The organism is Streptomyces sp. NPDC090119, assembly GCF_044747085.1.
Classification (GTDB): Bacteria; Actinomycetota; Actinomycetes; order Streptomycetales; family Streptomycetaceae; genus Streptomyces.
On sequence record NZ_JBIVDK010000006.1, the window covers coordinates 163,916 to 389,663 of the forward strand.

Here is a 225,748-nt window from a genome sequence, read left to right on the forward strand (position 1 = left end):
AGAACCACGATCGGGTGATCCAGCGGGTTCCGGCCCCCGCCGACTCCAGGCGTTCCCTTCCTCGCCTCAAGTGCCCGGCGTTCTGCAGCCGGTTGAGCGCCGTACGCAGCGCGCACTGCCCGTACGGGAGGGTCTTGGCCAGCGTCTTCACCGAGATGTCGGCACCCTCGGGCAACCGGTCGAGGTACGCGGCGATGGCCGCCTCGCGGGGCGGAAGATGCGTGAAGTCGTGCTTGGTGCGCTGGAGTTGGTCCGGTGTGGAGCGCTTCCCGTAGCCGGGGTTGGCCATCGGGGGCGGGGACGCGTGCGCTTGCAGGGGGGCAGAGCTAAGCTTGGTGTCAGCCACTGGATCGAGGTCCTGTCGATCTTGTAGGTCAAGCCCCCGCAGGTGTTGGTAGCGCCTGGCGGGGGCTGTTCGTTATGCGGGCACGCTAGAGCGTCATGACTGTCCGTGGCAAGTCGGTGGCTCCTGGTCAAGTGGCGGGGTGGGAGGGTGGGTTGAGACCCACCAACCAATCCTTGTTAAGAGGGCTCGGGGCTCGCCGCTTGAGCCTCGGGGGCGGTGCGGGGGTCGCGTGCGTCAGGCGTTGTCCAGCTGCTCCAGGTGGTGGGAGTCCAGCTCCAGGTCGACCGCGGCCAGGCATTCGTCCAGTTGAGCCACCGAGCTCACCCCGAGGACCGGAAGCACGCTGGGCGAACTGTGCATGTGCCAGGCCAGTGCCACCTGGTTCGGCGTGGCACCGAGCTCGTCGGCGACCTGGCGCAGCGCGGACAGCCGACCCGGGGTGCCCGGGTGGTCGTACTGGGCCGGAACCGGGCGGTCCGGGTGGGACAGCGCCCCGCCCAGCAGGGTCGAGTAGCCGAGCAGCGTCAGGTCCGGCTCGGAGCGCACGTAGTCGAGGAGTTCGTCGCTGACGTGGGGGTTGACGCCGAAGTCCGCGGCGGGCCCCGGCCGCAGGTAGGTGGCACGCTGCTGGACGCAGGTGTAGCCGGGGACGCCGAGCTGCCGCGCGAGGGCTCGGGCCTGTTCGATCCGCCACGCCGCGTGGTTGCTGCACCCGAGCAGCCGGACGGTACCGCACGCCACCAGGTCCCCGAAGGCCGTGACCGTCTCCTCCAGGGGGGTGCGCCGGTCCTCGATGTGCGCGTAGTAGACGTCGATACGGTCCGTCCCCAGCCGCTTGAGACTGGCCTCGGCCTGACGCGTCAACACCTCCCGCGACAGCCCCTCGGCGGCCTGCGGCCACGGAGCGTCCAGGGGTACGGGCAGCGCTCCCGCCTTGGTGGCCAGTACCACCTGGTCACGCACACCGCGGCTGCTCAGCCACCTGCCGAGCAGTGCCTCGCTCTCCTCGCCCGTTCCGCCCTCGACCCAGAACGCGTAGGTGTTGGCGGTGTCGATGAAGGTGACGCCCGCCTCCAGGAACCTGTCGAGAACGGCGAACGCCGTGGCCTCGTCGGTCTTGGTACCGAAGTGCATCGCCCCCAGACAGAGGGCGCTGGTGTCCAGCCCCGACTCGCCGCCGATCCGTCGCTGCTTCATCCGATGTCCTTCCCCGGGTGTCACTACGTGAAGGCGTCACCCGGGAGTCACCGGTGATGGATTCGCACGGGACTCACAGGTACGCCGGCGTCCGGACTATAGGAGATGGGCCAGTCAGGAAACACTCACTGCGCCGACTTGGCCGCCACGCGTTCTGAACACCCGGCAAAACAGGCGTAGTTGTTACGCTCGGATGCGCCGTCAGCCAGAACGTTCAGGAGGAAGCCAGTGCGGGAGAACCATCGAGCCGTCGCCCTCTCGGAGTACGGCGATCCTGACGTCCTGCGGGTGGTCGAAGGCCAGGCTCCCACTCCGGGAGAGGGTGAGGTCCGTCTGGCCGTACGCGCGGCGGGGGTGAACCCCATCGACTGGAAGATCCGCAGCGGCGCGGCGGCGTCGTTCATGCCGGTCGAGTTCCCGGTGGTGCTCGGCGGAGACGTCGCGGGGGTCGTCGACGCGGTCGGGCCCGGTGTCACCGAGTTCGCCGTCGGTGACGAGGTGCTCGGCGCGATCGGCTTCGGCGGCTACGCCGAAGTAGCCATCGTTAAGGCGGAGATGCTCACCAAGAAGCCCGCGTCGGTGCCCTGGGAACTGGCCGCGGCCCTTCCGGTCGCCGCCAACACCGCCCTCCACGCCCTGGCCGAACTGCACCTGGAGGAAGGCGAGACGATCGTCATCGACGGCGCCGCGGGCGGTGTCGGGACGGTCGCCGTCCAGCTGGCCAGGCACCGGGGCGCCCACGTCATCGGAACGGCACGGGAGGACAACCACGCCTACCTGCGCTCGCTCGGCGCGACACCCGTGGTGTACGGCGACGGGCTCGCCGACCGCATTCGGTCCGTGTCCCCGCACGGGGTCGACGCGGTGCTCGACGCCTCGGGCCGAGGCTCGCTGCCCGCGCTGATCGAGGTGGCCGGGGGCCCGGCCCGTGTCGTCACGATCGCCGACTTCTCGGCCGCCGGGCTGGGGGTGCGGATGATCTCCGCCGCCTCGGAAGGCGCCGCCGACCGGATCGCCGAGGCCGCGGCGCTCGCGGCGGAGGGGAAGCTGACCGTACCCATCGCCGCGACCTACCCCCTCGAAGAGGCCGCCGAGGCCCACCGCGTCAGCGAGGACGGACACGTCCGGGGCAAACTCGTCATCCTTCCCGACGGCAAGGCGGAGTGACCGTCGACTGAATGAGCTGGGCGCCAGGACCAGGCGGTACGCGGACAGGTCCGCGCCCTGACGGACGAAGCCCACCGCCCCGCCCTCAAAGCGCTCGCGGCTTGAGCCTCGGGGCCACGATCATGGGACCGGCCCGGAGTCCCCGACCCGCGAGGTAGCGCCCACCATGCCCGTGCCCGCCGACCCCACCGTCCTCCACCCGATGCCCGGGCAGCCGCGCGTCGTCCTGCTCAAGCCGCTGGTCAAGTCCCCGTTGATCGAGGTCGGCGAGTACTCGTACTACGACGACCCCGAGGACCCCACCGCCTTCGAGACCCGTAACGTGCTCTACCACTACGGTCCCGAGAAGCTGATCATCGGCAGGTTCTGCGCGCTCGGCACGGGCGTGCGGTTCCTCATGAACGGCGCCAACCACCGTATGGACGGCCCCTCCACCTTCCCGTTCCCCACCATGGGCGGCTCCTGGGCCGACCACTTCGACCTCCTCACCGGCCTGCCGAACCGGGGTGACACCGTCGTCGGCAACGACGTCTGGTTCGGCTACGGCGCCACCGTCATGCCCGGCGTCCGCATCGGCCACGGCGCGATCATCGGCGCGGGCTCGGTCGTCACCGGCGACGTGCCCGACTACGGCGTCGTCGGCGGCAACCCGGCGAGGCTGCTCCGCATGCGGTACGACGAGGCGGACGTGACCCGGCTGCTGGCGGTCGCCTGGTGGGACTGGCCCGCCGAGCACATCACCGAGCACATCAGCACGATCATGTCGGGCACGGTGGACGAACTGGAGGCGGCGGCGCCGCCCATCGGCCAGCCTTGAGGTTCTCCACGGAGTGCCCTCACATGGGCAGCGAGCGCAGCCGCACCGGCCCGGACGGCCAGTCCACGCCCGGATGCAGGGGCGTCACCATGGTCCGCAACGGCATGCTCACCACACGCTCCTCGGGCTGCTCGACCCGTACGTCCCCGTCGAGCGGATGCCAGCCGAGGCGCTGGTAGAGCGGGACGAGCGGGGGGCGGCAGAACAGCAGGGCGTGCCGGGGGCCGAGGATGCGGGCATGGTCGAGGGCCGCCGCGAGCACCAGCCGGGCCAGCCCCTTCCCCCGCGCCTCGGGCGCCACGGCGACACCCCCGACCCCCATCACCTCGGCCTCCACACCCCCGACCAAGACGTCGAGCCGCACCAGTCCGGCATGCGCGACCAGCCGTCCTCCGTCCCGGACACCGAAGTGCACGTCCTTGGCCCGCCAGACGAGACCGGCGGAGGCGACGCCGAAGGGGTCGTCCGCAGTGCCGAGGATCTCTTGCTGGTCGGCCTTGGTGTAGTCGGGGAGTGGGGTGGCGACGGGCGTCGGTCCGGGCATCTCCCCATGGTGATCCTCTTGCAGGGTTGGTTACACCGGAAGAGTTGAAGTAGCAGAGATGGTTACACCTAGGAGTAACTATCTCTGCCAAATTATGTAAGCATCTCTGTATGGACCGTGCTGAGCAGCTCGCCCTCGTCGCCGGAGCCGCGGCGGATCAGTGGGGCATGATCACCACGGCTCAGGCCAAGGAGCTCGGCGTGGGGGCGGTGCGGCTTCTGCGTCTGGCCGAGGCGGGCCTGCTGGAGAACGTGAGCCGGGGTGTCTATGTCGTGACCGCCGCGGGCATGCCTCGACACCAGGACATCAAGGCCGCCTGGCTGCGACTGATGCCGAAGGAGTTCGCCTGGGACCGCCCACCCGGCCATCCGGACTCCGGCGTCGTCTCCCACGCGTCGGCCTGCCTGCTGCACGAGCTGGGCGACATCCCCGCGCCCGAGGTCGAGATCACCGTGCCCCGGCGGCGCACGACCACCGAGCCCTTCGTCCGGCTGCGCACGGCTCCGCTGGACGAGGGCGAGGTGACCGTGGTCGACGGACTGCCGGTCACCACCGCCCTCCGCACCATCACGGACCTGCTCCGGGCGAAGGCCGACGGCGGGCATGTCGGCGGGGTGATCGCCGAGGCGGAACGCCGTGGCCTGGTCGACCTCGACGACCTCGCCGAACGGGTGCGGCCCTTCTCCCGCGGCTACGGCCTCAAGCCCACCGCCACCGGACGCGACGTGATCTACCACCTCGTCCGGCAGGCGGGCGAGAGCCTGCGGCGTCAGCAGGTCGAACTGGCCGGCAGGGAAGGCTTCGCCGAGGCGGTCCGCCTGCTGTCCGCCCGGCCCGACCTCGCCGCGCAGCTCGCCCGGCACGCTGGACCCGTCAACCGGTGGGCCGCGGCCGCCGCTCCCGAACGCCGGAGTACGCCACCGGATCTTCCTGGAACCGCTCAGTTCTCCATGCCCTCCTGAAGGCGGTGGAGTTCGGCGAAGTTGCCGTGGGGGCGTTGCAGCAGTTCCGGGTAGGTGCCTGATTCCACGATGCGGCCGTTCGCCATCACGATGACGCGGTCCGCCACGCGGGCGTTGGCGAGGCGGTGGGTGATGACCAGGGCGGTGCGTCCGGCGGCCAGTTCGCGGAACGTGTCGAAGACCTGGCGTTCCGCACGTGCGTCGAGCGCCGCGGTGGGCTCGTCCAGGATGTGCACGGCGGCGTCGGCGTGGAAGGACCGGGCCAGCGCGACGCGTTGCCATTGGCCGCCGGACAGATCGTGGCCGCCCCACCAGGAGCGGGCGAGTGACGTGTCGAGCCCTGCCGGAAGCCCGGCCAGCACCCGGTCGGCCCCGCTGGCACGCGCCGCCGCGAGTACGGCGCCGTCATCCGTGTCACGCGGGGTGCCGAGAGTGATGTTCTCCCGGGCGGTCAGCGGCCAACGGGTGTACTCCTGCGGCGTCATGGCCACGCGCTGCCACACCTCGGCGGCCGGTGCGTCCTTGAGGTCGACGCCGTCCCAGGTCACCTCTCCGGCGTCGGGCAGGTACAGGCCGGTGAGCAGGTGCACGAGCGTCGTCTTGCCCGACCCGTTCTCTCCGACGAGCGCGACGATCTCCCCGCGTTTGAGGTCCAGGTCGACGTGGTCGACGGCCGCCCGGTCGGTTCCCGGGTACCGGAACGTCAGGCCGCGTGCGGTGATGACGTCCGGGCCGCCGTACGGCAGTGCCCGGTGGCCCCGATGACTGCGGTGCCGGTTCGCCTCGTCGAGGAACGCGGACCAGTCCTCCAGCTGAAGCCCGGTGCGGAAGATCCTCGCCCCGGCACGGGTGAGCGTGGTGAGGGCCGCCGTCGCGGCCCGCAGTGCGAAGAGCGCGGTACCGGCGGCCGCCGCCTCCAGACGGCCGGTCATGACGAGCCCGCCGAGTGCGGCGAAGGCGGCGCACAGGGTGAGCGCCGAGATCGTGTCACCCGCCAACTGCACCCGCAGTCCACCGAGAGCGGCCGTCAGCGCCTCGGCTTCCAGCCGGTCGGACACCTGCCGGTAGCGGACGGAGAGGAAGCGGCCCATCCCGGCGGCGCGAATCTCGGCCGCGGTGTTGCGGTCGGTGCTGTAGCCGCGCAGGGTCGCGCGCAGGCGGCTGTCGGAACGGGCGGCGGTCGCGGCCGCGTGCTCCATACGCGCGGTACGCAGTGACGCGTACACGCGGGGGACGGCGGTGGCCAGCAACAGAGCCAGCAGAACGGGGTTCAGGGCGGCGGCCACGGCGGCGACGGCGGTGAGCTGGGCGACGACGGAGATGGTGCTTTGAAGGTCGAGGACGAGGTCGCGCGCCGACTCGGCTCCCTTGCCCGCCGCGTCGAGCTGGTCCTCGAAGCCCGGGTGTTCGTAGGCGATCAGTTCCACGGAGGCCGCCGCGTCCAGGACCCGCAGGTCGGCTTCTCGGAAGACGCGGGGGCTGAGGCGGGCGGCGGCCGCGCGGGCGGCGGTGTCACAGAGCGCGGCCCCGGCGAGTGTGACCGTGACCCACACCGCCGGGACGGTCATGCCGCGCAGGATCGGCCCGACAGGTGTGCTCCGGGTGTAGGCGGTGACCGCGTCCAGTACGGCGGCGATCAGGCTCGTGGTCGTCGCCAGGGCGACGGCGGCCAGCACGGCGGACGCGGCCTGCGTGATGAGCATGGCGACGAGCGCCTGCCGGTCGGCGTGCCAGGCCAGACGAACGGTACGGGCGAGCACGGCGGGCAGCCGCCTGGCGGTGCCGGTCAGGCCCGGAGCATCGTGCTGTCGTTCTTCGGCGAAACGCATGAGCGGCGCCGGGCCGACCTCGGCGGACAGGGATTCTGCGGTCACGTATCCGGTGTAGAGGTCCAGCCCGTCACTTGGCACCGTGGTTTTGACGGGGCCGGTCCAGGTCGGGCAGGTGAGTGGCCGCCCGGCGTCGACACCGGGCAACTCAATTCACTCGTGTGAGTTAACGGGCGGTGCTGCGGCGACGCCGACCCAGGGGCGCCGCTCGTCGTCGGCGTCCCGCCCGGACAGCCCGTGTGCTCCGGCGGGCGTCCACGCCCAGGCGTGCGCTTCGTTCGGCATACGCCGGGCACCGAGCACCCAGTGCGCGCGTCGTCCGCACAACGCGATCGTGAGGACGGTGGCGAGCGACACCTCCATGCACGCGATACGGCCCGGCCACCAGGCTGGGCGGATCAGCGGTACGGCGGCCGCCGCCGACGCGGCCAGACCGGGCGGGCGGCGAGCGGCAGCACGCGCAGGCCGCCCAGCAGCCATATGCGGGCACGCAATGGCAGCCGCATCACGGTGAGCGCCAAGGCGAGCCCCACCCTGGCCAGCACGCGCATGCCCGGACCGCAACTCGCGCACGGCGCCGCCACCGTCGTCAGGACGGGCAACTGTGCGGGTAGGCGGGCCGATCCGCGGTCGGCGTCGGTAAGCAGCCCCGCCCGCTCCAGGCGCCCCACGGTGCTGAAGACGATCTCCTCGACATCCCCGGGCATCCCCTCCGACCGCATTCGTTCGGCCATTTCGGGAAGCGTGCCGGACAGAGCGGCCGACCAGATGCGTTCGGTGGCCTCGTTCATCCACTGCCAGGTGCCGTTGCGCAGGGCCAGCACGGCGACGGAGCCGCCGCCGAGGTCGGCACGGTGCACACCGGGCGGCACCCGCATCACCTCGCGCCTTCTTCCGGCGCCGGGGACCTGGTGCGGTCGAGCCACCATGAGGTGATCAGGAAGGACTCCAGGGCAGGCAGCGGAGGCCGTCCCACGCCCGCTGCCGCCTCGTCCAACGCGGCGTGCACGACGGCAGGATCGATGAGCCCTCGGTTCACCAGTTCACTGGCGTCGATCACCCGGTGCAGTTCTGGGCGCCGAGCCCGTAGTCCCTCGTACAGCAGTGGCGTGAAGTGGCCCTTGGACTGGCGTCCTGTCAGCCAGCCCGGCAGGTCCGCCCGGGCCAGGGCGAGCAGAGGCTTGTAGCTGTCCGGTCGGCGTCGCTCGCCCGCGCCGATGCGCAGGCACGCCCTGACGACGTCGTTGTCCAGGAACGGAGATACCTGGCGGACGCCGTGTTCCGCGGAGAGTGGCTCGCTGTCGCGCATGGCCGAGCCGTTGTAGCGCAGCGCGCTCCAGTCGTCCCACTCGCCCGCGTCGACGTCGCCCACCGCGTGTCCGGAGTGCGCCAGCATTCCGGCGACCGCCTCACGCCCAGTCGGTGTCAGCCATCGGGTGGCCGGACCGATCGGGCACCACGTCCATACCCCGAGCCCGTGGCCGAGCAGCCGACCCTGTGCGACGGCCTCAGCCGCCCGGTAGAGCGCGGACGGCCGACCTCGTGCCCCCTCGCGGACCACCCGCCACAGCGGACCCGGCGCCGTGTTGACCCGGCGGGCCAGGGCCGTCACGGCCGCCCGCGCCCGCCGCGTCTGTCCGTCCTGCGCGAGCGCGGTCCACGCGGCGGTCGAGGACTCCAGCACGACATCCCCGCCGTGCCCGGTCAGGTGGACCGCGGAGAATCCGCGTGCCGGGGGCAGGTAGTCGGCGTCCAGGGGATACGAGGACACGGGCAGTACCGGGGCGTGCGGGCGGGTGTGGGGCCAGCGGGAGAAATGGGCGGTGCCGTTTCCGCCGGAGCTGATGTGATGCTCGGCGCCTACATACTGGGCGACTTGCCGGGCCAGGCGCGTGTCCGTGCTGTCGGCGAGCGGGCCGCCGTAGGTGACGGCCATGACCGGGCGAACCGCCGCAGCGGCGATGACGACCGCCGAGGAGTCCAGGCCACCGGACAGATCCGCGCTCACCCGGGGGCCGGCCGCGTGGGCGTAGCCCTGGGTCGCGGCCCACAGCGCGGCCCCGACCTCTTCGGCGCCCGCCTCCAGGCTCCGCCCGTCCGGTCGGAGCCGTACGTCGACGGTGCGCGTTCCGGCTTCGTCCAGGATCAGGGCGTGTCCGCCGGGAACTCGCTCGATGCCCGACCACACCGACCGTTCGGGCCAGTGCTCGGCCGACCCCACGGTTATCCGGGCCACCAGCAGTTCCAGGTCGGGGCCCCGGCCGAGCTGTGCCGCGAGGGTGGCGGCGTCCGTCGCCCACACCGGCCCCCTGTCGGTCCGTGCGGTGAAGACGCCCCTGCCTTCCGCGAGGTCTCCCGCGACGACCGTCCGCTTCCGCTCACTGTCGTGGACGGCCATCCAGTACGACCCGCTCATGCCGGTGATCGCTTCGGGCCGTCCCGAGGCGACCGCCACAGCAGTGCGGGAGACTTCCGCGTCGTCCGCCGGGCATACTCCGGCGATCACGGCTCCGACCGTCCCCGCCGTCATCACCCGCACCTGTGAGCCGGGGGCGTGCCACACGCCCGCGGTGCGCGCGGCCCCTGCCGGAGCGCTGAACGCGCCTCCGGCCAGCCATGGCGAATCCACGTCGCCTGCCTCCTTCGCTGTCATCCGGACAGAGTGCGGGGCGGCGCGGCCACCAGGCCACGCCACCCCGGGGGATCTAGGTGCGGCGAGGTCAGCCCTCGAAGTAGTTCGCCTTGTCGGAGTCGTTGAACGACTGGCGCCCGAGCGTGACCTCGTCGGCCTCGGCCGAGGCCAGGACCGGCAGTTCGCCGGTGCAGGCGGGGGCGCTGGTGGTGTCGTCCATGGGAGATCCGTCCCTTCTCGTACGACAGCCGATGCCGGACGGCACCAGCCGTGGAGCAGCGGTGCGGTGCGGAGGAAGGAGGGCGATCAGAGCCGGTACCACTCGACCGCGCCCTCGCGGTGGCCCTCCTGGTCGCGGCCGAGAGTCACCGTGTCGGTGTCCTCCGACCGCAGCATGGGGAAGCTGCCGGAGTCAGTTTCCCGCCGTGTTCCGATCTGCTCGGTCATCGACATGCTCTCCCTCGTTCCGATGGTTGCGGCCGTGGTGCTGCCTCCATGTCACCGCGATCGAGGGGCCGTTCCCAGAGACGGAGTTGGGGACTTGCTGGGAGTGGATCTGGGAGAAAGCTGGGACGCTCCTGGGACGGAGGTCAGCCGTCGAGCAGGTTCAGGGCGGCTCGACGGTAGATCGCGTACACCGTGGGGAGTTCCGCGAGGTGCGCGCGTTCGTCCGTGCCGTGCAGGCCCTGGTACGGGACGCCGAAGCCTGCGGTGGCGGGGATGCCCTCACCGGCCAGCAGGTTTCCGATGTTCGAGGGGCCCGCGGTCTTCGCGCGTACGGTGAGCCCCGCCTCGGCGGCCGCGTTCAGCAGGACGGCGGCGGGCTGGTCGTTCTCCGTCAGGCGGAACGGGGGCCAGGAGGCGACCGGGGTGATCCCGGTGGGCGCCGGAGCGGGGAGTTCCGCGTCCAGTCGGGCGACGGCTCCGCGTACGAGCGTCTCGGCGTCCTGGGCGCCGAAGCCGGGAGTCGTCCGGACATCCACGTTGAGGTCGGCCCGGTCCGGGGTGACGGAAAACCCCTGACCGCTGTGGAAGGCGGTGACCGACAGCTTCGGCGGCAGTGGAAATCCCGAGTCCGTTGCCGCGTCGGGCAGTTGAGTCTCGTCCAGCAGCCGTACGAGGTGAGCGGCACGGGAGATGGCCCCCACCACGCTCTTCCGGGAGCCGGAGTGTCCCGCCGGAGCGTGTACGGAGATCGTGGCGCGCCACAGCCCCCGGCCGCCGACCACCACCTCGTCCATACCGGGGTAGCCGATCATCACCCCGGCGGGCCGGGTGGTGTGTGGATCGGCCAGGTAGGCGCGGGCACCACCGAAGCCGCCGGTGTGCTCGTCCACGTCCAGCAGCACGGCGAGCCCGCCACGCAGCGTCTCGGCGTGAGGGGCGAGGTCGGCCGCGATGTGGCAGAACAGCGCGGCGGCGAGCTTGGAGTCGGCCGAGCCCCGGCCCAGCAGCCAGCCGTCCACGATGTCGCCGGAGTAGGGCGGGAAGGACCACGCGGACTCGTCGCCGTACGGGGCGGTGTCCACGCACGCGTCCAGCGTCCACCACGGTCCCGGTCGGCCTCCGGCGACCTCCACCAGCAGGCCCACCACCGCACCCGCGCCGTCCCGCAGGCGCCGGTGCGGCAGGCGGTGCGCGGTGAGCCAGTCTTCCAGTACGCCGAGAACGGGCCCGTAGTCGTCGACCCCCGCCCGGCTCGGGTGCCGGATCAGCTTCTGGGCCAGCTCGACCACGGACGCGGTACGCGACTCGGCCGGCGGCTGAGAATCCCTGTCCACGCTGCTCCCCACCATGTCACTCGCGCCGCACCCGGAAAGCGCGGACCGCTTCCATCGTTTCCACCGGACGCGCCGAGGCGCATGCCTCCCGCCCATGGTGGACCAAGCCCACCGCCGCCTCGCGGTTCAGCAGGACGCCGCAGTCGAATCCCTCCGCCCCGTGGAAGGACGGCATCGGAACCACAGCGGCGGCCTCCGAGGCGACGAAGAAGCGCTCAGGGGCCTCCGGCCGTTCGACCACCCCGATGTGCAGGGTCTTGACGCCGTTGCGGCGGGCCTCGGGATCGCGCAGCTCCAGCAGCCGGGACAGATGGTCGACCAACTCCGGACGCCTGGGCGCTCCGTACAGCACCCGGTAGTGCACCAGGTCGGCGCGCTCGGCCACCGCCGTTTCGATCGCGGCCAGGTACGCCGCCTCCCGTGACCGGGAGCCCGTCACGACCAACTGCTCTCGAGCGTCCGTGACGACACCGATCATCGCCTCGATCAGGTCTGTCCAGCGGGTGAGCACCCTGACGACCACAGCGGTGCCGGAACTCTCCAACACGCTTGCCGCGGCGCCGTCCTGGTGGGCGAAGAGCACCTCCGGGCGCTCCCGGTACAGGCGGCAGAGCCCGGCCCGGTTCCGTTTCCCGGTCCGCTTCCGACCGGACTCCCACGCGCTCATCAGGCTCGCGTCCGTCGCCCCGCCGGTTATCGCGTTCAGGGCGTCGGCAGCGTCCTCCAACGTCATGTTCAAGGCAAGCCGGGCCCGCTTCAGCGCCGTCATGGGCACCACCCTTCCGGCTCGCCGTGGATCACACGTCAGCCGACCTTGAGGTTCTCCACGAACGTGGCCCACGCAGTCGGCCGGAAGGCGAGCTTCGGGCCGTGCGGCGCTTTGGAGTCGCGTACGGGGATGTGGGTGGGGTGGGTGTCGGCTACTTCCAGGCATTCGCCGCCGCTGCCGCCGCTGTACGTCGACTTGCGCCAAGTGGTGGGGACTGGCTCAGGGGTGTTCCACATGCGCGTAATCCTGTGCCATGTCCTCAAGCAGAACAAGGGACTTCGCTGGTGAGAGGGCGCTGGCCGCCAGCAGATCGAGAGTGTGCCGGAGATGCCGCACCGTTGCTGGGTCGTCCTCAAGTCGGCCAGTTCCCACACCCTCGAAGTAGAGAAGAGGGGGCGCGTCCTCGAAGTCCATCAACTTGACGGAGCCTTCCATCGAAGCGTGTGCGCCCGCGGTGAACGGCAGAACCTGCACGATGGCTCGGTTCTGCCCGGCCACGGCGGCGACGTGGTGAAGCGCTTCCGCCATCACCTCTCTGCTCCCCGTCACGCGGCGAAGTGCTGCCTCGTCGATCACCACCCACAACAACAGGTCTGTTGGATCGTCGAGGAGGACAGCTCGGTCTATCCGGGCTGTCACCAGATCGTCGAGCCTGCTCTCGGGTGCTGTCGGCCGATACGCCCGGAAAACAGCTCGTGCGTACGCGGGGGTCTGGAGCAGCCCGGGTAGCAACAGGGGCGCGTACTGCTTGATCGCCGTGGCCTGCGCCTCCGCTTCCGCTGCCTCGGCGAAGTGCTCCGGGTGCTTGGACTTGGCCGTCGCCGTGCAGTTGCGGGTGAAGAAGTCCCCCGTATCCAGCTCCACGTCCAGCATCCGCGCGTACTCCAGTTGCATCCTCCGGGCCCCGGCCTCCAGTTGGCCGATGAACGAGCCGCTCACGAAGAGGATTTGGCCCAACTCCGTCTGCCTCAGCCCCTTCCGCTGCCGCGCATGGCGCAACTCCGCTCCGATCATCGCTCGCGGTGACGACGACGGGTCGAGGTCCTTGGGTCCTGGCATCGCTGCCCCCTGTCCCACAGGTGAGGTTGTTGGCACGGCCTGTATGGCCAGGTTAGGAGCGGCGCCGCCACTCTGTGTGCAGAACGGCAACACTCAGCGTGGAGGGAAACGGCATGACGGACTCTGCTGACCAGGCGGTCGAGCGGCTGCGTACCGCACTACGGGACGCGGGCATCGTGCTGCCCTCGTTGCGGGTCGACCCGGTGACCGAGGTGTACGGCGGACGCAACACCCTGGTGGACCTCGGGAGTTGCAACCTCGATGTGGCCTCCCGCCTCGCCGCCGCGCTGACGGAGCGGGGGGAGTGAGTGGCGACGACGCCCCGGCCGTCGGCTCGTACGCCCTCGACGTGCGGGACGGTCGGCTCGGGGAGGTCATGGGCCGGGTCGGCGGGCGGGTCCAGTTGCGGCCGGTCGGTGGCGGCCGGGAGTGGGACGTACCGCCGGAGCACCTGGGGGAGGCCGCGCCCGCCGACGTGCTCCGGGAGCGCGTGCGGCTGCTGAACCGGGACGCCCGAAGGCGGGTCGAGCTGGGCTGAAAGGGCGGGAGTGGCCGGGGTCACATGGGCCCGTTCCGGTGGGGCGGAATGAAGAGCCGTGGATACCAGTTGTTTCACTAGGTGCACCATTGCGTGCTCACATACCAGCCGGTATATACGACAGACACCGTTCACCCGAGGAGCCCCCACGTGACCGCTACGACGCCCGCCGCCAGCCGCGCGGCCCAGCTCCTGTCCCGCCCGATCACGCTGAACGGCCTCACGGTTCCGAACCGGATCGCGATGGCCCCGATGACCCGGATGTTCTCGCCGGGCGGCATCCCCGGTGCGGACGTGGCGTCGTACTACTCGCGCCGTGCCGCGAACGGCGTCGGCCTGATCGTCACCGAGGGTACGTACGTCGGGCACGACTCGGCCGGTCAGAGCGACAGCGTGCCGCGGTTCCACGGCGAGGAGCAGCTCGCGGGGTGGGCGAAGGTCGCGCAGGACGTGCACGCGGCCGGCGGCACGATCGTGCCGCAGCTGTGGCACATCGGCATGGTCCGCCGCGAGGGTGAGCCGCCGTTCGCGGACGCTCCCGCCATGGGGCCGTCCGGCATCCACAAGGAGGGCGCCGAGCCCAAGGGCAAGGCGATGACGCAGTCCGACGTGGACGACGTCATCGGCGCCTTCGCGCAGGCCGCCGCCGACGCCGAGCGCATCGGCTTCGACGGTGTCGAGATCCACGGCGCGCACGGCTACCTGCTGGACCAGTTCCTGTGGGCGGGCATGAACCGCCGTACCGACGCCTACGGTGGCGACCCGGTCGCCCGCGCCCAGTTCGCGGCGGAGATCGTCGCCGCCGTGCGCGAGCGGGTGTCCGCCGAGTTCCCGGTCATCTTCCGCTACTCGCAGTGGAAGCAGCAGGACTACACCGCGCGCCTGGCCGAGACCCCGGAGGAGCTGGAGGCGATCCTCGCCCCGATCTCCGCCGCCGGTGCCGACGTCTTCCACGCCTCCACCCGCCGCTACTGGGAGCCCGAGTTCGAGGGCTCCGACCTCAACCTGGCCGGGTGGACCAAGAAGATCACCGGCAAGCCGGTCATCACCGTCGGCTCGGTCGGTCTGGACGGCGACTTCATGGGCGCGTTCCAGGGCGAGGGCTCCCCGGTCAAGGGCATCGAGGACCTCCTCGACGGCCTGGAGCGCGAGGAGTACGACATGGTCGCCATCGGCCGCGCCCTCCTCCAGGACCCGGAGTGGGCCGCGAAGGTGCTCGGGGGCCGCTTCGACGAGCTGGCGGCGTACGACGCCGCCGCGCTGACGTCGCTCAGCTAGGCAGGTGCGGCGAGGCGCCGGGTGGGTGAACTCCCGTCCGGCGCCTTTGCGTTGCCCTCGCGCCTCAGCTCTCCGGGTCCACCGCCGTCAGCCGTACCGTGCCGTCCTCCGACACCGACCAGCCGGGGTTGTGGCAGACCTCCCAGCGGTGGCCGTCCGGGTCGGTGAAGTAGGCGTGGTAGCCGCCGAAGGCCGCCCGTCGGGGTTCCTTGAGGATCTTCGCCCCGGCCTCGCGGGCCCGGTCCACCGCCGCGTCGACCTCGGCGGGGGAGTCGAGGTTCTGGGCCAGGGTGAAGGGGGTGCCGGGGGTGGCCGGGGCGCCGGTGTCGGCGGCCAGGTCGGTGAGGGGGAAGAGGGCCAGGGCCAGCCCGTTGCCGACCTGGTAGAAGACGATCTCGTCCAGGTCGAGCAGCGGGGTCCAGCCGAGCCCCTCGCTGTAGAAACGGCGGCTCGCCGCGAGGTCCCCGACGCCCAGGGTGACCATGCTGAGCTGCTGGTCCATGCTGCTGCCTCCGGTCACAGGTTGCCCATCGGCTCGATGTCCACCTGGGTGGGGGTGCCCCAGACGCGGAGCACCTCGTAGTCGGTGAACTCGTGGACCAGGCGGTACGCCATCGCGGGGCGCGAACCCCGGCGCGCGGCGGCGAGGTACGCCTCCGCCTCGTGGCGGTCGCGGCGCGGGGTGCCGCACAGTTGCCACTCGCGGCCGTTCCACGCCTCCGGCAGCCAGCGCTGCTGGGGCTGCGGGCGGTCGGCGCGGACGCCGTAGCGGGAGGGGGCGGTCGCGGGCGCCTCCGGGCCCCGGCCCTGCCCGCCGTACTCCGCGCGGCGGGCGGCCCGGCGGCGGGTCTCGCACAGCAGGCAGAGGTCCGGCGCGCTCTCGTCCACCGGGCCCTGCGGGTGCTCGGCGCAGCGGGTGGTGGGGACGCCGGCCGAGACACTCTCGTCCAGCAGGTCCAGCGCCCGCCGCAGATCGGCCTTGACCTCGTGCAGCCGGGAGTCCGGGGTGTCGGCGGTCAGCGCGTCACCGTGCTCCCCGACGAGCCGGAGAGCACGGCCGAGCGCGGTGAGCTGGGCGTGATTCATGCTCCCAGCTTCTCACCCGCGCGGGGGGACACCGGATGCGCGAGGATCGGTCCGGACCCGTTGCTGTACGTCCGACGACCCCGGAACCGTGGAGGGCATCCCGTGAGGATCAACCTGGCCAGCGTCTTCGTCGACGACCAGGAGAAGGCGTTGCGCTTCTACACCGAGGTGCTGGGCTTCGTGAAGAAGGCCGACGTGCCGCTCGGCGCGTACCGGTGGCTGACCGTGGTCTCGCCCGAGCAGCCCGACGGCACCGAACTGCTGCTGGAGCCGGACGCCCACCCCGCGGCCAAGCCGTACACCTCCGCCCTCCACGGCGACGGCATCCCGGCCACCTCCTTCGCCGTGGACGACGTACACGCCGAGTACGACCGGCTGCGCGGTCTCGGGGTGCGCTTCACCCAGGAGCCGGTGGCGGCGGGCGCGGTCACCATCGCGGTGCTGGACGACACCTGCGGCAATCTGATCCAGCTCGCCCAGTACGCCTAACCGTGGTGCAGCAGGCTGCCCTTGCCGCAGGCCGGGGTCTGCTGTGCCAGCGGGAGCGGGGAGACCGCCTTGACCACCGGGACCACGGTGAGGTCCGCCGCGCAGGCGGTGGTGTCCTCGGCCGTCCAGTGGTCGTCGGTGGCGGCGTGGGCGGGGGCGGCCAGCGCGGCGGAGGACGCGGCGACGGCGAGCGTGGCGAACAGCAGCTTCTTCATGTCAGGGGCAACGACGGGGAGGGGCGGGCGTCACGCCGGGTCCCCGGGAGTCCGTCCGGCGGGCGACGGCGTCTCGCCGCGCGGTGCCGTGCCGCGCGGTGACCTGCCGCGCGGTGTCGTGCCTCGTGGGAAGCCGAAGGCGAGGGTCGCCGCGAAGCCGGTCGCGTAGGCCGTCAGGAGGCCGCCCGCGTAGATGGCGATCGCCGGGGCCGGGCCCTGGTTGCCGGTGAGGAGGGGGAAGAGGGCCCAGCCGGACGGGCCGATGGCGGTGGCGCCGACCTTCTCGCCGAGCATGGCGAAGAAGCCGACGAACGCCCCGCCCGCCGACCCGCCCACACAGGCCGTGATGAAGGGGCGCCCGAGGGGGAGCGAGACGCCGTAGATCAGGGGCTCGCCCACGCCCAGCAGGCCCGCCGGGAGGGCCGAGCGGATCGTGGTGCGCAGGGTGGTGTCGTGGCGCAGGCGTACGTACACCGCGAGCGCGCCGCCGACCTGGCCCGCGCCCGCCATGGCCAGCAGGGGGAGCAGCACGGTGTAGCCCTGCTGCTCGATCAGGGTGGTGTGGATGGGGATCAGGGCCTGGTGCAGGCCGAGCATGACGAGGGGGAGGAACAGTCCGCCGAGGAGCAGGCCCGCGAAGGCGCCGGTGGTGGTGAGCAGCCAGTTCGCGCCGGTGCCGATGGCGGTGGCGACGGCTCCGGCCGCGTACATCAGGCCGTACAGCGTGGCGAGGCCCGCGACGAGGACGGTCACGGTCGGGGTGAGCAGCACGTCCAGCGCGCCCGGCAGGCGGCCCCGGCACCACTTCTCCACCCTGGTCGCCAGCAGCGCGGCGGCGAGCGCGCCGAGGACCCCGCCCTGGCCGGGGGAGAGGTGCACCCCGAACGCGGTCACCTTCGCCACGCCCGGATAGACGACGACCGCGGCGACCGCCCCGCCCAGGATCGGGGTCCCGCCGAACTCCTTCGCGGTCCGGTAGCCGACGAACACCGCGATCAGCGCCATGAACCCGGACGCGATGGCCGCGAGGGCGGGGGTGAGGCCGGGGAGCCAACCGGCGTTCACCAGCAGGCCGTTGATCCCCGCGATGACGCCGCAGCCGATGAGGGCGGGGATGAGGGGCACGAAGACGTTGGCCACGCGGCGCAGTACGGCTCCGCCTCTCGTCGCGGGCGCGGGCGCGGGCCCGGGAGCCGTGGCGTCGGACCCCCCTCCCGCGTCGACGGCGCCCGTTCCCGCCTGTACGCCCCCGGCGCGCGCCGCCGCCGCGAGCTGCCGTTCCACCTCCGCCGTCACCGTGTCGACCACCCCCGGCCCCAGTACGACCTGGAGCGACGGTGTCCCCGCCCCGATCACGCCGAGCACGCCCGGCAGCGCGCGCAGCGACTCCTCGTCCACGGCGGCCGGGTCGGCGAGGGTGAGGCGCAGGCGGGTGAGGCAGTGGGTGACCTGGGTGATGTTGGCGGGGCCGCCCGTCAGGGCGAGGACGTCGGAAGCGGTGGCGGAGTCGTTGCGCACCCTCCGAGCCTGCGCGCCGGGAGGCCATCGCAGCCGGTGCGGCGCGCGGGACTCCTCCGTAAGGCGGGCGCCCGTACGCGTCGCCGCTACGCGCCCGCCTTCCCCAGCGCCGCCCGCAGCCGCCCGTCGGACTCCTCCAGCAGGCGCGTCGCCGTGCCCCCGTCCACACCCGCCAGGACGACCAGGATCGCGGTCTTCACCTCGCCGTCCGCCTCGGTCAGCGCCCGCTCGATCTCCGCGTCCTCCGCGCCCGTCGCCTGCGCCACGATCCGCCGGGAGCGGGCCCGCAGCTTGGCGTTGGAGGCGCGCACGTCGACCATCAGGTTCCCGTACGTCTTGCCGAGCCGGATCATCGTGATCGTCGACAGCATGTTCAGCACCAGCTTCTGGGCCGTGCCCGCCTTCAGCCGGGTCGAGCCGGTGAGCAGCTCGGGGCCGACGACCACCTCGATGCCGTGCTCGGCGGCGGCCGCGAGCGCGCTGTCCGCGTTGCAGGACAGGCCCACCGTGAGCGCCCCGGCCGCGCGGGCGTGCTCGAGGGCGCCGACCGCGTACGGCGTACGCCCGGAGGCGGAGACGCCGACCACCGAGTCGTCCGGGGTCAGCTTCAGCGCGTCCAGGTCGGCGCGGGCCAGCTCGGGGGAGTCCTCGGCGCCCTCCACGGAGTTCACCAGCGCCCCAGGGCCGCCCGCGATCAGCCCGACGACCTGGCCGGGCGCGGTGTTGAAGGTGGGCGGGCACTCGGAGGCGTCCAGCACGCCGAGCCGTCCGGCGGTACCGGCCCCGGCATAGACCAGGCGTCCGCCGCGGCCCATGCGGACGGCGATGGCGTCCACGGCGGCGGCGATCTCGGGCAGCCGGGCGGCGACGGCCGCGGGGACGCCGGTGTCCTCGCCGTTCATCAGCCGGGCGATGTCCAGGGTGGGCAACTGGTCGATCCCGGCCAGCTCCGGCCGGAACGCCTCGGTGGTCAGGGTGGCCAGCTCGCTCTGCAGGCGAAGTGAGTCGGTCATCTGGTGCGGCTCTTTCCGGTCGTCGGCGAACGAAGAAAGCTAACGCTGGGCGCTCCGGTGCCGGTGGGCCAGCGCCTCGTACGACGCGGCCAGCGCGGGCGCCGCCTTCTCGTACGTCCGCTGCGCCACGCCCACGAACAGGCAGTCCACCACGAGGAGTTGACTCGTGCGGGAGGACATCGCGGCGGGCCGCAGCTCGCTCTCGCGGGAGGTGGCGGTGGTCAGCACATGGTCGGCGTACTGGGTGACGGGCGAGTCGGGGCGGCCGGTGATGGCGATGGTGGTGGCGCCGCGTTCGAAGGCGGTGCGCAGCGGTTCTATGACGTCGCCGGTCGAGCCCGAGTGGGTGATGGCGATGGCCACGTCGCCCGCGCGGAGCTGCACCGCGTTGGTCACCGCGAGGTGCGGGTCGCCCGGCGCGTGCGCGACCAGCCCGATCCGCAGCAGCTTCTGGGTGAGGTCCTGCGCGACCAGTCCGGACGCCCCGATGCCGTACACGTCGGTGCGGCGGGCGGCGGCCAGCGCGGTGACGGCCGCGCCGAGCTGGGCGGTGTCCAGTCCGGCGGCGGTGTCGGCGAGGGTCTGCTGCTCCTCGTAGGCCAGTTTGGCGACCACGTCGGTCAGCGGGTCGTCCACCGCGATGTCCGTGGTGATCGCGGGCGCGCTCCCGGACTCCTGGCGGGCCGCGAGTCCGGCGAGGGCGAGCCGGAGGTCGCGGTAGCCGGGGTAACCGAGGATGCGGGCGGTGCGGACGACCGTGGCCTCGCTGGTGCCGGTCAGCTCCGCGAGCCCGGTGACGGTGAGGGCGGCGCAGCCCGCCGGATCACCGGCCACGGCCGCCGCGACACGCTGCATGGACCGGGTCATGGACGGGGTGAGGGTGCGCACCTTGGCGGCGAGCGAGCCGCCGGGACTCCCGAAAGTTTCCTTCACGTCCTGGGTCACCCCTGAAAGATATTTCCGGTTCGGCAGGCGGGGCAAGAGTGCGCACAATGGGTGCATGGACGACGCCACAGATCCCGTCAGCCCGCTCGAACAGGCGTTGCATGCGGCCCGCGCGCTGGTGCTCGCCGACCTGATGGCGAGCGAGGTGGCCGAGGCGGACGTGGTCTCCCTGGTCGAGGAGTCGCTCGCACAGCGCCGCTGGTGGGTGGAGCAGTGGCCGGAGGGCGCGGACTTCGTCGCCGGGCTGGTCGCGCAGGACGTGCAGGACGCGCTGCTGGACCGGCAGGGCCGCTGGCCGCTGTGCCCGGCCTGCGCCACGGGCGACCCGCACGCGCTGGACGTCGAACCGGAACTCGGCCCCGACCCGCACTGGGTCTGCCACGAGGCGGGCGTCGACGTCGCCCCCGTCGGCTCCCTCGCCACCGCCCTGGACGGGAACACCCCCAAGTGACGGCCCGCCCCGCGTGACCGTCTACATCGACCCGCCCACCTGGCCCGGCCACGGCCGCCTGTGGTCCCACCTGGTCAGCGACGTCTCGTACGACGAGCTGCACCTGTTCGCGGCCGCCCTCGGCGTCCCCCCGCGCGCCTTCGAACGCGACCACTACGACATCCCGTCCCACCGCTACGCCGACGCGGTGGCCGCGGGCGCGGTGGAGGTGCGCAGCCGCGAGGTGGTCCGGCTGCTGCACGCGGCGGGGCTGCGGCGGCGCAAGGGGACCTAGGGGGTGTGGGCGGGATGGCCCGGTGGGCCTTCGTCGGTGAGGTCCGGGTCGGCGCCGTACCAGTCCAGGATCAGCAGGAAGACGATGCCACCGGCCACGATTCCCGCCAATATCGCGGGGAAGACCGCGCCCAGGAGGGCGAACAGCACCGTGAGCGGGAGCGGGCTCAGGATCAGGAAGAAGAGCCAGCCCAGGCGTGCCGAACCCGAGGTGCGGCCGACGTAGAAGGAGAACACGCCGGACGCGACCAGCCACAGCGGCATGATGAGCGGGGCGAACACGACCAGGATCAGCAGCATGAGGCTCCCGTGAGCGGGGGGTGTCGGCGGGCCGGGCGTGATTTCGCGGTCAGCCCGCGTACACGTACAGCCGCAGCCCGCTCGCCGTGCCGTGTTCCTCGCGGGCCGCCTCTTCCTGTTCCGTTCCGGCGCGCTGGAAGCCGACGCGGGCCAGGACGCGCTGGGAGGGGGTGTTCTCGGCTTCGACGGTGGCGATGACCGTGTGGACGTCGTCGCGGGCGAGGGCCCATTCCGTGAGGGCGCGAACGGCCTCCGCGGCGTAGCCCCGGCCGCGGGCCTCGGGGACGAGGTCGTAGCCGATCTCCACGCGGCCCTCGGCGTCCGGGGTGCCGTGGAAGCCGATGCCGCCGACCGCGAGGCCGTCCTCCGGGCGGACCAGGATGAAGACGCTGAAGTCGGGGCGGTGGACGCCCGCCTCGTAGCCCTTGACCAGGAAACCGGCCGCCTCGCGGGTGCCCTCGTAGGGGGCGCCGCCCAGCCAGTCGAAGCCGCCGTCGCCGCCCAGGCGGAGGTCGCGGGCGGCGGCCGGGCGCAGGCCGGTCAGGGTGAGGCGTTCGGCGGGGATCACGAGGTTGTTGTGCCAGCGCCAGTCGTCCACCGCCGGGCGGCCCGCCAGCTCGCCCCGGCCGGTCGCCCACAGCAGGGTCGGCCAGGCTTCCGGGCCCGGCTGGACGTGCGGGAAGATCGAGGTCAGCACGGATTCGGCGAGGCTCTCGGCGGGCGTGTAGTCCAGCCCGAGGCCCTGCGCTATGTCATGGGTGTGCAGCAGTACCTCGGCCACGCCCATCGCCGCGAACCCCTCGCGGTCGGCGCTGCGGAACGGGTACGGGTGGAAGGCGCGGTCACCGGGCGCGGCGGTGTTCACGGCGGCGGCGAGCAGCGCGCCGGTGGTCTCCAGGACGTGCAGCAGACCGTCGTTGCCGGTGCCGTCCTCCAGGCGCATCTCGAAGGGGACGTACGCGTCCCGCGCGTGTCCGGCGAGGTTGCCCGCGTAGGCGAGGAGGCACTCGGCGACATGCACGGCGGTGGCATGGCAGTCCCAGTCCACGCCCCCGGCGCGGACCGCCGTCCAGTCGCGGTCCACCGCCGCGCGCAGCGTCGTCACGCAGCCGCGCACGGCCTCGGTCACCTGGTCCCCGCTCATCGCTCGCATGCTCGGAACCCTAGGGGTGTGCCCTGACTCAGGGCGACAGCATTTCCAGCTCTCCCGCGAGGTTCCAGCGGGCCGTCGCCTCCCAGTGCTCCGACCCGTAGGGGGTGTGGAACAGCGCGGGCAGATCGAGGAGTTGGCGCAGCACGGCCGAACGTCCCTCGTGGAAGGCGTCGTTGGGCACGAAGTGGTACTCCTCGCGGATCTCGGCCGTGTAGGCGGCGTACGCGGACGGCGCCGAGGCGAGGATCGCCAGGTCGGCGTCGCACAGCACCTGCCCGTTCCGGTCGTCCCCGGTCGGGTCGTGGCCGACGGTGAGCCGGACCAGCCGAGCCACCTCCGCGACCTTCGCCTCCGGCACCCCGGCCTCGGCCAGCGCCCGCTCGGCCAGCCGCGCCGAGCGCTCCTCGTTCTCCGACCGGTCCGGCAGGTACACCGCGTCGTGGAACCAGGCCGCCAGCCGTACGAGGTCGGCGTCGTCGGCGTACTCGGCCAGCGCGTCGACCCGGTCGAGGACCGCCGTGAGATGGGCGAGCGTGTGATACCGCCGCTGCGGCTCCGCCCATCGGGCGATCAGGTTCTCGGCGTACGGCGCCGGGTCCGGGCCCCCGCCCGGCGCGCGGGCGGCTTCGAGGGCGCGGGCGAAGCGGAGCCCGAGGTCTGCTGCGGTTCTTGCGTCGGCCATGTGTCCATTGTTCCGGTGATCGGGGTCGGGGCGTACCCTGGAATTGGACTAGACCTGTTGCCGCCGTCGGAATTGGGGTGCCATGAGCAAGCGTGCGGTCCTGGAGGTGATCGCTCTCGGGGTCGAGGACGCGGTCGCCGCCCAGGCGGGAGGCGCGGACCGGCTGGAACTGGTCACCGACATGGCGGCGGACGGGCTCAGCCCCGACCCCGCCGTGGTGGCCGCGATCCGGGCCGCCGTCCCGATCGACCTGCGCGTGATGCTGCGGCTGTCGGACGGGTTCGCGGCGGGCGACCTCGACCGGCTGACCGGCACGGCCGCCGAGCTGCGGGCGGCGGGCGCCGACCAGTTCGTGCTGGGCTTCCTCGACCCGGCCGGGGACGTGGACCTCGCGGCGGTCGAGCGGGTCGTGGACGCGCTGGACGGCAGCCCGTGGACCTTCCACCGCGCGATCGACCGCGCCGCCGACCGCGACGCGCTGCGCAAGCGGCTCAGCGGGCTGCCCGGCCTGGACACCTTCCTCACGGCGGGCGCGGCGACGGGCGTGGACGAGGGCCTGGACACGCTGACGGCCGAGGCCGCGCACACCGGTACGCCGGGGTACGAGCCCCGCATCATGGTCGGCGGCGGCCTCCGGCTGGAGCATGTGCCGGGGCTGCGGTCCGCCGGTATCGACGCCTTCCACATCGGCGGCGCGGCCCGTCCGCAGGGATGGGCGGGGCCGGTGTGCGCGGAGGCGGTCGGGGCGTGGCGGGGGATGCTCGACGGGGAGTAGGCCGGGAATGTTCCGGCGGTCCGGTTCGTTGGGCCTGCGCCCGTGCACACCGCTGTCGTTGGGAGCATCGTGTCCGAGACCACACAGACCTTCACCCCCCTCACCACGCAGGCCGAGCGGCTGATCGAGCTGGGGGTGCACGAGATCGCGGGGCTGTCCGCCGCCGAGGTCCGGGCGGCGGCTTCCGTGGCCGGCGAGAGTGACGCCCTCCTCGCCGTCCGTCCCGACCTCGCCCCCGCGTCCAGGCTCGCGCCGCTGCTCCGGCGCCGGGACAAGGCCGGGTTCGTCGTCACCGACATGACCGACGTCGACCTCTTCGCGCCGTTCGACGCCATCGACCTGCCGGACACCCCGCTGTACCTGGTCGGCGGGGTCGACCGGGGTGACGACATGGCCAACTGGAGCCCGGACGAGGCACTTCCGGCGCTCACCGCCGCGTCCCGCACGCCGCTGCTGCTGACCGAGGGCATCCACTGGGTGCTCCAGCGGCCGGACGTACTGGAGCGCAACCACTGCTTCATGACCATCGGCTCCCGGCTGCGCAAGCCCAACGGCACGCTGGACGCCCGCACCCCGGCCCTCTGGATCAGCAACGGCACCGGCCGGGACGGCCGCGAGCGGCGCGACGCCCCCAAGGTGGGCTGGTGCTGGGCGGGCAACCGGCACACCTGGCTCGGGTTCGCCTCGGGGACGGGGCGGACGGGGCTGAACCCCTAGGGGCCCGCGAAGATCGGGGAGACACCTGGGGGCGGGTCCAGCCGCCGCTCCTGCCGCTCAGCCCGCGAGCTGCTCCGGCAGGGGCCCGGTGTGCGCCACGATCAGCCCCGAGACCGCTCGGGTCAGCGTCACGTACAGCCGCCGCAGGCCGGTGCGTTCGTCGGGCTCGCCGTCGACCACGGCCTGCGGCTCGTCCAGGACCACGTAGTCGTACTCCAGGCCCTTGGCGAGCGAGGCCGGGACCAGGGTCAGGCGGGTCTCCTCGGTGGTCTCCTCGCCGGGTGCGAGGAAGCCGATCCCGGCCGCCGTCAGGGCCTCGGCGAGCGCGGGCACGCGGGCGTCGGCGGCGATCAGACCGGTCGAACCCTCGTGGCGCAGCAACTCCTCACAGGCGGACACCACTTCGGCCACCCCGTCCACCGCGCGCACCTCGAAGAAGCCGGGGTTCTCCCGGACGGAGGCGACCGGGGTGAGGCCGGGCGCGATGTGGGGGAGCAGCCGGGAGGCGTACGTGATCACGTCCGTGGGGACACGGAAACCGGCCGTCAGCTCCTCGATCACGCCCTCGCCCTTGCCGAGATGGGCCAGCGCCTCGTCCCAACTCCGGGTGGCCCAGGGGGTGGTGCCCTGTGCGAGGTCGCCGAGGACGGTCGCGCTGCCGGTGGTGCAGCGGCGGCCGACCGCGCGGTACTGCATGGGGGACAGGTCCTGCGCCTCGTCCAGCACGACATGGCCGAGCGAGTGGGTGCGCTGGATCAGGTCGGCCGCCTCGTCGATCAACACGGCGTCCGCGGAGGACCACTTGGCCGACTTCACGCTGCGCACCGGCTTGGCCCAGAGCACCGTCTTCTGCTCGTCCTCGTCCAGGATTCCGGCGGCGTGCTCGGCGAGGAACTCCCCGTCGGACAGCAGCCGCAGCACCAGCTTGGCCGGGTCGGCGGGCGGCCAGACGGCCTTCACCGCCGCCTTGACCGCGCTGTTGCGCGCGACCGCGTCCTGCACCCGGTCGTCCGGCGCCTCCCCGGCCCGCTCCATCTGCACCAGCACCGCATGCGCGATCCGCTGCGGCAACGCCTCGCGCGCGGCACCGTACCGGATCTCCCGGCCCAGCAACTCGCGGACGATCTCCTCCAGTTCGTACGCCGGGACCCGCCAGCGTCGTGAGCCGCGCACCACCATGATCGGCTCGGTGGGCATCGTCACCTGCGCGTACAGTGCCCGGCGCAGCACCTCGGCCATCCGGGCGTCGCCCTTGAGCACGGCGGCCGGTGCCTCGTCCGTGCCGCGCACCTCCACCTGGGCCACCAGGTCGTCCACGGTGGCCTGCTGCACGCTCAACTCGCCCAGCGCGGGCAGCACTTGCTCGATGTAATGCAGGAAGGACCGGTTGGGTCCGATGACCAGGGTGCCGGTGCGGGCGAGCCGTTCCCGGTGGGCGTAGAGCAGATAGGCGACCCGGTGCAGACCGACCGCCGTCTTGCCCGTACCGGGTCCGCCCTGCACGCACACCGTGCCGCCGAGCCCGCTGCGGACGATCTCGTCCTGCTCGGGCTGGATGGTGGCGACGATGTCACGCATGGGGCCGACGCGCGGCCGCTCGATCTCCTGCTGGAGCAGCTTGCTGGTGGCCGCCGTCTCCGAGGGGTCGGACAGGTGCTCGTCCTCGTACGCGGTCAGCTCGCCGCCGGTGTACCCGAAGCGGCGGCGCAGCCCGATGTCCATCGGGTCCTTCTTGGATGCCCGGTAGAACGGCTGCGAGACCGGGGCGCGCCAGTCGATGACCATGGGGTCGCCGTCCGCGTCGTGGACGTGCCGCCGCCCGATGTAGAACTGCTCGCCTTCAGCTCCCTCCGCCTGCTCGCTGCCCGGCGCGTGCAGGTAGTCGAGGCGGCCGAAGAACAGCGGGGTGTGGCTGAGGTCGGCCAGCGCCTTGATCCGGTCGTCGATCTGGCGGGTCAGTACGGCCGCGTTGACCCAGTTGGCGGTGACGTCCTTGATGTCCAGCGCCTCCACGTCCTCCCGCATGGCGCGCAGGGCGGCCCGTGAGTCGGCCAGGTGGGTGCGTTCGCGGGTCAGGGGGGCGCGGGAGTCGTCGAGCGGGTCGGGTGCGGTCGCGGACAAAGGAGTGCCTCCGATGGAACCTGCTGTGTGGTCACCAGGCCGGATGCGGCCATGGGGGTGCCGTCCGGTTACCGGCCGGGCGGCGGCACTCCGAGGGGGAGGCGGGCAAGAGCGGAGATTGTAGGCGGGGCGGGCGGGGCGAGGCCAATGAATATCCGGGGGTCCCCGCATCCCGTCCCGCGCCGTTCCGTGATCGCCGTTCCGTGGTCGAACTGACGTGCTTGTGCGGCCGATCATCCGGGACATACGTTCGGCGTCATGTCCATGACCCGCAGAAGCATCCTCCGGGGAATCGCCGCCGCACCGTTCGTCGGAGCGGCCGGTGCCGTCCTCGCGCCCGCCACCGCGCACGCCGCCACCACCGACCCGGCGCAGTTCGCCCTCACCACCCGTACGGGCAACTCCTACGGGGAGTTCGCCGACCTGAACGCGGGCCTGGCGACCAAGCTGTCCTCGGTCGACGCCACCGCCGTCCTCGCCGACACCAACCGCAAGGCCCCCCGCCTGACCAGTGCCCCCGGCACGTCCCAGGCCTTCGAGGCCGGTTTCACCTGGGACAGCGCCGACCAGGCCGTCGACTACTGGATTCCGCAGGGCGTCACCACCAGCGCGGACGCCTACGGCAACGGTGTCTACCCCGAGGGCGGCAGCAACAAGGCCGTCCTGGTCTCCTGGTACTTCGAGACCGACCCGGACGGCGACGGCGTCGACGAGTACGCCCTCGACAAGGGCCTGCGGCTGACCTTCGTCAACCACAACTCCGCGTCCGCGCCCACCTACCGCCACGTCCTGCTGGTCGAGCCGGTCAAGACCGCCACCGGCGAGTTCTCCTTCAACCCCATACGCAAGCACGCGGGCGGCATCCTCTGGTACGGCGACCTGCTGTACGTCGTCGACACCTACAAGGGGCTCCGGGTCTTCGACCTGAACACCCTCTTCCAGGTCGACACCACCCAGGCGGACTCCTGCGGTCTGGTCGACGGCACGTACTACGGCTACGGCTACACGTACGTGCTCCCGCAGAGCGGCGCCTACGACAACTCGGGCAAGTACCTGCGCTACTCGGCGATCGGCCTCGACCGCGCCAGCACCCCGGACAGCCTGGTGGTGAGCGAGTACTCCGAGGACGGCGCCGTCGACTACTCGGGCACCTCGTGGACCGGTACGGGCGCGCCCACCACCACGCCCAAGGTCGTGCGCTGGAACCTCGACTACACCACCCGCAAGCTGTCCTCGGGCACGCCGAGCGAGGCGGTCACGGTCGCCCAGAAGAAGATCCAGGGCGTCGTCTCCCGCAACAGCAAGCACTACCTCTCGGTCAGCAACGGCCCCTCCGGCACCGGCGCGCTGCGCACCTTCACCTCGGGCGCCAACACCGCGAGCACGGTGTGCAACCTGGCCATCGGCTGCGAGGACCTCAGCTACCACTCCAGCGGCGCGTCGGGCTGGTCGTTCGCCGAGTCCGTGATCTGGAACCTCAGCGAGTACGCGGGGAAGCGGTACGTCTACGCCGTCCACGCGGACGGGTCCTGAGCGACCTCGAGCGCCTACCCCTAGGGGGTTTCGGCGGCGGGGCGTAGGGGCGGGCTCCACCCACGGGTGCAGAGGAATCCCTTTGAGAACCGACCCGTGGGTGTATTCCGGACTTATGCCGGAAGTCTCACCATGGAGACATGAGCGCAGCGACCCTTCACCCCGCCCCGGCCCGTCCGTCCGGCGCCACCGCGCTGGCGGGCGGCGAACACCACCACGTCCTCGGCGAGGCCCTGCGCGCGATCAAGGTGTACGCGCAGGCCGCCTTCGGCGTGGTCATACTCGGCGAGTACGGCGAGGAGGCGGGCGTCCACCGCAGATACGGGGACGCCCTCGGGGACCCATAGCCGGGCCCCGCTCCGCCTAGTTCTCCTTCGTCCCCTCCGCCAGGATCTCGTCGGCGTCGACGATCCGGTAGGCGTAGCCCTGCTCGGCCAGGAAGCGCTGGCGGTGGGCCGCGAAGTCCTGGTCGATGGTGTCGCGGGCGACGACCGAGTAGAAGTGCGCCCGGTGGCCGTCCGACTTGGGCCGCAGCACCCGGCCGAGCCGCTGGGCCTCCTCCTGGCGGGAGCCGAAGGTGCCGGACACCTGGATGGCGACGGTCGCCTCGGGCAGGTCGATGGAGAAGTTGGCGACCTTGGAGACGACCAGCACGCTGATCTCGCCCTCACGGAAGGCGTCGAAGAGCTTCTCCCGCTGGGCGTTGGAGGTCTCGCCCTTGATCACCGGCGCGTTCAGATGCTCGCCCAGCTCGTCCAGCTGGTCGATGTACTGCCCGATCACGAGGACCTGCTGTCCGGCGAACCGGCGCACGATCGCCTCCGTGACCTTCCGCTTGGTCGCGGTGGTGGCACAGAAACGGTACTTGTCCTCGGTCTCCGCGGTGGCGTAGGCGAGCCGCTCGGAGTCGGTGAGGTTCACGCGGACCTCGACGCAGTCGGCGGGCGCGATGTAGCCCTGCGCCTCGATCTCCTTCCAGGGCGCGTCGAACCGCTTGGGCCCGATCAGGGAGAACACGTCGGACTCGCGGCCGTCCTCGCGGACCAGGGTCGCGGTCAGACCGAGACGGCGGCGGGCCTGGAGATCGGCGGTGAACTTGAAGACGGGAGCGGGCAGCAGATGGACCTCGTCGTAGACGATCAGACCCCAGTCACGGGAGTCGAACAGCTCCAGGTGCGGGTAGACACCCTTCCGGCGGGTGGTCAGCACCTGATAGGTGGCGATGGTGACCGGCCGGATCTCCTTCTTGGTGCCGCTGTACTCACCGATCTCGTCCTCGGTCAGCGACGTCCGCTTCACCAGCTCGTGCTTCCACTGCCGGGCGGAGACGGTGTTGGTGACCAGGATCAGCGTGGTCGACCCGGCCTGCGCCATCGCCCCGGCGCCGACCAGCGTCTTGCCCGCGCCGCAGGGCAGCACCACGACACCGCTGCCGCCGTGCCAGAAGTTCTCCACGGCCTGCTTCTGGTAGGGGCGCAGCGCCCAGCCGTCCTCGCGCAGGTCGATCGGGTGCGCCTCACCGTCCACATATCCGGCGAGGTCCTCGGCGGGCCAGCCCAGCTTGAGCAGGGTCTGCTTGATCTGCCCCCGCTCGGAGGGATGCACGGCCACCGTGTCCGGGTCGATCCGGTTGCCGACAAGCGGGGCGACCCGCTTGGAGCGCAGGATCTCCTCCAGCACCGGCCGGTCGGTGGTGGTGAGCACCAGCCCGTGCGCCGGGTGCTTGCTCAGGGTGAGCCTGCCGTACCGGTCCATGGTCTCGGCGATGTCGACCAGCAGGGCGTGCGGCACCGGATACCGGCTGTACTGCACCAGCGCGTCGACGACCTGCTCGGCGTCGTGCCCGGCGGCCCGCGCGTTCCACAGCCCGAGGGGGGTGAGCCGGTAGGTGTGGATGTGCTCGGGGGCCCGTTCCAGCTCGGCGAAGGGAGCGATGGCCCGACGGCACTCGTCGGCCCGCTCGTGGTCGACTTCGAGGAGCAGGGTTTTGTCTGACTGGACGATCAGCGGACCGTTCACCTGTGCCATCCTTCCGCGCGGCCAAACCTCCAGTGTGCCTGATCCGGGGGCCGGAGGGCAGGTCTCGCCGCTAGTCCTCCGCCAGCTCGGCCACTCCGGTGATCCGGTGCAGAGGGTAGGTGCGGACCTCGTCGGCGGTGTGGTCGTAGGCGGTGACGAAGCCGCCCTCGACCCGGATCGGGGCCACCACGCGCTGGCTGGCGGCGCCGTCGGCGTTGACGTAGCCGATCCACACGGCCTCGCCGGTCATCACGGCCGCCTGCATGGTGGCCAGGGTGTCGGCGGCGCTGGTGCGCGGGAGGTCCGCGCCGGTGGGCGCCGGGCCGGGGGCCTTGAGCGGGGCGGTGGCCGCGAGGTCACCGGCGCGGATGGCGCGGACGGCGGCCGTCAGCAGGACGGTGTCGGCGGGCGGCGGGCCCTCCGGTACCGGCTCCGGCGCGGTGCGCGGCGGGGTGCGATGGGTGTCGGAGCGGACGATCAGCACATCGCCCTGGGCGGACTCGGCGGCGGGCGCGTAGCCCAGCGCGCGCAGACCCTCCAGCAGGGTCGCCGGGTCGCACGGCGCGGCGAGCACGGTCGGGGCCAGGCGGCGCAGCCGCAGCGCGCCGGCCCGCTTGTCGGCGATGATCTCGTTCAGCACGGCGTCGTCGTCGCAGCGGACGTACGCCGAGGCGACGCCCACCCGCAGATGCCCGTGCCTGCGGGCCACGTCGTCGATGAGGTAGGCGAGCGGCTGCGGCACCGGGGTGCGGGAGTGCTGGGCGAGGAAGGCGTGCAGATCGGCGGCGGTCTGCCCGGCGTCCAGCGCCCGGCGTACGGAGGCGGGGGTGAACCGGTACACGGTCGCGCCCCCCTTGGACTCCACGTCCGCGAGCACCCCGAGGGTCTCGGCGAGCGGCCGCAGCAGGGGGCCGGGGGCCACCGCGGTCAGGTCGGCCTGGAGCAGCACGTGGTCCAGGGGTTCGGGGAGGAGGGGTGCGAGGAGACCGACGGCGGTGGCGGTGGACGCTCCGGCGGCGGGGGAGGCGCCCTCGGGGTCGGGGGCCGCGCCCAGCAGGGCCCGGCCGTGGCTGGACAGGGCGCCCCGGCCGGTCACGCCGAGGAGTTCCGCCTCGCTGAGCGCCCAGCGGGCCAGCCGGACGCGCAGATCCTCGGTGCCGTCGCGTTGCGGGGTGCGCAGCGGGCGTTCCCAGGTCAGCCGGGACAGCACCGCCTCCGGCGCCGGTGCCACCCCGGCGGGCAGTCCGGCCAGCAGGGTGAGGACCCGGTGCCGTACCTCGGGCGCCGCCGAGCGGTCCAGGCCCGGACCGAGGGTGGAGAGCGCGCGGTCCTTGATGTCCCGGCCGCCGATCAGCCCGGCCGTACGGGTCGCCGCGAGCCAGGCGGCGGCGAGGCGGCCCCAGCGTTCGGCGACGGGGCGCTCCAGCCAGGTGTCGTAGGCGGGGGTGGGTGCGTAGCGTTCGTCGGCCGCGCCGTCCGAGGCGAGGAGCCCGGCGGCGTAGGCCAGCTCGATCCAGAACGCGGCGAGCGGTTCGGGCGCGTCGAGGGCGACGGCGGTCCGCTTCAGGTCGCGCACGCTGAGCCCACCGGCCCGCAGTACGGCGGGGCCGCCCTGGTCCCAGTGCTTCAGCAGGTCCTCGATGGTGGCGAGCGCGGTGTACGCCTGCCCGGCCCCCGTCGCGTCCACGATCTGCGGCGCGTGGGCCACGGCCGGTTCCACCGCGGGCGGCACCGGCTCGGGCACCCGGTGCGCGCGCCCGCCGCGCAGATGCAGCGCGACCTCGCGCGGCAGCACGACCGTGCCGGGCGCGGTCGGCAGCAGCAGGCCGCGGTCGAGCAGCCAGCGCAGATGGGTGGCCGGATCGGCGGTGACCTGGCCGTACGGCGGCCCCCACATCAGCCGGGTCAGCACCTCGCGGGCGGCTTCCGGCGCCCCGTCGAGCAGCGCGTCCATCCGCTTCCGGTCGGCGAACAGACCGGTGAGCGCGGTGACCGCGGAGACCGGATCGTGCGTGGAGGGCAGCCCCGCCGTGTTGACGATCTGCTGCACCCGCCCCGGCGACATGCCCGACGTCGCCTCCCGCACGGTCGGGCCGAGCCCGGTGGGGGAGGGGTGCTGGGCGGAGGGCGCGAGGAGTTCGCGGGCGGTGCGGACCAGGTGCAGCCGGTCGTCGTCGCCCCAGATCAGGGCCTGCCTGCGCAGGGCGGCGACGGCGCCGGGCAGCGCCTCGTCGACGGCCGGATCGCCGTCGTCCCCGGCCAGCAGTTCGTGCAGGGTGTCGTAGGTCGCCGGGTCCGGGGCGACGGCGAGGGCCTGCGCGGTCTGCAGGGTGAAGCGGTCCAGGTGCTCCAGCGCGCGCAGCACCGAGGCCCGGGTGCCCGCGCGGGTGGCGAGCTGGGTGAGATCGGTGGGGACGGGTGCGATGAGGTCGGGTCGGTCGCGCAGCAGCGCGGCCAGCGAGGCGTCGTCCCGCGCGCGGAGTGCCTCCGCCAGGGACCGGGGGACTGAAGATGCCTCGGGGCTCATCTGACCCACGTTAGCGGCTGGGACAAGCGGCGGCCGAGGGTCTTGGAGGGCCGCTCCGTCCGGGTGGGCCGATTGGTGCCGGTCTGCGCTACCTTCTGGGCGGGGTTCCACCACCGTCGCCCCGGAGGGGTTTCCGTTGGGGATCGAGAGCGACCAGGTCGTCTACGAGTATCTGAGCCGTGTCGGGGACGTGGCGCATCAGCGGCAGCTGCCGTCGTCCACGCGGATGCGGCTGGTCTCCGAGCTGCGCAACGAGATCGACCGGCACCGGGCCCGCGCCACGGTGGACAGCCCGGCCGCCGTGCGCCGCATCCTGGACCAGCTGGGCAGCCCGGACGCCGTGGTGCGGGCGGTCGGCGGCGGGGGCACCGTCCCGCCGCCCACCGTGGTGCCCGTGCAGCCGGAACCGGAGAAGCCGGAGAAGCCGGAGCGCAGGCCCCGGGGGTTCAAGGGGTTGCGCGCCGCCGTGCCCCGACCGCGTCCCGCCGATACGGAGCCCGCCGTACCCGCTCCGACGAACGGGGCGTCCCCGCCGCATCTCGCGCCCGCGCACGAACTCGGCGAGTCGCTGACCCGGCCCGACTGGTGGCGGGTGGCGGACGGACCGTTCGGCGCGGCGGCCGCGGACTCGGTGCCGGGGTTCGTCGGCGGGGTGGAGATCCCGGAGATGCTGCGGCGTCCCCCCAAGGAGACGGAGGAGACCGACCCGACCAGGCCGAAGGAGGCCGTCGTGGAGCCGGTCGAGGTGATCCCGCGCTCCCGGTTCCGACGCTTCGTCCCGCTTCCCGCGGCCGGCTGGACCAACCCGCTCCTGCTGCTGGGCGCCGCCGCGCTGCTGGTGGGCGCGGTGCTGGGCAACTGGTTCGCGCTGCTCCTCGGCTGGCTCATCGCCTACGGCTCCCGTCGCCTCACCCCGGCCGAGACCAAGTGGGCGGTCCTGGTGCTGCCCGCGCTCGCGGTCGCCGCCGGGGTGACCTACCTGTGGGGCCGCAACACCGGGCACTGGGGGACTCCGGTCGCCGAGGGGCACCTGAGCGACGCCCTGACCGAGACCTGGCCGTGGGTGGTGCGCGGGGCGGCGGTGAGTTCGGCGCTGTTCCTGCTCTGGCGCTCGCAGCGCAGGCGGTAGCGGCACCCCGGCCGGGCCTCCCGCGACCCCGGCCGGGCACAATGGCGCCCATGCCTGCCGTGTCCCCCGCATATGCGCCCACCGTCGGCTTCGACCTCGACATGACGCTCATCGACTCGCGGCCCGGCATCCGGGCCTGCTATCTCGCGCTGTCGGAGCGGACCGGGGTGTACGTGGACGCCGACCTGGTGGTGACGCGGCTGGGCCCGCCGCTCGCGGAGGAGCTGGTGAACTGGTTCCCGGCCGCCGACGTCCCCGCCGTGGCCGACCTGTACCGGGCGATGTACCCCGAGTACGCCATCGCCCCCACCCTCGCCCTGACCGGCGCCCGCGAGGCGATGACCGCCGTACGCGCGGCCGGGGGCCGGACCATGGTGGTCACCGCGAAGTACGAGCCCAACGCCAAGCTCCACCTCGCCCACCTGGGCATCGAGCCGGACGTGGTGGTCGGCGACCTGTGGGCCGAGGACAAGGCCCGCGCCCTCCGCGAACACGGCGCGCACGTCTACGTCGGCGACCACACCGGCGACATCCGGGGCGCCCGCGCCGCCGAAGCCCTCTCGGTAGCGGTGGCCACGGGCCCGTGCAGCGAGCAGGAACTCCGCGAGGCGGGCGCCGACGTGGTCCTCCCGGACCTGACGACCTTCCCGACGTGGCTGACCACCCACGTGACGTCGGCCCAGGGCCACTGACCGGGCCTACGCCGACCGTGCCGACCTCTTAGGGGCGCGGGGAACGGCGCGACCAGCCACGACGAACCGCAGGCCGAATGACAATCGGCACCCCCCTGATTACGGCCAACCTCAGCGCCCCGCACCCCGGGCTTGGCGCCGACCCGCCGCAACAGAGCGCAGCACCCCCGCCCCCGCGATGAGGAACCCGACCGCCATCAGCATGCTCAGCCCGAACATGTAGGTCGGGAACGGATGGCTGCCGAGGAAGAGCGGGGCCACCGTGACGAGGGTGGCCACGGCGCCGAGGAAGAAGACGATGACTCCGGCGCGGATCAGTCCGTCACCGGGCCCGGCGGAATTCGTTTGGGTTTTGTCACGCACCGGACCAGGGTAGTTCCCAGCGCGAGAGAACAACCGGTGAGCACCTTGTCACCCGCCCGATGACCATTAGCCTGGGTGTCGGCGGGTCTAGGTCGACCCGCCGCGGTGCTCCACATACCCGTTTTCCGAGCTTTTCCCGACGAGTACGAGGACGAGGACAGACGTGCCCACCGGCAAGGTCAAGTGGTTCAACAGTGAGAAGGGCTTCGGCTTCCTCTCCCGCGACGACGGCGGCGACGTCTTCGTGCATTCCTCGGTCCTGCCCGACGGAGTCGAGGCGCTCAAGCCCGGACAGCGCGTGGAGTTCGGCGTCGTCGCCGGTCAGCGCGGTGACCAGGCGCTCTCGGTGACCGTTCTCGACCCGACCCCCTCCGTAGCGGCCGCCCAGCGCAAGAAGCCGGACGAACTGGCCTCGATCGTGCAGGACCTCACCACCCTGCTGGAGAACATCACGCCGATGCTGGAGAAGGGCCGCTATCCGGAGCGCACGTCGGGCAAGAAGATCGCGGGCCTCCTCCGCGCCGTGGCGGACCAGCTCGACGTCTGACCCGCCCCGCGAGGGGATTCCCTAGGGGAACGCGAGTGCCTTCGGTCCGAGGGCCGGTACGAGGCCCTCGGCCGCCGCGCGCGTCAGCAGGCCCCGGATCGCCGCGTACCCGTCCTCACCGAGGTCGGCGGTGAACTCGTTGACGTACAGCCCGATGTGCTGGTCGGCGACGGCCGGGTCCATCTCCTGGGCGTGCTCCATGACGTACGTGCGCGACGCCTCCGGGTCGTCCCAGGCGGCCCGGACCGAGGTCCGGATGGTGTCCGCGAGCCGCTGGAGGGTCTCCGCGCCCAGCGACCGCTTGGCGATGATCGCGCCGAGCGGGATCGGCAGCCCGGTGGTGCGCTCCCAGTGCTCGCCCATGTCGGCGAGCTTGTGCAGCCCGTACTCCTGGTAGGTGAAGCGGGCCTCGTGGATGACGAGCCCGGCGTCCACCTTGCCGTCCCGCACGGCCGGCATGATCTCGTGGAACGGCATCACCACGATCTCCCCGACCCCGCCGGGCAGTGTGTCGGCCGCCCACAGCCGGAAGAGCATGTACGCGGTCGAACGCTCGCTCGGCACCGCGACCGTGCGCCCGGTCAGGTCGGTCCCCGCCTCCCGCGTGAGCACCAGCGGCCCGCAGCCCCGGCCCAGCGCGCCGCCGCAGGGCAGCAGGGCGTACTCGTCGAGGACGTACGGCAGCACGGCGTACGACACCTTCAGCACGTCGAACTCGCCGCGCTCGGCCATGCCGTTGGTGATGTCGATGTCCGCGAAGGTCACGTCCAGCGCGGGGGCGCCGGGGACGCGGCCGTGGGCGAGGGCGTCGAAGACGAAGGTGTCGTTGGGGCAGGGCGAGTACGCGATCTGCAGGGGCTCAGTCGTCATGCTTGTTCCAACTCTCCAATGCGGGCGCGAGCTTCCCGAAGGCCCCGGTGAGGGCGGCGAGCGCGTCGCCGATGCGCCAGGCGGCGCGGTCGCGCGGGCCCACCGGGTTGGACACCGCGCGGATCTCCAGCACCGACACCCCGTGCGCGGCGGCCGCCTCCGCGACCCCGAACCCCTCCATGCCCTCGGCCAGCGCACCCGGATGGCGCTCGCGCAGGGCGGCGGCGCGGGTGGCGGTACCGGTCACGGTGGAAACGGTCAGCACGGTGCCGGGGCGGGCACCGGTGGCCTGGACGACTTCTCGTACGAGTGAACTCGGCGGCAGATGGGTGACGGTGCCGAAGCCGAGGTCGGTGACCGGCAGGAAGCCGTCCGGCGTCTCGGCGCCCAGGTCCGCCGCGGTGATCGCGTCGGCGACGACCAGCGAGCCGACGGGCGCCTCCGGCTGGAAACCGCCGCCGATCCCGGCCGAGACGACCAGGCCGTAAGGGGTGCCCGTGAGGGCGGCGGTGGTCAGCGCGGTGGCGGTGGACGCGGCGGCGAGCGCGGGGCCCACCCCGGCGGCCAGCAGGTCGAACGCGCCGTCCGTGCGCAGCAGGGTCGCGCCGGGCAGCCGTACCTCTTCGGCGGCGCCCGGAAACGCCCGTGCCACCGCGTCCCGTTCGGCCGGGACGGCGGTGGCGACGAGGACGCGGCGGCGGACGTTCACGGGACCGGAGCCCTCCGTCAGGAGGTCGCCTTCTTGAGCTTGAAGCTCCACAGGCCCTTCGGCGAGGAACCGGCGCCCATCTGGATGGACAGCGTGTTGGTGTCGCCCTGGGTGCCGTACTGGGCGTTGAAGAACGCGTTGCCCGGGATCGTGCTGTACGTCTTCTTGCTGACGTCGGTGAACTGACGGCCGTTGACCAGCAGCACCCAGCCCGCGTCCGCGATCTTCGGGTCGACGCCGACGCGGACCGTGTCGCCGTCCGGGTCCACCGAGACCGTCTTCTCGTCGCCGGCCTTCTTCGCGCACTGCGCGAGGGACTTGGCGGTCAGCGTCTTGTCGCCGTTGTAGCAGAGCGCCTCGGAATTGACCGAGCTGTCCCCGACGGTGACCGTGGAGACGGGCGTCGGCTTGTCACAGGCCGAGAGGACGAGCAGTCCGGCGGAAACGGCACCGGCGGCGGCGAGCGCCCGGCGGCGTCGCGGGGCGGATTGCAGCGAGGTCATGGCCGAAGGCTATCGGGCACACCTCGCGGGCGGTCCACGTGGGGTACGACACGTTCGCTCCGTCAGGCGACGCGCGGCCGGGTACGGGGCCCGTGCCGTGCCGCCGTCAGCAGCCCCCGGAGCGTCGTCAGCCAGCCCACGGCGACCAGGGCGGCGGCCACCGCCAGGCCGAACGTGCCGTTGAGGGGCATCACGATGCCCACCGCGCCGCCGAAGACCCAGGCCATCTGGAGGATGGTCTCGGAGCGGGCGAAGGCCGAGGTGCGGACCGCCTCCGGCACGTCCCGCTGGATCAGCGCGTCCAGGGACAGCTTGCCCAGCGCCTGGGCGAAACCGGCCACCGCGGCCAGGCAGGCCACCAGGACGGCGCCGAAGAACACGGCGGCCACCACGGCGGCGCCGAGCGCGACGGCGACCACGGTCACGATGATGATCTCGGGCGCCTTGGAACGCAGCCACGCCCCCACGGCCGTACCCAGCGCGTTGCCCGCGCCCGCCGCCACGCCGACGATCCCCAGCGAGACCGCCGCGCTCTCCCCGGCCAGCGGATGCTCGCGCAGCAGGAACGCCAGGAAGAAGATCAGGAAGCCGGACAGGCAGCGCAACCCCGCGTTCGCGCCCAGCGCGTGGGTGACGGCGGGCCCGACCGTGCGCAGCCCGGGCCGCTTGCCCGGATGCAGCCGCCGCGGCCCGTGCAGATGCTGTTCGTCCGCCGCGAGCAGCGCCACGCCCTCACCCTTGGCCGAATCCACCGTGCGGGGCAGCGAGAACGACAGGAACGTACCCGCCACGAAGATCACAAAAGCCCCGTACAGCGGCCAGGGGTCCCCGACCATCTGGAGCCCCGCCCCGATCGGCGCCGCGACCCCGGTGGCCAGCAGCCCGGCCAGCGTGACCCGCGAGTTGGCCTTCACCAGGGAGAACGCGGGCGGCAGCAGCCGGGGCACGACCGCGCTGCGCACCACCCCGTACGCCTTGGAGGCCACCAGCACCCCGAGCGCGGCCGGATACAGCTCCAGGCCGCCGCTCGCCACCGCCCCCGACAGCACCAGCGCCAGCAGCGCGCGGGCCAGCATCGCCCCGGCCATCGCGGCCCGCCGCCCGTGCGGCAGCCGGTCCAGCAGCGGGCCGATGACGGGGGCGAGGACGGTGAAGGGCGCCATGGTGATGGCGAGATAGAGCGCGACCCGGCCACGGGCCTCGTCGGTCGGCACCGAGAAGAAGACCGTGGAGGCCAGCGCCACGGTGATCATGACGTCCCCGGCGCCGTTCACCGCGTGCAGCTCGATCAGTTTGCCGAGGCCCGACTCGCCCGCGCCGTGCGCGTGCGTGACCTTGCGGATGCCGCGCGCGGTGCCCGTCACCGGCAGGCGCAGGGCACGGCCGACGGAGCGGACGACACCGCCGACGCGGCCCGAACCGCCGCCACCGCGCCCCCTGTCCGTGGCTGCCACGTGCTTCATAGTGCCCCGAGCGACCGTCCCGTAGGCGGTTTGCGGCCAAGCGAGTCGACGCGGGCTCCGCACGATTTACCGGTCCGGAACCCGCCGGACGGCCGCGGACTGTCCCCCACCACGGGCGACGGGGTAGCGTGCGTATCTCAGCCATAGCGCAGAATGGATGGCAGAGGTGCGCCCGCGCGTGATCGGACGCGGACGTCGATGCGGCCCACAGGTCCGCTCCGTCCGCTTCACCGCCGGAGTGCATCCGCACTCGTAGACGGCGTAGGAGAGAAGCGATACCTGTGAGCGCAGCGACCACGCGAAGCCGCACCCCTGACCGCCTGTGCGCCGAGGCGATCGACCTCGCGCGCACCGCAGCGGAGGAAGCGGCCGCTCCCGGTGTGGTCGGTGAGCACATCGGCCTGGTGTCGGAGGGTGACCGTCTGGTCACCCACTTCTTCGAGTGCAAGGAACCGGGCTACCGGGGCTGGCGCTGGGCCGCCACCGTCGCCCGCGCCTCCCGCGCCAAGATCGTCACCCTGGACGAGGTCGTGCTGCTGCCCGGCCGCGACGCCCTCCTCGCCCCCGAATGGGTGCCGTGGAGCGAGCGACTGCGCCCCGGCGACCTCGGCCCCGGCGACCTCCTCCCCACCGACGAGGAGGACCTGCGCCTGGAGCCCGGCTTCTCCGGCGAGGAGGAGCCGCCGCCGAACTCCGCGCTGGCCGGGGGCCTGACCGAGCTGGCCGAGCGGGAGGACGCCGACGTCACCCCCGGCAGCCCCGCCGCCCAGGCGGGCGTGCCCGCGCGCGGCTCGATCACCTCGGTCGCCGAGGAACTGGGCATGCGCCGCGCCCGCGTGCTGTCCCGCTACGGCCTGCATGTCGCCGCCGACCGCTGGGAGGAGGCGTTCGGCCCCAAGACCGCGATGGCCCAGGCCGCCCCCGCCACCTGCGCGAGCTGCGGCTTCCTCGCCCCGATCGGCGGCTCCCTGGGCCAGGCGTTCGGCGTCTGCGGCAACGAGTTCTCCCCGGCCGACGGCCGCGTGGTCTCCCTCGCCTACGGCTGCGGCGCCCACTCCGAGGCCGCCGTCATGCCGACCCCGCCCCGCCCGCCGCTGCCCGTGGTGGACGAGACGCAGGTCGACCCCTTCCCGCTCCGGCCCGCCGCCGACTCCGGCTCGGTCACCGCCGAGGGCGACGGCGAAGCGGCGGAACTCGGCCACTCGTAGCCCGTCGCCCCGCGCGTACGCCGCGAAGGACGGACCGTCAGGTCGCTGTACCTTCGATCTCACGTCGATGATGGAGAGTGAACGTGAGCAAGTACGTGCGGCCCGCGGCCGAAGGCGCCGACCCGTTCGGCACCGCCCGCCTCCGTCGCGGTGTCCTCGACGCCTGGGCCACCAGCCCCGCCCGGTTCCGTGAGGACGCCAACGCCGAGGAGGACCTCGTACTCGGCGGCTACCGGGACCGGCTCGTGGTGGAGCTGGCCCAGAACGCCGCCGACGCGGCCGCCCGCGCCGACACGCCCGGACGGCTGCGGCTCACCCTGCGGGGCGACGTACTGATCGCCGCCAACACCGGCGCCCCCCTGGACGCCACCGGCGTCGAGTCGCTGTCCACCCTGCGCGCCTCCGCCAAGCGGGAACGCCACGACGGACACGTCACGGTCGGCCGGTTCGGCGTCGGCTTCGCCGCCGTGCTCTCCGTGACCGACGAACCCGCGCTGGTCGGCCGGCACGGCGGAGTCCGCTGGTCGCTCGCCGAAGCCCGCGAACTGGCCGCCGACACCGCCCGGCACAGCCCCGGCCTCGGTGACGAGGTGCGCCGCCGCGACGGCCACGTCCCGCTGCTCAGGCTGCCGTTCGCCGCCGAGGGCACCGCGCCGGACCCGTACGACACCGCCGTCATCCTGCCGCTGCGCGACGCGGCCGCCGCCTCGCTTGCCGAGCGGCTGCTGGACGCCGTGGACGACTCCCTGCTGCTCGCCCTGCCGGGCCTCGAAGAGGTCGTCGTCGAGGTGGAGGGGCGGGAGCCGCGCACCCTGCGCCGCCGCACCGAGGACGCCGTCACGGTCGTCGACGACTCCCGCGACGGCACCACCTGCTGGCGCACCGTCACCAGCCACGGCCCGCTCGACCCCGGCCTCCTCGCGGACCGCCCGGTCGAGGAACGGCTGCGCCCGCACTGGTCGGTGACGTGGGCGGTGCCCGAGGACGGCGAGGGCCGCCCGGTCCGCCCCCGCACCGCGCCCGTGCTGCACGCCCCCACCCCCAGCGACGAACCCGTCGGCTTCCCCGGCGTGCTCATCGCGTCCTTCCCGCTGGACACCACCCGGCGGCACACCGCGCCCGGCCCGCTCACCGACTTCCTGGTGGAGCGCGCGGCCGACGCCTACACCGAACTCCTCGCCGGATGGCGGCCGGTGACCGAGGGAGCCATCGACCTCGTCCCCGGCCCGCTCGGCCAGGGCGGGCTGGACGGCGCGCTCCGGCAGGCCGTGCTGGACCGGCTGCCGCGCACCGCGTTCCTGCCCCCGGCGCTGCCCCCGCGGGGCAACGACGACCTGCCCGAGGCGCTCCGCCCGAGGGACGCCGAGATCGTGGAGGGCGCGGGCGCCGAAACCGTCCGCGTCCTCGCCGAGGTGCTGCCGACCCTGCTGCCCGCGGGCCTCGAACGGCGCCCCGAGCTGCGCGCGCTCGGCGTGGCCCGGCTCCCGCTCGCCGACGCCGTGGACCGGCTGGCCGGTCTGGAGAAGGAGCCCGAGTGGTGGTGGCGGCTCTACGACAGCCTCGCCGGGGTCGACCCCGAGCGGCTGTCCGGGCTGCCCGTGCCGCTCGCCGGGACCGGCCGGACCACCATCGGCCCCCGCCAGGTGCTGCTGCCCGCGCCGGACACCACCGCGCCGGACGCGGAGGTGCTGGGCAGGCTCGGCCTGAAGCTGGCCCACGCGGACGCCGCGCACCCGCTGCTGGAGAAGCTGGGCGCGCTGCCCGCCACCCCGCGCGCGGTGCTCACCACCCCGCAGGTCCGGGCCGCCGTCGCCGCCTCGCTGGACGACGACGGCGGGGCGATGTGGGAGGAAGAGGCCCCGGACGCGGAGGAACTGGCCGACACCGTCCTGGCGTTGGTCCGGGACGCGGGCCTTGAGCCCGGCGACGAGCCCTGGCTCGGCGCGCTCGCCCTGCCCGACGAGGACGGCGAACTCGCCCCGGCGGGCGAACTGGTTCTGCCCGGCAGCCCGTTCGCCCGGGTCATCCGCGAGGGCGAACTCGCCGCCGTCGACGCCGAACTGGCCGAGAAGTGGGGCGAACAGCCGCTCGCCGCCTGCGGGGTGCTGGCCGACTTCGCCCTCGTCCGCGCCACCGACGTCGTCCTCGACCCGGACGAACTGGAGCCCCGCGACAGCGACTTCGCCGAACCGGACGACGCCGGGCTGCTGGACGCCGTGGACGTGTGGTCCGAGGACATCCTCGACCGCTTCCCGGACAGCCCCGTACCGCCCGTCGCCACCGAACTCGTCGCCGTGCGCGACCTGGACCTGGTGGACGACGACCGCTGGCCCGAGGCGCTCGCCCTGCTGGCCCAGCCCCCGCTGCGCGACGCCCTGATCCAGCCGGTCCGCGTCCTCCTCCCCGACGGCACCCACGAGGTCGTACGGCCCTACACCGCCTGGTGGCTGCGCGGGCACCCGGTGCTGGACGGCCGCCGCCCGGCGGGCCTGCTCGCCGCCGGTGGCGACCCGCTGCTGCACGGCCTGTACGACGAGGCGGACGCCACCGGCTTCCACGACGAGCAGGTGCTCCGCGCCCTCGGGGTGCGCACCTCGGTGGCCGCGCTGCTGGACGAGCCCGGCGGCGCCGCCGAGCTCCTCGACCGGCTCGCGGACCCCGACCGGCCGGTGTCCCCGCTCCAACTGCACGGCCTGTACAGCGCCTTGGCCGACATGGACCCGGAGCAGGTGACCCTGCCGGACGAGCTGCGGGCGGTGCGCGACGGGCGGGCGGTCGTGGTGGACGCGCGGGACGCGGTGGTCGTGGACTCGCCCGACCTGCTCCCGTTCGCCTCCGGAGTGGCGCTGCTGCCGGTCCGGCCCGCGCTGGCCGCCGCGCTGGCCGAGCTGTTCCAGGTGCGGCGGCTGAGCGAGTCCGTCACCGGTGCCGTGGACTCCGAGGGCACCGAGCACGAGGTGCCCGAGCCGGTACGGACGCTGCTCGGCCCGCGCACCCCGGACAGCTATGCCGAGCACGAGGAACTCGTCGTGGACGGCGTCGAGATCGACTGGCGGCTCACCCGGGACGGCGTGCTCCACGCCGCCACCCTGGAGGGTGTCGCCGCCGGACTCGCCTGGGCGGCCGGGCAGTGGCCGCGCCGCTTCGAGGTGGCCGCGCTGCTGGAGGACCCGTCCCGCACCGAGGAACTGGCGCGGGATCGCTGGTTCGACTGAATTACGCCCGCTGGCCTGGGGCTTCACGAATTGGTCGCGGAATTTTCGATTCACCCACAACCATCGGCCGGGGTCGACCGTCTGATCGTTTGAGCCAACGGGCTCGCATGATCAGACGGGCCTCACCGGACCCCCGCGTCGCTTCGTTCGCGTCGTACGCGGTGGTCACCGGGGCCCATGACGCAGGGGAACGCACATGCGCTTTCGCGCCTCAGTGGCCGCCGTCACCGGTGCCCTGGCCCTCTCCGCCCTCGCCGTCCCGGCCGCGCACGCCGACGGCGCCGGCTCCGCGTACCGCACGAATGCCATGAAGATCGTCAAGGGGGCGCACGCCGCCTCGGGCAAGCAGGGCGTCAGGTCCGTCCGCAGTGGCGTGCCGTACGACCTGAACGTCACCTTCTCGCAGTTCAAGGTGGCCAAGGCGATCAAGGTCGGCACCACCAACCACGTCGCCACCACGGTCACCTACACGCTGACCCACGGCGCGGACGTGGACATCACGGCCCCCGACTTCGTCACCGGCCCGTACCTCTACAAGGGTGCGTTCGACTACCCGGACAACACGGTGTTCGGCGACCTGCCCGCCACCTGCAAGGTGGCCACGGCCACCACCGCCAAGTGCACCGGCAAGCTCGACTTCTACCCCGCCGACGGCGAGCTGTGGAACTCCGACGCCGGCAGCTGGAAGGGCGGCGCGCTCGCCTTCGCCCTCAACGGCCAGGACGAGGAGAACCCCGACCCCGCCGAGATCGGCGTCGCCGACAAGGGCGGCCTCGCCTCCACCTCGGTGCAGCGGTACGCCCGCCAGACCGTCAACGCCTCCCCGGAGCCGGTGAAGAAGGGCAGGACCATCACGGTCACCGGTGCCCTCACCCGCGCCAACTGGGAGGACAACAAGTACCACGGGTACACCAAGCAGTCCGTGAAGCTTCAGTTCAAGAAGAAGGGCGCCAGCGCCTACACGACGCTGAAGACCGTCAAGACGGACTCCAGGGGCAACCTGAAGACCACCGTCAAGGCGTCCGCCGACGGCTACTTCCGCTACAGCTTCGCGGGCACCTCGACCACCCCGGCGATCGACTCGACCGCCGACTTCGTCGACGTGCGGTAGATCCGCGGACACCTCACGAGAGGTGAGCGGGCGGGGGCTCCTCGACCAGGCAATGAGTGGGCAAACTCAGGTCAAGGAACGCCCCGCCCGTACAACCCGTGAGCCCCCTCACGGATCTGATCACCCGAGTCGACCGACTCACCGATCACTTCTCCCCCAGAGGGAACCGCACATGCGCATACGTGCCACCGTGGCCGCCGTCACCGGCGCCCTGGCTCTCTCCGCCTTTGCCGTACCGGCCGCGCACGCCGCGCCCGCCGAAGGCACGCCGTACACGATGAACGTCAGCTTCTCGAAGCTGAAGATCGCCTCGTCGATCAAGGTCGGCAGCAGCAACAAGGTCAGCGCGACCTACTCGTACACGCTGACCTACGGTGCGGACGTCAAGGCGACCGCCGCCGACTTCTACAGCGACGCCTACCTCTACCGGGGCTCCCTGGACGACCCGACCGCCACGGTCGAGGGCGACGACTTCGCCACCTGCAAGAAGGCCACGACCACCACGCTCACCTGCACCGGCACCATCGACGTCTACCCGTCCGACGGCGACCTGACCGCCTCCGACGCGGGCAAGTGGTCCGTGGCCGCCGAGGCGACCGCCTTCAACGGGCAGAACCCCTCCAAGCCCGACTTCAACAAGGTCGGCTTCAAGGACCAGGGCGGCATGGCCACCACCAGCCTGCTGCGCAACTCCGCGCTGACCACCGACGCCGCCCCGGAGCCGGTCAAGAAGGGCAAGACCCTCACGGTCACCGGCACCCTGACCCGCGCCAGCTGGGACTACAACAAGTACTACGGCCTCGGGGCGCAGTCCGTGCAGCTCCAGTTCGCCAAGAAGGGCGCCACCACCTGGAGCACCCTCAAGACCGTCAAGACGGACGCCAACGGCAAGCTGAAGACCACCGTCACCGCCTCGGTCGACGGCTCCTTCCGCTACGTCTACGCGGGCATGTCCACCACGGCCGCCGTCGCCGCCACGGCCGACGCGGTCGACGTGCAGTAACCCTCACACCGGGAAGCGGCGGTCGACCCATCTCCACACGAGTTCCAGGGCGGCCGCCGCCACCACCGCCACTCCCACCGCCGCCCACGGCATCGTGTTGCCGACCAGGCGCAGGGCGAAGAAGTCCTGGAGCCAGGGGACGGTCAGCACGAAGAGGAAGGCGACGCCCATCGCGGCCACCAGGGCCAGCCGCCACCACGTGTAGGGGCGGGCGATGATGGCGAGGACCCACATCGAGATCAGGAACAGGGTCAGCGTGGCCGCGCTGGTCTCGGCGGCCAGCGAGCCCGCACCCGTGTAGTGGTGCCGGGCCAGCAGATACGTCACGAAGGTCGCCACCCCGGCCAGCAGTCCGCCGGGTATCGAGTACCGCATCACCCGGCGCACGAAGTGCGGCCGCGCCCGCTCCTTGTTCGGCGCCAGCGCCAGGAAGAACGCCGGGACGCCGATGGTGAGCGTGGACAGCAGCGTCAGATGCCGGGGCAGGAACGGGTACTCCACCTGCCAGCACACCACCAGCAGCGCCAGCAGCACCGAGTACACCGTCTTCACCAGGAACAGCGTCGCCACCCGGGTGATGTTGCCGATCACCCGGCGGCCCTCCGCGACCACCGACGGCAGCGTGGCGAAGCTGTTGTTCAGCAGCACGATCTGCGCCACCGCGCGGGTGGCCTCCGAGCCCGAGCCCATCGAGACGCCGATGTCGGCGTCCTTCAGGGCCAGCACGTCGTTCACCCCGTCGCCGGTCATCGCCACGGTGTGCCCCTCGGACTGGAGCGCGCCGACCATCTCCCGCTTCTGCTGCGGGGTGACCCGCCCGAACACCGTGGCCCGGTCCACCGCCTTGGCCAGGTCGGCCGGGTCGGCAGGCAGCTTCCGCGCGTCCACCGCCTTGCCGGACAGCCCCAGCTTGTGCGCGACCGCGCCGACCGACACCGCGTTGTCCCCGGAGATCACCTTGGCCTGGACGTCCTGGTCGGCGAAGTAGCGCAGGGTCGTGGCCGCGTCCGGGCGCAGCCGCTGCTCCAGCACCACCAGGGCCACGGGCCGGGCCCCGCGCGCCGGGTCGGGACCGTCCAGGTCACGGGCGGCGCGGGCCAGCAGCAGCACCCGCAGCCCCTGCTCGTTCAGCAGGCCGGTCTCCTTCAGCGCGGGGTCGTCGGGGGCCAGCAGCACGTCGGGGGCGCCCAGCAGCCATCCGGCGACCTTGCCGTCCCCCTCCTCGAACGCGGCCCCGCTGTACTTGCGGGCCGAGGAGAACGGCAGCGCGCTCACCGGGCGCAGGTCCTTCTTCCCGCCTTCGCCGTCCTCGCCCCTGCCGTCCGGGTAGGCGTCGATGATGGCCTGCAGCGAGGCGTTGGGACGCGGGTCGGACGCCCCGAGCGCGGCCAGCACCTCCCGTACCCGCTTCTCGTCGGCGCCGTCCAGCGGCTTCAGCCCGGTCACGTCCATGCCGCCCTCGGTGAGCGTGCCGGTCTTGTCCAGGCAGACGGTGTCCACGCGGGCCAGGCCCTCGATCGCGGGCAGCTCCTGCACCAGGCACTGCTGGCGCCCGAGCCGCACCACCCCGATGGCGAAGGCCACCGAGGTCAGCAGCACCAGCCCCTCCGGCACCATCGGGATGATCCCGGCGATCGTCCGGGCCACCGACGACTTGAAGTCGCTGCTCTTCACCACGAGCTGGGTGACGACCAGGCCGAGCGCGGCCGGGACCATCATCCAGGTCACGTACTTCAGGATCGTGGAGATCCCGGACCGCAGCTCGGAGTGGACCAGCGTGAACCGGGACGCCTCCTCGGCGAGTTGGGCCGCGTACGCCTCCCGGCCCACCTTGGTCGCCTGGAAGGCGCCGCCGCCCGCGACCACGAAGCTGCCCGACATCACCTGCTCGCCTGGGTGCTTGACCACCGGGTCGGCCTCGCCGGTCAGCAGCGACTCGTCCACCTCCAGACCGTCGGCCTCGGCGCACACCCCGTCCACCACGATCTTGTCGCCAGGCCCGATCTCCACCAGGTCGCCCAGCACGATCTCGCTGGTCGGCACCTGGACCGCACGGCCGTCCCGGCGCACGGTCGGCCGGGTCTCCCCGATCACCGCGAGCGAGTCCAGCGTCTTCTTCGCCCGCCACTCCTGCACGATCCCGATCCCGGTGTTGGCGAGGATCACGAACCCGAACAGGCTGTCCTGGATCGGCGCGACGAACAGCGTCACCACCCACAGCACGCCGATGATCGCGTTGAACCGGGTGAACACGTTCGCCCGCACGATCTCGCCGAGCGAGCGGCTGCTGCGCACCGGTACGTCGTTGACCTGCCCCCGTGCCACCCGCTCCGCGACCTCGGCGCGGGTCAGCCCCGCCGGGCGGGTGCCGGGCGGCGCGACCGGGTGCACGGGGTCCAGTCCGGCACCCGAGTCGATATGCGTCATGCATTCGACGTTACGTGCGGAATCCCCGCTTCACCTGCCGGGCGGGCCGATCTCCGGGTAACGCCAGGGGCGCCCCCGACGCGTCTCGGGGGCGCCCCTGACCAGGCCCTGGATCAGCCCAGCGCAGGCGGCCCCGCATCCGCCCCGGTCCCCCAGGAGGAAGGCGTCGACCCGACCGTGAAGGACAGCGAACGGTGCGTCCGCAGCGCCTCGGTGGTCAGGTAGGTCCGCCCGTACGCGGCGCCGTCCAGCCGCGCCGACCGCACATAGCGGGTGTCCGCCGAGGTGCCCGGCGCGGTGATGGTGAGCGCGCCGCGCGGGTAGTAGCGGCGGTCCAGGGTGAGGTCGACCCGGTCGAACACCGGGGTGGACAGGCCCCAGGTGTCGTAGCCGGGCTGGACCGGGAAGACGCCGATGGACGACAGGACGTTCCAGGCGGACATGGTGCCCAGGTCGTCGTTGCCGGTCATCCCGGTCGGCCCGTCCGTGAACAGGGTCAGCGCCGCGTGCACCACGTCCGTCGTCTTCCACGGCTGCCCGGTGGACAGATAGGTGTACGGCGCGATCAGGTCGGGTTCGTTCTGCGGGTTGTACTTGTCCGCGTTGTAGTAGTCGTACGGCCCGTTCACCCACACCTCGCGGGCGGTCTTCGCCGGGTCCTGGAGCAACTGCCCGTAGGCGAAGAAGGAGTCGAGCCGGTCGTTGGCCGCCTGCTTGCCGCCGATCAGGTCCACCATGCCGGGCAGATCCTGCGGCACCAGCCACTGGTACTGCCAGGACGTGCCCTCGTGGAAGCCCTCGCTCTTGGCCGGGTCGGCCGGGCCGGTGAAGGCGCCGGAGGCGTCCCGGGCGCGGAAGAACCCGGTGGAGGGGTCGAAGATCTTCCGGTAGTTCCGCGCCCGCGTCGCGTACCGGTCCGCGTCCGCGCCGTGCCCGAGGTCGCGGGCCATCCGGGACAGCATCGCGTCCGACAGGGCGTACTCCAGCGTGGCCGACGCCCCGTGGTCGTAGTCCGAGTCACCGGGCTTGGCGTGCGGGCGGTCCTTGACGTAGGGGGCGAAGCCGTCGGCGAGGTACTCCCGGTTCGCCTCCCGGCCCACGGCCGGCGAGTCGGCGGGCGGCACGCCGTCCGCGTTCTTCTTCAGCGCCTTGTAGGCCCGCTCCTCCCAGCCGTGCAGCAGCCCCTGCTGGTAGGCGTTGGTGAGGAACGGGGTCACCGGGTCGCCGGTCATGATGTTGGTCTCGACCGTGCCGTAGCCCCACTTGGGCAGCCAGCCGCTCTCCTCGTCGATCCGGATCACCGAGATCGCCATGTCCCGCGCCTCACGCGGCGCGAGCAGGGACAGCAGCTGGGACTGGGTGCGGTAGGTGTCCCACAGCGACCAGTTCTGGTAGTACGTGAAGCCCTGGGTGCGGTGGATCTTCTGGTCCCAGCCGGTGTAGCGGCCGTCGGTGTCGCTGCCGATGTTCGGCGCGAGGAACGACCGGTACAGCGAGGAGTAGAAGGTCCGGCGCAGCGTGTCGCTCCCGCCGCGCGCCCGTACGTCGTCCAGCCGGTCCTCCCAGGCCCGCCCGGCCGCGCCGCGCACCGCGTCGAAGGACCGGCCGCCCTCGGCGCGCAGATTGCCGAGCGCGCCCCGCGCGTCCACGTAGGACAGCGCGGTGGTCGCCTCGACCGTGCGGTCCTCGCGGGTGTCGAACCGCAGATACGCGCCGTCCGCGCCGGTCTTTGCGCCCTCGGTGACGGTGGAGCCCGTCCAGGTGCCGTGGGCGGTGAAGGGGCGGTCGAAGCGGGTGACCGTGTAGAGCGTGTACGGGACGGTGTCCTGGCAGAAGCCGCGCCCGGTGAGCTTGGTGCGCACGGTGTGGTCGTCCAGGATCTCGACCTCGGTGGCGACCTTGGTGTGCAGCGACTGGCCCGCGTTCAGCAGGACGTTGGCCTTGTCGGTGGCCGGGAAGGTGTAGCGCTGCACCCCGGTGCGGGCGGTCGCGGTCAGCTCGGCCTCGATGCCGGAGTCCAGGCCGACGCGGTAGTAGCCGGGGCTGGCGGACTCGTCGTCGTGGCTGAACTTCGCGGCGTAGCGGGCGTAGTCGGTGGTGGTGACGTCGCCCGTGGTGGGCAGCACCGGGAGGTCACCGCCGAGGCCGCAGCCGACGCCGGAGAGGTGGACCAGGGAGAAGCCCCGGATGTGGTCCTGGCCGTAGTCGTAGCCGGTGTTGTGGCCGGTGTCGGGGGAGAGCTGCACCATGCCGAACGGCACGGCCGCGCCGGGGTAGGTGTTGCCCTCGTTCTGAGTGCCGATGAACGGGTTGACGAGGTCGGTCAGCCGGGCGGGAGGGTCGGCCTGCGCGTGGGCGGGGGTGGCCAGCAGCGCGGTCGCCGCCAGTGTCCCGGCCATGAAGCGACCGATATGCCGTGTCCATGTCATGCAAGAACCTCTGAGGTGGTGGGCCGGAGGTGCTCAGGGGTGGTTCAGGGCGACGAAGGCAACGTTGTCAGCGCTTCGGACGCGCGCGGTACAACGTTGTCATCGGACAGCAGTGGGCATGACAACACGAAAATCCGCATGCCGTCCAGAGGTCTCGCACGACCCGGAGGTCACTCCGCGGAGACGGGCTCCCGCTCGGCCGCGGCCCGCTTGATCGCGGCGTCCCGGCCGCGCACGTACCAGATGCCGATCAGCCCGAGACCGGCCCCGGCCAGGCAGGTCCACACCCACCACAGATGGCCGTGGTCGTCGAACCAGCCATAGAACGGCAGCTGGACCAGGAAGAGGACGAACCACACGATCGTGCCGCCGGTGATCGTGGCGACCACGGGCCCCTCCAGGGGCTCCGGCGCTTCGTGCTTGGGGGTCCACTTCGTCATGAGCACAGCTTACGAGGCGCCCCGCTGCGCCCTGCAGCCCTGTGACCCTACGGACATTCGGTGAATATCTACGCGCGGAGATAGCGATCTAGGCTTCATACGTTCATACTGAAGCCGTTTGTCTTTGACTGTTTCTGTTCGTACGAAACTCCAAAAGGGCTCGGGGGAACCCTGAATGGTGAAGAGGACTCGCATGCCCACCTCGGCCACGGCCAAGGCTCCTTCCCCCGAACAGCCCGGCGGTGCACCCTCCTTCGGCGCTGTCGACCGCTACTTCAAGATCTCCGAGCGCGGCAGCACCGTCGCCCGCGAGATCCGGGGCGGTTTCGCCACCTTCTTCGCGATGGCGTACATCATCGTGCTGAACCCGATCATTCTTGGCAGCGCCAAGGACATGTACGGGCACCACCTGGACAACGGCCAGCTCGTCACGGCCACGGCGCTCACCGCCGCCTTCACCACCCTGCTGATGGGTGTGATCGGCAACGTCCCGATCGCGCTCGCGGCCGGACTCGGCGTCAACACGGTCGTCGCGCTCCAGCTCGCGCCGCGCATGTCCTGGCCGGACGCGATGGGCATGGTGGTGCTCGCGGGCTTCGTGGTGATGCTGCTGGTCGCCACCGGTCTGCGCGAGCGCGTGATGAACGCCGTCCCCTACGGGCTGCGCAAGGCCATCGCCATCGGTATCGGTCTGTTCATCATGCTGATCGGCCTGGTCGACTCCGGCTTCGTCACCCGTATCCCGGACATCGCCCAGACCACCGTCCCGCTCACCCTCGGCACCGGCGGTCACCTCACCGGCTGGCCGGTCCTGGTGTTCATCCTGGGTGCGCTGCTCACCCTGGCGCTGATCGTCCGCAAGGTCCCCGGCGCGATCCTGATCTCCATCGTGGCGATGACCGTCCTCGCGGTGATCATCAACCTGGTCGCCAAGGTGCCGTCCTGGGGCCTGACCACCCCGAAGTGGCCCGGCAACCCGGTCGCCACCCCGGACTTCGGCCTGATCGGCCAGGTCAGCCTGTTCGGCGGCTTCGCCAAGGTCGGCGTGCTGACCGGCATCCTCTTCGTCTTCACCGTCCTGCTGTCCTGCTTCTTCGACGCCATGGGCACGATCATGGGCATCAGTGACGAGGCCAAGCTGACCGACGCCCAGGGCCAGATGCCGGGCGTCAACAAGGTCCTGCTGATCGACGGCCTCGCCGTCGCCGCGGGCGGCGCCAGCTCCGCGTCGGCCACCACCTGCTTCGTGGAGTCCACCGCGGGCGTCGGCGAGGGCGCCCGCACGGGTCTCGCCAACGTCGTCACCGGCGCCCTGTTCGGTGCCGCGCTGTTCCTCACCCCGATCGCCACCATGGTCCCGTCCCAGGCCGCCACGCCCGCGCTGCTCGCGGTCGGCTTCCTGATCCTGGCGGGCTCGATCCGGGAGATCGACTGGTCCGACTTCACCATCGCCATCCCGGCCTTCGTGACCATGGTGATGATGCCGTTCACCTACTCGATCACCAACGGCATCGGCATGGGCTTCATCACCTTCGTGGTGCTCCGCCTGGCCGCCGGGCGCGGCCGGGACATCCCGGTGGCGATGTACGTGGTCGCGGCCGTCTTCGGCTTCTACTACCTGATGCCGGCCCTCGGTCTGACCTGACCGGGGCGCGGCTGAGGTTTCCTACGGGGTCACATGAGTCTCATGTGACCCCGTAGAACTTCTCGGTCTCGTCGACGGCGGTCTGGAACCGCTCGTCGAAGTCGTCCCTGGCGAGCGTGCGGATCACGTAATCCTGCACGCTCATTCCTCTCTTGGCCGCACGTTCCCGGAGCCTCTCTAGCAGCTCCCCGTCCATGCGCAGGCTGAGCACACTGGTCCCCATGCGTACGAGGGTCGCCACATCACGCCACCCGATGGGTCACTTTTCGGAACTGACTCACTCGTACGGGTGACGATGCGGCTCAGTGGCGGACATCACTGGCACACGCGTGCGTGGTGGCGTTCCTTAGTGAGGGTAATGAGTTAGGCTAAAGACATGTCGGACCTCACCCACGGCGACGACGTGGCCGCCGTGAACTCCCTCCGCTCCGCCGTGATGCGGCTGTCCCGTCGACTCAAGCACCAGCGGGTCGACGAGTCGCTGAGCCCCACCGAGATGTCGGTGCTGGGCACGCTGTCCAACTGCGGACAGGCCACTCCGGGCGAGCTGGCGCGCAAGGAGCACGTCCAGCCGCCCTCGATGACCCGCATCGTCGCGCTCCTGGAGGCCAAGGGCCTGGTCCGGCTCGAGCCGCATCCTGAGGACCGGCGCCAGAAGGTCGTCACCCGGACCGAGCAGGCCGAGGCGATGCTCGTCGAGAGCCGCCGCAAACGCAACGCGTTCCTGGCCGGTCTGGTCGAGGGCCTCGACGAGGACGAGTGGGCCACCCTGCGCGCCGCCGCCCCCGTCCTGGAGAAGCTCGCGCAATTGTAGCCACGGCATCGCTTCTGGAGGCGACCTTTTGAGTACGGGACCCGGAGCAGCTTCCGTCCCCGCACCGGCCACTACTACCCCCGCTTCCGGCAGAACCTCGATGTTCAGCTCGCTGAAGGTCCGGAACTACCGGTTGTTCTTCGCCGGGCAGGTCGTCTCCAACACCGGTACCTGGATGCAGCGCATCGCCCAGGACTGGCTGGTGCTGAGCCTCACCGGCTCCTCCGCGGCCGTCGGCATCACCACCGCCCTGCAGTTCCTGCCGATGCTGCTGTTCGGCCTGTACGGCGGGGTCCTCGTCGACCGGCTGCCCAAGCGGCCCGCGCTGCTGTTCACCCAGTCCGCGATGGCCGTCACCGGCCTGGCGCTCGCCGTCCTCACCCTCTCCGGGCACGTCCAGGTCTGGCACGTCTACGTCGCCGCCTTCGCGGTCGGTCTCGCCACGGTCGTGGACAACCCGGCCCGGCAGTCCTTCGTCTCGGAGATGGTCGGCCCCGGCCAGCTCCAGAACGCGGTCAGCCTGAACTCGGCCAACTTCCAGTCCGCCCGGCTGGTCGGCCCGGCCGTCGCCGGTCTGATGATCACCGGAGTGGGCACCGGGTGGGCGTTCCTCGCCAACGGGCTGTCCTTCGTCGCGCCCATCGCCGGGCTGCTGCTGATGCGCACCCGTGAGCTGCACGCCGTCGACCGCGCCCCGCGCGGCAAGGGCCAGCTGCGGGAGGGGCTGCGGCATGTCGCCGGTCGGCCGGAGCTGGTCTGGCCGATCGTGCTGGTCGGGTTCATCGGCACCTTCGGCTTCAACTTCCCGGTGTGGCTGACCGCCTTCGCCGACGACGTGTTCCACTCCGGCGCCGGTGCGTACAGCCTGTTCAACACCCTGATGGCCGTCGGCTCACTGATCGGCGCCCTGCTCGCCGCGCGGCGCGGCACGGCCCGGTTCCGGGTGCTGGTCGCGGCCGCGCTGGCCTTCGGCGCGGTGGAGATCGTGGCGGCGCTCGCGCCCTCGTACTGGCTGTTCGCGCTGCTGATGATCCCGATCGGGGCGTTCGGCCTCACGGTCAACGTCACCGCCAACACCGCCGTGCAGATGTCCACCGATCCGGCCATGCGGGGCCGGGTGATGTCCCTGTTCATGATGGTGTTCATGGGCGGCACGCCGCTGGGCGCACCGCTCGTGGGGTGGGTCACCGACACCTACGGAGCCCGCTTCGGCTTCCTGGCGGGTGGTGTCGTCTCGGCTGCCGCGGCGGCGGTCATCGGCCTCTTCCTGGCCCGCGCGGGCGACCTCCGGCTCCGGCTGACCTGGCACCACGGCCCGCATCTGCGGTTCGTGCCGCGCGGGCGCGAGGAGCTGACGCCGGTCGCGTGAGGCGTCCTCGACGCCGTCGAGCACGGCGGCGGGGCGTACCGGTCTGGGATCGTGGACGCATGAGACTCTTCGCCGCCGTGCTGCCGCCCCCGGAGGCCGTGGTGGAGCTGGGCCGGGAGGTACGGGTGCTGCGCGGGCTCGCCGGGGCCGACGCGCTGCGGTGGACCCAGGCGGACGGCTGGCACTTCACGCTCGCCTTCTACGGGGAGGTCCCCGAGGAGAGCGTGCCCGAGCTGGCACGGCGGCTGGAGCGCGCGGCCGGGCGGAGCGAGCCGTTCCCGCTGGCCGTCGCCGGGGGCGGCGGCTTCGGGCGCGGCAAGGCGCTGTGGGCCGGAGCCACGGGAGACCTCACCGCGCTGGGCAGGCTGGCCGGGCGGGCCCGGGCGGCCGGACGCCGGGCCGGGGTGGGCGGCGAGGAGCACCGGCACTACCGGGCGCATCTCACACTGGCCCGCGGCAAGGGCGACACCGACCTGCGGCCCTACGTCGCCGCCCTCGCCGAATTCACCGGTACCGGCTGGACGGTGGGCGAACTGGTCCTCGTCCGCAGCCGACTGCCGACCTCCGGGGTCCCCGGCGAGCAGCCCCGGTACGCGCCGGTCGCCCGCTGGGCACTGGGCGCGTCCGGTTAGGCTCGTCGTCGTGGAACCGAAAATCCGGAACCGGATCATGGCCGGTGCGCTCGTGCTGATGCTGGTGGTCGTCGCCGTGGCGGCGGCCGTCCGCTGACGCACGCCCCCAGGCCGCTCCGCGGGGAACCCCGTACGGAGCGGCCTTTCGCTTGCCGCTACGCGCTTGCCCCTACCAGGCGAACGCCTCCGGGGCGGGGCCCGGACCGGGGAAGATCCCGTCCAGCTCCCTCAACAGCTCCTCGCTCAGCTCCAGCTCCACCGCGCGCAGCGCCGAGTCGAGCTGGTCCTTGGTGCGCGGGCCGACGATCGGGCCGGTGACGCCGGGCCGGGTCAGCAGCCAGGCGAGCGCGACCTCGCCGGGCTCCAGGCCGTGCTTGGCGAGCAGCTCCTCGTACGCCTCGATCCGGTCGCGGGTCGCGGTGTCGGCGAGGGCGTCGGCCGCGCGGCCGGAGGCGCGGCGCCCGCGCTCGGCCTCCTTGCGGATGACCCCGCCCAGCAGTCCGCCGTGCAGCGGCGACCAGGGGATGACGCCGAGCCCGTAGTCCTGGGCGGCCGGGATGACCTCCATCTCGGCGCGGCGCTCCGCGAGGTTGTACAGGCACTGCTCGCTGACCAGGCCGAGGGTGTTGCCCCGGCGCAGGGCCGTCTCGTTGGCCTGGGCGATCTTGTAGCCGGGGAAGTTGGAGGAACCGGCGTAGAGGATCTTGCCCTGGGTGACCAGGACGTCGACCGCCTGCCAGATCTCCTCGAACGGGGTGTTCCGGTCGATGTGGTGGAACTGGTAGATGTCGATGTAGTCGGTCTGCAGCCGTTTCAGGCTGGCGTCCACCGCGCGGCGGATGTTCAGCGCGGAGAGCTTGTCGTAGTTGGGCCAGGCGTCGCCTTCTGCGCCCATGTTCCCGTAAACCTTGGTGGCCAGGACGGTTTTCTCGCGCCGCTCGCCGCCCTTGGCGAACCAGGTTCCGACGATCTCCTCGGTGCGGCCCTTGTTCTCGCCCCAGCCGTACACGTTCGCGGTGTCGAAGTAGTTGATGCCCGCGTCCAGCGCCGCGTCCATGATCGCGTGGCTGTCCGCCTCGTCCGTCTGCGGCCCGAAGTTCATCGTCCCGAGCACCAGCCGGCTGACCTTGAGTCCCGTGCGTCCAAGCTGCGTGTACCTCATGCCCACCTAGCCAACGTCTTGGAGCGCGCTCTAGGCAAGCGCTGGGGTCAGTCGCGGGGGAAGTCGCCGGTTTCGAGGGTGAGGTCGACCGGGGTGCCGGTGAGGTCGATGTCGCCGCCGAACCTCACCTCGAGGGCACGGACGTACTCGCCGTCCTTGGGGTCGGTGTAGACGCGGCAGCGGCCTTGGTAGGGGTCCGCGATGAGGTAGACGGGGACCTCGGCGACGGCGTACGCGGTCATCTTGGGGCCGTAGTCGTTGGCGGCCGTGCCCTGGGAGATGACTTCGGTGATGAACCGGACGTCCTGGTGGCGCCAGTGGCCCGTCTCGTCCGGCTCCGCCGAGTCCTTGAGCAGGGCGATGTCCGGGCAGAAGCCGTTCTCGTGGCCGGGGAAATCGATGCGGACGTCGGAGAAGACCATGACGTCCGGTCCGAATCTGTCCTCCAGGGCCCGCAGGACCCGACGGATGATCTGCCAATGCGTGTTCCGCTGCGGCACCATGAAGAAGCAGCCCCCGACGATCTCGGCCCGGAATCCTTCGGGGATGGGCATCCGCTCGAACCACTCGTCCAAGCGTGCGGTGTCGCTCTCGGCCATCGCGGTCCTGTCGTCGAGGACGGTCATCGTGGCGCTCCTCCCCGGCTGCCCACGCAGATGTGCAGCCGCGCGGTTCAACGATACGGACCGTGACCGGGAGACGCTGGAACTCGGCCGATCCGTTCAGGCCACGTACGGCCCGCCCACCCCCCACGCCTCGTGCATCGCCCCCGCGAACGCCCCCGCGATCCGGTGCTCGCCGCTCGCGTTGGGATGCGTGCCGTCGTACGTGTCCCTGGTGATGTCCCACCCCTTCGGCGCCGAGGCCAGCAGCAGCGCCGAGCGGGGCTCGTCCAGGTCGGCGACCGTCTTAGCGAGGAGGGTGTTGAAGAGGGCGACCTGTGCGGCGAAGGGGGCGTCCTCCTGGGCGCGTATGTTCGGGATGACCGGCAGCAGCACCATGCGCACGCGCGGACGCGCCTCGCGGGCCGCCGCGACGAACGCCCGCACGTTCTCCGCCGTCTGCTCCGCGTTGGTGTAGAAGCCCAGGTCGATCAGGCCGAGGGAGACCAGCAGGACGTCGGCCCGGTGCGCCCGCACCGCCTCCCCGATCAGCGGAGCCATGTGCTGCCAGCCCTCGCCCCATCCGGCGAGGTGGGCGCGCGGGAAGCCGGGGTCGGCGTACTCGTGGGAGCCGGGCTCCCCGGTTGCCTGGTCGTACAGCGTCTCGCGGGGGCCGACGAGCTGGAACGGGTCGCCGTATGTGTCGCGCAGGTGCTGCCACAGCCGGTAACGCCACGTGTGTTCGCCCGCGCTCCCGATCGTCATGGAGTCACCTACGGGCATGAACCTGAGCATCCGCTCATGATGGCGGATCACGGTCCGGACCCGCATCCAGGTCCCCTGTGAGGCCCACCACCCAGGCCGAACCCCCGCGCCAGGTGGCAGTCTTGGACCATGCGCCGACCGTTCGCCCTGCTTGCCGGGGCCCTGCTCGCGGGTGCCTGCGCCCTGCCCGCCCACGCCGCGGACGGGGACCAGGGGTTCACCATCGAGGACCCCAGGATCACCGAGTCCAGCGGCCTGGCCGCCTCCCACCTGCATCCCGGCGTCTACTGGACGCACAACGACAGCGACGACGGCCCGTACCTCTACGCCGTCGACAGCCGCACCGGAAAGACCGTCGCCACGCTCACCCTGCGCGGCATCGGTTCCCCGCGCGACGTGGAGGCGATCTCCATCGGGCCGGACAACCAGATCTACGTCGGCGACATCGGCGACAACTTCCACGGCCGCTGGCCCTACGTGTGGATCTACCGCCTGCCCGAGCCGAAGACCCTGAAGGACCAGACGGTCACGGCCACGCAGTACGTCGTGAAGTACTCCGACGGCCCGCGTGACGCCGAGTCGCTGGCCGTCCACCCCAAGACCGGCCGCGTCTACATCATCGACAAGAACGAGGACGGCGGTCACCTGTACGAGGGCCCCGCCGAACTGTCGTCCTCCGGCACGAACGTCTTCCGCCCGGTCGCCCCCGTCGACCTGTGGGCCACCGACGCCGCCTTCTCCCCGAACGGCGAACAGCTCGCCGTACGCGGCTACTTCGGCGGCATCTCCTACGACTGGAACGGCGGCCGCATCAAGAAGCTGGACCGGCTGGACGTGCCGCTCCAGGGCCAGGGGGAGTCCGTCAGCTACTCCCCGGACGGCACCAAGCTGATGTACGGCAGCGAGGGCGCGCAGAGCCAGGTGAAGGCGCTGGACGCACCGGAGGGCGGCGCGGTGGCGTCCAAGTCGCCCTCCACCGGCGGGAGTTCCGCGTCAGGGGAGAAGGGCGACGAGGGCGGCTTCAAGGTCGGTGCCGTCCTCCTCGCGCTCGGCGCCGCCGCCCTGTTCGGCATGCGGCGGATGCGGCGCAAGGGATAGGCGCGGGGTACAGGAAAGGGCGCCCGGTTCACCACCGGGCGCCCCAACTCATCTGGACCTACAGGTTTCAGATCCGCTCGATGACATGGTCGACGCACTTGGTGAGCGCCTCGACGTCGGCCGGGTCGATCGCCGGGAACATGGCGACTCGGAGCTGGTTGCGGCCGAGCTTGCGGTACGGCTCGGTGTCCACGATGCCGTTGGCGCGCAGCGCCTTGGCGACCGCGGCCGCGTCGATCTCGTCGGCGAAGTCGATCGTGCCGATGACCTGCGACCGCTTGGCCGGGTCGGTGACGAACGGCGTCGCGTACTTCGACTCCTCCGCCCAGGTGTACAGCCGGTTCGAGGAGTCCTTGGTGCGGCCGGTGGCGAAGTCCAGTCCGCCCTGGCCGTTCAGCCACTCCAGCTGCTCGTTGAGCAGGAACAGCGTGGCGAGCGCCGGGGTGTTGTACGTCTGGTTCTTGCGGGAGTTGTCGATCGCCGTCGGCAGGCTGAAGAACTCCGGGACGTGCCGGCCGGAGGCGTGGACCCGCTCGGCGCGCTCGATCGCGGCGGGGGAGAACACGCCGATCCACAGGCCGCCGTCGGAGGCGAAGGACTTCTGCGGGGCGAAGTAGTAGACGTCCGTCTCGGAGACGTCGACCGGCAGGCCGCCCGCGCCGGAGGTGGCGTCCACCAGGACGAGCGAGCCCTCGTCGGCACCGGCCACGCGCTTGATCGGCATGGCGACACCGGTGGAGGTCTCGTTGTGGGTGAACGCGTACACGTCCACGCCCGCCTCGGCCCGCGCCTCGGGGTGGGTGCCGGGGTCGGAGGCGATGACGGTCGGCTCGGCCAGCCAGGGGGCGAGCTTGGCCGCCTTGGCGAACTTGGAGGAGAACTCACCGAAGTTGAGGTGCTGGGACTTGGACTCGATCAGTCCGTGGGTGGCGATGTCCCAGAAGGCGGTCGAGCCGCCGTTGCCGAGGACGACCTCGTAGCCGTCCGGGAGGGAGAACAGGGAGCTGATGCCTTCGCGGACCTGGCCCACCAGGTTCTTGACCGGAGTCTGGCGGTGGGAGGTGCCCAGCAGGGAACTGCCGGTCGCCGCGAGCGCGGCGAGCGCCTCCGTCCGCACCTTGGAGGGGCCCGCGCCGAAGCGTCCGTCGGCGGGCTTGATGTCAGCGGGGATCTCGATGTCGGCCACGAGTCGGAGCGTATCGGGTGTGCGAAACCGGACGAAGCCGTGTCCGTCGGATGAGACGACTCTTCCGGGTCGTGGACTTGTGCGGTCGTACGACGAACTGAGGATCGGGGGGTGCCTGTGGACAACTTTCGATGACGTTGCGTGATCGGATGCATGCTGGACCCAGGACCGATCGACGGGGTCGGACGGACGGGGGACTGACATGGAGATCGACGGAGGACTGGAGAGCGAGCTGCGGCGGGCCGTGCGGGGCGAGGTCCGCTTCGACGCGACCGCCCGGGCGCTGATGACCATGGACGCGTCCAACTACCGACGGGTCCCGCTGGGCGTGGTGGCCCCTCGGGACGCCGAGGACGTGGCGGCCGTGCTGGAGGTGTGCCGGGCGCGCGGAACACCGGTGGTCGCGCGCGGCGGGGGCACGTCCATCGCCGGGCAGGCGACGGGCACGGGGGTGGTGCTGGACTTCACCCGGCATATGAACGGTCTGCTGGAGATCGACCCGGACGCGCGCACGGCGACGGTTCAGCCGGGCCTGGTGCTGGACCGGCTCCAGACGGCGGCCGCCCCGCACGGCCTCCGCTTCGGCCCCGACCCCTCCACCCACGGCCGCTGCACGCTCGGCGGCATGATCGGCAACAACTCCTGCGGCGCCCACTCGGTGGCCTGGGGCACCACCGCCGACAGTGTGCGCGAGCTGTCCGTGCTCACCGCGCGCGGCGACCCCCTGCGCCCCGGCCGGGACTGGTCGGGCGCACCGGAGGGGCTGCGCGCCCTGGTGGAGGGGGAGTTGGCCCGGCTGCGTACCGGCTTCCCCGAGCTGCCCCGCCGTATCTCCGGGTACGCCCTGGACGCCCTGCTGCCCGAGCACGGTGCCGATGTAGCCCGCTCCTTCTGCGGCTCCGAGGGCACCCTCGGCGTCCTCACCGAGGCGGTGGTGGATCTGGTGGAGGCGCCACCCGTCCACGCCCTGGCCGTGCTGGGGTACGCCGACGAGAGCGCCGCCGCCGATGCCGCCGCCGGTCTGCTGCCGCACGGCCCGCTGACCGTGGAGGGCATGGCGGCCGACCTGATCCGGGTACCGGTCGGGCTGCCGAAGGGCGGCGCCTGGCTGTTCGTGGAGACGGGCGGCGCCTCGGCGGGGGAGGCGCGGGCCCGCGCGGAGGCGGTCGTCCGCGCGGCGGACGTGGTGGACGCGCTGGTGGTGACCGACCCAGCCGCCCAGCGCGGCCTGTGGCGGCTGCGCGAGGACGCGAGCGGTACGGCGACCCGGATGCCGGACGGCACCGAGGCGTGGCCCGGCTGGGAGGACTGCGCGGTGCCGCCCGCCCGGCTCGGCGCCTACCTGCGCGACTTCCGCGCCCTGCTCGCCGCCCACGGCCTGCGCGGCGCTCCCTACGGCCACTTCGGGGAGGGCTGTGTCCACGTCCGGATCGACTTCGACCTGCTCACCGAGGCCGGGGTGGGCCGGTTCCGCCGCTTCTCCGAGGAACAGGCCGACCTGGTGGTCTCCCACGGCGGCTCGCTGTCCGGGGAGCACGGCGACGGACAGGCCCGCGCGGAGCTGCTGCCACGCATGTACGGCGCGGAGACGGTGGCGCTGTTCGAGCGGGCCAAGGCGGTGTGGGACCCCGACGACCTGCTCAACCCCGGCATGCTGGTCCACCCCGCCCGGCTGGACGACAACCTCCGCTTCGCGGTGCTGCCCCGCCGTCCGGTGGACGTCGCCTTCGGCTACCCGCACGACGACGGCGACTTCCGCGCGGCCGTCCGCCGCTGTGTCGGGGTCGCGAAATGCCGTACGGAGTCGGCGGGCGGGTCCGAGGTGATGTGCCCGTCGTTCCGGGCGACCGGGGAGGAGGAGCATTCCACGCGGGGCCGGGCGCGGCTGCTGCACGAGATGCTCGCGGGGGAGGTGATCACCGACGGCTGGCGCTCGACCGAGGTCCGGGACGCCCTCGACCTGTGTCTGTCCTGCAAGGGCTGCCGCTCGGACTGCCCGGTCGGCGTCGACATGGCCACCTACAAGGCGGAGTTCCTGCACCACCACTACGCGGGCCGACCGCGCCCCGCCGCCCACTACAGCCTCGGGTCACTGCCGGTGTGGCTGCGGTGGGCGGCCCGTCTGCGGGCGGCGCCGCTGATCAACCGGCTCGCCTCGGTGGGCCCGTTGGCCCGGCTGGGGAAACGGGTGGGCGGGATCGCGGGGGAGCGGGAGATCCCCCGGCTCGCCGAGGAGACGTTCAGCCGGTGGTGGCGGGGGCGGCGCCCGGCGCCGCAGAGCGGCGGCTCCGGGCAGCTGGTCGTGCTGTGGCCGGACACCTTCACCGAGCATCTGTCGCCGTCCGTGGGGCAAGCCGCGGTCCGGGTGCTGGAGTCGGCCGGGCTGCGGGTGGCGCTCCCGCCGACCCTGCTGCCCGGCGGACGCCCGGTGGGAGACGGCGCCTCCCGCGCGCCGACCGCACTGCTCCGGGCCCGCCGCGCCCAGGTCTGCTGCGGGCTGACCTACCTCTCCACCGGCCGCCTGGACCGGGCCCGCGCGGTCCTCCTGCGCACGCTGGACCTGATGGAACCGGTACTGGAGGCCGGGGTCCCGGTCGTCGTGCTGGAACCGAGCTGCGCGGCGGCCCTCCGCGCCGACCTCCCCGAGCTCCTGCCCGACGACCCGCGTGCCGCCCGCCTGGCCGCGGCCGTACGCACCTTCGCGGAGACCCTGCGCCGCCACGCCCCGTACTGGACCCCACCCGTCGTCGACCGCCCGGTGGCCGGGCAGACCCACTGCCACCAGCACGCGGTGCTCGGCGACACCGCCGACCGCGAACTGCGCGCCTCGGCCGCCCTCACCGGCGAACTCAGCGGCGGCTGCTGCGGCCTGGCCGGCAACTTCGGCTTCGAGAAAGGCCACTTCGACGTCTCCCGCGCCTGCGCCGAGGACCAGCTCCTCCCGGCCGTCCACACCGCCCCCGAGAACGCGGCTCTCCTGGCGGACGGCTACTCCTGCCGCACCCAGCTGGAACAACTGGCCGGGGTGAGGGCCCGGCACCTGGCGGAAGTACTGGCGGAGGGGCTGGAGAGGGAGGGGCGGGAGTAAGCGAGGAATACGGAAAGATCGCGGTCCTCTCCGACATCCACGGGGTGCTGCCCGCCCTGGAGGCGGTCCTCGCCGAGCCCGAGGTGGCGGCCGCCGACCGGATCGTCCTCACCGGCGACATCACGGCGGGTCCACAGCCCGCCGAGGTGCTGGACCTGCTGTGCGAGCTGGGCGACCGGGCCCTGTGGCTCGGCGGGAACGCGGACCGGGAACTGGTCGAGTACCGGCGCGGACAGCGCACGGAGATCCCCGACCCCATCGGGGTGTTCGCCGCGCGGGCCCTGCGCGCCGAGCAGGTGGACCTTCTGGCCGCACTGCCCGCCACCCTGCCCCTGCGCGTCCGGGGTCTCGGGCAGGTGCTGTTCTGCCACGCGACCCCGCGCGACGACGAGGAGATCGTCCTGGTCGACTCCCGTCCCGCCCGCTGGGCCGAGGTGCTGGACGGCGTGCCGCCCGGCGTCGGCACCGTGGTCTGCGGCCACACCCACATGCCGTACGCCCGGCTCGCGCACGGCAGGCTGATCGTCAACCCGGGAAGCGTCGGCATGCCGTACGGCCGCCCCGGCGCCCACTGGTGCCTGCTCGGTCCGGGGGTCGACCTGAGAGCGACCGCGTACGACATATCGGCGGCCGTCGCACGGCTCACGGCCGAGTGCGCCTATCCGGACATCGCCGCGTGGGCCGACTGCCACCTGCGCGCACGGGTGACGGAGACGGAGGCGTCGGCGGTGTTCGGACCCGGGGACGGGAGGGTCGGACCATAGTGACCGGGTCTGCCAGCGCGAAGGAGTCCGCCGTATGACCCTCACCCTGCGCCCCCTCAGCCGGGACGAGCATCTGGCCTTCGTGGGCTCGCGGCCCTCGGTCAGCCATATGCAGGTGCCGTCGTGGGGGGAGGTGAAGCCCGACTGGAAGGCGGAGAGCTTGGGCTGGTTCGAGGAGGACGGACGGCTCGTGGGCGCGGGGCTGGTGCTGCTGCGGCCGCTGCCGAAGGTGAAGCGGTATCTGGCCTACCTGCCCGAGGGCCCGGTCATCGACTGGCACGCCGACGACCTGGCGCGCTGGCTCGACCCGCTGCTGGCCCACCTGAAGGCGCGCGGCGCGTTCTCGGTGAAGATGGGGCCGCCCGTGGCCGCCCGGCGCTGGAGCCCCGAGGCGGTCAAGGCCGCCATCGCCGACCCGGCCGCGCACCGGCTGCGCGACGCCGAGCCGACCTGGCAGGACCCGCGCGCCCAGGCCCTCGCCGACCGGCTGCGTGGCATGGGCTGGCGGCAGACCGAACCGGACGCCGAGGAGGGCTTCGCGGCGGGGCAGCCCCGGTACGTGTCCCAGGTGCCGTTCGCCGGGCGGTCGCTGGAGGAGATCCACGGCGGTCTCAACCAGCAGTGGCGGCGCAACATCAAGAAGGCCGAGAAGGCGGGCGTGAAGGTGGTGCGCGGCGGGGCCGACGACCTGCCCGCGTTCTACGAGCTGTACACCGAGACCGCCGAGCGCGACCGCTTCATCCCGCGCCCGCTGCCGTACTTCCAGCGGATGTGGACCGCGCTCACCGCCGAGGACCCCGACCGGATGCGGCTGTACCTCGCGCACCACGACGGGGAGGTGCTGGCGGCGGCGACGATGCTGATCGTCGGCGGTCACGTCTGGTACTCCTACGGCGCCTCCACCGCCCGCAAGCGCGAGGTCCAGCCCAACAACGCCATGCAGTGGCGGATGATGGCCGACGCCCACGAGCTGGGCGCGCACGTCTACGACTTCCGGGGCATCACCGACACCCTGGAGGAGTCCAACCATCTGCTCGGCCTGCTCCGCTTCAAGGTCGGCGCGGGCGGCGAGGCGGTGGAGTACGTCGGGGAGTGGGACTTCCCGCTGAACAAGATGCTGCACAAGGCGTTCGACCTGTACATGGCCCGCCGCTGAGGCCCCGGCCCGCTGAGGCCCGATCCCGGCATCGCTGATCTCAGCATCCAAGACACCGGCTGCGTACAGTGGCATAAGGGTTCACACGCCTGACGGAGGTCCATTATCGTGGACCTGGAAGTACATCGGGATGTACGCGGCGCTCGCGCCGCCACCGATGCGCAGCAAGCCCACTCCCGCCGGCCCCCAGGACAGCCCGTGACCACCGTCCGCAGCTCCACCTCCACCTCGACCCCGAAGACCACCTCCACCACCCCGGACTCCCCCGGCCGGTTCGGCTCACTGGGGCCGGTCGGCCTGGTGCTGGCGGGCGGTATATCGGTCCAGTTCGGCGGGGCGCTCGCGGTGACGCTGATGCCCCGCGCGGGTGCGCTCGGCGTGGTGACGCTCCGCCTGGTCGCGGCGGCCCTGGTGCTGCTGGTGGTGTGCCGACCCCGGCTGCGCGGGCACTCCCGCACCGACTGGGGCACGGTGATCGTCTTCGGTCTCACCATGGCCGGGATGAACGGCCTCTTCTATCAGGCGGTCGCCCGTATCCCGCTCGGCCTCGCGGTCACCCTCGAAGTCCTCGGCCCGCTGGCCCTCTCCGTCCTGGTCTCCCGCCGCGCGATCAACGCCGTGTGGGCGGCCGTCGCCCTGGCGGGCGTCTTCCTGCTCGGCGGCGGGGGCTTCAGCGACCTGGACCCGCTGGGCGTCGGCTTCGCCCTGTCGGCGGGCGTCATGTGGGCGGCGTACATCATCTTCAGCGCCCGTACGGGCCGCCGCTTCCCGCAGGCCGACGGGCTGGCCCTCGCCATGGGGGTGGCCGCGCTGGTCTTCCTCCCGCTGGGCGTCGTCGACGCGGGCGACCGGCTGCTGAACCCCACCACCATCGCCCTGGGTTCGGCGGTGGCCCTGCTCTCCTCGGTGCTCCCCTACACCCTGGAACTCCTCGCGCTGCGCCGTCTCCCCGCCCCCACCTTCGCCATCCTGATGAGCCTCGAACCGGCCGTCGCCGCAACCGCGGGCTTCTTCGTGCTCCACCAGTCCCTCTCCCTCACCGAGGCCGCCGCCATCGCCCTGGTCATCACGGCCAGCATCGGCGCGGTCCGCACCCAGACCCGGCGAGTGCCGCCTCCGGCGCCGGAGGCGTAGCGGCTCCTCTCGGCGGCTCGGACCGCCCACTCGGGCTACTCGGTCTGCTCGGGCAGCGGCCGCACCAGTCGCAGCGCCTCCCGTGTGTTGTGTTCCGCGATGCCCCGCATGGCGTCGCGGTGCGGGAAGTCGCCGTCCAGCAGGCGCAGGGGGCCCGCCACCAGGGAGAGGTGGAGGGCGAGGGTGTGGAGGGCCAGACGGGCGGGGTCCAGCGACGGGCGGGCGAGCGGGGCGTAGTGCGGGCCGAAGCGAAGGCGCAGGAAGGCGTGTTCGTGTTCGGGGTCGAAGTGGGTGAGGCCCTCGATGTCGATCAGGACGGGGTGGGCGTCGGGGGTGAGGAGGACGTGGTCGGGGCCCAGTTCGCCATGGACCAGGGAGTACGTCGTGCGAGGGGTCACCGCCGCGTGCAGTGCGTGCAGCCGGTCGGACAGGGCGGGGTGGGCCTCGCTGACGCGCGGGTCGCGGGCCGCGGCTTCGGCCAGGTCGCTCAGGGCTCGGGTCAGGGTCAGTGCCTCGCTGGTCGCCGCGGGGGTGCGGGCGGGGTGCGGGGCCGTGTGGGCCGACATGCGGTCCAGGGTGAGGGACAGCTCCGCCAGGGCCTTCGCCGCTCGGGGCGGGTCGGTGGTGAAGGTCCTCTCCAGGGTGTCGCCGGGGATGTCCTCGACCAGGGCCAGGTCGGCGGGCTCGGCGGGCTCGGACGCGTGGAGGAGGCGCGGGGTGCGGGCGCCCGCCGCGTTCAGGGTGTGGTGCGCGGCCAGGAAGGGCGCCAGGCCGGACGCGGGGGTCAGGGGGTCCGTCGGCACACTCGGCCAGAAGTTCTCCTGTGGGGCCCAGCTATAGGCGATCACGGTCGGTGGGGCGCCCGTACCGGTCAGGGTGAGCCGGTAGACCCCCTTCTTCGAGCCGCCGCGCAGCCGTTCCACGCCGGTGACCCGGCACCCGGACCCCAGCGCCTCCCGCACCAGTCGCCGCAGTTCCGAGGGCTCCGTGAAGTCGCGCATGGGGCGAACCTAGCCGGAGCCGAGAGGCCGTCGGCAGTGGATTTCCGCCACCCTGCCCCGACGAATTAATGCAAGCATGCTTGATTGTTTCTGGCCCCGCTGCCATGCTCCTGCCCATGTCCGACCCGACGCCCGTCTTCGACGACCTGCGTGAGGAGAGCCGGGAACTCGACCTGCTCGTGGCCGAGTTGACCGAGCAGGAGTGGGCACGCGCGACGCCCGCTCCCCGCTGGAGCATCGCTCACCAGATCGCCCATCTGCACTGGACCGACCGCGCCGCCCTGCTCGCCATGAGCGACGAGGCCGCCTTCCGGAAGTTCGCCGAGCAGGCGCTCACCTCGCCCGACTCCTTCGTGGACAACGGTGCCGACGAAGGCGCCCGGCTCGCCCCCGCCGAACTGCTCACCCGCTGGCGTGAGGGACGGCAGGAGCTGGACCGCGCCCTGCGGGAGGCAGCCGCGCGGCACACCCGGTTCCCCTGGTTCGGGCCGCCCATGTCGGCCGCCGCCATGGCCACCGGCCGGCTCATGGAGACCTGGGCCCACGGCCAGGACGTGGCCGACGCCCTGGGTGTGGAGCGCGCACCCACCGACCGGCTCCGGCATGTGGTCCGCATCGGTGTGCGGGCCCGTGACTTCGCCTTCGGGGTACGGGGACTGCCCGCGCCGGAGGCCGAGTTCCGCGTCGAGGTCCGCGCACCTTCGGGCGAGCTGTGGACCTACGGCCCGGAGGACGCGGCTCAACGGGTCACCGGCCCCGCGGTCGACCTCTGCCTGCTCGTCACCCAGCGCGCCCACCGCGCCGACCTCGCCCTCACCGCCGTCGGCCCCGACGCCGACCGCTGGCTGGACATCGCCCAAGCCTTCGCCGGGCCGCCCGGCACCGGGCGCGACCCCAAGGAAGCCACCGCCGGGGAAGCCACCGCCGGGGAAGCCGCACCCGAGGAGCCCACCCGGTGACGGCGTCCCCCCTCCGCGTCGGCAACTTCTCCGGCTTCTACGGCGACCGGGCCAGCGCCCTGCGCGAGATGCTCACCGGCGGCGAGGTCGACGTACTCACCGGGGACTATCTCGCCGAGCTGACCATGCTCATCCTCGGCCGCGACCGGCTGAAGGACCCCGGTGCCGGGTACGCCCGCACCTTCGCGCGCCAGCTCGAAGACTGCCTCGGGCTCGCCCACGAGCGCGGGGTGCGGATCGTCACCAACGCGGGCGGGCTGAACCCGGCCGGACTCGCCGACAAGGTGCGGGAGTCGGCGCACCGGCTCGGCATACCCGTACGGGTCGCGCATGTCGAGGGCGACGACCTCACCGCCGCGCACCCCGGCACCCTCGCCGCCCACGCCTACCTCGGCGGCTTCGGCATCGCGGAGTGCCTGCGGGCCGGGGCCGACGTGGTGATCACCGGGCGGGTGACCGACGCCGCGCTCGTCACCGGGCCCGCCGCCGCGCACTTCGGGTGGGGGCCGGGGGACCACGACCAGCTCGCCGGGGCCGTCGTCGCCGGTCATCTGCTGGAGTGCGGAACCCAGGTCACCGGCGGCAACTACGCCTTCTTCCAGGACGGCGACGTACGCCGTCCCGGGTTTCCGCTCGCCGAGATCCACGCCGACGGCAGCAGCGTCGTCACCAAGCATCCTGGTACCGGCGGGTTCGTGGACACCGGTACCGTCACGGCCCAGTTGTTGTACGAGACGGGGAGCGCCCGGTACGCCGGGCCCGACGTCACCGCCCGGCTGGACACCGTACGGCTGCGCCAGGACGGGCCGGACCGGGTGCGGATCGACGGGGTACGCGGTGAGGCGCCCCCGCCCACGCTCAAGGTCGGCCTCAACCGGCTCGGCGGCTTCCGCAACGAGGTCGTCTTCGTGCTCACCGGTCTCGACATCGAGGCCAAGGCGGGGCTGGTGCGGGAACAGCTGGACGCCGCGCTGGCCGAGGCGGCGCCGGAGGAGGTGCGTTGGGAGCTGGCGCGCACCGACCGGGTCGACGCCGATACCGAGGAGACGGCGAGTGCCGTGCTGCGGCTCGTCGTGCGGGACTCCGATCCCGAGGTGGTCGGGCGGGGGCTGAGCGGGGCCGCGATCGAGCTGGCGCTGGCCAGTTACCCCGGTTTCCATGTGTTGGCGCCACCTGGGAAGGGCTCGCCTTATGGGGTGTTCGACCATGTGGCCGTACCCCATGGTGCCGTCGACCATGTGGCCGTCCTCCACGATGGGCGCCGTATCGATGTGGGCCCACCGAAGGAGACCCGGCCGCTCCACGAGCTGCCCGAGCCCGCCCTGCCCGAGCCGCTCCCTGTGGGCCGCACCCGGCGCGCTCCCCTCGGGCATGTGGCCGGAGCCCGTAGCGGGGACAAGGGAGGCAACGCCAACGTCGGGGTCTGGGCCCGCTCAGCCGACGCCTGGCGCTGGCTCGCCCACGAGCTGACCGTCGAGCGCTTCCAAGAGCTGATCCCCGAGGCCCGCGACCTTCCGGTCACCCGCCATGTCCTGCCCCACCTCCGCGCCCTGAACTTCGTCGTCACCGGCATCCTCGGCGCCGGTGTGGCCGCCCAGCACCGCTACGACCCCCAGGCCAAGGCCCTCGGCGAATGGCTCCGCTCCCGGCACGTGGACATCCCGGAGGAACTCCTGTGACGCCCCCGCCCACACGGCCCACACGCCCCTCCGGTACCCCCACCCCCCACCCCGGAGGCACCCCGTGACCCTCCTCCCCACCGCCCTCGACCCCACCGCCCCCGACCACCAGGGCAACCGCGACACCATGCTCGCCAAGCTCACCGACCTGGAGGCCGAGCACGCGAAAGCACTCGCGGGTGGCGGCGAGAAATATGTGGCCCGGCACCGTAAGCGGGGCAAGCTGCTCGCCCGTGAGCGGATCGAGTTGCTGGTCGACCCCGACACGCCGTTCCTGGAGCTGTCCCCCCTCGCCGCCTGGGGCAGCGAGTACACCGTCGGCGCCTCCCTGGTCACCGGCATCGGGGTGGTCGAGGGGACCGAGTGCCTGATCACCGCCAACGACGCGACCGTGCGCGGCGGCGCGAGCAACCCGTGGAGCCTGAAGAAGGCGCTGCGGGCCAACGAGATCGCGCGGGCCAACCGGCTCCCCGTCATCAGCCTGGTGGAGTCCGGCGGAGCCGACCTCCCCTCGCAGAAAGAGATCTTCATCCCCGGCGGGGCGATCTTCCGGGACCTGACCCGGCTGTCGGCCGCGGGCATCCCGACCGTGGCCGTGGTGTTCGGCAACTCCACGGCGGGCGGCGCTTACGTCCCCGGCATGTCCGACCACGTGATCATGGTCAAGGAGCGCGCGAAGGTGTTCCTCGGCGGGCCGCCGCTGGTCAAGATGGCGACCGGTGAGGAGAGCGACGACGAGTCGCTGGGCGGCGCCGAGATGCACGCCCGTACCTCCGGCCTGGCCGACCACTTCGCGGTGGACGAGCGGGACGCGATCCGACAGGCCCGCCGGGTGGTCGCACGGCTCAACCACCGCAAGGCGTACGCCGATCCGGGCTTCGCCGAGCCGCCCAAGCACGACCCCGAGGAACTCCTCGGCATCGTCCCCGGCGACCTGCGCACCCCCTTCGACCCGCGCGAGGTGATCGCCCGCCTGGTCGACGCCTCCGACTTCGACGAGTTCAAACCGCTGTACGGCACGAGCCTGGTCACCGGCTGGGCCGAGCTGCACGGCTACCCGGTCGGCATCCTGGCCAACGCGCGCGGAGTGCTGTTCAGCGAGGAGTCGCAGAAGGCGGCGCAGTTCATCCAGCTCGCCAACCAGCGCGACATCCCGCTGCTGTTCCTGCACAACACCACCGGCTACATGGTCGGCAAGGAGTACGAGCAGGGCGGCATCGTGAAGCACGGCTCGATGATGATCAACGCGGTCAGCAACTCCAAGGTGCCGCACCTCTCCGTCCTCATGGGCGCGTCCTACGGTGCCGGCCACTACGGCATGTGCGGCCGCGCCTACGACCCCCGCTTCCTCTTCGCCTGGCCCAGCGCCAAGTCGGCCGTCATGGGCCCGCAGCAGCTCGCGGGCGTGCTGTCGATCGTGGCCCGCCAGTCGGCCCTGGCCAAGGGACAGCCGTATGACGACGAGGCGGACGCCGCCCTGCGCGCGATGGTCGAGGGGCAGATCGAGTCGGAGTCGCTGCCCATGTTCCTGTCCGGGCGGCTCTACGACGACGGCGTCATCGACCCCCGCGACACCCGAACCGTCCTCGGTATGTGCCTGTCCGCCATACACACCGCTCCCTACGAGGGCGCCCGTGGCGGCTTCGGCGTCTTCCGGATGTGAGGCCCATGATTTCCACCCTGCTCGTCGCCAACCGGGGCGAGATCGCCTGCCGTATCTTCCGCACCTGCGCCGACCTCGGCATACGCACCGTCGCCATACACTCCGACGCGGATGAGGGTGCGCTGCACACACGTGTGGCCGACACAGCGGTCCGGCTGCCGGGCGCGGCGCCCGCCGAGACGTATCTGCGCGGCGACCTCATCGTGAAGGCCGCCCTCGCGGCCGGTGCGGACGCCGTGCACCCCGGCTACGGCTTCCTCTCCGAGAACGCCGACTTCGCCCGCGCCGTACGGGACGCCGGACTCGTCTGGATCGGGCCGCCGCCCGAGGCGATCGAGGCGATGGCATCCAAGACCCGCGCCAAGGAACTGATGGGCCTCGCCCCGCTCGACGCACACGACGTCACCCCGGCCGACCTGCCCGTCCTGGTCAAGGCGGCGGCGGGCGGCGGCGGACGCGGCATGCGGGTCGTGCGCGACCTCGCCGCGCTGCCCGGCGCGCTGGAGGACGCCCGCGCGGAGGCGGCGAGCGCGTTCGGGGACGGCGAGGTGTTCGTGGAGCCGTACCTCGAGAACGGTCGCCACATCGAGGTGCAGGTCCTCGCCGACACCCACGGCACGGTGTGGACGCTCGGCACCCGCGACTGCTCGCTCCAGCGCAGGCACCAGAAGGTCATCGAGGAGGCCCCGGCCCCCGGCCTGCCGCCCGCGCTCACCGAGCAGCTGTACGCGCTGGCCGAACGGGCGACCCGCGCCGTGTCCTACGAGGGCGCGGGCACCGTGGAGTTCCTGGTGGCCGACGGCCGCGCCCACTTCCTGGAGATGAACACCCGGCTCCAGGTCGAACACCCCGTCACCGAGGCGGTGTTCGGCGTCGACCTGGTCGCCGAGCAGATCCGCGTCGCCGAGGGCCACGCCCTCCCCACCGAGCGACCGACCGCGCGCGGGCACGCCGTGGAGGCCCGGCTGTACGCCGAGGACCCCGCGCGCGGCTGGGCCCCGCAGACCGGCACCCTGCACCGCTTCACCGTGCCGGACGGCGTACGGCTGGACACCGGCTGCGCGGACGGCGACACCATCGGCGTGCACTACGACCCGATGCTCGCCAAGGTCATCGCGTACGCCCCGACCCGCACGGAAGCCGTCCGCAAGCTCGCGGGCGCCCTGGAGCGGACCGCGCTGCACGGCCCGGTCACCAACCGCGACCTGCTGGTCCGTTCCCTCAGGCACCCCGAGTTCACCGAAGCCCGCATGGACACCGGCTTCTACGACCGCCACCTCACCCCCCTCACCGAGCCCGCCCCCGACCCCTGGGCCCCGCTGGCAGCCGCCCTCGCCGACGCCCACGGCCGTTCCCGCTTCGGCGGCTGGCGCAACGTGCCCTCGGGCCCGCAGGTGAAGCGGTACGAGATGGCGGGGGAGGAGCACGAGGCCGCCTACCGCCACACCCGCACCGGCCTGGCGGCGGACGGCGTCCGCGTGGTGCACGCCTCCCCGAACCTCGTCGTCCTCGAAGTGGACGGCGTACGGCGGAAGTTCGACATCGCCCGCTACGGCGACCAGGTCCATGTGAACGCCACCGCCCTCACCGCCCTGCCCCGCTTCCCCGACCCCACCACCGAACACGCCCCCGGCTCGCTCCTGGCCCCGATGCCCGGCACGGTCGTCCGCCTGGCGGAGGGCCTCAACGAGGGCACCGAGGTACAGGCGGGCCAGCCCCTGATCTGGCTGGAGGCGATGAAGATGGAACACCGGATCACCGCCCCCACGGACGGCACCCTGACGGCGCTCCCGGCGACCGTGGGCCGCCAGGTGGAGATGGGCACCCTCTTGGCGGTCGTCGAATCCCAGTAGCCCCAGGAACCTCGCGCCCAGCCACCCCCGCAAGCCGCACCCGAAGGAGCAAAAGGTGACCACCCTCATCGAGTCCGAAGAGCACCAGGCCCTCCGCAAGGCAGTCTCCGCCCTCGGCAAACGCTACGGCCGCGACTACATCACCCAGGTCATCGCAGAGGGCCGCTATCCCACCGAACTCTGGCAGGACGCGGCAAAGTTGGGGTACCTCGGCGTCAACCTCCCGGAGGAGTACGGCGGCGGAGGCGGCGGCATAGCCGAACTCTCCATCGTCCTGGAAGAGTTGGGCGCGTCCGGAGCCCCCCTCCTCATGCTGGTGGTCTCCCCGGCGATCTGCGGCACGGTGATCGCCCGCTTCGGTACCGAGGACCAGAAGCGCACCTGGCTCCCCGGCCTCGCCGACGGCACCAAGCTGATGGCGTTCGGCATCACCGAGCCCGACGCCGGTTCCAACTCGCACCGCATCACCACCACCGCCCGCCGGGACGGCGACGACTGGCTGCTCACCGGCCGGAAGGTCTTCATCTCCGGGGTGGACCACGCCGACGCCGTCCTGATCGTCGGCCGCACCGAGGACGCCCGGACCGGCAAGCTCAAGCCCTGTCTGTTCATCGTCCCGCGCGACGCCGACGGCTTCTCCCGCAGCCCGATCGACATGGAACTGAGCGCCGCCGAGAAGCAGTGGGAACTGGTCCTGGACGACGTACGGCTGCCCGCCGACGCCCTGGTCGGCGACGAGGACGCCGGGCTGCTCCAACTGTTCGCCGGACTGAACCCGGAGCGGGTCATGACGGCCGCGTTCGCCATCGGAATGGGCCGGTACGCCGTCGGCAAGGCCCTCGAATACGCCCGCGAGCGCACCGTCTGGAAGACCCCGATCGGCGCCCACCAGGCCATCGCACACCCCCTCGCACAGGCCCACATCGACCTGGAACTGGCCAGGTTGATGATGCAGAAGGCGGCCCTCCTCTACGACGCCGGGGACGACATCGGCGCGGGCGAGGCCGCCAACATGGCCAAGTACGCGGCGGGGGAGGCGTGCGTACGGGCCGTCGACCAGGCCGTGCACACCCTCGGCGGCAACGGTCTGACCCGCGAGTTCGGGCTCGCGTCGCTGATCGTCGGCGCACGGGTGGCGCGGATCGCCCCGGTCAGCCGGGAGATGATCCTCAACTACATCTCCCACCAGACGCTCGGCCTGCCCAAGTCGTACTAGAGCGAGCGACGTTCGGAGGAACCGTGTTCCACAGCCCGTACGCCGAGGTCCCACCGGTCGAAGAGCCCATCCATGACGTCGTCCTGGGCGGAGCCGCCGCCCACGGGGACCGCCCCGCGCTGGTCGACGGCGTGGACGGCACCACCATCACCTACGCCCAACTCGACGCCCTGCACCGGAAGCTGGCGGCGGCGCTCGCGGAGGCGGGGGTGCGCAAGGGTGACGTACTCGCCCTGCACAGCCCCAACACCATCGCCTTCCCGCTCGCCTTCTACGCGGCCACCCGCGCGGGCGCGACCGTCACCACCGCGCACCCGCTGCACACCCCGGAGGAGCTGGCCAAGCAGCTCGCGGACAGCTCGGCACGCTGGCTGATCACCGTCTCCCCGCTGCTGCCGACGGCCCGCAGAGCCGCCGAACTCGCGGGCAGGATAAGGGAGATATTCGTCTGCGACCAGGCGCCCGGCCACCGCTCGCTGACCGAGCTGCTCACCACCACCGCCCCCGAGCCGGACATCGCGGTCGACCCCGCCGAGGACGTCGCCGTGCTGCCGTACTCCTCCGGGACCACCGGCACCCCCAAGGGCGTGATGCTCACGCACCGGCAGATCGCCACCAACCTCGCCCAACTGGAGCCCGCCGTCACGGTGGAGCCCGGTGAGCGCATCCTCGCAGTACTCCCGTTCTTCCACATTTATGGTTTGACGGCCCTGATGAACGCGCCCCTGCGCAAGGGCGCCACGGTGGTCGTGCTGCCCCGCTTCGAGCTGGACACCTTCCTCGCGGCAATCGAGACCCACCGCATCACCGGCCTGTACGTCGCCCCGCCGATCGTGCTCGCCCTCGCCAAGCACCCCTCGGTCGCCCGGTACGACCTCTCCTCGCTGAAGTACGTCCTCAGCGCCGCCGCCCCACTGGACGCGGCCCTCGCCGCGACCTGCGCCGACCGGCTCGGGATACCGCCGCTGGGGCAGGCGTACGGCATGACGGAACTGTCGCCCGGCACCCACGTCGTCCCACTCGCCCAGCTGCGTGACGCGCCGCCCGGCACGGTCGGCAGGCTGATCGCCGGTACCGAGATGCGGATCGTCGCCCTGGACGACCCCGGCAAGGACCTCGGCCCCGGCGAGCGCGGCGAGATCCTCATCCGGGGCCCGCAGATCATGAAGGGCTACCTGGGCCGCCCCGACGCCACCACCGCGCTGATCGACCCCGACGGCTGGCTGCACACCGGCGACGTCGGCCAAGTCGACGACGACGGCTGGCTGTTCGTGGTGGACCGGGTGAAGGAACTCATCAAGTACAAGGGGTTCCAGGTGGCCCCCGCCGAACTGGAGGCCCTGCTGCTCACCCACCCCGGCATCGCGGACGCGGCCGTCATCGGTGTCGTCAACGAGGACGGCAACGAGGCCCCGCACGCCTTCGTCGTCCGCCAGCCCACCGCACCGGACCTCAGCGCCAACGACGTGCTGCTCTACGTGGGGGAACGCGTCGCACCGTACAAGCGGGTGCGCGGCGTCACCTTCACGGACGGCGTCCCGCGTGCCGCCTCCGGCAAGATCCTGCGCCGGGAGCTGCGCCCATGACCCTCGTCGGACGTACCCGCGACCGTGCCGTGGAGACGCTCAGCCTGGACTCCCCGGACACCCGCAACGCCCTCTCCGCACCCCTGGTCGCCGAGCTGGCCGAGGCACTGGCCGACTGCGGGAAGGACCCCGGTGTCCGGGCGGTCGTGCTCACCCACACCGGCAACACCTTCTGCGCCGGGGCCGACCTGCGCGACCCGCCCCCACCGGACGCGCTGGTCAGCCTGTTGCGGCAACTCGTGGAGCTGCCCAAGCCGGTGGTGGCGCGGATCACCGGGCACGTCCGCGCGGGCGGCCTCGGGCTGGTCGGCGCCTGCGACATCGCGGCAGCCTCCGAAGGGGGCACGTTCGCCTTCACCGAGGTCCGCATCGGGGTCGCCCCGGCCGTGATCTCCCTGCCGCTGCTCCCGCGCACCGACCCGCGCGAACTCGCCCGCCACTACCTCACCGGCGAACGCTTCGGCCCCGCCGAGGCGGTCCGGCTCGGCCTGCTCACGCTCACCGGCGACGACGTGGACGAGGCCCTCGCCCCGGTCCTGGACGGCCTGCGCCGCTCCTCACCCGAGGCCCTCGCCGCGACGAAGAACCTGCTCACGGCTAGGGTGCTGGAGACGTTCGACCGGGACGCGGCCCACCTCACCGCGCTCTCGGCCCGGCTGTTCTCCGCCCCCGAGGCCAGGGAGGGGATGACGGCCTTCCTGGAAAGACGGGATGCGGCATGGGTGGTGTGAGTACGGCGGAACGCGACCGCGTACCCAAGCAGGACCGCAGCCGGGCCACCCGGCTGCGGCTGCTGGAGGCCGCCGTGGCCTGCCTCGCCGAACACGGCTGGGCGGGCTCCACGGTCTCGGTCGTCGCCGAACGCGCGGGCGTCTCGCGGGGCGCGGCCCAGCACCACTTCCCCACCCGCGAGGACCTCTTCACCGCCGCCGTCGAGTACGTCGCCGAACGCCGCTCCAGCGCCCTGCGCGACCTGTTCCCGGACGGCCCCGGCGACCGCCCGGCCGTGGTCGCCGCCCTGGTCGGCCTGTACACCGGCCCGCTCTTCCGGGCCGCGCTCCAGCTGTGGGTGGCCGCCGCCAACGAGGAGCAGTTGCGCGGCCGGGTCACCGAGCTGGAGGCCCGCGTCGGCCGGGAGAGCCACCGGATCGCCGTCGAGCTGCTCGGCGCCGACGAGTCCCGGCCCGGTGTGCGCGAGAGCGTGCAGGGGCTGCTCGACATGGCGCGCGGCCTCGGCCTCGCCACCCTGCTCACCGACGACACCGCCCGCCGGGAGCGGGTCGTGGCCCAGTGGGCGGCACTGCTGGACGAGGCCCTCGACCAAGGCGAGTGACCCGCGTCACACGCGAAATCGAAGGCCCGCAGTACTCTGGGCCCATGCTTCCGATGCTCGTCCGACGCCGCCACGTGGACTACGTGCGCGTCACGAGCATGGGCTGTCGGCGCTCCGCCTGATCCAGCCCCCTCTTTCTCGTCTTCTTCTTTCTTCGTCCGGCACCAGGGGGCCGCCACACCCCTCGCGGCTGCCCGTGCCCCGTACACCTCGCGGACGCACCATGACGACTCATGCGACGGACCCGTCGTACGCCCAGCTCCCGATCATCGACCTCTCGGCCGCCGACCGCGGTCCGGAGGAGCGGGCCCTGTTCCACGCCCGGCTGCACAGCGCCGCCCATGACGTGGGCTTCTTCCAGCTCACCGGGCACGGTGTGACCCGGGCCGAGACCGACGCCCTGACCTCCGCCATGCGGGCCTTCTTCGCGCTGCCCGAGGCCGACCGGCTCGCCCTGGACAACGTCAACTCCCCCCACTTCAGGGGCTACACCCGTACCGGTGACGAGCGCACCGGCGGCGCCCGCGACTGGCGCGACCAGCTCGACATCGGCGCCGAGCGCCCGGCCCGCGTGCCCGGCCCCGGCGAGCCGCCGTACTGGTGGCTCCAGGGTCCCAATCAGTGGCCGGCCGCCCTGCCCGAGCTGCGCACCGCCGCGCTCGCCTGGGTGGCGAAGCTCAGCGCGGTCGCCCAGCGCCTGCTGCGCGAACTGCTCACCGCCATCGGTGCCCCGGCCGGCTTCTACGACCCGGTCTTCGGCGCCCAAGCCCACCCGCACCTCAAGCTGGTCCGCTACCCCGGCAGCGCGGGCGACGGCACCGACCAGGGCGTCGGCGCGCACAAGGACTATGGCTTCCTCACCCTGCTCCTCCAGGACACGGTCGGCGGCCTCCAGGTCCAGCGCGACGACGGCCGCTTCCACGAAGTCCCGCCCCTGGACGGCGCGTTCGTGGTCAACCTGGGCGAACTCCTGGAGGTCGCCACGAACGGCTACCTGGTGGCGACCAACCACCGCGTGGTGAGCCCGCCCGCGGCCACCGAACGCTTCTCGGTCCCCTTCTTCTACAACCCGGCCTTGGACGCGAAAATAGCCCCGCTGCCTTTCCCGCACGCGGAAAAGGCCCGAGGCGTATCGACGGACCCGTCCAACCCGCTCTTCGCGGAATACGGCTACAACGAGTTGAAGGGAAAGCTCCGAGCACACCCGTTGGTCGCGGAAAGACACCACGCAAATCTACTGACGCCCGCGTAAAAGCAGTCAGGGGCGCGGGGAACTGCGCGACCAGCCCCAACGGCGGGCCGGTCGCCCCGCGCCCCAACACCCCACTCAGTGGGCGATGTTCTCGAACCCGGAGATATCAGAAGGCTTCCGAGTCCCGGGCCCCACGTACTCCGCAGAAGGCCGAATCAAGCGCCCCGTCCGCTTCTGCTCAAGAATGTGCGCCGACCACCCAGCGGTACGCGCACACGTGAACATGGAAGTGAACATGTGCGGCGGGACTTCGGCGAAGTCGAGCATGATGGCCGCCCAGAACTCCACGTTGGTGGCCAGCACACGATCCGGCCGCCGATTGTGAAGCTCCTCCAGCGCGGCCTTCTCCAGCGCCTCGGCGATCTCGAACCGCGGAGCACCGAGCTCACGCGCCGTACGCCGCAGCACCCGCGCCCGCGGGTCCTCGGCCCGGTAGACCCGGTGCCCGAACCCCATGAGCCGCTCACCGCGGTCGAGCGCGTTCTTCACGTACCCGACGGCGTCACCCGTGCGCTCGATCTCCTCGATCATCCCCAGCACGCGCGAGGGGGCGCCACCGTGCAGCGGCCCGGACATCGCGCCCACCGCCCCCGACAGCGCGGCGGCGACATCCGCGCCGGTGGAGGCGATGACCCGCGCGGTGAAGGTGGAGGCGTTCATGCCGTGCTCGGCGGCGGAGGTCCAGTACGCGTCGACGGCCGCGACATGCTTCGGGTCGGGCTCGCCGCGCCAGCGGATCATGAACCGCTCGACGACCGTGCGGGCCTTGTCGATCTCCCGCTGCGGGACCATCGGCAGCCCCTGGCCGCGCGCGGACTGGGCGACGTAGGACAGCGCCGTGACGGCGGCGCGGGCGAGGTCGTCACGGGCCTGCTCGGCGTCGATGTCCAGCAGCGGCTTGAGGCCCCACACCGGTGCCAGCATGGCGAGCGCGGACTGCACGTCCACCCGGATGTCGCCGGAGTGCACGGGGATCGGGAACGGCTCGGCGGCGGGCAGGCCCGGCGCGAAGGCGCCGTCCACCAGCAGCCCCCACACGTTCCCGAAGGAGACGTGCCCGACGAGGTCCTCGATGTCGACGCCCCGGTAGCGGAGCGACCCGCCCTCCTTGTCCGGTTCGGCGATCTCGGTCTCGAAAGCGACGACTCCCTCTAGTCCGGGTACGAACGCGGACATAAGGCGGCTCCTCGGTCTGGGTCGGTGGCGGTCATCACCGGTACTGCCCCACACGCCCGGGGGTCACCCGTGACGGGAGGCGGGAACAGCACGATAGCCCTGAGTGCCACTCTTGGGGAGTCCCTGCGGCACTGAGTGCCACGTTCGTGCGATGCGGCAGGATGACCGCGTGACCGATCGCGATCTCACCCCGAAGCCCGATCCGGCCGTGGACCCCGCGTTCATGCGCGAGCAGTACCGGGCGCACGGTCTCGACCGGGAGGCTCTCGCCGCGCACCCGATGGACCAGTTCGCCCACTGGTTCCAGGACGCCGCCCGCGCCGCCGTCCTGGGCACGCTCTACGAACCCAACGCCATGGTCGTCTCCACCGTCGACCCCACCGGCCGCCCCAGCTCCCGCACGGTGCTGATGAAGGGCTACGACGCCGACGGCTTCGTCTTCTACACCAACTACGGCTCCCGCAAGGCCCGCGACCTCGCCGGGGACCCGTACATCTCGCTGCTCTTCCCCTGGCACCCCATCGCCCGCCAGGTGATCGTCTGCGGGGTCGCCCGGCGCACCAGCCGCGAGGAGACCGCCGCCTACTTCCACAGCCGCCCGCACGGCTCCCAGCTCGGTGCCTGGGCGAGCGCACAGTCCACGGTGATCGGCTCGCGCGAGGTCCTGGACGACGCCTACGCCGAACTCGCCACCCGCTACCCCGAGGGCGAGGAGGTGCCGGTGCCGGAGAACTGGGGCGGGTTCCGGATCGCGCCGGAGACGGTGGAGTTCTGGCAGGGCCGGGAGAACAGGCTGCACGACCGGTTCCGGTACACCGCCACGCCGGACGGCTCCTGGACGACGGAGCGGCTGAGCCCTTAAGAGGGCAACGGCTTCCAAACGCGGAACGACCCGCGAGTTCTGGTTCCTCCGCCGTGCGGCGGGGGAGCCGGCCGGACGGTACCGGCGAACTCGCGGGTCGGGTGACTGCTGGGATTGGGCCGGCCGCACGCTTGCATCACGCGCTGGTCCGGCACCGCACTCGGTGTGGTGACGGGCCGCTAGCCCGCAGCCACCTCACGCGTCCGGTTTCCATACATCTGCCGAACCACCTCCCTTCCGTGTGCCACCAGCCTAAAAAACGGGGCACCCGCGGTTCAAGCGATTTTCACCGGCGCAATCTGGCGGAACCGCGTGTGGGCTGGGTCACGGTCGAGTTGAATGACGATCGACGCCGTCAGCCGGACGGATCGTGCAAGGGGGACCAGGGTGAGTGCTTCCCGGCGCAGTGGGACCACCGACGAGCTGGGACCGGAGGAACCGGGCGGCGCCGACCTGCTCAACGCCCTGCTGGACGGCATGGACGCCGCCCTGTGCGCCTTCGACGCCGACGGCACCGTCACCCATTGGAACCGCGAGGCGACCCGCATCCTGGGCTGGAGCGCCGCCGAGGCCGTCGGCCGCCCCGGTTTCGCGGGCTGGGCGGTGCGCAGCGCCGACGACGCGGAGGTGCGCGAGCGGCTGCGGTCCGCGATGCGCGCCCCCGGCCGCCAGGTCCACGAGTTCGCCCTCGTCACCAAGGACGGCCGCCGGGTCCTGGTGCGCACCCAGTCGGCCGCCGTACGCGGCCCGGACGGGCGCCCGGCGGGCCTGTACTGCGCCTTCAGCGAGGTGCACACCCAGATCGACCTGGAACGGTCCATCGCGCTGAGCGAGGCCCTGTTCGAGGACGCGTCCTGGGGCGTCGTCCTCATCGACGCCGACCTGCGCCCGGCCGTCGTCAACGCGCACGCCGCCCGCGCCCTGGGCGTCGGCCGCACCGGCGCGCTCGGGCGGCCGCTCGGCGAACTCCTCGCGCAGGGCGTGGAGGAGCTGGAGAGCGCGCTCACCCATGTGCTGGCCGAGGGCGCCCCGCCCGGCCCGGTCGAGCTGTGGCTGACCGTGCGTACGGCGGAGGGGGAGCGGCGGCGCTGCTGGCGCAGCGGCTTCGTACGGCTCGCGTCGCCACTGGGGCAGGAGCCGGTGCCGCTCGGGGTGGGCTGGCTCTTCCAGGACGTCACCGAGGCCCGGCAGGGCGAGCGGGAGGCGTCCCTGCTGCGGTTCCGCGCCAACCAGCTGCACCGCGCGGCCCGCGCCGCCGCCGAGTGCGAGGACCCCGCCGAGGCGGCCGTCGTCCACCTGGAGTTCGCCCTCGCCGGTTTCGCCGACCACGCCCTGCTGGACCGGCTGACCGACACGCGCGGGGAGACCGTACGGCTGGAGCGGCTCGCCGCCACGCCCGCCGGGACACCGGGCGCCGACGCCCTCACCGGCCTGCCCGTGCGCTACGCCCCGGACCACCCGGCACCCCGGTGCACCGAGCGCGGCGGCACGGTACGCGCCGATGTGACCGGGGTACCGGCCGCGCGGTCGCGGGAGTGGGCCCGCACCCGGCACTGGCCCGCCGACACCGCGCACGCGCTGTGCACCCCGCTGCGCAGCCGGGGCCGGACCCTGGGCGTGCTGACCTTCCTGCGCGGCCCGTCCCGCGACGGCTTCGACCGCTCGGACACGACGTACGGGGAAGAGGTGGCCGCGCGCATCGCCGCTGCGCTCGACCTGGCGGACGTGGCACGGGGGACCAAGCAGGTGTGAACCGCCGACGGCGACAGAGGGACGGCGTCCGGGCGCGCGTCCGCAGTGGCGGCTGTCAGTGGTGGCTGTCAGTGGTGGTAGAAGATCCGGTCGCCGTACTTCTCCATGATCCGGGCGTTCCACTCGTGACCGCCGTCCACGTTCCCCGACCGCAGCAGCGGGGGCTCGACGCCCCGGTCGGCCAGGATGGCGGCGGCCGTCGCCAGCACGGACTGCATCAGGGCCGAGGTGACCACCGTGGAGGCGGGCGCGAAGGGCGCCTGGACGGTGTCCAGGGTCAGCTCCGCGTCCCCGACCGCGATCTTGGAGTCCAGTACGACGTCGCAGTGGTCCTTCAGGAACGTGCCCGAGGAGTGCCGGGAGGCGGTCTCGGTGGCGTACGCGACCGAGGTGACGCCGATGACCTTGATGCCGAGGGCGCGCGCGTGCAGCGCCATCTCCACCGGCAGGGCGTTGCGCCCGGACAGGGAGATGATCACCAGGGCGTCGCCCTCGCGCAGCGGCGAGCTGTCCAGCACGGCGGAGGCAAGGCCGTCGACGCGCTCCAGGGCGGAGCCGAGGACGGCCGGGGTGACGTCGACGCCGACCACGCCGGGCACGGCGAGCAGGTTCATCAGGGCGAGGCCGCCCGCGCGGTAGACGACGTCCTGGGCGGCGAGCGAGGAGTGCCCGGCGCCGAACGCGAAGAGCCGTCCGCCCGACTCGACCGTGTCCGCGAGCAGGGTCCCGGCGGCGGCGATGGCCCCGCTCTCCTCCGCGCGCACCCGCCGCAGCAGGCCGATCGCGGCGTCGAGGAACAGGTCGGCCGGCGTGCCGTCACTCATGCGGTGCCCCTTCGCGCCTCGGTGTCGCGGATCACCGTGCGGTCTGGACCAGCGCGGTGTCAATACGGCCCGCGGTTCCCGGCCGAAGGCGGCTGGTTCCCGCTGTTTCCCCGGCGGGGCACGATTGTCGGTGGTATCCGGCAGAATTGATTCTGGGCCAGCGCACGAGCCGGGAGCGGTGAGCTTTTCGGCAGAGGTAATCGAGGGGCACGTATGTCCGGACTGATCGACACCACGGAGATGTATCTCCGCACCATCCTCGAACTGGAAGAGGAAGGCGTCGTCCCCATGCGCGCCCGCATCGCGGAACGGCTCGACCAGAGCGGGCCGACCGTCAGCCAGACGGTGGCGCGCATGGAGCGGGACGGACTGGTGTCCGTGGCCAGCGACCGTCACCTGGAGCTGACCGAGGAGGGCCGCAGGCTGGCCACGCGCGTGATGCGCAAGCACCGGCTCGCCGAGTGTCTGCTCGTGGACGTGATCGGGCTGGAGTGGGAGCAGGTGCACGCGGAGGCGTGCCGCTGGGAGCACGTCATGAGCGAGGCGGTGGAGCGCCGCGTGCTGGAACTGCTGCGCCACCCCACCGAGTCGCCGTACGGCAACCCGATCCCGGGTCTGGAGGAGCTGGGCGAGAAGGACGGCGCCGATCCGTTCCTCGACGAGGGCATGGTCTCGCTCGCGGAGCTGGACCCCGGCTCGGACGGCAAGACGGTCGTGGTGCGCCGGATCGGTGAGCCGATCCAGACGGACGCCCAGCTGATGTACACGCTGCGGCGGGCGGGCGTGCAGCCCGGCTCGGTGGTGAGCGTGACCGAGTCGGCGGGTGGCGTGCTGGTGGGCAGCGGCGGCGAGGCGGCCGAGCTGGCCTCCGATGTCGCGTCCCACGTGTTCGTCGCCAAGCGCTGAACGGAGAAGGCCCCGGCGCCGCCGCGGCGCCAGGGCCTCGCCTCCCCGGAACCGACCCGGAGCCCCGAGCTCCCAGGGTCGGTCCCCACGGACCGTTTTTTCCCCGAGCGGTCCGCCCCCCACGCCAGAGAAGATCCCCTCGGCGGTGGCGATCATTCCTCTTCCGGTGTCACTCGAACGAGGGGTGTTGGCGGAGCGAACGCCCGTGTCGAATGAGTTTTCGATAATCTGCGACGGCAGCACCAGGGCGACAGCACGACAGCGACAGCGGCGGTACAACGGTACGAAGCAGGCGGAGCTGGGGGGTGCCAGGTCTATGGCACGGCGTATCGAGGTCACAGGGGCGGGCGGGGTGCGGCTGGCCGCGTGGGAGTTCGCGGAGCCGCCCAAGGAGGGGACCGGGACCGGCGCAGGGGGCGTCTTACTGCTCCACGGCCTCATGGGCCGCGCCGCGCACTGGGCGTCCACCGCGCGCGGGCTCGCCGGGCGGTATCGCGCGGTCGCGCTCGACCAGCGCGGGCACGGCCAGAGCGCGCAGCCACCGTTGGAAGCCTGCACCCGCGAGGCGTACGTCGAGGACGCCGAGGCCGCGCTGGACCAGCTCGCCCTCGCCCCCGCGGTCCTCGTCGGCCACGCGATGGGTGCGCTCACCGCCTGGCAGCTGGCCGCCCGCCGTCCGGACCTGGTGCGCGGCCTCGTCATCTGCGACATGCGGGCCTCCGCGCTGGGCGCCGCCTCGCAGGCCGAATGGGCCGACTGGTTCCGCTCCTGGCCGCTGCCGTTCGCCACCCTCGCCGACGTCCGGCGCTGGTTCGCCGAGGACGATCCCCGCCTGGAGCGCCCCGACCCCGCGCGCGGCGCCTTCTACGCCGAGGTCATGCACGAGTCCGCCGACGGCTGGCGCCCCCTCTTCGACCCCGACCGCATGCTCCGCACCCGCGAGTCCTGGGTCCACGACGCCCACTGGGACGAACTCACCCAGGTCCGCTGCCCCACCCTCGTCGTCCGCGGCCTCGACGGCGAGCTGGGCCGGGCCGAGGCCCAGGAAATGGTCCGCGTCCTCCCCGAGGGCCACTACGCCGAGATCCCCGACGCGGGCCATGTCCCCCACTACGACCAGCCGGGGGCCTGGCAGGGGGTGTTGGACGGGTTCCTGGGTGAGCTGGGAGCACCCTGAGCGGGACTGCCGGTCGGGGGCCTGTCAGGCTCGTCCTCATGGAGATACTCGACGTCCTGGCCCGCATGATGAAGACAGGGCGGCTGGGCCCGGTGTTCATCGGGGCGGACTGGAACGACGTGACCGCGGCCCTCGGCGAGGCGTGGTACATCGGCAGCACGGGCCGGAGACAGCGATGGCCGAGGCTCTTCTCCTACGGCGACGTCGAACTGAGCGTCTGCCGCTGCCGCAAGGTCTCCCTCGTGGTCGTCCAGACCTGGCGGGACGTCGTCGAAATACCCCCGTCGGTCGTCGAGGGGACCGCCACCTTCCCGGCCGGGCTCCGGTACGCGGACGTCGTGGCCGCACTGGACCGGGCCGGCTGCCGCTGGGAGCCGTACGCTCCGCTGACCTTCGGCGACCAGTGCACGCTCGTGGCGGGCCCGTCCGGCGCGCACCTCACCTTCGAGATCCCCGAGGGTGAGGAACCCGTGCTGCACGGCATGGCCCTGCTCGGCGACGGACACCACTGCCCGGCACCGAGCAGGGGGCCGAGCGGCGCCGCCTAGCCCTTGCTCACCGCCACCAGGATCTCCGGCAGCCGGGCCGCCGTCTTCGGGGCTGCCAGGCGGAGGCCGGTGAGGGCGAGGGCCGCTCCGTAGGCCAGGCCCACCGGGAGCAGGAGCCACGCCCAGCCCGCATCCTGGTCGCTGACGTTCAGCCAGATCGTCGCCGCGATCACCGGGGAGCACAGCAGGGCGGCCGCGACCATGCCGCCGAAGATGGAGATCCAGGCGAGGCCCGCCTGACCGGGCACCACGTTCTTGTGGCCCTCCTGCGGTATCGAGTACGGGGAACGGGCCGAGGTCCAGGCGCCGGTGGCGAGCATCGCGCCCAGCAGCGCCAGGGACAGGCCCAGCACCTCCGGCAGCCGGGACCAGTCGCCCAGCAGCGCGGTGGTGACCACGGTGACGAGGGTGGCGTACGGCAGCGTGATCAGCAGCAGGGCCAGCGCCCGGCCGCGCAGCTCGGCGTAGGCGTCGCGGGGGGAGGAGATGGTCATCGCCACCATCCAGAACGCGGAGCTGTCCTGCCCGAACTGGTTGTACATCTGGATGCCGAGCATCCCGGAGGCGAAGCACGCGAAGTACAGCGACCCGGTGCCCTGGATCGCGTTGAACACCGGCACGATCAGGCCGATCGCCAGCGAGGTCACCCACGCCGCCTTGGTCTTCGGATCGCGCCAGATGTAGCGCAGGGTCCGCTCCATCACCGCGCCCGTACGCCCGGTCGGCAGCAGTCGGGTCAGACCGGCCGATGCACGGTCGCGGCCGCCGTCGTCGGCCACCTGGAGCGTGGAGCCGTCCGGCGAGGTCATCAGCCGGGTCAGGTTCCGCGCCCACCCGCCGATCAGCAGAACCAGGAGCAGCGCGCACAGGGCGAGTTGGGCCAGCGCCGTGCCGTAGGACCCCTCGCTCGCCGAGCGGACCGCGCCCAGCGCCGAGGCGGGCGGCACCCAGGCCAGTACGTCCGCGACCGGGCGTACCTGGCCGAGGCCGCCCGAACCGAGCCGCTGCGCACCGAAGTTGACCAGCTGGGCGCCGATGGCGATGACCAGCCCGCTCAGCACCGCGAGGTCGCGGCCCTTGCGGCTGGTCAGCAGCCGGACGTTGGCCGCGGCGACCGCCCGTGCCAGCGCCACGCAGGTCAGCAGCGCCACCGCGACCCCCGCCACCGCGAAGATCCACCCCGCCACGCCATGGGCCAGGGACAGCCCGCAGCCCGCCAGCACCAGCAGCGTGAACACTGGGCCGATGCCGACCAGCGAGGACACCAGCAGTCCCCGGACCAGCGGCTCGGGCCGCAGGGGCAGCATCACCAGCCGGGTCGGGTCCAGCGTCTCGTCGCCGCTGGGGAAGAACAACGGCATCACCGCCCAGCCCAGCGCCAGCACCGCGACACCGGGCACGGCTACGGACTCCGGATGGGACTGGAAGCGCAGGGCGACGAAGCCGAGCAGTTGCAGCACCGCGAACAGCAGGGTGAACACCGCCGAGGCGACGAACGCGGCCCGTCGGCCCGTGGACTGCCGCAGCCCGTTGCGCAGCAGGGACAGCTTCAGCCGGACCAGTACCGAGGTCACCGAAGGGGGCGTCGCGGTCGTCATCGGACCGCCCCGCCGCCGAGCCAGTCCAGATCGGACCCGGCGTCCCGGCCGCTCGCGCCCACCAGCTCCAGGAACGCGGCCTGGAGGGTCGGATGCTCCCCGCGCACCTCGGCCAGCGTCCCGGTCGCCCGGATGCGCCCGGCGGCCAGCACCGCGACCCAGTCGCACAGCGACTCCACCAGCTCCATCACGTGCGAGGAGAACACCACGGTGGCCCCGGAGTCGGTGTACCGCTCCAGCACGCCCCGGATGATCTGCGCGGAGACCGGATCGACCCCCTCGAACGGCTCGTCCAGGAACAGCACTTCGGGGTTGTGCAGCAGGGCCGCGGCCAGCCCGATCTTCTTGCGCATACCGGTCGAGTAGTCGACGACCAGCTTGTGCTGCGACCCGGCGAGATCCAGCACGTCCAGCAACTGGGTCGCCCGCTTGTCCACCTCGGCGCCCGGCAGCCCGCGCAACCGTCCGCTGTAGGACAGCAGTTCACGCCCCGACAGCCGTTCGAACAGCCGCAGCCCCTCCGGCAGCACCCCGATCCGGGACTTCACCGCCACCGGGTCCTGCCACACGTCGTGCCCGACGATCTCGACGGACCCCTGATCGGGCCGGAGCAGGCCGGTCGCCATCGACAGGGTGGTCGTCTTGCCCGCCCCGTTCGGGCCCACCAGCCCGATGAACTGACCTGCGGGCAGATCGAGATCGATGCCCCCCACCGCGACGTGCTGCCCGAACTGCTTCCAGAGTCCCCGTACCCGCACCGCTGCCTCCGTCATGACGGAAACCCTACGGTGGCGGCCCTGTCCGGGGCACCCGTGCGACGGAACCCCCGGCTCCGTCTCCGGCCGGGTACGGCTCAGAAGTCCCGGCCGCAGGCGTACGCGAGCGGCGGGACCAGTTCCTCCGCGTCCGGCAGCCACCGGTTGGCGGGTGTGGGACGGCACGCCCACTGCACCGCGCCGCGCGTGCCCACCCGGGTCGGCGGCGCGGCCACGTACCGCCCCGCGCCCAGCGGCACCAGGTCCTGGGCGAACGTCGTCCAGCCGAGCTGCCGCACCAGTTCCGGCGTCTTCGCCGCGCCGCCCGGCAGTACGAAGAACTGCATGCGGCGGTCCGGGGTGAGCGTCACCGGGCCGATGTTCAGGTCCATGCGCCGCATCCGGGCCAGCGCCAGGAACCCGGCGCTCTCGGGGACGGACAGCGCGTCGAAGGTGCGGCCCGTCGGCAGCAGGATCGACGCGCCGGGCTGCGCCTGCCACATCTGCCGGACGACCTCCGCGCTGCCGGTCGCGCGCGTCGCCCAGTCGGGGCGCGTGGGGTGTGCGCCCGGCGCGGGGCAGACGGTGTCGCCGCAGGAGCAGTACCGCACCCCGCCGAAGTCCTCCAGCCAGCTGCCCGCCAGCACGTCCCAGTGCCGCTCCTCGGCGTAGGCAACGGCGGCCTCCAGCAGCGGTTCCCCGCGCTGGGGCGGAATCCGGGCCGTCTCCGGGCCCGCGGTCGTCTCGTCCACGCTCCTCTCAACTCCCGCACCCACCTGGAGTTACGGCCCGGCCGCGCGCCGGGGCGGCACACCGGTCCGGCGGCCGGGGCGCATGGGAGCACGGGCGGGGGCGCGTGGGGGGAACCCGTGGGCGGCGCGGGTAACCAGGAAGGGCACGGGGGCACCGGGCCGACGGCTTTACCCCGGCAAACCGCACAAGTCGCGCATTGACGCTATGTCGACTGGGAAGTGATCTGCAGACCGGAACGACCAGTGATCTTCAGGCTCCAGGGGTTCGCAGGGGGTAGCGCATGGCCGCGAGGCCGCTAGTGGCGAGGCAGCCGAACGAACGGCTGCAGGCACTCATCCAGGAAGCGGGGTGCTCGAACGCGGGGCTGGCCCGGCGCGTCAACATGTGCGGCGCCGAGCACGGACTCGACCTGCGCTACGACAAGACGTCCGTGGCCCGCTGGCTGCGCGGCCAGCAGCCGCGCGGACGCGCCCCGGCGATCATCGCGGAGGCGCTCGGCCGCAAGCTCGGCCGTACGGTCACGATCGACGAGATCGGCATGGCCAACGGCAAGAACCTCGCCTCCGGCGTGGGCCTGCAGTTCTCGCCGACGGTCCTCGGGGCCATCGAGCAGGTCTGCGAGCTGTGGCGCAGCGACGTGGGGCGGCGGGACTTCCTGTCCGGCTCCTCGGTCGCCGCCTCCGCGCTGGTCGAGCCCAGCCGGGACTGGCTGATCTCGGCGCCGGACGCCCAGGTGGCCCGGCAGGCGGGCCCGCGCGTGGGCCAGGCCGACGTGGCGGCCGTGCGCTCGATGACCCAGGCGCTGGTCGACCTCGACCACCAGTACGGCAGCGGGCATGTCCGCCCGGTCGTCGTGCACTACCTCAACAGCGTGGTCTCCGGCCTGCTCGCGGGCTCGTACCGGGAGGCGGTCGGCCGTGAACTCTTCGCGGCCGTGGCCCGGTTGACCGAGCTGGCCGGGTACATGGCGGTGGACACCGGCCAACCCGGCCTGGCCCAGCGGTACTACATCCAGTCGCTGCGCCTGGCGCAGGCGGCCGGGGACCGGGCGTACGGCGGCTATGTCCTGGCCGCCTCCATGAGCCACCTGGCCGCCGAACTCGGAAACCCGCGTGAGATCGCCCAGTTGGCCCGCGCCGCCCAAGAAGGCGCCCGGGGCCGGGTCACCCCGCGCGCGGAGTCGATGTTCCACGCGGCCGAGGCGCGCGGGCACGCCGTACTGGGCGATGTGCGGGCCGCGCAGGCGTCGGCCGGGCGGGCCATCTCCGCGCTGGAGCGGGCCGACGCGGCCGACGGCGACGACCCGGTGTGGATCGCCCACTTCGACGAGGCCTATCTCGCCGACGAGTTGGCGCACTGCCACCGTGACCTGGGACAGGCCGAGGCCGCCGCCAGATACGCCCGGCAGGCGCTGGAGCGGCACCCCGCCTCCCGCGCCCGGCGCCGGGCCATCGGCTATGTGCTCCTCGCCACGGCCCAGGTGCAGCAGCGGGAGATCGAGCAGGCGTGCGGCACCGGCATGAAGGCGGTCGAACTGCTGGAGACGCTCCGCTCCGAGCGGGGTGCCGAGTATCTGGAGGACCTCCAGCAGCGGTTGCAGCCCTTCCGGGACGAGGCGGTGGTGCGGGAGTTCGGGGCGCGGCTCGACGTCCGGCAGGCGGCCTGAGGAGGGCGTCGCGTCCGAGTGGGCTTGTGAGACCGGGCACTCGGGCGCGACGGTGGCCAAATACAGCGTGCGGGGCGGTGGTTCTGTTACCGCTGTCACAGGTGGGGCGTCTGGGCGCTGAGCTGCGTGGCACCGGGCTCGGCGGACCCGGTAGCGTGAGCCGACGATTCCGAACGTCCTTCAATCGTAGGAGTCCCGGTGACGCAGAGTGGACAGGGCGATGAGCCCTCGGCGCGACCCGCGCACGAAGGCATCGTGCTGCCCTCCGACGGAGGGGAGCCCCTGCTGCCGGGCATGACGGGAGCACCCGCGGTGCCGCCCGGCGGCCAGGCGTGGGGCGGCTCCTGGGGCCCCGACCAGGACCAGCAGCCTCCGCAGCAGCCCCAGCAGGGCCAGGGCTGGCCCCCGGCCGCCGCCCAGCAGTGGCAGGCCCCGGAGCAGCCGTCCGGCCCCGGCCCGATGCCGCCCGAGGGCCCCGCGTACCCCGAAGGCCCCACGTACGACGCGCAGGGCTACGGCGGTGCCCAGCCCTACCCGCAGCAGCAGCACCAGGGCTACGGCAACGACGGCTATCCACAGCAGGCCACGCCGCTGCCGCCGATGGACGAGGCGGCCACCCAGTTCATGCCGCCGGTGGGGCCGGGCCCCGGCCACGGGCCCGAGGGCGCGACCCAGTACCTTCCGCCGGTCCCGTCGGGCGGCGCCGACCAGGCCGCCACCCAGTACATCCCGCCGGTTCCGTCGGGCGGTGCCGATCAGGCCGCCACCCAGTACATACCCCCGGTGGCGTCGGGCGCGCTGCCGCCCGAGGCCACCGGCGACGACGGCCGCCAGGGCTACCCGCAGCGGCCCATGGACGAGGCGGCCACCCAGTACATCCCGCCGTACCCGGCCGGTGCCGACGGCGCCGACCGGCAGCCGCCCGCCGAGTTCGACAACCTGTTCCGGGGTCCCCAGTACGGCGGGGACGCCGTGCAGGGTTCGACCCAGCAGATGCCGCGCGTCCCGGCCGGCGACCCGCGCACGGCGCCGGTGGTCTCGGGCCAGCCCGCCTACCGGCCGCCGATGGACCACGACGACGACGGGCGGCGCGGCGGCCGCACCGGTTCGCGCGTGCCGCTGATCGCGGCCATCGGCGTCGGCATCGTCGTCCTCGGCATCGGTGCGGGCGCCCTGCTCAGCGGCGGCGGTGACGACAGCGACGACAGCAAGCCGATCGCCTCCTCCACCCCGGCCAGCGAGCAGCCCTCGCCGTCCGCTTCGGCCGCCGACGACCCGGCCCAGCCGCAGGCGGCCGAGCTGGACAAGCTGCTCGCCGACAGCGGCAGCAGCCGCAGCACCGTGATCCAGTCGGTGGAGCGCATCAAGGCGTGCCAGAACCTGGACCAGGCCGCCGCCGACCTGCGCGGCGCCGCCAAGCAGCGCACCGACCTGGTCGCCCGGCTCGGCAAGCTGTCCGTGGACAAGCTGCCGAACAACGGCGAGCTGAACGCCGCGCTGACCGCCGCCTGGCGGGCGTCGGCCGCCGCCGACAACCACTACGCGGTCTGGGCCAAGCAGGCCAAGAGCAAGAAGGTCTGCGTCAAGGGCCACGCCCGCTCGACCAACCACAGCCAGGCCGGCAACACCCAGAGCGGCACGGCCACGGTCGAGAAGAAGAAGGCGGCCCAGCTCTGGAACGCCATCGCCGGGAAGTACGGGCTCACCACCCGCGAGCCGACCCAGCTCTGAGGTCCGGGCGCGGACGGGGGTCAGTCCACGTCCGCGCTCTCCAGCGTCCGGGTCATGTCGCCGTCGGGGGCGGCCCCCGCACCGCCCGGCCGCACGGCGGTCAGCCTGCCCTCCCGGACCACCTGGAGGGTGACGTCGGCGTTGACCAGACGGGGGAAGCCGACCGAGGCGAGCCGGGTCTCGTCCGGCCAGCGCAGGGTCGGGGTCAGTCCGCCGGTGGACACCCGCAGACCGCCGTCGAGGGTGTGGCGCACCGCGTCCGCGGTCACGTCGCCGTCGCCGATCCGCTCCAGCACGGCCCGCAGCACGGTGTAGGCGATCCAGGTGGTCTGCACCCCGGCGTCGGCCGGGTCGATGCTGTTGTCGCCGAACGCCTCCTCGTTGATCACCTGCTTCATCGGGTTCCACCGCGGATCGGACGCCACCGGGTACCAGCCGGTGATGTACGCCCCCTCGTACGGGCCCGACGCCCCGCCGGTCGCGTTGATCTCCGTCTGGTCGACGCTGCCCAGCACGGTCGCCGTGCGCACCGGGGCGTGCTCGGCGCGGGCGCGGCGGAAGGAGTCCATGAAGGTGTCGGTGCGGTCCCCGAGGGCGGGCACCACGCATCCCTTGCGCGCCGGGTCCGCGGTCGCGCTCCGCAGCGCCCGTTCGGCCTGCCTGCCGTACTCGGTGGCGTCGTCGGCGGCGAGCTGGTCGGTGGCCGCCGGGTGGCCGCCCGCCTTCAGGCCCGAGTCGAGCAGCGCGGGCAGCTGGTCCCCGGCGATGCTGTCCGGCCGGACCAGCGCGACCGGGCCGCACTTGGCCGCCAGCGCCTGCCCGAGCCCCGCCAGCAGCGCGGGCTGGCCGCCGTTGACCGGGTAGGAGTACGGGCCGGTGAACTCGTCGCTGGTGACGCCGTAGCCGCCGATGTACGGGATGCCCGCGCTCTCCAGCGGGGCGAGGAAGGAGTCGCCGAACTGGCTGTAGGAGCCGACGACCGCGACCACGCTCTCCGCCGCCGCGCGCCGGGCGCACTTGGCGGCGCCCACGCTGTCGTTGTGCTCGTCGCAGGTCAGCACGGTGAGCGTGCGGCCGCCGAGGCCGCCCTGCTTGTTGATCCACTTCGCGTAGGCGCGGGCCATCGCGGGCATGCCGGGCTTGTTGGTGGCGTTCGTGTTCCGCGGCGCCCAGGTCATCACCCGGACCGTGCCGTCGGTGGAGCCGCCGCCCGTGCCGGGCACGGCGCCGCACCCGGCGGTCAGCACGGCACAGACGGCCAGCGCGCCCGTGTACCGGGCGGCCCGCCGCGGCCGGGGGGAGGAAGGGGAGCTGTCGGGGGTGCGTCGCCTGCCGGTCATGGGCCGCCACGATTCCCGCACATCGCCAACCGGGGAGTGACAGCCGGTCGACCATGGGTGACACGAGGGTGAACACCGGGGGCGGATGTGGCTCATGTCGTGCGGAACGTACGATCGATGACCGTGCAAGGTTCGGAGAACTCTTCCCGTCGCGGCCGTCGCTCCTCCACCATGGGCGGCATGCCGCATAACGACATGCCGTGGTGGCGCTGGCGCAGCAACGTGCGCTCCGCGCTGCACATGCTTTCCGACCCGGCCTTCCAGCGCGACGTCTGGCTCGCGGGCGTGGAGGGGTACGGGGACGTCACCGACGCGGTGTACCGGCTGGTGGAGGACACCTGGCTGGACAACTGGTCCGCGGAGAAGTACGTCGGCACCATCTTCCGGGACTCCCAGGAGGCGGCGCTCGTGGACACCGCCGTGCTGCGGGTGCTGCGGATCGTCCACCAGGTCGGCCCGGACGTCCCGGTCGCCGTCTACCTCCAGCACGCCCAGTGGCCGGAGGCGGTACGGGCCGCCCAGGACGCCCATCTGCGCCTCGCCGCCAGCGACGGCGACGACCCGGCGGCGGCCCCGCGCAGCCTGGAGGCGCTGCGCGTCCTGACGACGGCGGTCTGACCCGGGGCGCGGTCCGCCTGCCGGACACGGGCCCCGGCCGGGCCGCCCGGCGTGAGATCGTGTAGTGCATGAACGAGCAGCCCAGCCGAGCCGCCGCCGCTGTCGACACCCCGGCGGACCAGTACGTCCTCACCCTCTCGTGCCCGGACAAGAAGGGCATCGTGCACGCCGTGTCGAGCTACCTCTTCATGACCGGCTGCAACATCGAGGACAGCCAGCAGTTCGGCGACCACGACACGGGCCTGTTCTTCATGCGCGTCCACTTCTCGGCGGACGCCCCCGTCACGCTGGACAAACTGCGGGCGAGCTTCGCCGCGATCGGTGACTCCTTCCACATGGACTGGCAGATCAGCCGGGGCGACCAGAAGATGCGGATCGTGCTGATGGTCAGCAAGTTCGGGCACTGCCTGAACGACCTTCTGTTCCGGGCCAGCATCGGGGCGCTGCCGGTGGAGATCGCCGCCGTGGTGTCCAACCACACGGACTTCGAAGAGCTGGTGGGGTCGTACAACATCCCCTTCCACCACATCCCGGTGACCAGGGACACCAAGGCCCAGGCCGAGGCGCGGCTGCTGGAGCTGGTGCGCGAGGAGCAGGTCGAGCTGGTCGTGCTCGCGCGGTACATGCAGGTGCTCTCGGACGACCTGTGCAAGGCGCTGAGCGGGCGGATCATCAACATCCACCACTCGTTCCTGCCGAGCTTCAAGGGCGCCAAGCCCTATCACCAGGCGCATGACCGGGGGGTCAAGCTGATCGGGGCCACCGCGCACTACGTCACCGCCGACCTCGACGAGGGGCCGATCATCGAGCAGGAGGTCGAGCGGGTGGGGCATGACCTTCGGCCGGATCAGCTCGTCGCCATCGGGCGGGACGTGGAGTGTCAGGCGTTGGCGCGGGCCGTGAAGTGGCATGCGGAGCGGAGGATTCTGCTCAACGGGCGCCGGACCGTGGTGTTCGCCTAGCCGAGGTGGCGGGTGCGGGTGCGTCGTGGCTGGTCGCGCAGTTCCCCGCGCCCCTGGGTGGGCATGGTTCACCGGCGTTCCAGAGGTGCCCTACATCCGGCTCAGTGACGCCGTTGCCGTCAGGACGTCCCTGATCGCATCCCGGTCGCCCCGCTGGCCCGCCGTCGTCTCCTCCGGGGTCAGGTGGCCCGCTGCCAGGCGGCAGAACTCGACTCCGTCCAGGGCGACATGGGCGACCTCGTGCTCGGGGACGGGGTCGGCCGGGGAGTCCAGCGGGATCAGCCACTGGCCGCCCGCCGCGCCCTCGATCTCCAGGCGCAGACTGCGGCCGGGGGTGCCCGCCGGGGCCGCGCCGCGGTGTGCGGCGACCGCCAGCGGCAGCATCCGGGCCGCCAGCTCGATCATGCGGCTCAAGTGCCGTGGGGCGGGCGGGGCGTAGGGGTAGTGCACCGCCTTGGCGATGTCGTCCGCGTGCACCCAGCACTCGAAGGCGCGGTCCACCATCGCGTCCCGCAGCGGCAGCGTGAAGTCGCCGTAGCCCACCGGGAAGCCGCCCGAGCCGCCGGTGAAGGACACCGTCCGCAGCAACTGGTGGCTCTGGTCCCGCCAGCGTCCGCGCACCGCGCGGGTCTGCGGGAAGTGCGAGGCCCGCCAGAACGCCTCGGTCCGCCCGGCGGGCCCGGCCGCGCCCCGTACGTCCGGTCCGGCCTTGGCGACGGCGTCCGTCAGCGGGTCCTCCAGGCCGAGCGCGGTCGCCACCATGCCGTCGACCGACAGCAGATGCGCGATCACCCCGGCCACCGTCGTACGGCGGGTCGCGGGCACCCCCGCCTCGAACCAGCGCAGCCGCACCGGGGTGTGCCACTCGGCGTCCCCGAAGTCCCGCAGCAGCGCGTCGAGACGGGCGGTCTCCGCGTCGTACGAGGCGGCCCACTCGGGGACCGGGATGCGCGGCGGGCGGCGGCGCAGGCAGTTCTCCAGGACCCGGTTGCGCAGGGTGGGGTCCACCTCCAGGCTCTCCGGGCGGTGCAGCAGCCCGACCGCCTCGCGCAGCCGCCGCGCCTCGTCCGCGCACGGCCCGCATTCGCCGAGGTGCTCCTCCACCGCCTCGGTCTCCGCCGTCGAGCAGGCGGCCAGCGCCCAGGCGCCGAGCAGGGAGCGCAGCACCTCGTGCGGGAGACCGGGGCGCTCGGGTCCGGCGGGGGAGCGGGGCAGGGGCACGCGCGCGGCCGTGTCGTCCACGCGCCCGTCCGGCGCCCCGGAGTGGTCCGGGCCGTTCATCGCGCACCCCCGAGTTCCGGTGGCGCCCCGGCGTCGTGGGCGGTGGCGAGCAGTTGCAGGCCGAGGCGGAGCCGACGGCGGGCCTCGTCCTCGGTGACGCCGAGGTCGGCGGCGGCCTGGCGGTAGTCGCGGCGCTGGAAGTAGGCCAGTTCCAGCGCGGCCCGCAGCGGGTGCGGCATCGAGTGGGCGATGTAGTCGGCGCGGGCGGCGACGGCGGCGTGCCGGACCCGGCTCTCCAGGGCCGCCAGCTCCTCCGGGGAGTCGCCGCCGAGCGCCGCAGTCTCCGTCGCGCGCAGCCGCTCGACGGCCAGCCGCTGGGTCGTGGCGGCGATCCAGGTGCGCAGCGGGCCCTGCCGGTGGTCGTAGGTGTCGGGGTGCTCCCAGACATGGGCGAAGACCTCGCGGGTCACGGTGTCGGCGGCCGACTCGTCCCTCAGCACGCGGTGCGCGAGGCCCTGCACCAGGGAGGCGAACCGGTCGTACAGCTCGCCCAGTGCGGCCGCCTCACCGCGCGCGAGCCGCTGCTGCATCGTGCGGTCCCAGCGGGGCGGTGCCTCCTTGGCCGGCATGCGGTTCCTCCCCTCGCCGTGTCCAGGGTGTCCCCGGCCACCCCTCGAATGTAGTCGGCACGCCTGACCGTGCACGCCCCTTTGTGTCAATGCGCGCCCCCGGCGGCACCGCAGGTGGTAGAGGGTCCTTCACACCACCTTCACTTATCTCAAGCCCATCTCCGATCGAAGTACGATCGAACCCGATCGACAGTGACCGAAACAAGCCCTATGTCGATCTTTCGCGGTTTGCGGTTCCGTGTTTCAGGGAAACGCCCGCTGGGCAGCCGCGCGGAAAGAACCGAAGGAACTGCTTCCATTTCCGGGTGGTTCCGCAAGATCCGCCGAGCGGAGAGGTGTGGCCGTGGCTTTCGAAGTGACCGGCACCGAACGGGGCGAATGGGCGGTGCTCCTGGTGGCCGGCGAACTGGACCTGGTGACCTCGCCCGTGCTGCGGCAGCGGGTGCACGACGTGGTCGCCGAGGGGAACCACAGCCTGGTCCTCGATCTCTCCGAGGTCTTCTTCTGCGACTCCAGCGGCGTCGGCGTGCTCATCGCCGCCCGCCGCCTGATCCGCTCCTGCCAGGGCAGGCTGCGGCTGATCCTGCCCGACCGGGGCGCGGAGGACGGCTCGCACGTGAACCGGGTCCTCGGCGCGCTCGGGGTGCGCCGCCTCTTCGACGTGCGCCCGGACGTGGAGTCCGCCACCGCCGACGAGGCGGGATCGCTGTCGGCCTGAGCACCGTCATCCCCGAGGTGAGCGCCCTCGGTGCCACGATCCATGGCCTTGGATGTCGCGGATCGTGGCGAAAACGGGTCACGCAGCGTGGAGATGATTCCCGTACTCCGACTGTGACTCGTCACGGCCCGGAGTCGGACGGCCCCTCGGGTACCTTGGGTGGGATGCGAGTGACCGCGACCGCGAGTGCCACCGGTGAGGCCCGGCGCCCCGCATGTTCGACTCCCCGGCGAGTGCGTCGCACAGTATGCCGCACGAGTACTCCTTCGCGCGGGAATATGCCCGAAGCGCTTGTTGGCGTGACTGTACGTCAACCATGCTGTCTCGTAAGGGAATCACGTTCCGTAACGCTTGCTCTGGCCGTTGTTCTGGCCATGCAGAAAATGGCTACGATCGTGGCCCTCGTCGTGCGGTTCGTCGCGGTTCGCGCCGCGGCGGCGGGTCGTCGTGCGGTCATGTGTCCGCCGGTTCGGATGGTGTGAGCGGTGCAGGTGCTTCAAGTGCAGCTGGAGATCCGGCCCGACCCCGAGGAAGTGGGGCGGGCGAGGAAGTGGGCCCGGTCGCGGCTCGCCGGGCTGGGGATAGCGGCCGACGAGCCGCTGGCCGAGACGTTGATCCTGCTCGTCTCCGAGCTGGTGACCAACGCGGTGGTGCACACCGGCCGTCCGGCGCTGCTGCGGCTGTCGCTGCCCGGTGGCGCCCCGCCCCCGGTGCCCGCCGGTGCGGAGCCGGTGGCCTCGGTGACCGTGCGGCTGGAGGTGGCCGACGCCAGCTCCCGCGCGCCCGTGCCGCGCTGCGCGGGGCGCGATGCCACCGGCGGCCGGGGCCTCGCCCTCGTCGACTGTCTCGCCGACCGCTGGGGCTGGAGCCCCGAGGGCGCCGGCAAGAGCATCTGGTGCGAGCTGGACCGCTGTTCCCAGCCACGCGAGGGCGCGGCCCCGGCGTACGGCGTCCAACCCGACGCCTACGAGGATCTTCTCTTCGAAGCCTTCTAGCCCCCTCGGGGGGGGCGTGCGCCGGGTGTGCTCCCGTGCGCGCCCGGCGTGAAGAGGGCATAGGGCATGAATCGCCGTACTGGTGTTGACGGTTGGTGCGCGCGTTGCGGAGGCTGGGGGACGGCGATTCCGCCGCGAGGGGACGGCGAGGGCATGCGGGGGTAGGCCCTCGCCGAGTGTGGGTCGCACCGGTCGGCGGTGGCGGGGGACGCGAGGGGGGTGCGCCGTCGGCCGGTCCGCGCTCCACGGGGTGTGGACATCCGCGCCCGGCCCCTCACCCCACGGCGGCGCCCGCCCGGAAGGTGCGCCGGTAGGCGGTCGGGGTCACGCCCAGCGCCTGCTGGAGATGCTGGCGCATCGACTGGGCCGTGCCGAACCCCGCGTCCCGCGCGACCTGGTCGACCGAGAGATCCGTCGCCTCCAGCAACTGCCGGGCCAGCTCGACCCGTTGCGCGGTGAGCCACTGGCCCGGGCTCACCCCGACCTCCTCGCGGAAACGCCGGGTGAAGGTCCGCACCGACATCGCCTCCCGCTCGGCCAGGTCCCGCAGCTGGAGGGGTTCGTGCAGCCGGGCGAGCGCCCAGGCGCGGGCCGCGGTGGTGGTCGCCAACTGCGGGTCGGGAAGCGGCCGGTGGATGTACTGCGCCTGCCCGCCGTCGCGGTGCGGGGGGACGACCATGCGCCGGGCCACGTCGTTGGCGACCGCCGTGCCGTGGTCGCGGCGCACCATGTGCAGGCACAGGTCGATCCCGGCCGCGACCCCCGCCGAGCTCAGCACGTCCCCATCGTCGATGAACAGCACGTCGGCGTCCACCCGGACCTGCGGGAACAGCTCCTGGAAGCGGTCGGCGTCGGACCAGTGGGTGGTCGCCGGGCGCCCGTCGAGCAGCCCGGCCGCCGCGAGGACGTACACGCCGATGCAGATGGAGGCGAAGCGGGTGCCGGGGCGGACGCGGGCCAGGGCGGAGGCCAGCTCGGGGGTGAGCCGTCCCTCCTCGAAGACCGGGCCGAGTTCGTAGGAAGCCGGGACGATCACTGTGTCCGCCGTGTCCAGGGCCTCCGGGCCGTGCGGTACGTCCACCGTGAAGTCGGCACTGGTCTCGACCGGGCCCGGCGGCCGGATCGAGCAGGTCAGCACCTCGTACAGCGGACGCCCCCGCGCGTCCATGGGGCGGCCGAAGATGCGGTGGGGGATGCCGAGTTCGAAGGGGATCAGGCCGTCCAGGGCGAGGACGGCGACGCGGTGCGGACGGAACTCGCCGTCCACCGGCGGGATCTCAGCGGTCATGGCCCGATCCTAGCGAACGATGTCTTCCGGGCCACTCGTTGCGCGTGGCCGGTGCCAGGACGCTGGAGCACGTGACTCAGACCCGTCCCGCTCCCGCCCCCGTCCAGGACGCGCCGCGCCGCAGGCGTGTGCACCGTGCCTGGTTCGTCGCCGCCGTCACCTTCGTCACGATCATCGGCGCGGCCGCCTTCCGTTCCCTGCCCGGCCTGCTGATCGACCCGCTGCACGAAAACTTCGGCTGGTCGCGCGGCATGATCGGCGCGGCCGTCTCCGTCAACCTCGCGCTGTACGGGCTCACCGCGCCCTTCGCCGCCGCGCTGATGGACCGCTTCGGCATCCGCCGGGTCGTCGCCGTCGCGCTGACCGTGATCGCGCTCGGCGCCGGGCTGACCGTGTGGATGACGGAGCCCTGGCAACTGTTCCTCTACTGGGGCCTGCTGGTCGGCCTCGGCTCGGGCTCGATGGCGCTGGCGTTCGCCGCGACCGTCACCGAGCGCTGGTTCACCGAGCGGCGCGGGCTGGTCAGCGGCATCCTGACCGCCGCGTCCGCCTCCGGCCAGCTCATCTTCCTGCCGCTGCTGGCCTGGATCGTGGAGAACCACCGCTGGTGGCAGGCCGCCGTCACGGTCGCGCTGACCGCGCTCGCCGTCGTCCCGTTCGTCTGGCTGCTGCTGCGCGACCACCCGGCCGACGTCGGCCTGAAGCCGTACGGGGCGACGGAGTTCGTGCCCAAGCCGCCGCCGGTCACCGGGGCCGCGCGGCGGACGCTCACCGTGCTGGGCTCCGCCGTGCGCACGGGCCAGTTCTGGCTGCTCGCGGGCAGCTTCGCCATCTGCGGGGCGTCCACCAACGGGCTGATCCAGACCCACTTCGTGCCCGCCGCCCACGATCACGGGATGGCGATACCGGCGGCGGCCTCGCTGCTCGCGGTGGTCGGGGTGTTCGACGTGCTCGGCACCATCGCCTCCGGCTGGTTCACCGACCGCTTCGACTCCCGGCGGCTGCTCGCCGTCTACTACGCGCTGCGCGGCATCTCGCTGCTCTTCCTGCCGATGCTGCTGGGCCCGTCCGTGCGGGTGCCGATGGTGTTCTTCATCGTCTTCTACGGCCTGGACTGGGTCGCCACCGTCCCGCCCACCCTGGCGCTGTGCCGGGAGCGGTTCGGGGACGACAGCGCGATCGTCTTCGGCTGGGTGCTGGCCTCGCACCAGATCGGCGCGGCCCTCGTCGCCTGGCTCGGCGGCTTCGCCCGCGACGTCTTCGGCAGCTACGACATGGTCTGGTACGCGTCCGGCTCGCTGTGCGCGGCGGCGGCGCTGATGTCGTTGGTGATCCGGCGCCGCCCCACCGTGGTGGCGGTCGCTTGAGAGGGGCGCCTAACGCAGGCGCCGGGCGACCGACTTGGCGATCTTCTCCGCGTCGATCGCCAGCTCGCGGAACATGCCGCTGATGGGATTGGTGAACCCGGTGAAGTACAGGCCGGGGGCGTCCTTGGGGGTGCGGGCGCCGTGGACCACGGGGCGGCCCCGCTCGTCCAGCACGCCCAGGTGGCCCACCAGGGAGTCCAGACCCCGGCGGTACCCGGTCGCCGCGATCACCGCGTCCGGTGCGATCCGGGTGCCGTCGGCCAGGGCCACCTCGCCGTCCTCGAACCCCTCGACGGCGGCCACGATCTCCACCTCCCCGGAGCGCACCGCGTCGATCAGGCCGACGTCCTGCACGGGGATCGCGCCCTGCCGGACCCTGCTGTACAGCCCGGCCTCCGGACGCGGCAGCCCGTGCCCGGACAGGTCCGGGGTGCTGACGCGGGCCAGGGGCCGGGCGAGCCGGTCCACCAGCCGCACCGGCAGCCGACGCACCACGATCCCGGTGTACTGGGCCGCCCAGCCGGCCGTGGAGCGGCGCACGATGTGCGGCGCCGTCCGCACCGCCAGCCGCACCCGCGAGGCCCCGCCCGCCACCAGGTCCACGGCGATCTCCGCACCGGTGTTGCCGACCCCGACCACCAGCACGTCCCGGCCCTCGTACGGCTTCGGGTTCCGGTACGACGAGGCGTGCAGCAGCTCGCCCTCGTACCCGTCCGTGCCTGGCCACTCCGGCAGGCGCGGGGTGTGGTTGTGGCCGGTGGCGACCACCACCGCGGCGCCGGTCAGCTCGCGTCCGCCGGAGGCGTGCAGCAGCCAGCCCGCGCCGTCCGCGGCCTTCTCCACCCGGAACACCTCGACGCCGGTGACGATCTCCAGCTCATGGTGCTCCGCGTACTTCTCCAGGTACCGGACCACGTCGTCCCGTGCCACCCAGCGCCCGAACCTGCGCGGTATCGCCAGGCCCGGCAGGGCGGACAGCCGCCGCGTGGTGTGCAGCCGCAGCCGGTCGTAGTGGCGCCGCCAGGACGCCCCCACCCGGTCGCTCTTCTCCAGCACCACCGCCCGCACCCCGCGCGCCCGCAGCGCGTACGCGACCGCCAGCCCGCCCGGCCCCGCTCCGACGACGTAGACGGGACGGTCGGCGGGGGTCGCGGAGAGGTCCGTGAATGAAGGACGCGAGTCGGCCATGCCGCGAGCGTATGCACCCACCCGATTGATGGGTCTCGGTCAAGACCGGAATCGGTTGCGGATTGATCACGGCTGTGTACGGCATGGGGACAGAACGCATCGGAACGCCCACACCGCGAACGAAATCACCACGCACGCGGGGGAGTACGGGGCCAAGGATGTGCACATGGAGCCCCATCACTGGCAGTTGACCGACGACCTCACCGAATTCCTGCACCTGGCAGATGACTTCCTGCGCTCCAGACCGGCCCTGCACACCGTCACGCTCACGGTCTCCGAGGCGCTGCGCACCCGTGGCCCGCACACCCACGGCGCCGAGCCACCCCGCTTCGGCGTGCTCCGCGAGCCGGGCGGCCCGGTGCGGGCGACCCTGCTGCACACCCCGCCGCACCCGGTCCAGCTCACCCCGCTCGACCCGGCGGAGGCGGCGGCGCTGGCCGACCGGCTCGCGGAGGCGGGCCACCCGGTCCCCGGCGTCTGGGCCGAGCGGGAGACCGCGGCCGCCTTCGCCACCGCCTGGCGGCACCGCACCGGGATGATCGCCGAGCAGACCGTGCGCCAACGGCTCTACCGACTCGCCGAGTTGACCCCACCCGACCGCACGCCGCCCGGCCGTGCCCGAGTGGCGGGCGCGGCCGACCGGGAGCTGCTGGCGCGCTGGTACGTGGAGTTCGTGGCGGACACCGGCGGCCAGGCCCGCCAGGACCCCGCCCAGTGGGTTGCCTCCCGCCTGGAGCACGGCGGCGCCACCCTCTGGGAGACCCCGGACGGCACCCCCGTCTCCCTCGCCGGGAACCTGCCGGAGAGCGCCGGGCAGATCCGGGTGGCCCCCGTCTACACCCCGGCCGCCCTGCGCGGCCACGGCTACGCGGGCGCGGTCACCGCCGAGGTGAGCGGGCGGGCGGCGGCGACCGGGGCAGAGGTGCTGCTCTTCACCGACCTGGCCAACCCGGTCTCCAACCGGCTCTACCAGCGGCTCGGCTACCGTCCCGTCGCGGACTTCGCCACCTGGTCGTTCACCGCGCCCTCCGGCTGACGGCGCTCACGGCCACAGCAGCCGCCGCTCCCAGCCGAACTCGGTGCGCCGGTACGCCAGGCGGACATGGCGGCGGTCGGGGTCGCCCTGGAAGAACTCCACCGAGCGGGGGTGCAGCCGGTACAGGGTCCAGGTGGGTGCCGGGGCCGAGGGGTCCTCGCGGGCCTGCTCCCAGGCGGCCTCGGAGGCCCGGCGCAGCTCGTCCAGCGAGCCCAGGTCCTCGCTCTGGCGGCCGGTGAGGGCGGCGGCGAGGGCGCCGGTGGAGCGGGCGCGCAGATCGTCCTGGCCCGCCTCCGCGGGGGCCGCGGTCACCGGCCCGCGCACCCGTACCTGGCGGCCCAGCAGCGGCCAGTAGAAGGCCAGGGCGGCGTACGGGTTGCCAGCCAGGTCGCGGCCCTTGCGGCTGGTGGCGTGGGTGCCGAAGGTCCAGCCGTCGGCGTCTGCGCCGTGCAGCAGCAGGACACGCACGTCCGGGCGGCCCTCCTCGTCCACCGTCGCCAGCGACATGGCGTGCGGCTCCGGCTGGCCCGCCCGCGCCGCCTCGGCCAGCCAGGCGGTGAACAGGGGCAGCGGGGTCGGGGGAGCGGTGTCCGGGTCGAAGGGCCGCAGCTCGGTGGTGTCCGGGGACCAGACCTTCAGCGAGCGCAGCAGTCCGTCGAGTTCGCCGGGTGTTTCGGATGCCTCGTGTGCCATGGGCCGAGTATCCGCCGTCGCGCCCGGCCCCGGACACGGCGACAGGCGGTGGTCCACGCCGAGGTGGACCACCGCCTGCCAGACAGGACTTGGGGCCGGTGCGGGTGCCGGTCGCTACTTGGTGGGCTTCTTGCCGGTCACTCCCAGATAGATCAGCAGCGCCAGGTTCGGCTTGATCTCGGCCTGCTTCACGCCCCAGGCGGTGAAGCCCTTCTGGTGGGCCGCGACCGAGGCCAGCATGGTGACGAGGGAACCGGCGATCGCCGCCGGGTTCACGTCCTTGTCCACCCGCCCCTTGGACTGCAGCTCGGTGATCGCCTCGGTGAGGGAACCGTTCACCGCGTTGAGGATCTTCATCCGCAGCTTGTTGAACCGTTTGTCGCCCTCGGCCGCCGCCAGGTCGACCACGCGGAGGATCGCGTCGTGGCGCCGGTAGAAGTCCAGGAAGCCGTCCACCAGGTCCTGCGCGGTCTGCCACCCCGCCTTCCCGGTCCAGCTGCGCCCCGCGAGCAGCTCGGTCAGGTCGGCGCTCTCGGCGGCCATCGAGTCGGCGATCTCCAGGACGGCACCCTCGACGTCCGGGAAGTACTGGTAGAAGGTCGCGGGCGAGGTGCCCGCCTTCCGCGCGACATCGATGACCTTGACATCTCGGTACGGGGAGGAGCTGAGCATCTCGCTGAGGCAGTCGAGCAGCTTCTGCCGGGTCGCCTGCCCACGTCGGCCGGCCACCCGGCCGTCGACGGTACGCACTTGTCCTGTCATGCCGTCAGCTTACCGACGGGGGGCAGGAGCGCGATTCGGCCGACTGCAAATGGGGTGTGGACCCGGCTGAGGCAAGCTTTCGCTGGTCCTGCGGGGTGCGCGGGTCCCGGTTACTTTGACGACATGGCCGAAAACAGTGCACCGGTACCCGGGATGTACGGAGAGGGCACCCCCTGCTGGGCGGACGCCCAGCTCCCCGACGTCGAGGCGGGCAAACGGTTCTACGGCGAGCTGTTCGGGTGGACCTTCGACGGCGAGGACGCCCCCGGCGGCTCCGTCTGGGCCCGGCTGGACGGCGACCCGGTCGCCTCGCTCGCGCCCAAGACCGACGGCCGGATGCCCACGGTCTGGACGGTGTACTTCGCCACCCCGGACGCGCGCGCCCTGACACGGAAGATCACGGACGCCGGGGGCCGTCTGATCTCCGGCCCCTACGCGGTGGCCGACCTCGGCGCCGCCGCCCTGGTCACCGACCCCCAGGGCGCGGTGTTCGGGCTGTGGCAGTCCGACGGCCACCGGGGCTTCGAGCGCCGCCGTGAACCCGGCTCGTTCGTCTGGACCGAGCTGTACACCCCCGACCCGATCGCCGCGAACACCTTCTACGGCGACCTCTTCCACGAGGCCCTGTTCGGCTCCGGTGCCGAGCCCGACTTCGGCCGCGCGCTCATCACCGACGTCTTCCCGGCCGAGATGCCCGCGCACTTCCTCGTCCACTTCCGCGTCGACGACCTCGACGCCACCGTCGCCACCGTGCGGCGGCTCGGCGGCCGGGTCCAGGTGCCGCCCTTCGACGCGTCGTACGGACGGGTGGCGGTCGTCACGGACAATCAAGGGGCGTCCTTCGCGCTGCTGACCCGGTGACGGGACGGCGGCGGGGGCGGTGAAATGACGGGATAGGGCACGAGACACCCCGATTCGCCACCGGGTTCGCAACCGGCCGCCCGGCCAGGAAGAATCGGGGTGCGTGCCGCCAGGGCGGTGCGGTGGTGAGACGCTGCACTTCGGTCGCGTCCAAAGGCGGAAGACGCGGCTCGTACGGGGAGGTGGCAGGCAAGTGGTGGATCAGCTGACACAGCACGATCCGCGGCGGATCGGGCCGTTCGAGGTGCTGGGCCGGCTGGGGGCCGGCGGCATGGGGCTGGTCTATCTGGCGCGCTCGGCTTCGGGGCGGCGGGTGGCCATCAAGACGGTCCGCACGGAGCTGGCCGAGGACCAGCTCTTCCGGGTCCGCTTCACCCGCGAGGTGGAAGCGGCCCGCGCGGTCTCCGGCTTCTACACGGCCGCCGTCGTCGACGCCGACCCGCGTGCGGCGGTGCCCTGGCTGGCCACCGCGTACGTCCCCGCGCCCTCGCTCGAGGAGATAGTGAACGAGTGCGGGCCGCTCCCGGCCCAGGCGGTGCGCTGGCTCGCGGCGGGCGTGGCCGAGGCCCTGCAGTCCATCCACGGCGCCGGGCTCGTCCACCGCGACATGAAGCCGTCCAACGTGCTGGTGGTCGAGGACGGCCCCCGGGTCATCGACTTCGGCATCGCCTCCGGGGTGTCCAACACCCGGCTGACGATGACGAACGTTGCCGTGGGCACCCCGGCCTACATGTCGCCCGAGCAGGCCAAGGACTCCCGCAGCGTCACCGGCGCCAGCGACGTGTTCTCGCTCGGCTCCACCCTGGTCTTCGCCGCCACCGGCCACCCGCCCTTCCACGGCGCCAACCCGGTCGAGACGGTGTTCATGCTGCTGCGGGAGGGCCCGGACATCACCGGGCTGCCCGACGAGCTGCGCCCGCTGATCGACGCCTGCATGAAGATGGAGGCCCCCGGCAGACCCTCCCCGGCCGACCTCCAGGCGCAGCTGGCCCCGCATCTGTTCGGCTCCGGCTCCGACGACTCCGGTACCGCCTCCGCCTGGCTGCCGGAGAAGGCCGTCGCCCTCATCGAGTCCCGCCGGGGCAGCCGTCCGCCCGCCAAGCCCGCCCCGCTGCCGCCGGGCCCGCGCAGCGCGGGCCGCCCGGCGCTGCCCCCGCCGCCGTCCTACGACCCGGTCGTCCCGGCCCCCGCGTCGGGCGGCCCCGACACCGGGCCGGTGCGGCTGGCCGGGCTGAAGGTGCCCATCGGGCCCGGCCCGCGCGTCGCCGACGCCCGCGCGGCCGCCGTGAAGGCACCGCCGCCGGAGGCCGGACTCGTCGCGAACTGGTCCCGGCCGCGCCCCGGCGTCAACGGCGCCGACCCGGCCGTACCCCCGCTGCCGCCGCAGCTGCCGGAGACGGCGGCGGGCTGGCGGCCGTGGCGGTTCCGGATGTCCAACGACGTGTGGGGCACCCCGGCCGTCGCCGGGGACCTCGTCTACGTCACCTCCTTCGAGGTGCACGCCCTGGACGTGGCCACCGGGCGCCGCCGCTTCAAGACGCGGGACGTGGCCTGGTCCATGGCGGTCGCGGACGGCCGTATCCACGCCTCCGACGGGCCCACCCTGTTCGCGCTGGACGCCCGCGAGGGCACCGACCTGTGGCGGCTGTCCACGGACGCCTGGGTGTACTCGCTGCACGCCGACCACGGCACGGTCGTCACCGGCACGCGCGGCGGCGGGGTGCAGGCGTGGGAGGCGGCGGGCGGGCAGAAGCTGTGGGAGATCTCCGGCTGCCAGACCGACTTCGAGTCGCCCGAGGCCGGGCCCGCCGTGCACGACGGCACGGTCTACGTCTGGCAGGACGCCCGGCTGCGCGCCCTGGAGGCCCGCACGGGGGACGAGCGCTGGTCGTACCCGATCGGCGACGCGGCCTCCTGCGGCGGGGTGCCGGTCCGGGTCACCCCGGCGCCGGACGGCCATGTGTACGTCAGCGCGGGCAGCCGGGTCCTCGCCATCGAGGTGTCGACCGGACGGGTGCGCTGGCACTTCGAGGCCCCGGCGGTGTTCCTCTGCCCGCCCGCCTTCGTGCCGGGCCCGGCGGTCACCGGCGGCGGGGTCTACCTCGCCGACTACCTCGGCACGGTCTACGCCCTGGACGCCGCCGACGGCCGCGACCGCTGGCGCATCGCCACCGAGGCCCGCTCCTCCATCGAACCGGTGCTGGTCGCGGCCGGGCACGTGCACGTCGGCAGCGGCAAGGGCCTGTACACGCTGGACGCGGTCACCGGCACGCCCAAGTGGCGCTTCCAGGCGGGCGGCGACGTGGTGGGCGCCCCCTCGGTCGCCGAGGGACGCATCCACTTCGGCTCCACCGACCACCTGCTGTACACCCTCAAGGCCGACGACGGCCGACTGCGCTGGAAGCTCGCCACCGGCGGCGAGATCACCGGCTCACCGGTGGTCAAGGACGGCGTGGTGTACGCGTGCAGCAAGGACCGCTGCGTGTACGCGCTGGACGCGGAGAAGGGCACCGGGACGGCCCGGACCACCTGAGGGAGGCCCGCCAGGGCCACGGAACGACGGAAACGGCCGGGTCCCCCGACCCGGCCGTTCCGTGTTCCCCGCGAGAGCCGCGGCGGCTCCCCTCCGCCCCGCCGCGGCCCCGCCCCCCGTCTGTCCGGCTCCCTAGCGAGGGTCGCCGACGGTGATGTGGCTCTCCAGCGTGGTGACGTCGTCCAGCTCGCCCTTGGCCTGCTTCTCGCCGGTGATGTGGCTCTCCTGCGGAGCGGCCACCGGGGCGGCCGCCGCCTTGGCGCCCTCGCCGGTGATGTGGCTCTCCTGCGTGGTGACTTCGTCGGACTTCTTGACGTCGCTCATCGACGGACTCCGTTGCTCTGAGGTGTGCTGTGGTGGCCGGGCCGCCCGGCCACTCCCCCGAGGGCTTCCGGACGGACCCGGTCACGGCCGGTCACCGCGTGGGTGACCGACGGCACTACCGATCCGCCCGCCCCCGTGACGACGAATCGACTGCGTGAAGACTGCACCGGCACGATAAACGAACGATGAACGTCGGGGCCCGCGCTTTTCCGCGGGCCCCGCTCACCCGGCCGCCGCGGGTGACAGCAGTTCCCGCAGGGCAGCCGCCTCCGCCGAGCCCAGCCGGTCGTAGACGCCCAGCGCGTCCGTCCAGCAGGCGCGGGCCCGGTCCGACTCGCCCAGCGCGTCCAGGGACTTGCCCAGCACGGTGAGGACGCCCGCCCGCCGCCAGTCGCCGCCCACGTGCAGCAGCACCGACAGCGACTGCTCGGCCAGCGCCGCCGCGGCCGCCGGGCGTTCGGCGAGCCGGACCTCGGCCAGCCGGAACAGCGTCATGCCCTCCCAGAGCCGCTGCCTGCTGTCCCGGAAGATGGTCAGCGCCTCGGAGAGCCGTGCCTCCGCCTCCTCCGCGCGCCCCGACTCGGCCAGCGCCAGCCCGAGCGCGTAACTCCCGTTCGCCAGCCGGACGGTGAGGCCCAGGTGCCGGTAGACGGCGACGCCGGACCCCGCCAGCTCCACCGCGCTGTCCACCCGGCCCATCGACAGGTGCACCCGCGACAGATTGCACAACGCGCTCGCCTCGCCCGGCAGGTTGCCGTCCGCGCGGTAGGCGGTCAGGGTGCGCTGGAGGTAGGTCTCGGCCTCGGCGTGCCGACCGCGGTACGCGGCCACGATCCCGCGCTCGCTGGGCGCGTTGCAGTCGATCCACGGGTCCTGGGCCGCCTCGGCCAGCTCCACCGCCCGCTCGGCCTCCGCCTCCGCCTCGTCGAACCGGCCCGCGTTGAGGTGGACCTGGGCCAGCGTGGTGCGCGCCCGGCCCTCCACCAGCGCGTCCCCCGCCTCCGCCGCCGCGTCCCGGACGACGGTGGCCGCCGCCCCGAACTGGTGCGCGTTGGCGCCCGATTCGGCGAGGTCCTTGGCGACGAGCAGCAGATCCACCGCCCGCCGCAGACTGCCCTGCGCCACCGACTGCCGTACGCACGCCAGCAGGCAGTCGGCCTCCGCGTACAGCCAGTCCAGGGCGTCCCGGTGCCCGGCGAAGGACAGCCCCTCGTGGTCGTAGGGGTGCAGGTGCTCCACGGTCCGGTCGCCGGGGCGCTCGATGGCGTACACCCGGGCGGCCGTGGCCAGGTAGAAGTCCAGCAGCCGGGAGAGCGCGGCGGCCCGCTCGCCGGGCTCGCGCTCGTCCCGCTCGGCGCACGCACGCGCGTAGAGCCGTACGAGGTCGTGGAAGCGGTAGCGGCCGGGCGCGGCCGACTCCAGCAGCGAGGTGTCGACCAGCGACTCCAGCAGGTCCTCGGTGTCCTCCGGGCCGAGGTCCAGCAGCGCGGCGGCGGCCGCCAGCGACAGGTCGGGGCCGTAGGCGAGGCCCAGCAGCCGGAACGCCCGCGCCTGGGCGGGCTCCAGCTGGCCGTAGCCCAGCTCGAAGGTGGCCTTCACCGCGAGGTCACCGGCCTGCAGCTCGTCCAGGCGGCGCCGCTCGTCCGCCAGCTTGGCCGCGAGCACCGACGTGGTCCAGGTGCGGCGGGCGGCGAGCCGGGAGGCGGCGATCCTGATGGCCAGCGGCAGGAACCCGCACGCGGCCACCACGTCCAGCGCGGCCTTCCTCTCGGCCGCGACCCGCTCCTCGCCCACGATCTTGGTGAACAGCGACAGCGCCTCCTCGGGCGACATCACGTCCAGGTCCACCAGATGCGCCCCGGCGAGCCCGACCATCCGCACCCGCGAGGTGACCAGCGCCGCGCACCCCTCGGTGCCGGGCAGCAGCGGTCTGACCTGCGCCGCGTCCTTGGCGTTGTCCAGCAGCACCAGCACCCGGCGCCCGTCCAGCACCGACCGGTACAGCGCGGCCCGCTCCTCCATCGACTCCGGCACCGCCGACTCCGCCGTTCCGAGCGCCCGCAGGAACGAGCCGAGCACGGTCTGCGGCTCCGCCGGGCGCGGGCCCGCCCCCTGGAGGTCGACGTACAGCTGGCCGTCGGGGAAGGCGGCCCTGGCCCGGTGGGCGACGTGCACCGCGAGGGTGGTCTTGCCGACGCCGCCGATCCCGGCCAGCGCGGACACCGCCATCACCCGGCCCTCCGCCTCCGAGGCCGACGCCAGCACGTCGCTCAGCTCGGTCACGAACGCCGACCGTCCGGTGAAGTCCGGCACCGAGGCGGGAAGTTGGGCGGGGCGTACGAGGACCACGGCGGGTTCGGCGGCGGGGGCCGAGGGCTCCGCGAGCGCCGGGTCGGCCCGCAGGATGCGCTGCTGGAGGTCGCTGAGCCCCGGCCGCGGGTCCACGCCCAGCTCCTCGGCGAGCAACCGCCGGGTGTCCGCGTACACCGCCAGCGCCTCCGCCTGACGGCCGCTGCGGTACAGGGCCAGCATCAGCAGCTCGCGGAAGCTCTCGCGCAGCGGGTGCTCGGCGGTCAGCGCGGTCAGCTCCGAGACGGCCTCGGCGTGACTGCCCAGCTCCAGGTCCAGGTCCAGCCGAGACTCGAGGAGTTGGAGCCGCCACTCCTCCAGCCGGACCCGCTGGGCCTCCGCGTACGGGCCGGGCACGCCCGCCAGGGGCTCGCCGTCCCAGAGCGCCAGCGCCCGGTTCAGCGTGTCCCGCGCCTCGCCCAACTCCCCACCACCGCGCGCCTTCTCGGCCTGCGCGGCGAGTTCCTGGGCGACGACGAGGTCCAGCGGGGCGAGCGTCCGGATGGCATACCCGCTGGACTCGCTGACCAGGACGCCGGGTTCGAGCACCTTGCGCAGCCGGGACGCGTAGGTCCGGACGGCCGCGAGCGCCCTGGGGGGCGGTTCGGTCCCCCAGAGCGCGTCGATCAGTTCGGCCGCCGTGGCGGTACGGCCCTCCCGCAGCAACAGGGCTGCCAGCAGGGCCCGTTGCTGCGGAGAGCCGGTGGGGACCGGCGCTTCACCGCGCCAGGCCCGCACCGGCCCGAGTACCCCGAATCGCAGCACGGCGGAACCGGAGACCCGCTGTTCCGGCATCCGCGGCCCACCGTCCATGCGTTCGCCCCCAGGGGGTGTCTTGGGCAATCCAACGTCCGCAGCCAGTTTGCCTTCTTCACGCCACTTGCGTCATCCGTGCGAGACGCCGATCACAAGGCGGCGCGGGGGACTCCACAGAGTTTTCACACGTGCGGGGTTCAGCGCTTGGTGGTGCTGTTGAACAGCGAGCGGGACCAGAGGTAGCCGACCAGGGCGATCCCCGCGCACCAGGCGAGCGAGATCCAGCCGTCGTTCCCGATGGCGGAGCCGGTGAGCAGGCCGCGCAGAGTCTCGATCATCGGGGTGAACGGCTGGTGCTCGGCGAACCAGCGCAGCCCCGGTGACATCGACCCGGCCGGGACGAACGCGGAGCCCAGGAAGGGCAGGAACTGGATCAGCAGCGGCTTGTTGCTCGCCGACTCCACGGTTTTGGAGATCAGCCCGAGCGCCACCGACAGCCAGGTCACCGCGAACGCGATGGCCGCCAGGAACCCGGCCGCCGCCAGCCACTCCAGCGGGGTCGCGTCCGGCCGGAACCCGAGCGCGAGCGTCACCGCGAACACCAGGACCAGGCTCACCATCGTCTGGAGGACGCTGCCGATGACATGCCCCGTCATGAACGAGGAGCGGGTGATGTTCATGGTGCGGAAGCGGTTGATGATGCCCTCGGTCATGTCCGAACACACCGCGATCGAGGTCGACATGGCCCCGGCCGCCACTCCCATGATGACGACACCGGGGACCAGATACTCCAGGTAGGCGTCCCGGCCGCCGCCCATGCCGCCACCGATCGCGCCCCCGAAGGCGTACACGAACAGCAGCAGCATCAGGATCGGCATCATCGAGCTGCCGAGCGAGACGGCCGGATAGCGGACGGCGTGCTTGACGTTGCGCCGCAGCATCGTCATCGAGTCGTGCACGGCGTAGCCGAGGGTGCTCATCGCTGGGTCTCCTTCGCGAGGGTGTCGGCGGTGACGTGGAGCGGGGTGCCGGTGGTGCCCTGGCCGGTCAGGGCGAGGAACACGTCGTCCAGGTCGGGGGTGTGCACGGAGAATCCGGCCGCCTGCACCCCGGCCGCGTCGAGCCGGTCCAGCAGGGCGCGCAGGGCGTCCAGGCCGCCGTCGCCGGCCACCCGGAGGGCGAGGTTCTCGTCGTCCCGCGCGGCGCCGGGGAAGGCGGCCGCCGCGCGCTCGTACTCCTCGGGGCCGGTGAACCGCAGCCGGACGTGGGCGCCGGGGATACGGGCCTTCAGCTCGTCGGCGGTGCCCTCGGCGACGATCCGGCCGCCGTCGAGCACGGCGATCCGGTCGGCCAGCTGGTCGGCCTCCTCCAGGTACTGGGTGGTGAGGAAGACCGTGGTGCCGCCCGCGACCAGCGAGCGCACGGTGTCCCACATGGTGCGGCGGCTGCGCGGGTCGAGCCCGGTCGTCGGCTCGTCCAGGAAGATCACCTGAGGGTCGCCGACCAGGGTCATGGCGAGGTCGAGCCGCCGCCGCATGCCGCCGGAGAAGGTCGCGGCCCGCTTGGCCGCCACGTCCGCGATGTCGAACCGCTCCAGCAACTCCCGCGTACGGGCGCGCCCTTCGCGTTTGCCGAGGCGGAGCAGGTCGGCCATGAGGAGGAGGTTCTCCTCGGCGGTGAGGAGGTCGTCCAGGGCGGCGAACTGGCCGGTGACACCGATCGCGCCGCGCACCCCGTCCGGTGCGGTGCCGATGTCGTGGCCCGCGATCCGGGCCTCGCCGCCGTCGGGGGCGATGAGGGTGGAGAGGATCTGGACGGTGGTGGTCTTCCCGGCGCCGTTCGGCCCGAGCAGGGCGAAGACCGTCCCGGCGGGGATGTGCAGGTCGATGCCGTCCAGCACGGTCTTGTCGCCGTACGACTTGCGCAGGCCGGTGACGGAGACGGCGGGGGTGTTGTCGAGAGCTGTTCTGGGCGTGGGCATGACAGATGAAGGCATGGGGCCCTCCGGAGGGCGGAAGTGGGAAGAGGGGGGCTCAGGCGCGGGCGCGGAGGATGTCGATGGTGCCCCAGTTGGTGCGGGCGTGGATCTTCACGGTGTCCTCGGTGTGCTCCGGCGCCCCGGCGGAGGCGAGCGCGTTGCGCACCTGGCCGTGGCCGGAGCTGACGTCGAGCCACGCGGCGGTGCCCTCGCGGACGCCGATCTCGATGGAGCCGACGGAGGACTCCAACTGGACCTCGCCACGGACCACTTCGCCGACCCGCAGGGGGCCGTTGGCCGTGGTGCCGGTGACGGAACCCTCGGCGCTCCCGATGTCGATGCCGCCGTTGGCGCCGCTCACGCGCAGGTCGCCGGTGATGGCGGCGAGGACCGTGGTGCCGTTGGTGTTCTTCAGCACGGCCGGGCCGTCGATGGTGCCGACGCGGATGCTGCCGCTGCTGCTGGTGATCTCGGCGGCGCCGTCGACCCGGTCCACGGTGACCGAGCCGTGCGACACGGTCAGCTTCAGCGGGCCGGTGGCGTCGAGGCGGACGTCACCCATGGACGTCTTCACCCGGACCTCGCCCAGGCGGCCCTCCCCGAGCACCTGGGTCAGGGAGCCGGTGACCTCGGCGGAGGAACCCGCGGGCAGGTGCACCGTCACGTCGACCAGGCCGGAGGGGCCGATCAGCAGCCGCTCCCGCGTCCGGACGGTCAGGGCGCCGGAGGCGAAGCCGACCTCGGTCTGCTCGGCGGCCCGGACGTCCTTGTCGCGCTTGGGGTCGCGGGGCGCGACCTCGACCACGGTGTCCGTGCGGTCGCCCGCGGCGAACCGGACCGAACCGGCGCCGATGTGCGCGGTGACCGCGATGGGCTCAGGGGTGTCGAACGTAGGCATGGCTGTCCCGTCCTCTTGGCTCGTCAGGTCGTCCCCGCAGGTCGGGGGCGTGAAAGGGGTGAGAAGTGGAGCGGTGGCGCGGTGCGGTCAGCGCACCCAGCCCGTGAAGCTCTGGCCGATCGTGCGGGTCTTCTCCGCCGGGCGCGGCCGGGCGGTGCCGTCGACCGCGGCGGAGACGGCGCGCACCAGCCAGGCGTTGACCGACAGGCCCTCGCGGCCCGCGGCCTCCTCGGCGCGCGTCTTGAGGTGCGCCGGGAGCCGGAGGTTGACGCGGGCGGTGCCGCCCTCGTCGGCCTCGGGGACCGGCTGGGGCGCGACCTCGGCCGCCGCCACGGGAGCGGACTCGGCCGGGGGCGTGGTGACGACGAACTCGGGGTCCAGACCGCGCAGTCGGACGTCGACCGAGCCGGGGGCCAGCTCGCGGGTGATCTCGTCCATCGCGGCGGAGAGCACATGGAGCATGGTCAGGCGGGTCGCCGACTCCAGCGGAGCGGTGAGCCGCTCGGCCAGCTCGCGCGCCTCCTCGCCACCGGCCTCGGCGGCCACCGCGAGTTCCCGGCGGAGGGTGTCGACATACGGGGTGAGGTCCATGGCATTAGCTTGGCACCATTGTGGCGCCATGGCAACCCTTATTGGCACCACATGGCGCCGAGTGGTGTCACGTGGCGCCACGGGTGGTGCCGCTTGGGCGCGGTGAAGGTGCCACCGGGGGCGCCCGAAAAGCGCCCGTAGCTGTGGATCACGCCGAACGTATGCTCTTCGAATGACGACTTCCGCGACCCCCGGAACCGGCCCCACCGAGAACTCCATGCGTCGCGCCCTCAAACGTGCCCGTGACGGGGTCGCCCTCGACGTCGCCGAGGCGGCGGTGCTGCTCCAGGCCCGCGGCGAGGCCCTGGACGACCTCACCTCCTCCGCCGCACGGGTACGGGACGCGGGACTGGACGCGGCGGGGCGGCCCGGCGTCATCACGTACTCGAAAAGCGTCTTCATCCCGCTGACCCGGCTGTGCCGCGACAAGTGCCACTACTGCACCTTCGTCACCGTCCCCGGCAAGCTGCGCCGGGCGGGCCACGGGATGTTCATGTCGCCGGACGAGGTGCTGGACATCGCCCGCAAGGGTGCCGCGCTCGGCTGCAAGGAAGCCCTCATCACCCTCGGCGACAAGCCCGAGGACCGCTGGCCCGAGGCGCGCGAGTGGCTCGACGCGCACGGCTACGACGACACGATCGCCTACGTACGCGCCATCTCCATCCGCATCCTGGAGGAGACCGGCCTGCTGCCCCACCTCAACCCCGGCGTCATGAGCTGGACCGACTTCCAGCGGCTCAAGCCGGTCGCGCCGAGCATGGGCATGATGCTGGAGACCACCGCCGAGCGCCTCTGGTCCGAGCCCGGCGGCCCGCACTACGGCTCCCCGGACAAGGAACCGGCCGTACGGCTGCGGGTGTTGGAGGACGCGGGCCGCTCCTCCGTCCCCTTCACCTCCGGCCTGCTGATCGGCATCGGCGAGACCTACGAGGAGCGCGCGGAGTCGCTGTTCGCGCTGCGCAAGGTCTCCCGCGCCTACCACGGCGTCCAGGAGCTGATCATCCAGAACTTCCGCGCCAAGCCCGACACCGCGATGCGCGGCATGCCGGACGCCGAGCTGGACGAGCTGATCGCCACCGTCGCCGTCGCCCGGCACATCATGGGCCCCGCCGCCAACCTCCAGGCCCCGCCCAACCTGGTCGACAGCGAGTACGAGCGGCTGATCGGCGCCGGGATCGACGACTGGGGCGGGGTCTCGCCGCTCACCATCGACCACGTCAACCCCGAGCGCCCCTGGCCGCAGATCGAGGAGCTGACCGAGCGATCCCGTACGGCGGGCTTCGAGCTGCGCGAACGGCTCTGCGTGTACCCGGAGTTCGTCCGCCGGGGCGAACCCTGGCTGGACCCCCGGCTGCGCCCGCACGTCGCCGCGCTGGCCGACCCGGAGACCGGCCTCGCCCGGCCCGGCGTACTCCCCGTGGGCCTGCCCTGGCAGGAGCCGGAGGAGGTCTTCACCGCCACCGGCCGCACCGACCTGCACGCCTCCATCGACACCGAGGGCCGCACCTCCGACCGGCGCGACGACTTCGACGAGGTGTACGGCGACTGGGCCGAACTGCGCGAGGCCGCCGCCCCCGGCATGGTCCCCGAGCGCATCGACACCGACGTCCGCGAGGCGCTGCGCACGGCGGCCGACGACCCGACGAAGCTCACGGACGCCGAGGCGCTGGCGCTGTTCCACGCGGACGGCCGCGCACTGGACGCGCTGTGCCAAGTCGCCGACGACGTACGCAAGTCGGTGGTCGGCGACGACGTCACGTACATCGTCACGCGCAACATCAACTTCACCAACGTCTGCTACACCGGCTGCCGTTTCTGCGCCTTCGCCCAGCGGCGCACCGACGCCGACGCCTACACCCTCTCCCTGGACCAGGTCGCCGACCGGGCCCAACAGGCGTGGGACGTAGGCGCGGTGGAGGTCTGCATGCAGGGCGGCATCCACCCGGACCTGCCCGGCACGGCGTACTTCGACATCGCGAAGGCGGTCAAGGAACGCGTCCCCGGCATGCATGTGCACGCCTTCTCCCCGATGGAGGTCGTCAACGGGGCGACCCGCACGGGCATGTCCATCCGGGAGTGGCTGACGGCGGCCAAGGAGGCGGGCCTCGACTCCATCCCCGGCACGGCGGCGGAGATCCTGGACGACGAGGTCCGCTGGGTGCTGACCAAGGGCAAGCTGCCCACGGCCACCTGGACCGAGGTCATCACCACCGCCCACGAGCTGGGCCTGCGCTCCTCGTCCACGATGATGTACGGCCATGTCGACCAGCCCCGGCACTGGCTGGGCCACCTGCGCACGCTGGCCTCGATCCAGGAACGCACGGGCGGCTTCACGGAGTTCGTGACCCTCCCCTTCATCCACACCAACGCCCCGGTGTACTTGGCGGGTATCGCGCGCCCCGGCCCGACCATGCGGGACAACCGGGCGGTGACGGCGATGGCGAGGCTCCTGCTCCACGGCCTGATCCCCAACATCCAGACCAGCTGGGTCAAGCTCGGCACGGAGGGCGCGGCCGAGATGCTGCGCTCCGGCGCGAACGACGTGGGCGGCACGCTGATGGAGGAGACGATCTCCCGGATGGCGGGGTCGTCGTACGGCTCGTACAAGTCCGTACGTGACCTGGAGGCGGTCGCGGAGGCGGCCGGGCGCCCGGCGAAACCGCGCACCACCCTCTACGGCGAGGTACCGGAGGAGCGGGTCTCGGCGGCCCGCGCCTCGGACGGGCACCTGCCGGAGCTGCTGCCCCTCGTGGACTGAGTACGATGATCCGACCCCGGATCTGAGACGGGGCCCCACAGCGGAGGAGATGCGTACCCGTGGCTGCCCTACTGCCCTCGTGGGCCTGGGTCTCCGGACTGACGGTCGCGGCGACCGCCGCAGTCGTCGCCCTCGCCGTCCAGGCCGACCACGGCCCGCGCCCCGCGGCCCCGGCGGCCCACGCGCGCCCCACGGCCTCGGCCTCCCCGACCCCGTCCACCACCCCGACCCCCTCCGGCCCACCGGCGCTGCCGGAAGCGTCGGGGGTCGGCCGTCGGATCGTCTACTCGGTCGGTACGGACCGGGTGTGGCTGGTGGACGCGACGGGCGAGTCCTCCCGGACGTTCACGGTGTGGCCGGGCACCGTCGACCCCGCTCCGGGCCGCTACTCGATCACCAAGCGCACGCCCGCGACGCCCGGCTCGGACGGGGTACCGGTCGAGCACGTCATGTACTTCACGGTGGCCTCCGGCGTGAACATAGGCTTCTCCAACGCCGTCGACGGCGCCTCCCCACCCCCCGCCAACGGCACCAAGACGGGCGGCATCCGCCTCCACAAGCAGGACGGCGCGGCGCTGTGGTCGTTCGGGGACTTCGGGACGAAGGTGTCGGTGGTCGAGTAGCCCTCAGCGAGGAGCGTCCGGCCTGGTGCTCGGAGACACGGGTCCGGGACCGGAACCTGCGGCCTGGTACCGCTGCGCGTACCAGGTCGGCTGCTCGCCGAACATGCCCTTGAAGTCGCGGATGAAGTGGCCCTGGTCGGCGTAGCCGAGGTCCGCGGCCAGCGCGGCCCAGTCGATCGCCCCGCCCGCGGCCATCCGGGCGGTCACCTCGTGCAGACGGTAGCGGCGGATCACCCACTTGGGTCCGACACCGACGTGCTCCGCGAACAGCCGTTGCAGCCCCCGCGTGCTCAGCCCCAGCTCGGCGGCGAGGCGTTCGACCCTGGTCAGGGCCTTGTCCTCGGCGATCAGCTCGACGGCGGCCGCCGCCTGGCGTACCCGGTCGTCGTCGTCCGGCAGGCGTGCCAGCAGGAACGCGTCCATGGCCGGAGCGTCGGGCGCCATGGGCAGGTCCGGGCCGAACACCTCGGTCGCCGGGACGACGCGGTCGGTGATGGTCGAGACGGACGCACCGAGGAACGGGCGGAAGCAACCCGGCCGGAACGCGACGCCGAAGACATGGCCGCGGCCCTCGAGAACCTTGATCTGGTAGCCGCCGCACACGCCGTTGACGTCCGCGCGGCCGCCGCCGAACGACAGGTGCACGTTCGGGTACGGCACGATCTTCTGCCGGTAGGGCTCGGCGTAGTCCCAGCGAGCCTCCCAGTACCGCTCCACCCATGGCGAGAGCGCCGGTGACGGGCTGTGGAACGCGTGGCGCTGGTACCTGGTCCAAGCACCCCGCAGCTCACGCTCGTCCCGCTCCACCCGGCAGAGTGTATGTCGCCTTTCTTCAATACCTCCGTGGCTCTTCCGCCTAGCGTCGCCGCCATGTCACATCTGTCGAAAGCCGCCGAGGCCATGGCCGTGGTCGCCCGCGCCGTCACCGACGACCAGCTCGCCAACAAGACTCCGTGCACGGAGTACGACGTGCGGGCCCTGGTCAACCATCTTCTCTTCTGGGGCCCGTCGCTCGCCGGGGGCGGCCGCAAGGAATTCGTTCCACAACCGGCGGCCGCCGAGTCCGACGCGGACCTGGCGTCCGGCGACTGGCGCGGCCGCCTGCTCGCCCTGCTGGACGACATCACGTCGTCCTGGGCGCCGCCGAGCGCCTGGGAGGGCGAGACGAGCATGGGCACGCCGCATACGCTGCCCGCGCCCGTCCTGGGCGAGATGATCGTCGGCGAACTGGTCCTGCACGGCTGGGACCTGGCGGTCGCGACCGGGCACCGGCTCGACCTGCCCGCCGACCTGCTGGCGCATCTGCACGGCACGGTGTCCGCCGGTGTGGAGGAGGGGCGGGAGATGGGCATGTACGGGCCGGAGGTGGCGGTGCCGGCCGACGCACCCGTCCTGGACCGCATCCTCGCCCTGACCGGCCGTGATCCCGCCTGGACGTAGTCCCCGACCGGCGAAGCCGCGCGGCGGCACACGCTCGTGCCGCCGCGGGGCTCCTACCGACGGCCCTGGTCCGGCAGGTGGTTGATGATCAGGGCGACTCCGCTGAGCAGGAACACGCGGGTCGCCGCGTCCACGCCGTTCCACGTCTTCGACTGCCACATGGCGAACCACTCGCCGCCGATGGCGATGAACCCCGCCCCGAAGAGCAGGATCAGCATCAGCAGGCCGTACGTGGAGAAGCGGCGGGCACGTACGTTGTCCCGCCGGGCCCACAGCCATGTGCCCCACACGAGTACGGCCGCCGCCACCGTCTCCCACGCGATGATCGCCACGTAGGCGGTGTCCTGGAGCGCGGTGCTGGTGATCGCCCGCCACATCAGGTGGTCGTCCTTGAACGTGGTGTCCATCGCGAGGACGTGCCTGACGTACTGCTGGTTCGTCCCGAAGTCGGTAATGTTGCCTACGGCGACGAGGGCGATGTACAGCGCGAGCACGCCGGTGAGCACGGTGGCGGCGAGGCTGAGCCCCGTGCGGGCGGCACGGGTGGAGTCGGCGGGGGCCGCTGATTCGGTCATGGTCATGACCCGAATCCTTCCCGACCGTTGCCGAGGAGGAACGCCTTTCAGACGCGCTGCACTGCGTGGCTGAGGAAGGAGGCCCAGGTGTCGGTGGTGACGGTCAGTTCATCGCCGCCGGTGGTCTTGGAGTCCCGGATGTGGATGTGGTCGGGTGTCAGGGCGACCTCGACGCAGTCGAAGTCATTGGCCGCACTGTGGCTGCTCTTGAACCAGTCCAGCGTGGGGGGTGTGGCGTTCGCGGTCATGCCGGGATTCTTTCCAGTACTTCACGCTCTGATCCGGAACTTTCAGGCCGACAGGCGCTCGTCATCAATGAGCCCTTCCAACCTGACGGGGCAGCAGGTCGCGCCTGGGGATGCGTCATGCGAAGCAGCGAAGGTCCTGGTAGACGGGTTCACGACCCGCGATTGATCTGCTCAAGTCGAGCCTTCGATAATTACCGGCATGGACGCGGACAGTGCCGCCGTCAACGACATCCGGGGAGCCAGTTCACCGTGGCAGACGTCAGGGTCACCTACGACAAGACCGTAGATGCGGCGTATGTGTACTTCACCGAACCGCAGGTCCGAGTGAACTCCGCGTACATGTATCCCTGTGATCCGGTGGACGTCGACGGCATGATCAACCTCGATTTCGACGAGCAGGGCCGCCTCCTCGGCATCGAGGTGCTGGCGGCCAGCTCAAAACTGCCGACGTACCTGCTCCAGTCAGCGGAGCGGCTGGACGCCGAGGGTGCATGAAGCAATGGCTCAACGGGCTTGGCCCGCGTGCGCGACGAACTCCGTCCAGCTCTGTCCGGAGATGGTGACCTGATCGCCTTCCGCAGCCTTGGAGTCCCGGATGTGGATGCGGTCGGGGGTGAGGGCGACTTCGACGCAATCGGGGCCGTCGTTGCCGCTGTAGCTGCTCTTGAACCATTCCAGGGCGTTCATGTCTCGCATTTCAGCACTTTCTCGATGAAGGCCATTGACTCCCGGGGCGAGAGGGCCTGCGCCCGGATCATTCCATAGCGCATCTCCAGGATTTGGGCCTCCCTGGGATCGCTGATCACTCGGCTGTAGAGCTGTCCCTCCGTGTGGCCGAGTGTCTTGCCGCTCCGGAGCTTCAGCACCCGGAACGAGCCCATCATTCCCGCGTGGTCCTCGCAGTCCGTGGGCACCACCTGGATCGATACGTGCCGCAACCCGCCCATCTCCAAAAGGTGTTCGAGCTGTTTCCGCAGCACCACCTTGCCGCCCACCGGCCGTCGGAGCGTCGCCTCTTCCTGTACGAACGTGATCAGGACGCGCGGAACGAGCTCGAAGACGGACTTGCGCGCCATGCGCGCGGAGACGAGGCGGTCCACTTCTTCTTCCGTGTAGGAGGGGCGCCTCATCGCATACAGAGCATGGGCGTACTCGGGTGTCTGCAGCAGGCCGTGCAGGTGCAGGGCGGCGTAGGCCCCAAGCTCGGTCGCTTCACTCTCCAGTTTCGCCAGGTCCCGTACGTTCTTCGGATACCGAGCCCGCTCCACGTCCTCCTTCATCGCGGACACCTTGCCGCCCGCGCCCACGACCTCGTCCGTGCGGTCCAGGAAGTCCGGCTTGGGCACCCGGCGCCCCCGCTCCACGGAGGACACCATCTCCTCCCCGTACCCGATGGCGGCGCCCAGCTCCACCTGGCGAAGACCCGCTGCTTCTCGCCATGCCTTGATCTGTCGGCCGACCGCCTTGAGTACGGCCTCGGCCTCCTCGTCCTCCACCCGTGCCCCCTTGCCTCGTACCAGCCGTACCGCTGCTCCGGCCACCCGTACAGTCACCCTGCGTACCGTGGTCGTCGCTGTTCAGAGTAGGGAAGGGCGGCCACGCTGGGTGACATGAATGAGAAATCACGGCTGCGGATTCAGCTGTCCGCGACGCGGAGGGGTGCCCGGCTCGCCCGGCTGCTCACGGAGCGGCAACTCGACGAGTGGGGGATGCCGTTCGAGGCGGCCACGCAGGTCGTCGCCGAGCTGGCGGCCAACGCCGTGCTGCACGGCAGGGTCCCCGGGCGGGACTTCCGGCTGGAGTTGCGGCGGGAGGACGACGGCACGCTCCGTGTCGAGGTGACCGATGCGCGGGGGGAGAGGCGTCCCCGGGTACCGGAGGAGTCGGGCGAACTCGGCGACGGTGGACGGGGGTTGCGCATCGTCGCCGCCTACGCGGACCGGTGGGGGGTGGTCGAGGCGCCCGCCGGGGCCAAGACCGTGTGGGCCGAGCTGAAGCAGCCGTTCTTGACCGGTATTGGTCCGGAGGAGATCGTTCACCGCGCCGATCAGACCGTTCCGGGTCCATTACAGTGCTGACCGTCGTGCGGGCGGACGGGTGGTGCGAGGAGGGCTGGATGGGTGCGGCGAGCGGCGCCGTCTGGGGTCGTGCCGAGCAGCAGGACTTCCGCGGCCGCGTACGCGGAACGCTGCTGGGTGCCGCGATCGGGGACGCCCTCGGCGCACCGGTCGACGCGCTGGACCTGGACGCGATCCGTACCGCGCACGGCCCCGAGGGCCTGACCGACCTCGCCCCCGGCCAGGGCAGACGCGGCACCGTCTCCCACCACACCCAGCTCACCCTGTTCACCGTGGACGGCCTCATCCGCGCCCAGGTCCGCCGCGACACCGGCGCCTGGCACCCGCCGACCGATCTGCACCGGGCGTACCTGCGCTGGGCCGCCACTCAACGGGACTGGGGTCCGGACGAGCGCCGGGCGGAGGACGGCTGGCTTGCCCGCGAGGAGTGGCTGTACGCCCGCCGGGGCCCCACCCGGGCCCTGCTGCTGGGGCTCGGCAACGACGTGATGGGCACGCTGGAACGCCCCAAGAACCCCGGCGAGGCGGGCCCGGAGGCAGTCGCCCGCTCGGCTCCCTTCGGGCTGCTGGTCGGCTGGGAGCCGCAGCTCGTCGTCCAACTGGCGCTGGAGTGCGCCGCCCAGACCCACGGCCACCCCGTGGCGGTCCTCTCGGCGGGGGCGTACGCCGTCATCGTGCACGCCCTCGCGCGCGGCGAGAGCCTGGACGGCGCCGTGCAGGCCACCCTCGCGCTGCTGGCCGCCCGCCCCGGCCACGAGCCCGTCACCGGCGCCCTCCAGCGCGCGCTGGGCGCCGTACGGCAGGGGCTGCCGAGCCCGGAGCGGGTGGCGGAGCTGGCGGGAGAGGGCACGGCGGACGGCCTCCTCTCCGCAGCCGTGTACTGCGCGCTCGTCGGCGAGGACGTACGCCACGGTCTCTGCCTCGCCGTCAACCAGCCCGGCCCCTCCGCCGCCGCGGGCGCCCTCACCGGCGGCCTCCTCGGCGCCCTGCACGGCGAGACGGCCCTGCCCCCGGCCTGGCTCCCGGAGCTGGAGGGCCGCCCCACCATCCTCGAACTCGCCGACGACTTCGCCATGGAGATGACCCAGGGCCCCGCCCTGCACACCCCGGCCGGCTCCGCCCCCGGCTGGCTGGCCCGCTACCCGCGCGCCTGAGACCCTCGCACCTTGTGGGACCTCCGCGTCATCCCCCGTCGGACGCAGGGCAGCCAGCCGTCACCCCTCCACGGTCCCACCGGGCCGCCCGGTCCAGCAACCCTCACTCCTTCCCCGGCACCCCCACCACGTCGTCCCCCGCGGGCCCCGGCGCCGGGACCCTCGCCGCGCCGCCGCCGTCCGAGTTGACCCGGTCGATGACCGCCAGCCGCTCCGGGGTGTCCTCCGGCTTGATCCAGCCGATCACGACGTACAGGACCAGGGACACCGCGAGCGGTACCGAGACCTGGTACTGGAGCGGTACCCCGCCGGACACCTGCCAATTGATCGGGTAGTTGACCAGCCAGAACGCCAGCAACCCCGCCGCCCAGGCGGTCAGTGCCGCCGTCGGGCCCGAGCGGCGGAACGGGCGGAGCAGGCCCAGCATCATCGGGATGGCGATCGGGCCCATCAGCCCGGCCACCCATTTGATGACCACCGTGATGATGTCCTTGAACGCGGGGGAGTCCACCTGGGTGGCCACCGCCATCGACAGGCCGAGGAAGACCACCGTCGTCACCCGCGCCGCCAGCAGACCCGCCCGCTCGCCCCACCCGCGCGCCCGCCGCGACAGCACCGGAGCCACGTCCCGCGTGAACACGGCCGCGATGGCGTTGGCGTCGGACGAGCACATGGCCATGGTGTGGGAGAAGAAGCCGACCACGACCAGGCCCAACAGCCCGTGCGGGAGCAGCTGTTCGGTCATCAGGGCGTACGCGTCCGAGCCGTCCGGCTTCTGCGCGTGGACCAGCAGCGGGGCCATCCACATCGGGAAGAACAGCACCACCGGCCACACCAGCCACAGCAGCGCCGAGAGCCGGGCCGACCGCTCGGCCTCGCGGGGCGAACGCGTCGCCATGTACCGCTGGGCCTGGTTGAGCATCCCGCCGTTGTACTCGAAGAGCTTGATGAACAGGAACGCCAGCAGGAACACCGTCCCGTACGGCCCCGCCAGCGGCTCCCCGTGGCCGCGCAGCGCGGGCTCGTCGAAGGCGCCGAACACCCCGATGTGCCGGTCACCGAGCTTCAGCACCACCGCGACGAACATCGCCACCCCGGCCAGCAACTGGATGACGAACTGGCCCAGTTCGGTCAGCGCGTCCGCCCACAGTCCGCCGATCGTGCAGTACACGGCGGTCACCGCGCCGGTGATCAGGATGCCCTGGTTCAGCGAGGCCCCGGTGAAGACGGACAGCAGCGTGGCGATCGCCGCCCACTTCGCGCCCACGTCCACGATCTTCAGCAGCATCCCGGACCAGGCCAGCGCCTGCTGGGTGGTGAGGTCGTACCGGTTCTTCAGGTACTCCAGCGGCGAGGACACCCCGAGCCGCGAGCGCAGCCGGTTGATGCGCGGCGCGAACAGCCGGGAGCCGATGGCGATGCCCAGCGCGATGGGGAACGACCAGGTCACGTACGAGGTGACCCCGTAGGTGTAGGCGATGCCCGCGTACCCGGTGAACATCACCGCGCTGTAGCCCGACATGTGGTGCGAGATCCCGGACAGCCACCACGGCATCCGGCCCCCGGCGGTGAAGAAGTCCCCCACGTCGTCCACCCGCCGGTGCGACCAGAACCCGATCGCCACCATCACCCCGAAATAGCCGATCAGCACCGCCCAGTCGAGACCGTTCATGTCTGCCCTCCCAGGGTCCGGCCACCGGCATCAGCCAGTCAGGCATGTGAACTCTGGGTTTGAACATGGACGCGCGGCAAGGAACCGTCGAGTCAAGGGACGGTAAAATCGTTCGGTTCTGTGATTGTGGTTCAGATACATGAACGGCAGCAGGGGGGCGGCCAGGCCGCCCGGCCCCGCTACTTCAGCTCGTCCGGGCAGGGCGTCCCGCGCGGCAGCTGATACGGCGCCGCCAGGTGGTACGTGCCCGCCTTCGGCGCCAGCAGCACCGTCCAGCGGTCGCCCGCACCGTCCACCGGGGTCTCCCGCAGACAGCCGTTGACGTTGACGAACGACTTCGGGGAACCCTCCGGGCGCTGCTTGGACTCCTCGGTCTCCTGCGGCGCCGCCAGGCTCTTCCCGTGCTCGTCCACCACGCTCAGCCACGGCGAGTACGGCACCCGGACCAGAATCCGCCCCGGCTTCCGCACGTCCAGCGTCATCTCGCCCTGCTCCGCCCGCCGCACCACGGCGTTCGGCTCGGCCAGCGGCGCCGGGTCGGTCACCCGGTAGAGCTGCCAGTTGGAGTCGCTCCAGATCCGGTCCAGGTACGGCATCCCGCGCAGCACCAGCTCCCGCTCGCGCACCCCGCCGTCGCCGTCCGGGTCGTCCACGCGGGGCAGCACCACGTACCGCACGGCCCACCGCTGGAGCCACTCGTGATAGTTCGCCGAGTTGAGCGTGTCGTCGTAGAAGAGCGGGTTGCGCTCCATGTCGGCCTGGCGGTTCCAGCCGCGCGCCAGGTTCACGTACGGCGCCAGCGCGGACGCCTCCCGGTGGGAGCGGACCGGGATGACCTCCACCCGGCCCTTCTCCGCGTCCGCCCGCTGCAACTGGTGCACCAGCGGTGCCAGCTCACGCGCCCAGGACGCGGCCGGGGTCGTGTGGATCACGTCGTCCACCGACTTGAAGCCGATCCAGCCGACGAACCCGGCGAGCGCCAGCACGGTCACGTACCAGCGGCGCGACCGCGGGGCCGTGAACGGCAGCGCGGCCACCAGGGCCACCCCCGCGAACAGCATCGGCAGCCGCGAGATGTTCGAGCCGATCTGCGAACTGATCAGCCACACCAGGACCACGCTCAGGCTGTACACACCCGCCGTCAGCCGGACCGTGACCCACTCCTTGGGCACCAGGAACAGGCACAGCAGCCCGTACAGCAACGGCATGATCACCGAGCCGAACGTCATCGGCTGCGTCCCGGAGAACGGGAACAGCCACGCCGACGCGCCCACCACCACCGCGGGCGCCAGCCCCAGCGCGAACGCGCCCGGCCGCCGCTTCTGCAGGAACAGCGCGACCGCCGTCAGCCCCACGAACAGCCCCGCGACCGGAGACGCCATCGTGGCCAGCGCGGCCAGCGGCGCGGCCGCCAGCGCCTTCGCCCAGCGCTTGTACCGACCCCGGTACGGCCAGCAGCACACCACCGCCACCGCGCCCGCCGCGAACAGCGCCGCGAGCGCGTACATCACCCACCCGGACAGCGCCCCGCCGAGCAGCGCGAGAATCCCGGCCAGCGCGGCCAGCGGCGCCGCGGCCATCGGCTTGGCCCAGCGCTCGTACCGGCCTCCGTACGGCCAGCAGAACACCGCCGCCACCGCGCCCAGCGCGAACAGCATGCCGAGCCCGAACGTCACCCGGCCCGAGACGGCGTTCGCCACCAGCGCGAACACCCCGGCGAGCGCGGCCCACAGCGGATTGCGCACCACCCGGCTGCGCACCAGGATCATGGTCAGCAGGGCTGCCGAGCCGGTACCGGCGATCATCATCGTGGTCCGCACCCCGAGCACGGACATCAGATACGGCGAGACCACGCTGTACGACACCGGGTGCATGCCGCCGTACCAGGCGAGGTTGTACGCCGAGTCCGGGTGCCGTCCGACGAACTCCGCCCACGCGTCCTGCGCCGCGAGGTCGCCGCCACTGTTGGCGAACGTGAAGAACCAGATGATGTGCAGGACGCCCGCGAGCAGGGTCACCGACAGCACGGGGTGCTCGCGGACGCGGGCGCGCAGGGCGTCCAGAGCGCTCGCGGTGCCTTCCGGGGGCGGCGGGCCGGGTATCCGGGGGTCGGACGCCGGGTCCGGCTCGGCGTTCTCGGCGCGCTTCGGCTCGGTTGTCGCCACGTCAGGCACTCCCCGTGTCCCGTCTTCCGTTCTCGGCCCCCTGCGCGGCCCGGCGCGGTCCTCGGTGACCTGCCCCGTTTCGTGACGCTAGCACGCACCCCGCCGCCCGGCTCCCGAGGCGGGAACGCGGACGGCGGGGTGCGGAAACAGCGGGTGGGGCGGGGGTCGGCGCCCGGGTCAGCCGACGCGGGTCAGCTTGGCTCCGAGGCCCGGCTCGGCCAGGTCCGCGCGGAGCGCCACCGGCACCTTCACGGCACCGGCCGAGGAGCCGTCACCCACGGTCAGCGAACCGACCTCGGTACCGGCCTTCGCGATGTGCGGGATCGTGCCCGAGGTGAAGGACAGCTTGACCTTCAGCCCCGCCCAGCCGGCCGCCTTCACGTCCTCGGTGACCTCGACCGGGGTCTCGCCGCCCAGGCCGTCGTCCACGTACCCGACGACCGTGCCCTTCTTCAGCACCGTCTCCGACTTCAGCGCGCCCTGCCCCGCCCGGATCAGCGCGTCGCTGCTGTCCATGGCGGCGCTGAGGATGCTGTTGTCCCGCTTGCTCGGCGGCTGCCGCAGCACCGCGCCGATGATCATCCGGGTCTCGCCGCCGACTTCCTGCTTCGCGGCGAAGACCAGGTTGCCGAGCGCGGAGGTGGTGGTGCCGGTCTTGATGCCGACGACGTTGTTGTGCCCGACCAGCTGGTTCCAGTTGGAGTGGTACGTGCCCTTGTAGTCGGTGTACGACATCATCGCCGCGACCTCGCGGAACGCGGGCTGCGTCATCGCCGCCTTGGCCAGCTTCACCTGGTCCACGGCGGTGCTCACGGTGGAGTTCGTCAGACCCGAGGGGTCGGTGTACGTCGTCCCGCTCATGCCGAGGCCCTTGGCGGCGGCGTTCATCTTCGCCACGAACGCCTTCTCCGAGCCCGCGTCCCAGCGGGCGAGCAGTCGCGCCACGTTGTTCGCGGACGCGATCAGCACACCCTCCAGCGCCTCCCGCTGGGTGATCTTGTCACCCTCGGTGACGTCGACGGTGGACTCCTGGCCCGCCTTCGACTGGGCCTGCGCCGCCTTGTCGATCGAGATCTTCGGGCCCTCGGCACCGCTCTTCAGCGGGTGGTCGCGCAGGATCAGGTACGCGGTCATCACCTTCGCCACACTGGCGATCGGCACCGGCTTGCCCGAGCCGGACGAGCCGAACGAGCCGATGCCCTGCACGTCCATCGCCGCCTGGCCGTCGGCCGGCCACGGGATGTCCGACTTGCCGCCCTCGAAGGTGAAGCTGTCCTTCGCGGTCAGCGCGAGCGTGGGCTGCGGCAGGGGGCGCATCGCCTGGACGACGCCCAGGATCACCACCAGCAGGAGCACCAGCGGCGTCCAGATCTTGACCCGCCGCACCAGCGTGCGTACGTGCGTCTCCGGCGGCGGGGGCGTGTTCGTCAGCTCCGCCAGCAGGTCCAGCGGGGGCCGTGGCGGCAACGGCTGCTGCGTCGTCCGCTCCGGCCCGACCTGCGGCACGGCCCGCGTCTCCTCGACGCGTGCCTGCGACGCCTTGAGGTCGGGCTTCAGCGCGACGAACTTGCTCGTCCGCTCCGCCTCCTGCTCGGCGGGAGAGGGCTTGGCCTTGCCGCCGACCTTGAGCATGGTCGTCGGCTGGTCCACCTCCCGCTTCTTGGCCGTGGGGGCCTTGAGCGCGGTGGTGGGGGTGTCCACGAGTTTCTTGGCATCGGCCTCGGGGGCCTTGCCGTCGGGCTCGGGGGAGTCGTCGGGCTCGGCGTCGCCCTTGCCCTTGCCCTCGGGGGCGGGCAGGGGGGTGCCCTTGGCGGAGTCCTCGGGGGTCCCGTCGGGCTTCGCGGTGGGGGCGGCCTCGTCCTCGTCGGCGTCCTCGGAGTCGTCCTCGGCATCCGGGAGGGGGGCGGCCTTGTCCTCGCCCTCGGGTGCGGGCTCGGCGTCGCCCTTCGCGGCGGGCGCGGGGCCGTCCTTCTCGGCGTCCTCGGTGTCGTCCTCGGCATCCGGAAGGGCGGCGGCCTTGGGCTCGGCCTTGTCCTCGCCGTCCGGTGCGGGCTTGGAGTCACTCTTGGCGGCCGGGGCGGGTGCGTCCGCCTCAGAGACCTCGGCGTCCTCGGAGTCCTCGGCGTCGGGGAGGACGGCGGCCTTGGGCTCGGCCTTCTCCCCGTCGTCGGGTGCGGGCTTGGAGTCACTCTCGGCGGCGGGCGCGGGTGCGTCCGTCTCGGCGTCCTCGGCGGAGCCGGAGGCGTCGTCGTCCGTGGCCTCGGTGTCGTCCTTCGCGGCCGAGGGGCCGTCGGAGGGGGTGCCGCTCTCGGCGTCGTCCTCCCCGGCGCCCTCAGCGGGGCTGGACGCGCCCTCTGGGGCGTCCGCGCCGTCCTCGGCCGGGGCAGCCTCGTCCGAGCCCTCGGACGTGCCGTCAGCGGCGTCCGTGGCGTCGTCGCGCGAGTCCTTGAACGTGTCGTCAGGTACGGCGGCGGCGCTCTCGGCGTCCTTCGCGTCCTCGGAGCCGTCCTTGGTGCCGCTCTCGGCGGTGCCGGAACCTTCCTCCGCATCGCCCTTCGCGTCCGAACCACCCGACGACTTCGCGGCCTTGGCCGCTTCGGCCCCCTTGCCGGAAGCCGAGGAGCCGCCCTTCGCCGGGCCGCCGGAGGGACGGACCCACGCCGAGACGGCCTCGCGGAGTTCCTCATCCGCCACGGGACCCGTCGAGTCAGCGGCAGCAGTCACCCCGGCTGAACCCACGGAGTCGGATTCACGGGCCGCCGGCACCGAACTCCCGCTCCCCGACGTCGGTTCCACTGACGCCTCGTGCTGCTTCGACCTGTCGGGGGACTCGCCCGCCACCGATGCCTCCTCATGCGCCGCACGCGCACTCGCGCGCCCTGTCCGAACCATGTACCAGTGTCCTGTGTGGGGGTCAGCCCGTAGAGACAGACGAGAACGACATACCTGCCGGTTCCCCCACGAACCAGGCACGCGCTCTCGACAGATGAATGTGAGAGGCGTCACCCTGTCATTCATCCACGCGGGGAGGCATGGATGGCCAGGAGCCGCAGAACACTTCCGGAAGAGCTGCTGATGCTCGCACTGGACCCGGCCACGGGTACCACTGCGCAGCCGCAGTCGCTCGACCTCGGTCTGGCCGGTGCGCAGCTAGTGGAGCTGGCGCTGGCCGGACGGATAGCCCCAGACGGGGATCGTATCGCCGTGGTGGTGCCACGGCCGACAGGAGATCCGACTCTGGACTGCGCGTTGGAGCTGCTGCGAAGGCGCGGCGCTCCGGTACGGGCCGTCCATTGGATAGGCGGGCCCCGGCTGGGCCTGCGCCAGACCTATCTGTCGCACCTGGAAAGGTGCGGCATGGTGGCCGCCGTACCGGGCCAGATGTGCGGCGTACTGCCGACCACGCGGTACCAGGCGACGGACACCGGTATCAGCCGGGAGATCCGCGGGAGGCTCGACTCCGCGATCCGCACCGGCGTACCACCGGACCCACGGACCGCCGCGCTCGCCGCGCTTGCCCACGCGGTCGGCCTGGGCAAGCACCTGTACCCGGGGAACGAGGGACGCTCGTCCCGCTCCCGGCTCAGGGACCTGATCCGGCACGACCCGATGGGCGGCCTGGTCGCGCACGCCGTGATGGACGTGCAGAACGGTGTGGGCGCCCAGTCGCGGCGCGGTCAGGCCCCCGCCGGGCGGCAGCCCGGACCGGGCGCCGGGGAACCCGCGCGCGGGGTCCCGATGCAGCCGCACCACGGCTCGATGGCCCGAGCGGCGGCACACTGAACGGCGCGGCCGGGGGCGATCCCCCTCGGCCGCGGGCGAGTTGACGGGCGGGACGGGCGGACCCACGGGGGTCCCCCGGCCCGCTCCGCCGCTTGTGCCCATACCAGGTCGCCGACCGGTCCGTACCCCGAACTACCGGGTAGGCGCCGCATATCCGACGTTTCCCAGCGGTAGAACCCCCATGGTGGCAGTCTGCTCAACAGCAGATACACAAAGTGTCAGATACAGGCAGCCAGCCGGAGGTGCGCGTCCCGTGGCGTCCAATGTCAATCCCACCGTCAGGCGGCGCCGACTGGGCCAGGAGCTGCGCAAGCTCCGTGAGCTCAAGGGCATGACGGCCGAAGAGGTCGCCGACCGTCTCCTGGTGTCGCAGTCGAAGATCAGCAGGCTGGAGAACGGCCGTCGCAGCATCAGCCAGCGCGACGTCCGCGATCTGTGCGGGGTGTACGAGGTCGAGGATCAGAGGGTGGTCGACTCACTGATGGAGATGGCCCGCGACTCCCGCCAGCAGGGCTGGTGGCACACGTTCGGCGACATCCCGTACAGCGTGTACATCGGGCTGGAGACCGACGCGCAGTCGCTGCGCGTGTACGAACCCCAGCTGGTGACCGGCCTGTTGCAGACCCGCGCGTACGCGGAGGCGCTGGTGCGGGGCGCGCTGCCGGAGACCTCGACCGCCGAGATCGAGAAGCGCGTCAAGGTCCGGATGCGCAGGCAGGACCGGGTCACCGACGAGAGCAACCCGCTGCGCCTGTGGGTGGTGCTCGACGAGGCCGCGCTGCACCGGGTCGTCGGCAGCAAGCTCATCATGCGCGAGCAGCTGGAGCACCTGATCGAGCTGTCCCAGCTCCCGCACGTCACCGTGCAGGTGCTCCCCTTCGAGGTCGGCGCGCATCCGGGGCTCAACGGCCAGTACGCCATCCTGGAGTTCGCCGACGCGGCCGACTCCAGCGTGGTCTACCTGGAGGGCGTCACCAGTGACCTCTACCTGGAGAAGGCGCCGGACGTGCAGAAGTACGCCGTGATGTACGAGCACCTGCGTGCCCAGGCGCTCCCGGTGGAGCAGTCCCAGCGGTTCATCCAGGACGCGGCCAAGAGGTTCGCCCAGTAGGGCTGCGACAGGTGGGGCGAGGGATCGTACACCGTCGCCCCACCCCCGTGACGGCTCGCTTGGAATATGCCACCCGCTTGAGTGAACGGCCCCTGCGAGCAGGGCGGTTGGCCGGTAGCGTCGATCACGCCAATCGCTCGCAAGGGTTGGCGCGAACCGCACCACCGCAACTCGCAACAGGAGTGGACATGGCACTGATTCAGGGCGCGACGGAGACGTGGATGAAGTCCTCCTATTCCGCGGGCAACGGCGCCTGCGTCGAGGTCAAGTCGCCGACCGCAGCCGCACTCGCCGTACGCGACTCCAAGGACCTCGAGGGGCCCGTCCTGGCGTTCCCCGCCACGGCGTGGACCGCCTTCGTGGCCTCGGTCAAGGCGTAGGGCTCCGGCCCCGGTCCCACCGCGTAGAAGCACGTGACCGCTGCTTCGACGATCACAACAGCACAAGCACCACCCGTGAAGCCCCCTCGACCGGTCGCCGTCCTTGCCGAGGGGGCTTCATCCATGTCAGCGCAGTGCCTTCGGCGAGAGCCGGCAAGGTCAACCGAGCTGCGCCTCGATCGCGGAGACGACCTCCGCCGAGTCCGGCTCCGTCTGCGGGGCGAAGCGGGCGACGACCTGGCCGTCGCGGCCGATCAGGAACTTCTCGAAGTTCCAGCGGATGTCGCCGGTGTGGCCCTCGGCGTCGGCGAAGCCGGTGAGGCGGTCGTAGAGGGGGTGGCGGGCGTCGCCGTTCACGTCCACCTTCTCGGTGAGCGGGAAGGTCACGCCGTAGGTCGCCGAGCAGAACTCCGCGATCTCGTCGGCGGAGCCGGGCTCCTGGCCCATGAACTGGTTGCACGGCACGCCGAGCACGGTGAAGCCCCGCCCGCCGAACCGCTCCTGGAGCCGCTCCAGGCCCGTGTACTGCGGGGTCAGCCCGCACTTGGAGGCCACGTTCACGACGAGCACGGCCTGCCCGGCGTACCGGGCCAGCTCGGCGGAACCGCCCTTGAGGGCGCCGATCTCGACGTCGAGGGGGGAAGAGGTGTTGTCGCTGGTCGTCATGCGGGCAGCCTAGGCCCCGCCCGCCCGGCCTCCACCAGGACCTCCCCGGCCGCCGTCCGCGAGTACAGCACCGAGCGGCCCGCGCGGCGCCGGGTGATCAGGCCGGACTCGCGCAGCACCTTCAGATGGCGGCCGACTGAGCCGAGCGTCTGGCCGGTCAGCGCGGTGAGCTGGGTGGTGCTCAAGGGGGACGCCAGCAGGGTGAGGACGCTCGCACGGGCCGGACCGAGCAGCGTGCCCAGGCTCGCGGGCACCGGACGCTCGGACCGTCCGGCGAGGGCACCGGCGCAGGGGTAGACCAGCGCGTACCGCTCCCGCTCCTCCCACGACACCCAGCCCTGCCGCTGCGGGGTCACCGGGACGAGGACGAGTTCGGCGCCGGAGATCTCGCGGGGCGGGTAGGTCCGCAGATTCACCTGGAACCGGCTCTCCCCGAGCCACCGCGTCCCCGGCCGCAGCGAGTCCAGCACCCCGGCCCAGCCGCCCCGCCCCATCCGCGTGGTCCGCGCCAGCACGTCCGCCTCCAGCACCCGTCTGCGCCGCTCCCAGTACGGCCGTACCGTCTCCTCCCACACCCACTCCAGCAGCACGGCCGCCCGCTCGGGCAGATCGTCCCGGTCCAGTACGGCGGGCAGCGGGCCCGCCAGGGAGAGCAGCAGGTTGGCGCGGGCCTCGGCGGGGCGGGCGGCGCGTACCCGGTCCACCTCCTCGGCGAAGGTCTCGCCGTCGCGCGGGGCTGGGGTGAGGAAGTCGGCGATCCAGTCCCGGCCGAGCCCGGCGCGGATCAGGCGCGCGGTGACGGGGTCCGCCGCCAACCGGGCCTGGTACGCGGGGAGATGGGCGCGCAGCCACTCCCGCTCGCCGGGGTGGGCGGGGGTGGCGGCGTGCAGCAGCTTGAGGTTGGCGAAGGTCTCGGCGAGCGGGGAGATCACGAACCGGCTGCGGGCCAGCGTGTCCGCGTCGAGCAGCCACCACCCCATGCCCCGCCCCACCTTTCGCCGCCCGGCGAAACAATAACGAGCACCCGGACGCGCGGCCGAGACTCCCCGCATGCCCAGCTACCGATCCCTGTTCCGCACACCGGAGTTCACCCCGCTCTTCCTCGCCTCCTCCACGCAGACCGCCGCCCAGACGATGGGCGGACTCGCGCTCGGCACCCTCGTCTACCGGGCCACCGGCTCCCCGCTGCTCTCGGCGCTCAGCATGTTCGGCCCCGCCCTGGCCCAGGTCGTCGGCGCGACCCTGCTGCTCTCCGGCTCTGACCGGCTGCCCCCGCGTACGGCGCTGTCCGCCATCGCGGCCGCCTTCGCGGCGGGCACGGCCTTCCAGGCGGTACCGGGCCTGCCGCCCGGCGTACTCCTCGCCGTAGTACTCCTGTTGGGCCTCGTGGCCGCACTGGGCGGCGGCGTCCGCTGGGGTCTGCTGAACGAGATCCTCACCAAGGACGGCTATCTGCCAGGGCGTTCCCTCTTCAACATCATGAACGGCCTGACCCAGACGGCCGGTTACGCCACCGGCGGGCTCCTGCTGGCCGTACTCTCCCCGCGCGTCTGCCTGCTGCTCGCGGCCGCCCTGTACCTGACCACCGCCCTGACCCTCCGCCTCGGCCTCACCGCCCGCCCGCCCCGCGACACCGGCCGCCCGTCCGTGGCGGCGACCTGGCACACCAACGCCGTCCTGTGGTCCGCCCGCCCCCGCCGCCTCACCTACCTGGGCCTCTGGGTGCCCAACGGCCTGGTCGTCGGCTGCGAGTCGCTGTTCGTGTCGTACGCGCCCGGCTCGGCGGGCACGCTGTTCGCCTGCGCGGCGGTGGGGATGCTGGTCGGAGACGTGACGGTGGGCCGCCTCCTGCCCCCGGCGGTCCGGGCGCACCTCGCGATACCGCTGCTGCTGGTCCTCGCGGTGCCGTACCTGGCCTTCGCGGCGCACCCTCCGCTGCCGGTGGCGCTGCTGTGCGTGACGGTGGCCTCCGTGGGGTTCGGCGCGAGTCTGGTGCAGCAGGAGCGGCTGATGTCCCTGACCCCGGACGCGCTGGCGGGCCACGCCCTGGGGCTGCACTCGGCGGGCATGCTGACCATGCAGGGGGTGAGCGCGGGGGTGGCGGGCTCGCTGGCCCAGATCACCTCTCCGACGACGGGGATGACGGTGATGGCGGGGGCGTCGGTGGCGGTGACCTTGGGACTGGCGCTGGCGGGGCGGGTACCGGCCCGGAATACGGTCGCCCCGGTGGACGCTGAAGCATGAATGACCGATGCGCCGGAGAATGCCCCGAAGGCGACCGAGATCCGGGCCCGCCTCCTGGCGGAGCGCGCGGCGACCGAGACCCAGATCGAGGCCCTGAACAGGGACTTCACCGCGATCGTGGAGGCGAACGCGCTGGTCGCTGTCGATGACGAACACGATCCGGACGGCTCCAGCACCGCCTTCGAACGAGCCCACGTCGCTTCCCTCCTCACCCGGGCCCGCACCCACCTGGAGCACCTGGACGACGCGCTGACCCGCCTGGCGGACGGCGGCTACGGCATCTGCGAGACCTGCGGCGCGACCATCCCGGCGGAACGGCTGGAGGTGCGCCCGGCGACCACACGGTGTGTGGGATGTGCGGGGGCGGCGGGGACGCGATAGGTGGGCCCTACACGGAAGTGCGCGTGTCTGGCACGATCTGGGGGCGTGCGGCTTGCGTGCGCGAGGACAGGGCGGCGGACGCGGGAGCGGTAAGTGCGGGACTCAGGGAGCCGGGTCGTTCCGGCCGAGGTGACAACTGACGTGACCGGTACGGCGGATGCCGACCGCACCGCGAAACGGGCCGTGACCGTCTTCCCCCTGCTGGTGCTCGCCGCGGGCGCCCTCGGGATGCTGATGCCGTCGACGTTCGCCGAGGGCAAGACGGCGGTGCCGTACCTGCTCGGCGTCGTGATGTTCTGCATGGGCCTGACGATGACGTCGGCGGACTTCCAGGGCGTGGTCAGGCGTCCCTGGGCCGTCGCGCTCGGGCTGGTGGCCCACTACGTGATCATGCCGGGCCTCGGCTGGGCGATCGCCGAGCTGCTGGACCTGCCCCCGGCGCTGGCGGTGGGCGTCATCCTGGTCGGCTGCACGCCGAGCGGTACGGCGTCCAACGTGGTGACGTTCCTGGCCAGGGGTGACGTGGCGCTGTCCATGTCGGTGGCGACGGTCTCCACGCTGCTCGCCCCGCTGGTCACCCCGTACCTGGTCCTGCTGCTCGCGGGGCACATGCTGGACGTCGAGGCGGGCCCGATGGTCGTCGACATCCTGAAGACGGTCCTGGTCCCGGTGGTGGCCGGACTCCTGGTCCGCCGCCTGGCCGCCCCCGTGGTCCGACGCTGCCTCCCCGCCCTGCCCTGGCTGTCGGCCGGGACGGTGGCGGTGATCGTGCTGATCGTGGTGGCGGCGAGCGCCTCCGCGCTGAAGGACGCGGCGGCGGTCGTCCTGCTCGCGGTGGTCCTCCACAACGCCTTCGGCCTGGCCCTCGGCTACGGAGCCGCCCGCGCCGCCCGGCTGGACCGTCCCGCGAGCCGTGCCATGGCCTTCGAGGTCGGCATGCAGAACTCGGGTCTGGCGGCGTCGCTGGCGGCCTCGTACTTCACGCCGCTGACGGCTCTCCCGGCGGCGGTGTTCTCCGTCTGGCACAACCTGTCGGGCGCGGTGGTGGCGGCGTGGATGAACCGCCGTGCCGGGCTGGACGGCTGACCACCGCCCAGCCCGCGGGGGCTACTTCTTCACCGGGTCCAGGCAGAGGACGAACTTCTCCGCGTCCCACTCCTGCGCGAGCGCGGCCTCGCCGACGGTGCAGGCGTTGACGTCGAAGGTGTCCTTGACGACCTTGAGCACCTTGTAGTTGGCGTCCTTGTCGGTGCAGTCCTTGGTGTCGACCTCGGGGTTGTTCTCCGAGCCGGTGACCCGGACGCAGTCACCCGCCTCCGCGTGCACGGGGGAGTTGAAGGCGTACGCGATGCCGAACTTCACGGCCACCGCGGCTATCAGCATGACCACGATGCCGAGGAACTTCTTCAACTTGCCCGACTTGGCAGGCGCTGCGGGCGCGGGCACGGGCGCCGCCCCGTATGCGGGCTGCTCCTGCGGGAACTGAGGGTCCTTCGGGGCAGCGGGGGGCGTCGGAGCGGTCATCGGCGTTCTTTCTAGGAAAGTTGAACGAAAGATCGAACGCGCGCACGTTACAGCAAAAGTAAGAGCCAGATAAACACGAGGTCTTCACAGGTCGTGCCAAGGTGGGACCCGTCGATGAGCGGTTGACGCGAGGGGAACGGCGTGCGGCTGTCGCGGGACATCACCGGGTGGGCGTTCATGGTGGAGGTGGACGGTGTCCGGCATGCCGGACTGGCGGTAGGGCTGGCCGGCATCAGCCCGTTCACCGCCGGTGGCGGGGCCGGGGGCAGCCTGTTCACCCGCGCGAACGGCTGGTGGGGCCTCCCGGCGCTCCTCTCGCTGAACGAACTGCCGTTCGGCCGCCCGGTTGATCAACGGTGGTGTGTCACACGGGACGGCGGAGGCGTGCTGTCCGTCCGCAGCCCGGACGGTGCGTCCTTCGTGCACGACCTTCGCCTGGAAGAGCCGCCGGGCTGGCAGGAGACGGCGATCGCCTCCGGCTCGGTCATGCTGGTCGTCTCCCACGTGCTGCCTGCCATGGACGATCCGATCGCCGCGCTCGACTTCGAGACGCGGCAGGGGATGGTGTGCGCGGGCCCCGTGCGCTTCGGCGAGCCGGGCCGCGAACCGCGTGATGAGGAGGACGGCGCGCCGACGGTCAGGTTCCTCGTCGACCCCGTCGGCACGCTGATGGAGCTGGCCCATGACGCGTGCGACCGGGTCCTGTCGTTGTCCCAGGCGAAGCAGCGGGCGCGCCAACTGGAGAAGACGCGCCAAGCCTTGGCGGAACACACGGACCAAGCGCTGCCCGCCGAGGCGATGGTGGAACTGCTCTTCCGGGACGAGTTCCTCGACCACCGCGGTCTGGTCGAGCTCATGTACGTCTACTGGAGGCTGGTCGCCGAGGTCGCCGACGCGTGCGGGGCGGAGGCCGCCTGGCGGGACGCGGCGCTCCGTACCGTCGAGTCGGCCGTCCACCTGGTGGCGGACCGGTGTGATCGCGCCGTGTTCGAGGAAGCCGACGCGATGGGGTCCCGCCTGATCGACAAGCTGAGCGACCCGGCCGAACTGGAAGCCGGGTTACTGGCCGCCGCCCGGTTACGGATGGCCACCCGGGGAGCGGAGGACTTCGCCGCCGACCACTACGCCCGCGGGATGCGTACCGTCTGGTCCGCTCGGCTGGACGCGGAGCTGTACCGCACGTGGTTCACCGACGAGGAGCCCTTCCAAGCCGAGTCCCACCGGCTGGTGGCGGAGGCGGGACACCTGGTGGGGCGCGCGCTGGAGCTGGACGGCGGTACGCGAAAGCCCCGCCTCCTGGCGTTGTTGGCGCAGATCCTCGCGGACGAGGCGGGAGTTCACCGGGACGCCGTCGCCGCCGCGCTGTCGGCCTGGCTGGATGCGTCCACCGCCGACGACCCGGACGTCGCCCTGTTCCTGCTCAGGGTGGTGGACGGAATTCCCCCGGGCCTGGCCGACGGGTTGCCCAGGGCGGTGTTCGGGTCGTCCTTGGCCGATTTCGTCGCCGCCCATGGCAGCGACGTCACCGCGAAGGTGATCAGCCAGGGCGTCAACCTGGCCCGGGAACGAGCCGACCGGCCGCTGCTGCGCACCGTGCTGGACTGGGCGGAGCGGCTGGGCGTCCGCTGGGACCCCCCGCACCGCAGACAGTTGACCGAGGCACGGCTCCACGTGCTGCCCGACGACCCCACCGACTGCCCGGGCCCCGACCACCCGCTCACGGCGTCGTTCCCACCATCCTGGACCCCGGCGCAACGGTCGGCGGCGCTGCTGCACACGGCCGCCCACGCCCGCGACCGGCGGCAGCCCGTGCTGGGGCTGACCCTCCTGAGGCAGGCGGGCGACATGCGCGGCGAAGAAGCCAGGCTGCTGACGGCGGACCTGTACCTTCAGTCGGCCCAGGCGGGCGAGCCGGTCTCCAGTCCTGTCCCGTTCCCGTGGGGTCATTACACGTACGCGGCACTCGGCTACGCCTCGCTCGGCCTCGAGGAACTGGCGCGGGCGAGCCTGGTGCCGTTCGTGCAGCAGATGGGCGACCTCCGCGGCGAAGAACTGGAGGCGGCGCTGTCCGCGATCATCCTGGCCGTGCCGAACTTCAACACGAGCCGCGCGCCCGAACTCGGCGAGATACTGCGGGACCTCGTGCATTCGGCGCTCTGGCAGCTCGCCGCGGAGGCCGGGACCCTGCCGCTGGGACTGATGCTCGGTCTGCACCAGGCGGGCAAGGGGTCGGAACTGGGCGCCTGGGGGCGGATCGACGGCCCGCTCGTGCTGCCCGCGCACATCCAGCACCTTCTCGGCAAGCTGCGCGACCTGGAGGAGCCCGCCACCTCCCAGGGAGCGTCCGGCGCGTCGCCGTACCTGCTCAACGCACTGGAATCCGACCGCCGTCCCGGGGGCCACGACACTCGGCAGATCGCCCGGAACGTGCGGTGGCGCGTCTCGTCGCTCATCGACAATGAGCTGAGTCGCCGCTCGGCACCGCTCGTCGACGACCAGCACCTCTGGGCGAGGACGCACGAGCTGCTGGACGACCGGACCGTACTGCTGACCTGGTTCCTGCCCGCCGCCGTGAGCGGCGCGGCCGTGCTGCTCGCCGTCACCAGACAGGGCCGGGAGCTCGTCGTGCACCTGGGCGAAGGCGCGGACGAGAACAACGACCGGCACCCGGTGGCGGACCGGGTCGAGGCGATCCGGACGGAGGTCGAACGCGACCCGCTGTTCGGCGACGTGACGCCGGAAGGCGACCGACTGCTGCGGCAGCCGGGCGACCTACCGCTCGGCGGCAGCGAACTGTGGGACAGGTGGCGGGCCCAGGGCAAGGACCGGGTCCTGGCCTGGCCGCACGGCGCGCTGCACTACCTGCCGCTGCCGCTGTGCCGCACCGGGGACCGGATGATCGCCGACGACTGGACGGTCACCACCATCGCCGGTCTCGAAGCCCTGGCGCCGGTCGCAGGCCCCGTACGGGCGCGCCGCACCGCGGTGCTGGCCTCCGCCGAGGGCGGCGTGCCCTACGGGCTGCACGCCGAACCGGCGCTGGAGGAGCACGCGCGGAACGTCGCCGACGCGGTCCGCGCGGACGCCGTCACCGGGCCCGCGGCCACGCGCGACAGGTTGCTCGCCGAACTGGCCACGGCGGACGTGGTCCACATCGCCGTACACGGGACGCTGGACCAGGACGCGCCGTGGCTGCACTGCCTCCACCTGAGCCCGGACCGTGACGACGACGGCCGGGTCTTCGCCTACGACTTCCTGGCGGCCGACCTGCGCGGTGTCCGTCTGGTCACCCTCGCCGCGTGCGAGTCCGCGCTGGGCCGATTCGACCGCGCGGACAACGTCCGTGGCATCCCGTCGGCACTGATCGCCGCCGGTGCGCAGGCCGTCGTCGGGTGTCTGTGGCCCGTACGCCCGGAGCCGGCCACGTACTTCTACCACCACATGCACCAGCGGATCGGGTACGGCACGGACCCGGAGCGCGCCTTCCGCGAGGCCCAACTCGCCACCCGTGCACGGCATCCCCACTACCGTGACTGGGGAGCGTTCACCTACCTGCAGGGCCGGAGCAAGGGAGCCGTGGCATGACCGAGGTCCGGTTGCACGACGTCGAACTCGTGCCGGAGCACACGCTCGGCAGCCCGGCCGACGACGAGCCGCTGCGTGGCAGGCTCACGTTCGGCTGGGACGTGCTGCCCGCCGACCACGAGAGCGTGCCCGCTCAGTGGGCGTCCTACGTCAAGGCGACGCCCGAGCGTGAGTTCCGGCAACTGGTGATCGTGTGCTCGTTCCGTCCGGAGACACCGGTCGCCAAAGGTGCGTTCCGCCACGCCTCCCTGGGGGTGGCACTGTCCACCCCGGACGGCCGGGCACGGCCCGTCGCGAGGCTGATCGACCCTGGCGAGCGCACCCGCCCGGTCGTCGGCTCCGGGGTGGGCATGAGCTTCACGGTCAAGGCGGGTCTGCTCGACGTGGGTGTGGAGAAGCCGTCGGGCGCGGGGCCGGAGCGGGACGAGTGGATCGTGCGCGGCCATGGCGCCTCCCAGCCGGATCCGCAGTGGGAGTTCCGCCGAGTCAGGAGTTCTCCGTTGGTCGGCGACCATCCGGTGGCCGCGCTGGTGGAACTCGTGCCCGACCGGCTGAACACGGCGGAGGTGCTGGTGGCAGCGGAGCTGGAGCACCGCAGTTGGGGCATCCGCCGTTACCGGGCCCGGCTCGCGCCGTCGCCGCACGCCATCGTGCTGGCCGGGTGAGTGCTGATCCCTTGGGAGGGGCATCGGGGCCTGGCCCCCGTCCGCTCACGCAAACGGCCCCGGACCAGAGGTCCGAGGCCGAACAAGACGCCCACATGGGGGAGAAACCCCAGTTCAGAGCGCTGACGCGTTGTGCCCCCGGCAGGATTCGAACCTGCGACACCCGCTTTAGGAGTGGGATCGAATCCTTGCCGGGGGGTGGCCGGTGCTGCCTGCCGGTGCTGTTTCCCCTGGTCAGAACCCCCAGGCCGAGCCCTTTGACCCGGCTCATGCCGCCCTGTATCAGGCCGTCCGCTCACGCGTCGCTCACGCATCGCTCACGCGATGTCGGCTGCTGAGCAGCGCGTGGGTCAGTTCTGGCCGAGGTCGATTTCCACGAAGAAGGGTGCCGCTGAGCTGAGTACACCGGTGGACACGTCTCCGTCCCAGCAGGTCTTCGTCGCGGGGTCGAGAAGGTGCGGCCGAACTTCAGCTCGGCTGCCAGGGCCTGTACGCGGGCTTCGAGCTCCTCGCGCGTGCCCTCAGAGGCGGGGCCGGGGCGAGGTCGCGATCCCTGCTAAATGTTCTTTTTCAGACGGGTGGACGGGAGAGGGTTACCTCTTCGGGAAGCCACACGCCGGCCCCCCACTCTTCCAACCGATCCCGCCGGACTTCGTAGTCGGGAAGAGCTCGGGCCACCATCCGCCAGAAGTTGGGCGAGTGGTTCGGCTCATGCAAGTGTGCCAGCTCGTGCACCAACACGTAGTCCACGAGTGCGGCGGGAAGTTGCATGACCGCCCAGTGGATGTTGAGCGCGCCCCGGTCCGAGCAGGATCCCCAGCGGTAGCCGAGGGGACGCACCAGCAGATCCGTCGGCGGAGCCTCGAGGCAATCTGCCCATGGGCCAATACGCCGGGGAAGCCATTGTCTTCCCCGCTCCGCGTACCAGGTCACCAGTGCCTCGCCGGCTGAGTCCTTACAGTCTCGTCGCAGCCTGAGCCTGCCTTCCACCAGGGCTACCGGGCGAGGCGTTTCGTCGACGGTCTTGAGCCGGTAACTGCGCCCCAGGTAGTAGAAGCCCTCGCCGTCGAGGAACCGGCGGCGCGGGCGCCGCTCCACATCCGCCTCACGGCCGCGGACTTTGGTGTAGAGCCAGGGCAGGCGGGTGCGGATGAGACTTTCGAGGGTCTCACGGTCCGCGCCAGGCGGCACGGCCGCGACGACCCGCGCATCACGTTCCACCGTGACCCGGACGCTCGTGCGTCCGGGTACCGGGTGGATGTCGATGACCAGACCGCCCACTTGCAGCGGTTTGGCCGGGGTGTCGGGCATGGGGGGTTACAGGTCCTTCTTGTTGTGCTGGATGATCTCCCGCACCGCAGGCGCGAGACTGTCGGCAGCAGGATGAGTGCGGTCGTTGACGGCGAAGAGCATCCAGATATCGCTCTGCAGATCATGCAGCGCGGCCGTGTTGGAGAACAGGTCCTTCCGCGCGGTGTGCCGTACAGCAACAGCCCGCACTTCGCGCGCCAGCCCGATCAGGTCAAGGCGTACCTCGTCGGCGATGACCCCGTCCGTGACAACGGTGGTCAGCTGCTGGTACACGGCCTGCTCGAGCTTGCTGAGACTGCGCACGTCCTCAGGCAGACCCGAGCCACGCCCCTCGGTCACATCCCGCGCCTCCTGGGAGAGCGCCTCGAACGCATCGAGTTGCTGGGCCCAGTCCTCGGCGTACTTCTTGAGGATTTCCTCCAGGCGTTCACGGAGCTTGTTGTAGGCGACGGGATTCTCCTGGAAGTGGAGTTCGATGTGGTTCCGCACGGCGTGCGCCATCATCGACGCCTTGGCGCGGGAACTCGGCAGCTGTTCGACCTTGGTGCGAAAGTCGTCGGAGGTGAGCCGGGTGGGCTCTATCGCGCGCTCCACGCCAAGCGCCTTGACGTGCTCGTCGATCAGCTCGGCTACCCGCTCGCCGTACGCGGACGGGTCGAAGCCGTCCTCCTCCTCGCTGAACCGCTGTTTGGCCACCTGGGCGATGAACCCGAAGAGCTTGGCCGGCCGCTGATAGCGGCGCGTGGCTTCGCGTGGCAGGAGGAGATCGAAGGTGTTCAGGAAGTCCCGAAGGAGCTTGCGGTAGGTGATGCGCCGCTCCTCGTCCTCCAGGGTGTCCACCAACCGGTGTACGGCGGCGGTGTCGGCGGGGTCGACGAGCTCCCGGGTGAGACCGAGATGGTGGCGGAGAGCGTCGTACTGGTCCTCAAGCTTGTTCTCCTCCACTTCGATCTTGATGGTCCCGCCCTCGGCTTCGTCGGAGGCATAGGCGGCCATTGCTTCGAGGAGGGCCCCGGACACGCCCGCATAGTCGACGACGAAACCGGCCTGCTTCTTCTCCCCGTAGGTGCGGTTGACGCGGGCGACGGCCTGGAGGAGCTCGGCCTCGCGCATCCGACGGTCCAGGTACATGACCTGTTCGATAGGCGCATCGAAGCCAGTGAGCAGCATGGTCCGGACGATGAGGACAGCTACCGGCCTAGAGGACTCAGGGGCCAGGTCAGCGGGGTTGGGGAAGGGGCTGCGGAAAGCCGTAACAGCGTTCTCCTGGGCGTTCCCGTCGGACCAGGACGTCCACGTCGGGTCGTCCTCGGAGTCGGGGGAGATCACCGGCACGAAGTCGATGGCCTTGAGCAGGGTGAGCTGCTTGTGGGCAGAGACGAGCAGTCGCTGCTTGGGGGTACGCTCCTCCGCCGGGGTGTCCTGGGCCCTGGCGAGAGTGCGAGCCGGGGGTGTGGCGGCCTTCTCCACTTCGGCGACCAGTTCGTCGCGCGCGTCGCACAGAGCCTCCCGGTAACGGACCGCGATGCCGCGTGAGTAGGCAACGACCTGGGCCTTGAGGCCCTCCTTCATGGCCCCCTCGACGTAGTGTCGCAGCATGTGGCGCGCCTTGCGCCGGATCATGTCGTCGGCGTTGAGGACGGCCGAGGACTTCGCATACCGCTTCTGGAGTTCGTCGTACTGGTCATCGGTGAGTTCTTCGAACTCCTCCTGGAACACCTCGTCCAGGGCCTCGCCCTCGTTCACCGCGCCCTTGGCGATGTGGCCCTCGTAGTAGATGGGCACGATGGCGCCGTCGTCCTCGGCGTCCTTGAGGCGGTAGGTGTCGATGAACTCGCCGAAGGTCGTGGTGGTGAGCTTGCGGTGGTTCATGATGATCGGGGTGCCGGTGAAGCCGATCCGGGCTGCGTTGGGCAGGGACTCCATGAGGTTTTGGTGGAGGGCGGAGCCGTGCGATCGGTGCGCTTCGTCGACCATGATGAGGATGCCGTCGCGGTCGTTGATCAGGCCCCAGCCGGGGGTGCCCTGGTGAGCGAGAGAGTCTGCGGCGTTCTGCCGGGCCTTCTCCGCGTCCTGCTGCTTCTGGATCATGACAAAAACCAGGCCGGCGTTCTCCAGACCGAGGACCTTCGGCACCTTGGACGCGCGAGTGACGATGTCCGGTTTCTCGCCCGCGAGCACGGCCGTCTCGGCGAGCTGCTTCTGGAGCTGCTTGCGGTCAGTGACCACGACGACCTTGAAGTGGCCGAGGCCGGGTGTGGAGCGCAGCTTGCGGACCAGGAACACCATGGTCAGCGACTTGCCCGAGCCCTGAGTGTGCCAGACGATGCCGCCGCGCTTGTCCTCCTTGCCATGCACCTGCTTGGTCTCGCCCGTCCGCAACCGCTCGATCGCCTTGTAGACGGCCCGGTACTGCTGGTAGCGCGGGCCGATCTTCACCCGTGCGGTGCGGCCTTCGGCGACCTCGACGTCCTTGAAGACGACGAAGTTTCGAACGATGTCGAGCAGGCGGTGGGGGTGCAGCACCCCCGCGGCGAGGACCTTCTGCGCGGTGGCGAAGGCGTCGTCCTTGTCGTACGTCGTCTTGGCCACCCGCTTCGTGCTGAGCGGGTGCGTGTCCCCGACGAGCGGGTGTGCCTGCCGCCAGACCACGTAGTCCTGGGGTCGCGAGGTGAACGTGCCCAGCAGAGCGGTGTCCCCCGTGGTTGCGATCGTCAACTGCACTGTGCGGAACAGCTGTTCGCTGCCCTCCGGAGTGGTCGACTCCCGCTTCTGGTTGGCGTATCGGCGCAGTTGCTGGATCGCCTTGTGGGCGTCGCCCTGCCCGGCTTTGAGCTTCTTGCACTCGATGACGACCAACGGGATGCCGTTCACGAACAGCACCAGGTCGGCGATGAGCTTCTTGGGCTTGCCGTGATCGTCCCGCGCACCGGGGATTGTCATCGGGAACTGTGAGACGACGAGAAAGTCGTTGTTCGCCGGCGTCTCCCAGTCGATGAACCGCACTTTCTGCGCCCGCCCGCCGTCCCAGCCGTCCACGCCAGGGACGGCGACGCCCTCGACCAGCGCCTCGGTCGCCGCCTCGTTGGCGGCGATAAGCCCGCCGCCGGGCGCGCCGCCCTTGCTGAGCGCGGAGATCGCGACGGCCGCGCGGGCGTCGTCCAGCCACGCCGCCCCGTCCGGCATCCGGTTCAGCTGGTCCAGCCGACGCCGAAGTATTCCGGTGAGCAGCGCGCTGTCCGTCCGTTGCCGGACGTACGGCTCCTCGCCGGGCTCTTGCAACTGCGTGCCCTGATTCCCCACCGCATGCCGCCAGCCCATGGTGTGGTGGGTGAGCTGCGCGATCAGCGGGGCTTCTACGTACTTGTACTCGGGGCCGGACATCGGGGCGCGGTCTCCTTCGGTGAGCGGTACGTGGGGGGCTGGGCGAGGTGCAGACGGTGGTGCGGAGTTGCTGGCGCAGTGGGGGCTACGCGGGGGTGGGTACGCGGACCTTGCCGGTCAGGAGGTCGTCCACGAGGGCACGCTTGAAGCTTTCAAGCTTCTCAATCTTGCCCAAGGTCCGCTCTCTCGATTGCACACACACCTGTTCTGTCGTCACGATTCTTTTTTGCCATTCCTCGGAAATTGCGGGGATCGGCATGCCATTCAGCATTTTAGAGTTGATCGTATGAAGACCAGAGCTAGTGGAGCACATTTTAAGCCAGTATGAACGAGCGTGGCGAGAATTAAGCCAGATTTCACCAAATGCAGGAATCATTGAAAGTGCCCTCAGGCGAAACAAGTGATTCTGATAAAGGAGACCTTCAAGATTTTTCTCAACGCGTGCGCAGCGTCCAATCTCCTGCGGGCTCGCGTGGCCTTCCACTACGAGAAGGTCATCGCATCGCAATCCCCAGCGCGGCAGGTCGCCGTCGCGGATCTCGAGTTTGGCGATATCCGAGGATTCGATGAATCCTTTTTGGACATTTGCCACTCTGAGATATCCATGTGGAGCAGACGCGGGTGCCCGATCTGGCCCTATGGTCACACCTGCTTGGATGGCGAATTCGTCGCCAATGGATGACCAGTTCATGGCTGCCGAAATTGCCTGATCCAGTAGAATTGCAACGTGCCCACGGGAGGCCAAAGACTCCTTCGCGGCGATTGCGCTTTCCCGCTCGATCTGCGTGTCGACCTCGTCGAGGATCTCGGCGATCCGGCGTTGTTCCGCCAACGGTGGGAGGTTGACCTCAATCTTCTTGAAATCCCTGTACCGAACAGCGCCCCGCCGGTCTACAGAAGCCTGGTCATGCACCCCATATGAAGCCAACATCGCGTCGCTCTTGAGGACGCGATACATGAAGTTTGCATCAATTTCTGGCGCACATGAGAAGACTGTGTAGATCGGGCTGACGCATGCGATATCGGCGATCTCCTGTAGACCAATGGAACCTTCCGTAAGATGATTCGTCGCGTACGCGAACCATCCTCTTCGGACCAGCTTGTATCCCGAGATGTCATCGCTGTGGATCTGGCGGTTTTTGAAGTACTCGTCCGACCGGACAAGGCCGTGATGCTTCGTAGACGAGAGAACTACCGCCTCGTCCTCGAGGTCACCTACCCGAATGCTCGACTCTCGAGTGACCTCTCCCAAAGCAACTCGCTTCCAGCCGTCACGCATAGCCCAGCTCCTCCAAGTATCCTCGCAGCCGCTTGGCCGATGCCTCACGTTCCTGCTCCAAGTCCGCCAGCGTCACCGCGTACTTCTCGCCCCAGTTGCGGAAGGCGTCCACCAGAACCCGTCGGTCGGTGGTGACGAAGCGGGTCATGCGGGCGTTGAGGTCCGCGTTCAGGAAGCCGAGGACGACCTCCTGCGCCTGCGTGGGGGTCAGCTGTTCCGCCGCACCACGCAGCTCCTTCACGAACGAAGCTTTAATCGTGGCGAGTTCGAGCTTTGCCTCCCGCTGCTTCTTCTTCAGCGCGGACAGTTCCTTGGGAGGCAGGACCTGGGACAGGTCGAGCTCTTCCTCGTTGCCGTCGTCCTCCCCGTCTCCCTCGCCCGCTTTGGACGTCTTCTTCGGAGGGGAGCCCGCCTTCACTTCCGCGTCCAGCTTCGCGACCAGTGCTTCTGCCGTCTCCAGCTGCTTCACATATGCCGGGATCAGCTCCGGGACCAGCCGGTGCTCGCGGGCCTTGCGCATCGCTGCCCGGTAGCGGGCCTTGGTCTTTGCGTCGGCCTTGGCCGAGGGCTCCTCGAAGGCCGAGGCGATGCTGCGGACCCAGCCGTCGATCAAGCCCTTGAAGTTTTTCGCCATCAGCACGTCGAGGTCGTTCTTGGCGTCGAACCACCATGCGGCGACCGCACCCGCCAACTGGTGCCTGTCCAGCACGCCCACGGGCTTCAGCGCCGCCACGAAGGTGGTGAGCAACTCCTCACGCGTCTGCGACTTCTGCTGATGCACGGGCAGCTTCGCGAGCTGCTCACGGTGTTCGGCCCACCATGTGTGGAACGCCCGCCCGAGGACGACTTCTCGTTCCTGCGCGAGCCCGGGGATTTGCGCTGCCGTCGCCTTGTATCCCTCCCCCAGGAAATCGAGGTAGTCCGGATCGCCGCCCCGTGGCCGGAAGAGCGCTCCCTCGGGCTCGATGCCGAATGCCTCGAACTGTGCCCTGCGTGCCGCGACCTCACTTCTGGGCACGCCTCCGTACAGGTGCGCCCGCACGTCCTGCGGCTCGGGCGGGGGCGTGTTGTCCACGTAGCGGCGGATGTTGAGGTTGTAGTCGTTCTTCGCCAGCTCGGCGAACTCCACGACCCGAGCGAACCCGGGGATCTCCTTCCAGCCTTCGTACGCCGAGACGATCTTCTCCGCGTGCTGGGCCTCCAGCAGGTTCTGCGTGCGCCCGGCGGTGATCTCCCGGTCGGCGTTGATGAAGAGCACTCCGTCGCGCCGCCCCTCCGGTACGCCGTCACGGCCGCGCAGGACGAGGATGCACGCCGGGATTCCGGTGCCGTAGAAGACGTTGGGGCCGATGCCGATGACGGCCTCCAAGCGTCCCTCTTCGATGATCTGCTTGCGGATCTTCTGCTCTTCCCCGCCCCGGAACAGCACCCCGTGCGGCATGACGGAAGCCGCGATGCCGTCCGCTTCCAGCACGGCCAGTACGTGCTGGATGAACATGAGGTCGGCCTTTTTGCCCGACTCGGGAGTCCAGCCGTACCCCATGCGCTCGGCGTATTTCATCCCTGTCCGCTGGTAGTTCTGCGCGAACGGCGGGTTGGTGAGGATGCGATCGAAGCGCTGGAGCTGTCCGCCTTGTACGTGCTGCGGGTCGGCGAGGCTGTCGCCGTGGTGGATGACGCCGTCGGCGACGCCGTGCATCAGCAGGTTCATCCGGGCCATGGCCCAGGCGCTGCCGTTGTCTTCCTGTCCGTAGACCGACAGGTGTGACTCGTCACCGCCGTGGTCCTGTACGTACTCCTTGGCGAGGATCAGCATGCCGGCCGAACCGCAGCACGGGTCGTAGACGGACATGCCTGGCTGCGGTTTGACCAGCTGATTCATCATGCGGATGACGGAGCGCGGTGTGTAGAACTGGCCACCCTTCTTGCCGCCCTCGTCGGCGAACTCACCGATCAGGTACTCGTAGGCGTGCCCCAGGAGGTCGGGGAACTCGAAGTCGTCGTTGCTGAGCCGGTACTCACTGAAGTGGTCGATGAGCTGCTGGATGACCGGCTTGGTCAGCTTGGTGTTACCACCGCGGGACTCGGTGAAGCTGATGTAGGAGAGGACCCCGTCGAGTGCTTGGACGTTGTGGTTCTCCAGCTGGGCCAGCGCCACGTTCAGTGCCTCGGCCGGTTCGGTCCGGGATTTACCGACGATCGTGGACCAGCGGGACTCCTGCGGAACGTAGAACTCGTGCGCCTTGTAGGCGCCACGGGCCTCGGAGATCCGCTCGGCCTGCTCCTGGTTCTTCCCTTCCTCGACGAGTCTCTTGACCAGTGCGGCCTGTGCCACGTCGAACTGGTCCGAGGCGCGCTTCAGGAAAAGCATTCCGAAGATGTAGTCCTGGTACTGCGCCGCATCCATCTTGCCGCGCAGGATGTCCGCAGCCGCGTACAGATGCCGTTCCAATTGCGGCAGCGTGAGCTGTGCCACTCGGGTCTCCTCTTACTTCACGTCCCACAGGGCATGCGTCCTGTGACAACTGGCCCAGGTTATGGTCTGGCTACGACATCCGGTTCGTACGGCGGGTTCTGGGGGCCCTGCGTTCGGGCAGCGCGCCGGTCGGCCGTGAGAGGGGTGTGCCCGGGAACTCGTCCCCCAGCATCTGCGTGAACAACCCCTGCCTGACGGCATCGAGGCGCGCCAGTATGCGGTGCTGGATCTCCATCTGCAGTCCCACTTCACTCAGCGCGCCGGCCATCAGCTGCTGCTCGCGCAGATCGGGCAGCACCACCTGCAGTCCTTTCAGCGAACCCGCTGTGAGGACCGGCACCGTGCCCACCTGGGCACGGGACAGCAGCTCGTCGACCACGGGAGGATGCGCCAAGTAGGCGGCCAGAGCGCTGACGCGTTGTGCCCCCGGCAGGATTCGAACCTGCGACACCCGCTTTAGGAGAGCGGTGCTCTATCCCCTGAGCTACGAAGGCGGGGTGTGGCTGCCACCCGGTGGCTGCCCCTGACAGGGTAGCGGATCGGGGGTGGGGTGGTGGGCGAGTGGGGCCGGGGCGGCGAAGGAGCGGAGGTCAGCCGTGACTTGGGCGAAGCGGCCCCGCCGCGGCGAACGGTCCGGGTCAGCCGTGCCCCGGCCGCACCGGCCCCGCCGCCGCCGTCGTGCCCTTGGCCGCGTGCGTGCGCGTCACCCGTACCCGGTACTTGCCGTCCAGACCCGCGCTCGCCACGTGGATCGTGATGCCCGCCTTGGGGTCCTTGAAGGTTTCTCCGGGGGAGAAGGGGGCGTCGGAGAGTTCGGCGTGGACGTTGGGGCTGCGGGTGCAGCCGCCGCTGTCGCGGTGGGCGTCGTAGACGGTGATGGGGCCGCGGCCGGTGTCGACGGAGGCGTCGACCTTGTAGACGAGGATGCCGGGCTTGCAGACGGACTCGTCGTTGCCGCCCTCCGTGCGCAGCTCCAGCGCGTAGGCGGTGCGGTTGTCCAGCGGGACCATGACCAGCTTCTCCCCGGACTTCTGGGAGAGCGGGGAGAGGGTGTAGTCCGCGCTGCCCGCGGCGGTCGCGCAGCTGACCTGGGACGCGGGCAGCCAGCCCAGCTTCCACTTGTGCCAGCCCAGCAGGTCGTTGTTGGCCCCCCAGTCCTCGCTCATGATGTCCCAGTGCCCGACCGCGCTGCCCCCCTCCTGCGTGTACAGGTCCGGCAGCCCGAAGGTGTGCCCGTTCTCGTGCGGCAGCACCCGGTACCCCGTGTCCGCGTACGCGCCGGAGCCGTCGTCCTGGCGGGAGTAGACGAAGGAGGCGTTGGCGACCGGAGTGCCGTCGGCGATCGGGGCCTCGCCGTTGCCCGCGAAGGTCACGGAGAGCACCGTGTCCAGGGCCGAGGGGCCCGCGTTGGGGGTGACCAGCACGTTCAGCAGGTCGTACGAGCGGAAGTCCACGTCCGGGTCGGCGGCGGAGACGATGTCCCGGACCAGGTCCCGGTAGCCGGGGTCGAAGGGGGCGCCGCGCTCTATGCCGTAGTCCTTGAACGGCTTCGGCATCCGCAGCCAGGAGGTGATCGGGGTCTCGGCGCGGTAGTCGAGGCGGCCGTACGACGCCTTGGCGAACCATTCCTCGGTCTTCGGGAAGAACTCGTGGAAGCGGTCCATCGCCTTCCCCTCGCCGGGGGTGTCCGAGAAGTCGACCATCAGGGTCAGGGCGTGGACCGTGCCGGTGGAGCGGGAGTAGCCGGTGGAGGTGGGGAAGCCCTCGGTCATCTGGACCTCGGACGCTCCCTGGATCATGCAGGGGGCCAGGGCGGCCGTGCGTATCAGCCCGTCCGGCCCGGCGGTGGTGCGCGCCGTGAGCTGTCCGGACCCGGCCGAGGTGCTGACCGCGAAGGTCAGCGCGGTCACCGAGGCGAGGGCGGCAGCGCGGCGCGGGCGTATCCGGCGCGAGCGTATGCGGCGGGGCGACTGCGGCTGCATGCATGGACCTCCCGCTCCACGGCAGCCCCCGTGTCCCGGCTGCGCCCTTGGGCTCACCCTGTGTCGCCGGGGCCGGGCTCGCGCGCTGGGGGAGACCGATCGTGGGATTTCGGCAGGAGTGGGTGTGAATCGCCTACCGTTGAGGTGAATCGCCGGGCCGGGGGCGGAAGAGCGCCGCGCCGGGCCAGGTGTGACCCAGGTCACAGGCAATTCTTTCGGGACGGGAAATAAGCGGGGAGGGTCTCCCCGTTTAGACCTGTGTCCGCGCGAAACGGGGAGCATCTCCCCGGATCGACGGACGATCACCGTCCTCCGTTCCGACCCGTACAGATGGGGAGCCCGCCGTGTCCGCCGTGCGCACCGCACCCTCCGCCCGCAGGGCGTCGCCCCGGCCCCGTGCCGACGCGCTCCGCAACCGGGAGCGGATCATCACCGCCGCACGGGAGATGTTCGTCGAGCACGGCCCCCAGGTGCCGCTGGACGAGATCGCCCGCCGCGCGGGCGTCGGCAACGCCACCCTGTACCGCAACTTTCCCGACCGGGACGCCCTGGTCCGGGAGGTCCTGTGCTCCGTCATGGACCGTACGGCCGAGGCCGCGACGTGCGCCCTGGCCGAGACCGGCGACGCCTTCGCCGCACTGGAGCGCTTCGTGCACACCGCCGCTGACGAGCGGATCGGGGCGCTGTGCCCGATGGTCTCCAACGGCTTCGACCACCACCATCCCGACCTGGAGGCGGCCCGCGAGCGGGGAGAGGCCCTGATCGCCGAGGTCATGGACCGCGCCAAGGCGGCCGGGCAGCTCCGTACCGACGTCGGTGTCGGTGACCTGATGCTCGCCGCCGCGCAGCTCGGCCGGCCCCCGGCCGGTACGGCGTGCCTCGCCACCGACCGGTTCGTCCACCGCCATCTCCAGCTCTTCCTCGACGGGCTGCGGGCCCCGGCCCGCTCCGTCCTGCCCGGTACGGCCGTGACCATGGAGGATCTCCGCCAGTCCTGACCTGACCGACCCAGACCAGCCGCTCCGCCGGGCCCGCGCCCCGGAGCCACCCGAAAGCCACCCGGCCGCCGACGAGGGCGAGCCGGTGGGGCCCCGCACGCCCTGTGCGCGTACGCGACGCCGTACGACCGTGCCCCGCATGTCCGACACGTCCGACCGAAGTCCCGAACGGGGTACCCCCATGTCCGAAACAGTCACCAGGCCGCCCGCGGCCGTCGCGCCCGGCGGCGACGCCAACCGCTGGAAGGCGCTCGTCTTCATCGCGCTGGCCCAGCTGATGGTCGTCCTCGACGCCACCATCGTGAACATCGCGCTGCCCTCCGCCCAGCAGGACCTGGGCATATCCGACGGCAACCGGCAGTGGGTCGTCACCGCCTACGCCCTCGCCTTCGGCGGTCTGCTGCTCTTCGGCGGCCGCATCGCCGACCTGTGGGGTCGCAAGCGCGCCTTCCTGCTCGGCCTGGCCGGTTTCGCCGCGGCCTCCGCGCTCGGCGGCGCCGCCACCACCGGCGTGATGATGTTCGGCGCCCGCGCCCTCCAGGGTGTCTTCGGCGCCCTGCTCGCCCCGGCCGCGCTCTCCCTGCTGGCCGTGATGTTCACCGACGCCAAGGAGCGCGCCAAGGCGTTCGGCATCTACGGCGCCATCGCGGGCGGCGGCGGCGCCGTCGGCCTGATCCTCGGCGGCTTCCTCACCGAGTACCTCGACTGGCGCTGGACCTTCTTCGTCAACGTGCCCTTCGCCATCGTGGCCGCGGCCGGTGCCTGGTTCGTGATCCGGGAGCCCGAGGGCGGCCGCAACCGCTCGCCGCTCGACATCCCCGGCGTGTTCCTGTCCACGCTCGGCCTGGTCGCCCTGGTGTACGGCTTCACCCGCGCCGAGTCCGACGGCTGGAGCGACGCGCTCACCATCTCGATGTTCGTCGCCTCCGTGGTGCTGCTGCTGGCGTTCGTGCTGGTCGAGCAGCGGGTCAAGGCGCCGCTGCTGCCGCTGCGCGTGGTCGCCGACCGCAGCCGGGGCGGTATCTACCTCTCGCTGGGCCTCGCCATCATCGGCATGTTCGGCCTGTTCCTCTTCCTGACCTACTACCTCCAGATCGTGAAGGGCTACTCCCCGGTCAAGACCGGCTTCGCGTTCCTGCCGATGGTCGCGGGCATGATCACCGGCTCCACCCAGATCGGCGCCCGTCTGATGATCCGGGTCCCGGCCCGGCTGCTGATGGGTCCCGGCTTCGCGCTCGCCGCGCTCGGCATGCTGCTCCTGACCCAGCTGGAGGTCGGCTCCTCCTACGCGGCGCTGCTGCTGCCCGCGATGGTGCTGCTCGGCCTCGGCATGGGTACGGCGTTCATGCCCGCGATGTCGCTGGCGACCCAGGGCGTCGAGCCCCGGGACGCCGGTGTCGCCTCCGCGATGGTCAACACCTCGCAGCAGGTCGGCGGCGCGATCGGCACCGCCCTGCTGAACACCATCGCCGCGTCCGCGACCACCTCGTACGTCAAGGACCACATCGCGTCCGCGACCGCGGTGCCCCAGCAGCAGCTGGTCAAGCTGCAGGCCATGGTGCACGGGTACAGCTCGGCCATCTGGTTCGCCGTCGGCATCCTGGCGGTCGCCTCGCTGATCGCGTTCACCATGGTCAACGCCGGTAAGCCGGGTGCCGTGAAGATGGCCTCCGGCGACGGCGTCGAGGACGAGATCCCGGTGCCGGTGGTCGCGCACTAGCGCACCGACCCGTGCGGCGGCTCAGCGGAGCCAGGGCAGGTCCGCACCCGCCTCGCTCGGCTGAAGGCCCTCGGCGACGATCTCCATGATCTCGCCGAGGGCCTTCTGCTGTGCGGGGCTCAGCCGCTCGAACAGCGCCTGCCGCACGGCGGTGACATGGCCCGGCGCGGTGCGGCGCAGCACCTCGGCACCCTCCTCGGTGAGCACCGCGAACTGGCCGCGCTTGTCCGAGGGGCAGTCCTCGCGGCGCACCCAGCCGCTCTTCTCCAGCCGGGCGACGGCGTGCGAGAGCCGGGAGCGGGTGATCTTCGACTTCCGGGCCAGCTCGGTCATCCGCAGTCTTCGGCGCGGTGCCTCGGCGAGGCCGACGAGCAGCCCGTAGTAGATGTGCGGCATGCCCGCGTCGCGCTGGAGCTGCCGGTCTAGGTGGTCCTCCAGCAGGGTGGTCGCGTGGAGGTACGCCCGCCAGACCCGCTGCTCCTCGTCGGTGAGCCAGCGGTGTCCGGGTTCCGGCGCCGTTGCCGGGGTGGATGCCGAGTTCATGTCTCCCACTGTACGAGCCACCTTCTTGAAACTTGAACTAGTCGGGCGTAATCTGACCGAGTAATGCTTGAGAGTTAAAGCAAAGCTGCGCGCCCCGTCGTGGAAGGAGCCGTCATGACCGACACCGCCGAGCACTCCGCTCCGGACCGCATGCCCGCCCTCTATCTCAGTCATGGCGCCCCGCCGCTCGCCGACGACCCCGTCTGGCCCGGCCAGCTCGCCGCCTGGTCCGCCGGGCTGCCCCGCCCCAAGGCGATCCTGATGGTCTCCGCCCACTGGGAAGAGGCCCCCCTCGCCCTCGGCGCCACGTACACCGCCCCGCTGGTGTACGACTTCTGGGGCTTCCCCGAGCACTACTACCGCGTACGCTACGACGCCCCCGGCGCCCCCGGACTGGCCGATTCCGTACGCAAGCTGCTGCGCGCCCCCGGCGTCCCCGTCCAGGACGTGCCCGACCGGGGCCTGGACCACGGCGCCTACGTCCCGCTCGTCGAGATGTTCCCCGAGGCCGACATCCCGGTCCTCCAGATCTCCCTGCCCACCCTCGACCCGACCCGCCTGATGGATCTCGGCCGGAAGCTCGCGCCGCTGCGTGACGAGGGTGTGCTGATCGTCGGCTCCGGGTTCTTCACCCACAACCTGGCCGCGCTCCGGCACCGCGAGGGGGTGCCGGGCTGGTCCACCGAGTTCGACGACTGGGGCCGGGCCGCGCTGGACGCCGGTGACTGGGACGCGCTGCTGGACTTCGAGACCAAGGCCCCCGCCGGGAAGCTCGCCCACCCCCGCACCGAACATTTCGCGCCACTGTTCGTCACGCTCGGCGCGGCCGGCGCGGACGCGCACCGGTCGGTCATCGACGGCTTCTGGATGGGGCTGGCCAAGCGGTCGGTCCAGTTCGGCTGACATTCGGCCGAAACCGGCCCCGCGGCTCAGTCGGCCGTCAGGTCCTTCTGGTACCAGGCCACGTCCCAGTACCGCCCGAACTTGCGGCCGACCTCGCCGAACGTGCCCAGGTGCCGGAAGCCGAAGCGCTCGTGCAGCCGGGTCGACGCCTCGTTGGGTTGCGTGATCCCGGCGTAGGCGCGGTGCACGTCCTCCTCGGCCAGCGCCGTGAAGAGGGCTCCGTAGAGGAGGCTGCCCACGCCCCGGCCGGTCGCGTCCGGGGCCAGGTAGACCGAGGTCTCCACCGAGGTGGCATACGCGGCCTTCGGGCGGTGCGGGCCGGAGGTGGCGTACCCCAGGATCTCCGCCGACCCGGCGTCCGTGGCAACCAACAGGCGGTGCGGGCCGTCTTCCGGGTGGGAGAGCAGCCACGGGCGGCGCTCCATCGGGGTGAGAACCGCCGTGTCGAATGTGATCGCCGTCTCACGGACGTAGTGGTTGTACAGCGTCGTGAGGGCGTCCAGATCGGCCTCGGAACCCGGCCTGACCTGCACCTCTGTACGGCTGGACGGCATCGCACCTCCCTGCGTGGCCCGACAGGGTACTGCATGATCAGAAAAATCGGGGGGCGGGTTGGGAATTCTGTCCGGATTCCAGTCGTTGTTTCCCACGGATGCAGGGCACCCGAGGAGAGTCCCGAGGGAGGGTCCGGAGTGCCGAGCGTTCGCCAGGACCACCTGCCAGCCACCACCGCAAGGGAGCACGCATGGCAACCCGCGCCGTCGCCCGTCGTAAGTCCGCCAATGGGGGCACCTCCCAGGCTCCGGGCTCTGGGGGACAGACGGCCGACTCGACAAGCAGCGTCCGCGTGCGCGGCGGCGAGATCGCCGACCGCGACCTGGTCGGCATGTACCTCGAAGAGATCGCGCGTACGCCCCTGCTCGACGCCGCCAAGGAGGTCGAGCTGTCCCAGACGATCGAGGCGGGCGTGTTCGCGCGTCAGGTCCTCGACGGCCAGGAGGAGACCATCGCCGAGGCTTCCCGCGAGGAGCTTCAGGTGCTGTTCGACGAGAGCGAGCGGGCCAAGGACGTCTTCATCCGCTCCAACCTCCGTCTGGTCGTGGCCGTGGCCCGGCGCTACCCGCGCAGCGGCCTGCCCCTGCTCGACCTCATCCAGGAGGGGAACGCGGGCCTGGTGCGCGCGGTGGAGAAGTTCGACTACCGCAAGGGCTTCAAGTTCTCCACGTACGCGACCTGGTGGATCCGCCAGGCCATCACCCGCTCCATAGCCGACCAGTCCCGCACCATCCGGCTCCCCGTCCACCTGGTGGAGGAGCTGGGCCGTATCCGCCGCGTCCAGCGCGAGTTCAACCGGGAGCACGGCCGGGACCCGGAGCCGACCGAGATCGCCGCCGAGCTGGCCTCCACCCCGGAGCGGGTGACGGACGTGCTCGACTGGTCCCGTGACCCGGTCTCGCTGAACATGCCGGTGGACGATGAGGGCGAGACCCAGTTCGGCGACCTGCTGGAGGACACCTCCGCGGTCTCCCCCGAGCAGTCGGTGCTGAGCCTGCTGCGCCGCGAGGAGCTGGACGACCTGATCGGCCGCCTGGACGAGCGCACCGCCTCGATCATCAAGATGCGGTACGGCATCGAGGACGGCCGCGAGCGGACCCTCACCGAGGTCGGCAAGGAGCACGGACTGACCCGCGAGCGCATCCGCCAGATCGAGAAGCACGCACTGCTGGAACTGAAGAAGCTGGCCCGCGACACGGGGTTCGACGCGGCGGCGTAGGACCCCCGGGGGGAGTGGGCGTGCGGTGGGCGTACCTCGCCGCACGGTACGGTCGGCGCCGGGTGAATGAGCGGCACCCGGTGCGCGACCGGCTCGTCCGGGGGCGTGCGAGTGGCGGAAGACGGCGCGAACATGGCGCGGTCCCGTCGCTTCAACGCCTCGGGGCCGGGGAACAACCCTTGCGGGCCCGGGAGTAGACGCTCCGGGGGCCGCACTCCCACCGTGTTTCGCAGTCGTACGGTCGCGGCGTCCCCACCGCCGCGGTCGCTCCACCGGACCGCCGCCCGACAGCCGGGCGGCCACCGACCAGTTCCGACGTCACACCCCCCCCGACGTCGGGACTTCCGGCCGGGCCCCGGCGCCACCCCCCCCGGCGCCGGGGCCCGGCGTCTTTCTGCTGGTGGGAGCCCGGGTGCGGACATGGCACAGCGGGCCACCCCGCACCTGAACCACGGGGTGACCCGCCGAATGGCAGATTCTGCCACAGGGGCATAGCCTGCCGAGGTGAGCACCTCCCGTACCACCCGTAACACCGGCAACACCGGCACCACCGCCCGAAGGCGTTCCTTTCCGGCCTCCCCGGCGGTCTCCCTCACCGAACGCCGCAAGGCCGAGACCCGCATGGAGATCGCCCGCGCCGCCGCGACCCTCTTCGTCCGGCAGGGCCTGCGGGCCACCCGCGCCGAGGACATCGCCCACGCGGCGGGCATCGCACCGCGCACCTTCTACCGCTACTTCGCCTCCAAGGAGGAGGCGGTGGCCCCGCTGTACGCGACCGGCGCCCAGCTCTGGACCGAGGCCGTCCGCGCGGCCCCGGACCACCTCACCCTCCCCGAGGCACTCCGGCACGCCGTCGACCGCACCCTCGCCCCTGGTGTCGGCGTCTCCGCGTCCGCCTGGGAATGGGCCCGCACCCTCATCCGCATGGCGCACACCAGCCCGGCCCTGCGCAAGGTCTGGGCGGAGGTCTGCCAGGCGTCGGAGACGGAACTCGCGGAGGCGCTGGCGGCGCGGCTGACCCCGGCCGCCGACGATGCCGACGGCTCCGACAACGTTGCCGAGGCCGCCACCCCCCACCTCCGCTTCGCCGCCGCGGTCGCGGGCGCGGCCGTACGCGTCGCCGTGGAGACCTGGGCCCTCACCGAGGCCCCGCCCACCGGCCCGGCGGGCCCCGCCGCACTGGCCGTCGGCAACCTGGTGGCCCTGGGCGACTTCGCCTGGGAGGCCCCTCAGGGCTGAGGGACCGCCCGGAGCGGTCGTTCCTCAGGGCTGAGGGACCGCCCGGAGCAGCCGCTCCCCCAACTCCCGTACGGTCTCGGCCAGGACGTCGGGAGCCCGCACCGTGAACTCGTGCCCCGTCATCGCCAGCCGGACCGCCAGCCACTGAGCCGGGTCGCCGGTGGTGCCGTGCAGCAGGCAGTGGTCGGGGCCGTCCGGTTCGGGGGTGCCGAACCAGTGGGGGAGGCGGGCGGCGACCTGCTCGGCCGGGGCCGCGAAGCGGACGGTGAACTCCCAGGTCTCGTTGCGGCCCCGGATCGAGCGGCGCAGGTACTCCGCCGCGTCGCCGGTGGGGAGTTCCCGCGGGGTGAAGCGGGCGCCGGTGGCGAAGGGCTCCCCGACCCGGTCCACCCGGAAGGTGCGCCAGTCCTCCCGGTCGAGGTCGTAGGCGACGAGGTACCAGCGCCGCCCGGTGGACACCAGCCGGTGCGGCTCGGTCAGGCGGCGCGAGTCGCTGCCGTCCCCGGCGCGGTAGGCGAACCGGAGCCGCTCGTGACCGGCGATGGTGGATGCCATCACGGTCAGCGTCTCCGGCGCGATGGTCGGGCCGTCGCCGCTGGTCAGCGGGGTGGTCGCGGCCTGGAGCGTGGCCACCTGGCGGCGCAGCCGGGCCGGGAGCACCTGCTCCAGCTTGGCCAGCGCCCGCACCGAAGCCTCGTCTACCCCCTCCACCGCGTGCCCGGCACCCGCGCGCAGCCCGACCGCGATGGCGACGGCCTCCTCGTCGTCCAGCACCAGCGGCGGCATTGCCTTGCCCGCGACCAGCCGGTACCCGCCCTCCGCGCCCTTGCTGGCCTGCACCGGATAGCCCAGCTCACGCAGCCGGTCGATGTCGCGCCGGACCGTACGCCGGGACACCCCGAGGCGGCCGGCCAGCTCGCCGCCGGGCCATTCGCGCGGAGTCTGGAGGAGGGACAGGAGCGTCAGCAGCCGAGCCGGGGTGTCCGTCGTCATGCGCCCGAGCATGCCGCACATCTAGGTCATGTTCTGTCCTACTGGGTCACTAGCGTGGAGTACATGACCTCAACGGAACAGACCTCCGGCGCGGACCGGCGCCGCTGGATCGCGCTCGCCATCGTGATGACCGCGGCCTTCATGGACCTCGTCGACGTGACGATCGTGAACATAGCCATCCCCTCCATCCAGCGGGACGAGGGCGCCTCCTTCGGCCAGATCCAGTGGATCACCGCGGGGTACGCGCTGGCGTTCGCGGCCGGTCTCATCACCGGCGGGCGGCTCGGCGACATCCACGGCCGCAGGCGGCTGTTCCTGCTCGGCGTCGGCGGCTTCACCCTCGCCTCGGCGCTGTGCGGCTTCGCCGTCGACCCGGCGATGCTGGTCGCGGCCCGCGTCCTGCAGGGCGCGATGGCCGCGATGATGGTCCCGCAGGTGCTGTCCATCGTGCACGCCACCTTCCCCGCCCATGAGCGCGGCAAGGTGTTCGGCCTGTTCGGCGGGGTCGTCGGCCTCGGCGCGGTCTCCGGCCCGCTGCTCGGCGCCCTGCTCACCGAGTGGAACCTGTTCGGCCTGGAGTGGCGGCCCATCTTCCTGATCAACCTGCCCGTCGGCATCGCCGCCGTACTGCTCGGCCGCCGCTACATCACCGAGTCCCGCGCGCCCCGCGCCCTCAAGCTGGACCTCGTCGGCGTCGCCCTGGTCACCCTGGGTCTGCTGATGCTGCTCTACCCGCTCACCCGGGGCCGCGAGCTGGGCTGGCCGCTCTGGGGACACCTGATGATGGCGGGCTCGCTGCCCGTCTTCGCCGCGCTGGTCTGGTACGAGCGGCGCAAGGCGGCCCGTGACGGCTCCCCGCTGGTCGAGCTGTCCCTGTTCCGGGTGCGCAGCTTCGCCGCCGGGATCGCGGTGCAGACCGTGTTCGGGGTCGCGCTCGGTGTCTTCTTCCTGGTCTGGACGCTGTACATGCAGATCGGCCTCGGCTGGAGCGTGCTGCGCGCCGGGCTGACCGGGGTGCCCTTCTCGCTGGCGGTGTCGACGGCCGCAGCGCTGTCGGTGCAGTTCCTCGTGCCGCGCTTCGGCCGCAAGGTGCTCCAGGCCGGTGCCCTGACGATGGGGCTCGGCGTGCTCCTCTACATCTGGGAGTCCGACCGGTACGGCACGGCCATCGCCTCCTGGCAGATGGCGCTCCCGCTGGTCGTGATGGGCCTCGGCATGGGCCTGATCGTGGCTCCGCTGACCGACGCGATCCTGTCCGAGGTGCCGCGCGAGCACGCCGGTTCGGCCTCCGGCCTGCTCAACACCGTGCAGCAGATGGGCAACGCGCTCGGGCTCGGCCTGGTGTCCGTCGTCTTCTTCGGGCAGATCGCCGACCGGCTGGCTCCGGCGCAGGTCGGCCCGGCCTTCGTGAACGCCTTCCAGCACGCGCTGTGGTGGGTGGCCGGGGTCATGGGCCTGATCTTCCTGCTGATGGCGGCGCTCCCGAAGCGTCCGGCACAGCAGGTGGAGGGCGGGGGCGAGCCGGTGGAGGAGCGGGAGCTGCTGCACGTCTGAGAGTGCGACCTGCTGAAGGTCCGTTCATGTCCGAATGAAGCCCGAACCCGTTTACTTTCCGGAAACTCGGGCGTAGCCTCGCAGTGAAACCACACGTTCGGGCATGAGCCGGGGCGGTGGACGAAGGCTGCGGAGGCAGGCGGACATGTACGGACCGGAGCGCCAGCAGGAGATCCTCCGGCTCGCCCGTGACGGCGGCCGGGTGGACGTGCTGTCGCTGGCCGAGGTGTTCCAGGTGACGGCGGAGACCATCCGCCGCGACCTGAAGACCCTCGACCGCGCGGGCCTGCTCCGCCGGGTGCACGGCGGCGCCATCCCGGCCGGCCGCCTCGACTTCGAGCCCGACCTCACCGAGCGCGAGTCCACCGCCGCCGACGAGAAGGACCGCATCGCCAAGGCGGCCCTCGCGGAACTCCCCGTCGACGGCACGGTCATCCTCGACGCGGGCACCACCGTGGCTCGGCTGGCCGCCGCGATCCCGCTGGAGGCGACGCTCACCGCCGTCACCCACAGCCTGCCGATCGCCGCCCGCCTCGCCGACCACCCCGGCCTCCAGCTCCACCTGGTCGGCGGCCGCGTCCGCACCCGCACCCGCGCCGCCGTCGACGCCTGGGCCCTGCGCGCCTACGGCGAGATCCGCGCCGACGTGGCCTTCGTCGCCGCCAACGGCTTCTCCGCCGAGCACGGTCTGACCACCCCCGACCTCGCCGAGGCCGCCGTCAAGCGCGCGGCCGTCGCCGCCGCCCGCCGGGTCGTCCTGCTCGCCGACTCCGCCAAGCACGGCCAGGAGCACTTCGCCCGCTTCGGCGACCTCGGCGACGTGGACGTGCTGATCACCGACAGCGGGCTCAGCCCCGAAGACGCGGCCGTCATCGAGCGCGGCGGCACGGAAGTAGTACGCGCATGATCCTCACCGTCACCCCCAACCCGTCCCTGGACCGCACCTACGAGGTCCCCGCCCTGGAGCGCGGCGAGGTCATCCGCGCCTCCGGCGAGCGCATGGACCCCGGCGGCAAGGGCGTCAACGTCTCCCGCGCGGTCGCCGCGGCGGGCCGACGGACCCTGGCGGTGCTGCCCCTCGGCGGCGCGCCCGGCGCCCTCATCGCCGAACTGCTCGACGCGCAGGGCATCGAGGTCGCCCCCGTGCCCGTCGCCGGGGCCACCCGCTCCAACATCGCGCTCGCGGAGGCGGACGGCGTCCTGACGAAGATCAACGCGCCCGGCCCGGAACTGACCGCCGCCGAGGAGGAGTCGCTCCTCGACACGGTGCGCACCCACTCGGCCGACGCCGACTGGATCGCCTGCTGCGGCAGCCTCCCGCTGGGCCTCGCCCCGTCCTGGTACGCCGATGTCGTCGCCCGCGCCCACTCCGGCGGCGCCCGTATCGCCCTGGACACCTCGGGACCGGCCCTGCTCCAGGCGCTGCGCGCCCGGCCCGACGTGGTCAAGCCCAACGCCGAGGAACTGTCCGCCGCCGTCGGCCGCCCGCTGGCCACCGTGGGCGACGCGGTGAAGGCCGCCGAGGAGCTGCGGGCGATGGGCGCCCGCGCGGTGCTGGCCAGCCTGGGCGCCGACGGGCAGCTGCTGGTGCAGGACGAGGGCGCCTGGTTCGGCACCGCCCGCGTGGCCGCCGTCCGCAGCAACGTCGGCGCGGGGGACTCCTCCCTCGCCGGGTTCCTGATCGCCGGGGGCAGCGGGCCCGAGGCCCTCGCCTCCGCCGTGGCGCACGGAGCGGCCGCCGTCCAACTGCCGGGCAGCGTGATGCCGACGCCCGCCGATCTGGACCTGGCCTCGGTCACGGTCACCTCGGACGTACCGGTCGACCGGGTGCTCACGGAGCCGGTGTCATGAACGGCCTGCCCGCCAACCCCTTTTCCCCTCACATCCCCGTCACGCCCGACCTGTGCGGCAGGGCGATACGCGAGCAAAGGAGCCCGCGATGAGCGAGATGATCACCGCGGACCTGGTCGACCTCGACCTGTCCGCCGAGAGCAAGGAAGCGGCGGCGCGTGCCCTCGCCGAACGCATGGTCGGCCAGGGGCGGGTGACCGACCTGGACGGCTTCCTCGCCGACGTGGCCGCCCGTGAGGCCCAGATGCCGACCGGTCTCGACGGCGGCATCGGCATCCCGCACTGCCGCAGCGAGCACGTCACCGAGCCGACGCTCGCCTTCGGGCGCAGCGCCGCCGGGATCGACTTCGGCGCGCCGGACGGCCCGGCCGACCTGATCTTCCTGATCGCGGCCCCGGCCGGGGCCGACGACGCCCACCTCACGATCCTCTCCTCGCTGGCCCGCCAGCTGATGAACTCCGAGTTCACCGACGCGCTGCGGGCGGTCTCCGACGCCGACACGGCGGCGGCGCTGGTCCGGGGAGACGTGACTCCGGCGGAGGCCGCGGCGGGCGCGACGGCCGGGGAGACCATGGACACCGCCGCGGCGCCTGCGGCGGCCTCCGCAGGCGCCGCGGCGGGCAGTACGACCCCGGAGACCCCCGAGCCCGAGGCCCCGGCCGAGCGTCCGTTCCGTATCGTCGCCGTCACCTCCTGCCCCACCGGCATCGCCCACACGTACATGGCCGCCGAGTCGCTGGAGAAGGCGGGCCGCGAGGCGGGCGTCGAGGTGACCGTGGAGACGCAGGGCTCGACGGGCTTCACCCGGCTCGACCCGGCGGTGATCGAGGCGGCGGACGGTGTGGTCTTCGCCCACGACGTGCCGGTGCGCGACAAGGACCGCTTCGCGGGCAAGCCCACCGTGGACGTCGGCGTGAAGGCGGGCATCAACCGCCCCGCCGCACTCATCTCCGAGGTCCGCGCCAAGGCGGAACGCGGCGAGCGGACCGCCCCGGCGGGCGCGGCCACCACCCCCGTGGACCGCGCGGGCGACTCCACCGAGGGCTACGGCACCAAGCTCCGCAAGTGGCTGATGTCCGGCGTCAGTTACATGGTGCCGTTCGTCGCCGCGGGCGGTCTGCTCATCGCCGTGGGCTTCGCCATCGGCGGCTGGACGGTGAACAAGGCGCCCTCCGTCATGGACCACTTCGTGTGGACCCAGGCGGACAGCTGGGGCGCGCTGCTGTTCCAGATCGGCGGCATGGCGTTCAACTTCCTCGTCCCGGTGCTCGCCGGATACATCGCCTACGGCATGGCCGACCGGCCCGGCCTCGTGCCCGGCTTCGTCGGCGGCGCGATCTCGCTCAGCATCAACGCGGGCTTCCTCGGCGGCCTCGCGGCCGGTCTGATCGCCGGTGGCGTGGTGCTGGCGATCCAGCGGGTGAACATACCGGCGGCGCTGCGCGGCATCATGCCGGTGGTGGTGATCCCGCTGATCTCCTCGGCGGTCGTCGGCTTCCTGATGTTCGTGGTGATCGGCAAGCCGATCGCCGCCGCGCAGAAGGGCATGACCGACTGGCTGAACGGCCTCACCGGCACCAACGCCGTCCTGCTCGGCGCGCTCCTCGGCCTGATGATGTGCTTCGACCTGGGCGGCCCGGTCAACAAGGTGGCGTACACCTTCGCCACCGCCGGCATCGCCGTCGCCAGCCCCAGTGACTCCGCGATGAAGATCATGGCCGCGGTGATGGCCGCCGGAATGGTCCCGCCGCTGGCGATGGCCCTGGCCACGACGGTGCGCGGCAAGCTCTTCACCCCGGCCGAGCGGGAGAACGGCAAGGCCGCCTGGGTACTGGGCGCCTCCTTCATCTCCGAGGGCGCCATCCCGTTCGCCGCGGCCGACCCGCTGCGGGTCATCCCGTCCGCGATGGCGGGCGGCGCGGTCACCGGCGCGCTGTCGATGATGTTCGACGCCACGCTGCGCGCCCCGCACGGCGGCATCTTCGTGGTCCCGCTGATCGGCAACCCGTTCCTCTACCTCATCGCCATCGCCGCGGGCGTCTGCGTCAGCACCGCGCTGGTGGTCGTCCTCAAGGGCATGCGCAAGCCCGCCCAGGGCACCCCGGCCGCCGGTTCGGCGGAGGGCGCGGCGGCGGGGGAGAAGGGGAACAAGCAGCCGGTGGCCGCCTGAGATCCTCGGCCCTGATGTGCCCTGATGTGCCCTGGTGTCCCCCCGGCGAACCCGCCGGGGGGAAACCGTGCGTCAGGGGCCGTCAGCCGTGCCGGGCCGCGCGATGCTCCATGGCGTCACGGGCCGCGTCCACGGTGGTGTACACCTCGCACATGTGGCGGCCGTCCGGGGTGGCGGTGTGCTCGACCTCCCACAGGGAGATCTCCCGGCCGTCCCGCAGCAGGAACGCGTGCTCGTACAACGCGAAGCTCACCCCGGCCCGCGCGGTCCGGCCGGGGCGGCCGAACGCCTGGGTGATCTCGTGCCCCGCAGCCGTCTCCAGCAGCGCCGCCAGCTCCGCGCCGGGGCCGTCCGGGTTCTCCGCCCGGCGCAGCAACCTACGGGCGTGGTCGGGGGAGTTGTCCTCCACATACGCGTGCCGGGGCTCGGGCACCGCCCCCAGCTCGGTCAGCACCGGCAGCTCGAAGTCCGAGGTGTCGTACGGCAGCGCCAGCCGGGCCGAGGCGGTGTGCAGCTCCTCCTCGTCGAGGTACACCTCGTGCTGCGCCTCCGCGCCCGGCGCGGTGTTGTGCGCCAGCTCCCACAGGGTGACCGCCGAGCCGTCCGCGAGCAGCCAGGTGTGCCGGTACGTCTCCCGGTGCAGGCCCGCGCTGTGGTGCGCGGAGTGCAGCGAACTGTCGTGCGCCAGCGCGCAGTCCAGCTCTCTGAGCACCTCGTCGGGCAGCTCGAACGAGTTCAGGGCACGGCCGAGCAGTCGCGCGAGGTGCTCCTCCGGAGACTCGGGCGACTCGGCGGACTCGTACTCCGCCGTCTCGTACGGAACGCTCAAGGTGTCTCCCGGCGTCGCTGCATGTCACCTGGTGGGTGCATACCGTAGCCCCTCGGTCGGACATCGTGTCCGGGAACCGAGAAACGTACTGAAGTAAACGCGGGCCGTGGCCGGAGAGTTCCCGATCGGCGGCCGAAATGCCTTAGCAGTCAAGGCTTTTCCACCCCCTTACGCCTCTTCCTCCCCTACCTCCCCCCGTACAACTCCTCGTACGACGGCCACGCCCCGCCCGGCACCGACACCGGCTGCGCGGCGCGTACGGCGCGGGTGACGGCGCGGGTCACCAGGTCCGCGCCGACGGCCAGGATCTCGTTCAGCGCGGTCGGCGCGGCGTCCAGCAGGCGGGCTCCGGTGGCCAGGGCGAACACCGTGTCGCCGTCGTGCAGCAGGTGCACGGGGCGGACGGCACGCGCGATGCCGTCGTGCGAGGTGCCCGCCAGCTTCTGCGCCTGCGCCTTGGAGAGGTCCGCGTCGGTGGCCACCACCGCGAGCGTGGTGTTCAGCGGGGGCGGCGCGTTCCGCGCGGCGACCTCGGCCAGCCACCGTCGTGCGGCCTCCCGCACCTCCGGCGCCGGATACGCCACCGGCCCGTCGAACAACTCCCCGTACAGCACGCCCGTTTCGGCGTCCAGCACGGACCCGGCGGAGTTCACCACCACCAGCGCGCCCACGGTGACCCCCGATTCGAGCACCGCGCTCGCCGTACCCACCCCGCCCTTGAGGCACCCCGCGACCGCCCCGGTCCCGGCCCCCACGGACCCCTCACCGACCGGCGCCCCCGGCGCGCTCGCGGCAGCCGCCTCCACCGCGGCCCGCCCCAGCTCCGCGCCGGGACGGGCCCTGAAGTCCCCACCGCGCCCCAGATCGAAGAGACAGGCCGCCGGAACGACCGGCACCACATGCCCCGCCTCGGGCCCCACCCGCACCCCCCGGCCCCGCTCCTCCAGCCACGCCATCACCCCGGACGCCGCGTCCAGCCCGTAGGCGCTGCCCCCGGCGAGCACGACCGCGTCCACTTTCCGCACGACATTGCGCGGGTCCAGCGCGTCGGTCTCCTTGGTGCCGGGGCCACCGCCCCGCACATCCACGGCGGCCACGGCCCCGCCCTCCGGCGCGAGCACCACGCTCACCCCGCTGAGCCACCCGTCGCCCCACCGCCCCGCATGCCCGACCCGAACCCCACCTACATCCGTCAACGCGCCAGCCGTCGTCATACGGGCAGTCTCGCCCACCGCCCCGGTCGGCCGACGGCGGCCGTGCGCGGAGTCTCCGTCCGGCAGGAGCCGCCCGGCTCGGGGCCCGGGCCGAAGCAGTGGCGGAATTCGTGGATCAACGGACTCCAGGCGGCGGACCGTACCCTGGAGGCATGAGTGACGCCCCCGCACCCGAGCCGCGCGACCCCAAGGCCGCGCTCGTCTTCGACGACCCGCTGAACCAGCAGTCCTCGGACGACACCGACCGGGGGTGGGGCGAGCGTCCTGCCGGGGACAGCGCCGCGGACCTCAGGCGCTTCCTCGACGAGAAGCCGCCCCACCACCTCTGAACGGTCTAGCGCACGTCCGGCCCGGCCGGGCGCTGCTGCTTGACCACGCCGTCCACGGTGCCGGTGCGCTGGGAGATGAGCAGGTCGCGGATGTCCTGGAGGACCTCCAGCTCGGTGACGGGGTTCGGCTCCGGCTCGGACTTGCCCGTGCGGGCCTGCTTGCGGGCCTCCTGCCGGGCCAGGTACTTCGACATCGGCATGACCATCAGGAAGTACACGACCGCCGCGGTGATCAGGAAGTTCAGCGCCGCCCCGGCCACCGAGCCCCAGAGGATCTCCACGCCGTCCGAGCCCGGCTTGCAGGAGCCCTTCACACAGACGCTGTAGTGGTCCAGGTTCTTCGTGCCGATCGCGCCGACCAGCGGGTTGATGACGCCCTTCACCACCGCGGTCACGATGCTGGTGAAGGCGGCACCGATGACCACCGCGACCGCCAGGTCGATGACGTTGCCACGCATCAGGAAGGCCTTGAAGCCGTCCAGGATGCTGACCGCTTCCTTCTTCGCGTTCACCTCGGTGAGTCTCCTCGTCATGTACACAGACTGGGGAACAGAGCGTTCCGCAACCTATGCCAAGGTGCGGCCACCCTGTCCAATCCCGTCGCTCGATCGAGCGACTTGACCGCATGCCTGCGGCCCTGTGGCCGACACGGCTCACCACAGCGTCACCGCCAGCCTGGCCATGGGATTCGCGCCCACCAGCCGCGCCGCCGTGGCCCGCGGCACCGCCAGTACGACGAGTGCCCCGTCGGCCGCGTCAGTGACGCTTCCCTCACCCGTGCCCGCACCCGCCGCCGACGCGTCCCCGCTGGCCCGCTCCAGCGGCTCCGGCAGCCGGACCACCCGCGCCCCACGCGCCAGCACCCGCGCCGCGCCGCCACCCGCCGAGCGCTCCTCGGCCGCGACCACGTCCACCCGGTCGCCGGGGCGCAGCAGCCGCACTGCGGCCGCGTCGGCGATACGGACCGGGGCCCGGACCAGCTCGCCCGGCCCGTGCCGCCGTACCGGATCGGCGGCCGGGTGTCCTCGGGGCCGCTCGGCGGGCGGGGTGGTGCCGGACAGGGAGCGGGGACCGGCCGCGACCAGCGCCGCCGCCGTCACGGCCAGCCCCGCCGCGACCGCCCGGCCCCGGTGCCGCGCCAGCCGCCCCGCTTGGCGGCCGCCGCCCCGCACCCGCACGGGTGGGAAGGAAGGGACCTCACGGGTGGCCGGGGCGTCGGTTCCCAGCGGACGTGGCACACGGAAAGCGGGGACGGTGTTCGGGTTCACGGACATGTGGATCACCACCTGCGACGAGGGGAACGGCTTGCGGTCCCCACGATGACCCGTCCCGCCCGACCCCGCCGGAGCCTGTGGACCACCGACCGGTTGTGGAAAACTCCGTCACCCGGACGAGGAAACCCGCACCGCGGTACCCCGCCGCACCCGCCGCATCCACCTCACCCGCCGCACCCGCCGCACCCGCCACACCCGCCTCACGGCAGCGCGATCCCCGGGTCCATCCCCCCGAGCGCGTTCACGCACAGACAGTCCCGCTCTCCCGTGGCGGGCAGCGCGGCCACCGCGTCGAAGAGCACGCCCCGCAGCCGGTCCACGTTGGCCGCGAAGACCCGCAGCACCTCGTCGTGGGACACGCCCTCGCCGGTCTCCGCACCCGCGTCGAGGTCGGTGACCAGGGTCAACGAGGTGTAGCAGAGCTCCAGCTCACGGGCGAGCGCCGCCTCGGGATGCCCGGTCATGCCCACCACCGACCAGCCCTGCGCCTGATGCCACAGCGACTCGGCGCGGGTGGAGAAGCGTGGCCCCTCCACCACGACCAGCGTGCCGCCGTCGACCGGGGTCCAGTCCCGCGCCCGGGCCGCCTTCAGCGCGATGCTCCGCCCGGTCGGGCAGTACGGGTCGGCCAGCGACACATGCACCACGTTGGGCATCGTGCCGTCCGGCAGCGGGAGTCCGTCGAAGAAGGTCTGCTGCCGCGCCTTGGTGCGGTCGACCATCTGGTCCGGCACCAGTAGCGTGCCCGGCCCGTACTCCGGCCGCAGCCCGCCCACCGCGCACGGCCCGAGAACCTGGCGGACGCCCAGCGAACGCAGCGCCCACAGGTTGGCCCGGTAGTTGATGCGGTGCGGCGGAAGGTGATGACCGCGTCCGTGCCGGGGCAGGAAGGCCACCCGGCGCCCCGCGACCTCGCCCACGAAGACGGAGTCGGAGGGCGCCCCGTAAGGGGTGTCCACCCGGACCTCGGTCACGTCGTCCAGGAACGAGTAGAAGCCCGAGCCGCCGATTACGCCGATCTCTGCGTTCGCCATGCCCAGCACCCTAACGGCCCCCCGGAACCGGTCACCAAGGACACCTGCGCGCACCCATGCCGAAGACCCCGCCGTCGGATGACGGCAGGGTCCGGGAAAGCAGGGGGCTCAGGCGGCGGAGCCGGCCGAGGACGACGTCGAAGAAGACGACGACGAAGACGAGGTGGACGACGAAGACGACGACTTCGAGTCCGAGGACGACGAGGACGGCTTCGCGGCCGGGCTGCTGCTCGACGACGCACCGCGTGAATCGTTGCGGTAGAAGCCGGAGCCCTTGAAGACAATGCCGACCGCGGAGAACACCTTCTTCAAGGGGCCACCGCAGCTGGGGCACTCGGTCAGGGCGTCGTCGGTGAACTTCTGCACCGCCTCGAGGCCCTCGCCGCAGTCCTTGCACTGGTACTGGTAGGTCGGCACTGTCTTCCTCCTGGCACTCTCACTCAGTGAGTGCTAACGATGCTCCATAGTGACGCATTCCCGTGGATCAGTCCACCGTGACCGGCTCGCGGTGACCGACGCCACGCGCCACGGTCCGGTTCCGGCTCCGCGCCACCAGCAGGGAACGCAGGGCGAGGATCGTCGCCAGCGCCGGTACGGTCCCGGCCATCGGGACCAGGAACCCGGCGCCGTCCCACAGCCGGTCCTCCCATTGTCCCGCGACCGTGACGGCGGCCGCCTGCCCCAGCGCCACCGCGCCGGTCAGCCAGGTGAACGCCTCCGTCCGGGCGCCCACCGGAACCAGGTCCTCGACCAGGGTGTACCCCGTGATCAGGGCGGGCGCGATGCACATGCCGACCAGCAGGCCCAGACCGGCCAGCAGCGGCACCGAGTGCACCGTCCACAGCGCGGACGTGGTCAGCGCGAGCGCCGCGTAGCCCACCACGAGCCTGCGCCGGGGCGACGACTTCCAGGCGACCGCGCCGCAGACCACCCCGGAGAGCATGTTCCCGGCGGCGAAGACGCCATAGAGGACGCCGTTCAGACCGGGCTCGCCGATCGACTCGGTGAACGCGGCCAGCGACACCTGCATCCCGCCGAAGACCGCGCCGATGCCGAGGAACGTCACGATCAGCACCCGTACGCCGGGCACCCGGAGGGCGGACACGCGCGCGTGCGCCTCCTCGCCGGGCTCCGCGTCGTGCCCGACGGTCGGCTGCGAACCCCGCTGGGCGGCGAACAGCAGACCGCCGACCAGGGTCAGCGCGGCCTCCGTGACCAGTCCGGCCCAGGGGGTGACGGCGGTGCACAGGGCGGTCGCCAGCAGCGGGCCGACGACGAAGGTCAGCTCGTCCGTGACCGACTCGAAGGCCGCCGCCGTGCTCATCAGCGGTGACCCCTTCAGCCGCGCGCCCCAGCGGGCCCGCACCATCGGGCCGACCTGCGGGACCGAGGCGCCGGTCGGCACGGCCGCGACGAACAGCGCCCACAGAGGGGCGTGCGCCAGCGCGAGCGCGGTCAGGGTGAGCCCCGCCGCCGCGTGCACGACGACACCGGGCACCAGCACGGTCCGCTGGCCGTAGCGGTCCGCGAGACGGCCGCTGTAGGGCGCGAACAGGGCCATGGAGACCCCGGTGACGGCCGCCGCGGCCCCGGCGGCGCCGTACGAGCCGGTGGTGTGCCGCACCAGCAGCACGATGGAGATGGTGAGCATGGCGAACGGCTGGCGTGCCGCGAAGCCGGGGACCAGGAAGGTCCACGCGCCCTTGGTGCGCAGCAGTTGCCCGTAACCCGGGCGGGACGGCGCCGACTGCTCGGTGGTGACCGTGGATGCCACGGCCCGTGCCTCTCTTCCGCCTGGTAGCGCGCCCGTGCGGGGGCACCGAGAGCCGTCCTCTTGCGCGCGGAACTGCGGTAGATACCGGTGGAAGTGCTGAGGTCCGGCCGCCATACGGTCGCGCCAGCTCTGCGTCAGACGAATCGGACAGAGTTGGTTCGATCAGATGCCTTGATCGTACAGGCGGCCCCCGCCGCCGAGCCTGTGAGAACCAGCACCCTCAGTGCCGGTGCTCCTTACCGCCGCCCGTGCCGAGCCAGTCGGCCAGCTTGCCGCCCTGGGTGATGGCGCGCAGCCGGCGCTCGGCCTGGTCGCGGACCGGGTCGGTGGCGACCACCAGCAGTTCGTCCCCGTGCCGCAGCACGGTCGTGGGGGAGGGGACGAAGGACTTGCCGTCGCGGACGACCAGCGTGACGGCGGCGCCCGGCGGCAGCCGCAGCTCGCCGACCTCCACGCCGTGCATCCGGGAGTCGTCCGGGATGGTGAGCGAGAGCAGATGGCCGCGCAGCCGCTCCAGCGGCGCCGACTCGATGCCGAGGTCGGATGCCGCGCCCTCCTCGCCGAGCCGCAGCTTGCGGGCCAGCCAGGGCAGGGTCGGGCCCTGGACCAGGGTGTAGACGACGACCAGCACGAAGACGATGTTGAACAGACGGCGGCTGCCCTCGACCCCGCTCACCATGGGGATGGTCGCCAGGATGATGGGGACCGCGCCGCGCAGCCCGGCCCAGGACATCAGCGCCTGTTCCTGCCACGGCACCCGGAACGGGGTCAGGCTCAGCACCACGCTCAGCGGACGGGCCGCCATGGTCAGCACCAGTCCGATGATCAGCGCGGGCACCACGTCGTCGCCCAGCTCGTGCGGGGTCACCAGCAGGCCGAGCAGGACGAACATGCCGATCTGCGCTATCCAGCCCAGCCCCTCCGCGAACCCGCGCGTGGCGGGCCAGTGCGGCAGCTTGGCGTTGCCCAGCACCATCGACGCCAGATAGACGGCGAGGAAGCCACTGCCGTGGGCCAGGGCGCCCGCCGCGTACGCGGTGACGGCGATGGCCATGACGGCGATCGGGTAGAGACCGGAGGCCGGAAGGGCGACGTGCCGGAGCCCCCAGGAGCCGATGAAGCCCACCGCGAGACCCAGGGCGGCGCCGATGGCCAGCTCCAGCACGATCTCGGCCAGCAGGATGTACCAGTGCTCCACCGGGCCCGCCTGGCAGAAGGCGACGACCAGGATGACCACCGGGGCGTCGTTGAAGCCGGACTCCGCCTCCAGCGTGCCGGTCACTCGCGAGGGGAGCGGGATCTTGCGCAGCACGGAGAACACGGCCGCCGCGTCGGTCGAGGAGACCACCGCGCCGATGATGAACGCCTGCCGCCACTCCAGCCCGACCAGATAGTGCGCGCCCGCGGCCGTCGCGCCGACGCTGACCGCGACGCCCACCGTCGCCAGCACGGAGGCGGACGGCAATACGGGCCGTACCTCCTTCCACTTCGTGCCGAGGCCGCCCTCGGCGAGGATCACGACCAGGGCCGCGTACCCGATGACCTGCGTCATCTCGGCGTTGTCGAAGTGGATGTTCCCGATGCCGTCGGAGCCCATGAGGACGCCGATCCCCAGGTAGACGAGCAGGCTGGGGAGCCCGCTGCGTGAGGAGATCCGCACGGCCGCGACCGCGACCAGGAGGACCAGCGAGCAGGCGAACAGGAGCTGGTTGAGGTGGTGGACAGTCAGCGGCGCATCCCTTCATCGGCCCGCGCGGGGCGCACGTGGGCTCGCGTACACAAGACATCGAGGGGGCGGCGGACCGCACCCGACTACTTCGTTACCTTACCTAACTCTTGACGTTTCCTTGACGCTCGGGTTGGCAAGATCGAACGCCCGTCCGCGCTGGTTCCCGACTCCGCGTCAAGTGGTTCCGGGGCCTGCGCCTATGGTTGCTCCAGCGCTCATTCAAAGTCACAGCCCCGCCTGCCGCTCGCGTGAGGACAGCAAGGACAGCGATGCCCCCCAACACCACCGCCACATCGGGCGACAAGCCCGGCACGTCCGGCAGGAAGAAGGGGCGCAAAGCCCGCCTTGTCGTGATTCTGCTGGTCCTGGCCCTCATCGGAGGCATAGCCTTCGGGGCGTTCTGGTCCATCAGCACCGTGCGGGCCTCCTTCCCGCAGACCAAGGGATCGGTCTCGCTCGAGGGCCTCTCCGGCCCGGTCGACGTCAAGCGCGACGGCTACGGCATCCCGCAGATCTACGCCTCCTCCGACGACGACCTGTTCATGGCACAGGGCTACGTCCAGGCGCAGGACCGGTTCTACGAGATGGACGTGCGCCGCCATCTCACCTCCGGGCGCCTGTCGGAGATGTTCGGCAAGAGCCAGGTCAAGAACGACGCTTTCCTGCGCACCCTGGGCTGGGACCGGGTGGCGAAGCAGGAGTACGACACCAAGCTGTCGCCGTCGGCGAAGAAGTACCTCCAGGCGTACGCCAAGGGTGTCAACGCCTACCTCAAGGGCAAGGACGGCCAGGACATCTCCCTGGAGTACGCGGCCCTGGGGTTCACCAACGACTACAAGCCCGCCGAGTGGACCCCGGTCGACTCCGTCGCGTGGCTGAAGGCGATGGCCTGGGACCTGCGCGGCAACATGCGCGACGAGACCGACCGCGCCCTGATGACCAGCCGCCTGGACCCGCAGCAGATCCGCGAGCTGTACCCGGACTACCCCTACGACCGGAACAAGCCGATCGTGCGCGAGGGCCAGTACAGCGCGCTGAGCCGGACCTTCCAGCAGGACGGCGCCCCCTCGGGAACGAGCACCGGCACGGCGGGCGGCACGAGCACCGGCACCGGCACCGGCACCGGCACGGGAACGGGAACGGGCGCGACCGGCACCGCCGGCGGCACCGGCGGCACCGGCACCGGCCTCACCGGCCAGCTCACCGGCCTCACCAAGGTCCTCGACGACCTCCCCACCGCCGTCGGCGTCAACGGCCAGGGCATCGGCTCCAACTCGTGGGTCGTCTCCGGCGCGCACACCATCACCGGCAAGCCGCTCCTCGCCAACGACCCGCACCTCTCGGCGTCGCTGCCCTCGGTCTGGTACCAGATGGGGCTGCACTGCCGGAACGTCTCCAGCAAGTGCCAGTACGACGTCGCGGGCTACACCTTCGCCGGCATGCCCGGCGTGGTGATCGGCCACAACGGCAGCATCGCCTGGGGCATGACCAACTCCGGCGTCGACGTCAGCGACCTCTACCTGGAGAAGCTGTCCGGCGACGGCTACCTCTACGACGGCAAGGTCCGCCCCTTCCGCACCCGTGAGGAGACCATCAAGGTCGCCGGGGGCACCGCCAAGAAGATCGTCGTACGCCAGACCGCCGACGGCATGCCGCTGCTCTCCGACCGCGACGAGGAGCTGGTGGAGGTCGGCCGCAAGGCCGACGTCGACACCGCCGCCCCCGACCGCGGCGACGGCTACGGCATCGCGCTGCGCTGGACCGCGCTCGACCCCGGCACCTCCATGGACGCCGTGTTCGCGATGGACAAGGCGTCCGACTGGACCGGCTTCCGCAAGGCCGCCTCGCTGTTCGACGTGCCGTCGCAGAACCTGATCTACGCCGACTCCGCGCACATCGGCTACACCCTGCCCGGCAAGATCCCGACCCGTTCCGCGGGCGACGACGGCTCCGTACCGGCGCCGGGCTGGGACTCCAAGTACCGCTGGACCGGATTCCTGGACCAGGACGAGCTGCCCTACGAGTACGACCCGGAGCGCGGCTACATCGTCACCGCCAACCAGGCCGTGGTCGACAAGGACAAGTACCCCTACACGCTGACCACCGACTGGGGCTACGGCACCCGCAGCCAGCGCATCGCCGACCTGATCGAGTCCAAGATCAGGGACGGCGGCAAGGTCTCCACCGACGACATGCGCCAGATGCAGGTGGACAACAGCAGCGAGATCGCCAAGCTGCTGGTGCCCAAGCTGCTCAAGCTGGACCTGGACGACCCCGAGGTCCGCCAGGCGCAGAAGCTGCTGGAGGGCTGGGACTACACCCAGGACGCCGACTCGGCCGCCACCGCCTACTTCAACGCTGTGTGGCGCAACATCCTCAAGCTCGGCTTCGGCGACAAGCTCCCCAAGGAACTGCGCGCCAAGGGGCAGTGCCTGTGGGTGGAGAAGGCCGGCAGCACCGGTCCGCTGGACGACCGGAGCAAGGTCCGCGAGTGCGGTGACCGCGACGCCGACCAGGCGCAGCCGGACGGCGGCGACCGCTGGTTCGAGGTCGTGCGCACGCTCATGGACAAGCCGGACAGCCCGTGGTGGCAGGCGCCCAAGTCGGGCAACCGCCCGGCCGCGCACAACCGCGACGAGCTGTTCACCCGCGCCATGATCGACGCCCGCTGGGAGCTGACCGCCAAGCTCGGCAAGGACATCGACACCTGGAGCTGGGGCCGCCTGCACCGGCTGTTCCTGAAGAACCAGACCCTCGGCGTCGAGGGCCCGGAGCTGCTCCAGTACGCGCTCAACCGCGGCCCCTGGAAGCTCAGCGGCGGCGAGGCCACCGTCAACGCGACCGGCTGGAACGCGGCCGGGGGCTACGGCGTGGTGTGGGTGCCGTCCATGCGGATGGTGATCAACATGGCGGACCTCGACAAGTCCCGCTGGATCAACCTCAGCGGCGCCTCCGGGCACGCCTTCAGCGCCCACTACACCGACCAGACCGACAAGTGGGCCGCGGGCGATCTGCTGCCCTGGTCCTTCTCGGCGAAGTCGGTCGACGGCAGTACGAAGGACACGCTGAACCTGCGGCCGTGAGCCGCTGACGGCGTCACCCGTACGAAGGCCCTCACGCGCACGCGTGAGGGCCTTCACCCGTGTCGGGGCTCCTCAGGGGCGCGCGAGACGGCGTACGCCGGTCGGGGTCACCACGGCGTGCACCGGGTGGTCGTGCGCCTCGGCGGGCACCCGTGCCACCACCTCGGTGTCGTACAGCAGCACGACGAGCGCCGGACGCGCGCCCGCGCGCTCCAGGCGCGCGAGCACCCGGTCGTACGACCCTCCGCCGCGCCCCAGCCGCATCCCGCGCCCGTCCACCGCGAGGCCGGGCAGCAGCACCACGTCCGCCTCCGTCACCGCGTCGGGTCCCAGGCGCGGCTCGGTGGGCTCGGCCAGCTCCATCCGCCCGCCGTGCCGGACCGCCGCCAGCGAGCCGGGTCCGGTGTACGCGCCCCAGTCGAGGTCGTCGTCGGGCAGCAGCACCGGGAGCAGGACGCGGGTGCCCCGGCGGCGGAGTGCCTCCAGCAGCTCGGTGGTGGCGGGTTCGGTGCCCACCGAGACGTACGCGGCGACCGTGCGCGCGGTGGCGAGTTCGGGCAGCCGGAGGGCGTGCACGGCCAGCGCGGCGCCCGCCTCGGTGCGTTCCTCCGGCGTCAACACCCCTCTGATGGAAAGGAGTTCACGGCGCAGATTGCGCTTTTCGAGGTCGGCCGGGTGTTCGTCGTATTTCACAGACCGTCTCGGTTTTCTCTCGATCCGCCTCTATCACGTCCACCTAAGCGGAGCAGCGGATTCTCCGCAAAGGACACCGGTTAGAGTGGCGCGCATGACTCAGTCGCACCCCAGGATCAGCAAGGCTGTCATCCCGGCAGCCGGGCTCGGCACCCGTTTTCTGCCCGCCACCAAGGCCACTCCCAAGGAGATGCTGCCGGTCGTGGACAAGCCGGCGATCCAGTACGTGGTCGAGGAGGCCGTCTCGGCCGGTCTCGAGGACGTCCTCATGGTCACCGGCCGCAACAAGCGGCCGCTGGAGGACCACTTCGACCGCAACTACGAGCTGGAGTCGGCCCTGCAGAAGAAGGGCGACGCCGACCGGCTTTCCCGGGTGCAGGAGTCCAGCGACCTGGCCACGATGCACTACGTCCGCCAGGGCGACCCCCGGGGTCTCGGCCACGCCGTGCTGTGCGCCGCCCCGCACGTCGGCCACGAGCCCTTCGCGGTCCTCCTCGGCGACGACCTGATCGACCCCCGCGACCCCCTGCTGCAGCGCATGGTCGAGGTGCAGGAGCAGCACGGCGGCAGCGTGATCGCCCTCATGGAGGTCGCCCCCGAGCAGATCCACCTCTACGGCTGCGCCGCCGTGGAGGCCACCGGCGACGGCGACGTCGTCAAGGTCACCGGCCTGGTCGAGAAGCCGGAGCCGGCCGACGCGCCCTCCAACTACGCGATCATCGGCCGCTACGTCCTCGACCCGCACATCTTCGACATACTGCGCAAGACCGAGCCCGGCCGGGGCGGCGAGATCCAGCTCACCGACGCCCTCCAGCAGCTCGCGGAGGACGAGAAGGTCGGCGGCCCGGTGCACGGCGTCGTCTTCAAGGGCCGCCGCTATGACACCGGCGACCGCGCCGACTACCTGCGTGCCATTGTCCGTCTCGCGTGCGAACGTGAGGACCTGGGCCCGGACTTCAGGACCTGGCTGCGCAGTTTCGTCGCCGAGGAGATGCAGGAACGTTGAGCACCGCCGCGAACCGTCCCGTCGGACCGGACCACGTGTGGTCGGTGGACGAGCACCTGGAGGACATTCTCAGCACCGTCCGCCCGCTCGACCCCATCGAGCTCCAGCTCCCCGACGCGCAGGGCTGTGCGCTGGTCGACGACGTCATGGTGCCGGTGTCCCTGCCGCCCTTCGACAACAGCTCCATGGACGGTTACGCGGTACGGGTCGCGGACGTGACCGGGGCCTCCGAGGAGTTCCCGGCGGTCCTGGACGTCGTCGGTGACGTCGCGGCGGGCGACGCCGCCCCGGTCCAGGTCGGCCCCGGCCAGGCCGCGCGCATCATGACCGGCGCGCCGCTGCCGCCCGGCGCCGAGGCCGTCGTCCCGGTCGAGTGGACGGACGCCGGGCTCGGCGGCGGCCCCGCGAGCGGGATGCGGGCCCGCGCCCAGGCGCCCGAGGGCGCCGAGGGGCAGGTCCGGATCTTCCGGCCCGCCGAGACCGGGGCGCACGTCCGGCCCAGCGGCAGCGACGTGCGCGCCGGTGACCGGGCGCTCGCCGCGGGCACGGTCCTCGGCCCGTCCCAGATCGCCCTGCTGGCCGCGATCGGCCGGGGCACCGTGCGGGTGCGGCCGCGCCCGCGCGTCGTCGTGATGTCCACGGGCAGTGAACTCGTCCAGCCGGGCGAGCCGTTGGCGCACGGCCAGATCTTCGACTCCAACAGCTTCGCCCTCACCGCCGCCGCCCGGGACGCGGGCGCCATCGCCTACCGGGTCGGCGCCGTCGCGGACGACGCCGACGTGCTGCGCTCCACCATCGAGGACCAGCTGGTCCGCGCCGACCTGCTGGTCACCACCGGCGGGGTCAGCGTCGGCGCGTACGACGTGGTCAAGGAGGCGCTCACCGAGGTCGGCGAGGAGGAGGGCGGCGCGGTCGACTTCCGCAAGCTCGCCATGCAGCCCGGCAAGCCCCAGGGCTTCGGCGCGGTGGGCCCCGACCACACCCCGCTGCTGGCGCTGCCCGGCAACCCGGTGTCGTCGTACGTCTCCTTCGAGCTGTTCGTCCGGCCCGCCATCCGCGCCCTGATGGGCCTGCCGGACGTCCAGCGGCCGCGCACGCGGGCCACCCTCAAGGTGGACGAGCCGCTGCGCTCGCCCGAGGGCCGCCGCCAGTTCCTGCGCGGCAACCACGAGGACGGCGAGGTCACCCCGGTGGGTGGCAGCGGCTCCCATCTGATCGCCGCGCTGGCCCACGCCAACGCGCTGATCGTGCTCCCCGAGGACATGTCGACGGCCGAGCCCGGCATCGAGGTCGAGGTCGTCCTGCTCGGCTGACCGGACGGCACCCGCGCGGGTCCCCGACGGGTCCGCGCCGGGTCCCGGCCCGCTGTCCGAGCCGACTTGGCGGTACCGTGGCGCGCACAAGAGCCCGCACACCGCAGGCGCCGGCGGGCCGCGAACGGGAAGCACCGCACACCATGAGTACGCACGACCGACTGACGCACATCGACGAGGCGGGCGCGGCCCGCATGGTCGACGTATCCGGGAAGGAAGTGACCGCGCGCACCGCCCGTGCCAGCGGCCGGGTGCTCGTGTCACCGCGCGTGGTCGAGCTGCTGCGCGGCGAGGGGGTGCCCAAGGGCGACGCCCTGGCCACCGCCCGGATCGCGGGCATCATGGGCGCCAAGCGCACCCCGGACCTGATCCCGCTGTGCCACCCGCTGTCGGTGTCCGGCGTGACGCTGGACCTCGCGGTCACGGACGAGGGCGTGGAGATCCTGGCCACCGTGAAGACCACCGACCGCACCGGCGTGGAGATGGAGGCGCTCACGGCGGTCTCCGTCGCCGCGCTGACCGTGGTCGACATGGTGAAGGCGGTCGACAAGGGCGCCGTCATCACCGACGTGCGGGTGGAGGAGAAGACCGGCGGCAAGTCCGGCCACTGGAGCCGGGCGTGAGCGGCCCTTCGTACCGTGCGCTGGTCGTCACCGCCTCCAACCGCGCCGCCGCGGGCGTCTACGCCGACAAGGGCGGACCCGCGGTGGCCGAGGGGCTGACCCGCCTGGGCTTCACCGTGGACGGCCCCGAGGTGGTCCCGGACGGCGACCCGGTCGAGGCCGCCCTGCGCACGGCCGTGGCGGCCGGGTACGACGCGGTCGTCACCACCGGCGGCACCGGCATCTCGCCCACCGACCGCACCCCCGAGGCCACCCGCGCGGTCCTGGACTACGAGGTGCCGGGCATCGCCGAGGCGATCCGGGCGTACGGGCGCGAGAAGGTGCCCACCGCCGCCCTCTCCCGGGGCCTGGCCGGGGTCGCGGGCACCACGGTGATCGTGAACCTGCCCGGTTCGAGCGGGGGAGTGCGGGACGGGCTCGCCGTGCTGGAGCCGCTGCTGACGCACGCCGTCGACCAGATCCGCGGCGGCGACCACCCCCGGCCCGACGCGCCGGGCCACGCGGGCGCCGGGGGTGCGAGCTGACCGGCAGATCCTGGCCCGTGGTGCTGGTCGACGGGGATGTCGTACTGCGGCCGATAAGGGTGCGCGACCAGCGTGCCTGGCGCGAGGTGAACCGGCGCAACCGGGACTGGCTGCGCCCCTGGGAGGCGACCATCCCGCCGCCCACCCCGAGCGGGCCGGTCACCCACCGGCCCACCTACCGCCAGATGATCCGGCATCTGCGCTCGGAGGCGACGGCGGGCCGGATGCTGCCGTTCGTCATCGAGTACCAGGGCCGCCTGGTCGGCCAGCTCACGGTCGCCGGGATCACCTGGGGCTCGATGTGCTCCGGGCACATCGGCTACTGGGTGGACGAGTCCGTCGCCGGGCGCGGGGTGATGCCGACCGCGGTCGCGCTCGTGTCCGACCACTGCTTCCGCGCGGTGGGCCTGCACCGGCTGGAGGTCTGCATCCGCCCGGAGAACCGGCCCAGCCGCCGGGTGGTGGAGAAGCTCGGCTTCCGCGAGGAGGGGCTGCGGCCGCGCTATCTGCACATCGACGGCGCCTGGCGCGACCATCTGGTCTACGCGCTGACGGCCGAGGAGATCCCCGACGGCCTGGTCGACCGCTGGCGGCGCACACGTGCCGGACGGCCGGGACAGCCCGGGAATGCGAACAGCACCGGAAACTGAATACCTGTTCGAATTAATCGGTCTCCGGGCATTCAATTCCCCCCTTCGACGGTCCGTTGATCGCATCGGTCGCAAAAAAAGCTGGAAATATCAGCCAGATCGTGCGACACACCGGCGCAATTGGCGGATGGCCCCGAGGAAACCCCTCTACCGTGTGAGTCGTGAGCAGCAGCGGCCTCATCTACGCAGTCATCGTCGGGGCCTGGGCCGCCTACTTGGTGCCGATGTGGCTCCGTAGGCAGGACGAGCTGAACGAGGCCCGTCCGACGGAACGCTTCAGCACCGCCATCCGGCTGCTGTCCGGAAGGGCGGGAATGGAGCGCCGGTACGCCAAGGACCTGCGGGCGCGCTCCACCCAGGAGGGGGAGCCGGACGCCGGTGACCCGGACGTCGCCACCGACTCGGTGGACGTCCGGGCCTTCGCCATGCCTCCGACGCGCCGTCAGGTCCGGGCGGACGCCGAGCCGGAGTGGCAGGCGCGGGCGGAAGCCCCGCGCGACCAGGCGGCCGTACCGGCCCCCAAGTCCCCTTCCGGGCAGGCGCACCCGTCCCGTTCCGCCCAGGCACCCGAACCCGGACACGACCCCGCGCCCGCCCGGCGCGCGCCCTCGGCGCAGTCCGCGGCGGCGCGCGCCCAGCGCACTAAGGCGCTCGCCCGCAGGCGGCGCACCACCGTGCTGCTCTTCCTCGCCTTCACCATCGGCGCCATCGCGGCCGCGGTGGGGGGCCTGGCCCTCCTCTGGGTGCCCGCGGTGCCGGCCGTGCTGCTCAGCGCGTACATCGGCTATCTGCGCCAGCAGGAACGGCGCCGGTTCGCCTTCCAGATGGACCGCAGGAGCGCCGAGGACGCGGCGGCGCGGCTGCGGGAGCGGGCCAGGCAGCCGCGCCGCCGCGCGGCCGCCGAGGCGGCCGTCGTCGCCGACGAGCCGGAGGAGGGGACGGGGCCGCACACCGACCCCGCCCTGTCCGCCGCCCTCGCCGCCGACCGGCGCGCGCTGGTCGAGCAGACCGACCACGCCGAGTGGGTCGACCAGCAGCGTGAGCGGCAGCGCCGCCCGGGTCACGGCGACAGCTGGGACCCGGTCCCTGTGCCGCTGCCCACGTACGTGACCGCGCCGGTCGCCCCGCGGGCCACCTCCGACGTGGACCTGGGCGCCCCCGGCACCTGGAGCTCGGCCCGCTCCAGCGCCGTCACCCCGGACCAGCGTCCCGAGGTCCCGGCGGCCGATCCGGCACCGGCCGAGGAGCGTCCGGAGGACGGCCGGGGCGACGCCCGGCGCAGCGCCTCCGCCCGCCGGTCCCGGGAGCGCGGCCGCACCCCGCTGTTCGACCAGTACGAGGACGGCGACCGACCTCGCGCCGCCAACGAGTGACCCGCGCGCTGACCAGTCAGGGAGCGGATTTCCGAGCACCCCGATCGGGATGCTAGAGTTTCACTCGTTGCAAGGGCCTGTGGCGCAGTCTGGTAGCGCACCTCGTTCGCATCGAGGGGGTCTGGGGTTCAAATCCCCACAGGTCCACGTAACGCTCATCCCGAGTTCGCTCGGGAAGGGTTCACGAATCCCCGCCCGGTCTTCGGACCGGGCGGGGATTCGTCGTTTCCGGGTCTGTCGGGCCGTCAGCCCTTGGCGGGCACCAGGTCGCCGTAGACGATGATGTTGTCCGGGCGGTGGCCGTTCTCGATGGCTCCGCCGCAGGTGATCAGGCGGAGTTCGGGGCGGGTCGTGTCGCCGTACACCTTGTCGGTGGGGAAGGCGTCCTTGTCGACCTGCTCGACCGTGCGGACGGCGAAGACGGCGGAGGAGCCGTCGGCGCGGGCGACGGTGATCCGGGCGCCCTGCTTGATCCGCCCGACGTTCCGCAGCACGGCCGGGCCCTTCACCGTGTCGTAGTGCCCGATCAGGACGGCGGGACCGGTCTCGCCGGGGGTGACGCCCTTGGAGTACCAGCCGATCCGGTCGGCCTGCGCGACGGAGGGGACCTCCACCGTGCCGTCGGCGGCGAGGCCCAGCTTCAGCACGGGGCCGGTGTCGACGCCCGCCGAGGGGATCGTGACCCGGACCGGGAGCGAACGGGTCATCGGCGCGGCCGACTTGGCGGGTGCGGCGGCCGGGGTGGAGACGGGGCTGGGCGGCGGCGGGGCCGCGTGCCCGGTGCTGTCCTGCGTGCCGCAGGCGGCCAGGGCGAGGCCGAGCGCGAGGGTGAACGTGGCGGTCATGACGCGGCGTTGCATGAGGCTGGCTCCAGACGGAACGACGGGTGCGGGCCACCGCTTCGAGCGGCGGGCCCGCACCCGTGTGGGGACGGCGGGTCAGATCCGGCCGGCGGCCGAGGTGCCGCGACGGCGCAGGACGACGAAGCCGATGCCCGCGGCCCCGGCGGCGGCGGACCCGCCGACCGCCATCAGGACGGGGGCGTCGCTGTCCTGGGTGCTCTCGTAACCGGCCGCGACGCTGCCCTTGGGCACGACGGTCGTCTGGTTGGCCGAGGTGGCCCCGGTGCTGCCGGTGGTGGTGCCGCCGGTGGTACCCGTCGAACCCGTGGAGGTGGTCGGGTAGGAGAAGCCGCAGCCCTTGGGGAGCCGCGGGAAGTCCTGGACGGTCGCCGGGTGGCCGCCGCCCTCCATGTTGGTGCGCAGGCGCGGGTGGGTGCTGCTCGGGTCGAGGATCTCGGCCAGGAAGCCCGCGCGCGCCGGGAGCTTCGGCTGCAGACGGTTCAGGTGGTACGGCATCAGCTTGGTCTCGCCCGCGCCCCGGAAGTTCACCGAGGGACCCGACTGGCTGATGGTCATCAGGGCCTCGGTGCCCGCGCCGATGCTCCGGGTGATGGTGACGGTGCAGCTGACCGGGGTGCCGGGGGCCTGTCCGTTGCCGCCCAGTTCCAGGGAGGAGGTGAGGGCGCCGTCCGCACCCAGGGTCACCTTGAACCCGTTGAACACCCCGCTCTGCTGGGCGCCGGAGCCGCTCCCCGTGCGCAGCTCACCGAGGATCTTGCCCTTGAAGAGGATGGTGGCCGAGTAGTGGTCGGTGTGCTTGTAGACCTTGGCCGTCGCACCGCCCGGCAGCGTGGTGGTCCGCACGAGGACCGGGGCCTGCTGTCCGCCGGGGCTCTTCGGCGTGGCGGGCGTGCTGGGCTTGGCGGTGGTGCTGGGCGTGCTGGGCTTGGCGGGCGTGCTGGGCTTGGCGGTGGTGCTGGGCTTGGTGGTCGAGGTCGGCGTGCCGACCTGCGTGCTCGGCGTGCCGCTCGGGGCCGGGGTGGCGGCCTTCGGGCTCGTCGTCGCGCCGTCGGCGGCGAACGCGGCACCGGCGGGCAGCAGGACGGTGGCGGCCAGAGAGGCGGCTATGAAACCGGCGCGGAGGGCGGAGTTGCGTCGGAAACCGAGCGAAGACATGAAGGACTCCAGAAGGTGTAAGAACCCGATGATGATGAGGAGGGGGAGTCGCATCCGCTTGCACTGTCAGGTGGGGCCGAAAGGCGCGGCAGCTACTGAGCTGATCGTATGTTCCGATTTTCGGTGGAGTGATCGCCATCACGTCACAGGCGCGTCACAGGGAAGAGCAGTGGCCTGTGCTGCGACAACAGGCCACTGAGCCGAGCTACTTGGTGCCCTCCGGCGCCCCGAGCGGCTTCGCGTAGCAGAGGCTGTTCTCGTGGTGGCGGTAGTAGCCGAACTTGGCGCACGGGGTGTAGCCGCTGGAGAGGTACAGGGCGACGGCCTCGGGCTGTTCGGTGCCGGTCTCCAGGACCATGCGGATGCGGCCGGCCGCGCGGGCGTCCGCCTCCAGTTCCGCGAGGATGCGGCGGGCCAGGCCGTGGCCGCGCATCTGCTCGATGACGAACATGCGCTTCAGCTCGGCGTCGCCGTCCTGGTTGCCCTCACCGTTCAGGTCCTGGCTGCGCCAGCCGCCGGTGGCGACCGGGCGGTGCCGCTCGTCGTAGGCGATCAGGTAGGCGCCTCTGGGCGGCTCGAAGTCGGCCGGGTCGAGCGAGGTGGCGTCGCCGCCGTCGCCGTAGCGCACGTGGTACTCGGCCTGGACCTCGTCGTTGAGCTTCACGGCGTCGGGGTGGTCGAAGCGGACGCGGCGTATATTCATGCTGGGCATCGTACTTCTATGCGGTGAGCGGGCATCGGACTCCACCAGTGTGCCGGTATCGTGCCGGGGTGCTGACTGTGACCTCGGTGAATGTGAACGGATTGCGGGCCGCCGCCAAGAAGGGCTTCGTGGAGTGGCTGGACCAGACCTCCGCGGACGTGGTCTGCCTGCAGGAGGTGCGCGCGGAGCCGCAGCAACTCCCTGAGCAGGTACGGCAGCCCGAGGGCTGGCACGTGGTGCACGCGCCCGCCGCCGCCAAGGGTCGCGCGGGCGTCTCCCTCTACTCCCGCCGTGAGCCCGACCGCGTCCGCGTCGGCTTCGGCTCGGCGGAGTTCGACGGCACCGGCCGCTATGTCGAGGCCGACCTGCCCGGTGTGACGATCGCCTCGCTGTATCTGCCCTCGGGCGAGGTCGGCACCGAGCGGCAGGACGAGAAGGTCCGCTTCATGGGCGAGTTCCTGGGCCATCTGAAGGGGCTGCGCGAGCGGGCCGCCGCCGAGGGCCGTGAGGTCCTGGTCTGCGGTGACTGGAACATCGCCCACCAGCAGGCCGACCTCAAGAACTGGCGCGGCAACACCAAGAACTCCGGGTTCCTGCCCGAGGAGCGGGAGTGGCTGAGCCAGGTGCTCGCCCCCGAGGACGGCGGGTACGTGGACGTCGTCCGTGCCCTGCACCCCGGCGTCGAGGGCCCGTACAGCTGGTGGTCCTACCGGGGCCGCGCCTTCGACAACGACTCCGGCTGGCGCATCGACTACCACCTGGCCACCGCGGGCCTCGCAGCGAAGGCGGTCAAGGGGTACGTGGAGCGCGCGGCCACCCATACCGAGCGCTGGTCCGACCACGCACCCGTCACGGTCGTCTACGAGCGTTAGTCCCGTTTGCTGAGCCGCCGGTCCAGCGCCAGCGAGAGTTCCGCCTCCACCACGCTGCGGGCCAGCGGGCGCAGGCGGTGCAGGGAGTCCTCCGGGGCGTGCCGGAGGATCAGCTCGCCGAAGAGGGCGGCCAGCGCGTCGGCGTGCTCACGCACCCGGGCGCCCGCCGCCAGCACCTCGGCCAGCGGGATGCCCTCGCGGACCAGCGCCGAGGAGACGTCCAGCAGGCGTCGGCTGATGTGCACGATCTCGTCGCCGTCGGTGCCGACGTAGCCGAGGTTCATCGCGGCCGCCAGGTTCTCCGGGGTGACGTCGCCCTCGAAGCGGGCCGCCAGCTCCTCCGGGGTCAGCCGGACCGGCTCCTCCTCGGTGGGCGGGGCGACGCCCAGCACGTCGGCCACGTCCCGGCCGTTGTCCAGCGCCTCCGCCAGCTCCGCTATGCCGTTCAGCGTGTGCCCGCGCTCCAGCAGCGCCGCGATGGTGCGCAGCCGGGCCAGGTGATGGTCGTCGTACCAGGCGATACGGCCCTCGCGGCGGGGCGGCGGGATCAGTCTGCGCTCGCGGTAGAAGCGCAGGGTGCGCACGGTGATCCCGGCGATGTGCGCCAGCTCCTCCATGCGGTACTCGCGCCCGCCGGGCTGCCCGTCGCTGTGTCCGCCGTCTTCTGCCACGCCCGCAGCCTATGGCGTACCGCCGGTAACTTTCCTTCCCGCGCCCCCTACCGCTCAGTACGGAGCTGCTCTACAGTCCCATTGCGCCAGTGTTCACTGGCGGAGTCCGAGGATGCGTGGAGGCGTCGGGATGGCCGAGCACGAGCATGTACGGGTGGCGGTGATCGGGTCCGGGTTCGGCGGGCTGGGGGCCGCCGTGCGGCTGCGCCGGGAGGGGATCACCGACTTCGTCGTCCTGGAGCGGGCCGGCGGCGTCGGCGGGACCTGGCGGGACAACAGCTACCCCGGCTGCGCCTGCGACGTGCCGTCGCACCTGTACTCCTTCTCCTTCGCCCCCAACCCCGACTGGCCGCGCACCTTCTCCGGGCAGGAGCACATCCGCGCCTACCTGGAGCGCGTCGCCGACGACTTCGGGCTCCGCCCGCATCTGCGCTTCGACTCCGAGGTCAAGCTGATGACCTGGGACGAGAACGAGCTGCGCTGGCACATCGAGACCGCGAGCGGCTCCCTCACCGCCGACATGGTGGTCTCCGCCACCGGCCCGCTGTCCGACCCGAAGATCCCGGCGATCCCGGGGCTGGACTCGTTCCCCGGCCGGGTGTTCCACTCCGCCCGCTGGGACCACGACTACGACCTGCGCGGCAAGCGCGTCGCCATGGTCGGCACCGGCGCCTCCGCGATCCAGATCGTGCCCTCGATCCAGCCCCAGGTCAGCAAGCTCACCGTCTTCCAGCGCACCCCGCCCTGGGTGATGCCCCGCATGGACCGCGCCATCGGCGCCGCAGAGCGCAAGCTGCACCAGGCGCTGCCCTTCACCGCCCGGCTGCGGCGCGGGCTGCTCTGGGGCATCCGGGAACTCCAGGTGCAGGCGTTCACCAAGCACCCCGACGAACTCGGCCTGGTCGAGCAGCTCGCCAAGCGCAACATGGCCCGTGCCATCAAGGACCCGGCCCTGCGCGCCAAGCTCACCCCGGACTACCGCATCGGCTGCAAGCGCATCCTGCTGTCCAGCGCGTACTACCCGGCGCTCGCCCAGCCCAACGTGGACGTGGTCGCCAGCGGGGTCACCGAGGTCCGGGGCTCCACCGTGGTCGCCGCCGACGGCACCGAGACCGAGGTCGACGCGATCGTCTTCGGCACCGGGTTCCACGTCACCGACATGCCCATCGCCGAGCGCGTGGTCGGCGTCGGGGGCGTCACGCTCGCCGAGGCGTGGAAGGGCGGGATGGCGGCGCTGCGCGGCGGTTCGGCGACCGGGTTCCCGAACTGGCTGAGCGTGATCGGGCCCAACACCGGCCTGGGCAACTCCTCGATGATCCTGATGATCGAGTCCCAGCTGAACTACCTGGCGGACTACCTGCGCCAGCTCGACACCCTCGGCGGCCGCACCGCGCTGGACGCCCGCCCCGCCGCCGTCGACCGCTGGAACCGGCAGGTGCAGGAGCGGATGAAGCGCACCGTCTGGAACACCGGCGGCTGCACCAGCTGGTACCTGGACGCCAGCGGCCGCAACACCACCGTCTGGCCCGGCACCACCACCGAGTTCCGCCAGGCCACCCGCCGCGTGGACCTCACCGAGTACGAGGTGCTGCGCAAGCCCGCGCAGGCCGAGCAGACCGCCGTCCCGAGCGAGGCCACCGCATGAGCCGCACCCTGGAAGTCGCCTCCACCAACGGCGCCCGCCTGCACGTGGAGGTGCACGGCCCCGAGGACGCGCCCGCGGTCGTCCTCTCCCACGGCTGGACCTGCTCCACCGCCTTCTGGGCCGCCCAGATCGAGGAGCTGGCCCGCGACCACCGGGTCATCGCCTACGACCAGCGCGGCCACGGCCTCAGCCCGTACAGCCCGGTCTGTTCCACCGACGCGCTCGCCGACGACCTCGAAGCGGTGCTCGCCGCCACCCTCGCGCCCGGCGAACGCGCCCTGATCGTCGGCCACTCCATGGGCGGCATGACGATCATGTCCGCCTCGGGCCGCCCCCGTTTCCAGGAGCACGCGGCCGCCGCGCTGCTGTGCAGCACCGGCAGCGGACGGCTCACCGCCGAGGCGCGCGTGGTGCCGCTGCGCGCCGGACGCGCCCGCACCTGGCTCACCGGCCGCATCCTCGGCTCGTCCCTGCCGCTCGGCCCGGTCACCCCGCTCGCGAAGAAGATCCTCAAGTACGCGACCATGGGCCCCGGTTCGGCCCCGCACCTGGTGGACGCGTGCGCCCGGATCGTGCACGCCTGCCCGCGCAACGCCCGGCACGCCTGGGGCGGGGTGCTGGACCGGCTCGATCTCGACCACGGCGTACGGCAGTTGACCGTGCCCACCGCCGTGCTGCACGGCACCGCCGACCGCCTCACCCCCTCGTCGCACGCCCGCGCGCTCGTGGCCGAGCTGCCCAACTGCGCCGGTTCCACCGAGCTGTTCGGCGTCGGACACATGACCCCGGTGGAGGCGCCGGAAGCGGTGACCGGCCGGATACGGGAACTCGTCACCACGTACGTCACGGGGAGCATCCCCGTCGGCCTGGAGGAGGGCGCATGAGCAAGGTCGGACTCGAAGGACAGGTGGCCGTCGTCACCGGTGCGGCACGCGGTGTCGGCGAGCTGCTCGCCCGCAAACTCTCCGCGCGCGGCGCCAAGGTGGCCCTGGTCGGGCTGGAGGAGGACGAGCTGAAGGCCGTCTCCGAGCGGCTGTACGGCGAGAGCGCGTACTGGTACGCCGACGTCACCGACCATGAGGCGATGGGCCGGGTCGCCGCCGAGGTGAAGGAGCGGTTCGGCAAGGTCGACATCGTGGTGGCCAACGCCGGTGTGGCGAGCGGCGGTCCGTTCGCCGACTCCGACCCGGTGGCCTGGCGGCGGGTGATCGAGGTCAACCTCATCGGCTCGGCCGTCACCGCCCGCGCCTTCCTGCCGGTGCTCACCGAGAGCCGCGGCTACCTGCTCCAGATCGCCTCCCTCGCCGCGATCACCCCGGCGCCGATGATGACGGCGTACTGCGCCTCCAAGTCCGGCGTGGAGGCGTACGCGCACAGCCTGCGCGGCGAAGTCGGCTACCTGGGCGTGCGGGTGGGTGTCGCCTACCTGTCCTGGACCGACACCGACATGGTGCGCGGCGCCGACCAGGACGACGTCATGCGGGAGTTGAGGCAGCGGCTGCCCTGGCCGTCGAACAAGACCTACCCGCTGGGCCCGGCCGTCGACCGGCTGGTGGACGGCATCGAGCGCCGCTCGGCGCACGTGTACGGCCAGTGGTGGCTGCGCGGCATGCAGGGCGTGCGCGGCTACCTCCCGGCGCTCATCGGCACCGTCGGCCAGCGCGAGATGCGCCGGTACGCGGACCGGCTGACCGGCATGCGCTCAGGGCTGGTCGGGGCGGGCGGCGCGGCCGACGAACAGGCCCGCGCTACGCAGCGTAACTGATCGACATGCGGAGGGTGTTCGCCCGTGTGAATCTGGTCGAGGCCCCACCGGGGCCGCAACCGTTCTCACCAGGGATGTGAACCCACATGGGTATGAAGGACCAGTTCCAGGAGAAGTCCCGCAAGATGCAGGACCAGGCCAAGGAGAAGGCTGGCCAGGCCCGCGAGAAGGCCGGCCAGCGCGGCCAGCAGGAGCGCGGTCAGCAGGAGCGCGCCCACCAGCCCCAGCGTGACCGCGCCGAGGGCGGCATGCGGGACACGGAGGACCGCTTCGACCCGGACCACACCGCCTGACGCGGCAGATCCGGCTGAAGCAGCCACGCGGCGGGGCACCCGGCACGTCCGGGTGCCCCGCCCCGGCGCGGGTCAGGCGCCCAGCACCACGAGCCGCTGGGTGGCGCGGGTCATCGCCACATAGCGGTCCACCGCGCCCTCGATGCCCTCGCCGAAGCCGTCCGGGTCCACCAGCACGACCAGATCGAACTCCAGCCCCTTCGCCAGCTCCGGGGTCAGCGACCGGACGCGGGGGCGCTCCTGGAACGCGGGATCGCCGATGACGCAGGCGGTGCCCTCGGCGTTCTCGGCCAGCCAGTCGTCGAGGACCCGGTCCAGGTCCGCCACCGGGCCGTAGGTGACCGGGATGCCGTTGGCGCGTACCGAGGTGGGCACGTTGGCGTCCGGGAGGGCCGCGAGGATCACCGGCTCCGCCTCCGCCATCACCTCTTCCGGGGTGCGGTAGTTGATGCTCAGCGAGGCCACCTCCACCCGGCTGAGACCGACCCGCGCGAGTCGCTCCCGCCACGACTCGGTGAAGCCGTGCCGGGCCTGTGCGCGGTCGCCCACGATGGTGAGGCTCCGGGACGGGCAGCGCAGCAGCAGCATCTGCCACTCGGCGTCGGTCAGCTCCTGCGCCTCGTCCACCACGATGTGCGCGAACGGCCCGGCCAGCGCGTCCGCCTCGATCGCGGCCAGCGCGCCCTCGTCGACCAGGCTTTCCTGGAGGTCCTGCCCGTGCAGCATGGTCACCGCGCCCTCGCCGTCGGGGTCGGCCGCGATCACGCTGTCGATGACGGCGGACATCCGCTCCCGCTCGACGGCCACCGTGACGGCCTGGCGGCGCTTCTTCCGGGAGGTCTCGGGGTCACCGAGCCGCTGCCGGGCCGCGTCCAGCAGCGGCAGGTCGGACACCGTCCACGCCTGCGGGTCGGTACGGCGCAGCAGGCGCACCTCGTCGGGGGTGAGCCAGGGGGCGCACATCCGCAGATAGGCCGGGACCGTCCACAGGTCGCCCACCACGTCGGCCGCCTCCAGCAGGGGCCAGGCGCGCCGGAGGGTGCCGGTCAGCTCGCTGTCGGAGGCGAGAGCCCGGCGCAGCAGCCTGGCCGGGACCTCCTCCTTCAGCTGGTCCTTCAGGATCGTGACGAGCGCCTCCCAGATCAGGTCGCGGGCGTCGTTGTGCGGTACGCCCGTCTCCGCGGCCTCGAACGCCTCGGCCCAGTCGGCGGCCGTCAGGTGCAGGTCGCCCCAGGGGGTGGTGACGATCAGGGGCTCGGTGGGCGGGGTCTCGTAGAAGCGGACCGCCTTCTCGATGCCCTTCACCAGCTCCGCCGACGCCTTCAGCCGGGCCACCTCCGGGTCCGCCTCGACGCCCGCCGTGGCACCCTCGGCGACCAGGTCCCGCACGGTGCAGGTGCGGACCCCCTCCTCGCCGAGGCTCGGCAGCACGTCGGCGACGTAGTTCAGGTACGGCTGGTGCGGGCCGACGAACAGCACGCCGCCCCGGCGGTGCCCGAGGCGCGGGTCGGAGTGGAGCAGGTAGGCGGAGCGGTGCAGGGCGACGACGGTCTTGCCGGTGCCGGGGCCGCCGTCCACCACGAGGGCGCCGCGCGAGGAGGCCCGGATGATGGCGTCCTGGTCGGACTGGATGGTGGCCAGCACGTCCCGCATCCGCTCCGAACGGGTGCCGCCCAGGGTGGCGATGAACGCGGACTGGTCGTCCAGCGCCGCGTGGTTCTCCAGCCCGTCGGCGGTGAACACCTCGTCCCAGTAGTCGCTGATCCGGCCGCGCGTCCAGCGGTAGCGGCGGCGGCTGGCCAGGCCCATCGGGTGGGCGTGGGTCGCGGCGAAGAAGGGTTCGGCGGCGGGGGAGCGCCAGTCGATCAGCAGCCTGCGGCCGGTGCTGTCGGTGAGGCCGAGGCGGCCGATGTAGACCGGTTCCGGGTCATCGGCGTGCACGATGCGGCCGAGGCACAGGTCGATCCCGAAGCGCCGCAGGGCGCGCAGCCGGGCGGTGAGCCGGTGGATCTCCAGGTCGCGTTCCAGCACCTCCCGGCCCACGCCTCCGGGCGTCCGGCGGAGCGCGTCCAGGGTCTCGGACAGCTCGGCGACGGTCCGCTCCAGGCTCTCGGCGATGTCCGCGAAGTGCCGCTCGTCGGCGGCGATCAGTGCCGGGTCGGCCTTCGCGGCGAGCCGGTCGGGCAGCTCGAACGCGCGGGACTCGGGCGTGGGTTCACGCTCGGACAGCAGCGCACACATGTAGTGGATCACTCATTTCCGCAGGTTCTGGGCTCGGCGAGCGATTCTGCGGCATGAGGGGGGCCTTGCCGCAAGGCCCCCCTTGCGCTATACGTTGTGAGTGGCGGGAAGTCCCGCCCTCTTTTTTTGCCCCTCTGTCTCCGCCCACGCTCACCCCGCTTCGCGCGGCGGCAGCTTGGGCCGCGAGCGGTCCGGTACGTCGCTGTAGTCGGGCGGCACCGCGGCCGGGTTCGTCTCCAGCATCTCCAGCGCGAGCCGCACCGCGTCGTCGAGCTGGGCGTAGCGGCCCTCGGCCCAGTCCAGCGGGGTGCGCAGGGCCTCCAGGTCGGGTGTGACGCCCTGGTTCTCCACCGACCAGCCGTACTCGTCGAACCAGGCCGCGTTCATCGGCACCGTGATCACCGTGTTGTCCCCCAGCCGGTGCCGACCGGTCATGCCGACGACCCCGCCCCAGGTGCGCTGCCCGACCACCGGGCCGAGGTCGAGCAGCTTGAACGCGGCGGTGATCATGTCGCCGTCGGAGGACGTCGCCTCGTCCGCGAGCGCCACGACCGGCCCGCGCGGCGCGTTGGAGGCGTACGACACCGGCTGCTCGTTCCGGGTGAGGTCCCAGCCGAGGATGGTCCGGGTCAGCTTCTCCATCACCAGTTCGCTGATGTGCCCGCCCGCGTTGCCCCGCACGTCCACGATCAGCGCAGGCCGGGACACCTCCAGCCGCAGATCCCGGTTGAACTGGGCCCAGCCGGAGCCGCCCATGTCGGGGATGTGCAGATAGCCGCACTTGCCGCCGCTCAACTCCCGTACCACCTCGCGCCGTTTGGCCACCCAGTCCTGGTAGCGCAGCGGCCGCTCGTCGATCAGCGGGACCACGGCGATCCGGCGGGGGGCGCCCGGCTCGCCCGGCGGCGGGGCGAAGGTGAGGTCCACGGTGGTGCCGCCGGACCCGGCGAGCAGCGGGTACGGCCCGGTCACCGGGTCCACCGGACGCCCGTTCACATGGGTCAGTACGCAGCCCTCGCGGATGCCCATGCCGGCCAGCGGGGAGCGGGCGCGGGAGTCGGAGGAGTCGCCGTCCAGGATGCGGGCGACCATCCACGAGCCGTCCCGGCACACGAAGTTGGCGCCCAGCAGGCCTTGGCGGCGCTGGTAGTGCGGCGGGCCCTCGTTGCGGCGGGCCGGGGTGACGTAGGCGTGCGACGTGCCCAGCTCGCCGAGGACCTCCCGCATCAGGTCGGCGAACTCGTCGGGGGAGGTGACCCGTTCGACCAGCGGGCGGTACTGCTCCAGCATCGCGGTCCAGTCGATCCCGCACATGCCGGGGTCCCAGAAGTAGTCCCGGATGATCCGCCCCGCCTCGCCGTAGGCGCCCCGCCACTCGGCGGCCGGGTCCACCTCGTGCAGGATGCGGCGCAGGTCCATCCAGACAGTGCTGTCGCTGTCGCCGGGCTCGGTGGCGGGCACCGCGCGCAGGTCGCCCTCGTCCACCACGACCAGCCGGGTGCCGTCGCCGCTCACCTCGAACCAGTCGAGGTGGCCGACCAGTTCGGACTTCTTCGCCTTGCTGATGTTGAAGTGCTCCAGGGTGGGTCTGCCGCTGATGTCGGCCGGGTTGACGAAGGTCTCGCCCAGCGCGCCGGAGATCGGCCAGCGCAGCCAGACCAGCCCGCCGCCCGCGACCGGGCGCAGCGCGGAGTACTTGGAGGACATCACCGGGAACGGCGTGACCCGGTTCTCCAGCCCCTCCACCTCCACGGTCACCGTGCCGCCCTCGCCGGACCCCGCCTCCAGCGGATCGAGCCCGCCCGCCGCCGGACGCCCCTCGGGGTTGAGCGCGAACGGGGAGGGCGTGGCCGAGTTCAGCGGGACCAGGTAGGGACGGCAGCCGAGCGGGAAGGACAGGTCGCCGGTGTGCACGTCGTACACCGGGTCGAAGCCGCGCCAGGAGAGGAAGGCGAGGTAGCGGCCGTCGCTGGTGAAGACGGGGTTCTCGTCCTCGAAGCGGCCGTTGGTCACGTCGATGACCATGCGGTCCTTGATGCGGGCCAGCTTGATCTGGCGCAGGGAGCGGCCGATGCCGGGGTGGGACCAGGTGAGCCAGGCGCCGTCGGGGGAGAAGGCGAGGTCGCGGACGGGGCCGTTGTCGGAGCGGATCAGCTCGGTGACGGTGCCGGGCTCGCGGCCCTCGGTGCCTTCTTCGTCCTCGGCGACATCGATCAGCAGCAGGCGGCCGTCGTTCGAGGCGACCGCCAGCCGTTCGCCCTCCGGGTCGGAGACCAGCTCCAGCACCCGGCCGAGCCTGCCCTCGCCGAGCAGCCGGGGCTCGCGGCCGCCGGTGGCGCGCGGAAGCTGGGCGATGGCCACCGCGTCGTCGCCCTCGGCGTCGGTGACGTAGGCGAGCTGCCCGGTCGAACCCAGCATCTCCGGCAGGCGGACCCGGACGCCGGGGGTGTCGGCGATGGTGCGGGCGGGGCCGTCGCGGTGGGTGAGCCAGTACAGGCTGCCCCGGACGGTCACCGCGCTGGCCCGGCCGGTCTCGTCCACGGAGAGGCCGTCCACGTTGTGCGCGGCGGGCACCTGATAGGGGCGGCGGCCGGGGGCGGAGCCGCCCAGGTCGATGTCGAGCTTGCGCGGGGTGCCGGTGGGGGAGAGGTCGTCCACGATCCAGAGGTCACCGGCGCACTGGTAGACCACCCGCTCGCCGTCGGTCGCGGCGTGCCGGGCGTAGAAGGCGTCGTGGTCGGTGTGACGGCGCAGGTCGGTGCCGTCGGGAGCGACGGAGTAGAGGTTGCCGATGCCCTCGTGGTCGGAGAGGAAGGCGATGCGTCCGGCGACGAACATCGGGGAGGAGAGTTGGCCGTCGATGTCCTCCAGCAGCCGCCGCCCCTGGAGCCACAGCCGCCCCATGGCGCCGCCCCGGTACCGCTTCCAGGACGCCGGTTCGTGCGGGGGCGTGCCGGTGAGCAGCAGGGTCTGGTGCTCACCGGCCGTGTCCGCGACCTGGATGTCACCGACCGGGCCCCACGGCAGGCGCCCGCCGGGACCGCCGTCGGTGCCGATCTTGTGGGCCCAGGTGAAGTAGGAGAAGGGCTGCCCGTGCGAGGCGACGGCCAGGATGTCGCTGTTCCCGTGCTGGTCCGGGGGCGTCCAGCCGCACACCTGGGTGTCGGCGCTGCCCCAGTACGTCAGCTGCCGCGCGGGCCCGCCGGCCACGTCCACCAGGTGGATCTCGGGCACCAGGCTGCGCCAGCTCGTGAAGGCGATCTGCTTGCCGTCGGGCGAGAAACGGGGGTGTCCGGCCTTGGTGCGGTCCGCGGTGAGCCGCCAGGGGCGGCCCGGTTCGTCGAGCGGCGCCAGCCAGAGGTCGTCCTCGGCCACGAAGCACAGCAGATCGTCACTGATGTGGGGAAGCCGCAGATAGCTCACCCATCCATGCTTTTCCGGCGCGGGAGGCACAGCAACTCGTGCGGGACGGCACGCCGTGACGCAGGACACCCTCCGGCCCGGTACGAAACGGTTTCGTTTCTCAGATGGCCGGGGTACCTTCATCCTGTACGGAGTCCCGTACAGCGTCATCCCTATGAGCGGGAGAGGTGAGGCGGATGACCGACGCCGCCACCGCACGTCGCAGCCGGATCACGCCCGAGCGCGCGGCCGAGCTGTACGAGGCGGTCCTCGACCTGCTCCGCGAGGTCGGCTACGACGCCCTCACCATGGACGCCGTCGCCGCCCGCACCCGCTCCAGCAAGGCCACGCTCTACCGCCAGTGGGGCGGCAAGGCCGAACTGGTCGTCCGGGCGATCCGGCACAGCAAACCCGGCCGGATCGGCGACGTGGACACCGGCTCGCTGCGCGCCGACTTCCACGCCCTCGTGCACCGCGAGGACGACTGCGCCATGGAGCAGAACACCGCGCTGATGCGGGGTCTGGCCATGGCCACCCACACCAACCCGGACCTGCTGCACGCCTTCCGTGAGCAGGTCATCGAGCCCGAGATCACCGAACTGCGCGGGATGCTGGCGCGGGCCGTGGACCGGGGCGAGGTGGCCCCGGACAACCCGGCGCTGCCCTTCGTGGTGCACATGATGATCGGCGCGTTCGCCACCCGGGCGCTCATCGACGAGCAGCCCCCCACGCAGGACTTCCTCAGCTCGTACATCGACGCCGTGATCCTCCCCGCCCTCGGCGTCCCCACCACCACCTGACCGACCCCTCCCCAGCAAGCCCACCACCTGACGTCACCGCTCACGTCGCCGGGCTGACCACCCCTGCCCAGATGCCTGTCACGACCTGACCGGGAGTACGCCCTCGTGGCCACCTACCTGTACAAACTAGGCCGATTCGCCTTCCGGCGACGGCACTTCGTCGCCCTGCTGTGGGTCGCGCTGCTCACCCTCGCCGGGGTGGGCGCCGCCTCCGCGCCGCCCGCCGGGAACTCGTCCTTCTCCATCCCCGGCACCGAGGCACAGCACGCCTTCGACGTGCTGGAACAGCGCTACCCCGGCATGAGCGCCGACGGTGCCACCGCCCGCGTCGTCTTCAAGGCCCCCGCGGGCCAGAAGATGACCGACCCCGGCAACAAGGCGGCCGTGCAGAAGACCGTCAAGGAGCTGTCCTCCGGCTCCGAGGTCGCCTCCGTCGCCGACCCGTACACCGGGCAGGCGGTCAGCCGGGACGGCACGATCGCCTACGCCTCGGTGAAGTACAAGGTCTCCGGGATGGAGCTGGAGGACTCCTCGCGGGACGCCCTCAAGGAGAGCGCCGGGCACGCGCGGGACGCCGGGCTGAGGGTCGAGATCGGCGGCGACGCGCTCACCACCGCGCCCGAGACCGGGTCCAGCGAGGTCATCGGCATCGCCATCGCGGCCGTCGTCCTCGTCATCACCTTCGGCTCGCTCATCGCGGCCGGGCTGCCGCTGCTCACCGCGATCATCGGCGTCGGCATCGGCGTCTCCACGATCACCGCGCTCGCCAACCCGCTCGACCTGGGCTCCACCACCTCCACCCTGGCCACGATGATCGGCCTCGCGGTCGGCATCGACTACGCCCTCTTCATCGTCTCCCGCTACCGCGCCGAACTGGCCGAGGGCCGCGAGCGCGAGGAGGCGGCGGGCCGGGCCGTGGGTACGGCGGGCTCGGCGGTGGTCTTCGCGGGCCTCACCGTCGTCATCGCGCTGGTCGGGCTCTCCGTCGTCAACATCCCGATGCTGACCAAGATGGGCGTGGCCGCCGCGGGCACGGTCGCCATCGCCGTGCTGATCGCGCTCACCCTGATCCCGGCGCTGCTCGGCTACGCGGGCCGTACGGTCAAGCCCGCGGGCGAGAAGAGCAAGCTGCTCGGCGGGGGACGCGCCGCGAAGAAGTCCGGGCGCCCCAACATGGGCACCCGCTGGGCGAGTTTCGTGGTGCGGCGCCCGGTCGCGGTGCTGCTGCTCGGTGTGGTCGGCCTCGGCGCCGCCGCCGTCCCGGCCGCCTCGCTCGAACTGGGTCTCCCCGACGACGGCTCCCAGCCCGTCTCCACCACCCAGCGCCGCGCCTACGACCTGCTCTCCGACGGCTTCGGCCCCGGCTTCAACGGCCCGCTGATGGTCGTGGTCGACGCCAAGGGCAGCGCCGACAAGAAGGCCGCGTTCACCAAGGTCGGGAATGAGATCAAGGGCCTGAAGGACGTCGTCACGGTCACCCCGCCCACGCCGAACAAGGCGGGCGACACCGCGATCATCACCGTCGTACCGAAGTCCCAGCCCTCCTCGGCCACCACCGAGGACCTGGTGCACGCGATCCGGGACAAGAGCGCGTCGATCGCCTCCGCGACGGACGCGAAGCTGCTGGTCACCGGCGCGACGGCGATGAACATCGACGTGTCGCAGAAGCTGAACGACGCGCTGCTGCCGTATCTCGCGCTGGTCGTCGGCCTCGCCTTCCTCCTGCTGATCGTGGTGTTCCGCTCGATCCTGGTCCCGCTGAAGGCGGCCCTCGGCTTCCTGCTCAGCGTGCTGGCCGCCCTCGGCGCGGTCGTCGCGGTCTTCCAGTGGGGGTGGCTGTCCGGCCTGATGAACGTCGAGCAGACCGGACCGGTCATGTCGATGATGCCGATCTTCATGGTCGGCGTGGTCTTCGGGCTCGCCATGGACTACGAGGTGTTCCTCGTGACCCGGATGCGTGAGGCGTACGTCCACGGGGAGAACCCGGGCCAGGCGGTCGTCACCGGCTTCCGCTACAGCGCCCGCGTCGTCACCGCCGCCGCCGTCATCATGATCGCCGTCTTCTCCGGCTTCATCGGCTCCAGCGAGGCGATGATCAAGATGATCGGCTTCGGCCTGGCCATCGCGGTCTTCTTCGACGCCTTCATCGTCCGCATGGCCATCGTCCCGGCCGTGCTGGCCATCCTCGGCCGCCGCGCCTGGTGGCTCCCGGCCTGGCTGGACCGCGCGCTGCCCAACGTGGACGTGGAGGGCGAGGGCCTGCGTACGGAGTCGGACCCGGACGAGGACCGCGAACTGGTCCGCGCCTGAGGGTGAAGGGGGGCGGGCGGCCGGTGGGGGAGCCACCTCACCGGCCGTTCGTCCGCACAACGGGTCGATGACTTCGTGCGACTGGCCGGGCGTGTCCGGGTGATGACGGCCGGGCGAGTGTGACCAAAGCCCTTGTACAGGCCATGCAGTGATCGGTTAGCGTGCCGGGTATGACGACGACTGGTCCTGACCGGTGACGCCGCTCGTCACCGCCGCTGTCCTGCTGGCCGCCTTCACCCACGCCGGGTGGAACGCCATCGCCCACCGCATCACCGACAAGCTGACCGGGTTCACGCTCATCGCCGGGGGCGGCCTGGTCGTCGGGCTGGTGATGGCACTGTTCGCCCCGCTCCCGGCGGCCCCCGCGTGGCCGTATCTACTGATCTCCGCCGGAGTGCATGTCGCGTACTACGCCCTGCTGATGACCTCCTTCCGGCTCGGGGACTTCGGGCAGGCGTACCCGATCGCCCGCGGTACCGCGCCGCTCGTGGTGACCGTGCTGGCCGCGGTGTTCGCGAACGAGGTCCCCGGTGGCTGGGCGGCGGCCGGGATCGCCGTGTCCTGCGTCGGACTGACCGGGGTGAGCCTGTGGGGGCTGCGGGGGCGCGGGCCCGACTGGAAGGCCATCGGCGCCGCCGTCGCCACCGGCCTCACCATCGCCGTGTACACCGTCCTCGACGGCTTCGGCGTACGGCACGCGGGCACCCCGCTCGGCTATATCGCCTGGCTGATGGCCGCGCAGGGCATCTTCATCCCCGCGTACATGTACTACCGGGTCCGCGGCGACATGGTCCGCCAGCTCAAGCCGTACGCCGCCCTCGGCCTTCTCGGCGCGGTCCTCTCCGTCGCCGCGTACGCCCTCGTCCTCTGGGCCCAGACCCGCGCCCCCCTCGCCCCCGTCGCCGCCCTCCGCGAGTCCTCGATCATCGTCGGCGCGGCCATCGGCGCCCTGTTCTTCAAGGAACGCTTCGGCGCTCCGCGCATCGCGGCGGCGGGGCTGTTGGTGGTGGGGATCGGGCTGATGCTGCACGCGGGGTGAGGCGAGGGCCGCTTTCTCGTGAGGCTCAGCCCGCCGACTTCTCGACCGCCTCGAAGATGTCCGCGTCCGTCTCCTGCTGCCAGACGGGGAGTTGTGGCCAGTCGGCCACGTAGGCGGGCTTGGGGTCGGGGAAGTGCCGGTACATCTGGGCGGTCCAGCAGATCGCCACGAACCGCCCCTTCTGCTCGCGCGTCAGCCGCGCGGCGCCACCGCCGCTGAGGCTCACGAACTCCCGCACCTGCCCGGCCACCGCCCCCGCCGCCTCCCGGCGCGAGTCAGCTCGGCAGTGCGGTGAATCGCGTTGCTGTCGGCCCGTTGTCGGGGCTGTCGGGGCGGTGTCGGGCGGGTGTCGGGGCGGGTTGGGAGGTTGGTGGTTGTCGGGTGGTCGCCCGGCGGAGCCTTCTGCGAGGAGAAGTCATGTCCACTCACGTCACGATCATCGGGGCCGGGCTCGGCGGGCTGACGTTGGCTCGGGTGCTGCAGGTGCGCGGGATAACGGCCACCGTGTATGAGGCCGAGGCGTCCGCCGGGGCGCGTACGCAGGGCGGGATGCTCGACATCCATGACTACAACGGGCAGTTGGCCGTGAAGGCGGCTGAGTTGATGGACGAGTTCCGGGAGATCGTGCTGGAGGGGCGGCAGGCGATGCGGTTCATCGACCGCGACGGCACCGTGCTGCTCGACAAGGCCGACGACGGCACCGGCGGGCGGCCCGAGGTGCAGCGGGGCGAGCTGCGCCGCATCCTGCTGGACGCGCTGCCCGAGGGCACCGTCCGCTGGGGGCACAAGGTCAGCGGCGCCCGCACGCTGGCCGACGGGCGCCACGAGGTGACCTTCACCAACGGCACCTGTGTCACCGCGGACCTCCTCGTCGGCGCGGACGGTGCTTGGTCGCGGGTGCGGCCGCTGCTGTCCGATGCGGTCCCGGAGTACGCGGGCGAGGCGTTCGTCGAGACGTACCTCTACGACGTGGAGACCCGGCACCCGGCCATCGCCAGGATGGTCGGCGGCGGATCGTTCGCCGTGTTCGAGCGGGACTGGGAGGACCAGTCGATCACCGCGCACCGGGAGAGCGGCGAGACCGTCCACACGTACGCCGCGCTCACCCGCCCGCTGGAGTGGTTCGACGGCGTCGACTTCACCGACGGCCCCGCAGCCATCGCCCGGATCGCGGCCGAGTACGCGGGCTGGGCGCCGGAGTACACCGCGCTGCTCACCGACGCCGACACCCCGCCTGTCCTGCGCCCCCACTTCACCCTGCCCCCCGGCCACCGCTGGGAGCGTGTGCCCGGCGTCACCCTGGTCGGCGACGCAGCCCACCTCTCCGTACCGAACGGCGAGGGCGCCAACCTCGCGATGTTGGACGGTGCCGAACTCGGCGAAGCGCTCGCCGCGCACCCCGGCGACCCGGAGGCCGGGCTCGCCGCGTACGAGCGGGTGCTGTTCCCGCGCATCGTCGAGGAGTCCGCGGACGCCGCCCGCAAGCCGACCGCGCAGGAAGTCGTCGAATTCTTCAACCGGTAGCAGCGGGACCGGCTGTGCCACGGTGGGCCGGGCCGGGTCTGCGGGCAGGATGGGGGCGAGGGCATGATCCACAACCCTCGTGGGACCGCACCCCGTGAGAAGGAGAGCCACCGTATGACCCCCACCGACCGGCCGACCGTCGCCGTGCTGGGCACCGGCATCATGGGCGCCGCGATGGCCCGCAACCTCGCCGCCGCCGGGCTCCCCGTACGCGCCTGGAACCGCACCCGCGCCAAGGCCGAGCCGCTCGCCGAGGACGGCGTCCGGGTCACCGGCACGCCCGTCGAGGCCGTCGAGGGCGCGGACGTGGTGCTGACCATGCTGTACGACGGCGACACCGTGCTGGACGTGATGCGCGAGGCCGCGCCCGCGCTGCGCCCCGGCACGCTGTGGGTGCAGAGCACCACCGCCGGTACCGAACTCACCGGGCGGCTGGCCGCGTTCGCCCGCGAACACGGCCTGGAGTTCTACGACGCACCCGTCCTCGGCACCCGCAAGCCCGCCGAGGACGGTCAGCTCACCGTGCTGGCCGCCGGACCGGAGGCGGGCCGCGCCACCCTCGCGCCGGTCCTCGACGCGGTTGGCTCCCGCACGGTGTGGACCGGCGAGGACGGAGCGGAGGGCAGCGCGAGCAGGCTCAAGCTGGTCGCCAACAACTGGGTGCTCGCGGTCACCGCGGCCACCGGCGAGGTGCTGGCCCTCGCCCAGGCCCTCGGTGTCGACCCGCGCTCGTTCTTCGACCTGATCGAGGGCGGCCCGCTGGACATGGGCTACCTCCGGGCCAAGTCCGCGCTGGTGATGGACGGCAAGCTCACCCCGGCCTCGTTCGCCGTGGCCACCGCCGAGAAGGACGCCCGGCTGATCGTGGCCGCCGCCGAGCGGGGCGGCGTCCGCCTCGACCTGGCCGAGGCCACCGCCGACCGCTTCGCCCGCGCGAGGGCCCAGGGCCACGGGGGCGAGGACATGGCGGCGGCGTACTTCGCCAGCTTCGAGGAGAAGACGGCGGACTGACGTCACCGGTCCGATGTGAACTTCGCCGGAGGCGAGCGCACCCTGGAAGCAGGGAAACGGTGGTTTCGGAGGTGGTCGGGATGATGCACAACTCCGTGGGTTGGCACATCGAGCTGGAGTTCGAGGAGGACGACCAGCACACGCGCGCGGTGGCCCTGGTGCGGCTGCCGGACGGCAGTGAGATACGGGCACACGGGCACGCCACCCGGCATCGGGTCGACGCCAACCAGCCGAGGGTCGGCGAGGAGATCGCGGGCGCCCGCGCCCTGAACGAACTGGCCATGCGCCTGCTGACCAAGGCGCACGAGGAGATCGACCAGGACTCCGGCCGCATCTCGCACGCCATCCACGTGTGACGTGCGAAAGCGATCAGCCCGTCCTGGCGTCTCGGCGTGGACAGGTGCGAGCCGACCAGTGCCTGCGCGAAGGGCCGGTCGTCGGTCGAGGTCCTGGCCGAATCGTCAACCGTACTCGGATTGGTTCGGTTGATGTAGGTCTCTTTTGCATTGTCGCAAGGGGGAGGAAGCCCTCGCAGAAGACCTGAACAGGCGTGGAAATCGAAAGGTCGCCGCGCGGGCCTCTTCCCCCGATTGCCGTCCCTCGGCTAGGTGTCATACAGCGCGTGAGGTGGCCTGTGTCGCCTATTGCCAAACGAGGGAAATGAGCTGCCAGGCCAATACCGCGTGCGCAAGAACGCATGTACCCCATGCCGTGGTCCCGCGCGTACCATGTCGAAGCACCGATGCCCATCCGGCTGCCACCAAAAGGGCGGACAGGGCGAACAGGCCCCAGGAAATGGCGAGCCACGGCTGGGAATGCTCCGTGAGGAGTCCGAGCACCGCCAGCGGTGCGAGTGCCAGAAGAGGAAGGACCCACGTGCCTTCCGTGGCGAGGCGGGGGGACTTGGTATCGGTCATCCGGGACGCTCCGTGTCTCTGTGTCCCGGCGTCGGCCGGGTCAGCCCGGGGGCGATGGCCTTGGCGAAGCCGCCGCCATCCGCAGAGTATTGCGGTTCATTCGAGTGATCCCTTGCGTCGTCGCAAGGGGGAGAAAGCCCTCGCAGAAGACCTGAACAGGCGTGGAAACCGAAAGGGCCCCCGGACTTCTTTCCCCCGATTACTTGTCTGCTGTCGAACCCTCTTGGTCAGAGAGGAATCCGACAAGGCTCGGCGTTCGATTTTCGGGCGTCGAACACACGGGCACGTTACCCACTTGTCGATCACTTGGCCACCATGAAATTGGCCAGCGGGCGGGGGGAGTTCACATGGTTACCGCAATGACCTGCGTATACGCGGCTCGACGGGCGCCTTTACCTTCTTATTGCTTGGCTTGAATCAGTCCTTCGGTCGCGGTGACGGCCGATTTCAGCCGCACAGTTTCAGCCCCGTCCGAGGACCTCTCGTACCGCCCGCACCAGCGCCTGGGCCCTCGGGTCCGCCGTCACTCCGGTGCGGAAGCCGTTGGTGACGTAGCCGAAGGCGATGCCGGACTCCGGGTCGGCGAAGGCCAGGGCGCCGCCGCGGCCGGGGTGGCCGAAGGAGCCGGGGGTGAGCAGCGGGGACGCCGGGCCGTGGAGCATGAAGCCGAGGCCGAAGCGGGTGCCGACCACGAGGACGCGGTCCGGGCCCGCCGACGCCTCGGTGCGGGCCAACTCCCCCGTCTCCGGGGTGAACAGCCGTGTACCGCCGTCCACTTCACCGATGAGGGACGCGTACACGCGGGCCAGCCCGTCCGCCGTGGCGATGCCGTTGGAGGCGGGCAGGGCGGCCGAACGGTAGGCGGGCGCGTTCTCGTCCGGCAGCGGGGTGATCGCGGCGAAGGCGCGCCGGGTCAGGGAGGACGGGTCGGCGTAGGCGTCGGCCACGGCGCGCTTGGGCCGTACCTTCAGCGCACCGGACGCCTCGGGCGCGGAAACCGGCCCCACCCGGCCCACCCGCGCCTGCTCCGCAGCGGGCAGCCCCAGCCACATGTCCGCCCCGGCCGGCGCCGTGATCTCGGACGCGAGGAACTCGCCGACCGGGCGCCCGGTGACCCGGCGGATCAGCTCACCGGTGAGCCAGCTGTAGGTCTGCGCGTGGTAGCCGTGGTCCGTGCCCGGCTCCCACACCGGCGCCTGCGCGGCGACCGCCGCCGCGCCGAGGTCCGGGTCGGCCGCCTCGGCGGGGGTCAGCGGCCGGTCCAGCACCGGCACGCCCGCCCGGTGGGCGAGCAGGTCGCGGACGAGGACGCGCTCCTTGCCCGCCGCCTTGAACTCGGGCCAGTACGCGCCCACCGGTGCGTCCAGGTCCAGCAGGCCCCGCTGGTGCAGCAGCAGGAGCGCGGCGGCGGCGACGCCCTTGGTGGCGGAGCGCACGATCTGCGCGGTGCCCCGCTCCCAGGGGGCGGAACCGTCGACATCACGGGTGCCCGCCCACAGGTCCACGACCCGGTGCCCGTCCCGGTACACGGCCACGGCCGCGCCCCGCTCGCCGAGCCGGGCGAAGTTCGCCGCGAACGCCTCCGCCACCGGCTCGAAGCCCTCGGCCACCGTGCCGTTCACCCGCACATCCACGCCCGTGTCCCTTTCCTCGCCCACACTCACGAGTGAAACACGGCCGTACGGCCTTGGATTCCTCGGCCCAGAAGTCCTACGCGTCCAGCGCCACCGTGCGCGGGTCGAAGCCGAACGGCAGCTCCAGCCGGTGCGCCCGCATCAGCGCCTCGTCGGAGAGCAGCTTGCCGGTGGGGCCGTCGGCGGCGATCACCCCGTCGCTGAGGATCAGCGCGCGCGGGCACAGTTCGAGGGCGTAGGGCAGGTCGTGCGTGACCATGAGGACCGTGACGTCCAACGAGCGCAGGATGTCGGCCAGTTCGCGCCGCGAGGCCGGGTCCAGGTTGGACGAGGGCTCGTCCAGGACGAGGATCTCCGGCCGCATCGCCAGGACCGTCGCCACCGCGACCCGGCGCCGCTGCCCGAAGGAGAGATGGTGCGGGGGCCGGTCGGCGAAGTCGGCCATGCCGACCTGCTCCAGCGCGGTCCGCACCCGCTCCGCCAGCTCGGCCCCCTTCAGCCCGGCCGCCGCCGGGCCGAACGCCACGTCCTCCCTTACGGTCGGCATGAAGAGCTGGTCGTCGGGGTCCTGGAAGACGATGCCGACCTTCTGCCGGATCTCGGCCATGTGCCGCTTGCCGACCGGGAGTCCGGCCACGGTGGCCGTGCCGGTGCCGCCGGACAGGATGCCGTTCAGATGCAGCACGAGCGTGGTCTTGCCCGCGCCGTTCGGCCCGAGCAGCGCGACCCGTTCACCGCGCGGCACGGTGAAGTCGACGCCGAACAGGGCCTGGTGGCCGTCGGGGTAGGCGAAGGCGAGGCCGGATACTTCCAGCGACAGCGGTGCGGTACTCACAGGAACCATCCCAGCAGACAGACGACGAGGGCGGAGCAGGGCAGGGCCAGGGCGCGCAGCCACTGGTCACGGGTGGCGGTGACCTCGTCGATGACCGGCATCGACCCGGCGTAGCCCCGGCTCACCATGGCCAGATGGACCCGCTCGCCCCGCTCGTAGGAGCGGATGAACAGCGCGCCCGCCGACTTGGCGAGCACCCCCCACTGCCGTACCCCCCGCGCCTCGAAGCCGCGCGACTCGCGGGCGATCCGCATGCGGCGCATCTCGTCGGTGATGACGTCGCCGTAGCGGATCATGAAGGAGGCGATCTGCACCAGCAGCGGCGGCAGCTTCAGCCGCTGGAGTCCGAGCAGCAGCTCGCGCAGGTCGGTGGTGGCGGCGAGCAGGACCGAGGCGGCGACGCCCAGCGTGCCCTTGGCCAGCACGTTCCAGGCGCCCCACAGGCCGTTGACGCTCAGCGAGAGGCCGAGGACGTGCACCCGCTCGCCCTCCGCGACGAACGGCATGAGCACCGCGAAGGCGACGAACGGCACCTCGATCAGCAGCCGCTTCAGCAGGAACCCGGCGGGCACCCGCGCCCGATACGCGACGCAGGCCAGCAGCAGCGCGTACACCCCGAACGCCCACATCGCCTCGCGCGGGGTGGAGACCACCACCACGACGAAGGCGAAGACGGCCGCCAGCTTGGTGTGCGGGGGCAGCCGGTGCACGGCGGAGTGCCCGTGCCGGTAGAGCTTGTGGGCGTGACCCGCTCCCATGTCAGACGCTCGTGTTCGCGGGAGAGGTGTCGTGGTCGCGGCGGCGGCGCACCGCCCAGAAGACCGTGGTACCCGCGACGATGGTGACGCCGACGCCGATCACGCCCGCCAGACCGCCGGAGAGCCGGGCGTCGGCCACGTCCTTGACGCCGTAGTCGGCCAGCGGGGAGTCCGAGGAGTGGTGCGGCGCGGTCTTCTTGTCGATGCCCTGGTCGTGGGCGACCTTCTCCAGGCCGTCCGGGTTGGCGGAGGCGTAGAAGCTGACGAACCCGGCGAGGACCAGGGAGGTCACCAGGCCGGTGATCCACAGGGTGCGCCGGGAGGTGCGCGCGGCGGCCGGGGCCGGGGCGGCGTCGGGGGCGTCGACCAGCTCGCCATTCACCCGGAGCCGGAGCTTCTGCCGCAGTCCGCGGGCGCCGTACACGAGGTCGGGGCGGACCGCGACGACCGCGGCGACGGTGAGCGCGGTGATCACGGCCTCGCCGATGCCGATCAGCACATGGACGCCGATCATCGCGGTGGCCACCTTGGCGATGGACACGTCCGTGGTGCCGCCGATCGCGTAGATCAGCGTGAAGACGACGGCCGCGGCCGGTACCGAGAGCAGCGCGGCGACGAAGGAGGCGGCGGTGATCGAGCGCCGGGAGCGGGGCAGCACCGCGAGCAGGCCCTTGAAGACGGCGTAGGCGACCACGGTCGTGACGATCGCCATGTCGGTGATGTTCACACCGAGCGCGGTCAGCCCGCCGTCCGCGAACAGTACGCCCTGCATGAGCAGGACGACCGACACGCACAGCACGGCCGTATAGGGGCCGACGAGTATCGCGGCCAGCGCTCCGCCCAGCAGATGGCCGCTCGTCCCGGCCGCCACGGGGAAGTTGAGCATCTGTACGGCGAAGATGAACGCGGCGACCAGACCGGCCAGCGGCGCGGTGCGCTCGTCCAGTTCACGGCGGGCGCCGCGCAGGCTCACCGCGAGGGCGCCCGCGGCGACCACCCCGGTGACAGCGGAGGTGGGGGCGTCTATGAATCCGTCAGGTACATGCACCCTTCGATTTTAGGCGCTTGTTGCGAATGCCTTGCAAGAGCGAGGCGGCCTCGCTCAGCTCTGCCCCTGAGGCGCAAATCGGAAAATATGCGACATTAGAGACGAAGCGGCTGTGCGGCTTCCTTGAGGGTCACCGAACGTGAGAGGGCGATCCGATGTCCGTAGTCGAGCAGTACACGCGCGCCCACATCGTCACGGACGCCGAGGACGACCCCGACGCCGTACGCGTGGTGCTGCGCTACGACCCCGACGCCGACCCCCTCTCCGTACAGGTCGACCTGCCCGGCCCCGCCGAGTGGACCTTCTCCCGGTCCCTGCTGGAGGACGGCCTGCGGGCCCCCGCCGAGAGCGGGGACGTACGGGTCTGGCCGTGCGGGCGGGTCCAGGCGGTCCTGGAGTTCCACTCCCCGGACGGCGTGGACGTGGTCCAGTTCGACATGAAGTCGCTGACCCGGTTCCTGCTGCGCACCTACACGGTCGAGCCCGTCCGGAGCTGATCAGCCGCCGAGCTTGAGCAGCGTGGCGACGATCGGACCGGCCGTGTCGCCGCCGTGGCCGCCCGCCTGCACCACGCCCGCCGAGGCGAGGTCGCCGCGGTAGGCGGTGAACCAGCCGTTGGGCTTGTCCTGGCTGTCGACCTCCGCCGAACCGGTCTTGGCGCCGTAGTCCGGCCCGAGACCGGACATCGCCTCGGCCGCCGTGCCGTACGCGGCGGTGAAGCTCATCAGCTCGCGGAGCTGCCCCAGCGTCTTCGGGGACAGCGTGCGGGACGCCGTCGCCAGCTTGCGGTGGTCCACGGACGGGGCGACCAAGTACGGCTGGTGGAAGGTGCCGGTCTTCACCGTCGCCGCCACCGACGCCATGTTCAGCGGGTTCATCCGCACCCCGCCCTGCCCGATCAGCGAGGCCGCCATCTGCGCCGCCGACTGCACCGGCACCGAGCCGTCCAGCGTGGGCACGCCGATCGACCAGTTGTTCATGGAGAGCCCGAAGACCTGCTGGGCCTGCTTGGTCAGGTCGTCGTTCTTCAGCTTCTTCGCCTGGCTGATGAAGGCGGTGTTGCAGGAGCGGGCGAAGCTCGCCTTGAAGGTGCCGTCCTTGATCTCGAAGTCGTCGTCGTTGTGGAACTTCCAGCCGCCGAAGTCGAACGTCTTCGGGCAGGGGTGCTTCTTGTCCGCCTCCGCCAGGCCCTTGTCGATCAGCAGCGAGGAGGTGATCACCTTCATGGTGGAGCCGGGGGCCAGCGAGCCCTGGAAGCCGATGTTGAAGCCGTGGCCGCTGTTGGCGACCGCGAGGATCTCGCCGGTCGAGGCGCGCAGCGCCACCACCGACGCCTGCTTCCGCTTCGTCACCTGCTGCTCGGCCGCCGCCTGGAACTTCGGGTCCAGCGTGGTCCGCACCGTGCCCGGCGTGCCCTCGCTCAGCTCCACCAGCGTCTTGTCCGAGAGACCGGCCTTCTCCGACGCCTTGCCGCGCACCACGCGCAGCTCCACGCCCGCCTTGCCGCCGGCCGTCTTGCCGTACTTCTCCCGCAGCCCGTCCAGCACCGAGCCCAGCGAGGGGTAGGTGGCCACCGTCAGCTCGGCGCCGGTGCGGTCCAGCGCCTTCACCGGCGGGGTCCCGGACTCGCCGGTGACCAGGGTGTCGCCGTCCTTCAGCTCCGGGTGCACGACACCGGGCTGCCAGCCGATCAGGGCCACGCCGTCGCTCGCCCGGCGTACGACGGTGAGCGAACTGCCGTACGCCAGCGGCTTGCTGACGCCCTGGTACGCGACCGTCGCCTTGACGGCGAACGGCACCTTCGCGCCGACCGCCGTGCCCGCGGTGAGGGTGACGTCCTTCAGCCGGGCGTCCTTGGCGTACCCGGTGAGCAGGGCGGTGGCGCCCGGGGCGTCGTCGGTGGCGGCGGCCGCCTCCGCGATCCGGCCCTGCTGCCAGGCGGTCAGGAAGCGGGTGGTGACCGTCTTCACCTCGAGCGCGCTGGGCGGCCCGGTCTTCACGCTCTTGTGGTCCGACAGCGTGGACGCCTCATCGGCGGACGCCCCGCCGCCGTACAGCGCGTAGACCCCGAACCCGGCGCCGCCGAGCACGACGGCGATCATGCCGACGAGCACGGCGGGTTTCGTCTTCGGCCGTTCGGTGGCACGCCTTCTCTTGCCCACAGTCCCAAGTCCTCCGCGCTCTCCCCAGGGTCCCCGCAGCCCTCACACGTCCCCAACGACCCCAACAGCCTAGAGTCCCCGCGGACTCGGCTGATCTCAGCCCGCACTCCGTAGCACTCTTGCGACAATCGGACCGGCCGCGTCGATGCCGTGGCCGCCGTCCTCGGTCATCGCGGCCGCGGCCATGTCGTTCCGGTATCCGGTGAACCAGCTGTTGGACTTCGACTGCCCGTCGACCTCCGCCGAACCGGTCTTCGCGCCCACGTTCCCGCTGAGCCCCGCCATCACGCCCGCCGCGGTGCCGCTGCGCGCGGTGCGGTTCATCATCGCCCGCAGCTGCTGGGACGTACCCGGCGCCAGCCCCCGCGCGGTGGCGGCCGTGCGGCCGTCCAGGCCCAGCGGCACGATCACCGGCTGCCGGAAGGTGCCGGTCTTCGCGGTCGCCGTCACCGACGCCATGTTCAACGGGCTCATCTGCACCTGGCCCTGCCCGATCAGCCCGGCCGCCCGGTCGGGGCCGTCCGGCGCGGGCACCCGGCCGTCGAAGGAGGGAACGCCCACCTTCCAGTCGTTCCGCCCGATGCCGAACCGCTCCGCGGCCTCCGACGACAGCGAGTCCGGCTTCACGTCGTCGGCGAACTTCACGAACGCGGTGTTGCAGGAGCGGGCGAAGCTCTCGGAGAGGGTGGCGTTCTCGTTCGGCGTCAGGCCGGTGAGGTTGGTGAAGGTCTGGCTCTGCCACACGGCCGACGGCGGGCAGGGCGCCGGGCCGCTCGCCGAGGTCAGGCCGGAGTCGATGAGGGTCGCGGCGCTGATGATCTTCATGGTGGAGCCGGGGGCCAGCTCACCGAGGAAGGCCGCGTTGAAGCCGTCGTCGCGGTGGTTGGCGAACGCCAGGATCTCGCCCGTGCTGGGCTGGACGGCCGCGACGGAGGAGTTGGTGTAGTCGGTCACCGCCGCCTCGGCCGCCGCCTGGGCGCTCGCGCTGAGGGTGGTGCGCAGCTTGCCCGGCTTGCCCTTCACCAGGGTCGTCAGCGTGGTGTCGGCGGCGCCGCTGCCGGTGTGCCGGATCACCAGCTCGACCCCGGCCTGGCCGCCCGTCCGGTCGCCGTACCGCTTGCGCAGCTCGTCCAGGACCGGCCCGAGGGAGGGGTACTTCTCCTTGGTCAGCACCTTGCCGTTCCGGTCCACGGCGTCGATCTGCGGGGTGGCGGACTCCTCGACGGTCAGCGAGTCGCCCTTCGCCAGCCTCGGGTGCACCAGCGCGGGGTTCCAGTCGACCAGCGGCTCGTGCGAGGTCACCCCGCGCACCACGGTCAGCCTGCTCGCGTACGCCAGCGGCCGGGACTCCTCCCCGTACGACACCGTCGCCCGCACCTGGAACGGCACGCTCTCCCCGCTGGCCTTGCCGGGGGTGATGTGCACGCCGGTGATGTGCGCGTCCGAGCCGTACGCGGTCAGCAGCGACCGGGCGTCCTCGGGGAAGTTGGTGAGGGCGGCGGCCTGCTCCGGCTGGTTCTTCTCCCAGGCGGCGAAGAACTTCGCGGTGGTCTCCTCGACCTCCTCGCGGCTGGGCGGCCCGGTCGGTACGGCCTTGGTGCCGGACGCGGTGGTGTTCAGCGCCGAGGCGATGTTGTACATGCCGTACCCGGCCCCGCCCAGCATCGTCACGCACACGCCGCTGATGACCGCGACTCTGACTCCCCTGCCCATGCGATTCCTCCCCGTGAAGTCCCCGTTGCCGCACCAGATTCCTGAACGTGTTCAAAAGTTGGTGCGCACGGAACTGTATGTGCTCCACAGGTAGTTGGGGCGGTCGTTTCCGATACTTGTCCGAACGGAGACGTTGAACGGCCGACGCACGAGGGGCGGGCCCGGACGACGTGCGTACGTCCGGACCCGCCCCGTCCCCGCCTGTCCACCCGGCTCCGGGGTGCGTGACCGGAGCCGGGCCCCACACGTACGGGGACCGTGATGGAGGCTCTCCCCCTGGGGCCTCCGGGAACGAGAAAACCCCAAGTGCCCCGCTCACTCAAGCGGCCCGCACCCGGCCCCGGATGGTGGTTCGTCCGGATTTGCCGGTGGCGGCCTCGGTGGTGTTCGCCTGGCGTGTTCCCATGGCGAACCCCGAACCCCCAGGCCACGGCCTTCCGGGGGTGGCGAAACCTGGCGTGTCCCCACCCCCGGCCCGGCCTACACCCAGGTGTCCAGCCACATTCGGCCCCGCCAGGAGTCGATCGGGATCGGCTGGCCGGTGTAGAGGGGCCAGAAGTAGATGAAGTTCCAGGCGATCAGGAGGACCAGGACGCCCGCGGCGGTCGCGCCGACCACGCGGCGGGTGTCGGTGGAGCGAGGGGGGCCGATGATCGCGCCGACCAGCATCGCCACCGCGAGGCAGAGGAACGGCAGGAACACCACCGCGTAGAACAGGAAGATCGTCCGCTCCTGGTACATGAACCAGGGGAGGTACCCGGCCGCGACGCCGCAGGCGATGGCGCCGGCCCGCCAGTCGCGGCGGAACGCCCAGCGCCACAGGACGTAGAGGATCGCCGCGCAGCCCGCCCACCACAGCATGGGGGTGCCGAGGGCGAGGACCTCGCGGGCGCACTTGTCGGTGGTGCCGATCGGGCAGCCCGCGGAGCCGGGGCCGGGGGACTCGTAGAAGAACGAGACCGGGCGGCCCAGCACGATCCAGCTCCACGGGTTGGACTGGTAGGTGTGCGGGGACGACAGGTGGACGTGGAAGTTGTAGACCTCGTGCTCGTAGTGCCACAGGCTGCGCAGCCAGTCCGGCAGGAAGGTCCAGGAACCGCCCCGGCCGTCGGTCGCGGCCCAGTTGCGGAAGTAGCCGCCGGTGCCGTCGGTGGGGGAGAGGATCCAGCCGATCCAGGAGGCGAGGTACACCGCGATCGCCACCGGCACGGTCGCCAGGAACGCGAAGCCGGTGTCGTACTTCAGCACCGCCTCGTACGGGTGCCGGGCACCGGCGACCTTGCGGGCGCCCACGTCCCAGAGCACCGCCATCAGGCAGAACGCGGCCAGGATGTACAGGCCGTTCCACTTGGTGCCGAAGGCCAGGCCCAGCATCACGCCCGCGCCCCAGCGCCAGGGGCGCCAGCCGAAGCGGAAGGTGTCGGCGACGCGGGCGTCCGGGCGGGCCACGCCGTCCGGGTCGACCGGGAGCGCGGCGGCGAGCTTCTCCCGCGCCCGGTCCCGGTCCACCACCAGACAGCCGAAGGCGGCGACCACGAAGAACATCAGCACGCCGTCCAGCAGCGCGGTCCGGCTCATCACGAAGTGCAGGCCGTCCACCGCCATCAGCCCGCCTGCCAGGCAGCCGAGGAACGTCGAGCGGAACATCCGGCGCCCGATCCGGCACAGCAGCAGCACACTCAGCGTGCCGAGCAGCGCGGTCATGAACCGCCAGCCGAACGGGTCGAACCCGAAGAGCAGCTCACCGAGGCCGATCACGAACTTGCCGACCGGCGGATGCACCACGTACGCGGCGTCCGTGGGGATGGCGAGGTGGCCGTGAGAGGCGAGAACGGCGTCGTTGGCGTTCTTGTCCCAGTTGACCTCGAAACCCCGGTGGACCAGCGCCCAGGCGTCCTTGGCGTAGTACGTCTCGTCGAATATCACCGCGCGCGGGCTGCCCAGGTGCCAGAACCGCAGCAGGCCCGCGAACAGCGTCACCAGCAGCGGCCCGCCCCAGCCCGACCACCGGGTGATCCGGTCCGCCAGGTGCGGCGGGCAGCCCAGCAGCTGCCACACCCGCGGAGCGGGCTGCGCGTAGGGCGGCACGAGCCGGTCCCGTACATCGGCCGCGGGAGCGCCCGCGGGAGGTACGTAGCCGAATCGGCGCAGCCGCCGCTGCCAGGACGGCCGCTCGTCGTCGGGCGGCGCCTGGCCCTGCCGGAGGTCCGTGGAGGACGCGGTACTGGTCACCGCGCCATGGTAGGGAAACGTGCCGTGTGAGTCCCGCGCAAGCGCGGTACCGATTGGGACGCGATCGGTTTCCGCCCCGCCCGGCACCCCTGGGAGGATGGTCCCCGTGACTGGAACCCTTGTCCTCGCAGGTACCCCCATCGGCGACGTCGCGGACGCCCCGCCCCGGCTGTCGAAGGAGCTGGCGGAGGCCGACGTCATCGCCGCCGAGGACACCCGGCGACTGCGCCGCCTCACCCAGGCCCTCGGGGTGACGCCGGGCGGCCGCGTGGTGTCCTACTTCGAGGGCAACGAGTCCGCGCGCACCCCCGAGCTGGTGGAGGCGCTGCGCGAGGGCAGCCGTGTGCTGCTCGTCACGGACGCCGGGATGCCGTCGGTCTCCGACCCCGGCTACCGGCTGGTCGCCGCCGCCGTCGAGCACGACATCAAGGTCACCGCCGTGCCCGGCCCGTCCGCCGTGCTCACCGCGCTCGCGCTGTCCGGGCTGCCGGTGGACCGGTTCTGCTTCGAGGGCTTCCTGCCCCGCAAGGCGGGCGAACGGCTGTCCCGGCTCCGCGAGGTCGCCGAGGAGCGGCGCACCCTCGTCTACTTCGAGGCCCCGCACCGCCTGGACGACACCCTCGCCGCGATGGCCGAGGTCTTCGGCGCCGACCGCCGCGCCGCCGTCTGCCGCGAACTGACCAAGACGTACGAGGAGGTCAAGCGCGGCCCCCTCGCCGACCTGGCCGCCTGGGCCGCCGAGGGCGTACGCGGCGAGATCACCGTCGTCGTCGAGGGCGCCCCCGAGTCCGGGCCCGAGGAACTGGACGCCGAGGAACTCGTCCGCCGCGTCCGCGTCCGCGAGGAGGCCGGCGAACGCCGCAAGGAGGCCATCGCGGCCGTCGCGGTGGAGGCCGGGCTGCCCAAGCGGGTGGTGTTCGACGCGGTGGTGGCTTCGAAGCGCACCGCGGGCTGAGCGGTCCCCGCGCCCTCCGCGCGGCGCGTATGCCGGGGTGCGCCCCATGGCCGGGCAAATGGCGGGTGCGGGCGGGCAAAGGGAAACAGGCCCCGGCGGACCCGTTCGGCAAGGAACGTCCAAGGCGCGTCCAACAGTCGACAGGTCGCGTGCGTTCGCGGCGGCGCGGGCGTCCACTGGTCGAAGGGGCGGAACCCGTCCCCGCCCTCCGTACCGGGGGGCACCTGTGGACCGCAGGAGCTGGCATGAGTGAGGTCGCCGGGCAGATCGCCGCCGTTCACGAGTCGTACGCGTTCGCCTGCATGCGCTGCGGGCACGGCTGGGAGCAGTCGTACGCGATAGAGCACCACACCGACACCGAGGGCCATGAGCGCGTGCGGTACGTCACCGAGGGCCGCGTGGTGCCCTCCCCGCTGAGCCGACCGGTGTGCCAGAACTGCGACGGGCACGTCGTACGGATCATGCGCGCCGGACAGGTGTCCTCCGTACGCGGCCCGGTCCCGGAGCCCCCCGCACCGGCCGCCCACCACTGGCACCTCTCCGACCTGCTGCACCCCTTCCAGCGCCGGGCGAGCTAGGGCCCTTCCGTAGGATCGGGGGCATGCCTTCGAACGCCGGTGATAAGAACGCGCCGCCCCCGCTCCCCGCGCCCCTGGGCGTCGAGGTCGCTGACTCCCACACCCACCTCGACATGCAGTCCGGCACCGTCGAGGAGGGGCTCGCGAAGGCCGCGTCGGTCGGCGTGACCACGGTCGTGCAGGTCGGCTGCGACCTGGCGGGCTCCCGCTGGGCCGCCGAGACGGCCGCCGCGTACGACAGCGTCCACGCCACGGTCGCCCTGCACCCGAACGAGGCGCCGCGCATCGTGCACGGCGACCCCGACGGCTGGTCGAGGCAGGGCGCCCGGCAGCCCGGCGGGGACGCCGCGCTCGACGAGGCCCTCGCCGAGATCGACCGGCTCGCCGCGCTCCCGCAGGTCAAGGGCGTCGGCGAGACCGGCCTCGACTTCTTCCGCACCGGCCCCGAGGGCAAGGAGGCGCAGGAGCGGTCCTTCCGCGCCCACATCGAGATCGCCAAGCGGCACGGCAAGACCCTGGTCATCCACGACCGCGACGCCCACGCCGACGTACTGCGCGTGCTGAAGGAGGAGGGCGCCCCCGAGCGCACCGTCTTCCACTGCTACTCCGGCGACGCCGACATGGCCGAGATCTGCGCCCGCGAGGGCTACTACATGTCCTTCGCCGGGAACGTCACCTTCAAGAACGCCCAGAACCTCCGGGACGCCCTCGTGGTGGCCCCGCTGGAGCTGGTCCTCGTGGAGACCGACGCGCCCTTCCTCACCCCCGCGCCCTACCGCGGCCGCCCCAACGCCCCGTACCTGATCCCGGTCACCGTCCGCGCCATGGCAGCGGTACGCGGCACCGACGAGGACACCCTCGCCGCAGCCCTCGGCGCCAACACCGCGCGCGCCTTCGGGTACTGAGGGCACCCGTTCGAGTCGTGACCCTGTGTGGCCGTGCCGCTTTGGAGAGTGACGCCCGCTCCGCTAGGTTCTGGGGGCCCGATCGGCCGACGAGCCTGGAGCGTGTCGCGGTGACCCAGCAGTACGAGCGGTACGGCCCCCACGGCACCCTCGGCGACGAACCGGCCGTGCCGTCGGTGCACAGCGCGCTGACCCTGCCGTACGGCGTGCCCGGCGACACCTACCGGCCCGCCTACGAGGCCGTACCCCCGCCCCGCACGGCACCGGAGGGCCCGAGACCGGCGGGCCGCGGACGCCGCGCCGCCGCCCGGCCCGAGTCACCGGTACGGCGGCTGCTGCCCCAGGCGCTGGTCGTCGCCTTCCTCGCCGGGGGCACCGCCGCCTTCGTCGCCGAGGACAAGGCGGTCGAGCTGACCGTCGACGGGCACCCCCGCACCCTGCACACCTTCGCCGACGACGTCACCGGACTCCTCGCCGACGAGGGCGTCCGGGTCGGCCCGCACGACGTGGTCGCCCCCGCCCCCGGCACCCCGCTCACCGACGGCGACGAGATCGCCGTCCGCCACGGCCGCCCCGTCCGGCTCACCATCGACGGCGAACGCCGCGTCGTGTGGACCACCGCCGACACCGTCGACGGCGCCCTGCGCCAGCTCGGGGTGCGCGCGGAGGGCGCCTACCTCTCCGCCTCCCGCTCGCTGCCCATCGGCCGCGCTGGACTCGCCCTCGACGTCCGCACCGAGCGCAGCGTCACGATCATGGCCGACGGCCGCACCCGCACCGTCCGCACCAACGCCGCCACCGTCACCGAGGCACTCGACGAGGCCGGGATCACCCTGCACGGCCAGGACACCACCTCCGTCCCCGGCACCAGCTTCCCGCGCGACGGCCAGACGATCACCGTGCTGCGGATCACCGGCACCCACGAGACGCACGACGAGGAGATCCCGTACGCCGTGCGCCGCACCGAGGACCCCACGCTGCTCGAAGGCACCGAGGTCGTCGACCAGGCCGGACGGCCGGGATTGCGCCGCACCACCTACCTGCTGCGCACCGTCAACGGCGTCCGGCAGCGCCCCCGCCGCACCCGCTCCGAGGTGGTCCGGGAGCCGCGCCGCCAGACCGTCCGCGTCGGCACCAAGGCCCGCCCCGCCACCGCGTCCGGCGGCGACCACCTGAACTGGCACGCCCTGGCCGTCTGCGAGTCCGGCGGCCGCCCCGACGCCGTCGACCCCTCCGGCACCTACGGCGGGCTCTACCAGTTCGACACCGCCACCTGGCACGCCCTCGGCGGCAGCGGACGCCCGCAGGACGCGCCGCCCGGGGAGCAGACCCAGCGGGCCAGGACGCTCTACCAGCGCCACGGCACCTCGCCCTGGCCGCACTGCGGGGCACGCCTGCGCGGCTGAGGCGGGGCAGCGGGGCCCTCGCCGCCCCGTACCCTTGTCCCGTGAGCAGCCCCACCCCCGACGCCCTCCTCGGTCCCGCCGACATCCGCGAACTGGCGGCCGTGCTCGGCGTACGGCCGACCAAGCAGCGCGGCCAGAACTTCGTGATCGACGCCAACACGGTCCGCCGCATCGTGCGCACCGCCGGGGTGCGCCCCGACGACGTGGTGGTGGAGGTCGGGCCGGGACTCGGCTCCCTCACCCTGGCCCTGCTGGAGGCCGCCGACCGGGTCACCGCCGTCGAGATCGACGACGTACTGGCCGCGGCCCTGCCCGCGACCGTCGCCGCCCGGATGCCCGACCGCGCCGACCGGTTCGCGCTGGTGCACTCCGACGCGATGCTCGTCGACGAACTCCCCGGCCCGCCGCCGACCGCGCTCGTCGCCAACCTGCCCTACAACGTCGCCGTCCCCGTCCTGCTGCACATGCTCGCCACCTTCCCGAGCATCGAACGCACCATGGTGATGGTCCAGTCCGAGGTCGCCGACCGGCTCGCCGCCGCCCCCGGTTCCAAGGTGTACGGCGTGCCCTCGGTCAAGGCCAACTGGTACGCCGAGGTCAAGCGCGCCGGGGCGATCGGCCGCAACGTGTTCTGGCCCGCGCCGAACGTCGACAGCGGCCTGGTCTCGCTGGTCCGGCGCACCGAGCCGGTCAAGACGACGGCCACCCGCGCGGAGGTCTTCGCCGTGGTCGACGCCGCCTTCGCCCAGCGCCGCAAGACGCTGCGCGCCGCGCTCTCCGGCTGGGCCGGGTCGGCCGCCGCCGCCGAGGCCGCGCTCGTCGCCGCCGGGGTCTCCCCGCAGGCACGCGGCGAAGCGCTCACGGTCGAGGAGTTCGCGCGGATCGCCGAGCACAAGGGCCATGGGGGAGCAGCCGCGTGAGCGTCACCGTACGGGTCCCCGCCAAGGTCAACGTCCAGCTCGGCGTGGCCGTCGCCCGCCCCGACGGCTTCCACGACCTGGCCAACGTCTTCCTCGCGGTCGGCCTGTACGACGAGGTCACCGTGACCCCGGCCGACGAACTCCGGGTCACCTGCTCCGGCCCCGACGCCGCGCAGGTCCCCCTGGACCACACCAACCTCGCCGCCCGCGCCGCGCTCACCCTCGCCGGACGCCGGGGCATCGAGCCCGCCGTCCACCTCCACATCGCCAAGGACATCCCGGTCGCGGGCGGCATGGCGGGCGGCAGCGCCGACTGCGCGGGCGCGCTGGTCGCCTGCGACACGCTGTGGGGTACGGGCGCCACGCGCGCCGAGCTGCTCGACATCTGCGCCGAGCTGGGCAGCGACGTGCCCTTCAGCCTGGTCGGCGGCGCGGCACTCGGCACCGGACGCGGCGAGAAACTGGCTCCGCTGGAGGTCGGCGGCACCTTCCACTGGGTGTTCGCGATGGCGGAGCGCGGCCTGTCGACCCCGGCGGTGTTCCGCGAGTTCGACCGCCTGACCGAGGGCCGGGAGATTCCGGCCCCGGAGGCCGACCCGGCCCTCCTGACGGCCCTGGCGAAGGGCGACCCGGAAGCCCTGGCCGCCACCCTCACCAACGACCTCCAGCCCGCCGCCCTCTCCCTCTACCCGGACCTGGCCACCACCCTCACCACCGGCCGCCAGGCAGGCGCCCTGGCCACCTTGGTCTCCGGCTCGGGCCCGACGACCGCCTTCCTGGTCCCGGACGCCCCCACCGCGACCCGGGTCGCGACGGCCCTCGAAGACTCCGGCACCTGCCGCACCACCCGCACGGCTGCGGGACCGGTACCGGGGGCGACGGTTCTCTGAGCCGGTCAGACGGCGGTCAGGTCGATGCCGATCGGGTAGGGCATCTCGACGTCGAGCTTGTCCTTGTGCAGACCCATATGCACATACCGGCTGGTCAGCGGGTCGATCTCATAGACATGGACGAACAGGCCGCCGGTGGGTCCGTCCTGCTCGACGCGCCAGAAGTTCCGGATTCCCGCGGCGGCGTACTTGTGCGGCTTCGTCGTGCGGTCGCGGGACCCGGACTCGGGCGAGACGACCTCCACGACGAGCAGCGCGTTCTCGGCCCGGAACCGGGTCTGATCCAACCCCGTGACCGCGTCGGCCCGGACCACACAGATATCGGGTTCGGGCCCGTTACGGTCGTCCAGGACGACGGTCATCTCCCGTTCGACGCTGAACTCCCCGGGGAGAGCGGCGCGCAGCCCGTCGAACAGCAGATTGATCGCAAGATAGTGAGAACGCCGCTGCGGACTCACGAAAACCAGGCTCCCGTCGATCAACTCGGTGTGCGGCGGGAGATTGGGCAGCGTGAACAGATCATCCACGGTGTACCCGTCCTGCGGCGGCACCGGCCACTCGACCTGGTGCTCGACGGACTCGGCGGTCATGGTTCCTCCCATGGACGGAGATCCTGCTGCCCGTCTTCCACGGTAGCGGCCGAACGTCGATCACGTCATCACAAAGAGTGACCGCCCCCGCGCGAGCCGCCCCCCGCCCGGCAGGGCCTACGCTTGAAGGCTGATCGATCCCCCTGCACAGGAGTGAAATGGCCGTCAATCTGGTCAATGTCGAGAACGTCAGCAAGGTCTACGGCACGCGGGCCCTGCTGGACGGCGTCTCGCTCGGTGTGTCGGAAGGGGACCGGATCGGGGTCGTCGGGCGCAACGGCGACGGGAAGACCACGCTGATCCGGATGCTGGCCAAGGTGGAGGACGCCGACAGCGGGCGGGTCACGCACTCCGGGGGGCTGCGGCTCGGGGTGCTGACGCAGCACGACTCGCTCGACCCCGAGGCCACCGTCCGGCACGAGGTCATCGGTGACCTGGCCGACCACGAGTGGGCGGGCAACGCCAAGGTCAGGGACGTACTGACCGGCCTGTTCGGCGGGCTCGACCTGGCCGGCTTCCCCAAGGGGCTGGACACCGTCATCGGCCCGCTCTCCGGCGGCGAGCGGCGGCGGATCGCGCTCGCCAAGCTGCTCATCGAGGAGCAGGACCTCCTCGTCCTGGACGAGCCCACCAACCACCTCGACGTCGAGGGCATCGCCTGGCTCGCCCGGCACCTGCGCGAGCGCCGCTCCGCACTCGTCTGCGTCACCCACGACCGCTGGTTCCTGGACCAGATCTGCACCCGCATGTGGGACGTCCAGCGCGGCGACGTCTACGAGTACGAGGGCGGCTACTCCGACTACGTCTTCGCCCGCGCCGAGCGCGAGCGCATCGCCGCCACCGAGGAGACCAAGCGGCAGAACCTCGTCCGCAAGGAGCTGGCCTGGCTGCGCCGGGGCGCCCCCGCCCGCACCTCCAAGCCCCGCTTCCGCGTCGAGGCCGCCAACGAGCTGATCAAGGACGTGCCGCCGCCCCGCGACAGCAGCGAGCTGATGAAGTTCGCCTCCTCCCGGCTCGGCAAGACGGTCTTCGACCTGGAGGACGTCGACGTCACCGCGGGCCCCAAGGAACTGCTCAAGCACGTCACCTGGCAGCTCGGCCCCGGCGACCGCGTCGGCCTGGTCGGCGTCAACGGCGCCGGGAAGACCTCCCTGCTGCGGGCCATGGCGGAGGCGGCGCGCACCGAGGGCGAGACGCAGCCCGCGGGCGGCCGTGTCGTCGTCGGCAAGACCGTCAAGCTCGCCTACCTCTCCCAGGAGGTCGCCGAACTCGACCCGGCGACAAGGGTCCTGGAGGCCGTGCAGCAGGTCCGCGAGCGCGTCGACCTCGGCAAGGGCCGCGAGATGACGGCGGGCCAGCTGTGCGAGACGTTCGGCTTCAGCAAGGAGAAGCAGTGGACGCCCGTCGGCGACCTCTCCGGCGGTGAGCGCCGCAGGCTCCAGCTGCTGCGCCTCCTCATGGACGAGCCCAACGTCCTCTTCCTCGACGAGCCCACCAACGACTTGGACATCGAGACCCTGACTCAGCTGGAGGACGTCCTCGACGGCTGGCCCGGCTCGATGGTCGTCATCTCCCACGACCGGTTCTTCGTCGAGCGCACCACCGACAAGGTGTTCGCCCTCCTCGGCGACGGCGCCCTGCGCATGCTGCCGCGTGGCATCGACGAGTACCTGGAGCGCCGCCTGCGCATGGAGGAGGCCGTGGCCCAGCGGTCGGCCGCCGCCGCACCCGCCCCCGCCGTCGCGGAGAAGAGCGCCGCCGACCAGCGGGCTGCGAAGAAGGAACTCCAGAAGATCGAGCGGCAGTTGGACAAGATCTCCGACAAGGAGTCCAAGCTGCACACCCGGATCGCGGACAACGCCACCGACTTCGCCAAGGTCGCCGAACTCGACGCCGAACTGCGCGGACTCGTCGGCGAGCGCGAGGAACTGGAGCTGCGCTGGCTGGAGCTGGCCGAGGACGCGTAGCGCCTAGTCATGGGCGCGTACGGCGGAATCCGGCCATACCGGCGGGTGCGTAACGGGCGCATCACGGGGTGGTTCGTCCTTGGGCACAGGGGCTCGCACGGGCCCCTGTGCTGTCGGTGGTGGGTGATAGAAAGGCTGTCCGAGGGCTAAAAATCAGTGAACGAGGGGGAGCGCGCTGATGAGCCAGCCGCCCGGTCAGCCGCCGCAGGGCGGGTTCGGCCCACCGCAGAACCAGCCGCCGCAGAACCAGCCACCGCGGGATCAGCCGCCGCAGGGCCCGCCGCCGCAGGGCGGCTTCGGCGCACCCCAACAGCCCCCGGTGCAGGGCGGCTTCGGTGCCCCGCAGGGCCCGCCCCAGCCGGGTTACGGCTACCCCCAGCAGCCCCCCGGCCCGTACGGGCAGCCCGGCCCCTACGGCCAGGCCCCCGGCCCCTACGGCCCCCCGCCCGGCCCCCCTTACGGCACGCACCCGCAGCCTCCGTACCCCGGCGCCCCCGGCAAGCCGCCGGGCCGGAAGCGCACCGCGCTGATCGCCGGGGCCGTCGTGGCCGCGCTGCTGCTCGTCGGCGGCACCGTGTACGCGGTCACCGGCGGCGGGCACGACGACAAGCCCGTCGCCCACCCGACCGGCGGCACCAGCGACTCGGCCACCGCCTCCCCCTCCGTCGACTCCGGTGACGGCAAGGGCGACGGCCGTTCGGACGCCGAGGACCTCAACGCGGGCCGCAAGCCCGGCGAGTCGAAGGTGCTCTGGTACAGGTCCGCGCCCGACGCCCCGGCCGACGGCGCGGACGCGCCCGGCCTCTGGGTCACCGGAAAGACCGCGGTGAAGGCCGCGTACAAGGAGGTCATCGGCCTCCGCGTCGCCGACGGCAAGCCCGCCTGGGACCCGATCACCCTGCCGCACGAGGTCTGCGCGGTCACCCGCGACGCCGACGCCGACGGCAGGATCGTCATCGCCTACATGAACGGCGTCAGCGACCGCGCCGACTGCAACCAGCTCCAGCAGGTCGACCTCGACACCGGCAAGAAAGGCTGGCACGCCCAAGTCGCCGAAGGCACCGGTCTGTTCGACAGCACCCGCAGCATCGAGCTGACCCTCACCGGCAAGACCCTGATGGTGACCCGCTCGATCTCCGGCACCGCGTACGACGCGGCGACCGGCCGCAAGCTGTACGACACCAAGAAGTACGACGACTGCTACCCCGCCGCGTACGCCGGTGGCAGCGGGCGTCTGATCGAGGTGACCTCCTGCGGCGCGGGCGGTGCCAAGGAGCGCGAGGAGATCCGCGAGCTCGACCCGGCCACCGGCAAGGCCAAGTGGACCCGGCCCGGCACCAAGGGCTGGAAGGTCGAGCGCGTCTTCTCCGTGAACCCGCTCGTGGTCTACCTGACCAACCGCGACAAGAAGGCGTGGAACATCTCCGTCCTCGGCAGCGGCGGCCGCGTCAGCTCCGAGGTCAAGGTCGACAAGAAGTTCGCCCCCGGCTGCGGCTGGTCCTCGCTGACGCGCGGCCTGCAGAACTGCCGGGGTGTCGCCGTGGACGCCAAGAACCTCTACCTGCCCACCGAGACCACCGACGCGGCGAACGAGATCTACGCCATCGGCC

At 72.1% G+C, this 225,748-nt stretch carries 204 protein-coding genes, 2 tRNA genes and 1 pseudogene (2 of these 207 cut by a window edge); 105 read left to right on the forward strand and 102 right to left on the reverse strand.

From position 1 onward, the window contains the following. On the reverse strand, positions 1-289 hold the 5' portion of the coding sequence (locus ACIPPM_RS25465) for a hypothetical protein (RefSeq protein WP_401451861.1). Its footprint begins 515 nt before the window's first position; 289 of the gene's 804 nt are visible here — the first part of the coding sequence; it begins with the start codon at positions 287-289; its stop codon lies off the left edge, out of view. A 291-nt stretch (positions 290-580) separates the two neighbouring features. After that, a complete protein-coding gene (locus tag ACIPPM_RS25470; protein ID WP_401451864.1) occupies positions 581-1,543 on the reverse strand; it encodes an aldo/keto reductase in 963 nt (320 codons plus the stop codon). A gap of 228 nt (positions 1,544-1,771) precedes the next feature. Here ACIPPM_RS25470 and ACIPPM_RS25475 point away from each other — a divergent pair, with 228 nt between their 5' ends. Together ACIPPM_RS25475 and ACIPPM_RS25480 are read left to right on the forward strand one after the other, a co-directional pair. Further along, positions 1,772-2,710 (forward strand): NADP-dependent oxidoreductase, encoded by a 939-nt coding sequence (locus ACIPPM_RS25475; RefSeq protein ID WP_401451867.1) that lies wholly within the window; start codon positions 1,772-1,774, stop codon positions 2,708-2,710. 166 nt (positions 2,711-2,876) lie between these two features. After that, positions 2,877-3,527, forward strand: a complete 651-nt coding sequence (locus ACIPPM_RS25480) for a CatB-related O-acetyltransferase (protein ID WP_401451870.1) — start codon at positions 2,877-2,879, stop codon at positions 3,525-3,527. Between the two features lie 19 nt (positions 3,528-3,546). Here the strand turns inward: ACIPPM_RS25480 and ACIPPM_RS25485 are convergent, their stop codons facing one another. Next, the gene (locus ACIPPM_RS25485; protein WP_401451873.1) at positions 3,547-4,071 is read right to left on the reverse strand and encodes a GNAT family N-acetyltransferase; all 525 of its coding nucleotides are present in this window, start codon (positions 4,069-4,071) and stop codon (positions 3,547-3,549) included. Positions 4,072-4,181: 110 nt separating this feature from the next. Between ACIPPM_RS25485 and ACIPPM_RS25490 the strand changes: the two genes are divergently transcribed. Next, the gene (locus ACIPPM_RS25490) at positions 4,182-5,033 is read left to right on the forward strand and encodes a type IV toxin-antitoxin system AbiEi family antitoxin domain-containing protein (RefSeq protein ID WP_401451876.1); all 852 of its coding nucleotides are present in this window, start codon (positions 4,182-4,184) and stop codon (positions 5,031-5,033) included. Here the strand turns inward: ACIPPM_RS25490 and ACIPPM_RS25495 are convergent. The 10 genes from ACIPPM_RS25495 to ACIPPM_RS25540 all read right to left on the reverse strand — a co-directional run bounded on the left by ACIPPM_RS25495 (position 5,012) and on the right by ACIPPM_RS25540 (position 13,103). Continuing rightward, the gene (locus ACIPPM_RS25495) at positions 5,012-6,907 is read right to left on the reverse strand and encodes an ABC transporter ATP-binding protein (RefSeq protein WP_401451879.1); all 1,896 of its coding nucleotides are present in this window, start codon (positions 6,905-6,907) and stop codon (positions 5,012-5,014) included. The two genes, ACIPPM_RS25490 and ACIPPM_RS25495, sit on opposite strands and share 22 nt — an antisense overlap. 108 nt (positions 6,908-7,015) lie before the next feature. Next, positions 7,016-7,342 carry a lasso peptide biosynthesis B2 protein gene (locus ACIPPM_RS25500; RefSeq protein WP_401451882.1) on the reverse strand — a complete coding sequence of 109 codons (327 nt, stop codon included), beginning with the start codon at positions 7,340-7,342 and terminating at the stop codon, positions 7,016-7,018. Continuing rightward, the gene (locus tag ACIPPM_RS25505) at positions 7,261-7,791 is read right to left on the reverse strand and encodes a hypothetical protein (RefSeq protein ID WP_401451885.1); all 531 of its coding nucleotides are present in this window, start codon (positions 7,789-7,791) and stop codon (positions 7,261-7,263) included. Before ACIPPM_RS25505 ends, ACIPPM_RS25500 begins: the two co-directional genes overlap by 82 nt. Then, positions 7,740-9,515, reverse strand: a complete 1,776-nt coding sequence (locus ACIPPM_RS25510; protein ID WP_401451887.1) for an asparagine synthase-related protein — start codon at positions 9,513-9,515, stop codon at positions 7,740-7,742. The genes ACIPPM_RS25505 and ACIPPM_RS25510 overlap by 52 nt, the downstream gene beginning before the upstream one ends. A 67-nt stretch (positions 9,516-9,582) precedes the next feature. Continuing rightward, the gene (locus ACIPPM_RS25515; RefSeq protein WP_401451890.1) at positions 9,583-9,714 is read right to left on the reverse strand and encodes a hypothetical protein; all 132 of its coding nucleotides are present in this window, start codon (positions 9,712-9,714) and stop codon (positions 9,583-9,585) included. Positions 9,715-9,800: 86 nt separating this feature from the next. After that, positions 9,801-9,941, reverse strand: coding sequence for a hypothetical protein (locus ACIPPM_RS25520; RefSeq protein WP_401451893.1), 141 nt, complete (start codon positions 9,939-9,941; stop codon positions 9,801-9,803). Positions 9,942-10,084: 143 nt separating this feature from the next. Next, entirely contained in the window at positions 10,085-11,275 is a 1,191-nt protein-coding gene (locus tag ACIPPM_RS25525; protein ID WP_401451895.1) for a M20 family metallopeptidase, read from the reverse strand. Positions 11,276-11,291: 16 nt separating this feature from the next. After that, positions 11,292-12,044, reverse strand: a complete 753-nt coding sequence (locus ACIPPM_RS25530; RefSeq protein WP_401451898.1) for an XRE family transcriptional regulator — start codon at positions 12,042-12,044, stop codon at positions 11,292-11,294. Positions 12,045-12,079: 35 nt separating this feature from the next. Beyond that, positions 12,080-12,280, reverse strand: a complete 201-nt coding sequence (locus tag ACIPPM_RS25535) for a DUF397 domain-containing protein (RefSeq protein ID WP_401451901.1) — start codon at positions 12,278-12,280, stop codon at positions 12,080-12,082. After that, entirely contained in the window at positions 12,264-13,103 is an 840-nt protein-coding gene (locus ACIPPM_RS25540; RefSeq protein WP_401451904.1) for a helix-turn-helix domain-containing protein, read from the reverse strand. The genes ACIPPM_RS25535 and ACIPPM_RS25540 overlap by 17 nt, the downstream gene beginning before the upstream one ends. 113 nt (positions 13,104-13,216) lie before the next feature. Between ACIPPM_RS25540 and ACIPPM_RS25545 the strand changes: the two genes are divergently transcribed. From ACIPPM_RS25545 to ACIPPM_RS25555, 3 genes are all read left to right on the forward strand, one after another. Continuing rightward, positions 13,217-13,411, forward strand: coding sequence for a hypothetical protein (locus tag ACIPPM_RS25545; RefSeq protein WP_401451907.1), 195 nt, complete (start codon positions 13,217-13,219; stop codon positions 13,409-13,411). After that, on the forward strand, positions 13,408-13,641 hold the full coding sequence (locus tag ACIPPM_RS25550) for a hypothetical protein (RefSeq protein WP_401451910.1): 234 nt from the start codon (positions 13,408-13,410) through the stop codon (positions 13,639-13,641). Before ACIPPM_RS25545 ends, ACIPPM_RS25550 begins: the two co-directional genes overlap by 4 nt. Before the next feature lie 150 nt (positions 13,642-13,791). Continuing rightward, on the forward strand, positions 13,792-14,919 hold the full coding sequence (locus ACIPPM_RS25555) for an NADH:flavin oxidoreductase (protein WP_401451913.1): 1,128 nt from the start codon (positions 13,792-13,794) through the stop codon (positions 14,917-14,919). Between the two features lie 64 nt (positions 14,920-14,983). Here the strand turns inward: ACIPPM_RS25555 and ACIPPM_RS25560 are convergent, their stop codons facing one another. Both ACIPPM_RS25560 and ACIPPM_RS25565 read right to left on the reverse strand, forming a co-directional pair. After that, positions 14,984-15,421 carry a VOC family protein gene (locus ACIPPM_RS25560; protein WP_401451916.1) on the reverse strand — a complete coding sequence of 146 codons (438 nt, stop codon included), beginning with the start codon at positions 15,419-15,421 and terminating at the stop codon, positions 14,984-14,986. A 14-nt stretch (positions 15,422-15,435) separates the two neighbouring features. Next, complete coding sequence (locus ACIPPM_RS25565) at positions 15,436-16,005, reverse strand: hypothetical protein (protein ID WP_401451919.1); 570 nt, start codon at positions 16,003-16,005, stop codon at positions 15,436-15,438. Positions 16,006-16,107: 102 nt separating this feature from the next. Here ACIPPM_RS25565 and ACIPPM_RS25570 point away from each other — a divergent pair, with 102 nt between their 5' ends. Continuing rightward, positions 16,108-16,494, forward strand: a complete 387-nt coding sequence (locus tag ACIPPM_RS25570; protein WP_401451922.1) for a VOC family protein — start codon at positions 16,108-16,110, stop codon at positions 16,492-16,494. Here ACIPPM_RS25570 and ACIPPM_RS25575 read toward each other — a convergent pair. The 4 genes from ACIPPM_RS25575 to ACIPPM_RS25590 all read right to left on the reverse strand — a co-directional run bounded on the left by ACIPPM_RS25575 (position 16,491) and on the right by ACIPPM_RS25590 (position 20,185). Continuing rightward, a complete protein-coding gene (locus ACIPPM_RS25575) occupies positions 16,491-16,709 on the reverse strand; it encodes a hypothetical protein (protein WP_401451925.1) in 219 nt (72 codons plus the stop codon). The two genes, ACIPPM_RS25570 and ACIPPM_RS25575, sit on opposite strands and share 4 nt — an antisense overlap. Positions 16,710-16,739: 30 nt before the next feature. Then, positions 16,740-18,227, reverse strand: coding sequence for a PTS transporter subunit EIIC (locus ACIPPM_RS25580; protein ID WP_401451928.1), 1,488 nt, complete (start codon positions 18,225-18,227; stop codon positions 16,740-16,742). A gap of 86 nt (positions 18,228-18,313) precedes the next feature. Then, positions 18,314-19,240: an N-acetylmuramic acid 6-phosphate etherase gene (gene murQ, locus ACIPPM_RS25585; protein WP_401451931.1), complete on the reverse strand. Its 927-nt coding sequence runs from the start codon at positions 19,238-19,240 to the stop codon at positions 18,314-18,316. 39 nt (positions 19,241-19,279) lie between these two features. Next, positions 19,280-20,185: a MurR/RpiR family transcriptional regulator gene (locus ACIPPM_RS25590; protein ID WP_401451933.1), complete on the reverse strand. Its 906-nt coding sequence runs from the start codon at positions 20,183-20,185 to the stop codon at positions 19,280-19,282. 55 nt (positions 20,186-20,240) lie between these two features. Here ACIPPM_RS25590 and ACIPPM_RS25595 point away from each other — a divergent pair, with 55 nt between their 5' ends. Together ACIPPM_RS25595 and ACIPPM_RS25600 are read left to right on the forward strand one after the other, a co-directional pair. After that, positions 20,241-20,636: a hypothetical protein gene (locus ACIPPM_RS25595; RefSeq protein WP_393594877.1), complete on the forward strand. Its 396-nt coding sequence runs from the start codon at positions 20,241-20,243 to the stop codon at positions 20,634-20,636. A 13-nt stretch (positions 20,637-20,649) separates the two neighbouring features. Then, on the forward strand, positions 20,650-20,910 hold the full coding sequence (locus ACIPPM_RS25600; protein WP_401451936.1) for a DUF4031 domain-containing protein: 261 nt from the start codon (positions 20,650-20,652) through the stop codon (positions 20,908-20,910). Here the strand turns inward: ACIPPM_RS25600 and ACIPPM_RS25605 are convergent. The 3 genes from ACIPPM_RS25605 to ACIPPM_RS25615 are packed head-to-tail and all read right to left on the reverse strand — an operon-like array spanning position 20,907 to position 23,044. Further along, positions 20,907-21,209, reverse strand: coding sequence for a hypothetical protein (locus tag ACIPPM_RS25605; RefSeq protein WP_401451938.1), 303 nt, complete (start codon positions 21,207-21,209; stop codon positions 20,907-20,909). The two genes, ACIPPM_RS25600 and ACIPPM_RS25605, sit on opposite strands and share 4 nt — an antisense overlap. A gap of 49 nt (positions 21,210-21,258) precedes the next feature. Then, complete coding sequence (locus ACIPPM_RS25610) at positions 21,259-22,362, reverse strand: GNAT family N-acetyltransferase (protein ID WP_401451940.1); 1,104 nt, start codon at positions 22,360-22,362, stop codon at positions 21,259-21,261. 28 nt (positions 22,363-22,390) lie between these two features. Further along, entirely contained in the window at positions 22,391-23,044 is a 654-nt protein-coding gene (locus ACIPPM_RS25615; RefSeq protein ID WP_401451942.1) for a hypothetical protein, read from the reverse strand. An 82-nt stretch (positions 23,045-23,126) separates the two neighbouring features. On the opposite strand from ACIPPM_RS25615, the gene ACIPPM_RS25620 reads away from it, so the two are divergent. Then, positions 23,127-23,819, forward strand: a complete 693-nt coding sequence (locus ACIPPM_RS25620) for a copper homeostasis protein CutC (protein WP_401451945.1) — start codon at positions 23,127-23,129, stop codon at positions 23,817-23,819. Positions 23,820-23,888: 69 nt separating this feature from the next. Next, positions 23,889-24,536, forward strand: a complete 648-nt coding sequence (locus ACIPPM_RS25625; protein WP_401451947.1) for a DUF5701 family protein — start codon at positions 23,889-23,891, stop codon at positions 24,534-24,536. A gap of 57 nt (positions 24,537-24,593) precedes the next feature. On the opposite strand, the gene ACIPPM_RS25630 is transcribed toward ACIPPM_RS25625, so the two are convergent. After that, complete coding sequence (locus ACIPPM_RS25630) at positions 24,594-26,657, reverse strand: HelD family protein (RefSeq protein WP_401451949.1); 2,064 nt, start codon at positions 26,655-26,657, stop codon at positions 24,594-24,596. Between the two features lie 264 nt (positions 26,658-26,921). On the opposite strand from ACIPPM_RS25630, the gene ACIPPM_RS25635 reads away from it, so the two are divergent. Both ACIPPM_RS25635 and ACIPPM_RS25640 read left to right on the forward strand, forming a co-directional pair. After that, positions 26,922-28,190: a hypothetical protein gene (locus tag ACIPPM_RS25635; RefSeq protein ID WP_401451951.1), complete on the forward strand. Its 1,269-nt coding sequence runs from the start codon at positions 26,922-26,924 to the stop codon at positions 28,188-28,190. Between the two features lie 140 nt (positions 28,191-28,330). Continuing rightward, positions 28,331-28,537: a hypothetical protein gene (locus ACIPPM_RS25640; protein WP_401451954.1), complete on the forward strand. Its 207-nt coding sequence runs from the start codon at positions 28,331-28,333 to the stop codon at positions 28,535-28,537. Between the two features lie 16 nt (positions 28,538-28,553). On the opposite strand, the gene ACIPPM_RS25645 is transcribed toward ACIPPM_RS25640, so the two are convergent. Both ACIPPM_RS25645 and ACIPPM_RS25650 read right to left on the reverse strand, forming a co-directional pair. Next, positions 28,554-30,209 (reverse strand): DNA repair helicase XPB, encoded by a 1,656-nt coding sequence (locus ACIPPM_RS25645; RefSeq protein ID WP_389005076.1) that lies wholly within the window; start codon positions 30,207-30,209, stop codon positions 28,554-28,556. 70 nt (positions 30,210-30,279) lie between these two features. Continuing rightward, a complete protein-coding gene (locus ACIPPM_RS25650; protein ID WP_401451958.1) occupies positions 30,280-32,736 on the reverse strand; it encodes a helicase-associated domain-containing protein in 2,457 nt (818 codons plus the stop codon). 136 nt (positions 32,737-32,872) lie between these two features. Here ACIPPM_RS25650 and ACIPPM_RS25655 point away from each other — a divergent pair, with 136 nt between their 5' ends. Both ACIPPM_RS25655 and ACIPPM_RS25660 read left to right on the forward strand, forming a co-directional pair. Continuing rightward, complete coding sequence (locus ACIPPM_RS25655; RefSeq protein ID WP_401451960.1) at positions 32,873-33,865, forward strand: hypothetical protein; 993 nt, start codon at positions 32,873-32,875, stop codon at positions 33,863-33,865. Positions 33,866-33,915: 50 nt separating this feature from the next. Next, positions 33,916-34,557, forward strand: coding sequence for an HAD family hydrolase (locus ACIPPM_RS25660; protein WP_401451962.1), 642 nt, complete (start codon positions 33,916-33,918; stop codon positions 34,555-34,557). A gap of 111 nt (positions 34,558-34,668) precedes the next feature. On the opposite strand, the gene ACIPPM_RS25665 is transcribed toward ACIPPM_RS25660, so the two are convergent. Continuing rightward, positions 34,669-34,920: a hypothetical protein gene (locus ACIPPM_RS25665; protein ID WP_164194913.1), complete on the reverse strand. Its 252-nt coding sequence runs from the start codon at positions 34,918-34,920 to the stop codon at positions 34,669-34,671. 163 nt (positions 34,921-35,083) lie between these two features. Here ACIPPM_RS25665 and ACIPPM_RS25670 point away from each other — a divergent pair, with 163 nt between their 5' ends. After that, positions 35,084-35,467 carry a cold-shock protein gene (locus tag ACIPPM_RS25670; protein WP_389005072.1) on the forward strand — a complete coding sequence of 128 codons (384 nt, stop codon included), beginning with the start codon at positions 35,084-35,086 and terminating at the stop codon, positions 35,465-35,467. A 21-nt stretch (positions 35,468-35,488) separates the two neighbouring features. On the opposite strand, the gene ACIPPM_RS25675 is transcribed toward ACIPPM_RS25670, so the two are convergent. The 4 genes from ACIPPM_RS25675 to ACIPPM_RS25690 all read right to left on the reverse strand — a co-directional run bounded on the left by ACIPPM_RS25675 (position 35,489) and on the right by ACIPPM_RS25690 (position 39,012). Next, positions 35,489-36,337, reverse strand: coding sequence for a 1,4-dihydroxy-6-naphthoate synthase (locus tag ACIPPM_RS25675; RefSeq protein ID WP_401451965.1), 849 nt, complete (start codon positions 36,335-36,337; stop codon positions 35,489-35,491). Beyond that, positions 36,327-37,046: a futalosine hydrolase gene (locus tag ACIPPM_RS25680; protein ID WP_401451968.1), complete on the reverse strand. Its 720-nt coding sequence runs from the start codon at positions 37,044-37,046 to the stop codon at positions 36,327-36,329. Before ACIPPM_RS25680 ends, ACIPPM_RS25675 begins: the two co-directional genes overlap by 11 nt. 17 nt (positions 37,047-37,063) lie before the next feature. Then, complete coding sequence (locus ACIPPM_RS25685; protein ID WP_401451970.1) at positions 37,064-37,549, reverse strand: DUF2771 domain-containing protein; 486 nt, start codon at positions 37,547-37,549, stop codon at positions 37,064-37,066. A 62-nt stretch (positions 37,550-37,611) separates the two neighbouring features. Next, on the reverse strand, positions 37,612-39,012 hold the full coding sequence (locus ACIPPM_RS25690; protein ID WP_401451973.1) for an MFS transporter: 1,401 nt from the start codon (positions 39,010-39,012) through the stop codon (positions 37,612-37,614). Positions 39,013-39,293: 281 nt separating this feature from the next. Here ACIPPM_RS25690 and ACIPPM_RS25695 point away from each other — a divergent pair, with 281 nt between their 5' ends. The 4 genes from ACIPPM_RS25695 (at position 39,294) to ACIPPM_RS25710 (ending at position 45,549) form a co-directional block, all read left to right on the forward strand. Next, positions 39,294-40,220: a DUF3027 domain-containing protein gene (locus ACIPPM_RS25695; RefSeq protein WP_401451976.1), complete on the forward strand. Its 927-nt coding sequence runs from the start codon at positions 39,294-39,296 to the stop codon at positions 40,218-40,220. An 83-nt stretch (positions 40,221-40,303) separates the two neighbouring features. Next, the gene (locus ACIPPM_RS25700) at positions 40,304-43,435 is read left to right on the forward strand and encodes a sacsin N-terminal ATP-binding-like domain-containing protein (protein WP_401451979.1); all 3,132 of its coding nucleotides are present in this window, start codon (positions 40,304-40,306) and stop codon (positions 43,433-43,435) included. Positions 43,436-43,631: 196 nt separating this feature from the next. Beyond that, the gene (locus ACIPPM_RS25705) at positions 43,632-44,546 is read left to right on the forward strand and encodes a hypothetical protein (protein WP_401451982.1); all 915 of its coding nucleotides are present in this window, start codon (positions 43,632-43,634) and stop codon (positions 44,544-44,546) included. Between the two features lie 172 nt (positions 44,547-44,718). Next, the gene (locus ACIPPM_RS25710; RefSeq protein WP_401451985.1) at positions 44,719-45,549 is read left to right on the forward strand and encodes a hypothetical protein; all 831 of its coding nucleotides are present in this window, start codon (positions 44,719-44,721) and stop codon (positions 45,547-45,549) included. 3 nt (positions 45,550-45,552) lie between these two features. Here ACIPPM_RS25710 and ACIPPM_RS25715 read toward each other — a convergent pair whose 3' ends face one another. The 3 genes from ACIPPM_RS25715 to ACIPPM_RS25725 form a co-directional block, all read right to left on the reverse strand. Continuing rightward, complete coding sequence (locus ACIPPM_RS25715) at positions 45,553-47,976, reverse strand: HAD-IC family P-type ATPase (protein WP_401451988.1); 2,424 nt, start codon at positions 47,974-47,976, stop codon at positions 45,553-45,555. 113 nt (positions 47,977-48,089) lie between these two features. Further along, positions 48,090-50,375, reverse strand: a complete 2,286-nt coding sequence (locus tag ACIPPM_RS25720; RefSeq protein ID WP_401451991.1) for a GH92 family glycosyl hydrolase — start codon at positions 50,373-50,375, stop codon at positions 48,090-48,092. A gap of 200 nt (positions 50,376-50,575) precedes the next feature. Beyond that, entirely contained in the window at positions 50,576-50,845 is a 270-nt protein-coding gene (locus ACIPPM_RS25725) for a DUF2530 domain-containing protein (RefSeq protein WP_401451994.1), read from the reverse strand. A 193-nt stretch (positions 50,846-51,038) separates the two neighbouring features. Between ACIPPM_RS25725 and ACIPPM_RS25730 the strand changes: the two genes are divergently transcribed. Further along, a complete protein-coding gene (locus ACIPPM_RS25730; protein ID WP_401451997.1) occupies positions 51,039-52,490 on the forward strand; it encodes an NCS2 family permease in 1,452 nt (483 codons plus the stop codon). Positions 52,491-52,530: 40 nt separating this feature from the next. Here the strand turns inward: ACIPPM_RS25730 and ACIPPM_RS25735 are convergent, their stop codons facing one another. Continuing rightward, positions 52,531-52,713, reverse strand: coding sequence for a ribbon-helix-helix protein, CopG family (locus tag ACIPPM_RS25735; RefSeq protein WP_393594933.1), 183 nt, complete (start codon positions 52,711-52,713; stop codon positions 52,531-52,533). A gap of 153 nt (positions 52,714-52,866) precedes the next feature. Here ACIPPM_RS25735 and ACIPPM_RS25740 point away from each other — a divergent pair, with 153 nt between their 5' ends. The 3 genes from ACIPPM_RS25740 (at position 52,867) to thpR (ending at position 55,305) form a co-directional block, all read left to right on the forward strand. Further along, positions 52,867-53,304, forward strand: coding sequence for a MarR family winged helix-turn-helix transcriptional regulator (locus ACIPPM_RS25740; RefSeq protein WP_030804715.1), 438 nt, complete (start codon positions 52,867-52,869; stop codon positions 53,302-53,304). A 100-nt stretch (positions 53,305-53,404) separates the two neighbouring features. Then, positions 53,405-54,673, forward strand: coding sequence for an MFS transporter (locus tag ACIPPM_RS25745; protein WP_401452002.1), 1,269 nt, complete (start codon positions 53,405-53,407; stop codon positions 54,671-54,673). 59 nt (positions 54,674-54,732) lie between these two features. Continuing rightward, on the forward strand, positions 54,733-55,305 hold the full coding sequence (thpR, locus tag ACIPPM_RS25750; protein WP_401452005.1) for an RNA 2',3'-cyclic phosphodiesterase: 573 nt from the start codon (positions 54,733-54,735) through the stop codon (positions 55,303-55,305). A 169-nt stretch (positions 55,306-55,474) separates the two neighbouring features. Here thpR and ACIPPM_RS25755 read toward each other — a convergent pair whose 3' ends face one another. The 3 genes from ACIPPM_RS25755 to ACIPPM_RS25765 form a co-directional block, all read right to left on the reverse strand. Then, the gene (locus ACIPPM_RS25755) at positions 55,475-56,467 is read right to left on the reverse strand and encodes an aldo/keto reductase (RefSeq protein WP_401452008.1); all 993 of its coding nucleotides are present in this window, start codon (positions 56,465-56,467) and stop codon (positions 55,475-55,477) included. Between the two features lie 47 nt (positions 56,468-56,514). Next, the gene (locus ACIPPM_RS25760; RefSeq protein WP_401452010.1) at positions 56,515-57,093 is read right to left on the reverse strand and encodes a Uma2 family endonuclease; all 579 of its coding nucleotides are present in this window, start codon (positions 57,091-57,093) and stop codon (positions 56,515-56,517) included. 96 nt (positions 57,094-57,189) lie between these two features. After that, on the reverse strand, positions 57,190-57,864 hold the full coding sequence (locus ACIPPM_RS25765; protein ID WP_401452013.1) for a GDSL-type esterase/lipase family protein: 675 nt from the start codon (positions 57,862-57,864) through the stop codon (positions 57,190-57,192). A gap of 99 nt (positions 57,865-57,963) precedes the next feature. Between ACIPPM_RS25765 and ACIPPM_RS25770 the strand changes: the two genes are divergently transcribed. Continuing rightward, positions 57,964-58,932, forward strand: a complete 969-nt coding sequence (locus ACIPPM_RS25770; protein ID WP_401452015.1) for a WD40 repeat domain-containing protein — start codon at positions 57,964-57,966, stop codon at positions 58,930-58,932. Between the two features lie 67 nt (positions 58,933-58,999). Here the strand turns inward: ACIPPM_RS25770 and serC are convergent, their stop codons facing one another. Further along, a complete protein-coding gene (gene serC, locus ACIPPM_RS25775; protein ID WP_401452018.1) occupies positions 59,000-60,118 on the reverse strand; it encodes a phosphoserine transaminase in 1,119 nt (372 codons plus the stop codon). A 202-nt stretch (positions 60,119-60,320) separates the two neighbouring features. On the opposite strand from serC, the gene ACIPPM_RS25780 reads away from it, so the two are divergent. The 4 genes from ACIPPM_RS25780 to ACIPPM_RS25795 all read left to right on the forward strand — a co-directional run bounded on the left by ACIPPM_RS25780 (position 60,321) and on the right by ACIPPM_RS25795 (position 66,260). Next, complete coding sequence (locus ACIPPM_RS25780) at positions 60,321-63,206, forward strand: FAD-linked oxidase C-terminal domain-containing protein (RefSeq protein ID WP_401452021.1); 2,886 nt, start codon at positions 60,321-60,323, stop codon at positions 63,204-63,206. Between the two features lie 17 nt (positions 63,207-63,223). Continuing rightward, positions 63,224-63,970 (forward strand): metallophosphoesterase family protein, encoded by a 747-nt coding sequence (locus ACIPPM_RS25785; protein WP_401452477.1) that lies wholly within the window; start codon positions 63,224-63,226, stop codon positions 63,968-63,970. A gap of 34 nt (positions 63,971-64,004) precedes the next feature. Continuing rightward, the gene (locus tag ACIPPM_RS25790; RefSeq protein WP_401452024.1) at positions 64,005-65,126 is read left to right on the forward strand and encodes a lipid II:glycine glycyltransferase FemX; all 1,122 of its coding nucleotides are present in this window, start codon (positions 64,005-64,007) and stop codon (positions 65,124-65,126) included. Between the two features lie 198 nt (positions 65,127-65,324). After that, a complete protein-coding gene (locus tag ACIPPM_RS25795) occupies positions 65,325-66,260 on the forward strand; it encodes an EamA family transporter (protein ID WP_401452026.1) in 936 nt (311 codons plus the stop codon). 35 nt (positions 66,261-66,295) lie between these two features. Here the strand turns inward: ACIPPM_RS25795 and ACIPPM_RS25800 are convergent, their stop codons facing one another. Continuing rightward, positions 66,296-67,261 carry a phosphotransferase family protein gene (locus ACIPPM_RS25800; protein WP_401452029.1) on the reverse strand — a complete coding sequence of 322 codons (966 nt, stop codon included), beginning with the start codon at positions 67,259-67,261 and terminating at the stop codon, positions 66,296-66,298. Positions 67,262-67,377: 116 nt separating this feature from the next. Here ACIPPM_RS25800 and ACIPPM_RS25805 point away from each other — a divergent pair, with 116 nt between their 5' ends. The 9 genes from ACIPPM_RS25805 to ACIPPM_RS25845 all read left to right on the forward strand — a co-directional run bounded on the left by ACIPPM_RS25805 (position 67,378) and on the right by ACIPPM_RS25845 (position 78,802). Beyond that, positions 67,378-68,220, forward strand: coding sequence for a TIGR03084 family metal-binding protein (locus ACIPPM_RS25805; protein ID WP_401452032.1), 843 nt, complete (start codon positions 67,378-67,380; stop codon positions 68,218-68,220). After that, positions 68,217-69,899 (forward strand): acyclic terpene utilization AtuA family protein, encoded by a 1,683-nt coding sequence (locus tag ACIPPM_RS25810; protein WP_401452035.1) that lies wholly within the window; start codon positions 68,217-68,219, stop codon positions 69,897-69,899. Before ACIPPM_RS25805 ends, ACIPPM_RS25810 begins: the two co-directional genes overlap by 4 nt. Before the next feature lie 64 nt (positions 69,900-69,963). After that, a complete protein-coding gene (locus ACIPPM_RS25815) occupies positions 69,964-71,562 on the forward strand; it encodes an acyl-CoA carboxylase subunit beta (RefSeq protein ID WP_401452038.1) in 1,599 nt (532 codons plus the stop codon). A 5-nt stretch (positions 71,563-71,567) separates the two neighbouring features. Continuing rightward, positions 71,568-73,415: a biotin carboxylase N-terminal domain-containing protein gene (locus tag ACIPPM_RS25820; protein WP_401452041.1), complete on the forward strand. Its 1,848-nt coding sequence runs from the start codon at positions 71,568-71,570 to the stop codon at positions 73,413-73,415. A gap of 55 nt (positions 73,416-73,470) precedes the next feature. Further along, on the forward strand, positions 73,471-74,631 hold the full coding sequence (locus ACIPPM_RS25825; protein WP_401452043.1) for an acyl-CoA dehydrogenase family protein: 1,161 nt from the start codon (positions 73,471-73,473) through the stop codon (positions 74,629-74,631). A 23-nt stretch (positions 74,632-74,654) separates the two neighbouring features. Next, positions 74,655-76,217: a 4-coumarate--CoA ligase family protein gene (locus ACIPPM_RS25830; protein WP_401452045.1), complete on the forward strand. Its 1,563-nt coding sequence runs from the start codon at positions 74,655-74,657 to the stop codon at positions 76,215-76,217. Further along, positions 76,214-76,948: an enoyl-CoA hydratase family protein gene (locus tag ACIPPM_RS25835; protein ID WP_401452047.1), complete on the forward strand. Its 735-nt coding sequence runs from the start codon at positions 76,214-76,216 to the stop codon at positions 76,946-76,948. The genes ACIPPM_RS25830 and ACIPPM_RS25835 overlap by 4 nt, the downstream gene beginning before the upstream one ends. Continuing rightward, complete coding sequence (locus ACIPPM_RS25840) at positions 76,936-77,550, forward strand: TetR/AcrR family transcriptional regulator (RefSeq protein ID WP_401452049.1); 615 nt, start codon at positions 76,936-76,938, stop codon at positions 77,548-77,550. Before ACIPPM_RS25835 ends, ACIPPM_RS25840 begins: the two co-directional genes overlap by 13 nt. 223 nt (positions 77,551-77,773) lie before the next feature. Beyond that, positions 77,774-78,802, forward strand: a complete 1,029-nt coding sequence (locus ACIPPM_RS25845) for an isopenicillin N synthase family dioxygenase (protein WP_401452051.1) — start codon at positions 77,774-77,776, stop codon at positions 78,800-78,802. 75 nt (positions 78,803-78,877) lie between these two features. On the opposite strand, the gene ACIPPM_RS25850 is transcribed toward ACIPPM_RS25845, so the two are convergent. Beyond that, positions 78,878-79,978: a citrate synthase 2 gene (locus ACIPPM_RS25850; RefSeq protein ID WP_401452053.1), complete on the reverse strand. Its 1,101-nt coding sequence runs from the start codon at positions 79,976-79,978 to the stop codon at positions 78,878-78,880. A 151-nt stretch (positions 79,979-80,129) separates the two neighbouring features. Here ACIPPM_RS25850 and pdxH point away from each other — a divergent pair, with 151 nt between their 5' ends. Beyond that, a complete protein-coding gene (gene pdxH / locus ACIPPM_RS25855) occupies positions 80,130-80,840 on the forward strand; it encodes a pyridoxamine 5'-phosphate oxidase (RefSeq protein WP_401452055.1) in 711 nt (236 codons plus the stop codon). 387 nt (positions 80,841-81,227) lie between these two features. Beyond that, positions 81,228-82,592, forward strand: coding sequence for a PAS domain-containing protein (locus tag ACIPPM_RS25860; RefSeq protein WP_401452057.1), 1,365 nt, complete (start codon positions 81,228-81,230; stop codon positions 82,590-82,592). A 68-nt stretch (positions 82,593-82,660) separates the two neighbouring features. Here the strand turns inward: ACIPPM_RS25860 and ACIPPM_RS25865 are convergent, their stop codons facing one another. Further along, positions 82,661-83,416: an SIS domain-containing protein gene (locus ACIPPM_RS25865; RefSeq protein ID WP_401452059.1), complete on the reverse strand. Its 756-nt coding sequence runs from the start codon at positions 83,414-83,416 to the stop codon at positions 82,661-82,663. A 213-nt stretch (positions 83,417-83,629) separates the two neighbouring features. Between ACIPPM_RS25865 and ACIPPM_RS25870 the strand changes: the two genes are divergently transcribed. The 3 genes from ACIPPM_RS25870 (at position 83,630) to ACIPPM_RS25880 (ending at position 86,047) form a co-directional block, all read left to right on the forward strand. Further along, complete coding sequence (locus tag ACIPPM_RS25870) at positions 83,630-84,322, forward strand: metal-dependent transcriptional regulator (protein ID WP_389005034.1); 693 nt, start codon at positions 83,630-83,632, stop codon at positions 84,320-84,322. Positions 84,323-84,638: 316 nt separating this feature from the next. Further along, positions 84,639-85,499 (forward strand): alpha/beta fold hydrolase, encoded by an 861-nt coding sequence (locus ACIPPM_RS25875; protein ID WP_401452061.1) that lies wholly within the window; start codon positions 84,639-84,641, stop codon positions 85,497-85,499. A 38-nt stretch (positions 85,500-85,537) separates the two neighbouring features. Further along, on the forward strand, positions 85,538-86,047 hold the full coding sequence (locus ACIPPM_RS25880) for a hypothetical protein (RefSeq protein WP_401452063.1): 510 nt from the start codon (positions 85,538-85,540) through the stop codon (positions 86,045-86,047). On the opposite strand, the gene ACIPPM_RS25885 is transcribed toward ACIPPM_RS25880, so the two are convergent. The 3 genes from ACIPPM_RS25885 to ACIPPM_RS25895 all read right to left on the reverse strand — a co-directional run bounded on the left by ACIPPM_RS25885 (position 86,044) and on the right by ACIPPM_RS25895 (position 89,152). Next, positions 86,044-87,645, reverse strand: coding sequence for a transporter (locus ACIPPM_RS25885; protein WP_401452065.1), 1,602 nt, complete (start codon positions 87,643-87,645; stop codon positions 86,044-86,046). The two genes, ACIPPM_RS25880 and ACIPPM_RS25885, sit on opposite strands and share 4 nt — an antisense overlap. Then, positions 87,642-88,418: an ABC transporter ATP-binding protein gene (locus tag ACIPPM_RS25890; RefSeq protein WP_401452067.1), complete on the reverse strand. Its 777-nt coding sequence runs from the start codon at positions 88,416-88,418 to the stop codon at positions 87,642-87,644. Before ACIPPM_RS25890 ends, ACIPPM_RS25885 begins: the two co-directional genes overlap by 4 nt. An 80-nt stretch (positions 88,419-88,498) precedes the next feature. Beyond that, positions 88,499-89,152: a bifunctional DNA primase/polymerase gene (locus ACIPPM_RS25895; RefSeq protein ID WP_393594986.1), complete on the reverse strand. Its 654-nt coding sequence runs from the start codon at positions 89,150-89,152 to the stop codon at positions 88,499-88,501. A gap of 281 nt (positions 89,153-89,433) precedes the next feature. On the opposite strand from ACIPPM_RS25895, the gene ACIPPM_RS25900 reads away from it, so the two are divergent. Both ACIPPM_RS25900 and ACIPPM_RS25905 read left to right on the forward strand, forming a co-directional pair. Next, entirely contained in the window at positions 89,434-90,819 is a 1,386-nt protein-coding gene (locus ACIPPM_RS25900; RefSeq protein ID WP_393594988.1) for a transcriptional regulator, read from the forward strand. A 198-nt stretch (positions 90,820-91,017) separates the two neighbouring features. Next, entirely contained in the window at positions 91,018-92,550 is a 1,533-nt protein-coding gene (locus ACIPPM_RS25905; protein WP_401452070.1) for a hypothetical protein, read from the forward strand. A gap of 20 nt (positions 92,551-92,570) precedes the next feature. Here the strand turns inward: ACIPPM_RS25905 and ACIPPM_RS25910 are convergent, their stop codons facing one another. Then, positions 92,571-93,890 carry an ABC transporter substrate-binding protein gene (locus ACIPPM_RS25910; RefSeq protein ID WP_401452072.1) on the reverse strand — a complete coding sequence of 440 codons (1,320 nt, stop codon included), beginning with the start codon at positions 93,888-93,890 and terminating at the stop codon, positions 92,571-92,573. A 117-nt stretch (positions 93,891-94,007) separates the two neighbouring features. Here ACIPPM_RS25910 and ACIPPM_RS25915 point away from each other — a divergent pair, with 117 nt between their 5' ends. Both ACIPPM_RS25915 and purU read left to right on the forward strand, forming a co-directional pair. Further along, positions 94,008-94,508, forward strand: coding sequence for a hypothetical protein (locus ACIPPM_RS25915; RefSeq protein WP_401452074.1), 501 nt, complete (start codon positions 94,008-94,010; stop codon positions 94,506-94,508). Between the two features lie 68 nt (positions 94,509-94,576). Next, positions 94,577-95,470 (forward strand): formyltetrahydrofolate deformylase, encoded by an 894-nt coding sequence (gene purU, locus ACIPPM_RS25920; protein ID WP_401452076.1) that lies wholly within the window; start codon positions 94,577-94,579, stop codon positions 95,468-95,470. Positions 95,471-95,560: 90 nt separating this feature from the next. On the opposite strand, the gene ACIPPM_RS25925 is transcribed toward purU, so the two are convergent. Together ACIPPM_RS25925 and ACIPPM_RS25930 are read right to left on the reverse strand one after the other, a co-directional pair. Continuing rightward, a complete protein-coding gene (locus ACIPPM_RS25925) occupies positions 95,561-96,751 on the reverse strand; it encodes a maleylpyruvate isomerase N-terminal domain-containing protein (protein ID WP_401452078.1) in 1,191 nt (396 codons plus the stop codon). Next, on the reverse strand, positions 96,748-97,320 hold the full coding sequence (locus ACIPPM_RS25930; protein WP_401452080.1) for a sigma factor: 573 nt from the start codon (positions 97,318-97,320) through the stop codon (positions 96,748-96,750). Before ACIPPM_RS25930 ends, ACIPPM_RS25925 begins: the two co-directional genes overlap by 4 nt. A gap of 337 nt (positions 97,321-97,657) precedes the next feature. On the opposite strand from ACIPPM_RS25930, the gene ACIPPM_RS25935 reads away from it, so the two are divergent. Both ACIPPM_RS25935 and ACIPPM_RS25940 read left to right on the forward strand, forming a co-directional pair. Then, on the forward strand, positions 97,658-98,038 hold the full coding sequence (locus ACIPPM_RS25935) for an STAS domain-containing protein (RefSeq protein ID WP_389005022.1): 381 nt from the start codon (positions 97,658-97,660) through the stop codon (positions 98,036-98,038). A gap of 500 nt (positions 98,039-98,538) precedes the next feature. Further along, positions 98,539-99,033, forward strand: a complete 495-nt coding sequence (locus ACIPPM_RS25940) for an ATP-binding protein (RefSeq protein WP_401452479.1) — start codon at positions 98,539-98,541, stop codon at positions 99,031-99,033. A gap of 274 nt (positions 99,034-99,307) precedes the next feature. Here ACIPPM_RS25940 and ACIPPM_RS25945 read toward each other — a convergent pair whose 3' ends face one another. After that, on the reverse strand, positions 99,308-100,321 hold the full coding sequence (locus ACIPPM_RS25945; protein WP_401452082.1) for a GlxA family transcriptional regulator: 1,014 nt from the start codon (positions 100,319-100,321) through the stop codon (positions 99,308-99,310). Between the two features lie 71 nt (positions 100,322-100,392). Here ACIPPM_RS25945 and ACIPPM_RS25950 point away from each other — a divergent pair, with 71 nt between their 5' ends. Then, positions 100,393-101,688, forward strand: coding sequence for an MFS transporter (locus tag ACIPPM_RS25950; protein WP_401452084.1), 1,296 nt, complete (start codon positions 100,393-100,395; stop codon positions 101,686-101,688). A gap of 9 nt (positions 101,689-101,697) precedes the next feature. On the opposite strand, the gene ACIPPM_RS25955 is transcribed toward ACIPPM_RS25950, so the two are convergent. Next, positions 101,698-102,876: a flavin-containing monooxygenase gene (locus ACIPPM_RS25955; RefSeq protein ID WP_401452086.1), complete on the reverse strand. Its 1,179-nt coding sequence runs from the start codon at positions 102,874-102,876 to the stop codon at positions 101,698-101,700. Between the two features lie 166 nt (positions 102,877-103,042). Here ACIPPM_RS25955 and ACIPPM_RS25960 point away from each other — a divergent pair, with 166 nt between their 5' ends. After that, a complete protein-coding gene (locus ACIPPM_RS25960; protein WP_401452088.1) occupies positions 103,043-103,912 on the forward strand; it encodes a GNAT family N-acetyltransferase in 870 nt (289 codons plus the stop codon). A 6-nt stretch (positions 103,913-103,918) separates the two neighbouring features. Here the strand turns inward: ACIPPM_RS25960 and ACIPPM_RS25965 are convergent, their stop codons facing one another. Continuing rightward, positions 103,919-104,605 (reverse strand): pyridoxal 5'-phosphate synthase, encoded by a 687-nt coding sequence (locus ACIPPM_RS25965; protein ID WP_401452090.1) that lies wholly within the window; start codon positions 104,603-104,605, stop codon positions 103,919-103,921. A 114-nt stretch (positions 104,606-104,719) separates the two neighbouring features. Beyond that, positions 104,720-105,367, reverse strand: coding sequence for a TetR family transcriptional regulator (locus ACIPPM_RS25970; RefSeq protein ID WP_393595008.1), 648 nt, complete (start codon positions 105,365-105,367; stop codon positions 104,720-104,722). A 123-nt stretch (positions 105,368-105,490) separates the two neighbouring features. On the opposite strand from ACIPPM_RS25970, the gene ACIPPM_RS25975 reads away from it, so the two are divergent. Then, positions 105,491-106,228, forward strand: coding sequence for a VOC family protein (locus ACIPPM_RS25975; RefSeq protein ID WP_401452092.1), 738 nt, complete (start codon positions 105,491-105,493; stop codon positions 106,226-106,228). Positions 106,229-106,421: 193 nt separating this feature from the next. Next, positions 106,422-108,761, forward strand: coding sequence for a PQQ-binding-like beta-propeller repeat protein (locus tag ACIPPM_RS25980; RefSeq protein WP_401452094.1), 2,340 nt, complete (start codon positions 106,422-106,424; stop codon positions 108,759-108,761). Between the two features lie 132 nt (positions 108,762-108,893). Here the strand turns inward: ACIPPM_RS25980 and ACIPPM_RS25985 are convergent, their stop codons facing one another. The 6 genes from ACIPPM_RS25985 to ACIPPM_RS26010 form a co-directional block, all read right to left on the reverse strand. Continuing rightward, a complete protein-coding gene (locus tag ACIPPM_RS25985) occupies positions 108,894-109,085 on the reverse strand; it encodes a hypothetical protein (protein ID WP_401452096.1) in 192 nt (63 codons plus the stop codon). A 222-nt stretch (positions 109,086-109,307) separates the two neighbouring features. Beyond that, positions 109,308-112,247 (reverse strand): AfsR/SARP family transcriptional regulator, encoded by a 2,940-nt coding sequence (locus ACIPPM_RS25990; protein WP_401452098.1) that lies wholly within the window; start codon positions 112,245-112,247, stop codon positions 109,308-109,310. A 140-nt stretch (positions 112,248-112,387) separates the two neighbouring features. Further along, the gene (locus tag ACIPPM_RS25995; RefSeq protein ID WP_401452100.1) at positions 112,388-113,170 is read right to left on the reverse strand and encodes an ABC transporter permease; all 783 of its coding nucleotides are present in this window, start codon (positions 113,168-113,170) and stop codon (positions 112,388-112,390) included. After that, positions 113,167-114,171, reverse strand: coding sequence for an ATP-binding cassette domain-containing protein (locus ACIPPM_RS26000; protein ID WP_401452481.1), 1,005 nt, complete (start codon positions 114,169-114,171; stop codon positions 113,167-113,169). The genes ACIPPM_RS25995 and ACIPPM_RS26000 overlap by 4 nt, the downstream gene beginning before the upstream one ends. Positions 114,172-114,223: 52 nt before the next feature. Beyond that, entirely contained in the window at positions 114,224-115,066 is an 843-nt protein-coding gene (locus ACIPPM_RS26005; RefSeq protein ID WP_401452102.1) for a DUF4097 family beta strand repeat-containing protein, read from the reverse strand. Between the two features lie 87 nt (positions 115,067-115,153). Beyond that, on the reverse strand, positions 115,154-115,657 hold the full coding sequence (locus ACIPPM_RS26010) for a hypothetical protein (protein WP_401452104.1): 504 nt from the start codon (positions 115,655-115,657) through the stop codon (positions 115,154-115,156). Between the two features lie 172 nt (positions 115,658-115,829). Here ACIPPM_RS26010 and ACIPPM_RS26015 point away from each other — a divergent pair, with 172 nt between their 5' ends. Further along, positions 115,830-118,415: a bifunctional FO biosynthesis protein CofGH gene (locus ACIPPM_RS26015; RefSeq protein WP_401452106.1), complete on the forward strand. Its 2,586-nt coding sequence runs from the start codon at positions 115,830-115,832 to the stop codon at positions 118,413-118,415. Positions 118,416-118,474: 59 nt separating this feature from the next. Beyond that, a complete protein-coding gene (locus ACIPPM_RS26020; protein ID WP_401452108.1) occupies positions 118,475-119,038 on the forward strand; it encodes a hypothetical protein in 564 nt (187 codons plus the stop codon). 3 nt (positions 119,039-119,041) lie between these two features. Here the strand turns inward: ACIPPM_RS26020 and ACIPPM_RS26025 are convergent, their stop codons facing one another. Beyond that, positions 119,042-119,845: a DUF6597 domain-containing transcriptional factor gene (locus ACIPPM_RS26025; RefSeq protein WP_401452110.1), complete on the reverse strand. Its 804-nt coding sequence runs from the start codon at positions 119,843-119,845 to the stop codon at positions 119,042-119,044. Positions 119,846-119,908: 63 nt separating this feature from the next. On the opposite strand from ACIPPM_RS26025, the gene ACIPPM_RS26030 reads away from it, so the two are divergent. Beyond that, a complete protein-coding gene (locus ACIPPM_RS26030) occupies positions 119,909-120,478 on the forward strand; it encodes a TIGR03086 family metal-binding protein (protein ID WP_401452112.1) in 570 nt (189 codons plus the stop codon). 53 nt (positions 120,479-120,531) lie between these two features. On the opposite strand, the gene ACIPPM_RS26035 is transcribed toward ACIPPM_RS26030, so the two are convergent. Both ACIPPM_RS26035 and ACIPPM_RS26040 read right to left on the reverse strand, forming a co-directional pair. After that, entirely contained in the window at positions 120,532-121,059 is a 528-nt protein-coding gene (locus ACIPPM_RS26035) for a DUF2165 domain-containing protein (RefSeq protein WP_401452114.1), read from the reverse strand. 41 nt (positions 121,060-121,100) lie between these two features. After that, the gene (locus ACIPPM_RS26040; RefSeq protein ID WP_401452116.1) at positions 121,101-121,301 is read right to left on the reverse strand and encodes a DUF397 domain-containing protein; all 201 of its coding nucleotides are present in this window, start codon (positions 121,299-121,301) and stop codon (positions 121,101-121,103) included. 249 nt (positions 121,302-121,550) lie between these two features. Here ACIPPM_RS26040 and ACIPPM_RS26045 point away from each other — a divergent pair, with 249 nt between their 5' ends. Beyond that, complete coding sequence (locus ACIPPM_RS26045) at positions 121,551-121,796, forward strand: DUF2283 domain-containing protein (RefSeq protein ID WP_401452118.1); 246 nt, start codon at positions 121,551-121,553, stop codon at positions 121,794-121,796. Positions 121,797-121,805: 9 nt separating this feature from the next. On the opposite strand, the gene ACIPPM_RS26050 is transcribed toward ACIPPM_RS26045, so the two are convergent. Together ACIPPM_RS26050 and ACIPPM_RS26055 are read right to left on the reverse strand one after the other, a co-directional pair. Continuing rightward, a complete protein-coding gene (locus tag ACIPPM_RS26050) occupies positions 121,806-121,988 on the reverse strand; it encodes a DUF397 domain-containing protein (RefSeq protein WP_401452120.1) in 183 nt (60 codons plus the stop codon). Next, entirely contained in the window at positions 121,985-122,797 is an 813-nt protein-coding gene (locus tag ACIPPM_RS26055) for a helix-turn-helix domain-containing protein (RefSeq protein ID WP_401452122.1), read from the reverse strand. The genes ACIPPM_RS26050 and ACIPPM_RS26055 overlap by 4 nt, the downstream gene beginning before the upstream one ends. Before the next feature lie 114 nt (positions 122,798-122,911). Between ACIPPM_RS26055 and ACIPPM_RS26060 the strand changes: the two genes are divergently transcribed. Next, complete coding sequence (locus tag ACIPPM_RS26060) at positions 122,912-123,379, forward strand: ATP-binding protein (RefSeq protein ID WP_401452124.1); 468 nt, start codon at positions 122,912-122,914, stop codon at positions 123,377-123,379. 38 nt (positions 123,380-123,417) lie between these two features. Then, positions 123,418-124,533: an ADP-ribosylglycohydrolase family protein gene (locus ACIPPM_RS26065; protein WP_401452126.1), complete on the forward strand. Its 1,116-nt coding sequence runs from the start codon at positions 123,418-123,420 to the stop codon at positions 124,531-124,533. 103 nt (positions 124,534-124,636) lie between these two features. Here ACIPPM_RS26065 and ACIPPM_RS26070 read toward each other — a convergent pair whose 3' ends face one another. From ACIPPM_RS26070 to ACIPPM_RS26080, 3 genes are all read right to left on the reverse strand, one after another. Beyond that, positions 124,637-126,205, reverse strand: a complete 1,569-nt coding sequence (locus tag ACIPPM_RS26070; protein WP_401452128.1) for a sodium:solute symporter family protein — start codon at positions 126,203-126,205, stop codon at positions 124,637-124,639. 179 nt (positions 126,206-126,384) lie between these two features. Next, the gene (locus ACIPPM_RS26075; protein WP_401452130.1) at positions 126,385-128,370 is read right to left on the reverse strand and encodes an MFS transporter; all 1,986 of its coding nucleotides are present in this window, start codon (positions 128,368-128,370) and stop codon (positions 126,385-126,387) included. Between the two features lie 177 nt (positions 128,371-128,547). Then, positions 128,548-131,262, reverse strand: a complete 2,715-nt coding sequence (locus ACIPPM_RS26080) for a D-alanyl-D-alanine carboxypeptidase (protein WP_401452132.1) — start codon at positions 131,260-131,262, stop codon at positions 128,548-128,550. Between the two features lie 144 nt (positions 131,263-131,406). On the opposite strand from ACIPPM_RS26080, the gene ACIPPM_RS26085 reads away from it, so the two are divergent. From ACIPPM_RS26085 to ACIPPM_RS26095, 3 genes are all read left to right on the forward strand, one after another. Then, positions 131,407-132,153 carry a GPP34 family phosphoprotein gene (locus ACIPPM_RS26085; RefSeq protein ID WP_401452134.1) on the forward strand — a complete coding sequence of 249 codons (747 nt, stop codon included), beginning with the start codon at positions 131,407-131,409 and terminating at the stop codon, positions 132,151-132,153. A gap of 253 nt (positions 132,154-132,406) precedes the next feature. Beyond that, positions 132,407-133,264 (forward strand): helix-turn-helix domain-containing protein, encoded by an 858-nt coding sequence (locus ACIPPM_RS26090; RefSeq protein WP_401452136.1) that lies wholly within the window; start codon positions 132,407-132,409, stop codon positions 133,262-133,264. 188 nt (positions 133,265-133,452) lie between these two features. Next, entirely contained in the window at positions 133,453-133,644 is a 192-nt protein-coding gene (locus ACIPPM_RS26095) for a DUF397 domain-containing protein (RefSeq protein WP_401452138.1), read from the forward strand. A 159-nt stretch (positions 133,645-133,803) separates the two neighbouring features. On the opposite strand, the gene ACIPPM_RS26100 is transcribed toward ACIPPM_RS26095, so the two are convergent. Next, positions 133,804-134,310, reverse strand: coding sequence for a glutathione peroxidase (locus ACIPPM_RS26100; RefSeq protein ID WP_401452140.1), 507 nt, complete (start codon positions 134,308-134,310; stop codon positions 133,804-133,806). After that, the gene (locus tag ACIPPM_RS26105; RefSeq protein ID WP_401452142.1) at positions 134,307-135,290 is read right to left on the reverse strand and encodes a helix-turn-helix domain-containing protein; all 984 of its coding nucleotides are present in this window, start codon (positions 135,288-135,290) and stop codon (positions 134,307-134,309) included. The genes ACIPPM_RS26100 and ACIPPM_RS26105 overlap by 4 nt, the downstream gene beginning before the upstream one ends. 70 nt (positions 135,291-135,360) lie before the next feature. On the opposite strand from ACIPPM_RS26105, the gene ACIPPM_RS26110 reads away from it, so the two are divergent. The 3 genes from ACIPPM_RS26110 (at position 135,361) to ACIPPM_RS26120 (ending at position 138,021) form a co-directional block, all read left to right on the forward strand. Then, positions 135,361-136,554 carry an MFS transporter gene (locus ACIPPM_RS26110; RefSeq protein ID WP_401452144.1) on the forward strand — a complete coding sequence of 398 codons (1,194 nt, stop codon included), beginning with the start codon at positions 135,361-135,363 and terminating at the stop codon, positions 136,552-136,554. Continuing rightward, positions 136,555-136,935, forward strand: a complete 381-nt coding sequence (locus ACIPPM_RS26115) for a TraR/DksA family transcriptional regulator (RefSeq protein WP_401452146.1) — start codon at positions 136,555-136,557, stop codon at positions 136,933-136,935. It abuts the gene before it with no gap. A 141-nt stretch (positions 136,936-137,076) separates the two neighbouring features. Next, positions 137,077-138,021, forward strand: a complete 945-nt coding sequence (locus ACIPPM_RS26120; protein WP_401452148.1) for a bile acid:sodium symporter family protein — start codon at positions 137,077-137,079, stop codon at positions 138,019-138,021. Between the two features lie 21 nt (positions 138,022-138,042). Here the strand turns inward: ACIPPM_RS26120 and ACIPPM_RS26125 are convergent, their stop codons facing one another. Further along, complete coding sequence (locus ACIPPM_RS26125; RefSeq protein WP_401452150.1) at positions 138,043-138,459, reverse strand: hypothetical protein; 417 nt, start codon at positions 138,457-138,459, stop codon at positions 138,043-138,045. Between the two features lie 141 nt (positions 138,460-138,600). Between ACIPPM_RS26125 and ACIPPM_RS26130 the strand changes: the two genes are divergently transcribed. Next, on the forward strand, positions 138,601-142,044 hold the full coding sequence (locus ACIPPM_RS26130; protein WP_401452152.1) for a CHAT domain-containing protein: 3,444 nt from the start codon (positions 138,601-138,603) through the stop codon (positions 142,042-142,044). Further along, positions 142,041-142,709 carry a hypothetical protein gene (locus ACIPPM_RS26135; RefSeq protein WP_401452154.1) on the forward strand — a complete coding sequence of 223 codons (669 nt, stop codon included), beginning with the start codon at positions 142,041-142,043 and terminating at the stop codon, positions 142,707-142,709. Before ACIPPM_RS26130 ends, ACIPPM_RS26135 begins: the two co-directional genes overlap by 4 nt. A 570-nt stretch (positions 142,710-143,279) precedes the next feature. On the opposite strand, the gene ACIPPM_RS26140 is transcribed toward ACIPPM_RS26135, so the two are convergent. From ACIPPM_RS26140 to ACIPPM_RS26170, 7 genes are all read right to left on the reverse strand, one after another. Beyond that, on the reverse strand, positions 143,280-144,020 hold the full coding sequence (locus ACIPPM_RS26140; protein ID WP_401452156.1) for a M48 family metallopeptidase: 741 nt from the start codon (positions 144,018-144,020) through the stop codon (positions 143,280-143,282). Positions 144,021-144,026: 6 nt separating this feature from the next. Further along, positions 144,027-147,404, reverse strand: a complete 3,378-nt coding sequence (locus ACIPPM_RS26145; RefSeq protein ID WP_401452158.1) for a type I restriction endonuclease subunit R — start codon at positions 147,402-147,404, stop codon at positions 144,027-144,029. A gap of 85 nt (positions 147,405-147,489) precedes the next feature. Beyond that, positions 147,490-148,683, reverse strand: coding sequence for a restriction endonuclease subunit S (locus ACIPPM_RS26150; RefSeq protein WP_401452160.1), 1,194 nt, complete (start codon positions 148,681-148,683; stop codon positions 147,490-147,492). Then, on the reverse strand, positions 148,676-151,159 hold the full coding sequence (locus ACIPPM_RS26155) for an N-6 DNA methylase (RefSeq protein WP_401452162.1): 2,484 nt from the start codon (positions 151,157-151,159) through the stop codon (positions 148,676-148,678). Before ACIPPM_RS26155 ends, ACIPPM_RS26150 begins: the two co-directional genes overlap by 8 nt. Positions 151,160-151,229: 70 nt before the next feature. After that, on the reverse strand, positions 151,230-151,538 hold the full coding sequence (locus ACIPPM_RS26160; protein ID WP_401452164.1) for a hypothetical protein: 309 nt from the start codon (positions 151,536-151,538) through the stop codon (positions 151,230-151,232). A 42-nt stretch (positions 151,539-151,580) separates the two neighbouring features. Next, positions 151,581-151,653, reverse strand: a tRNA-Arg gene (locus ACIPPM_RS26165). A gap of 144 nt (positions 151,654-151,797) precedes the next feature. Continuing rightward, entirely contained in the window at positions 151,798-153,141 is a 1,344-nt protein-coding gene (locus ACIPPM_RS26170; protein WP_401452166.1) for a M6 family metalloprotease domain-containing protein, read from the reverse strand. A 353-nt stretch (positions 153,142-153,494) separates the two neighbouring features. Here ACIPPM_RS26170 and ACIPPM_RS26175 point away from each other — a divergent pair, with 353 nt between their 5' ends. After that, positions 153,495-154,139, forward strand: coding sequence for a TetR/AcrR family transcriptional regulator (locus ACIPPM_RS26175; protein ID WP_401452483.1), 645 nt, complete (start codon positions 153,495-153,497; stop codon positions 154,137-154,139). Between the two features lie 181 nt (positions 154,140-154,320). Then, a complete protein-coding gene (locus ACIPPM_RS26180) occupies positions 154,321-155,859 on the forward strand; it encodes an MFS transporter (protein ID WP_401452168.1) in 1,539 nt (512 codons plus the stop codon). A gap of 21 nt (positions 155,860-155,880) precedes the next feature. On the opposite strand, the gene ACIPPM_RS26185 is transcribed toward ACIPPM_RS26180, so the two are convergent. Continuing rightward, positions 155,881-156,402, reverse strand: a complete 522-nt coding sequence (locus ACIPPM_RS26185; protein WP_401452170.1) for a MarR family winged helix-turn-helix transcriptional regulator — start codon at positions 156,400-156,402, stop codon at positions 155,881-155,883. A 114-nt stretch (positions 156,403-156,516) separates the two neighbouring features. On the opposite strand from ACIPPM_RS26185, the gene ACIPPM_RS26190 reads away from it, so the two are divergent. Continuing rightward, positions 156,517-157,305, forward strand: coding sequence for a dioxygenase (locus tag ACIPPM_RS26190; RefSeq protein ID WP_401452172.1), 789 nt, complete (start codon positions 156,517-156,519; stop codon positions 157,303-157,305). 26 nt (positions 157,306-157,331) lie between these two features. Here ACIPPM_RS26190 and ACIPPM_RS26195 read toward each other — a convergent pair whose 3' ends face one another. Next, positions 157,332-157,859, reverse strand: a complete 528-nt coding sequence (locus ACIPPM_RS26195) for a GNAT family N-acetyltransferase (protein ID WP_401452174.1) — start codon at positions 157,857-157,859, stop codon at positions 157,332-157,334. Between the two features lie 191 nt (positions 157,860-158,050). Here ACIPPM_RS26195 and ACIPPM_RS26200 point away from each other — a divergent pair, with 191 nt between their 5' ends. Both ACIPPM_RS26200 and ACIPPM_RS26205 read left to right on the forward strand, forming a co-directional pair. After that, complete coding sequence (locus ACIPPM_RS26200) at positions 158,051-159,079, forward strand: RNA polymerase sigma factor RpoD/SigA (RefSeq protein ID WP_401452175.1); 1,029 nt, start codon at positions 158,051-158,053, stop codon at positions 159,077-159,079. Positions 159,080-159,700: 621 nt separating this feature from the next. Beyond that, complete coding sequence (locus ACIPPM_RS26205; protein ID WP_401452485.1) at positions 159,701-160,318, forward strand: TetR/AcrR family transcriptional regulator; 618 nt, start codon at positions 159,701-159,703, stop codon at positions 160,316-160,318. Between the two features lie 24 nt (positions 160,319-160,342). On the opposite strand, the gene ACIPPM_RS26210 is transcribed toward ACIPPM_RS26205, so the two are convergent. Further along, positions 160,343-161,311, reverse strand: a complete 969-nt coding sequence (locus ACIPPM_RS26210) for a helix-turn-helix transcriptional regulator (RefSeq protein ID WP_401452176.1) — start codon at positions 161,309-161,311, stop codon at positions 160,343-160,345. 63 nt (positions 161,312-161,374) lie between these two features. On the opposite strand from ACIPPM_RS26210, the gene ACIPPM_RS26215 reads away from it, so the two are divergent. The 4 genes from ACIPPM_RS26215 to ACIPPM_RS26230 all read left to right on the forward strand — a co-directional run bounded on the left by ACIPPM_RS26215 (position 161,375) and on the right by ACIPPM_RS26230 (position 166,886). Next, positions 161,375-162,865, forward strand: a complete 1,491-nt coding sequence (locus ACIPPM_RS26215; RefSeq protein ID WP_401452178.1) for an MFS transporter — start codon at positions 161,375-161,377, stop codon at positions 162,863-162,865. Between the two features lie 145 nt (positions 162,866-163,010). After that, positions 163,011-163,772 carry a DeoR/GlpR family DNA-binding transcription regulator gene (locus ACIPPM_RS26220; protein WP_401452180.1) on the forward strand — a complete coding sequence of 254 codons (762 nt, stop codon included), beginning with the start codon at positions 163,011-163,013 and terminating at the stop codon, positions 163,770-163,772. After that, positions 163,769-164,716 carry a 1-phosphofructokinase gene (gene pfkB, locus ACIPPM_RS26225; RefSeq protein ID WP_401452182.1) on the forward strand — a complete coding sequence of 316 codons (948 nt, stop codon included), beginning with the start codon at positions 163,769-163,771 and terminating at the stop codon, positions 164,714-164,716. Before ACIPPM_RS26220 ends, pfkB begins: the two co-directional genes overlap by 4 nt. 88 nt (positions 164,717-164,804) lie before the next feature. After that, complete coding sequence (locus tag ACIPPM_RS26230) at positions 164,805-166,886, forward strand: fructose-specific PTS transporter subunit EIIC (RefSeq protein ID WP_401452184.1); 2,082 nt, start codon at positions 164,805-164,807, stop codon at positions 166,884-166,886. An 82-nt stretch (positions 166,887-166,968) separates the two neighbouring features. Here the strand turns inward: ACIPPM_RS26230 and ACIPPM_RS26235 are convergent, their stop codons facing one another. Together ACIPPM_RS26235 and ACIPPM_RS26240 are read right to left on the reverse strand one after the other, a co-directional pair. Further along, positions 166,969-167,715, reverse strand: a complete 747-nt coding sequence (locus ACIPPM_RS26235) for a DUF6227 family protein (protein WP_401452186.1) — start codon at positions 167,713-167,715, stop codon at positions 166,969-166,971. Between the two features lie 185 nt (positions 167,716-167,900). Next, a complete protein-coding gene (locus ACIPPM_RS26240) occupies positions 167,901-168,929 on the reverse strand; it encodes a P1 family peptidase (protein WP_401452188.1) in 1,029 nt (342 codons plus the stop codon). Positions 168,930-169,081: 152 nt separating this feature from the next. Here ACIPPM_RS26240 and ACIPPM_RS26245 point away from each other — a divergent pair, with 152 nt between their 5' ends. After that, a complete protein-coding gene (locus tag ACIPPM_RS26245) occupies positions 169,082-169,258 on the forward strand; it encodes a hypothetical protein (protein ID WP_086695572.1) in 177 nt (58 codons plus the stop codon). Between the two features lie 5 nt (positions 169,259-169,263). Here the strand turns inward: ACIPPM_RS26245 and mscL are convergent, their stop codons facing one another. The 6 genes from mscL to ACIPPM_RS26275 all read right to left on the reverse strand — a co-directional run bounded on the left by mscL (position 169,264) and on the right by ACIPPM_RS26275 (position 175,069). Then, positions 169,264-169,791 carry a large conductance mechanosensitive channel protein MscL gene (mscL, locus tag ACIPPM_RS26250; protein WP_401452190.1) on the reverse strand — a complete coding sequence of 176 codons (528 nt, stop codon included), beginning with the start codon at positions 169,789-169,791 and terminating at the stop codon, positions 169,264-169,266. Positions 169,792-169,911: 120 nt separating this feature from the next. Beyond that, a complete protein-coding gene (locus tag ACIPPM_RS26255; RefSeq protein ID WP_401452192.1) occupies positions 169,912-170,532 on the reverse strand; it encodes an RcpC/CpaB family pilus assembly protein in 621 nt (206 codons plus the stop codon). A gap of 200 nt (positions 170,533-170,732) precedes the next feature. Beyond that, positions 170,733-171,566: an S-methyl-5'-thioadenosine phosphorylase gene (locus tag ACIPPM_RS26260; RefSeq protein ID WP_401452194.1), complete on the reverse strand. Its 834-nt coding sequence runs from the start codon at positions 171,564-171,566 to the stop codon at positions 170,733-170,735. A 108-nt stretch (positions 171,567-171,674) separates the two neighbouring features. Continuing rightward, positions 171,675-171,983: an FmdB family zinc ribbon protein gene (locus ACIPPM_RS26265; RefSeq protein ID WP_401452196.1), complete on the reverse strand. Its 309-nt coding sequence runs from the start codon at positions 171,981-171,983 to the stop codon at positions 171,675-171,677. A 67-nt stretch (positions 171,984-172,050) separates the two neighbouring features. Continuing rightward, positions 172,051-173,340 carry an MFS transporter gene (locus ACIPPM_RS26270; RefSeq protein ID WP_401452198.1) on the reverse strand — a complete coding sequence of 430 codons (1,290 nt, stop codon included), beginning with the start codon at positions 173,338-173,340 and terminating at the stop codon, positions 172,051-172,053. Positions 173,341-173,560: 220 nt separating this feature from the next. Further along, the gene (locus ACIPPM_RS26275; protein WP_401452487.1) at positions 173,561-175,069 is read right to left on the reverse strand and encodes a potassium/proton antiporter; all 1,509 of its coding nucleotides are present in this window, start codon (positions 175,067-175,069) and stop codon (positions 173,561-173,563) included. A 269-nt stretch (positions 175,070-175,338) separates the two neighbouring features. Here ACIPPM_RS26275 and ACIPPM_RS26280 point away from each other — a divergent pair, with 269 nt between their 5' ends. After that, a complete protein-coding gene (locus ACIPPM_RS26280) occupies positions 175,339-178,152 on the forward strand; it encodes a penicillin acylase family protein (protein WP_401452200.1) in 2,814 nt (937 codons plus the stop codon). Between the two features lie 72 nt (positions 178,153-178,224). On the opposite strand, the gene ACIPPM_RS26285 is transcribed toward ACIPPM_RS26280, so the two are convergent. Next, positions 178,225-178,845 (reverse strand): 5-formyltetrahydrofolate cyclo-ligase, encoded by a 621-nt coding sequence (locus ACIPPM_RS26285; RefSeq protein WP_401452202.1) that lies wholly within the window; start codon positions 178,843-178,845, stop codon positions 178,225-178,227. Between the two features lie 94 nt (positions 178,846-178,939). Here ACIPPM_RS26285 and galU point away from each other — a divergent pair, with 94 nt between their 5' ends. The 7 genes from galU to ACIPPM_RS26320 all read left to right on the forward strand — a co-directional run bounded on the left by galU (position 178,940) and on the right by ACIPPM_RS26320 (position 184,481). Next, on the forward strand, positions 178,940-179,851 hold the full coding sequence (gene galU, locus ACIPPM_RS26290; RefSeq protein WP_401452204.1) for a UTP--glucose-1-phosphate uridylyltransferase GalU: 912 nt from the start codon (positions 178,940-178,942) through the stop codon (positions 179,849-179,851). Then, positions 179,848-181,164: a gephyrin-like molybdotransferase Glp gene (gene glp, locus ACIPPM_RS26295; RefSeq protein ID WP_401452206.1), complete on the forward strand. Its 1,317-nt coding sequence runs from the start codon at positions 179,848-179,850 to the stop codon at positions 181,162-181,164. Before galU ends, glp begins: the two co-directional genes overlap by 4 nt. Positions 181,165-181,307: 143 nt before the next feature. After that, positions 181,308-181,787: a cyclic pyranopterin monophosphate synthase MoaC gene (gene moaC / locus ACIPPM_RS26300; protein ID WP_030814523.1), complete on the forward strand. Its 480-nt coding sequence runs from the start codon at positions 181,308-181,310 to the stop codon at positions 181,785-181,787. Next, positions 181,784-182,311, forward strand: a complete 528-nt coding sequence (locus tag ACIPPM_RS26305; protein WP_401452208.1) for a molybdenum cofactor biosynthesis protein B — start codon at positions 181,784-181,786, stop codon at positions 182,309-182,311. Before moaC ends, ACIPPM_RS26305 begins: the two co-directional genes overlap by 4 nt. 17 nt (positions 182,312-182,328) lie before the next feature. Next, positions 182,329-182,961, forward strand: coding sequence for a GNAT family N-acetyltransferase (locus ACIPPM_RS26310; protein WP_389004958.1), 633 nt, complete (start codon positions 182,329-182,331; stop codon positions 182,959-182,961). 161 nt (positions 182,962-183,122) lie between these two features. After that, positions 183,123-184,334 (forward strand): gephyrin-like molybdotransferase receptor GlpR, encoded by a 1,212-nt coding sequence (gene glpR, locus ACIPPM_RS26315; protein WP_401452210.1) that lies wholly within the window; start codon positions 183,123-183,125, stop codon positions 184,332-184,334. A 73-nt stretch (positions 184,335-184,407) separates the two neighbouring features. Further along, positions 184,408-184,481 (forward strand) — tRNA-Ala (locus ACIPPM_RS26320). 98 nt (positions 184,482-184,579) lie between these two features. On the opposite strand, the gene ACIPPM_RS26325 is transcribed toward ACIPPM_RS26320, so the two are convergent. The 3 genes from ACIPPM_RS26325 to ACIPPM_RS26335 all read right to left on the reverse strand — a co-directional run bounded on the left by ACIPPM_RS26325 (position 184,580) and on the right by ACIPPM_RS26335 (position 187,055). After that, positions 184,580-185,179, reverse strand: a complete 600-nt coding sequence (locus tag ACIPPM_RS26325) for a class F sortase (protein ID WP_401452212.1) — start codon at positions 185,177-185,179, stop codon at positions 184,580-184,582. Positions 185,180-185,272: 93 nt separating this feature from the next. After that, the gene (locus ACIPPM_RS26330; protein ID WP_401452214.1) at positions 185,273-186,352 is read right to left on the reverse strand and encodes a hypothetical protein; all 1,080 of its coding nucleotides are present in this window, start codon (positions 186,350-186,352) and stop codon (positions 185,273-185,275) included. 205 nt (positions 186,353-186,557) lie between these two features. Beyond that, a complete protein-coding gene (locus ACIPPM_RS26335; protein WP_401452216.1) occupies positions 186,558-187,055 on the reverse strand; it encodes a GNAT family N-acetyltransferase in 498 nt (165 codons plus the stop codon). A 68-nt stretch (positions 187,056-187,123) separates the two neighbouring features. Between ACIPPM_RS26335 and ACIPPM_RS26340 the strand changes: the two genes are divergently transcribed. Then, the gene (locus tag ACIPPM_RS26340) at positions 187,124-187,927 is read left to right on the forward strand and encodes an exodeoxyribonuclease III (RefSeq protein ID WP_401452218.1); all 804 of its coding nucleotides are present in this window, start codon (positions 187,124-187,126) and stop codon (positions 187,925-187,927) included. Here the strand turns inward: ACIPPM_RS26340 and ACIPPM_RS26345 are convergent. After that, entirely contained in the window at positions 187,924-188,544 is a 621-nt protein-coding gene (locus tag ACIPPM_RS26345) for a MerR family transcriptional regulator (RefSeq protein WP_401452489.1), read from the reverse strand. The genes ACIPPM_RS26340 and ACIPPM_RS26345 overlap by 4 nt on opposite strands. A gap of 184 nt (positions 188,545-188,728) precedes the next feature. Here ACIPPM_RS26345 and ACIPPM_RS26350 point away from each other — a divergent pair, with 184 nt between their 5' ends. The 4 genes from ACIPPM_RS26350 (at position 188,729) to ACIPPM_RS26365 (ending at position 192,301) form a co-directional block, all read left to right on the forward strand. Further along, positions 188,729-190,243: a flavin-containing monooxygenase gene (locus ACIPPM_RS26350; RefSeq protein ID WP_401452220.1), complete on the forward strand. Its 1,515-nt coding sequence runs from the start codon at positions 188,729-188,731 to the stop codon at positions 190,241-190,243. Beyond that, entirely contained in the window at positions 190,240-191,127 is an 888-nt protein-coding gene (locus tag ACIPPM_RS26355) for an alpha/beta fold hydrolase (protein ID WP_401452222.1), read from the forward strand. The genes ACIPPM_RS26350 and ACIPPM_RS26355 overlap by 4 nt, the downstream gene beginning before the upstream one ends. Next, the gene (locus ACIPPM_RS26360) at positions 191,124-192,008 is read left to right on the forward strand and encodes an SDR family oxidoreductase (RefSeq protein ID WP_401452224.1); all 885 of its coding nucleotides are present in this window, start codon (positions 191,124-191,126) and stop codon (positions 192,006-192,008) included. The genes ACIPPM_RS26355 and ACIPPM_RS26360 overlap by 4 nt, the downstream gene beginning before the upstream one ends. A gap of 86 nt (positions 192,009-192,094) precedes the next feature. Then, positions 192,095-192,301 (forward strand): hypothetical protein, encoded by a 207-nt coding sequence (locus ACIPPM_RS26365; RefSeq protein WP_401452226.1) that lies wholly within the window; start codon positions 192,095-192,097, stop codon positions 192,299-192,301. Between the two features lie 72 nt (positions 192,302-192,373). On the opposite strand, the gene helR is transcribed toward ACIPPM_RS26365, so the two are convergent. Beyond that, complete coding sequence (gene helR, locus ACIPPM_RS26370) at positions 192,374-194,542, reverse strand: RNA polymerase recycling motor ATPase HelR (protein WP_401452491.1); 2,169 nt, start codon at positions 194,540-194,542, stop codon at positions 192,374-192,376. Positions 194,543-194,692: 150 nt separating this feature from the next. Then, on the reverse strand, positions 194,693-197,965 hold the full coding sequence (locus tag ACIPPM_RS26375) for a S41 family peptidase (RefSeq protein ID WP_401452228.1): 3,273 nt from the start codon (positions 197,963-197,965) through the stop codon (positions 194,693-194,695). A gap of 176 nt (positions 197,966-198,141) precedes the next feature. On the opposite strand from ACIPPM_RS26375, the gene ACIPPM_RS26380 reads away from it, so the two are divergent. From ACIPPM_RS26380 to ACIPPM_RS26390, 3 genes are all read left to right on the forward strand, one after another. Beyond that, a complete protein-coding gene (locus ACIPPM_RS26380; RefSeq protein ID WP_401452230.1) occupies positions 198,142-198,744 on the forward strand; it encodes a TetR/AcrR family transcriptional regulator in 603 nt (200 codons plus the stop codon). A 105-nt stretch (positions 198,745-198,849) separates the two neighbouring features. Then, positions 198,850-201,054, forward strand: a complete 2,205-nt coding sequence (locus ACIPPM_RS26385) for an MMPL family transporter (RefSeq protein ID WP_401452232.1) — start codon at positions 198,850-198,852, stop codon at positions 201,052-201,054. Between the two features lie 193 nt (positions 201,055-201,247). Continuing rightward, positions 201,248-202,093 carry an EamA family transporter gene (locus ACIPPM_RS26390; RefSeq protein ID WP_401452234.1) on the forward strand — a complete coding sequence of 282 codons (846 nt, stop codon included), beginning with the start codon at positions 201,248-201,250 and terminating at the stop codon, positions 202,091-202,093. 25 nt (positions 202,094-202,118) lie between these two features. Here the strand turns inward: ACIPPM_RS26390 and ACIPPM_RS26395 are convergent. Further along, positions 202,119-202,361, reverse strand: a pseudogene (locus ACIPPM_RS26395) (hypothetical protein); the annotation flags it as partial. Between the two features lie 149 nt (positions 202,362-202,510). Here ACIPPM_RS26395 and ACIPPM_RS26400 point away from each other — a divergent pair. From ACIPPM_RS26400 to ACIPPM_RS26410, 3 genes are all read left to right on the forward strand, one after another. After that, positions 202,511-203,617: an FAD-dependent oxidoreductase gene (locus ACIPPM_RS26400; protein WP_401452236.1), complete on the forward strand. Its 1,107-nt coding sequence runs from the start codon at positions 202,511-202,513 to the stop codon at positions 203,615-203,617. 63 nt (positions 203,618-203,680) lie between these two features. Next, positions 203,681-204,628 carry an NAD(P)-dependent oxidoreductase gene (locus tag ACIPPM_RS26405; RefSeq protein WP_401452238.1) on the forward strand — a complete coding sequence of 316 codons (948 nt, stop codon included), beginning with the start codon at positions 203,681-203,683 and terminating at the stop codon, positions 204,626-204,628. Positions 204,629-204,708: 80 nt separating this feature from the next. Then, complete coding sequence (locus tag ACIPPM_RS26410; RefSeq protein WP_401452240.1) at positions 204,709-204,984, forward strand: DUF1876 domain-containing protein; 276 nt, start codon at positions 204,709-204,711, stop codon at positions 204,982-204,984. Positions 204,985-206,006: 1,022 nt separating this feature from the next. Here ACIPPM_RS26410 and ACIPPM_RS26415 read toward each other — a convergent pair. From ACIPPM_RS26415 to ACIPPM_RS26430, 4 genes are all read right to left on the reverse strand, one after another. Further along, positions 206,007-207,173, reverse strand: coding sequence for a serine hydrolase domain-containing protein (locus ACIPPM_RS26415; RefSeq protein ID WP_401452494.1), 1,167 nt, complete (start codon positions 207,171-207,173; stop codon positions 206,007-206,009). 82 nt (positions 207,174-207,255) lie between these two features. Further along, positions 207,256-208,023, reverse strand: a complete 768-nt coding sequence (locus tag ACIPPM_RS26420; protein WP_401452242.1) for an energy-coupling factor ABC transporter ATP-binding protein — start codon at positions 208,021-208,023, stop codon at positions 207,256-207,258. Then, positions 208,011-208,772 carry a cobalt ECF transporter T component CbiQ gene (cbiQ, locus tag ACIPPM_RS26425; protein ID WP_381111092.1) on the reverse strand — a complete coding sequence of 254 codons (762 nt, stop codon included), beginning with the start codon at positions 208,770-208,772 and terminating at the stop codon, positions 208,011-208,013. Before cbiQ ends, ACIPPM_RS26420 begins: the two co-directional genes overlap by 13 nt. Before the next feature lies 1 nt (position 208,773). Next, positions 208,774-209,820, reverse strand: a complete 1,047-nt coding sequence (locus ACIPPM_RS26430) for an energy-coupling factor ABC transporter permease (protein ID WP_401452244.1) — start codon at positions 209,818-209,820, stop codon at positions 208,774-208,776. Positions 209,821-209,975: 155 nt separating this feature from the next. Between ACIPPM_RS26430 and ACIPPM_RS26435 the strand changes: the two genes are divergently transcribed. Then, complete coding sequence (locus ACIPPM_RS26435; RefSeq protein WP_401452246.1) at positions 209,976-210,317, forward strand: SsgA family sporulation/cell division regulator; 342 nt, start codon at positions 209,976-209,978, stop codon at positions 210,315-210,317. Here the strand turns inward: ACIPPM_RS26435 and ACIPPM_RS26440 are convergent, their stop codons facing one another. The 3 genes from ACIPPM_RS26440 to ACIPPM_RS26450 form a co-directional block, all read right to left on the reverse strand. Then, entirely contained in the window at positions 210,318-211,982 is a 1,665-nt protein-coding gene (locus tag ACIPPM_RS26440; RefSeq protein ID WP_401452248.1) for a penicillin-binding transpeptidase domain-containing protein, read from the reverse strand. 96 nt (positions 211,983-212,078) lie between these two features. Beyond that, the gene (locus tag ACIPPM_RS26445) at positions 212,079-213,695 is read right to left on the reverse strand and encodes a penicillin-binding transpeptidase domain-containing protein (RefSeq protein WP_401452250.1); all 1,617 of its coding nucleotides are present in this window, start codon (positions 213,693-213,695) and stop codon (positions 212,079-212,081) included. Positions 213,696-214,175: 480 nt separating this feature from the next. Next, the gene (locus ACIPPM_RS26450; protein ID WP_401452252.1) at positions 214,176-215,927 is read right to left on the reverse strand and encodes a dolichyl-phosphate-mannose--protein mannosyltransferase; all 1,752 of its coding nucleotides are present in this window, start codon (positions 215,925-215,927) and stop codon (positions 214,176-214,178) included. 106 nt (positions 215,928-216,033) lie between these two features. Here ACIPPM_RS26450 and rsmI point away from each other — a divergent pair, with 106 nt between their 5' ends. The 6 genes from rsmI (at position 216,034) to ACIPPM_RS26480 (ending at position 221,581) form a co-directional block, all read left to right on the forward strand. After that, entirely contained in the window at positions 216,034-216,882 is an 849-nt protein-coding gene (gene rsmI / locus ACIPPM_RS26455; RefSeq protein WP_401452254.1) for a 16S rRNA (cytidine(1402)-2'-O)-methyltransferase, read from the forward strand. Between the two features lie 245 nt (positions 216,883-217,127). Further along, positions 217,128-217,460, forward strand: coding sequence for a hypothetical protein (locus tag ACIPPM_RS26460; protein ID WP_401452256.1), 333 nt, complete (start codon positions 217,128-217,130; stop codon positions 217,458-217,460). 23 nt (positions 217,461-217,483) lie between these two features. Next, positions 217,484-218,365 (forward strand): TatD family hydrolase, encoded by an 882-nt coding sequence (locus ACIPPM_RS26465; RefSeq protein WP_389004932.1) that lies wholly within the window; start codon positions 217,484-217,486, stop codon positions 218,363-218,365. A gap of 110 nt (positions 218,366-218,475) precedes the next feature. Then, positions 218,476-219,771 carry a ubiquitin-like domain-containing protein gene (locus ACIPPM_RS26470; RefSeq protein WP_401452258.1) on the forward strand — a complete coding sequence of 432 codons (1,296 nt, stop codon included), beginning with the start codon at positions 218,476-218,478 and terminating at the stop codon, positions 219,769-219,771. 41 nt (positions 219,772-219,812) lie between these two features. Then, positions 219,813-220,691, forward strand: coding sequence for a 16S rRNA (adenine(1518)-N(6)/adenine(1519)-N(6))-dimethyltransferase RsmA (gene rsmA, locus ACIPPM_RS26475; RefSeq protein ID WP_401452260.1), 879 nt, complete (start codon positions 219,813-219,815; stop codon positions 220,689-220,691). After that, positions 220,688-221,581 carry a 4-(cytidine 5'-diphospho)-2-C-methyl-D-erythritol kinase gene (locus tag ACIPPM_RS26480; RefSeq protein ID WP_401452262.1) on the forward strand — a complete coding sequence of 298 codons (894 nt, stop codon included), beginning with the start codon at positions 220,688-220,690 and terminating at the stop codon, positions 221,579-221,581. The genes rsmA and ACIPPM_RS26480 overlap by 4 nt, the downstream gene beginning before the upstream one ends. A 5-nt stretch (positions 221,582-221,586) precedes the next feature. Here ACIPPM_RS26480 and ACIPPM_RS26485 read toward each other — a convergent pair whose 3' ends face one another. Continuing rightward, a complete protein-coding gene (locus tag ACIPPM_RS26485) occupies positions 221,587-222,171 on the reverse strand; it encodes a Uma2 family endonuclease (protein ID WP_401452264.1) in 585 nt (194 codons plus the stop codon). Positions 222,172-222,329: 158 nt separating this feature from the next. On the opposite strand from ACIPPM_RS26485, the gene ACIPPM_RS26490 reads away from it, so the two are divergent. Beyond that, positions 222,330-224,138, forward strand: coding sequence for an ABC-F family ATP-binding cassette domain-containing protein (locus tag ACIPPM_RS26490; protein WP_401452266.1), 1,809 nt, complete (start codon positions 222,330-222,332; stop codon positions 224,136-224,138). 178 nt (positions 224,139-224,316) lie between these two features. Further along, positions 224,317-225,748 carry the 5' portion of a PQQ-binding-like beta-propeller repeat protein gene (locus ACIPPM_RS26495; RefSeq protein WP_401452268.1) on the forward strand. Its footprint extends 320 nt past the window's final position, so only the first 1,432 of its 1,752 coding nucleotides appear in the window; the start codon lies at positions 224,317-224,319; its stop codon lies beyond the right edge, outside the window.

What these genes read in the sequence shown, in the direction of transcription:
- murQ (WP_401451931.1), bottom strand. Translation starts at nt 19,240, where the DNA reads ATGACCGACTCACTTCGCCTGCAGAGCGAGCTGGCCACCCTGACCACC.
- ACIPPM_RS25875 (WP_401452061.1), top strand. Translation starts at nt 84,639, where the DNA reads ATGGCACGGCGTATCGAGGTCACAGGGGCGGGCGGGGTGCGGCTGGCC.
- ACIPPM_RS25470 (WP_401451864.1), bottom strand. Translation starts at nt 1,543, where the DNA reads ATGAAGCAGCGACGGATCGGCGGCGAGTCGGGGCTGGACACCAGCGCC.
- ACIPPM_RS26335 (WP_401452216.1), bottom strand. Translation starts at nt 187,055, where the DNA reads ATGAATATACGCCGCGTCCGCTTCGACCACCCCGACGCCGTGAAGCTC.
- ACIPPM_RS26260 (WP_401452194.1), bottom strand. Translation starts at nt 171,566, where the DNA reads ATGGCGAACGCAGAGATCGGCGTAATCGGCGGCTCGGGCTTCTACTCG.
- ACIPPM_RS26070 (WP_401452128.1), bottom strand. Translation starts at nt 126,205, where the DNA reads ATGAACGGTCTCGACTGGGCGGTGCTGATCGGCTATTTCGGGGTGATG.
- ACIPPM_RS26110 (WP_401452144.1), top strand. Translation starts at nt 135,361, where the DNA reads ATGCCCAGCTACCGATCCCTGTTCCGCACACCGGAGTTCACCCCGCTC.
- ACIPPM_RS26355 (WP_401452222.1), top strand. Translation starts at nt 190,240, where the DNA reads ATGAGCCGCACCCTGGAAGTCGCCTCCACCAACGGCGCCCGCCTGCAC.
- ACIPPM_RS25575 (WP_401451925.1), bottom strand. Translation starts at nt 16,709, where the DNA reads ATGAAGAAGCTGCTGTTCGCCACGCTCGCCGTCGCCGCGTCCTCCGCC.
- ACIPPM_RS26445 (WP_401452250.1), bottom strand. Translation starts at nt 213,695, where the DNA reads ATGGGCAGGGGAGTCAGAGTCGCGGTCATCAGCGGCGTGTGCGTGACG.
- ACIPPM_RS26095 (WP_401452138.1), top strand. Translation starts at nt 133,453, where the DNA reads ATGGCACTGATTCAGGGCGCGACGGAGACGTGGATGAAGTCCTCCTAT.
- ACIPPM_RS25535 (WP_401451901.1), bottom strand. Translation starts at nt 12,280, where the DNA reads ATGTGGAACACCCCTGAGCCAGTCCCCACCACTTGGCGCAAGTCGACG.
- ACIPPM_RS26460 (WP_401452256.1), top strand. Translation starts at nt 217,128, where the DNA reads ATGAGTGAGGTCGCCGGGCAGATCGCCGCCGTTCACGAGTCGTACGCG.
- ACIPPM_RS25490 (WP_401451876.1), top strand. Translation starts at nt 4,182, where the DNA reads ATGGACCGTGCTGAGCAGCTCGCCCTCGTCGCCGGAGCCGCGGCGGAT.
- ACIPPM_RS26050 (WP_401452120.1), bottom strand. Translation starts at nt 121,988, where the DNA reads ATGAACGCCCTGGAATGGTTCAAGAGCAGCTACAGCGGCAACGACGGC.
- ACIPPM_RS25780 (WP_401452021.1), top strand. Translation starts at nt 60,321, where the DNA reads ATGGAGATCGACGGAGGACTGGAGAGCGAGCTGCGGCGGGCCGTGCGG.
- ACIPPM_RS26255 (WP_401452192.1), bottom strand. Translation starts at nt 170,532, where the DNA reads ATGTCCGTGAACCCGAACACCGTCCCCGCTTTCCGTGTGCCACGTCCG.
- ACIPPM_RS26220 (WP_401452180.1), top strand. Translation starts at nt 163,011, where the DNA reads ATGTACGGACCGGAGCGCCAGCAGGAGATCCTCCGGCTCGCCCGTGAC.
- thpR (WP_401452005.1), top strand. Translation starts at nt 54,733, where the DNA reads ATGAGACTCTTCGCCGCCGTGCTGCCGCCCCCGGAGGCCGTGGTGGAG.
- ACIPPM_RS26010 (WP_401452104.1), bottom strand. Translation starts at nt 115,657, where the DNA reads ATGGACCTCACCCCGTATGTCGACACCCTCCGCCGGGAACTCGCGGTG.
- ACIPPM_RS25565 (WP_401451919.1), bottom strand. Translation starts at nt 16,005, where the DNA reads ATGAATCACGCCCAGCTCACCGCGCTCGGCCGTGCTCTCCGGCTCGTC.
- ACIPPM_RS25865 (WP_401452059.1), bottom strand. Translation starts at nt 83,416, where the DNA reads ATGAGTGACGGCACGCCGGCCGACCTGTTCCTCGACGCCGCGATCGGC.
- ACIPPM_RS25885 (WP_401452065.1), bottom strand. Translation starts at nt 87,645, where the DNA reads ATGACGACCGCGACGCCCCCTTCGGTGACCTCGGTACTGGTCCGGCTG.
- ACIPPM_RS25745 (WP_401452002.1), top strand. Translation starts at nt 53,405, where the DNA reads ATGTTCAGCTCGCTGAAGGTCCGGAACTACCGGTTGTTCTTCGCCGGG.
- helR (WP_401452491.1), bottom strand. Translation starts at nt 194,542, where the DNA reads ATGTGTGCGCTGCTGTCCGAGCGTGAACCCACGCCCGAGTCCCGCGCG.
- ACIPPM_RS26100 (WP_401452140.1), bottom strand. Translation starts at nt 134,310, where the DNA reads ATGACGACCAGCGACAACACCTCTTCCCCCCTCGACGTCGAGATCGGC.
- ACIPPM_RS25660 (WP_401451962.1), top strand. Translation starts at nt 33,916, where the DNA reads ATGCCTGCCGTGTCCCCCGCATATGCGCCCACCGTCGGCTTCGACCTC.
- ACIPPM_RS25820 (WP_401452041.1), top strand. Translation starts at nt 71,568, where the DNA reads ATGATTTCCACCCTGCTCGTCGCCAACCGGGGCGAGATCGCCTGCCGT.
- ACIPPM_RS25770 (WP_401452015.1), top strand. Translation starts at nt 57,964, where the DNA reads ATGCGCCGACCGTTCGCCCTGCTTGCCGGGGCCCTGCTCGCGGGTGCC.
- ACIPPM_RS26125 (WP_401452150.1), bottom strand. Translation starts at nt 138,459, where the DNA reads ATGACCGCTCCGACGCCCCCCGCTGCCCCGAAGGACCCTCAGTTCCCG.
- ACIPPM_RS25595 (WP_393594877.1), top strand. Translation starts at nt 20,241, where the DNA reads ATGGACGACGCCACAGATCCCGTCAGCCCGCTCGAACAGGCGTTGCAT.
- ACIPPM_RS26065 (WP_401452126.1), top strand. Translation starts at nt 123,418, where the DNA reads ATGGGTGCGGCGAGCGGCGCCGTCTGGGGTCGTGCCGAGCAGCAGGAC.
- ACIPPM_RS26030 (WP_401452112.1), top strand. Translation starts at nt 119,909, where the DNA reads ATGTCACATCTGTCGAAAGCCGCCGAGGCCATGGCCGTGGTCGCCCGC.
- ACIPPM_RS26490 (WP_401452266.1), top strand. Translation starts at nt 222,330, where the DNA reads ATGGCCGTCAATCTGGTCAATGTCGAGAACGTCAGCAAGGTCTACGGC.
- ACIPPM_RS25615 (WP_401451942.1), bottom strand. Translation starts at nt 23,044, where the DNA reads ATGGCCGACGCAAGAACCGCAGCAGACCTCGGGCTCCGCTTCGCCCGC.
- ACIPPM_RS25530 (WP_401451898.1), bottom strand. Translation starts at nt 12,044, where the DNA reads ATGACGGCGCTGAAGCGGGCCCGGCTTGCCTTGAACATGACGTTGGAG.
- ACIPPM_RS25640 (WP_401451954.1), top strand. Translation starts at nt 28,331, where the DNA reads ATGAGCGCAGCGACCCTTCACCCCGCCCCGGCCCGTCCGTCCGGCGCC.
- ACIPPM_RS25725 (WP_401451994.1), bottom strand. Translation starts at nt 50,845, where the DNA reads ATGACGAAGTGGACCCCCAAGCACGAAGCGCCGGAGCCCCTGGAGGGG.
- ACIPPM_RS26405 (WP_401452238.1), top strand. Translation starts at nt 203,681, where the DNA reads ATGATCCACAACCCTCGTGGGACCGCACCCCGTGAGAAGGAGAGCCAC.
- ACIPPM_RS25545 (WP_401451907.1), top strand. Translation starts at nt 13,217, where the DNA reads ATGACGGACTCTGCTGACCAGGCGGTCGAGCGGCTGCGTACCGCACTA.
- ACIPPM_RS26400 (WP_401452236.1), top strand. Translation starts at nt 202,511, where the DNA reads ATGTCCACTCACGTCACGATCATCGGGGCCGGGCTCGGCGGGCTGACG.
- ACIPPM_RS26185 (WP_401452170.1), bottom strand. Translation starts at nt 156,402, where the DNA reads ATGAACTCGGCATCCACCCCGGCAACGGCGCCGGAACCCGGACACCGC.
- ACIPPM_RS25485 (WP_401451873.1), bottom strand. Translation starts at nt 4,071, where the DNA reads ATGCCCGGACCGACGCCCGTCGCCACCCCACTCCCCGACTACACCAAG.
- ACIPPM_RS25960 (WP_401452088.1), top strand. Translation starts at nt 103,043, where the DNA reads ATGGAGCCCCATCACTGGCAGTTGACCGACGACCTCACCGAATTCCTG.
- ACIPPM_RS26200 (WP_401452175.1), top strand. Translation starts at nt 158,051, where the DNA reads ATGGCAACCCGCGCCGTCGCCCGTCGTAAGTCCGCCAATGGGGGCACC.
- ACIPPM_RS26000 (WP_401452481.1), bottom strand. Translation starts at nt 114,171, where the DNA reads ATGCCCACGCCCAGAACAGCTCTCGACAACACCCCCGCCGTCTCCGTC.
- ACIPPM_RS25930 (WP_401452080.1), bottom strand. Translation starts at nt 97,320, where the DNA reads ATGCCGGCCAAGGAGGCACCGCCCCGCTGGGACCGCACGATGCAGCAG.
- ACIPPM_RS25730 (WP_401451997.1), top strand. Translation starts at nt 51,039, where the DNA reads ATGCCCACCTCGGCCACGGCCAAGGCTCCTTCCCCCGAACAGCCCGGC.
- ACIPPM_RS25705 (WP_401451982.1), top strand. Translation starts at nt 43,632, where the DNA reads ATGCGCTTTCGCGCCTCAGTGGCCGCCGTCACCGGTGCCCTGGCCCTC.
- cbiQ (WP_381111092.1), bottom strand. Translation starts at nt 208,772, where the DNA reads ATGGGAGCGGGTCACGCCCACAAGCTCTACCGGCACGGGCACTCCGCC.
- ACIPPM_RS25925 (WP_401452078.1), bottom strand. Translation starts at nt 96,751, where the DNA reads ATGAACGGCCCGGACCACTCCGGGGCGCCGGACGGGCGCGTGGACGAC.
- ACIPPM_RS25675 (WP_401451965.1), bottom strand. Translation starts at nt 36,337, where the DNA reads ATGACGACTGAGCCCCTGCAGATCGCGTACTCGCCCTGCCCCAACGAC.
- moaC (WP_030814523.1), top strand. Translation starts at nt 181,308, where the DNA reads ATGAGTACGCACGACCGACTGACGCACATCGACGAGGCGGGCGCGGCC.
- pdxH (WP_401452055.1), top strand. Translation starts at nt 80,130, where the DNA reads ATGCGGCAGGATGACCGCGTGACCGATCGCGATCTCACCCCGAAGCCC.
- ACIPPM_RS25510 (WP_401451887.1), bottom strand. Translation starts at nt 9,515, where the DNA reads ATGACAGCGAAGGAGGCAGGCGACGTGGATTCGCCATGGCTGGCCGGA.
- ACIPPM_RS26040 (WP_401452116.1), bottom strand. Translation starts at nt 121,301, where the DNA reads ATGACCGCGAACGCCACACCCCCCACGCTGGACTGGTTCAAGAGCAGC.
- ACIPPM_RS25740 (WP_030804715.1), top strand. Translation starts at nt 52,867, where the DNA reads ATGTCGGACCTCACCCACGGCGACGACGTGGCCGCCGTGAACTCCCTC.
- ACIPPM_RS25835 (WP_401452047.1), top strand. Translation starts at nt 76,214, where the DNA reads ATGACCCTCGTCGGACGTACCCGCGACCGTGCCGTGGAGACGCTCAGC.
- ACIPPM_RS25560 (WP_401451916.1), bottom strand. Translation starts at nt 15,421, where the DNA reads ATGGACCAGCAGCTCAGCATGGTCACCCTGGGCGTCGGGGACCTCGCG.
- ACIPPM_RS26245 (WP_086695572.1), top strand. Translation starts at nt 169,082, where the DNA reads ATGAGTGACGCCCCCGCACCCGAGCCGCGCGACCCCAAGGCCGCGCTC.
- ACIPPM_RS26240 (WP_401452188.1), bottom strand. Translation starts at nt 168,929, where the DNA reads ATGACGACGGCTGGCGCGTTGACGGATGTAGGTGGGGTTCGGGTCGGG.
- purU (WP_401452076.1), top strand. Translation starts at nt 94,577, where the DNA reads ATGAACGAGCAGCCCAGCCGAGCCGCCGCCGCTGTCGACACCCCGGCG.
- ACIPPM_RS25890 (WP_401452067.1), bottom strand. Translation starts at nt 88,418, where the DNA reads ATGACGGAGGCAGCGGTGCGGGTACGGGGACTCTGGAAGCAGTTCGGG.
- ACIPPM_RS26230 (WP_401452184.1), top strand. Translation starts at nt 164,805, where the DNA reads ATGAGCGAGATGATCACCGCGGACCTGGTCGACCTCGACCTGTCCGCC.
- ACIPPM_RS26170 (WP_401452166.1), bottom strand. Translation starts at nt 153,141, where the DNA reads ATGCAGCCGCAGTCGCCCCGCCGCATACGCTCGCGCCGGATACGCCCG.
- ACIPPM_RS25605 (WP_401451938.1), bottom strand. Translation starts at nt 21,209, where the DNA reads ATGCTGCTGATCCTGGTCGTGTTCGCCCCGCTCATCATGCCGCTGTGG.
- ACIPPM_RS26365 (WP_401452226.1), top strand. Translation starts at nt 192,095, where the DNA reads ATGGGTATGAAGGACCAGTTCCAGGAGAAGTCCCGCAAGATGCAGGAC.
- ACIPPM_RS25850 (WP_401452053.1), bottom strand. Translation starts at nt 79,978, where the DNA reads ATGTCCGCGTTCGTACCCGGACTAGAGGGAGTCGTCGCTTTCGAGACC.
- ACIPPM_RS25635 (WP_401451951.1), top strand. Translation starts at nt 26,922, where the DNA reads ATGACCCGCAGAAGCATCCTCCGGGGAATCGCCGCCGCACCGTTCGTC.
- ACIPPM_RS25715 (WP_401451988.1), bottom strand. Translation starts at nt 47,976, where the DNA reads ATGACGCATATCGACTCGGGTGCCGGACTGGACCCCGTGCACCCGGTC.
- ACIPPM_RS26215 (WP_401452178.1), top strand. Translation starts at nt 161,375, where the DNA reads ATGACCTCAACGGAACAGACCTCCGGCGCGGACCGGCGCCGCTGGATC.
- ACIPPM_RS25620 (WP_401451945.1), top strand. Translation starts at nt 23,127, where the DNA reads ATGAGCAAGCGTGCGGTCCTGGAGGTGATCGCTCTCGGGGTCGAGGAC.
- ACIPPM_RS25955 (WP_401452086.1), bottom strand. Translation starts at nt 102,876, where the DNA reads ATGGCCGACTCGCGTCCTTCATTCACGGACCTCTCCGCGACCCCCGCC.
- ACIPPM_RS25990 (WP_401452098.1), bottom strand. Translation starts at nt 112,247, where the DNA reads ATGGACGGTGGGCCGCGGATGCCGGAACAGCGGGTCTCCGGTTCCGCC.
- ACIPPM_RS25520 (WP_401451893.1), bottom strand. Translation starts at nt 9,941, where the DNA reads ATGACCGAGCAGATCGGAACACGGCGGGAAACTGACTCCGGCAGCTTC.
- ACIPPM_RS25975 (WP_401452092.1), top strand. Translation starts at nt 105,491, where the DNA reads ATGGCCGAAAACAGTGCACCGGTACCCGGGATGTACGGAGAGGGCACC.
- ACIPPM_RS26080 (WP_401452132.1), bottom strand. Translation starts at nt 131,262, where the DNA reads ATGGTTCGGACAGGGCGCGCGAGTGCGCGTGCGGCGCATGAGGAGGCA.
- ACIPPM_RS25965 (WP_401452090.1), bottom strand. Translation starts at nt 104,605, where the DNA reads ATGGCACACGAGGCATCCGAAACACCCGGCGAACTCGACGGACTGCTG.
- ACIPPM_RS26210 (WP_401452176.1), bottom strand. Translation starts at nt 161,311, where the DNA reads ATGACGACGGACACCCCGGCTCGGCTGCTGACGCTCCTGTCCCTCCTC.
- ACIPPM_RS26035 (WP_401452114.1), bottom strand. Translation starts at nt 121,059, where the DNA reads ATGACCATGACCGAATCAGCGGCCCCCGCCGACTCCACCCGTGCCGCC.
- ACIPPM_RS26135 (WP_401452154.1), top strand. Translation starts at nt 142,041, where the DNA reads ATGACCGAGGTCCGGTTGCACGACGTCGAACTCGTGCCGGAGCACACG.
- ACIPPM_RS25910 (WP_401452072.1), bottom strand. Translation starts at nt 93,890, where the DNA reads ATGACCGGCAGGCGACGCACCCCCGACAGCTCCCCTTCCTCCCCCCGG.
- ACIPPM_RS26150 (WP_401452160.1), bottom strand. Translation starts at nt 148,683, where the DNA reads ATGCGTGACGGCTGGAAGCGAGTTGCTTTGGGAGAGGTCACTCGAGAG.
- ACIPPM_RS25760 (WP_401452010.1), bottom strand. Translation starts at nt 57,093, where the DNA reads ATGACCGTCCTCGACGACAGGACCGCGATGGCCGAGAGCGACACCGCA.
- ACIPPM_RS26180 (WP_401452168.1), top strand. Translation starts at nt 154,321, where the DNA reads ATGTCCGAAACAGTCACCAGGCCGCCCGCGGCCGTCGCGCCCGGCGGC.
- ACIPPM_RS25515 (WP_401451890.1), bottom strand. Translation starts at nt 9,714, where the DNA reads ATGGACGACACCACCAGCGCCCCCGCCTGCACCGGCGAACTGCCGGTC.
- ACIPPM_RS25755 (WP_401452008.1), bottom strand. Translation starts at nt 56,467, where the DNA reads ATGAGGTACACGCAGCTTGGACGCACGGGACTCAAGGTCAGCCGGCTG.
- ACIPPM_RS26105 (WP_401452142.1), bottom strand. Translation starts at nt 135,290, where the DNA reads ATGGGGTGGTGGCTGCTCGACGCGGACACGCTGGCCCGCAGCCGGTTC.
- ACIPPM_RS25870 (WP_389005034.1), top strand. Translation starts at nt 83,630, where the DNA reads ATGTCCGGACTGATCGACACCACGGAGATGTATCTCCGCACCATCCTC.
- galU (WP_401452204.1), top strand. Translation starts at nt 178,940, where the DNA reads ATGACTCAGTCGCACCCCAGGATCAGCAAGGCTGTCATCCCGGCAGCC.
- ACIPPM_RS25995 (WP_401452100.1), bottom strand. Translation starts at nt 113,170, where the DNA reads ATGAGCACCCTCGGCTACGCCGTGCACGACTCGATGACGATGCTGCGG.
- ACIPPM_RS26345 (WP_401452489.1), bottom strand. Translation starts at nt 188,544, where the DNA reads ATGGAGGAGCTGGCGCACATCGCCGGGATCACCGTGCGCACCCTGCGC.
- ACIPPM_RS25880 (WP_401452063.1), top strand. Translation starts at nt 85,538, where the DNA reads ATGGAGATACTCGACGTCCTGGCCCGCATGATGAAGACAGGGCGGCTG.
- ACIPPM_RS25710 (WP_401451985.1), top strand. Translation starts at nt 44,719, where the DNA reads ATGCGCATACGTGCCACCGTGGCCGCCGTCACCGGCGCCCTGGCTCTC.
- ACIPPM_RS26085 (WP_401452134.1), top strand. Translation starts at nt 131,407, where the DNA reads ATGGCCAGGAGCCGCAGAACACTTCCGGAAGAGCTGCTGATGCTCGCA.
- ACIPPM_RS26360 (WP_401452224.1), top strand. Translation starts at nt 191,124, where the DNA reads ATGAGCAAGGTCGGACTCGAAGGACAGGTGGCCGTCGTCACCGGTGCG.
- ACIPPM_RS25685 (WP_401451970.1), bottom strand. Translation starts at nt 37,549, where the DNA reads ATGACCTCGCTGCAATCCGCCCCGCGACGCCGCCGGGCGCTCGCCGCC.
- ACIPPM_RS25690 (WP_401451973.1), bottom strand. Translation starts at nt 39,012, where the DNA reads ATGAAGCACGTGGCAGCCACGGACAGGGGGCGCGGTGGCGGCGGTTCG.
- ACIPPM_RS26330 (WP_401452214.1), bottom strand. Translation starts at nt 186,352, where the DNA reads ATGTCTTCGCTCGGTTTCCGACGCAACTCCGCCCTCCGCGCCGGTTTC.
- ACIPPM_RS26190 (WP_401452172.1), top strand. Translation starts at nt 156,517, where the DNA reads ATGACCGACACCGCCGAGCACTCCGCTCCGGACCGCATGCCCGCCCTC.
- ACIPPM_RS25805 (WP_401452032.1), top strand. Translation starts at nt 67,378, where the DNA reads ATGTCCGACCCGACGCCCGTCTTCGACGACCTGCGTGAGGAGAGCCGG.
- ACIPPM_RS26485 (WP_401452264.1), bottom strand. Translation starts at nt 222,171, where the DNA reads ATGACCGCCGAGTCCGTCGAGCACCAGGTCGAGTGGCCGGTGCCGCCG.
- ACIPPM_RS25800 (WP_401452029.1), bottom strand. Translation starts at nt 67,261, where the DNA reads ATGCGCGACTTCACGGAGCCCTCGGAACTGCGGCGACTGGTGCGGGAG.
- ACIPPM_RS25735 (WP_393594933.1), bottom strand. Translation starts at nt 52,713, where the DNA reads ATGGGGACCAGTGTGCTCAGCCTGCGCATGGACGGGGAGCTGCTAGAG.
- ACIPPM_RS26115 (WP_401452146.1), top strand. Translation starts at nt 136,555, where the DNA reads ATGACCGATGCGCCGGAGAATGCCCCGAAGGCGACCGAGATCCGGGCC.
- ACIPPM_RS25610 (WP_401451940.1), bottom strand. Translation starts at nt 22,362, where the DNA reads ATGCGAGCGATGAGCGGGGACCAGGTGACCGAGGCCGTGCGCGGCTGC.
- ACIPPM_RS25840 (WP_401452049.1), top strand. Translation starts at nt 76,936, where the DNA reads ATGGGTGGTGTGAGTACGGCGGAACGCGACCGCGTACCCAAGCAGGAC.
- ACIPPM_RS25650 (WP_401451958.1), bottom strand. Translation starts at nt 32,736, where the DNA reads ATGAGCCCCGAGGCATCTTCAGTCCCCCGGTCCCTGGCGGAGGCACTC.
- ACIPPM_RS26205 (WP_401452485.1), top strand. Translation starts at nt 159,701, where the DNA reads ATGGAGATCGCCCGCGCCGCCGCGACCCTCTTCGTCCGGCAGGGCCTG.
- mscL (WP_401452190.1), bottom strand. Translation starts at nt 169,791, where the DNA reads ATGACGAGGAGACTCACCGAGGTGAACGCGAAGAAGGAAGCGGTCAGC.
- ACIPPM_RS26060 (WP_401452124.1), top strand. Translation starts at nt 122,912, where the DNA reads ATGAATGAGAAATCACGGCTGCGGATTCAGCTGTCCGCGACGCGGAGG.
- ACIPPM_RS26005 (WP_401452102.1), bottom strand. Translation starts at nt 115,066, where the DNA reads ATGCCTACGTTCGACACCCCTGAGCCCATCGCGGTCACCGCGCACATC.
- ACIPPM_RS25900 (WP_393594988.1), top strand. Translation starts at nt 89,434, where the DNA reads ATGGCCGCGAGGCCGCTAGTGGCGAGGCAGCCGAACGAACGGCTGCAG.
- ACIPPM_RS26420 (WP_401452242.1), bottom strand. Translation starts at nt 208,023, where the DNA reads ATGGTTCCTGTGAGTACCGCACCGCTGTCGCTGGAAGTATCCGGCCTC.
- ACIPPM_RS25720 (WP_401451991.1), bottom strand. Translation starts at nt 50,375, where the DNA reads ATGGCCGGGACACTGGCGGCGACCGCGCTGCTGGCCACCCCCGCCCAC.
- ACIPPM_RS25500 (WP_401451882.1), bottom strand. Translation starts at nt 7,342, where the DNA reads ATGGCTGCTGGGCGGCCTGCGCGTGCTGCCGCTCGCCGCCCGCCCGGT.
- ACIPPM_RS25915 (WP_401452074.1), top strand. Translation starts at nt 94,008, where the DNA reads ATGACCGTGCAAGGTTCGGAGAACTCTTCCCGTCGCGGCCGTCGCTCC.
- ACIPPM_RS26380 (WP_401452230.1), top strand. Translation starts at nt 198,142, where the DNA reads ATGACCGACGCCGCCACCGCACGTCGCAGCCGGATCACGCCCGAGCGC.
- ACIPPM_RS25505 (WP_401451885.1), bottom strand. Translation starts at nt 7,791, where the DNA reads ATGGTGGCTCGACCGCACCAGGTCCCCGGCGCCGGAAGAAGGCGCGAG.
- ACIPPM_RS25985 (WP_401452096.1), bottom strand. Translation starts at nt 109,085, where the DNA reads ATGAGCGACGTCAAGAAGTCCGACGAAGTCACCACGCAGGAGAGCCAC.
- ACIPPM_RS26145 (WP_401452158.1), bottom strand. Translation starts at nt 147,404, where the DNA reads ATGTCCGGCCCCGAGTACAAGTACGTAGAAGCCCCGCTGATCGCGCAG.
- ACIPPM_RS25790 (WP_401452024.1), top strand. Translation starts at nt 64,005, where the DNA reads ATGACCCTCACCCTGCGCCCCCTCAGCCGGGACGAGCATCTGGCCTTC.
- ACIPPM_RS26350 (WP_401452220.1), top strand. Translation starts at nt 188,729, where the DNA reads ATGGCCGAGCACGAGCATGTACGGGTGGCGGTGATCGGGTCCGGGTTC.
- ACIPPM_RS26140 (WP_401452156.1), bottom strand. Translation starts at nt 144,020, where the DNA reads ATGCCCGACACCCCGGCCAAACCGCTGCAAGTGGGCGGTCTGGTCATC.
- ACIPPM_RS25945 (WP_401452082.1), bottom strand. Translation starts at nt 100,321, where the DNA reads ATGACCGCTGAGATCCCGCCGGTGGACGGCGAGTTCCGTCCGCACCGC.
- ACIPPM_RS25540 (WP_401451904.1), bottom strand. Translation starts at nt 13,103, where the DNA reads ATGCCAGGACCCAAGGACCTCGACCCGTCGTCGTCACCGCGAGCGATG.
- ACIPPM_RS26435 (WP_401452246.1), top strand. Translation starts at nt 209,976, where the DNA reads ATGTCCGTAGTCGAGCAGTACACGCGCGCCCACATCGTCACGGACGCC.
- pfkB (WP_401452182.1), top strand. Translation starts at nt 163,769, where the DNA reads ATGATCCTCACCGTCACCCCCAACCCGTCCCTGGACCGCACCTACGAG.
- ACIPPM_RS25845 (WP_401452051.1), top strand. Translation starts at nt 77,774, where the DNA reads ATGACGACTCATGCGACGGACCCGTCGTACGCCCAGCTCCCGATCATC.
- ACIPPM_RS26465 (WP_389004932.1), top strand. Translation starts at nt 217,484, where the DNA reads ATGCCTTCGAACGCCGGTGATAAGAACGCGCCGCCCCCGCTCCCCGCG.
- ACIPPM_RS26195 (WP_401452174.1), bottom strand. Translation starts at nt 157,859, where the DNA reads ATGCCGTCCAGCCGTACAGAGGTGCAGGTCAGGCCGGGTTCCGAGGCC.
- ACIPPM_RS25970 (WP_393595008.1), bottom strand. Translation starts at nt 105,367, where the DNA reads ATGACAGGACAAGTGCGTACCGTCGACGGCCGGGTGGCCGGCCGACGT.
- ACIPPM_RS26410 (WP_401452240.1), top strand. Translation starts at nt 204,709, where the DNA reads ATGATGCACAACTCCGTGGGTTGGCACATCGAGCTGGAGTTCGAGGAG.
- ACIPPM_RS25480 (WP_401451870.1), top strand. Translation starts at nt 2,877, where the DNA reads ATGCCCGTGCCCGCCGACCCCACCGTCCTCCACCCGATGCCCGGGCAG.
- ACIPPM_RS26280 (WP_401452200.1), top strand. Translation starts at nt 175,339, where the DNA reads ATGCCCCCCAACACCACCGCCACATCGGGCGACAAGCCCGGCACGTCC.
- ACIPPM_RS26015 (WP_401452106.1), top strand. Translation starts at nt 115,830, where the DNA reads ATGACGACTTCCGCGACCCCCGGAACCGGCCCCACCGAGAACTCCATG.
- ACIPPM_RS25765 (WP_401452013.1), bottom strand. Translation starts at nt 57,864, where the DNA reads ATGCTCAGGTTCATGCCCGTAGGTGACTCCATGACGATCGGGAGCGCG.
- ACIPPM_RS26325 (WP_401452212.1), bottom strand. Translation starts at nt 185,179, where the DNA reads ATGACCGCCACGTTCACCCTCGCGCTCGGCCTCGCCCTGGCCGCCTGC.